This is a genomic window from Bradyrhizobium nivariense, from assembly GCF_029846695.2.
GTDB lineage: Bacteria > Pseudomonadota > Alphaproteobacteria > Rhizobiales > Xanthobacteraceae > Bradyrhizobium.
In genome coordinates this window covers 1-167,363 of record NZ_JARWCR020000012.1, presented here as the reverse complement: position 1 = coordinate 167,363, position 167,363 = coordinate 1, and the positions used below count along the sequence as shown (strand labels likewise).

139 protein-coding genes are annotated in these 167,363 nt (G+C 64.2%); 55 read left to right on the top strand and 84 right to left on the bottom strand.

What is annotated here, in order from left to right; translation table 11 throughout:
- Positions 1–218: 218 nt before the first annotated feature.
- The 13 genes from QCM77_RS12935 to hpaR form a co-directional block, all read right to left on the bottom strand.
- On the bottom strand, positions 219–1,433 hold the full coding sequence (locus tag QCM77_RS12935) for an acyl-CoA dehydrogenase family protein (protein WP_279668845.1): 1,215 nt from the start codon (positions 1,431–1,433) through the stop codon (positions 219–221).
- A gap of 226 nt (positions 1,434–1,659) precedes the next feature.
- Positions 1,660–2,871 carry an ABC transporter substrate-binding protein gene (locus QCM77_RS12930; RefSeq protein WP_279668846.1) on the bottom strand — a complete coding sequence of 404 codons (1,212 nt, stop codon included), beginning with the start codon at positions 2,869–2,871 and terminating at the stop codon, positions 1,660–1,662.
- 112 nt (positions 2,872–2,983) lie between these two features.
- Entirely contained in the window at positions 2,984–3,208 is a 225-nt protein-coding gene (locus tag QCM77_RS12925) for a LapA family protein (protein ID WP_279668847.1), read from the bottom strand.
- A gap of 65 nt (positions 3,209–3,273) precedes the next feature.
- Positions 3,274–3,849 carry an HdeD family acid-resistance protein gene (locus tag QCM77_RS12920; protein WP_279668848.1) on the bottom strand — a complete coding sequence of 192 codons (576 nt, stop codon included), beginning with the start codon at positions 3,847–3,849 and terminating at the stop codon, positions 3,274–3,276.
- Positions 3,850–3,976: 127 nt separating this feature from the next.
- Entirely contained in the window at positions 3,977–5,500 is a 1,524-nt protein-coding gene (locus QCM77_RS12915) for an FAD-dependent oxidoreductase (RefSeq protein ID WP_279683858.1), read from the bottom strand.
- A gap of 85 nt (positions 5,501–5,585) precedes the next feature.
- Positions 5,586–6,476, bottom strand: coding sequence for an alpha/beta fold hydrolase (locus tag QCM77_RS12910; protein WP_279668850.1), 891 nt, complete (start codon positions 6,474–6,476; stop codon positions 5,586–5,588).
- A gap of 12 nt (positions 6,477–6,488) precedes the next feature.
- A complete protein-coding gene (locus tag QCM77_RS12905; RefSeq protein WP_279668851.1) occupies positions 6,489–7,316 on the bottom strand; it encodes a metal-dependent phosphohydrolase in 828 nt (275 codons plus the stop codon).
- Between the two features lie 216 nt (positions 7,317–7,532).
- Entirely contained in the window at positions 7,533–8,411 is an 879-nt protein-coding gene (locus tag QCM77_RS12900; RefSeq protein WP_279683856.1) for a transglutaminase family protein, read from the bottom strand.
- The gene (locus QCM77_RS12895; protein ID WP_279668853.1) at positions 8,408–10,933 is read right to left on the bottom strand and encodes a circularly permuted type 2 ATP-grasp protein; all 2,526 of its coding nucleotides are present in this window, start codon (positions 10,931–10,933) and stop codon (positions 8,408–8,410) included. The genes QCM77_RS12900 and QCM77_RS12895 overlap by 4 nt, the downstream gene beginning before the upstream one ends.
- 27 nt (positions 10,934–10,960) lie before the next feature.
- Positions 10,961–14,236 carry a transglutaminase family protein gene (locus tag QCM77_RS12890; RefSeq protein WP_279668854.1) on the bottom strand — a complete coding sequence of 1,092 codons (3,276 nt, stop codon included), beginning with the start codon at positions 14,234–14,236 and terminating at the stop codon, positions 10,961–10,963.
- A gap of 104 nt (positions 14,237–14,340) precedes the next feature.
- The gene (locus QCM77_RS12885; RefSeq protein ID WP_279668855.1) at positions 14,341–15,864 is read right to left on the bottom strand and encodes a D-arabinonate dehydratase; all 1,524 of its coding nucleotides are present in this window, start codon (positions 15,862–15,864) and stop codon (positions 14,341–14,343) included.
- 198 nt (positions 15,865–16,062) lie between these two features.
- Positions 16,063–16,839: an HpcH/HpaI aldolase family protein gene (locus tag QCM77_RS12880; protein ID WP_279668856.1), complete on the bottom strand. Its 777-nt coding sequence runs from the start codon at positions 16,837–16,839 to the stop codon at positions 16,063–16,065.
- A 326-nt stretch (positions 16,840–17,165) separates the two neighbouring features.
- A complete protein-coding gene (hpaR, locus tag QCM77_RS12875; protein WP_279668857.1) occupies positions 17,166–17,684 on the bottom strand; it encodes a homoprotocatechuate degradation operon regulator HpaR in 519 nt (172 codons plus the stop codon).
- 111 nt (positions 17,685–17,795) lie between these two features.
- Here hpaR and hpaH point away from each other — a divergent pair, with 111 nt between their 5' ends.
- From hpaH to QCM77_RS12845, 6 genes are all read left to right on the top strand, one after another.
- Complete coding sequence (gene hpaH / locus QCM77_RS12870) at positions 17,796–18,602, top strand: 2-oxo-hept-4-ene-1,7-dioate hydratase (RefSeq protein WP_279668858.1); 807 nt, start codon at positions 17,796–17,798, stop codon at positions 18,600–18,602.
- Between the two features lie 28 nt (positions 18,603–18,630).
- Positions 18,631–19,029, top strand: a complete 399-nt coding sequence (locus QCM77_RS12865) for a 5-carboxymethyl-2-hydroxymuconate Delta-isomerase (protein ID WP_279668859.1) — start codon at positions 18,631–18,633, stop codon at positions 19,027–19,029.
- Positions 19,022–20,560, top strand: a complete 1,539-nt coding sequence (gene hpaE, locus QCM77_RS12860) for a 5-carboxymethyl-2-hydroxymuconate semialdehyde dehydrogenase (RefSeq protein ID WP_279668860.1) — start codon at positions 19,022–19,024, stop codon at positions 20,558–20,560. Before QCM77_RS12865 ends, hpaE begins: the two co-directional genes overlap by 8 nt.
- A 66-nt stretch (positions 20,561–20,626) precedes the next feature.
- Positions 20,627–21,610 carry a 3,4-dihydroxyphenylacetate 2,3-dioxygenase gene (hpaD, locus tag QCM77_RS12855; protein WP_279668861.1) on the top strand — a complete coding sequence of 328 codons (984 nt, stop codon included), beginning with the start codon at positions 20,627–20,629 and terminating at the stop codon, positions 21,608–21,610.
- Positions 21,611–21,785: 175 nt separating this feature from the next.
- Positions 21,786–22,655: a fumarylacetoacetate hydrolase family protein gene (locus tag QCM77_RS12850; protein WP_279669036.1), complete on the top strand. Its 870-nt coding sequence runs from the start codon at positions 21,786–21,788 to the stop codon at positions 22,653–22,655.
- A 24-nt stretch (positions 22,656–22,679) separates the two neighbouring features.
- The gene (locus QCM77_RS12845; protein ID WP_279669035.1) at positions 22,680–24,308 is read left to right on the top strand and encodes a thiamine pyrophosphate-dependent enzyme; all 1,629 of its coding nucleotides are present in this window, start codon (positions 22,680–22,682) and stop codon (positions 24,306–24,308) included.
- A gap of 120 nt (positions 24,309–24,428) precedes the next feature.
- Here QCM77_RS12845 and alkB read toward each other — a convergent pair whose 3' ends face one another.
- The 4 genes from alkB to QCM77_RS12825 form a co-directional block, all read right to left on the bottom strand.
- The gene (gene alkB / locus QCM77_RS12840; protein WP_279669034.1) at positions 24,429–25,082 is read right to left on the bottom strand and encodes a DNA oxidative demethylase AlkB; all 654 of its coding nucleotides are present in this window, start codon (positions 25,080–25,082) and stop codon (positions 24,429–24,431) included.
- A 45-nt stretch (positions 25,083–25,127) separates the two neighbouring features.
- The gene (locus QCM77_RS12835) at positions 25,128–25,874 is read right to left on the bottom strand and encodes a 2OG-Fe(II) oxygenase (protein ID WP_279669033.1); all 747 of its coding nucleotides are present in this window, start codon (positions 25,872–25,874) and stop codon (positions 25,128–25,130) included.
- 159 nt (positions 25,875–26,033) lie between these two features.
- Complete coding sequence (locus QCM77_RS12830; RefSeq protein ID WP_279669032.1) at positions 26,034–26,720, bottom strand: DUF2848 domain-containing protein; 687 nt, start codon at positions 26,718–26,720, stop codon at positions 26,034–26,036.
- Positions 26,713–28,062 (bottom strand): amidase, encoded by a 1,350-nt coding sequence (locus tag QCM77_RS12825; protein WP_279669031.1) that lies wholly within the window; start codon positions 28,060–28,062, stop codon positions 26,713–26,715. Before QCM77_RS12825 ends, QCM77_RS12830 begins: the two co-directional genes overlap by 8 nt.
- A gap of 208 nt (positions 28,063–28,270) precedes the next feature.
- Here QCM77_RS12825 and QCM77_RS12820 point away from each other — a divergent pair, with 208 nt between their 5' ends.
- From QCM77_RS12820 to QCM77_RS12805, 4 genes are all read left to right on the top strand, one after another.
- Entirely contained in the window at positions 28,271–28,684 is a 414-nt protein-coding gene (locus QCM77_RS12820; RefSeq protein WP_027568974.1) for a Zn-ribbon domain-containing OB-fold protein, read from the top strand.
- A gap of 3 nt (positions 28,685–28,687) precedes the next feature.
- Positions 28,688–29,827, top strand: a complete 1,140-nt coding sequence (locus QCM77_RS12815; protein WP_279669030.1) for a thiolase C-terminal domain-containing protein — start codon at positions 28,688–28,690, stop codon at positions 29,825–29,827.
- Positions 29,828–29,996: 169 nt separating this feature from the next.
- Positions 29,997–30,911, top strand: coding sequence for an SDR family oxidoreductase (locus QCM77_RS12810; protein WP_279669029.1), 915 nt, complete (start codon positions 29,997–29,999; stop codon positions 30,909–30,911).
- A 129-nt stretch (positions 30,912–31,040) separates the two neighbouring features.
- Positions 31,041–32,159, top strand: a complete 1,119-nt coding sequence (locus tag QCM77_RS12805) for an SMP-30/gluconolactonase/LRE family protein (protein WP_279669028.1) — start codon at positions 31,041–31,043, stop codon at positions 32,157–32,159.
- A 58-nt stretch (positions 32,160–32,217) separates the two neighbouring features.
- On the opposite strand, the gene ppc is transcribed toward QCM77_RS12805, so the two are convergent.
- From ppc to QCM77_RS12775, 6 genes are all read right to left on the bottom strand, one after another.
- Positions 32,218–35,007: a phosphoenolpyruvate carboxylase gene (gene ppc / locus QCM77_RS12800; RefSeq protein ID WP_279683854.1), complete on the bottom strand. Its 2,790-nt coding sequence runs from the start codon at positions 35,005–35,007 to the stop codon at positions 32,218–32,220.
- 1,533 nt (positions 35,008–36,540) lie between these two features.
- Positions 36,541–37,698 (bottom strand): IS110 family RNA-guided transposase, encoded by a 1,158-nt coding sequence (locus QCM77_RS12795; RefSeq protein WP_279683852.1) that lies wholly within the window; start codon positions 37,696–37,698, stop codon positions 36,541–36,543.
- A gap of 209 nt (positions 37,699–37,907) precedes the next feature.
- A complete protein-coding gene (locus tag QCM77_RS12790) occupies positions 37,908–38,708 on the bottom strand; it encodes an ABC transporter substrate-binding protein (protein WP_279669025.1) in 801 nt (266 codons plus the stop codon).
- Positions 38,709–39,423: 715 nt separating this feature from the next.
- Positions 39,424–39,828: a YccF domain-containing protein gene (locus QCM77_RS12785; RefSeq protein ID WP_279665540.1), complete on the bottom strand. Its 405-nt coding sequence runs from the start codon at positions 39,826–39,828 to the stop codon at positions 39,424–39,426.
- 171 nt (positions 39,829–39,999) lie between these two features.
- Complete coding sequence (locus QCM77_RS12780) at positions 40,000–41,544, bottom strand: acyl-CoA synthetase (protein WP_279665538.1); 1,545 nt, start codon at positions 41,542–41,544, stop codon at positions 40,000–40,002.
- 127 nt (positions 41,545–41,671) lie between these two features.
- Positions 41,672–42,481: a crotonase/enoyl-CoA hydratase family protein gene (locus tag QCM77_RS12775; RefSeq protein WP_279683850.1), complete on the bottom strand. Its 810-nt coding sequence runs from the start codon at positions 42,479–42,481 to the stop codon at positions 41,672–41,674.
- 116 nt (positions 42,482–42,597) lie between these two features.
- Between QCM77_RS12775 and QCM77_RS12770 the strand changes: the two genes are divergently transcribed.
- Complete coding sequence (locus QCM77_RS12770) at positions 42,598–43,470, top strand: SDR family oxidoreductase (protein ID WP_279665535.1); 873 nt, start codon at positions 42,598–42,600, stop codon at positions 43,468–43,470.
- A gap of 230 nt (positions 43,471–43,700) precedes the next feature.
- Entirely contained in the window at positions 43,701–45,281 is a 1,581-nt protein-coding gene (locus tag QCM77_RS12765) for a fatty acid--CoA ligase (RefSeq protein WP_279665534.1), read from the top strand.
- A 175-nt stretch (positions 45,282–45,456) separates the two neighbouring features.
- Here QCM77_RS12765 and QCM77_RS12760 read toward each other — a convergent pair whose 3' ends face one another.
- Complete coding sequence (locus tag QCM77_RS12760; protein ID WP_279665533.1) at positions 45,457–46,731, bottom strand: acyl-CoA dehydrogenase family protein; 1,275 nt, start codon at positions 46,729–46,731, stop codon at positions 45,457–45,459.
- Positions 46,732–46,940: 209 nt separating this feature from the next.
- On the opposite strand from QCM77_RS12760, the gene QCM77_RS12755 reads away from it, so the two are divergent.
- The gene (locus QCM77_RS12755) at positions 46,941–47,720 is read left to right on the top strand and encodes an enoyl-CoA hydratase-related protein (RefSeq protein WP_279665532.1); all 780 of its coding nucleotides are present in this window, start codon (positions 46,941–46,943) and stop codon (positions 47,718–47,720) included.
- 161 nt (positions 47,721–47,881) lie between these two features.
- Here QCM77_RS12755 and QCM77_RS12750 read toward each other — a convergent pair whose 3' ends face one another.
- Genes QCM77_RS12750 through QCM77_RS12740 form a run of 3 tightly spaced genes read right to left on the bottom strand, consistent with a single transcriptional unit; the run spans position 47,882 to position 50,036 of the window.
- Complete coding sequence (locus tag QCM77_RS12750) at positions 47,882–48,262, bottom strand: DUF6285 domain-containing protein (protein ID WP_279665531.1); 381 nt, start codon at positions 48,260–48,262, stop codon at positions 47,882–47,884.
- Between the two features lie 2 nt (positions 48,263–48,264).
- On the bottom strand, positions 48,265–49,251 hold the full coding sequence (locus QCM77_RS12745; protein WP_279665530.1) for a phosphotransferase family protein: 987 nt from the start codon (positions 49,249–49,251) through the stop codon (positions 48,265–48,267).
- Positions 49,248–50,036 carry an enoyl-CoA hydratase/isomerase gene (locus QCM77_RS12740; protein ID WP_279665529.1) on the bottom strand — a complete coding sequence of 263 codons (789 nt, stop codon included), beginning with the start codon at positions 50,034–50,036 and terminating at the stop codon, positions 49,248–49,250. The genes QCM77_RS12745 and QCM77_RS12740 overlap by 4 nt, the downstream gene beginning before the upstream one ends.
- A gap of 164 nt (positions 50,037–50,200) precedes the next feature.
- On the opposite strand from QCM77_RS12740, the gene QCM77_RS12735 reads away from it, so the two are divergent.
- The 3 genes from QCM77_RS12735 (at position 50,201) to QCM77_RS12725 (ending at position 52,930) form a co-directional block, all read left to right on the top strand.
- On the top strand, positions 50,201–50,980 hold the full coding sequence (locus QCM77_RS12735; protein ID WP_279665528.1) for an SDR family NAD(P)-dependent oxidoreductase: 780 nt from the start codon (positions 50,201–50,203) through the stop codon (positions 50,978–50,980).
- A 25-nt stretch (positions 50,981–51,005) separates the two neighbouring features.
- Positions 51,006–51,386, top strand: a complete 381-nt coding sequence (locus tag QCM77_RS12730) for a VOC family protein (protein ID WP_279665526.1) — start codon at positions 51,006–51,008, stop codon at positions 51,384–51,386.
- 266 nt (positions 51,387–51,652) lie between these two features.
- Positions 51,653–52,930 carry an acyl-CoA dehydrogenase family protein gene (locus tag QCM77_RS12725; RefSeq protein WP_279665525.1) on the top strand — a complete coding sequence of 426 codons (1,278 nt, stop codon included), beginning with the start codon at positions 51,653–51,655 and terminating at the stop codon, positions 52,928–52,930.
- A 51-nt stretch (positions 52,931–52,981) separates the two neighbouring features.
- Here QCM77_RS12725 and yghU read toward each other — a convergent pair whose 3' ends face one another.
- Positions 52,982–53,854: a glutathione-dependent disulfide-bond oxidoreductase gene (gene yghU, locus QCM77_RS12720; RefSeq protein WP_279665524.1), complete on the bottom strand. Its 873-nt coding sequence runs from the start codon at positions 53,852–53,854 to the stop codon at positions 52,982–52,984.
- A 351-nt stretch (positions 53,855–54,205) separates the two neighbouring features.
- Between yghU and QCM77_RS12715 the strand changes: the two genes are divergently transcribed.
- The gene (locus QCM77_RS12715; RefSeq protein ID WP_279665523.1) at positions 54,206–55,339 is read left to right on the top strand and encodes a nitronate monooxygenase; all 1,134 of its coding nucleotides are present in this window, start codon (positions 54,206–54,208) and stop codon (positions 55,337–55,339) included.
- Between the two features lie 203 nt (positions 55,340–55,542).
- Positions 55,543–57,057 (top strand): acetyl-CoA acetyltransferase, encoded by a 1,515-nt coding sequence (locus tag QCM77_RS12710; protein ID WP_279665522.1) that lies wholly within the window; start codon positions 55,543–55,545, stop codon positions 57,055–57,057.
- A 103-nt stretch (positions 57,058–57,160) separates the two neighbouring features.
- Here the strand turns inward: QCM77_RS12710 and QCM77_RS12705 are convergent, their stop codons facing one another.
- From QCM77_RS12705 to ltnD, 6 genes are all read right to left on the bottom strand, one after another.
- Positions 57,161–58,360 (bottom strand): efflux RND transporter periplasmic adaptor subunit, encoded by a 1,200-nt coding sequence (locus QCM77_RS12705; RefSeq protein WP_279683848.1) that lies wholly within the window; start codon positions 58,358–58,360, stop codon positions 57,161–57,163.
- Positions 58,347–61,526 carry an efflux RND transporter permease subunit gene (locus tag QCM77_RS12700; RefSeq protein ID WP_279665518.1) on the bottom strand — a complete coding sequence of 1,060 codons (3,180 nt, stop codon included), beginning with the start codon at positions 61,524–61,526 and terminating at the stop codon, positions 58,347–58,349. Before QCM77_RS12700 ends, QCM77_RS12705 begins: the two co-directional genes overlap by 14 nt.
- A 241-nt stretch (positions 61,527–61,767) precedes the next feature.
- Positions 61,768–63,459 carry a methyl-accepting chemotaxis protein gene (locus QCM77_RS12695; RefSeq protein ID WP_279665517.1) on the bottom strand — a complete coding sequence of 564 codons (1,692 nt, stop codon included), beginning with the start codon at positions 63,457–63,459 and terminating at the stop codon, positions 61,768–61,770.
- 169 nt (positions 63,460–63,628) lie between these two features.
- A complete protein-coding gene (gene otnK / locus QCM77_RS12690) occupies positions 63,629–64,918 on the bottom strand; it encodes a 3-oxo-tetronate kinase (protein ID WP_279665516.1) in 1,290 nt (429 codons plus the stop codon).
- Positions 64,915–65,697, bottom strand: coding sequence for a 2-oxo-tetronate isomerase (gene otnI, locus QCM77_RS12685; RefSeq protein WP_279665515.1), 783 nt, complete (start codon positions 65,695–65,697; stop codon positions 64,915–64,917). Before otnI ends, otnK begins: the two co-directional genes overlap by 4 nt.
- Positions 65,698–65,711: 14 nt before the next feature.
- Positions 65,712–66,629: an L-threonate dehydrogenase gene (gene ltnD / locus QCM77_RS12680; RefSeq protein WP_279665514.1), complete on the bottom strand. Its 918-nt coding sequence runs from the start codon at positions 66,627–66,629 to the stop codon at positions 65,712–65,714.
- 113 nt (positions 66,630–66,742) lie between these two features.
- On the opposite strand from ltnD, the gene otnC reads away from it, so the two are divergent.
- Positions 66,743–67,408 carry a 3-oxo-tetronate 4-phosphate decarboxylase gene (gene otnC, locus QCM77_RS12675; RefSeq protein ID WP_462804316.1) on the top strand — a complete coding sequence of 222 codons (666 nt, stop codon included), beginning with the start codon at positions 66,743–66,745 and terminating at the stop codon, positions 67,406–67,408.
- A 244-nt stretch (positions 67,409–67,652) separates the two neighbouring features.
- Here otnC and QCM77_RS12670 read toward each other — a convergent pair whose 3' ends face one another.
- The 6 genes from QCM77_RS12670 to QCM77_RS12645 all read right to left on the bottom strand — a co-directional run bounded on the left by QCM77_RS12670 (position 67,653) and on the right by QCM77_RS12645 (position 73,112).
- A complete protein-coding gene (locus QCM77_RS12670; RefSeq protein ID WP_279665509.1) occupies positions 67,653–68,357 on the bottom strand; it encodes an ABC transporter ATP-binding protein in 705 nt (234 codons plus the stop codon).
- Positions 68,341–69,072: an ABC transporter ATP-binding protein gene (locus QCM77_RS12665; RefSeq protein ID WP_279665507.1), complete on the bottom strand. Its 732-nt coding sequence runs from the start codon at positions 69,070–69,072 to the stop codon at positions 68,341–68,343. Before QCM77_RS12665 ends, QCM77_RS12670 begins: the two co-directional genes overlap by 17 nt.
- Positions 69,069–70,046 (bottom strand): branched-chain amino acid ABC transporter permease, encoded by a 978-nt coding sequence (locus QCM77_RS12660; RefSeq protein ID WP_279665505.1) that lies wholly within the window; start codon positions 70,044–70,046, stop codon positions 69,069–69,071. The genes QCM77_RS12665 and QCM77_RS12660 overlap by 4 nt, the downstream gene beginning before the upstream one ends.
- Position 70,047: 1 nt before the next feature.
- Complete coding sequence (locus QCM77_RS12655) at positions 70,048–70,926, bottom strand: branched-chain amino acid ABC transporter permease (protein ID WP_279665504.1); 879 nt, start codon at positions 70,924–70,926, stop codon at positions 70,048–70,050.
- Between the two features lie 33 nt (positions 70,927–70,959).
- On the bottom strand, positions 70,960–72,204 hold the full coding sequence (locus QCM77_RS12650) for an ABC transporter substrate-binding protein (RefSeq protein WP_279665502.1): 1,245 nt from the start codon (positions 72,202–72,204) through the stop codon (positions 70,960–70,962).
- 92 nt (positions 72,205–72,296) lie between these two features.
- Positions 72,297–73,112 carry a putative hydro-lyase gene (locus QCM77_RS12645; RefSeq protein WP_279665501.1) on the bottom strand — a complete coding sequence of 272 codons (816 nt, stop codon included), beginning with the start codon at positions 73,110–73,112 and terminating at the stop codon, positions 72,297–72,299.
- A gap of 120 nt (positions 73,113–73,232) precedes the next feature.
- Here QCM77_RS12645 and QCM77_RS12640 point away from each other — a divergent pair, with 120 nt between their 5' ends.
- The 4 genes from QCM77_RS12640 to QCM77_RS12625 are packed head-to-tail and all read left to right on the top strand — an operon-like array spanning position 73,233 to position 77,442.
- A complete protein-coding gene (locus tag QCM77_RS12640; protein ID WP_279665500.1) occupies positions 73,233–74,150 on the top strand; it encodes a LysR family transcriptional regulator in 918 nt (305 codons plus the stop codon).
- 32 nt (positions 74,151–74,182) lie between these two features.
- The gene (locus QCM77_RS12635) at positions 74,183–75,433 is read left to right on the top strand and encodes a Zn-dependent hydrolase (protein WP_279665498.1); all 1,251 of its coding nucleotides are present in this window, start codon (positions 74,183–74,185) and stop codon (positions 75,431–75,433) included.
- Between the two features lie 12 nt (positions 75,434–75,445).
- On the top strand, positions 75,446–76,357 hold the full coding sequence (locus QCM77_RS12630) for an NAD(P)-dependent oxidoreductase (protein ID WP_279683846.1): 912 nt from the start codon (positions 75,446–75,448) through the stop codon (positions 76,355–76,357).
- An 11-nt stretch (positions 76,358–76,368) separates the two neighbouring features.
- Positions 76,369–77,442, top strand: coding sequence for a malate/lactate/ureidoglycolate dehydrogenase (locus QCM77_RS12625; protein ID WP_279665496.1), 1,074 nt, complete (start codon positions 76,369–76,371; stop codon positions 77,440–77,442).
- Between the two features lie 96 nt (positions 77,443–77,538).
- Here the strand turns inward: QCM77_RS12625 and QCM77_RS12620 are convergent, their stop codons facing one another.
- The 3 genes from QCM77_RS12620 to QCM77_RS12610 form a co-directional block, all read right to left on the bottom strand.
- Positions 77,539–80,415 carry a patatin-like phospholipase family protein gene (locus tag QCM77_RS12620; RefSeq protein ID WP_279683844.1) on the bottom strand — a complete coding sequence of 959 codons (2,877 nt, stop codon included), beginning with the start codon at positions 80,413–80,415 and terminating at the stop codon, positions 77,539–77,541.
- On the bottom strand, positions 80,412–81,146 hold the full coding sequence (locus tag QCM77_RS12615; RefSeq protein ID WP_279683842.1) for a hypothetical protein: 735 nt from the start codon (positions 81,144–81,146) through the stop codon (positions 80,412–80,414). The genes QCM77_RS12620 and QCM77_RS12615 overlap by 4 nt, the downstream gene beginning before the upstream one ends.
- Positions 81,147–81,550: 404 nt before the next feature.
- Positions 81,551–82,624, bottom strand: coding sequence for a tartrate dehydrogenase (locus QCM77_RS12610; protein ID WP_279665490.1), 1,074 nt, complete (start codon positions 82,622–82,624; stop codon positions 81,551–81,553).
- Positions 82,625–82,780: 156 nt separating this feature from the next.
- On the opposite strand from QCM77_RS12610, the gene QCM77_RS12605 reads away from it, so the two are divergent.
- Entirely contained in the window at positions 82,781–83,557 is a 777-nt protein-coding gene (locus QCM77_RS12605) for an SDR family oxidoreductase (protein WP_279665489.1), read from the top strand.
- 136 nt (positions 83,558–83,693) lie between these two features.
- The gene (locus QCM77_RS12600) at positions 83,694–85,112 is read left to right on the top strand and encodes an amidase (RefSeq protein ID WP_279665488.1); all 1,419 of its coding nucleotides are present in this window, start codon (positions 83,694–83,696) and stop codon (positions 85,110–85,112) included.
- Between the two features lie 71 nt (positions 85,113–85,183).
- On the opposite strand, the gene QCM77_RS12595 is transcribed toward QCM77_RS12600, so the two are convergent.
- Positions 85,184–86,290 (bottom strand): amino acid ABC transporter permease, encoded by a 1,107-nt coding sequence (locus tag QCM77_RS12595; protein WP_279665487.1) that lies wholly within the window; start codon positions 86,288–86,290, stop codon positions 85,184–85,186.
- 2 nt (positions 86,291–86,292) lie between these two features.
- Positions 86,293–87,480, bottom strand: coding sequence for an amino acid ABC transporter permease (locus tag QCM77_RS12590; RefSeq protein ID WP_279665486.1), 1,188 nt, complete (start codon positions 87,478–87,480; stop codon positions 86,293–86,295).
- Positions 87,481–87,567: 87 nt separating this feature from the next.
- Here QCM77_RS12590 and QCM77_RS12585 point away from each other — a divergent pair, with 87 nt between their 5' ends.
- The 4 genes from QCM77_RS12585 to QCM77_RS12570 all read left to right on the top strand — a co-directional run bounded on the left by QCM77_RS12585 (position 87,568) and on the right by QCM77_RS12570 (position 91,535).
- A complete protein-coding gene (locus QCM77_RS12585; protein WP_279665485.1) occupies positions 87,568–88,440 on the top strand; it encodes a MurR/RpiR family transcriptional regulator in 873 nt (290 codons plus the stop codon).
- 3 nt (positions 88,441–88,443) lie between these two features.
- The gene (locus QCM77_RS12580; protein ID WP_279665484.1) at positions 88,444–89,793 is read left to right on the top strand and encodes an aspartate aminotransferase family protein; all 1,350 of its coding nucleotides are present in this window, start codon (positions 88,444–88,446) and stop codon (positions 89,791–89,793) included.
- Between the two features lie 12 nt (positions 89,794–89,805).
- The gene (locus QCM77_RS12575; protein WP_279665482.1) at positions 89,806–90,819 is read left to right on the top strand and encodes an amino acid ABC transporter substrate-binding protein; all 1,014 of its coding nucleotides are present in this window, start codon (positions 89,806–89,808) and stop codon (positions 90,817–90,819) included.
- Between the two features lie 77 nt (positions 90,820–90,896).
- Complete coding sequence (locus tag QCM77_RS12570) at positions 90,897–91,535, top strand: aspartate/glutamate racemase family protein (protein WP_279665479.1); 639 nt, start codon at positions 90,897–90,899, stop codon at positions 91,533–91,535.
- Here the strand turns inward: QCM77_RS12570 and QCM77_RS12565 are convergent.
- Positions 91,532–92,179: a TetR/AcrR family transcriptional regulator gene (locus QCM77_RS12565; protein WP_279665476.1), complete on the bottom strand. Its 648-nt coding sequence runs from the start codon at positions 92,177–92,179 to the stop codon at positions 91,532–91,534. The genes QCM77_RS12570 and QCM77_RS12565 overlap by 4 nt on opposite strands.
- Before the next feature lie 136 nt (positions 92,180–92,315).
- On the opposite strand from QCM77_RS12565, the gene QCM77_RS12560 reads away from it, so the two are divergent.
- The 5 genes from QCM77_RS12560 to QCM77_RS12540 are packed head-to-tail and all read left to right on the top strand — an operon-like array spanning position 92,316 to position 97,078.
- Positions 92,316–92,525, top strand: coding sequence for a ferredoxin (locus QCM77_RS12560; RefSeq protein ID WP_007607931.1), 210 nt, complete (start codon positions 92,316–92,318; stop codon positions 92,523–92,525).
- A gap of 58 nt (positions 92,526–92,583) precedes the next feature.
- Positions 92,584–93,807: a cytochrome P450 gene (locus QCM77_RS12555; protein ID WP_279665462.1), complete on the top strand. Its 1,224-nt coding sequence runs from the start codon at positions 92,584–92,586 to the stop codon at positions 93,805–93,807.
- A 33-nt stretch (positions 93,808–93,840) separates the two neighbouring features.
- Positions 93,841–95,163, top strand: coding sequence for an MFS transporter (locus QCM77_RS12550; RefSeq protein ID WP_279665461.1), 1,323 nt, complete (start codon positions 93,841–93,843; stop codon positions 95,161–95,163).
- 3 nt (positions 95,164–95,166) lie between these two features.
- Complete coding sequence (locus QCM77_RS12545) at positions 95,167–95,829, top strand: sulfite oxidase-like oxidoreductase (protein WP_279665460.1); 663 nt, start codon at positions 95,167–95,169, stop codon at positions 95,827–95,829.
- 25 nt (positions 95,830–95,854) lie between these two features.
- Positions 95,855–97,078 carry a bifunctional alpha/beta hydrolase/OsmC family protein gene (locus QCM77_RS12540; protein ID WP_279665458.1) on the top strand — a complete coding sequence of 408 codons (1,224 nt, stop codon included), beginning with the start codon at positions 95,855–95,857 and terminating at the stop codon, positions 97,076–97,078.
- A 111-nt stretch (positions 97,079–97,189) separates the two neighbouring features.
- Here QCM77_RS12540 and pdxR read toward each other — a convergent pair whose 3' ends face one another.
- Positions 97,190–98,620, bottom strand: coding sequence for a MocR-like pyridoxine biosynthesis transcription factor PdxR (pdxR, locus tag QCM77_RS12535; protein WP_279665545.1), 1,431 nt, complete (start codon positions 98,618–98,620; stop codon positions 97,190–97,192).
- 100 nt (positions 98,621–98,720) lie between these two features.
- Between pdxR and QCM77_RS12530 the strand changes: the two genes are divergently transcribed.
- On the top strand, positions 98,721–99,635 hold the full coding sequence (locus tag QCM77_RS12530) for a DMT family transporter (protein WP_279683839.1): 915 nt from the start codon (positions 98,721–98,723) through the stop codon (positions 99,633–99,635).
- On the opposite strand, the gene QCM77_RS12525 is transcribed toward QCM77_RS12530, so the two are convergent.
- The 16 genes from QCM77_RS12525 to QCM77_RS12450 all read right to left on the bottom strand — a co-directional run bounded on the left by QCM77_RS12525 (position 99,614) and on the right by QCM77_RS12450 (position 113,556).
- Positions 99,614–100,672 carry a YeeE/YedE family protein gene (locus QCM77_RS12525; RefSeq protein WP_279665454.1) on the bottom strand — a complete coding sequence of 353 codons (1,059 nt, stop codon included), beginning with the start codon at positions 100,670–100,672 and terminating at the stop codon, positions 99,614–99,616. The two genes, QCM77_RS12530 and QCM77_RS12525, sit on opposite strands and share 22 nt — an antisense overlap.
- Positions 100,673–100,674: 2 nt before the next feature.
- A complete protein-coding gene (locus tag QCM77_RS12520) occupies positions 100,675–101,679 on the bottom strand; it encodes a quinone oxidoreductase family protein (RefSeq protein WP_279665452.1) in 1,005 nt (334 codons plus the stop codon).
- A 51-nt stretch (positions 101,680–101,730) separates the two neighbouring features.
- Entirely contained in the window at positions 101,731–103,062 is a 1,332-nt protein-coding gene (paaK, locus tag QCM77_RS12515) for a phenylacetate--CoA ligase PaaK (protein ID WP_279665451.1), read from the bottom strand.
- Between the two features lie 31 nt (positions 103,063–103,093).
- Complete coding sequence (gene paaI / locus QCM77_RS12510) at positions 103,094–103,540, bottom strand: hydroxyphenylacetyl-CoA thioesterase PaaI (RefSeq protein ID WP_279683837.1); 447 nt, start codon at positions 103,538–103,540, stop codon at positions 103,094–103,096.
- A 55-nt stretch (positions 103,541–103,595) separates the two neighbouring features.
- Positions 103,596–104,678 (bottom strand): 1,2-phenylacetyl-CoA epoxidase subunit PaaE, encoded by a 1,083-nt coding sequence (gene paaE, locus QCM77_RS12505; RefSeq protein WP_279665448.1) that lies wholly within the window; start codon positions 104,676–104,678, stop codon positions 103,596–103,598.
- Positions 104,679–104,680: 2 nt separating this feature from the next.
- Positions 104,681–105,184 (bottom strand): 1,2-phenylacetyl-CoA epoxidase subunit PaaD, encoded by a 504-nt coding sequence (gene paaD / locus QCM77_RS12500; RefSeq protein ID WP_279683836.1) that lies wholly within the window; start codon positions 105,182–105,184, stop codon positions 104,681–104,683.
- Positions 105,178–105,954: a 1,2-phenylacetyl-CoA epoxidase subunit PaaC gene (paaC, locus tag QCM77_RS12495; RefSeq protein ID WP_279665444.1), complete on the bottom strand. Its 777-nt coding sequence runs from the start codon at positions 105,952–105,954 to the stop codon at positions 105,178–105,180. The genes paaD and paaC overlap by 7 nt, the downstream gene beginning before the upstream one ends.
- The gene (gene paaB / locus QCM77_RS12490) at positions 105,954–106,241 is read right to left on the bottom strand and encodes a 1,2-phenylacetyl-CoA epoxidase subunit PaaB (RefSeq protein ID WP_080136639.1); all 288 of its coding nucleotides are present in this window, start codon (positions 106,239–106,241) and stop codon (positions 105,954–105,956) included. Before paaB ends, paaC begins: the two co-directional genes overlap by 1 nt.
- 10 nt (positions 106,242–106,251) lie before the next feature.
- Positions 106,252–107,244 (bottom strand): 1,2-phenylacetyl-CoA epoxidase subunit PaaA, encoded by a 993-nt coding sequence (paaA, locus tag QCM77_RS12485; protein WP_279665436.1) that lies wholly within the window; start codon positions 107,242–107,244, stop codon positions 106,252–106,254.
- Between the two features lie 75 nt (positions 107,245–107,319).
- Positions 107,320–108,186: a phenylacetic acid degradation operon negative regulatory protein PaaX gene (paaX, locus tag QCM77_RS12480; RefSeq protein WP_279665433.1), complete on the bottom strand. Its 867-nt coding sequence runs from the start codon at positions 108,184–108,186 to the stop codon at positions 107,320–107,322.
- A 201-nt stretch (positions 108,187–108,387) separates the two neighbouring features.
- On the bottom strand, positions 108,388–109,158 hold the full coding sequence (locus QCM77_RS12475) for an esterase/lipase family protein (protein WP_279665430.1): 771 nt from the start codon (positions 109,156–109,158) through the stop codon (positions 108,388–108,390).
- 202 nt (positions 109,159–109,360) lie between these two features.
- Entirely contained in the window at positions 109,361–110,647 is a 1,287-nt protein-coding gene (locus tag QCM77_RS12470; RefSeq protein WP_279665428.1) for a DUF445 domain-containing protein, read from the bottom strand.
- Positions 110,648–110,845: 198 nt separating this feature from the next.
- Positions 110,846–111,301, bottom strand: coding sequence for a phasin (locus tag QCM77_RS12465; RefSeq protein ID WP_027568907.1), 456 nt, complete (start codon positions 111,299–111,301; stop codon positions 110,846–110,848).
- Between the two features lie 202 nt (positions 111,302–111,503).
- Positions 111,504–112,097, bottom strand: a complete 594-nt coding sequence (locus QCM77_RS12460; RefSeq protein WP_279665424.1) for a GNAT family N-acetyltransferase — start codon at positions 112,095–112,097, stop codon at positions 111,504–111,506.
- Positions 112,094–113,176 (bottom strand): PHA/PHB synthase family protein, encoded by a 1,083-nt coding sequence (locus QCM77_RS12455; RefSeq protein WP_279665422.1) that lies wholly within the window; start codon positions 113,174–113,176, stop codon positions 112,094–112,096. The genes QCM77_RS12460 and QCM77_RS12455 overlap by 4 nt, the downstream gene beginning before the upstream one ends.
- Positions 113,173–113,556 (bottom strand): hypothetical protein, encoded by a 384-nt coding sequence (locus tag QCM77_RS12450; protein WP_279665420.1) that lies wholly within the window; start codon positions 113,554–113,556, stop codon positions 113,173–113,175. Before QCM77_RS12450 ends, QCM77_RS12455 begins: the two co-directional genes overlap by 4 nt.
- A 171-nt stretch (positions 113,557–113,727) precedes the next feature.
- Between QCM77_RS12450 and QCM77_RS12445 the strand changes: the two genes are divergently transcribed.
- Positions 113,728–114,642, top strand: coding sequence for an alpha/beta fold hydrolase (locus QCM77_RS12445; protein WP_279665418.1), 915 nt, complete (start codon positions 113,728–113,730; stop codon positions 114,640–114,642).
- 129 nt (positions 114,643–114,771) lie between these two features.
- Positions 114,772–115,236: a nuclear transport factor 2 family protein gene (locus QCM77_RS12440; protein WP_279665416.1), complete on the top strand. Its 465-nt coding sequence runs from the start codon at positions 114,772–114,774 to the stop codon at positions 115,234–115,236.
- A 29-nt stretch (positions 115,237–115,265) separates the two neighbouring features.
- Here QCM77_RS12440 and QCM77_RS12435 read toward each other — a convergent pair whose 3' ends face one another.
- Genes QCM77_RS12435 through QCM77_RS12410 form a run of 6 tightly spaced genes read right to left on the bottom strand, consistent with a single transcriptional unit; the run spans position 115,266 to position 122,898 of the window.
- Positions 115,266–115,940, bottom strand: a complete 675-nt coding sequence (locus QCM77_RS12435) for a spermine/spermidine synthase domain-containing protein (RefSeq protein ID WP_279665414.1) — start codon at positions 115,938–115,940, stop codon at positions 115,266–115,268.
- Positions 115,941–115,971: 31 nt separating this feature from the next.
- Entirely contained in the window at positions 115,972–119,205 is a 3,234-nt protein-coding gene (locus tag QCM77_RS12430) for a bifunctional cytochrome P450/NADPH--P450 reductase (protein ID WP_279683835.1), read from the bottom strand.
- Between the two features lie 32 nt (positions 119,206–119,237).
- Positions 119,238–120,233 (bottom strand): alpha/beta fold hydrolase, encoded by a 996-nt coding sequence (locus tag QCM77_RS12425; RefSeq protein ID WP_279665543.1) that lies wholly within the window; start codon positions 120,231–120,233, stop codon positions 119,238–119,240.
- A 10-nt stretch (positions 120,234–120,243) separates the two neighbouring features.
- A complete protein-coding gene (locus tag QCM77_RS12420) occupies positions 120,244–121,794 on the bottom strand; it encodes a WS/DGAT/MGAT family O-acyltransferase (RefSeq protein WP_279665411.1) in 1,551 nt (516 codons plus the stop codon).
- Positions 121,795–121,840: 46 nt separating this feature from the next.
- The gene (locus tag QCM77_RS12415; RefSeq protein ID WP_279665409.1) at positions 121,841–122,641 is read right to left on the bottom strand and encodes an esterase/lipase family protein; all 801 of its coding nucleotides are present in this window, start codon (positions 122,639–122,641) and stop codon (positions 121,841–121,843) included.
- Entirely contained in the window at positions 122,641–122,898 is a 258-nt protein-coding gene (locus QCM77_RS12410; protein WP_247496679.1) for a DUF6489 family protein, read from the bottom strand. The genes QCM77_RS12415 and QCM77_RS12410 overlap by 1 nt, the downstream gene beginning before the upstream one ends.
- A 306-nt stretch (positions 122,899–123,204) precedes the next feature.
- Between QCM77_RS12410 and QCM77_RS12405 the strand changes: the two genes are divergently transcribed.
- From QCM77_RS12405 to QCM77_RS12350, 12 genes are all read left to right on the top strand, one after another.
- Positions 123,205–124,803 carry an ABC transporter substrate-binding protein gene (locus tag QCM77_RS12405; RefSeq protein ID WP_279665407.1) on the top strand — a complete coding sequence of 533 codons (1,599 nt, stop codon included), beginning with the start codon at positions 123,205–123,207 and terminating at the stop codon, positions 124,801–124,803.
- Positions 124,804–124,904: 101 nt separating this feature from the next.
- Entirely contained in the window at positions 124,905–125,885 is a 981-nt protein-coding gene (locus QCM77_RS12400) for an ABC transporter permease (RefSeq protein WP_279665405.1), read from the top strand.
- Between the two features lies 1 nt (position 125,886).
- Positions 125,887–126,852, top strand: a complete 966-nt coding sequence (locus QCM77_RS12395; RefSeq protein ID WP_279665404.1) for an ABC transporter permease — start codon at positions 125,887–125,889, stop codon at positions 126,850–126,852.
- Between the two features lie 13 nt (positions 126,853–126,865).
- Positions 126,866–127,852 (top strand): ABC transporter ATP-binding protein, encoded by a 987-nt coding sequence (locus QCM77_RS12390; RefSeq protein WP_279665403.1) that lies wholly within the window; start codon positions 126,866–126,868, stop codon positions 127,850–127,852.
- The gene (locus tag QCM77_RS12385) at positions 127,849–128,838 is read left to right on the top strand and encodes an ABC transporter ATP-binding protein (protein WP_279665401.1); all 990 of its coding nucleotides are present in this window, start codon (positions 127,849–127,851) and stop codon (positions 128,836–128,838) included. Before QCM77_RS12390 ends, QCM77_RS12385 begins: the two co-directional genes overlap by 4 nt.
- An 87-nt stretch (positions 128,839–128,925) precedes the next feature.
- Positions 128,926–130,731 carry a gamma-glutamyltransferase family protein gene (locus tag QCM77_RS12380; RefSeq protein WP_279665400.1) on the top strand — a complete coding sequence of 602 codons (1,806 nt, stop codon included), beginning with the start codon at positions 128,926–128,928 and terminating at the stop codon, positions 130,729–130,731.
- 10 nt (positions 130,732–130,741) lie between these two features.
- Positions 130,742–131,452, top strand: coding sequence for a DUF1028 domain-containing protein (locus QCM77_RS12375; protein WP_279665398.1), 711 nt, complete (start codon positions 130,742–130,744; stop codon positions 131,450–131,452).
- Positions 131,449–132,438, top strand: coding sequence for an ABC transporter ATP-binding protein (locus QCM77_RS12370; RefSeq protein ID WP_279665396.1), 990 nt, complete (start codon positions 131,449–131,451; stop codon positions 132,436–132,438). The genes QCM77_RS12375 and QCM77_RS12370 overlap by 4 nt, the downstream gene beginning before the upstream one ends.
- Positions 132,438–133,520 carry an ABC transporter ATP-binding protein gene (locus tag QCM77_RS12365; protein ID WP_279665395.1) on the top strand — a complete coding sequence of 361 codons (1,083 nt, stop codon included), beginning with the start codon at positions 132,438–132,440 and terminating at the stop codon, positions 133,518–133,520. Before QCM77_RS12370 ends, QCM77_RS12365 begins: the two co-directional genes overlap by 1 nt.
- A 41-nt stretch (positions 133,521–133,561) precedes the next feature.
- Positions 133,562–135,073: an ABC transporter substrate-binding protein gene (locus QCM77_RS12360; RefSeq protein WP_279665394.1), complete on the top strand. Its 1,512-nt coding sequence runs from the start codon at positions 133,562–133,564 to the stop codon at positions 135,071–135,073.
- A gap of 31 nt (positions 135,074–135,104) precedes the next feature.
- Positions 135,105–136,046 carry an ABC transporter permease gene (locus QCM77_RS12355; protein ID WP_279665393.1) on the top strand — a complete coding sequence of 314 codons (942 nt, stop codon included), beginning with the start codon at positions 135,105–135,107 and terminating at the stop codon, positions 136,044–136,046.
- Between the two features lie 4 nt (positions 136,047–136,050).
- Entirely contained in the window at positions 136,051–136,938 is an 888-nt protein-coding gene (locus QCM77_RS12350; protein ID WP_279665391.1) for an ABC transporter permease, read from the top strand.
- Positions 136,939–137,040: 102 nt separating this feature from the next.
- On the opposite strand, the gene cnbZ is transcribed toward QCM77_RS12350, so the two are convergent.
- The 9 genes from cnbZ to QCM77_RS12305 form a co-directional block, all read right to left on the bottom strand.
- Positions 137,041–137,787: a 2-amino-5-chloromuconate deaminase CnbZ gene (cnbZ, locus tag QCM77_RS12345; RefSeq protein ID WP_279665390.1), complete on the bottom strand. Its 747-nt coding sequence runs from the start codon at positions 137,785–137,787 to the stop codon at positions 137,041–137,043.
- 9 nt (positions 137,788–137,796) lie between these two features.
- Complete coding sequence (locus QCM77_RS12340) at positions 137,797–139,047, bottom strand: adenylate/guanylate cyclase domain-containing protein (RefSeq protein ID WP_279665388.1); 1,251 nt, start codon at positions 139,045–139,047, stop codon at positions 137,797–137,799.
- Positions 139,044–139,433 carry a response regulator gene (locus QCM77_RS12335; protein ID WP_279665386.1) on the bottom strand — a complete coding sequence of 130 codons (390 nt, stop codon included), beginning with the start codon at positions 139,431–139,433 and terminating at the stop codon, positions 139,044–139,046. Before QCM77_RS12335 ends, QCM77_RS12340 begins: the two co-directional genes overlap by 4 nt.
- The gene (locus QCM77_RS12330; protein WP_279665384.1) at positions 139,430–142,027 is read right to left on the bottom strand and encodes an ATP-binding protein; all 2,598 of its coding nucleotides are present in this window, start codon (positions 142,025–142,027) and stop codon (positions 139,430–139,432) included. Before QCM77_RS12330 ends, QCM77_RS12335 begins: the two co-directional genes overlap by 4 nt.
- A 141-nt stretch (positions 142,028–142,168) precedes the next feature.
- Positions 142,169–145,264 (bottom strand): MexW/MexI family multidrug efflux RND transporter permease subunit, encoded by a 3,096-nt coding sequence (locus QCM77_RS12325; protein WP_279665381.1) that lies wholly within the window; start codon positions 145,262–145,264, stop codon positions 142,169–142,171.
- A 75-nt stretch (positions 145,265–145,339) separates the two neighbouring features.
- Positions 145,340–146,533 carry an efflux RND transporter periplasmic adaptor subunit gene (locus tag QCM77_RS12320; RefSeq protein ID WP_279665378.1) on the bottom strand — a complete coding sequence of 398 codons (1,194 nt, stop codon included), beginning with the start codon at positions 146,531–146,533 and terminating at the stop codon, positions 145,340–145,342.
- A gap of 1 nt (position 146,534) precedes the next feature.
- Complete coding sequence (locus tag QCM77_RS12315; RefSeq protein ID WP_279665542.1) at positions 146,535–147,236, bottom strand: TetR/AcrR family transcriptional regulator; 702 nt, start codon at positions 147,234–147,236, stop codon at positions 146,535–146,537.
- Between the two features lie 134 nt (positions 147,237–147,370).
- Complete coding sequence (locus QCM77_RS12310) at positions 147,371–147,961, bottom strand: thiamine pyrophosphate-dependent enzyme (protein WP_279665375.1); 591 nt, start codon at positions 147,959–147,961, stop codon at positions 147,371–147,373.
- Positions 147,958–148,512: a phosphonopyruvate decarboxylase gene (locus QCM77_RS12305; RefSeq protein ID WP_279665372.1), complete on the bottom strand. Its 555-nt coding sequence runs from the start codon at positions 148,510–148,512 to the stop codon at positions 147,958–147,960. The genes QCM77_RS12310 and QCM77_RS12305 overlap by 4 nt, the downstream gene beginning before the upstream one ends.
- 107 nt (positions 148,513–148,619) lie before the next feature.
- On the opposite strand from QCM77_RS12305, the gene QCM77_RS12300 reads away from it, so the two are divergent.
- The 5 genes from QCM77_RS12300 (at position 148,620) to QCM77_RS12280 (ending at position 156,488) form a co-directional block, all read left to right on the top strand.
- Entirely contained in the window at positions 148,620–149,852 is a 1,233-nt protein-coding gene (locus QCM77_RS12300) for a cytochrome P450 (RefSeq protein ID WP_279665369.1), read from the top strand.
- A 228-nt stretch (positions 149,853–150,080) separates the two neighbouring features.
- Positions 150,081–151,295, top strand: a complete 1,215-nt coding sequence (gene rocD / locus QCM77_RS12295; protein ID WP_279665367.1) for an ornithine--oxo-acid transaminase — start codon at positions 150,081–150,083, stop codon at positions 151,293–151,295.
- Positions 151,296–151,549: 254 nt separating this feature from the next.
- On the top strand, positions 151,550–152,701 hold the full coding sequence (locus tag QCM77_RS12290) for a fructose-1,6-bisphosphatase (RefSeq protein ID WP_511337194.1): 1,152 nt from the start codon (positions 151,550–151,552) through the stop codon (positions 152,699–152,701).
- A gap of 90 nt (positions 152,702–152,791) precedes the next feature.
- A complete protein-coding gene (locus tag QCM77_RS12285) occupies positions 152,792–153,979 on the top strand; it encodes a 6-phosphofructokinase (RefSeq protein WP_279665363.1) in 1,188 nt (395 codons plus the stop codon).
- 970 nt (positions 153,980–154,949) lie between these two features.
- The gene (locus QCM77_RS12280) at positions 154,950–156,488 is read left to right on the top strand and encodes a Spy/CpxP family protein refolding chaperone (RefSeq protein WP_279665361.1); all 1,539 of its coding nucleotides are present in this window, start codon (positions 154,950–154,952) and stop codon (positions 156,486–156,488) included.
- A gap of 753 nt (positions 156,489–157,241) precedes the next feature.
- Here QCM77_RS12280 and QCM77_RS12275 read toward each other — a convergent pair.
- Entirely contained in the window at positions 157,242–158,684 is a 1,443-nt protein-coding gene (locus tag QCM77_RS12275) for an OpgC domain-containing protein (RefSeq protein WP_279665359.1), read from the bottom strand.
- A 483-nt stretch (positions 158,685–159,167) separates the two neighbouring features.
- Here QCM77_RS12275 and QCM77_RS12270 point away from each other — a divergent pair, with 483 nt between their 5' ends.
- Positions 159,168–159,830 (top strand): response regulator transcription factor, encoded by a 663-nt coding sequence (locus QCM77_RS12270; RefSeq protein WP_279665357.1) that lies wholly within the window; start codon positions 159,168–159,170, stop codon positions 159,828–159,830.
- On the opposite strand, the gene QCM77_RS12265 is transcribed toward QCM77_RS12270, so the two are convergent.
- From QCM77_RS12265 to QCM77_RS12245, 5 genes are all read right to left on the bottom strand, one after another.
- Positions 159,825–161,939 (bottom strand): MASE1 domain-containing protein, encoded by a 2,115-nt coding sequence (locus tag QCM77_RS12265; RefSeq protein WP_279665355.1) that lies wholly within the window; start codon positions 161,937–161,939, stop codon positions 159,825–159,827. The genes QCM77_RS12270 and QCM77_RS12265 overlap by 6 nt on opposite strands.
- A 606-nt stretch (positions 161,940–162,545) precedes the next feature.
- On the bottom strand, positions 162,546–163,409 hold the full coding sequence (locus tag QCM77_RS12260) for a sugar phosphate isomerase/epimerase family protein (protein WP_279665354.1): 864 nt from the start codon (positions 163,407–163,409) through the stop codon (positions 162,546–162,548).
- Positions 163,409–164,614, bottom strand: coding sequence for a dihydrodipicolinate synthase family protein (locus QCM77_RS12255; protein WP_279665353.1), 1,206 nt, complete (start codon positions 164,612–164,614; stop codon positions 163,409–163,411). The genes QCM77_RS12260 and QCM77_RS12255 overlap by 1 nt, the downstream gene beginning before the upstream one ends.
- Positions 164,615–164,624: 10 nt before the next feature.
- Entirely contained in the window at positions 164,625–165,776 is a 1,152-nt protein-coding gene (locus QCM77_RS12250; RefSeq protein ID WP_279665352.1) for a Gfo/Idh/MocA family protein, read from the bottom strand.
- Complete coding sequence (locus QCM77_RS12245; protein WP_279665351.1) at positions 165,773–167,170, bottom strand: hypothetical protein; 1,398 nt, start codon at positions 167,168–167,170, stop codon at positions 165,773–165,775. Before QCM77_RS12245 ends, QCM77_RS12250 begins: the two co-directional genes overlap by 4 nt.
- Positions 167,171–167,363 lie beyond the last annotated feature (193 nt).

Sequence of the window (167,363 nt, the reverse complement as noted above, 5' to 3'; positions counted from 1 at the left end):
CGGCGTCGAGCCATTGCTGGCAGCCATGCGGGCGTGAGGCGCGGGCAGCGAACTCAATAGCGACACCGACGGCCGCCTTCGTTGCATGGAGGTGATGCGGAGCCGCGTTTTTACACAGCCTGGGTCAAAAGGCGAAGTGCCGGCGTTGCCCGCGCAGGTCTGCTTCACATCCATAAGCGGGCATCCGCGAGTACAGCCTTGGCCGAGGGATAGCAGCCCTACCCCATCACCCCGCCGCGCCTGATCAGCTCCTTCCCCACCGCGGCCAGATGCACCTGATCCGGCCCGTCGCCGATGCGGATGAAGCGGGCGTAGACATAGGCGCGGGCCAAAAAGGTATCCTGCGAGACGCCGGCGGCGCCGTGGATCTGGATGGCGCGGTCGATGATTCGTGCGGCCATGCTGGGCACCACGATCTTGGCCGCGGCGATCAGGTCGCGCGCGGCCTTGTTGCCCTCGCGATCCATCCTGTCGGCGGCTTGCAGCGTCAGCAAGCGCGCCTGCGCGATCTCGCAGAAGGAGTGTGCGATGTCTTCGCGCACCGAGCCCTGCTCGGCGAGCGGCTTGCCGAAGGCTGTGCGGGAGACCGCGCGTTGGCACATCAATTCCAGCGCGCGCTGGGCGCAGCCGATCAGCCGCATGCAATGGTGGATGCGGCCGGGGCCGAGCCTACCTTGCGCGATCTCGAAGCCGCGGCCTTCGCCCAGCAGGATGTTCTCCGCGGGCACACGGACGTTCTCGTAGACGATCTCGGGGTGGCCGACCGGCGCGTCGTCATAGCCGTAGGTCAGCATGTCGCGCACGATGCGCACGCCGGGCGTGTTTCTGGGCACCAGGATCATGGACTGCTGGCGGTGGCGGTCGGGATCGTCGGGCGCGGTCTTGCCCATCACGATCAGGATCTCGCAATCCTCGTTCATCGCGCCGGAGGTGAACCATTTGCGGCCGTTGATGACGTAGTCGCCGCCGTCGCGTTTGATCTCGCACTGGATGTTGGTGGCGTCGCTGGAGGCGACTTGCGGCTCCGTCATCGAGAAGCCGGAGCGGATGCGCCCCTCCAGCAGCGGCTTCAGCCAGCGTTCCTGCTGCGCGGGCGTGCCGTAGTTGGCGAGGACCTCCATGTTGCCGACGTCGGGCGCCGAGCAGTTGAAGACCTCAGGCGCCCAGAGAATGCGGCCCATGATCTCCTTCACGGGCGCATATTCGAGATTGGTCAAACCCGGACCGTGCGCGCCCGAGAGAAACAGGTTCCAGAGCCCCTGCTCCCGCGCCAGCCGCTTCAGATCCTGCAACACTTGCGGCGTCTTGTAGCGCGTCGCTTCCGGCTTCACCTGCTCGTAATAGAGCTCCTCGACCGGCTCGACATGCGTCCGCATGAACTGGCGCACGCGCTGCTGCAGCTCCAGCGAACGTTCGGAGTGGTGAAAGTCCATTCTGCTCTCCTGTTCGCCAAGGGTGATCGCACTTTGCCTTCCGTGGTAGGTGGAGCGCACGCCTCGCCCTTCGAGACGACCGCTCCGCGGTCTCCTCAGGATGAGGCTAAGCGACATTCGCGCCTGTTGAACCTGCCGCTACGCATTCCGCCCTCATCCTGAGGAGCCCGCGAAAGCGGGCGTCTCGAAGGATGCGCCATCATCAACCGCGATAGCCGGCTTGCCATCACGTGCCGCGCAACAGCTCGCTCGCGACGATCCAGTCGTTGCCGTCGAACTGGAGCATATAGCCGTCCTTGATCGGGCGGAAATCCTGCGGCGTGGTGTTGAGCGTGATGCCGGGCATCAGCAGCGACAGCGGCACGTTCTTCAGATTGGCCGCCTGCGCCATGATGTTCTCGCGCGTCAGATTGTCCTTGCACTGCTTGAGCAGGACCACCAGTGCCTCGGCGACCGTGTAGCCGTAGAGGCCAGCGACGTTGTTGACGTCGGCGTTGGGCAGGCGCTTCTTCATGAAGTCGGTATAGGCCGTCATCGCCGGATCGTCCTTCGGCTCGGCGACGAACGGCTTGAGCGAGCCGAGCGAGAGCACGCCCTTGCCGGCATCGAGGCCGGCCGGCACCATCACGGTCGCCTTGTTGGCGCAGCCCGAGGCGAGGAAGCGCGTGGCCTGCCAGCCGACTTCATGCGCCTTGCGGATCGCCTGGGCGCAGGCGCGCGGCGTCACCGAATAGATCATAAAGACGTCGGCCTTGGTGTTGGCGAGCGTCAGCACCTGGGAATCGATCGTGGGGTCGGCGACCTCGAAGCTCGACGCCATCGCGATCGCCTTGTCGGCGTCGGCACCAAGTGCTTCCTTGACGCCGCGCAGATATTCCTTGCCGGCGTCGTCGTTCTGATAGAGCACCGCAAAGCGCGCATTCGGGTTCTTGGCTCGGGCATAGGCGACGTCGATCGCGGCCTCGCTGGTGTAGTTCGGCGCCCAGGGCAGCGCCATCGACCAGGGCATGTTGGCGGGGTCGTTCCACTTCGAGGCCGAGCTGATCAGGAAGAGCTGCGGCACCTTGTTGCTGTTGAGATATTTTGCGATCGCCGAACTCGGCGCGGTGCCCATGGTGGCGAAGATGAAGGCGACGCCGTCGCCCTCGACCAGCCGCCGTGCCGCTTCCATGGTCTTCGGCGGCGAGAAGGCGTCGTCGAGCGACAAGAGATTGAGCTTGCGGCCATTGACGCCGCCCTTGTCGTTGACCTCGTCGAAATAGGCCGAGATCACCCTGCCGGTGATGCCGAGCGGCGATGCAGGCCCGCTATAGGGCATGGTGTTGCCGATCTTGATCTCGGTGTCGGTGACGCCGGGACCGTAGGATTTTTGCGCAAGGACAGGCGTGGACAGACAAGCGGCAGCCAACGCTGCCGCCAGGGCCATAGCGGCTTTCATGGTTTCTCCCCAATGATCATCGTCCGCGCGATCCGAATGCGCGGCGTGCTGCTTTTGTCAGCGCGTCAGATCAGCGGAGTTCCGCAAGACGGTCTTGCGTCGAGTTGCTGGTTTACCCGACGCTTCGCCGCGAGCCGGTGTAGGAACGCCGCAGCAGTGCGAACAGGCTGCCGCCGGTGGCGGCGCCGAGCAGGTAGGCGATGATGGTGAGGAGCGCCAGCGGCAGGCCGATGTTGCCCCTGAACAACGAGATCGTCACCGTTTCCAGATTTTGCAGGGCGAAGGTCAGCGTTGCGGCGGCGAACAGCACGATGATGGCGAGATGAACCCAGCGCATGGAATCTCCCTTCGGCCGCGCGAATGCCACCGCCCGGCCCCGTCACAACCATCCACGCGGCGCGCCTAGTGGCGCCGCCGCAAGCTGAAGCCGAGGCTGACCCAGCCCGCGCCGGCCATGATCAGGTCGATGCCGAGGAACAGGCCCAGGATATAGACGCTGTTGACCGGCCAGCGCGCCAGGATCAACAGCCCGAGCAGCAACGTGATGACGGCAGACAGCGCCACCCAGACCCACGGGCTTTCGCGCTTCATGCTGAAGGCGAGAAACAGCCGGACCGCGCCGGAGGCGAGCAGCGAGGCGCCGAGAAACAAGGTCAGCAGCGCTGCTGCAAACAGCGGGTTCTCGAAGGTCAGGAAGCCCGCGACGATGTAGAGCACGCCGAGCAAGGCCCAGATCACGAACTTGCCCCAGCTTTTCATCTGGAAGGCGCCGATCACTTCCATAACGCCGGCCACGATCATCATCGCACCGACCACGATCACGCTCGCCACCGTCGCCATCACCATGCTGCCGAGCGCGACGAAGCCGGCGATGAGATAGACGACGCCCAAGGCGACGATCCAGCCCCATTTGGCATGCAACGCCGCGATGCCGGAGCCCAGGCTGGAAGGATGGGAGATATCCGAGGCACTTGTCATGACGGCCACTCCTGCATGGAAGCCCGCGAGCGCACGCCAGGATAGCGCCGACCGCACCGGGAGACAGCCAGTACAGCAGCCCTCGCGGGCAGCAACATTGATGCAAATCAAGATCGGATGCGGCGCCTCAGCCGCGCGTCCGTTCCATCTCCAGCTCGGCCTTGAGATTGGCGAGATCGCGATAAATTGAAGCAATCGCAAGGACGCGGCCGCCCTTGCGGTACTTCAGCAGGCAGTCCTTGCCGGAAATGCTGCCGTCGATCGCGATGTCGTCGAAGCTCTCGGCGTGGCCGACATAGTTGATCGGTACGTCGTAATGCTGGGACCAGAAGAACGGCACGGCGTCGAAACGTTCGCGCTTGCCGAGCATGTTGCGCGCCGCGGTCTGGCCCTGGCGCTCCGCCACGACCCAGTGCTCGACGCGGATGGTTTGCCGCGAATGCGGATCCGGCCAGCGCGCGATGTCGCCGGCCGCGAAGATGCCGGATACGCTGGTCTCCAGATATTCGCTCACGCTGACGCCCCGGTAGGCCGCAAGTCCCGCCTGCTCGGCGAGCGCAAGGCGCGGCTTGACGCCGATGCCGACCACGACCAGTTCGGCATCGATGACGCCGCCGCTCTTCAACGTGGCGCGCGTGCCGTCCAGCTTTTCCACCGTGTCCTTGAGATGGAAGTTGACGCCATTGTCCTCATGCAGCGCGCGCACGAAGTCGCCCATCTCGGGACCGAGCACCTTCTGCATCGGCCGTTCTTCCGGCGCGACCACGTGCACCTCGATCTTGCGTGCCCGCAAGGAGGCCGCAACTTCGAGGCCGATGAAGCTGGCGCCGATCACCAGCGCACGCTTCGCGCTGCCGGCCGCCTTGATGATGGCGCGGCTGTCCGCGACGGATCGCAAGGTGTGGACATGGGGTTGGTCGGCGCCGGGGATCTGCAATTTGACCGGCTCGGCGCCGGTCGCGAGCAGCAGCCGGTCGAACGGCAGCTTGTCACCATTACCCAACGTCACGCTACGCGCCTTGGGATCAATCGCGGAAACATTCGTGTTGAGCCTGAGGTCGATGCCCGCGTCCGGATAGTAATCCTCGCTCCGCAACGGCAGCCAGTCCTCCGGCGCGTTGCCAGCGAGATAGTCCTTGGAGAGGTTCGGCCGGTCGACCGGCATCGCGCCGTCATTGCTGAGCATGGTGACGGCGCCGGCAAAGCCCTCGCGCCGGAGCGTCTCGGCCGCCGCGAAACCGGCCGCGCCGCCACCGACGATGACGAATTTTTCCGGTGTCGGCGCGATGCGGTGGAGCGCCGAAGGCTTCGGCATCTCACGCTTGCGCTGAACCCAAATCCTGTCCCGATCCCGCGTCACCTCCCAGACCGCCAGCGCGTTCAGCGCCGGCGGGCGCGTGGCCTCGCCGGTGCGCAAGGAGAAGCAGGCGTGGTGCCAGGGGCAACGGATGGTGTCGTCGACCACCAGCCCCTCGGCGAGTGGCCCGTGGTAGTGGCTGCAAGCGGGCTCGATCGCAAAAACCTCATTGCCCGCCTGCACCAGCAGGACATCCTCCGCGCCGACATGGCCGAGCAGCTTGCCGTCCTTGAGATCGGCGAGCGAGACGCCCTTGGTCAGGTCGGCTCCACCAGGCTTGCTCTCCTCACTCATGGTCATCTCCCTCGCGGCTGGCGCTCAACTCGGGATTTGGACGGCGCCGCCTGCGAAAGGTTCCTCGCGACGCCAAAAATTCGGGTCACCCCGCCGCCTTTTGCACATCGAGCACCGCCTGCGCCCATTCGGCGGGCCGTTCCTGCGGCAGATTGTGGCCGGCCTCAGTGAACACGCGCCGCTCGAAAAAGCCCTCGAACTTGCGCGCATGATGCGCCGTGCCGGGATTGACGCCATCGCTGTCGCCATCGATGGCGATCGTGGGGACACGGATCGGCGGCTGGCCCGCGAGCTTCGCCTCGATCCCGGCATAGGCGGGATCGCCCTCAACCAGCGCGTAGCGGTGGCGGTAGGAATGGATCACGACATCGACGAAATCAGGATTGTCGAACGACGTTGCGCTGGTCTCGAACGTCGCGTCGTCGAACGCCCATGTCGGCGACCACATCGCCCAGAGCTGGCGGGCAAAACCGCGCCGGTTGCGCTCCAGCGCGCGGCGGCCGCGCTCGTTGTGGAAGAGATATTGATACCAGAGCGCCGCCTCCTCCGGAGGTGAGGCCGGCTCCATGGCGCGGTCGATGTTCTGGATGTTGTAGGAATTGCCGGAGACGAGCCCGATCACGCGCTCGGGATGCAGCGCCGAGACCACGCAGGCCGCGCGCCCGCCCCAGTCATAACCGGCGACGACCGCGCGCTTGATGTGAAGCGCATCCATGAAGGCCAGGAGATCGGCGCCAAGCGCCGCCTGCTCGCCGGAGCGCAACGTCGCAGCGGAGCGGAACCGCGTCGGCCCGTAGCCGCGCAGCCAGGGCACCAGCACCCGCGCGCCCGCATGCGCAATGATCGGCGCGGTCTCGGCATAGGCGTTCACATCGTAGGGAAAGCCGTGGCCCATGATGCAGGGCCAGCCGTCCGGCGCGCCGTATTCGCGATAGGCGATGTCGAGGATATCCGTCGTGACGGTTTTTTGTTGCATTACAAAGCGAAGCTATTTCTGCGGCCCGGACAGCGAGATGTCGCGCTCGGCGCGGAACACGTTGCTGTAGAGATTGGCGATCCACTGCCGGCCGATCTCGGTCTTGTTGAGGTAGCTGATCTCGGTCTGGATGTGCGGTGCGACGCTGTTCCAGTAGAATTGCGGATAGCGGTTCACGACGTCGGCCGGCGAGTCGTAGCCGAGCTGGCGGTTGATGCCGACCTCCTCGAACTCGTAGTAGAGCGCGTTGGCCTTGCGCAGATAGTTGGGGTCGCCGAGCTGGCCGATAAAGTCGGCAGCGCGCAGGATCGAGGCCTCGTCGTCATAGTCCTGGCCTTCCCGGGCCGGAAAGCGCGTGCCCTCGATGGCGCGGGCAATGCGATCCGGATCCAGTCCGGGAATATGCCGCAACCGCCGCGTCACATAAAGCTTGGACCGATCGACGTGATACATCATCAAGCTCGCGTCCGATGCACCGCGCGGCAACGAGATCTTGGTGTCGGCCGCATCGATCACGAAGCCGTCGGCGTCATCCTCCTCGAATAGGCCGCGCACATAGCCGATGTCGTGAGCGAGGCAGGCGATCAGGACATGGACGTAGTCCTCTGCCGACAGATGCGTATGAAGACTGCGGCCACTGAGGATGGAATGGCCCGCCAGGGTCACCAGCATCGTATGCTCGATATTGTGATAGAGCGCATCGCTGTTGCCGATGCACTCCATCGCGGTGCGGGTCGCGCTCTCGACGATACTTGCAGAAGTCTCGTCGTACCGGCGACGCATGAACGTACCGAGCAACTTCTCGAGGGATTCAGCCGCCAGTCTCGGTAACGTCATCATGGATGCAGCCCCGCTTGTCGGTGGTGTCCCACATCAACTCCCGACGTCTCATTATTGTCCTCGACGCAAGCGTCAGCATAGCCCATCTTGGGCCGAGTGACCAAATCCCCGAACGAAAATACGGAAATATGTTGCGGTTGTGCCCCGCGATATCGCGGTTTCGGTGCCGGCTCGATACAGCCTGGCTGGGCGTCGCCGGCACGGCAGGACCCGCAATCATTCCACCAGCAGCACGTCGACGGCCACGTCGAGCTTCTGCTTCGGCGAGCCGACGATGATGCCGTCGACCGGCGAAACGTCGGAAAAGTCGCGGCCGACCGCGAGCACGATATGGTCGCCAGCGACCATAAGATCGTTGGTCGGATCGAAATCGACCCAGCCAAGCTCCTCCCCGCACCACAGCGACACCCAGGCATGGGTGGCGTCGGCGCCCTGCAGGCGCGGTTGGCCCGCCGGCGGAACGGTGCGCAAATATCCGCTGACATAGGCCGCGGGCAGACCGAGCCCGCGCAGCCCTGCGATCATCACATGAGCAAAATCCTGACAGACGCCATGGCGCTTGGCAAAGACCTCGTTGAGCGGCGTCGAGATCACCGTCGCCTTGGGGTCGTAGCGAAATTCGGTGCGGATGCGATGCATCAGATCGACCGCCCCGGCGAGGATGCCCGCGCCGGGCGCAAAGCTTTCCGCCGCATAGGCGCTGACCGGTCCCAGCACCGGCACCAGCGGGCTCGCAAAGACATAGCCGACCGGCGAGGACGGCCCGAGGCTCGTGGCCTCGAAGGCGATGTCGCGAATGCTCTCCCAGGCCGGGCTGGCAGCGGCGCGCGCCGGCGGCTGGCGCGACACCGAGACGCGCGAGCGCGAGTCGATGCGCAAATTGCGGTGCGCGGCCTCGATCACGACACTCTCGGTCAGGGTGCCGAAGAAATCGCGGCGGACGCTACGCTCGGCGGGGCGCGGACGGATCTCGACATTGTGCGAGATCAGTTCCTGGCCATGGCCGCTCCTCGGCTCCAGCCGCAGCGTGCAGCGGGCGAAGCTGACCGGACTCTCGTATTCGTAGATGGTGACGTGACGGATGTCGTAGATCACGCCAGCCCCGTCAGCTTTTCCGGGCGGCTGGCATTGGGGCCGTGCGGGAAGTAGTGCTGCCCGACCGCCTCGGCGAGGCTGAGCAGATCCTGCTCCAGTGCGAACAGCGTCTTGACCTCGAGCTTCTCGGCCTCCGCGGTCGCGAGCATCGCCTGCATCGCGACCGCAAGCCGCTGCGGCTTCTCGATCAGGCCGTGCTCCTTCAGGCTCGGCAGCGCGGCGATGTGCTCGTTCAGCGTCGTCACCTGGAACGCCACCGAACGCGGATTGTAGCTGTCGAGCACGGCGAGGTCGCGCACCGGCGCCAGGATCGGCGCCAGCAGATAACGCGAGCGGTAGGTGATCTGGCAATCCACCAGCGTCAGCAGGATATCGAGATCCTCGTCGCCGGCCTCGTCATAGGCAAATTGCCGGGCAAAACGCGTCGTGTTGATGGCGCGCTCGGTGCGGCGGCCGATATCGAGGAAGCGCCAGCCGGCGGCGCGGTTCATGTTCTCGTGTGCAAGGCCGGCAAAGCTCGCCAGCTCCTGCAAGGTCAGCTCGGCCGCGCTCAGCACGCCGTCGTCGCCCTCGACCTCCAGGGCCAGCCGCTCGGCCATCTCGGTGATGACTTGCCAGGCGTCGGGCGACAGCCGCTCGCGCAAGGAGGTCGCCGTGCGCTGTGCCGCGCGGACCAGCGACAGCGCCGAACCGAATCGCTCCGGGCTTTGTAGCGCTTCGGCAACGATGCGTCCGGGCGCCGCGCGCGAAGTCTGCGAGATCGCGCCCCAGGTCACCAGCAGGCGCTGGATACGCTCGGCAGATTGCAGTGAGGCCGCGGTGCCCTTGTTGGGCCCGCTCGGCGACCCCAGCGCCCGCACCAGCCGCAGCGTCGCCTCGGCGCGTTCGAGATAGCGACCGAGCCAGAACAGATTGTCCGCGGCGCGGCTCGGCAGCACGCCGGCGATACGGCGGATGCGCACCTTGTCGATCGCAGGCAGCAGCGTCGCGGTCGAAACCTGCTTGTCCGAGACCACCCAGACGTCGGCGGAGCGCGCGCCATCGCCCATCGACACCGCGCGCGCATCCGCCTGCTCGGCGATCCGGCAGAAGCCGCCGGGCATGATGGCCCAACCGTCGGGCGTCGCGGCTGCGAACACGCGCAGCACGAAGGGACGGGGCGTGATCTGCCCCTGCTCCCACACCGGCATGGTCGAGAGCCGCACCACCTCTTGGCCGACATAGTCCATGCCGCGCCCAGTGATGGCGTCGATCAGGCGCTGGCGTTCGCAGGCGTCGAGCTCGCTCGCGAGCACCGGACCGTTGCTGTCGAAACCGGGAACACCGCGCCGATAGGCGCCTCCGATCGCGACCTCGTCGAGCCGCGACAGCACCTCGTCGCGCGCCGAGCGTTGGCCGCACCACCAGGTCGCGATGTGCGGCATCTTCAGCTCTTCGCCGAGCAGGCGGCGGCTGAGCGCGGGCAGAAAGCCGAGCATCGCACGGGCTTCGAGGACGCCCGAGCCCGGCATGTTGGCGACGACGACGCCGTCCTTGCGCAGCACGTCGATCAGGCCTGCGACCCCCAGCCGCGAGGAGGCATCGAGCTCGAGCGGATCGAGCGAGTTGGAATCGACCCGGCGCAGCAGCACATCGAGCCGCTTGAGCCCCGCGACCGTGCGAATGTGGATGCGGTTGTCGCTGACTGCGAGATCGTCGCCCTCGACCAGCAGGAAGCCGAGATAGCGCGCGAGCGTCGCGTGCTCGAAATAGGTTTCGCTGAAGCTGCCCGGCGTGAGCACGCCGATCCGCGGCTCGTCGCGATCGGCCCTCGCACGAAGCGAGTCACGAAACGCCTCGAAGAACGGCGCGACGCGCGGCACGTTCATCGATTTGTAGAGATCGGAGAAGGCGCGCGAGAGCACCAGGCGGTTCTCCAGCGCATAGCCCGCGCCCGAGGGGGCCTGCGTGCGGTCGCCGAGCACCCACCAGCGGCCATCCGGTCCACGGCCGACGTCGGCGGCATACAGCGAGAGATAGTGCCCGCCCGGCGGCGGCACGCCGCAGACGGGACGGAGATATTCGGGACTGCCGGCGATCGCGGCCGCGGGCAACGCGCCTTCCGCGACGAGGCGGCCCTCGCCATAGATGTCGCGCAGCACGAGCTCGAGCAGCTCGGCGCGCTGGGTAATACCGTCGGACAGCTGCTTCCAGTCGGCCTCGTCGATCAGCAGCGGCAGATGGCTGATCGACCACGGCCGGTCGGCGCTCTCGCCGGGCGCGCGATAGGTGACGCCGGCCTCGCGGAGATGACGGTCGGCCATGCCAAACCGCCGCTCGACCTCGTCGGGCGCAAGCGCCCCGAAGGCGTTGAAGAAGCGGCTCCAGACCGCGCGCGGGGCGCCGTCGGGCCCCAGGAACTCGTCAGGGATGCCGGGCAGGCGCCTATAGTCGCGAACCCATTGCGCGAGGCGGCGCTGGCCTTCGCGCTGACCTTGCGCCTTACCCGCCTTGTCGTCCTCTTCGGCTGCGCCCTCGGCCATGCGCCTCTCCCTGCCCCGGCATCATACTCATTGCAGGAGCGGGGTCCGCAAGTCGAGGGTCAGCGGAAACTCATTTGTGCGTTCCTCGGGCGGCGGCTGCATCGGACCCGGCGTATGGCCGTGGTCCTGGAAGCGCGCCAGCCGCCTCGCCTCGGCCTCGTAGGTGTTGACGGGCTTGGTGTCGTAGCTGCGGCCGCCGGGATGGGCGACGTGATAGACGCAGCCGCCGAGCGAGCGGCCGTTCCAGGTGTCGATGAGGTCGAAGGTCAGGGGCGCGTGAACGGGAATGGTCGGGTGCAGGCCGGAGGCCGGTTGCCAGGCCTTGAAGCGAACGCCGGCCACGGCCTCACCCGAGCGGCCGGTCGAGGTCATCGGCAGGCGGCGGCCGTTGCAGGTCACGATGTGACGCCCCTCGACGAAGCCTTCCGCCTTGACCTGAAGCCGTTCGACCGAGCTGTCGACGTAACGAACCGTGCCGCCGGCCGAGCCCTCCTCGCCGAGCACATGCCAGGGCTCCAGCGCCTGGCGCAGCTCCAGCGTGACGCCGCCATGATGGACGCGGCCGAACGCGGGGAAGCGGAATTCGAGCTGGGCCTGATACCATTCCGACTCGAACGGATAGCCGAACTGCTTCAGCTCGGTGAGCACTTCGAGAAAATCTTCCCAGATGAAATGCGGCAGCATGAAGCGGTCATGCAGCGCGGTGCCCCAGCGCACGAACTTGCCGGCCTGCGGCTCGCGCCAGAATTTTGCGATCAGCGCACGGATCAGCAGCTGCTGCGCCAGCGACATGCGCGGATCCGGCGGCATTTCGAGCGCGCGGAATTCGACGAGGCCGAGCCGACCGGTCGGGCCATCCGGTGAATAGAGCTTGTCGATGCAGATCTCGGCGCGATGGGTGTTGCCGGTGATGTCGACGAGGAGATGCCGGAACAAGCGATCCACCAGCCACAGCGGCGCCTGATAGCCCGGCGGCGGCACGTGCGACAGCGCGACCTCGAGCTCATAGATGCTGTCGTGGCGGGCTTCGTCGATGCGCGGTGCCTGGCTGGTCGGGCCGATGAACAGACCGGAGAAGAAATAGGACAGCGACGGATGACGCTGCCAATACAGCACCAGGCTCTTCAGCAGATCGGGCCGGCGCAGGAACGGCGAGTCCGGCGGGCTCGAGCCGCCGACCACGACGTGGTTGCCGCCGCCGGTGCCGGTGTGGCGGCCGTCGACCAGAAAACGGTTGGCGCCGAGACGAATCTTCGCCGCGTCCTCATAAAGCCCGACGGTGATGTCGACCGCCTCGCGCCAATTCCTTGCCGGCTGGACGTTGACCTCGATCACACCGGGGTCAGGCGTCACCTTGATGACGTCGATGCGTGGATCGAACGGCGGCGGATAGCCTTCGACATGGACCTGGAACTGCATCTCTTCGGCACTGGCCTCAAGCGCTGCAATCAGCTCGAGATAGTCCTCGATGCGTTCCACCGGCGGCATGAAGGCACAGAGCACGCCATCGCGGACTTCGATCGACATCGCGGTACGGACCGGCTCCGATGCTTCGAGACTTTCCGGCGCAAGCCGCGGCGCCGGAGATTGCGGGCGCGGCATGCGGCCGAACACCGGCAGCTTGGTCCGGGCCTCCATCGGGTCCTGTTCGACGATATAGGGATAGCGATCGGGCGGCACATATTCGAGCGCGTTGAGCGGCAATCGCAGGCCGAGCGGAGAATCGCCGGGCATCAGGAACAGATGGTTGCGACGCAGCTTCCAGCGCTCGCTGCGCCAGCGCGGCGCTTCCGCGTTCCAGCGCTGTACCGGCAGCACGAAGCCCTTTGGCGCATTGAGCCCGTCGTCGAACACCCGCGCCATACGTGCGCGCGCTTCCGGATCGGACAGCTTTGAGTCTGAGGGATCGACGTTGACCGGAAGCTCCCCCTCCTTCTGCAACCAGTAGGCCGGATCCTCATAGGCCGGCATGATGTAGCCGGGATCCAGGCCGAGCCGTGCCACGGTGCCTTCCATGAAGGCCTCGGCGTCCTTGATCTCGGCGCGCCGCGGATTCTCGATCTTGGCGATCAGATCGGCATTCTTCCAGATCGGCACGCCGTCCTTGCGCCAGTACAGGCCAAAGGCCCAGCGCGGCAGGCTCTCGCCGGGATACCATTTGCCCTCGCCGTAATGCAGCAGCCCGCCAGGCGCAAAGCGCGTGCGCAGCCGGCGGATCAAATCGTCGGCAAGCGCGCGCTTGGTCGGGCCAACGGCCTCGGTGTTCCATTCCGCCGCCTCCAGGTCATCGACCGAGACGAAAGTCGGCTCGCCGCCCATGGTGAGCCGGACGTCCTGCGCGGCGAGATCGCCGTCGACCTGCTCGCCGAGATCGTTCAGCCGCGTCCAGGCTTCATCGGAAAACGGTTTTGTGATGCGCGGCGCCTCGCGGATCCGCCGGACGCTCATGTCGAAGTCGAACTCGACCTCGGCAAACCCGGCGCCGCCGGAGATCGGCGCGGCCGAGCGGTAATGCGGCGTCGCGGCAACCGGGATGTGCCCCTCGCCCGCGAGCATGCCGGACGTCGCGTCGAAGCCGATCCAGCCTGCGCCGGGCAGATAGACCTCGGCCCAGGCGTGCAGATCGGTGAAATCGTTCTCGACTTCCGGCGGTCCCTCGATCGGATCGATGTCGGGACGGACCTGGATCAGATAGCCGGAGACGAAACGGGCGGCCAACCCGAGATGACGGAAGGTCTGGATCAGGAGCCAGGCGGAGTCGCGGCAGGAGCCGGCGCAGGTGGTGAGCGTCTCCTCGGGCGTCTGCACGCCCGCCTCCATGCGGATGACATAGCGAATCTTCTCCCGCAGCTCCCTGTTGAGATCGACCAGGAAGTTGACCGTGTTTGGGGCTTCGTGCGGGATCGTATCGAGATATTTCGCGAACAGGCGATCGGGCTTGATCGTCTCGAGATAAGGCGCGAGCTCTGTCTTCAGATCTTGGGTATATTCGAACGGAAAGCTGTCGGCATAGGGCTCGACGAAGAAGTCGAACGGATTGACCACGGTCATCTGCGCCGTGAAATCGACCTCGATCTTCAGCTCGGTGGTCTTCTCATGAAAGACGTAGCGCGCCAGCCAATTTCCCTGCGGATCCTGCTGCCAATTCACGAAATGATCGGAGGGCGTGACTTTGAGCGAATAGCTCAGGATCGGCGTGCGGGTGTGCGGCGCCGGTCGCAGGCGGATGGTCTGCGGGCCAAGATCAATCGGACGATCGTACTTGTAGTGCGTGACGTGGTGTAATGCGACGTAGATCGACACGGGGTGTGGTACTCCAGCAGCTTTTTTGAGCAGAACACCGCTGGTGATCGCGATCAAGCACTAACAACGGGCAGACCGTGCCTATGGCACGGGCTGCACCTTTGCTACATCGTCGCGCCCAGCACCCAGGGCGCGAACTCGGCGCCGCCGAAATCGAAACTCTCGCTCTTGGTCGGCTGTCCCGAGGCCGTCTTCAGGATGAGATCGAAGATGCGCTGCCCGCATTGCTGCACGCTTTCCTCGCCTTCGAGGATGGTGCCGCAATTGACGTCCATGTCCTCTTCCATGCGCTTGTACATGGGCGTGTTGGTCGCGAGCTTGATCGAGGGCGCCGGCTTGCAGCCGAATACGCTGCCGCGGCCCGTGGTGAAGCAGACGAGATTGGCGCCGCCGGCGACCTGCCCGGTGGCGGCGACGGGATCGTAGCCGGGCGTGTCCATGAAGACGAAACCCTTCTTGGTGATGGGCTCGGCGTAGCGCAGCACCTCGACGAGGTTGGTGGTGCCGGCCTTCGCCATCGCGCCGAGCGACTTCTCCAAAATGGTGGTGAGGCCGCCGGCCTTGTTGCCGGGGCTCGGATTGGCGTTCATCTCGGCGCCTTCGCGCTCGGTGTACGCGTCCCACCAGCGCATGAGATCGACCAGCTTCTCGCCGACCTCGCGACTGACGGCGCGGCGCGTGAGCAGATGCTCGGCGCCATAGGTCTCCGGCGTCTCCGACAGGATCACGGTGCCGCCGTGACGCACGATCAGATCGCTGGCCGCACCCAGCGCCGGGTTGGCGGACACGCCGGAATAGCCATCCGAGCCGCCGCATTGCAGCGCGACGGTCAATTCGCTCACCGGCACCGACTCGCGCTTGACCTTGTTGGAATCCGCAAGCGCTTCGCGCACGAAGGCGATGCCGGCTTCCACCGTCTTGCGGGTGCCGCCGACCTCCTGGATGTCCATCGCGCGCAGGCGGCCGGCGAGCTTCTGCTCCTCCATCAGGCCGCCGATCTGGTTCACCTCGCAGCCGAGGCCGAGCACGATGACGTGGGAGAAATTGACGTGGCGCGCATAGCCACCGAGCGTGCGGCGGAGCAGCGCCAGGGGCTCGTTCTGCGTCATGCCGCAGCCGGTCTTGTGGGTCAGCGCGACCACACCGTCGACATTGGGGAAATCGGCCAGCGGATTGTCGCCGGTGAACGGATTCTTCTTGAACACGTCGGCGACGAGGCTCGCGACATGCGCGCTGCAATTCACCGAGGTGAGGATGCCGATATAGTTGCGCGTGGCGACGCGGCCGTCCGGGCGGCGGATGCCTTCGAAGCTCGCCGGCAGGTCGAAATTCGGCGTCGGCTTGACGTCGGCGCAATAGGCATAGTCCTTAGCGAAATCGCCCATGCCGCAGTTCTGCACGTGCACGTGCTGGCCCGGCGCGATCGGCACCGTCGCAAAGCCGATGATCTGGCCGTAGCGTATCACCGGCTCGCCCAATGCGATCGGCTTGATCGCGACCTTGTGGCCGGAAGGAATGCGCTCGACCGTCGTCACGCCGTCGGCCACCAATGTTCCAGGCGGCAGGCTCGCGCGCGCGATCAGCACGCCATCATCGGGATGCAGGCGAATGACGGGGCTGATGGTCATGGGAGGTCTCCTTGGGTCTTACTTCACCTCTCCCCGTTCTTACGGGAAGAGGTCGGATCGCGACCGGCGATGCATCGTCCGGGGCGATCCGGGTGAGGGGCAAGCGGCGCGCTCGATCGTTAGATTAGGTCGTGTTGAGAGAGCCCCTCACCCTTTCCCTCTCCCCGTAAGAACGGGGAGAGGGAAAGGGAGAAGAGCTCAAGCCTTGCCGCCGGAATCCTTCCGGGTCGCGTTGACCTGCATCTTGGCGTAGGTCGTCATCAGGCCGACCTCGTTCGACAGCGTCACCAGCTTGAAGCCCATGTTGATGGCGCGCGCGGCACCTTCGGCGCCGCTGCAATGGATGCCGGCGTTGAGGCCGCGCTTGCCGCACTCCTTGATGATCTTCTCGTAGATCGCGAGGATCTCGGGCTCGGTGCGGTCGAGCTTCGGCTCGAGGCCGTAGGAGAAGCCGAGGTCGGACGGACCGATATAGACGCCGTCGATGCCTTCGACGTCGAAGATCGCTTCCATGTTCTCGACCGCGGTCCTGGTCTCCATCATCGGCAGCAGCACGATGTCGTCGTTGGCCGTCTTCTGGTAGGAGCCCGCGGTGCCGTACATGCCGGCGCGGATCGGGCCGTTGGAGCGTACGCCCTTCGGCGGGTACTTGGAATAGGATACGAGGTTCCTGGCTTCCTGCGGCGTGTTGACCATCGGGCAGATCACGCCATAGGCGCCGCCATCGAGCACCTTGCCGATGATACCGGGCTCGTTCCAGGGCACGCGGACCATCGGCGTGATCGGATGCTTGTCCATCGCCTGGAAGCACTGCACCATCGAGAGATAATCCTGCACGCCGTGCTGCATGTCGACGGTGACGCTGTCGAAGCCGCATTGCGCGATCATCTCGGCCGAGAAGCCGGAGGGAATCGCGAGCCACGCGTTGACCACGGCCTTGCCCGACTTCCAGATTTCCTTGACCTTGTTCGCCACGTTGCCTTCCTTCCTCGTTGTTTGGACCGTGTTATTTGGACCCGTGTTATTGGACCGTCGTCACCATGACGAGCGCCGCGACAGCGCGACCCGCTGTTACCGCGAACCGGATCGCCGCGCTACGCTCGGAATGACGCAACGCCTATGCGGTTGCCCGCTGGATGCCGACTTCGCTGACGCCGACCTCGCGGGCGGTATTCACTATTGCCGGCCATGTGTCATCCGGCAAGGGGCCGCCGATTTTTGCGCATCGGCTGAGGGGCACTTTGAGCGAAAAAATGCAGCAATGTCCATGATTGTTGCCGCGCGCTCGCGCATATCTGCTTTCACTCCTCCGCGCTTGCCTCCTCGCCCGCGCCCAGCCCTGCGAGACTCTGTTCGAGCTCGCCGAGCATCTCCTGCAACTCGGCGAGCTTGCGTGCGCCAAAGCGCCGCGTGATCTCCGCATAGATCGCTTCGGAGGACGGCGCGACGGAGGCCATCAGCTTCACGCCCTTTTCCGAGATCGAGACCATGCTGCGGCGCTGGTCCGCCTTCGCGGTCTTGCGTTCGATCAGGTTGCGCGCCTCCAGATCGCGCAGGATGCGCGACAGGCTCGGTCCGAGCAGGAACGCGGTGCGCGCGAGTTCCGTGACCTCGACCGTGTCGATCGCCGCGAGCGCGCGCAGGATGCGCCATTGCTGCTCGGTCAGGCCATGCTCGCGCAGCGAGGGACGAAATTGTCGCATCACCGCCTCGCGTGCCCGCAGCAGCGACATCGGCAGCGAACGCGAGAAGTCGCGCATCGGCACCTGCCGCACGGCGGCTGCGCCGTCGTCCGCTGGATCAGCCGGTCTCTTCACCATGATGCCCCTTCAATCCGCGAAATGTTTGCAGTGCAGCAAGCCCAAATTGTGTTTGACCCATTCACTTAACATGTTAAGTATCTTCGGGCACCACGATTTGTAAGATCACAAATGGCGCTTTCCGACGACGATATCCGAGCTTGCGCGAACCGTCTGCATCAGGCGGAGAGGACCCGTACGCAGATCCGGCAGCTCTCGCAGGACTTTCCCGACATCAGCATCGCTGACGCCTACGCGATTCAGAAGGCCTGGGTCGACGTCAAGATCGCCGAGGGGCGCATCGTCAGGGGACACAAGATCGGCCTGACCTCGAAGGCGATGCAGAGCGCGCTTGACATCAACGAGCCGGATTCCGGCGTGCTGCTCGACGACATGTTCTTCGCCGATGGTGGCCTCGTCCCGACGGAGCGCTTCATCGCGACGCGCGTGGAAGCCGAGCTCGCCTTCGTCATGAGCAAGCGCCTCGCGGGCCCCGACTGCACGCTGTTCGACGTGCTCAACGCTACCGACTTCGTCGTGCCGGCGCTGGAGATTCTGGACACGCGGATCGAGCGCGTCGATCCCCAGACCAAGGCGACGCGAAAGATTTTCGACACCATCGCCGACAATGCGGCGAATGCCGGCATCGTGCTCGGCGGACGGCCGATCCGTCCGCTGGACGCCGATCTGCGCTGGATCGGCGCGCTCTGCTTTCGGAACGGCCAGCTCGAAGAGACCGGCCTTGCCGCCGGCGTGCTCAATCATCCCGCAACCGCCGTCGCCTGGCTCGCCAACAAGATCGCGCCGCTCGACCTTGCGCTCGAACCGGGTCAGGTCGTGCTCGCCGGTTCCTTCATCCGTCCGATCGAGACCCGCAAGGGCGACACAATTCAGGCCGATTACGGCGCCTACGGCTCGGTGAGCTGCTACTTCGCCTGACGAACAAGAAACAGGGAGTGAAACCGCGATGCCGCATTTCACGATCGAATATTCGGCCAATCTCGACGGCCGCCTCGACATCGGCGCGGTGTGCGAAATCGTGCGCAAGGCGGCGGTCGAGACCGGCATCTTCCCGCTCGGCGGCATCCGCGTCCGCGCCGTCAAATGCGAGCATTATGCGATCGCCGATAACAGGCAAGACTACGGCTTTCTCGACATGGTGCTGCGCATCGGCGAAGGCCGCGACCTCAAGACCCGCAAGGAGGCCGGCGAACACGTCTTCCAGGCGCTCTCCCGGCATCTTGATCCCGTTTTCGCAAGCACGAAATTCGCCCTGTCGTTCGACATGCAGATCAACGACAAGGACACCAGCTGGAAGCGCAACAACATCCACGACGCCCTGAAAATGGAGGCCGCCCATGGATAAGACCACGCCGAAAGCCGATGTGTTCCAGGCCAACCGCGACCGCGTCGCACCGCTGCTGAAGACGCTGCGTGCCGACGGTATCGGCCACATGATCGCCGGCAAGATCGTGCCGTCGATCTCAGGCGAGACGTTCGAGACCAAGTCGCCGGTCGACGGCGCGACGCTCGCAAGCGTCGCCCGTGGCAATGCCGAGGACATCGATCGCGCCGCGACCGCTGCCGCCCTTGCCTTCAAGTCCTGGCGCGACATGGGGCCGGCGATGCGGAAGAAGCTGCTGCATCGCGTCGCCGACGCCATCGAGGACAATGCCGACGACATCGCGGTGCTCGAATGCATCGACACCGGCCAGGCCTATCGCTTCATGGCCAAGGCCGCGATCCGCGCCGCCGAAAATTTCCGCTTCTTTGCCGACAGATGCGGCGAGGCGCGCGACGGCCAGAACACGCCGAGCGACGAGCATTGGAACGTCTCGACGCGTATGCCCATCGGCCCGGTCGGCGTGATCACGCCGTGGAATACGCCGTTCATGCTCTCGACCTGGAAGATCGCCCCCGCGCTGGCCGCCGGCTGCACCGTCGTGCACAAGCCGGCGGAGTGGTCGCCGATCACGGCGGCTATTCTTGCAAAGCTCGTCAAGGAAGCCGGCGTTCCCGACGGCGTGCTCAACACCGTGCACGGCTTTGGCGAAGAGGCCGGTAAGGCATTGACCGAGCATCCCGCCATCAAGGCGATCGGCTTCGTCGGCGAGAGCGCGACGGGCTCGGCGATCATGATTCAGGGCGCGCCGACGCTGAAGCGCGTGCATTTCGAGCTCGGCGGCAAGAACCCCGTGATCGTATTCGACGACGCCGATCTCGACCGCGCGCTCGATGCGGTCGTATTCATGATCTACTCGCTCAACGGCGAGCGCTGCACCTCGTCGAGCCGCCTGCTGATCCAGGCCAGCATTGCCGAAAAGTTCATCGAGAAATTAACCGTGCGGGTGAAGGCGCTCAAGGTCGGCCATCCCCTCGATCCCGCGACCGAGATCGGGCCGCTGATCCATGAGCGGCATCTGGCAAAGGTCTGCTCCTATTTCGACGTCGCACGCCAGGACGGCGCGACGATCGCCGTCGGCGGCAAGGCCTATGACGGCCCGGGCGGCGGACATTATGTCGAGCCGACCCTGGTGACCGGCGCGAACGGCAAGATGCGGGTGGCACAGGAAGAGGTGTTCGGCCCCTTCCTCACCGTGCTGCCCTTCCGCGACGAAAAGGATGCGGTCGAGATCGCCAACGACATCCGCTATGGCCTGACCGGCTATGTCTGGACCAACGACGTCGGCCGCGCACTGCGCGTTGCTGATGCACTCGAAGCCGGCATGATCTGGCTGAACTCGGAAAACGTCCGCCATCTGCCGACCCCGTTCGGCGGCATGAAGGCCTCAGGCATCGGCCGCGACGGCGGCGACTATTCGTTCGACTTCTACATGGAAACCAAGCACGTCTCGCTGGCGCGGGGCACGCATAAGATTCAAAAGCTGGGAATCTAACGCTCGCGGTTCCTCGGCGCGCGGAGTGCCAGCGAGGAATGACGGGGTCTAGAGAGGGAAAACACAATGCCCGCACCGCAACACGTCTTCGAGCCGCCGTTCAACATCATCCGCTCCAGCCATGCCGTGCTGGATGTCACCGACCTGAAGCTCAGCCGCGAGTTCTATGAAAGCGTTGTCGGCCTGCATGTCGAGGACGCCGACGACAGGGTCGTTTACTTGCGCGCCGCCGAGGAGCATCAGCATCACTCGCTGGTGTTGCGCAAGGCGGCGGTGCCTGCCTGCAACCGCCTCGGCTTCAAGGTCGGCAACGACGGGGATCTGGACAAGGCTGCCGCGTTCCTCTCCGAGAACGGCCTTGGCTACGCCTTCGTCGATCAGCCCTTTCAGGGCCGCACGCTGCAATTCACCGATCCCTTTGGTTTCCAGATCGAGCTCTATGCGACGATGGACCGGCGGCCGCATCTGCTGCGCCGCTACGACCTCTACAGGGGCTGCCACCCGCAGCGGCTCGACCATTTCAATGTGTTCGCCGCCGAGGTGCAGGGCACCGTCGAATTCTATGCCCGGCTCGGCTTCCGTCTCACCGAATACGCCGAGGAGGACGGACCGAACGGACGCATTGCGGCTGCCTGGATGCATCGCAAGGGCAATGTCCACGATTTTGCCATCACCAACGGCAGGGGCCCGCGGCTGCACCATTTCGCCTACTGGACGCCGACGGCGATGAACATCATCCACCTCTGCGACGTCATGGCCTCGCAGGGTTTTGTGAAGAACATCGAACGCGGTCCCGGCCGCCACGGCATCTCGAATGCGTTCTTCCTCTACGTCCGCGACCCCGATGGACACCGGCTCGAGCTCTATACCAGCGATTATTTCACCGGCGATCACGACCACGAACCGCTGCGCTGGTCGCTGCGCGATCCGCGCCGCCAGACGCTGTGGGGTGCACCGGCCCCGCGCTCCTGGTTCGAGCAGGGCTCGCCGTTCTCCGGGCAAGCCGTGCGTGAGCCAAAGTTCGTGGCCGACGTGCTGGTGGCGGATTGATGCCAATGGCTGTCGAGCTTCCCAAGCCGTCGTCCCGGCGAAAGCCGGGACCCATAACCACAGGGAGAAGTTTGACGAAGGTTGGTCGTTCGGGATTGTCATTGTGCACACTTGATAGATCACGCGGTATGGGTCCCGGCCTTCGCCGGGACGACAAAGGAATACTGAGCTGCCCATGAACCTCCCTCGCCTCGCCACCTATTCCGTCAAGGGTGCAACGAAGTACGGTGCCGTCGTCGACGGCGGCATTGTCGATCTCTCCGCGCGCCACGCAAAAGACTATCCGACGCTGCGCGAGGTGATCGCGGCAGGAAAGCTCGCGAGCCTCGCCGAAGAGGCCGCCGGCCGCACGCCGGATCACGCGCTCGGTGGCATCATCTGGCTGCCGCCGGTGCCCGCGCCGGAAAAGATCATCTGCATCGGCGTCAACTATCCCGACCGCAATGCCGAGTACAAGGACGGCCAGGACGCGCCGAAATATCCGAGCATGTTCATGCGCTCGCCGCGCTCCTTCGTCGGCCACGACACGCCGCTGGTGCGCCCGCGCGCTTCCGCACAGCTCGACTATGAAGGCGAGATCGTGCTTGTCATCGGCAAGGCCGGCCGGCACATTCCGGAAAGCACGGCGCTCGATCACATCGCCGCGCTGACCCTTTGCAACGAAGGCTCGGTGCGCGACTGGCTGCGCCACGCCAAGTTCAACGTCACCCAGGGCAAGAACTTCGATTCCAGCGGCAGCCTCGGCCCGTGGCTAGTGCCCTACACACAGGAATCGCAGATCGCCGACATCCGCCTCACCACGCATGTCAACGGCGAGCTGCGGCAGGACGACCGCACAAGCCGATTGATGTTCCCGTTCCGCTACCTCATCAGCTATATCTCGACCTTCGCCACGCTCGTTCCCGGTGACATCATCGTGACGGGCACGCCGACCGGCGCCGGTGCGCGGTTCGATCCGCCGCGCTATTTGAAGCCCGGCGATGTCGTCGAGGTCGAAGCCGAGGGCATCGGCAGCTTGCGCAACGGCGTGGTCGACGAAGCCTGATCAACAAACGAATGGAATGATGCCATGACCACCCTCACCGGCGGCGAAGCGATCGTAAGCGGCCTTGTCGCCCATGGCGTCGACACCGTGTTCGGCCTGCCCGGCGCGCAAATCTACGGCCTGTTCGACGCCTTCCACCAGGCCCAGCTCAAGGTGATCGGCGCGCGGCACGAGCAGGCCTGCGGCTACATGGCGTTCGGCTATGCGCGCTCCAGCGGCAGGCCCGGCGTGTTCAGCGTGGTGCCCGGTCCCGGCGTGCTCAACGCCAGCGCCGCGCTGCTCACCGCCTTCGGCTGCAACGAGCCGGTGCTGTGCGTCACCGGCCAGGTGCCGACGCAGTTTTTGGGCAAGGGCCGCGGCCATCTGCACGAGATGCCGGACCAGCTCGCGACGCTGCGCACCTATGTGAAATGGGCAGATCGCATCGAATATCCCGGCAACGCGCCGACCACCGTCGCGCGCGCCTTTCAGGAGATGACGTCCGGCCGGCGCGGCCCCGCCTCGGTCGAGATGCCCTGGGACATCTTCACCCAGCGCGCGGACACGGCGGCTGCGCAGGTGCTGGGGCCGCTGCCGGCGCCGCTCCCCGACCCCGATATGATCAAGCAGGCCGCCGCGCTGATCAAGAACAGCAAGGCACCGATGATCTTTGTCGGCAGCGGCGCGATCGAGGCGCGCGAAGAAATCCTCGAACTCGCCGAGATGATCGATGCGCCCGTGGTCGCTTTCCGCAGCGGCCGCGGCATCGTCTCCAACGCGCATGAGCTTGGGCTGACCATGGCCGCTGGCTACAAGCTTTGGCCGAAGACCGATCTGATGATCGCAATCGGCACGCGCGCGGAACTGCCGGCATCGGGCTTCCGCTGGCCGTATCAGCCGCAGGGGCTGAAATCCATTCGTGTCGATATCGATCCGGCCGAGATGCGGCGGCTTGCCTCCGATGTCGCTATTGTCGCCGACGCCAAGGCCGGCACGACCGATCTCGTCACAGCCGTGAAGAAGGCCGGCTATGCCAGGACCAGCGGCCGGCGGGGAGAAATCCGCGAGGCCACTGCGACGGCGCTAGCCGAGATCCAGCGCATCCAGCCGCAGATGGCGTATCTCAACATCCTGCGTGAGGTGCTGCCAGCGAACGCGATCGTGACCGACGAATTGTCCCAGTTCGGCTTCGCCTCCTGGTACGGCTTCCCGATCTACCAGCCGCGCACCTTCATCACCTCAGGCTATCAGGGCACGCTCGGCTCGGGCTTCCCGACCGCGCTCGGCGCCAAGGTCGCCAATCCCGACAAGCCGGTGGTGGCGATCACCGGCGATGGCGGCTTCATGTTCGGCGTGCAGGAGCTTGCCACGGCCGTGCAGTTCAACATCGGCGTGGTGACGCTGGTGTTCAACAACAATGCCTATGGCAATGTCCGCCGCGACCAGCGCGAGCGCTTTGACGGCCGCGTGGTGGCGTCCGATCTCGTCAACCCGGATTTCGTCAAGCTCGCGGAGGCCTTTGGCGTCGCGGCCGCGCGCGTCACTGCGCCGGACCAGTTCAAGGCGGCGATGGAGAAGGCGCTCGCCCATGGCGGGCCGTATCTGATCTCGGTGGAAGTGACGCGGGATTCGGAAGTGAGCCCGTGGGCATTCATTCACCCGCCGAAGCCGTAGTCATCCTCATGGTGAGGAGGCGCGAAGCGCCGTCTCGAACCATGCAGGCCCGGCTGCTGCATCTCGGCCGTCATCCTTCGAGACGCTTGCTTCGCAAGCTCCTCAGGATGAGGGGATGGATCAGCGTGTCCTGCGGAACGTCAAATTGATCCGCTTCCGGCCGAGCAGCGCGTGCTCGCCGTCGGCGAGCGGCGCGACGCCGTGATAGGCGAGCCGGGACGGCCCGCCCCAGACCACGACGTCGCCATGCACCAAGCGGAACCGGCGCGGCTTGTCGCCGCGCGCCATGCTGCCGAACAGGAACGTCGCAGGCAGCCCGAGCGAGACCGAGACGATGGGCGCGGAAAAATCCAGCTCGTCCTTGTCCTGATGCAACGACAGCCGCGTGCCCGGCTCGTAACGATTGACGAGGCAAGCATCGGGCGCAAAGCCCGCAAAACCGCCCTGCTCGGCCGCGCGGCGGGCGAGCTCGCGGAGCACGGGCGGCATCGCGGGCCACGGCGCCTCGGTTCGCGGATCGATTGGATCGTAGCGATAGCCGGTGTGATCGGTGATCCAGCCGCGCTCGCCGCAATTGGTCATCGCCACCGACATCTGGTAGCCGCCGGGTGTCGTCATGCGCCGGAACGGCGACTGCACCACGATCGCGCGCACCGCGGCGATCAGCTCGCTTTCGATCGGCTTGACGAAGCCGCGCAGCAGCACGGCGCCGTCGGCGATCTCCTCGCGTGACGGCTGGGCTTCGGCAGCGCTATCGAACAAATCCGCAGTCAATTGCTCTCACTTGGCGTGCTCACTTGGCATGTTCACTTGGCCTATTCACTTGGCATCATGAAAGATCACACCCAGCGTGTGGCGCTGGCCGGACCTGATACGGCTGACGCCGTGGCGCAGGTTAACGCGGTAGCTGCCGCGAGTCCCCTGCACCGGGCGATGATGCACGGCAAAGGCGACCGCGTCGCCCTGCGCGAGCGGCACCACCTCGGCGCGGGACTGCATGCGCGGGCGCTGCTCGGTCAGCACGAACTCGCCGCCGGTGAAATCGCGTCCCGGCTCGGACAAGAGGATCGCGACCTGGAGCGGGAACACATGCTCGCCATAGAGATCCTGATGCAGGCAATTGAAGTCGCCGGCCTCGTATTGCAGCAGCAGCGGCGTCGGCCGCGCCTGCCCCGCCTCGTGGCAGCGCTTCAGAAACGCCGCGTGTTCGGCGGGGTAGCGGATGTCGATCCCCATCGCCTCATTCCAGCGATTCGCGACGGCCTTCAGGTGCGTGTAAAGCGCAGGGCGCAGCTGCGCGATCAGGTCGGGCAGCGGGTAGGAGAAATATTTGTACTCGCCGCGGCCAAAGCCGTGGCGGCCCATGACGATGCGGCTGCGGAAATGCGCGTCGTCAGGATAGAGGGCCGCGATGGCGCGGCACTGGTCCGTCGTCAGCAGGTTCTTCAGCACGGCGCAGCCCTGGGAATCGAGCTCGCTGGTGATTTGAGGCCAGTCGAGGGCGTCGACGCGGGCGGCGGGGTCGGCCGAGATCGAATGAGCTGATTTTCGCGCTGTTGCTGTCATGGCACTTACTCTCGCAACACGGCGCCGACGCCGCCACCCGTTTTCCGACTATCTCCCCGTCATTGCGAGGAGCCCTTGCGACAAAGCAATCCAGGCTGTCACCGCGGAACCAGTCTGAATTGCTTCGCTACGCACGCAATGACGGTCGGAGGGGACGTATCAGCCCAGCACCGGCAGCGTCACCACGTCATAGCCGTGCTTGATCGTGCGCATCAGCACGGGGTCTTCCAGCTCGAACTCGAAGCGGTCGGCGGGGCGGATACCTCCCTTGGCTGCGAATGTGCCGCCGAACATGGCGCAGCCGTCGGGGAATTCCCCGCTCTCGAAGCCGCGCGCGATGAGGTCGGCGATCGGCAGCATCGCATCCAGCGTGCCCTCCTGGTAGAGCACGCGCTCGCCCTTGATGAAGGCGTAGGAGCGCAGGATCATCCTGTCCCAATGGCCGATCACGTCCTCGAGCTCCCATAGCGTGGATGCGATCGGCTTGTCGCACATCTGCTTGGAGACCGTGACGTTGTAGGCCTCGACCTTGCGGTCGGTGTGATCGGAGCCGCAGCCGACGAAGATGCGGCCCTGCCAGCCGATCAGCAGGAACTCGACCTCGCCGCTGGAATCGCCGCCAGTGCATTCGATGCGGTCTTCCATGGTCAGCCGCCGCGCCGAGGCGCGATAATAGATCGGCGTCGAGGCCGGCCGGGCGATGCCCATGGCCTCAAGCTCGGCGATGTGCTTGTCGCGCGCGATCGTGTCGCGGCCGGTCCAGCCGGCGATGACCATCTGGTCGATCGCCAGCGTCAGCGGCGTGGTGGTGTCCTGGGCGTCGACGGTGAAAGTCAGGTCAAACACGAATTACGGCCTCCATGCCGGCAGCAAGCTCGAAAATACGACGATCGGACCCGCCCGCGCCCGCCAGCATCAGGCCGACGGGAACGTCGCCCTCGCGATGCGCAGGGACCGAGATGGCGCAGCCGTCGATCATGTTGATCAGGGTGCAATTGCGCAGCGCCCGCAGGTTTTCCCTGGTGAACGCCTTGTCGTCGGCAAGATCCGAAATCTTCGGCGGCGTGTTGGCGGTGGTCGGCAGCACCAGCGCGTCATAGGGCGCGATGCGCGCATTGACGCGGGCGATCAGCGAGCGCCGCTCGTGGAGAAGATCGATGTAGTCCGCCGCGCTCTGTGCCTCGCCGCGCATGATGCGCACGGAGACTCTGGGATCGTAGACGTCGCCCTTGGACGTGATGAGGTAGCGATGCCAGGCGTAGCTTTCGGAGGCGGCAAAGCCGCCCTTGGCGTTCATCGGGCCGATGTCGTGGAATTCGGCCATCTCGATGCGCTCGATGATGGCGCCGTGATCGGCGAGGCTCTTGAGCGCACGCTCGAACGTCTCGGCCACAGCCGCGTCGAGGTCGTCGAGCGCGATCGTGGTCGGCACCGCCAGCCGCATGCCCTTCACCGGGCGAGGCTTCAGCGGAACGATGGGCTCGTTCGCGAGCACGGCATCGAGAATGGCACAGCAACTGACCGATCGCGCCAGCGGTCCGATGCTGTCGAGCGAGAACGACAGCGGCACAGCCCCGTCGAGCGGCACGCGGCGCTGCGTCGGCTTGTAGCCGACGATGCCGTTATAGGCCGCCGGAATCCGGCAGGAGCCGCCGGTGTCGGTGCCGAGCGCACCATGCGCCATGCCGTCGAGCACCGAGACCGCGGCGCCCGAGGACGAACCGCCGGGCACGTGGCCCGCGGCCCGGTTCCAGACGCCCTTCGGCGTGCCGTAATGCGGATTGATGCCGATGCCGGAATAGGCGAACTCGGTCATGTTGGTGCGGCCGATCACGACGAAGCCGGCCTTGCGCAGCCGCGCCACCGTGGGGGCATCCTGCTCGGCCGGCGAGGAATCGTCGAGCGCGCGGGAGCCGGCGCGCGTCACCTGGCCCTTGATGTCGAAGAGATCCTTGATCGAGACCGGGATACCGGCGTAGCGCGACGGCGCCGCCTTCACCTTGCGCAAACCGTCCATCGCATCCGCCGCCGCGAGCGCGGCGTCCTTGTCGACATGGATGAAGGCACGCTGCCCCTCGCCGGCCGGATCGGCGATCCTGGCGATGCAAGCCTCGACCAGCTTGCGGGAGGTGGTGCGGCCGCTTTCGAGGTCTTCGGCAAGCTTCGCCAGCGTCGGAAAATCGGGCATGTCTGTCTCACGGAATATTTGCGTGCGCAATCTATAGCGCTGCCTCAGTTCGACACAAGCATTGTGCGCATGATGGCATGCATGCGCATTGCTGGACCGTTGACGCGCCATGGTCGATTGTCGCATCAAGATTGAAACAGGCGGGCGCGAAGCCCTGCTTTATGAAGCCCTGCCTTATCAAGATTTGCCTTTGGGAGGAGCCGCCGACATGGCCGAACCGCAGCGCGCGCGACCGAAACCGACACCGGAGACCCAGCATTTCTGGGACGGCACCAAGGCGGGCGAATTGCGTCTGCAGCGCTGCGACGCCTGCGCGCATGTCTATTTCCCGCCGCGCCCGTTCTGCCCGTCCTGCGCCTCGCGCAAGGTCAGCATCTTCAAGGCGAGCGGCAAGGGCTTTCTCTACAGCTACGTGATCAACCACCGTCCCGCCGCGCCCGGCTTCACGCCGCCCTATGCGATCGCCGTGGTCGAGCTGGCCGAGGGGCCGCGAATGATGAGCAACATCATCGACTGCCCGCAGACGCCGGAAGCGCTCGAGCTCGACATGAAGCTCGAGGTTGCCTTCGAGGCGCTCGATGACAAGATCACCCTCCCCGTGTTCCGTCCGGCGAAGGGATAGACCATGCGCAGCAACCAGGTTGCCGTCGTCGGTGCGGCCGAGACCACCGAGCTCGGAATCATTCCCAACGTGTCGCAGCTCCAGCTTCACGCCGACGCGGCGCTCAATGCGATCGCCGATGCCGGACTGAAGCTGTCGGACATCGACGGCTTCGCCACCGCGGTCGAAACGCCGCAGCAGGTCTGCCACTATCTCGGCATCAAGCCGACCTGGGTGGACGGCACCTCGGTCGGCGGCTGCTCGTTCATGCTACATGTCCGCCACGCCGCGGCGGCGATCGAGGCCGGCCTGTGCAAGACGGTGCTGATCACCCACGCCGAGAGCGGCAAGTCGATGATCGGCAAAGCGCCGCGCTCGATCCCAGCCGACAGCCTGCAAGGCCAGTTCGAGGCGCCGTTCGGCGTCTACGGCCCGCCCAGCATGTTCCCGATTCCCGTGCTGCGCTTCATGAAGACCTACGGCATCACCCACGAGCAGCTCGCCTCGGTCGCGGTGGTGCAGCGGGAATGGGCGGCGAAGAATCCGCGGGCGATGATGAAGGATCCGATCACGGTCGCAGACGTCCTCAACTCGCGCATGATCGCCTATCCGTTCCGCCTGCTGCAATGCTGCCTCGTCACTGACGGCGGCGGCGCGCTAATCCTGACCTCGGCCGATCGTGCCAAGGATTTTCGGCGCAAGCCGGTCTATGTCATGGGCACCGGCGAGAGCGTGGAGACGCCGATGGTCAGCCAGATGGAGACTTTTAATTCCTCGCGCGCGTTCAAGACCGCGGGGCCGCTGGCATTCAAGGAAGCCGGCATCGCACATAAGGACGTCGATCATCTCATGATCTATGATGCCTTTGCGCATCTGCCGCTGTTCGGCCTCGGCGACCTCGGATTCATGCCGCACGAGGAAACGGGCAAGTTCATCGCGGACGGCAACACCCGACCCGGCGGCAAGCTGCCGCTCAACACCAATGGCGGCGGCCTGTCTTATATGCATTCGGGCATGTACGGCATGTACGCGCTCCAGGAGAGCGTACGCCAGATGCGTGGCATCGCGCCGGCACAGGTCGCCAACGCGAAAATTTCGGTGTGTCACGGCGTCGGCGGCATGTTCGCCGCGTCGGGCACGATCGTGTTTACGAACGAGAGGTAATGAGCTGCTCGCCTCTCCCTCTCCCCGTTCTTACGGGGAGAGGGTTGGGGTGAGGGGCTGCTTCCACACACTCAGACTCGCGGAGAGTCCCCCTCACCCGGATCGCATCTTCGATGCGATCCGACCTCTCCCCGCAAGCGGGGCGAGGTAAGAAAACAGGAGAATGCACATGACGAAATCACTGCAAGACAAGGTCATCATCGTCACCGGCGCAGGCCGCGGCATCGGGCGGGAGATCGCGCTGCTCTGCGCGGCGGAAGGCGCCAAGGTCGTGGTCAACGACCCCGGTGGCGCCTCCGACGGCGCCGGTTCGAGCGCATCCCCCGCTGAGGAGGTGGTCGAGGAGATCAAGAAGCGCGGTGGCACCGCGGTCCCCAATTTCGAGTCGGTGGCGGAGGCGATCCCCGCGAGCAAGATCGTGAAGACCGCGACCGATCATTTCGGCCGGCTCGACGGCGTCGTCAACAATGCCGGCATTTTGCGCGACATGATCTTCCACAAGATGAGCGTGGAAGCGTTCGAGGCCGTCATCAAGGTTCACCTGATGGGCTCGTTCTACGTCTCGCACGCCGCGGCGCGGCTGTTCCGCGAGCAGGAAAGCGGCTCCTTCGTGCACTTCACCTCGACCTCCGGCCTGATCGGCAATTTCGGCCAGGCCAACTATGCCGCCGCCAAGCTCGGTATCGTCGGCCTCTCGAAGTCGATTGCGCTCGACATGGGCCGCTTCAACGTCCGTTCCAACTGCGTCTCGCCGTTCGCCTGGACCCGCATGATCGGCACCATCCCGACCGAGACCGAAGCCGAGAAGGCGCGCGTCGAGAAGATCAAGCAGATGGGACCGGAGAAGATCGCGCCGATCTGCGCCTATCTGCTCTCCGATGCCGCCAAGGACGTCTCCGGGCAGATTTTTGGCGCGCGCATGAACGAGCTGTTCCTGTTCAGCCAAAACCGTCCGCTGCGCTCGGTGCATCGGAGCGAAGGCTGGACGCCGCAATCGATCGCCGAACACGGCATGCCGGCGCTGAAGGGATCGTTCTACAAGCTCGACCGCTCCGCCGACATCTTCCCCTGGGACCCCGTGTAAGGATCCCGTCCAGCCGCGTTTCCGGCATCCCTGCCCTGCGATCTCCGGTTGTCTTGTCCGGAGATCGCCCCGCATTACGCCCGATTGCAGGCGGATGGTGCCCTCCCAACACAACTTTGGGAGGAAACCATGACAAGAATACTGACTAACTCCGATAACACGACTGCAAGCCAGCCGGGCGGCCTCGGCCGTCGCACGCTCCTCAAGGGCGCCGCAACGGTGGCCGCAACGGCCCTGCTCGCCTCGCGAACTGAGGCCCGCGACTTCGGCGCCAATGTCGAGCCGCAGCGCTATCCCGATCCTGACATCATCGCCATCGACCCCAAGCGCTTCAAGGCCAAGGTGGGCAACACCGCGATCAAGCGGCTCTACACCGGCTGCCTTTGGGCGGAAGGGCCCGCCTGGAATGCGCAAGGGCAATATCTCGTCTGGAGCGACATTCCCGCCAACCGGCAGCTTCGCTACCTCGACGACGACGGCCACATCTCCGAACAGTTCCACAAGCCGTCGAATGAAGCCAACGGCAACTCGTTCGACACCGAGGGACGCCAGATCAGCGCCGAGCGCACCCGTCTCGTTCGTTACGAGCACGACGGCTCGGTCACGACGCTGGCCGAGCAGGCTGGCGGCAAGCCGCTCAACGGGCCGAACGACATGGTGGTGCATCCCAACGACAAGGCGATCTGGTTCACCGATCCCGGCTACGGCGCGATCAGCATCTACGAGGGCAAGCTCGCCAATACCGGCTCGCTGCAGCCCTTCCAGAAGGAAGCGGTCTATCGCCTCGACACCCAGAGCGGGCAAGTCGCGAAGGTCGCGGACGAGCCGTTCAAGCCGAACGGCATCGCCTTCAGCCACGACTACAAGAAGCTTTATGTCTGCGACACCGGCATCACGCATTATCCGCAGGCCGAGAACGTGGTGTGGTCCTACGACATCGACGGGGCGAAGCTGTCGAATCCAAAGAAGCTGATCGACATGAAGCTCGAGGGCAAGTCGGGCTTTCCCGACGGATTGCGCGTCGACACCGAGGGCAACATCTGGGTCGGCGCCGGCTGGGTCGGACCCGGCTATGACGGCGTCCAGGTGTTCGCACCAAACGACGGCGCGCGCATCGGGCAGATCCTGTTGCCCGAGACCTGCGCCAACGTCTGCTTCGGCGGCAAGAAGCGCAACCGCCTGTTCATGACAGCGAGCCAGTCGCTCTATGCGGTCTACGTGGAAACGCAAGGCGCGCATTTCTGTTGAGTGATGCGAATAGTGAGTGGCGAATGGCGAATTGAATCCATTCGCTACTCGCTATTCCCTACCCCGTATTCCTCAACCCCGCCGAGATACCGTTGATGGTGAGCTGAATCCCGCGCAGCACCTGTTCGTCCGGGTTCTGCGCGCGATGCTCCTTCAAGAGCTCGACCTGCACGTGGTTGAGCGGATCGAGATAGGGGAAGCGGTGGCGCACGGAGCGCTCCAAAAGGGGATTGCCCTGCAGCAGACGGTCCTGGCCCATGATGTCCAAAAGCGTCTCGATGCAGGAATGCCATTCGCGGCGGATGCGGCCAAAGATCTTTTCGCGGAGCGCCTCGTCCGGCACGAGCTCGGCATAGCGCGAGGCGATCGCGATCGAGCTTTTGGCGAGCACCATGTCCATGTTCGACAGCAGCATGCGGAAGAACGGCCATTCCCGGTAGAGCTCTTTGAGGAACGGCATGCCCTTGTCGGGATGCTCACTGATCCATTGCTCGACCGCGCTGCCAAAGCCGTACCAGCCCGGCAACATCAGGCGGCATTGCGCCCAGGAAAACACCCAGGGGATCGCACGCAAATCCTCGATCGCCCGGGTCTTCTTGCGCGAGGCCGGGCGGCTGCCGATGTTGAGCGTCGCGATCTCGTTGATGACGGTTGACGCCCAGAAATAATCGACGAAGCCGTCGGTCTCGTAGACAAGGCCCCGATAGGCTTTGAAGGCGAGGTTCGACAGCTCGTCCATCGCGGTCAGATATTCGCGCCGCGGCGCGCTCTGGCGCGGATGCAGGAGGCTCGCCTCCAGCGTCGCCGCCGCGAGGATCTCGAGATTATTGCGGCCGACTTCGGCATTGGAATATTTCGACGAGATGATCTCGCCCTGCTCGGTGATGCGGATCTGGCCGTTCACCGCACCGCCGGGCTGGGCGATGATGGCATCATAGCTCGGACCGCCGCCGCGGCCGACAGAGCCGCCGCGGCCGTGGAACAGGCGCAGGCGCACGTGATGGCGCTCGAACACGTCGACGAGGCCGATCTCGGCCTTGTAGAGCTCCCAGCCGGAGGTGACGAAGCCGCCATCCTTGTTGCTGTCGGAATAGCCGAGCATGACCTCCTGCACGCTGCCGCGGCTGTCGACCAGACGGCGGTAATCATGCAGCGAGAGCATGCGGTCCATGATGCCGCTGGAGGCCTGCAAATCCTCGATGGTCTCGAACAGCGGCACGATGTTGATGGCGCTGCGCCCGGAGGGATGGACGAGGCCGACCTCCTTCAAGAGCACCGCGACCTCGAGCATGTCCGACATGCTCTTGCACATCGAGATGATGCATTGGGGAATGGCGTCCGAGCCGAACTTCGCATGCGCTTCCGCGGCGCCATGGAAGACATTGAGCTCGCCCATCGTCTCGTCGCTGTACTTGACGAACGGCGACACCAGCGAGCGCGTGCTGCGCAATTCGTTGGTGAGCAGGGAGATGCGCGCATCCTCGCCGAGCGCGAGATAGGACATGCCTGGGTTCGCCGCGTCCATCAGTTCGGCGATGGTGCGCTCGTGCACCGCAGAATTCTGGCGGATGTCGAGCCGCGCCAGATGGAAGCCGAAGCAGTCCACCGCGCGCCGCAGCAGCCGCAGCCGGCCGCGGGCGATGACGCGGGCACTGTTGGAGATCAGCGAGCGGTGCAGCACATCGAGATCGGCCTGCAATTCCCTGACGTTTTCGTACGGCGCGCCCTTGCCGACCGGCCGCCGCGTGATCTCGACCTGAAGCATTTCGGCCGTCGCGGTGAGGCGCGCATAGATGCCGGAGACCGCTAGGCGATAGGGCTCGCCGCTCCGGTGCGGCGAGGTGTCGGGGGAACGCTCCGCAAGCTTGCGCAGCTCCTCGGAGACGTCAGCGAGATGGGCCGCGATCGACAGTTCGGAGCCGAGCACGTGCAGCTCATTGAGATAGAATTGCATCACCCGGCTCGACTGCAGCCGCAGCGTGCCGCGCATCACGTCGGCGGTGACGAAGGGATTGCCGTCGCGGTCGCCGCCGATCCAGCTTCCCATGCGCAGGAACGAGGCGAGCTCGCTGGCCGCCTGCTCGCCGCCCTCCTCCAGCCGGTCCTCCAGCGCGTTGACCAGCCGCGGCACCTCGCGGAGAAAAGTGTAATCGTAGAACGACAAGCCGTTGGCGACCTCGTCGAGCACGGTGAGCTTGGTCCGGCGCAACAGATTTGTCTGCCACAGCGTCAGCACCTCGCGGCGGAGCTGCTCGTCGCTGGCGGCGACTTCGTCCGCCGTCAGCGCGACGCGCTCGCGGCGATCGAGCAGGCTAGCAACTTCCATCTCGCGGTCCATGGTGCTTTTGCGGCGGACTTCGGTCGGATGCGCGGTCAGGACCGGGCTGACCAGCGCGGTCTTGAAGAAGTTGCGCAGGGCATCGGCACCGATGCCCGCCGCCCTGGCGTGGGCGAGCGTCTCGGCCAGCACGCCGGAGCCGCCCCCCTTGCCGGCGCGCATCTGGCGGATGTTGTTCTGATCCTCGGCGATGTTGGCGAGGTGGGAGAAATAGCTGAAGGCACGGACGATCCGCACCGTCTCCGAGGTCGACATGCTGTCGAGGATCTGCTCGAGCTCGCGGCGGGCGAGCCGGTCCTCATCGCGGTGGAATCGGATCGAGGTCTGCCTGATGCGCTCGACCAGGTCGAACAATTCGGCGCCCTCCTGGTCGCGCACGGTGTCGCCCAGGATGCGCCCGAGCAGGCGAATGTCGTCGCGCAGCTGCGCATCTGCCTCCAGCGCCTGGACGTCCTCGGGACGGTTGGGACGTTGGTCTGCGGTATCGGATGGTAATGTCTGGAGGGACATTGGCTCGCTCCCCTGGTTTGAGCTCGCTTGGCTGCCCGGCTCAACCGAGTGTGCAAGTTTTTTGCCGCAGCGCAAGGTGAAGTTGGGGGCGATGCGGCAACATCATGGATCATCGGCGGGAATGCGCCCGGCCGACGGGCGCGCACACAGGTTTGCGGTCTCGCGGCGCGGGGCGCCCGAGCTTTGCTGTCCGTTTCGCCCTCGTCGAGAAGAAAGGGCGCAGGGAAGGCCGGGCGCCGGCTGGCACCCAGGGTCCGCACGCGAGAAACGCACGCGGGGCTGACCACAGGTGATGCCGGAACATCCCGGCCTTCCCTGCGCAATGGTTTTACGGCTTATGGCGCGCTCTCCCCGGGGAGCGATGCACTATTGCCCCCGTCGCCTTGCGGATGATCGATGCGCGCACCCGGTCGGGCAGCTCACACCACCGCAAGCCTTGACGCACAGACCCCGGGCGTCAGGACCACACGCTTTTGCCGTCCGCGGACGTCCCTCCCCGGACATTCGGAAGCTCGCGCGTGCTCGCCACCGAAGCCGAAAAGAACCGCTGTGACCGCGCCGGGTCGTTCGCGCGGATCGTGATGGCTCACAGGCGTAGCCCGCCCTGCCACCTCGTCACGCGCCGGCGCTGCCGCGTCCATCGCATCCCGGCTCACGTATCGTGACGATCGCGAAACGCCCTTTTTAGCGGGCCGGGATGTCTTGCGGTTTACCCGAAGCGATGAATTCGGTCAATCAGAATATTTGCGGACCTATGCCTTGACCTCCATGTGGCGTGTTTTGCCTGTCGCGCAACGCGAGGAATTGTGTGCGAAGGGCGCCTGAGCGCGGTCAGTTCTGGCACTGTTAGGGCAATGAAGCCGATAGTCTGCAAGTCTACCTTTGGGCAGAAGCGGACTGAGCCGCGATGTTTGCGGTAGGTCAGCTATGGGCCAAAGGACTAAACCGCTCGCGCCGTAGGTCACTGCGGCGGGCGGCGGCGCACAAATCCCCATAGCCCACGCCGCGCCACCTACGTGCCCACTCCCGCGGTTTCCTTGTATGGAGCTTTTTTTGTCAAGGAGTTCGCCAGGGCAGCAAATCTTTTGTCCTTCGTCAGTTTCTTTGTTCGATCTCAAAGCCCGTTTCTTCGTCCCGACCCGCGTTCGCTGACGTCGTCGCGCGCAGGAGCTGTCAAGGTTGGCCGCCACCCCAACCTTGCGGCATGCTCCGAGCTTGCCAGGCCATACCTTGACAGCTTCGAGCACGACGGCACGCTTGATGCGATCGGGATGACGATCAGAGGGGAGCCCGCTTTCGGGCGCGGATCAGTCGCGCCACAACCTTGTATCCGGTGGGTCCAGGGACCCGAACCATGATGCAGTCATACGCATCGGCAGCGAAGCTCCGAAGCGGCGGACCCATTCTCCCTTTCGGCATTGAATGCCAAGGAAACACGTCGGGACTCCGCCACCTCGAACCGTCATCGGCGACCCGTCACCAGCGGACGGACCGGGCCGAAACTGTTGGGTGTCCTTCAGTGACCTCGGTTCATTATGCCGGCCGCAGAACGACACCGTCCGGCACCACACCCTCCCGCACGAGACGCCACAGGGCGATCAGTAGCTTGCGCGCCAAGGCCACGATCATGGTCTTGCGAGTGCCGCGGGCGCTCTCGGTGCGGGCTCGAAACCACTGCGCCAAGGTGCTGTCCTTCTGGAACATGAGAAATCGCCACGCCAATTGGATCATGCCTCGTCGAACCCGAGCGTTGCCAGAACGGGTCAGCCCTTTCTCCCGGCGTCTTCTGCCGCTCTCGTCGGGCGAGCCCGTCAGGCCGGCATAACGCGCTACAGCCCGTCGGTCGCGCATGCTTCGCGACAGTACCTCCTGCACCAGCATGTCGGCCGTCTCGACACCAACCCCGATCACGCGCGCCAGCAGGTGCACCATTGCGTGTGGTCCATCACCGGGCGCTTGCTTGAGACGCTCCAGGCGAGCGTCCTCGATCTGCCGGATCTGATCACTAACGAGCCGCCGGCGCACCATGTCGCGACGCAGCTCAGCCAGGGTGTTGGGCGGGATCGGTTCGCCCTCGGGGGTGCGCAAGCCGTCAAGGCGTTCGGCGGCCTTCTTCAGCTTGGGATTGAAGCCGCGGATGCCGAGCCGGATCAACGCTGCTTTCATTCGGTTGACGATCCGACTTTGCTCTCCGACGAGGCTCTCGTGCTCGCGGTTGGGCCGCTTGGCATCTTCGTCCTTGATTGTCGGGATTGCGACCATCTTGCAGTGATTGCGCTCGCCTCGCAACCAGCCGAGAAAGCTGCGTTTGAGCAGCTCGGTGTCGAGACGATCGGTCTTGGCGCGCCGGTGCTCGCGCGATACCGCTACGCTCGATGTGTGAATGACATGGGCCTCGATGTCGTGCGCCCTGAGCCAGCGTGCCAGCCAGAAACCGTCACGGCCGGCCTCGAAAGCCACCGCGGTGCGTTCGATCCGATGTCCAGCTTTCTCCGCCTCTTCTCGCCAGCGATTGAGCAGCTTCAGCAAGGCATTCTCGTCGACCTCGAGCTTCTTTAACGGCTGGCGCTCGACGCCAGGCACGATGCCTGCAACGAGCCAACTCGACAGACTCATTTCGATCACTGCGATCAACGTGCCGTCCGGCTGGAGGGGGCTCAGGGACCGGCTCAGATCGTTCAAATTCTGCATAGGGTGCTCCATCGGTTCACATCAGCGACGATGGATGCAATATCCTCGCCGCCGCCCCATAGCATCTCCCTTGGAGGTTTGCGGACGCCGGCCCGGTGTGCGCGGCGCCGGCTTCATGGGGCCGGCATCCGAAAACCTTCACAGAAGGCGAAATCGACTCACCATTTGGCGTGTGTCAGCTACGGCGCCAACAACAGACATGTCCGCTTTCATTCGATCACCTTGTCTGCGCGGGCGAGCAATGTTGGCGGGATGACGATGCCGAAGGCTTTCGCCGTCTTCACATTGACCGCTAGTTCGAACTCGGTCGGCTGCTCCACCGGCAGGTCGGCAGGCTTCGCGCCCTTGAGAATCCGATCAATGAAATAGGCAGTCCGGCGCACGCGCTTGTCCAGATCCACGCCCAGACTGGCAAGCGCGCCGGCCTTGGGGAAGGTTGGATAGTCAGAGATGACGGGGATGCCGGACTTCAAGCCGAGCTGCGCCAGCTCTTCCGCATGGCCGCTGAAGAAGGGTTGCACGACCAGCGCCTCCGCGCCTTCCGCCTTCAGGCTCAAAAACAGGGTCTCGTCGAGCTGATCAGGCCGGTCGATCGACCGGACAACCAGTTTCATGCCGATCTTGTCGGCCGCCGCCCTGCTCTCATGGACGAAGCTGGTCGCGCCGGGACTGGGCGCAAAGCTCAGAAAGGCGACCGTTCGGATACCAGGTACGAGTTCGCGCAACAATTCGAGCCGCTTGCCCGCGAGGTCGGGTCCAGACATCGACACGCCGGTCACGTTACCACCTGGACGCGAGAGGCTATGCACCAGCTTCGCCTGCACTGGATCGGAGGCGATCATGACCAGGGGAATGCTTTGTGTCATTTCCATCGTGAGCTGCACCGTCGCCGTCGTCCACGGAACGATGATGTCGACTTCCTTATCGATCAGCCTCCTGAGAATGTCGCGGGTGCGCTGTTTGTCGCCGTTGGTGAAGTAAGACTCGAGCTCGATCGTCTTGCCCTCCACGTAGCCGAGCTTTCTTTAATTCTTCCCGAATGCCCTCGACATCGGCAGCGAGCGCCGCGGCATGCAGGCTTATCACCGCGATGCGGGGGACTTTGTCCCCAGCGGCGGCCAGCATCGAACTCGGTATGGCCACCACCACGGCCCCAGCGCCAACTGTTCGTAACATCTTGCGTCGGTTCATTTGCTTAACTCATCGGCCCCGGTGAAAGAACTTTCGATTGTGAGCCCCAGTCGTTCCTCGAGGTCTCATCAGCTCTGCCTCAGCCAACGTCCGCATCGTAGCGGATCGAATCTCTGGTGAGCAAGTAATCAGTCCGCTTTCAGGCAATGCATCAGTCCCAGCACGCGTAGGATGGGTTGAGCCCTTGCGAAACCCATCATGCTTCGTCATCGGCGGACGGATTGATGGGTTTCGCTGGCGCTCTACCCATCCTACGAGCTGAGCAAGCGCCTCGTCCTTCGAGACGACCGCTTCGCGGTCTCCTCAGGATGAGGCTGAGCTGCGCCGGGTTTCGTTGAAACTGCAGCCGCGTGTTCCGCCCTCATCCTGAGGGCCCGCCAAGGGCGGGCGTCTCGAAGGATGTGCCGCGGGGAAGCTACCTCAAATGCGATTGCACGCGTAGATGGGTTGAGCCCTCGCGAAACCCATCATGCTTCGTCATCGGCGGACGGATTGATGGGTTTCGCTGACGCTCTACCCATCCTTGAGTTCGCCCTAGGCCGGCACGATCACCTTGCCGATCGGCCAGAGCGCGATGCCTGCGAGCTTCAGATGCGCCCAGGCGAAGGGGATGCCGATGATGGTCACCGCCAGCACTAGCGCGGTCACGAGATGGCCGAGCGCCAGCCACCAGCCGGCCAGCACGAACCAGATGATGTTGCCGATCACCCCGAGCGGGCCAGTGCCGATGTCACTCATGCCCGTCACCTCGTAGCGGCTGACCGCCTTCGAGCCGAACGGCAGTAGCGTGTAGACGGCGATGTTGAACGCCGCCCGCGCCCAGGGCAGGCCGATGATGGTGACGGCCATGATGACCGCGGCGACCAGCCAGCCGAGCGCCATCCAGGCGCCGCCGATGAGAATCCAGAGCAGGTTGAGCAGGATGGAAACGGGAGCCATGGGACGATCCGTGAGACGGTGATCCCGTCTGTATAGCACGATGAGCGAGGTTGCGGTCCATGAAACCGCTCACGTATTCGCGTGCTCGTGTAGCCCGGATGAGCGAAGCGACATCCGGGTCTTACTAGTTGCTATCCCGGGTATCGCTTCGCTCACCCGATCTACGCACCGTCAGATCTTCCGTCCCGCGTGCTCCCAATAGGGATCGCGCAGGCGGCGCTTGAAGATCTTGCCGGAATCTTCGCGCGGCAGCGCGGCGCGGATCTCGATGTGCTTTGGTACTTTGTAGTCGGCGAGTGACGCCTTCAGCCGCGTACGAATATCGCCGGCGTCGAGCGTGATGCCCGCCTGCGGCTCGACTACCGCCATCAGCGCTTCGCCGAACTCTGAATCGGGGATGCCGAACACCGCGCAATCATGCACGCCGGGCACGGCGTGCAGCACCGATTCGATCTCGGCCGGGTAGATGTTGACGCCGCCCGATATCACCATGTCGCGCTTGCGGTCGCAGATGAAGACGTAGCCCTCTTCATCGATATAGCCGACATCGCCCGAGGTGATGAAACCGTCGCGATCGATCTCGGCGCGCTTCTCCGGCTTGTTGTGGTAGGTGAAATCGGCCATCCCGGCCATGCGCGAGTAGATCTCGCCGATCTCGCCCACGCCCAGCACGTTTCCGTCCTCACCAATGAAGCGCAGCTCGGCGCCGGGCGAAATCCTGCCGACGGTGCCGGGCTTTCTCAGCGCGTCCTCGGAGGTCGCGAAGGTGACGGCGCTGGATTCGGTCGAGCCGTAGAATTCGTAGATCACCGGCCCCCACCACTCGATCATGGCGCGCTTGACGTCCGCCGGACAGGGTGCTGCGGCGTGGATGATGTGGCGGAGCGAGGAAACGTCGTATTGCTTGCGCACGTTCTCCGGCAGCTTCATCAAGCGGATGAACATGGTCGGCACCATGAAGATGGTGTCGATTTTGTAGCGAGCGATCAGCTCGAGAAATTGTTCGGGCTCGAAGCGCGGCATCAGCACCAGCGCGCCGCCGAGCTTGCCGGCGCGGATGCCGAACGAGTTCGGCGCGGAGTGATAGAGCGGGCCCGGCAGGATCGCGCGGGCACCCGGCTTCAGCCCATAGATCATCGCGCGCATGCGTTCGCCGGCGGCCGCCTGCGCCGGCGTCGGCGCATTGCGCCGTACGCCCTTGGGATGGCCTGTTGTCCCCGAGGTGTAGATCATGTTCATGGGCTGCGGCACGATCGGTCCATCATAGGGCGGGTGCTGCGCAAGCCAGGATTCGAAATCGATCGCGAAATCCGGCGTCTTCAGATGATCGGGATCAATCTTGTAGCTGGACAGGATCTCCGGCGGCGTCGGCACGCTGAGCACGGTGACGCTCTTCGGAATGGCGTCGCGCAAGGCATGCAGCATGTCGGCATGCCCGATCAGCACGGAGGTGCCGGTATCCTCCAGGATGTAGGTGATCTCCTCCGGCTTGAAGTGCCAGTTGATCGGCACGCCATAGGCGCCCAGCCGCATCGCGGCGTAGGCGGCCTCCAGGAAGGCGATGTCGTTGCGCATCAGCACGCAGACGCAATCGCCCTGCCTGACGCCGATCTTGCCGAGGCCGCTCGCGATGCGGTCGGCGCGGCCGGCGACCTCGGCATGGGAACGGCGGCGCCCGCCGGAGACGATGCCGAGGAATTCTGACGTTTCGCTCATTTGTTTTTCTTTTTTGTTTGAAGATGCCCCTCATGGTAAGGAGGCGCAAAGCGCCGTCTCGAACCATGAGAGCCCGTGGCCCATCCCTCGAGACGCCGCTTCGCGGCTCCTCGGGATGAGGTCTGTCTCAGTCCGCAAACTTAGGCGCGCGCTTCTCAAGATTGGCACGCACCGCCTCGGTCTGGTTGGCGCTGCCGATCAGCTTCTGCTGCTCGATGGACTCGGCGAGCAGTGCGGGGCCCGGATCGACCGAGAGGTTGTTGAGCAGGCGCTTGGCGGCGCGGACCGCATCGGGGCTCTTGCCCGCGATCTCACGCGCGACTTCGAGCGCGGCAGCGCGCGGGTCATCGCAGATGCGCGTGGCGAGACCGTAAGCCATCGCCTCCTGCGCGGAGAAGATGCGGCCGGTGTAAGTGAGATCGCGCAAAATGTCGTCGCGCACGAGCGAGGCCAGGATCGGCGTGCCCGCCATGTCGGGCACCAGACCCCATTTGATTTCCATCACCGACATCCGCGCGTCCGGCGTGAGGAAGCGCATGTCCGCGCCGAGCGCGAGCTGGAAGCCGCCGCCGAAGGCAACGCCCTGGATCGCCGCGATCACGGGGACCGGAAGCTGACGCCAGCCCCAAACCGCGGCTTGCGGAAAATTCGCCTGGCCGTGCGTGCGCGCCGTGAGGTCGCGATTTTCGCCACCCGGAATTCCGTTGCCGCCCTTCTCCTTCATGGCGGCAAAACGCCCCATGTCGAGGCCGGCACAGAAGGCGCGGCCCTCGCCGGACAGCACGACAACGCGCACGCTCCTGTCCTTCGAAAGCCGGTCGGTTGCGGCCACAAGGGCCTCGAACATGGCTTGATCGAGCGCATTCATCTTGTCCGCGCGTACCAGCCGCACGTCGGCGACGCCTTCCGAGATCGAGATCGAGACGCGCTCTTCCATGGATGAATTCTCCCTAGTTCTTGCCTGTTCTTGACCGGTTGCCGCTTTACAGGAAGACGGCGGCCGGATTTAGTCAATCGACCAATTAACTGACAATCGCTACAGGGGAAACAGCCATGTTCAAGGAAAATCTTCTGGCGGGCCGGCGCATCCTGGTAACCGGCGGCGGGACGGGTCTCGGCAAGTCGATGGCGGCACGCTTCCTTCAGCTCGGCGCCGAGGTGCACATCTGCGGCCGGCGCAAGATCGTCTGCGACGAGACCGCGACCGAGCTGATGGATCAGTATGGCGGCCGCGTCGCCAGCCACGGTGTCGACATCCGCAACGCGCTCGCGGTCGAGGAGATGGTCGAGAATATCTTTCGCGATGGCCCCCTCACCGATCTCATCAACAACGCCGCCGGCAATTTCATCTCGCGCAGCGAAGAGCTGTCGCCGCGCGGCTTCGACGCCGTCGCCAACATCGTCATGCACGGCACATTCTATGTGACGCATGCGGTCGGCAAGCGCTGGATCGCTTTGAAGCAGCCCGGCAATGTCGTCTCGATCACCACGACCTGGGTACGCAACGGCTCGCCCTACGTCGTGCCGTCGGCGATGAGCAAGTCGGCCATCCACGCCATGACAATGTCGCTTGCGACCGAATGGGGCCGATACGGCATCCGCCTCAACACGATCGCGCCGGGTGAGATCCCGACCGAGGGCATGAGCAAGCGGATCAAGCCGGGCGACGAGGCCGGCGCGCGCACCAAGGCGATGAATCCGATGGGCCGCGTCGGCACCATGGAGGAGCTGCAGAACGTCGCCGTGTTCCTGATCTCCGGCGGCTGCGACTGGATCTCCGGCGAGACCATCGCCATGGACGGCGCCCAGGCGCTCGCCATGGGCGGCAATTTCTACCAGCTCCGCGACTGGAGCGACGACGACTGGACCAAGGCACGGGACTCGATCAAGGCGCAGAACGAAAAGGATCGGGCGAAGCGGGGGTGACGCTCTCTCCGTAGTCGTCCTGGCGAAAGCCAGGACCCATTACCACCGAGTGTTTTTTGGCGAAGATTGGCCATGACCAGTCTTCGCCAAATTGCGTTTTGTGGCTATGGGTCCTGGCTTTCGCCAGGACGACGATGCTGAAGCCGTGGCGCCCTCCTCCCCCCGTATTGTCTTTACCCGCGGATGACGCCACACTCCGCGCCGCAAAAACAAGACGTCACGGGAGAAACATGCCCACCACACAGCCATTGGCTGACCTCGCCGACATGGTGCGCGAGCGCGCGACGAGTCGCGGCAATGCCACCGTTTATGAGTTCGAGGGCCGCGTCACCAGCTTTGCCGAGTTCGACGTCAGGACCAATCGCGTCGCCAATGCGCTGATTGCGATGGGCGTGAACAAGGGCGAGCGCATCGCCTACCTCGGCAAGAACAGCGATATCTATTTCGAACTGCTGATGGGCGCCATGAAGGCCGGCGTGGTGATGGCGCCGGTGAACTGGCGGCTCGCGGGACCCGAGATCGCCTTCATCGTCGCCGATTGCAGGGCGCCGGTGCTGTTCGTGGGGCCGGAGTTCATCACGCAGGTCCGCCAGATCAAGGACCAGTTGCCAGGCGTGCGCAGCGTCATCACCACCGAGGGCGGCGCACCGGAATGGCCTGACTTTGCGGCGTGGCGCGATGCACAGAGTGGCGACGATCCCAAGGTGCCGATCGACACCAGGGACATCGCGATCCAGCTCTATACATCGGGCACGACAGGCAAACCGAAGGGCGCGATGCTGTCGCATGCGAACTTCCTCAATTTGGTGCAGACCGGCAATGCCGAGGACAAGCCCGAGTGGAACCGGTGGTCGACCGATGATGTGTCGCTGGTCGCGATGCCGATCTTCCACATCGGCGGCTCCGGGTGGGGCGTCATGGGGCTCTATCACGGTGCGCGCGGCGTGATTACGCGCGAGTTCGATCCGACCAAGGTGCTGGATTTCTTCGAGCTATCAGGCATCACAAAGCTGTTCATGGTGCCGGCGGCGATGCAATTCGTGGTGCGGCAGCCGCGCGCCAAGACGGTCGATTTCTCGCGGCTGAAATACATGCTGTACGGCGCCTCGCCCATCCCGGCGGCGCTGCTGAAGGAATGCATCGAAATCTTCAAATGCGGCTTCGTGCAGATGTACGGCATGACCGAGACCACCGGCACCATCGTCGCGCTGCCGCCGGAAGATCACGTCGAGGGACTGGAGCGGATGCGCTCGGCCGGCAAGGCACTGCCGGGCGTCGAGATCGCGATCCTGGATGCGGACGGCAGGCCACTGCCGCCGCGACAAGTCGGCGAGATCGCGACGCGTTCGGGCTCCAACATGGCGGGATACTGGAACTTGCCAGAGGCGACTGCCGCGACGCTTCGCAGCGACGGCTGGCTGCGCACCGGTGACGCCGGTTACATGGACGAGGATGGCTATCTCTACATCCACGATCGCATCAAGGACATGATCATCTCCGGCGGCGAAAACATCTACCCGGCCGAGGTCGAGAGCGCACTGTGCGATCATCCTGACGTCGCGGAGGCTGCCGTGATCGGCGTACCCGACGACAAATGGGGCGAGGCGGTGAAGGCCGTCGTGGTGATGAAGCCTGGCAAGCAGGCGACCGCCACCGACATCATCAACTTCACCCGCGAGCGCATCGCCGGGTTCAAGACGCCGAAGAGCGTGGAGTTCCTGCCGGCCCTGCCGCGCAATCCGTCAGGCAAGATCTTGCGGCGGCAGCTGAGGGAGCCCTACTGGGCGGGGAAGGATCGGCGGGTGAATTAGGCCCGCTATATCCACATTGTCGTCCTGGACAAGCGAAGCGCCGATCCAGGACCCATTACCCCAGGGAGTGGTTTGGCGAAGACTCGTGGTGACCTGCCTGCATCATAACTCCTCCCTGGGGTAATGGGTCCTGGCTTTCGCCAGGACGACGTGGAGAGATAGCTCGCAATGACGGCTAATGCTTCCCCGGCCCCATGTACCCGAACAAAAATCCCGCCACCTTCCGGATCTGGATTTCCTCGCTGCCCTCGGTGATGCGGTAGCGGCGGTGGTGGCGGTAGATGTGCTCGAACGGCTTGTGGCGTGAATAGCCCATGCCGCCGTGGACCTGCATGGCGCGATCGGCGGATTCGCAAGCGAGACGGTTTGCCCAGTAGTTGCACATCGAGACCCTGTCGGAGAGCGTGCGCTCGATCTGCTCCTCGGTGAGCTTGTCCATCTCCCAGGCGGTCTTGCGGATCAGAAGCCGCAACATCTCGGCCTGCGTCGCGAGCTCGACCAGCGGAAACTGGATCGCCTGGTTCTCGGCCAGCGCCCTGCCGAACGGCTTTCGCTCGCGCGCATACTTGACGCTCTCGTTGATGCAATAGACGGCGGCGCCGAGCGAGCTCGCCGCCTGGCGGATACGGTTCTGGTGCACGAAGCACTGCGCCAGCGACAGGCCACGGCCGACCTCGCCGAACAGCGCATCCTCCGGCACGAAAACATCGGTGAAGCTCACGCGGGGATGATCGGTCGGCATGTTGAAGGTCCACATGTACTCCTCGATCTTCACGCCATGGCTCTTGGCCGGCACCAGGAAGCAGGTGATGCCGCGCGCATCGCCGTCATTGCCGCTAGTGCGTGCGAACAGCGCGCAGTGGGTGGCGACATGCATGCCGGTGGTCCACATCTTCTCGCCGTTGATGATCCAGCCCTTGACGTTGTCGCGGGTCGCCGGCACCGCGCGCGTTTCCATATGGGTCGCATCCGAGCCGTGATGCGGCTCGGTCAAACCAAAGGTGATGCGGTACTTGCCCTTGATCGAGCCGTCGATCATCGCCTTCTGGTCGTCGCGTCCGTAGCGGTCGAGCATGGTGGCGACGGGGAAGTTGCCGACGATGGAATGCTCGTTCTGGAGGTCGTTGTGCAAGCCGAGGCCCTTGGCGGCAAAGTGCTCGCGGATCACGGCCATCCAGAGGTTCGAGCCATCCTTGCCGCCATATTGCTTCGGCACCGGAAAGCGCAGATGGCCGGCGGCATCCGCCAGATCCTTTGCCTTGCGCAGCAGCGCTTCCCATTCATGCCGCGGCAGGCCGTCATTCTCGAAATCGGTGCGCGCCCATTCGCGGCGATGGTCGAAAAAGCGGATGTTGTCGTCGGCCGCCTCCAGCGGCTTGATCTCGCGCTCGATGAAACGATCGAGCTCTGCGAGATAGGCGACGAGATCGGCAGGCAGTGAGAAATCCACGGTTCTCTCCCGGATGATTTTTCGTTTTGCGTTAAGGCGCTATACGCGCTTCTGCTTCTCACGATTAAGGTGAGAAGAGCTCGCGCAAGTCAAGCAATGCGAGGCGTGTGAGAGGCGCAAGGCGCGCCCGCGCAATTCGATGGTGTCGCGGCGCTGACGCGCGCTAGTATGGCTGCAATATTCCTTCAGGAGAGAACGCGGGAGCGACCATGGAGCTGAAATTTTCAAAGGTGGAACGCAAGGGGCCGATCACGATCGTCACGCTGTCGCGGCCCGAGGTCTACAACGCGCTGCACACCGATGCGCATTTCGAGCTTCAAAAGGTGTTTGACGATTTCTCCGCCGATCCCGAGCAGTGGATCGCGATCGTCACTGGTAGCGGCGACAAGGCGTTCTGCGCCGGCAACGATCTGAAGTGGCAGGCGGCCGGCGGCAAGCGCGGCTGGGACAAGGGCGGCTTTGCCGGCCTCACCGCGCGCTTCGACTGCGACAAGCCGATCATCGCCGCGGTCAACGGCGTCGCGATGGGCGGCGGTTTCGAGATCGCACTGGCCTGCGATCTCATCATTGCCTCGGAGAACGCGACCTTCGCGTTGCCCGAGCCCCGCGTCGGTCTCGCAGCCCTCGCCGGCGGCCTGCACCGGCTGCCGCGCCAGATCGGGTTGAAGCGCGCCATGGGCATGATCCTCACCGCACGCCATGTCGGCGCCAAGGAAGGTCTCGAACTCGGCTTCGTCAACGAGGTGGTGCCGCAGGGCGAGGCGCTCACGGCCGCGCTGCGCTGGGCCGAGATGATCACCAAGAACTCGCCGATGTCGATCCGGGCCTCGAAGCAGGCGATCCAGAAGGGCCTCGGCGTTTCACTGGAGCAGGCGATCGAGCAGCAGCGGGAGTATCCGGCAGTGAAGGCAATGGCGGACTCGCAGGACTACATCGAGGGCCCGAAGGCGTTTGCGGAGAAGCGGCCGCCGAAGTGGATGGGGAAGTAGGACGTCTCCCGCCGTCATTCCGGGGCGCGCGCCCGCATCACCGCTGTCATGCCCCGGCTTGACCGGGGCATCCAGTACGCCGCGGCTTATCCGTATCCTTCCGCGGTCTCTGGGATACTGGATCGCCCGCCTTCGCGGGCGATGACTCAGAGTGGGGTTACCTAACCGCCGTCTCGCGACAGCTCCCGCTTGTACGACGCGTAGTTCGGCTGGTCGACCGCGAGCTTGTCCATCGTGGTCTGCCAGAGATGCTCGGAGAGGCCTGGCGTTGCGAGATCGACCTCGCCCTTGGCGATGCGCTCGGCGAGCGCGCGGTTGAGATCGGTCACCGAGCCGTCCATGCCGAGCAGCGCACGCAGGCGCTCGAGTTCCGCAGCATCGCTCCCTTCTTCCCGCGTCAACTGCCGTGTCACGAGATCGAGGATGTTGACGGCGACGCGCAGCTTGAAGGCCTGGTGGCCGGAGATCAGCGGCGCGATATCGTTGCGGAGGAAATCGGCGACCGTCCTGGTCAACTCGATCGGGGTCGGTTCGTCCTGCATGGTCAGCTTCCCCGCGGCGCGAGCAGCCGCAACAGATCGATTTCGGCCTCGGAGGCGCGGCGGCCGATCATGGCACGTTCCATCGAATGATCCGGCCCCTCGCGAAAGCGCTGCATCATGCCACCGCACATGATACCCCAGCGCAGCGTGCCCATCACTTCCCAGAATTTTACACGCGATGGATCGACTTTGCCCCCCGCGGCCTCATACCCCGCAAACAAGTCCTCGCGAGAGCCGAATCCGCCGACGGGCTTGTCGATCTCGCCAAACCGCCAGGAGTTGACGCAGACCCAGCCCAGATCCTCCATGGGATCGCCGAGATGGGCGAGCTCCCAGTCCAGCACGGCGCGCACGCCGTCGGCGCCGATGATGAGATTGCCGTTACGGAAATCGCCGTGCACCAGCGTCGTCTCGGCGGCGGGGCCCGGGTCGCGGTCGCGCAGCCAGCGCAACGCCAGCTCGAACACCGGCTTGGGCCAGTCCAGGCTGCGATAGTCGCGCTCGAAATCGCCGATCTCCTTCGCTGCCGTCATGTGGCGCAGCTCGGGCAGCTTGTCCAGCGGCAGCCTGTGCAGGCCCGCAAGCACCCCGCCGATTTGCCGCGCGAGATGCGGCCGCGCCGCCGCGAATTCATCATCGCGAAGAATCTTGCGCGCGATGGTCTCGCCCTCGACCCGCTGCATGATGAAGCCGGTGCCGAGATCGTCGTCCGGCACCAGCACATGCATGACGCGCGGCGACGGCACGCCGGCCTCATAGGCGAGCTGCATCAGCTGCGCTTCGGCGGCAAGACCCGCCGCGCGCGTCGGCGCCGCGCCATAGCCCTGCGGCGAGCGGCGCAGGATCGCGCCGATCGCGCCGTCGGGATGCGCGATGTCGAAGCGCCAGGTTTCCTGACTGGCGCCACCGGACAGCCTTGCCACGCCAGCGACACCGGTCGCGCCCGGGCACCAGCGCTGAGCGCTGCGGGAGAGTTCGGCCTCGATCATTTGCCTTTGAACTGCGCCGGGCGCTTCTCCAGGAACGCACCGACGCCTTCACGAAAGTCCTGCGTGTCGCCGGCACGGAGCTGGCACTGGAATTCGAGATTGAGCTGATCCTCGAACGAGTTTTCAGGGCTGTCCCAGTAGAGCTTGCGGATCAGCGACAGCGCGACAGTCGGGCCGCTGGCGAGTTCGCGCGCGAGCTTCATCGCTTCCTCCATCAGCACGCCGTCATCGTAGACGCGGTTGACGAGGCCCCATTCCAGCGCCTTCTCGGCCGGGAGCCGCTCGCCCATCAGCGACAATTCGATCGAGCGTGCCTTGCCGATCAGGCGCGGCAAGAGCCAGGTCGAGCCGCAATCCGGCACGAGGCCGATACGGCGGAAGGCTTGCAGGAAATAGGACGAGCGCGCGCACAGGATCATGTCGCCGAGCAGCGCGAAGCTCATGCCGGCGCCGGCCGCCGGGCCGTTGACCGCGGTCACGATCGGGCAATGCAGATTGCGGATGCGGCGCAGGAAGGGATGGAAGCCGGTCTCGAGCGTCAGGCCGGCCTTGGTCTTCTTCGACTGGTTGTTGCGGCCCTGGAGGTTCGCGCCGGTGCAGAACGCCCGCCCCGCGCCCGTCAGCACGACGCAGCGCACCTCGTCCTTCTTCTCCTCGATCGCGTCGAGCGCTTCCGCGAGGCCGCCCAGCATGTCGATGGAGACCGCGTTCATCACCTCCTGATGGTCGAGCTTGAGGATCGCGACCGAACCATCGAGATCGAGCGTGACGTGTTTGAACTGCATGGTTTCCTCGTGAGTTGCGGCCTGTGTCAGTTTCGCAGACCGGAATTGCTTGCCGGGGCACATATTTGATTTTTGGCGCGGTCTTGTCCATGGTGATCGGAGCATAGCAAGCAATCTTGCGCGCAGCGGCTGATGCGCCGCATACCAAAAACAGGAAACGCGCCATGAACCTTTTCGACCTCTCAGGCCGCGTGGCCGTGATCACCGGCGGCAATGGCGGTATCGGACTCGGCATTGCACAGGCGCTCGCCGGCCAGGGCTGCAACGTCTCGATCTGGGGTCGCAATCCTGACAAGAACAGGAGCGCTGCCGCGAGCCTGGCGAGGCTGCCCGGCAAGGTCGACGCGCGGGTCTGCGACGTCACCGACCCGGCCTCGGTCAATGCCGCGATGAAGGCCACGCTCGACATTTTCGGTCGGGTCGATGGCTGCTTCGCCAATGCCGGCATTGGCGGCGGTGGCCGGCGCTCCTTCATCGAACGCACCGAGGAGGAATGGCGCACGATGTTTGCGACCAATCTCGACGGCGTATTCCACGCGTTCCAGGCTGCCGCGAGACACATGACCGAGCGCGCCGATGCCGGCGATCCCTTCGGCCGGCTGGTTGCGACTTCCAGCCTCGCCTCGATCTTCGGCACCGCACGCAACGAGCACTATGCCGCGACCAAGGCCGCGATCAACGCGCTGGTGCGCGCGCTCGGCGTCGAGCTGGCGCGCCACGGCGTCACCGCGAATGCGATCCTGCCCGGCTGGATCAAGAGCGACATGACCTCGGGCCTGATGGCCAACGACAAGTTCGTCGCCAACGTGATGCCGCGCATTCCGGTGCGGCGCTTCGGAGAGGCCAGCGATTTCGGCGGCATCGCGGTATATCTGATGAGCAAGGCCTCGTCGTATCACACGGCGGATACGTTCGTGATCGACGGCGGCTATACGGCGTTTTGATTTTCATGATGAGGGGGAATGGCACATGTTTTCACACGTGATGATCGGCACCAACGACCTCGACAAGGCCAAGGCGTTCTACGACAGCCTGCTCGGCACGCTCGAGGTGCGGCCGGCCAAGGTTGACGGCCATCGCATCTTCTACATCACCAAGACCGGCGTGTTCTCGGTCACGAAACCGATCAACGGCGAGGCAGCGACGTGCGCGAATGGCGGAACCATCGGCTTTGCCGCCAACTCGCCGGAGCAGGTCAATGCATGGCATACGGCCGGCGTCGCCGCCGGCGGCGTTCCTTGCGAAGATCCGCCGGGCGTCCGCCAGGGCCCGGGCGTCAAGCTCTATATTGCGTATTTGCGTGACCTCGACGGCAACAAGATCTGTGCGATGCACCGGATGGCGAATTAGCTACACATACGGCTGTCATTCCCCGCGAAGGCGGGGAATCCAGTACGCCGTGGCTTCTCCAGGAATCACCGATGTCACGGAGTACTGGATCGCCCGATCAAGTCGGGCGATGACAGCGAGAATGCCGCACTATTCAAACAACATTTCAAACGCCCTGCGATATTCCATCGCATGGCATGGTTCGCTGTAGAAATGCGCGCTCGCACTTTGGCGATGCTGCGACTATTCTTTCCTCCAGCAGGATCTCAGCGCCCTCGGGAGGAACAATGACAAAACACACCTATATTCCCCGCACCACTAACTACACCCTCAATCCCGGCGACGAGCTCAACGACCTCAGGATGTCGGACCAGGTCCGGCCGCTCTATGATCACGTCAGGAAGTTCATCCGCAACACCGTCGAGCCGATGTCGATCGAGTTCGCCAAGGCAGGTGAAGGCAAGGAAGACCGCTGGAGCTTTACGCCGAAGCAGCTCGAGGTGCTGGAGAAGGCGAAGAACAAGGCCAAGCAGGAAGGCCTCTGGAACTTCTTCCTGCCCGACGACGAGACCGGCCAGGGCCTGAAGAATCTCGACTACGCCTATATCGCCTCCGAGCTCGGCAAGAGCCCGCTGGCCTCGGAGAGCATGAACTGCTCGGCGCCGGATACCGGCAACATGGAGGTGCTGGAGCGCGTCGGCACCAAGGAGCAGAAGGAGAAGTGGCTGAAGCCGCTGATGAACGGCGAGATCCGCTCGGCCTATGTCATGACCGAGCCGAACGTCGCCTCCTCCGACGCCAAGAACATCTCGACGAGCGCAAAGCTCGTCGGCGATGAGTGGGTGATCAACGGCGAGAAGTACTACATCTCCGGCGTCGGCGATCCCCGTTGCAAGATCCTCATCGTGATGGTGAAGACCAATCCGGATGCGGCGCCGAGCAAGCAGCAGTCACAGATCCTGGTGCCGCGCGACACGCCCGGCGTCGAGGTGCTCGGTCCCATGTACGTGTTCGGCCAGGACCACGCGCCGCGCGGCCACATGCACATGCGCTTCAACAACGTGCGCGTGCCCAAGGAGAACATTCTGCTCGGCGAAGGCCGCGGCTTCGAGATCTCGCAGCTTCGGCTCGGCCCGGGCCGCATCCATCACTGCATGCGCACCATCGGCAAGGCCGAGAAGGCGCTCGATCTGATGGTGCAGCGCGGCCTCACCCGCGAAGCCTTCGGCAAGAAGATCGCCCATCTCGGCGGCAACATGCAGATCATCGCGCAGGCGCGCTGCGAGATCGAGGCGATGCGGCTGATGGTGCTGAAGGCCGCCAAGGCCATGGACGTGCTCGGCAACAAGGAAGCCCGCGTCTGGGTGTCCATGGTCAAGGCCATGGTGCCGGAGCGAGCCTGCAAGATCATCGACCAGTCGATCCAGATGCACGGCGCCACCGGCATCTCGCACTGGACCCCGCTCGCCGAGATGTACCAGGACGTGCGGCACCTGCGCTTCGCGGATGGTCCGGACGAGGTGCACTGGATGGTGGTGGGACGCCACGAGCTGAGCATGGCGTAAGGCCCAGCCTCTCCCTCTCCTCGTTTTCACGGGGAGAGGGAGCAAACCGTCCTACGACGCGGCCTCGACCTTGTCCTGCGTCTTCGTTTCGAAATCGCTGGCGTCATGCCGCTCGTGGAGCTGGCTGGCGGGATCACCGGAGACGCGGTTGACCATGCGGCCGCGCTTGACGGCCGGGCGCTTGGCAATCTGGTCGGTCCAGCGCTGCACGTGCTTGTAGTCCTGCACGGACAGGAATTCGCCCGCGCCATAGACCAGCCCCTTGGCGAGCGCGCCGTACCAGGGCCATACCGCGATGTCGGCGATGGTGTAGTCGCTGCCGGAGAGATATTCGTTGTCGGCAAGCCGGCGGTCGAGCACGTCGAGCTGACGCTTGGTCTCCATCGCGAAACGGTCGATGGCGTATTCGATCTTGGACGGCGCGTAGGCGTAGAAATGGCCGAAGCCGCCGCCGAGATAGGGCGCGCTGCCCATCTGCCAGAACAGCCACGACGTCGCCTCGGTGCGGCTCTTGATGTCCTTCGGCAGGAAGGCGCCGAACTTTTCCGCGAGATAAAGCAGGATCGAGCCGGACTCGAACACCCGGATCGGCTCGGGGCCGGAGCGATCCATCAGCGCCGGGATTTTCGAATTCGGATTGATGTCGACGAAGCCGCTGCCGAACTGGTCGCCATTGCCTATTCTGATCAGCCAGGCGTCGTATTCGGCGCCCTTGTGGCCGAGCGCCAGAAGCTCCTCCAGCATCACGGTGACCTTGACGCCATTCGGCGTCGCCAGCGAATAGAGCTGGAAGGGATGGCGGCCGACCGGCAGCTCCTTGTCGTGGGTAGGACCGGCGATCGGACGGTTGATGCTGGCAAACTGCCCGCCGTTCTCCTTGTTCCAGGTCCAGACTTTTGGTGGCACGTAAGGGGTGTCGGTCATACGAGGGCTCCGGCGGAAAAGATGCGCCTGCATTAATTAGCCCACGGATGGCCGATGACAAGGCCTGCCGGGTCTGCGTCCGACGCGGGCCTCAGGCCCGCGTCATGCGTCCGGTTGCGGCGACCTTATCGCAAAGCCAGCCATTTGGCGCCGATGCCCACCGACATAGCGCGTGAAGATCCGCAGCTTGCTTTCGCTTAATTCGCACGACGGAATGGCTATCCCGATTGACGACGCCTGCACGCAAGAAGAGCGGAGGAATCCGGCATGGCATCACCGGTAATGATGAGTTAGCGTCGCCGCCGCTTCGCCCGCTAAAGCAACGAGACGCGAAGGCCGCCGGAGGGAACGATGAAATCGCCGATCTGCGACATGCTGGGCATCGAGTTCCCACTGCTTGCCTTCAGCCATTGCCGCGATGTCGTCGCCGCCGTCAGCCGCGCCGGCGGGTTTGGCGTGCTCGGCGCCACCGTGCACACACCTGACACCCTCGAACGCGAGCTGAGATGGATCGACGAGCACGTTGACGGCAAGCCTTACGGCGTCGACGTGCTGATCCCCGAAAACATCTCGACTGCGGGCGAAAAGGACGTCACCTGGAAGAGCCTGGAAGCGCGCGTGCCACAGGAGCACCGCAACTACACGCGCGATCTCCTGAAGAAATACGACATCGAGCTCACGACCACTGAGGTCTCTGACAACCAGCCGCAGCCGTTCGATGCCGCGACCGCGTTGGAGTTACTGGAGGTCTCGTTCAACCACCCGATCCGGCTGATCGCCAATGCCCTGGGCGTGCCGCCGAAGGCCATGATCAAGATGGGCAGGAAGCACGGCGTGCCGGTCGCGGCGCTGGTCGGCGCCAAGGAGCACGCGCTGCGACAGGTTGCGGCCGGCGTCGATATCCTCGTGGTGCAGGGCACCGAGGCCGGCGGCCATTGCGGCGAGGTCTCCACCATGGTGCTGGTGCCCGAGGTGATCAAGGCGATCAAGCCGATCCGCGACGTCCCGGTGCTGGCCGCCGGCGGCATTATGACAGGACGGCAGATGGCGGCCTGCATGGCGATGGGCGCGGCCGGCGCCTGGACCGGCTCGGTGTGGCTTGCGACGGTGGAGGCCGAGACCACGGAAATCTTTCGTGAGAAGATGATCGCGGCATCATCGCGCGATGCGGTGCGCTCAAAGGGCCGTACCGGAAAGCCGGCACGGCAGCTTCGCTCGGTCTGGACCGACGCCTGGGACCGCGCACCCGAGAGCCCCGGCGCATTGCCGATGCCGCTGCAAAGCATCGTCAGCCGCGACGCCTTCAACGCGATCGACCGGGCCGCGGCGGGCGGCAACGCGAAGGCACGCGATCTCGTGAGTTACTTCGTTGGCCAGGGCGTCGGGCTGATCGACAGCGTGAAGTCGGCCGGCGCGGTGGTGCAGGAGTTCAAGGAAGAGTTCGCCGAAGCCGTCGAGCACATGAATGCGCTGGTGGCGGAGTAGTTGCTCGTGGCCGGAGTGGTGTTCGCGGCCCATCCTTCGAGGCTCGGTCGGCGACGCAGATGCGCCGCCGACCTCACACCTCAGGATGACGCGGTACCCGTAGCCGTCACCCTGAGGTGCGAGTCGCGCGGTGCGTAGCGCCGCGCAGCGAGCCTCGAAGGGCGACGGCGTGCCCAAGATCCAGAACGTGAAGCAAGAGCAAAATGACAAAGTCTATCACTTCCGAAGACCGCATCCCGGTCATCGTCGGCGTCGGCGAGGTCGTCGATCGTCCCAAGCAGATCACCGATGGCCTCGAGCCGCTCGACCTGCTCGAACAGGCGCTGCGGCGTGCGGAAGCAGACGCCGGCGCAAAGCTGCTCGGCGAGGTGCAATCGCTCGACGTCGTCAACTTTCTGAGCTGGCGTTATCGCGATCCGGAGAAGCTGCTGGCGCAACGGTTCGGCATCACGCCTTCGCATTGCTATTACGGCCCGGTCGGCGGCGAGAGCCCGATCCGCTACATCCACGAGGCAGCGAAGCGCATCGCGCGCGGCGAATGCATCGTGGCGGCGGTCTGCGGCGCGGAGGCGCAATCGACCGCGACCAAGGCCGAACGCGCCGGGGCTAAGCTGCCGTGGACGCCGTTCGCGCACGACGTCGAGGAACCCAAGCGCGGCGCGGCGTTCCAGAAACCATTGGCCGTGAAGCTCGGTGTGTTCCGCCCCGTCACCGTCTATCCGTTCTATGAGGCGGCCTCGTCCGCGCATTGGGGCCAGACGCCACGCGAAGCCTTAGCTGAGTCCGGCACGCTGTGGTCGCGCTATTCGGATGCCGCCGCGCAAAATCCCAACGCCTGGCTGAAGCGGCGCTATGCGCCGGACGAGATCACGACGCCGACGGCAGACAATCGCCTCATCGCGTGGCCCTACAACAAGCTCATGGTTGCCAACCCCAGCGTCAACATGGGCGGTGCGGTGCTGCTCACCAGCCTCGCCAGGGCCCGCGCTGCCGGCATTGCCGAGGACAAGCTGGTCTACCCGCTTGGCGGCGCCTCGGCGGAAGAACCGCGCGACTATCTCCTGCGTGACCAGTTTTACGAGAGCCATTCACAGAATGCGGTGCTGAAAGCCGTGATGGATCTCGCCGGCGGCGACGGCAGAAAGTTCGACGCGATCGAACTGTACAGCTGCTTCCCGTGCGTGCCCAAGATGGCGCGGCGGACGCTCGGCCTGGGCGCGGACGCGCAGCCGACCGTGACCGGCGGCCTCACCTTCTTCGGCGCGCCGCTCAATACCTACATGACGCATGCGGCCTGCGCGATGGTGCGGCGGGTACGCGATGGCGCAAAACTCGGCCTGCTCTACGGCCAGGGCGGCTTCGTCACCAAGCATCACGCGCTGGTGGTGTCGAAGGTGCCGCCGCGCGAGGCGTTGGCGCAGGAGACGAGCGTGCAGGCGGCAGCCGACCGCAACAAGCGCGCGGTGCCGGAGTTCGTCACGGATGTCTCAGGCAAGGGCAAGGTCGAGAGCTTTACAGTGCTCTATGGCCGAGGCGGCGATCTCGAGCACGGCGTGGTGATGCTGCGGACGGAAGATGACAGGCGCACGCTGGCGCGGATTCCGGCGAACGATACGGCGACGCTGGCGCATCTGCTGAATATGGATAGGACGCCGGTAGGCTCGCTCGGCGAGATCACGATGGCCGTCGATGGCGTGCCGGAGTGGCGGGTGGCGTAGCTCTCGTAGGGTGGGTTGGCCGAAGGCGTAACCCACCTCTTTTGCTTGCGCGGAGACAAACAGTGGCGGGTTACGCTTCGCAACCCACCCTACAAGTTCGGAGCTACCCCTTCGGCGCCTGCTTCTCCGACGCCGTCGCCGGCTTGCCCTTGGCGGCGCCGGTCACGCGGACCGGGTCGCCGTCGGAAAGGCCATCCGGTGGTGCCGTGATGACGCGGTCATCCGCTGCAATGCCTGAGGCGAGTTCGATCTCGCGGCCGAGATCGCGGGCGATCGTCACCGGCTTGAACAGCACCTTGTCATCCGCGCCGACGGTCGCGACGCGCAGGCCGTTGCCGTTGAAGATCAGGGCGCTTGCCGGGATGCTGAGCGGCGCGGAATCGCGCTGGAGGCTCAGCTTCACGCTCGCATAGCCGCCGGGCATCAGTTCACCGCCGGAATTGTCGAGCCCAAGCTGCATCCGCGTTGTCCCGGAGGCGACGTCGACGGCTTGCGAGGAAGCCTCCACCGTCGCCTGGAAGGTCCGGTTCGGATACTCCGGCAGCACGATGCTGGCCTTTGCGCCGATCTTGATCGCCGGGACGTAATTCTGGGGCACGTTGACGTAGACGCGCAGCTTGGTGATGTCGGAGACCACGAACATCGCCGGCCCCGAGCCGCCGCCCGCGTTGATCAGCGCACCGACGTCGGTATCGCGCGCCGTGACGACGCCGTCGAATGGAACGGTGATCTTCTTGTAGCCGGCGAGCGCCTCAAGCCGTTCGACATTGGCCTGCCCCGAATGCACGGCGGCGTTCTTGTTGGAGAGATCGGCGGTGCGCTCGTCGATTTCCTGCGCAGAGACGAAGTTGGAGGCGACCAGCGTCTTGCGCCGGTTGAGCGTCGCCTCCGACAGCCTGGCGCTCGCCTGCTGGCTGGCGAGGTCGGCACGGGCTTGTAGCAGTTGTTGATCGAGGTCGGGCGCCTCGATCTCGGCGATCACCTGGCCGGCCTTGACGCGGGCGCCGATGTCGGCGCGCCAGCTCTTCAGGTAACCCGACACGCGCGCGAAGATCGGGGCACGGGAATAGGCTTCGAGTCGGCCCGGCAGGTCGAGGCTGGCATTGAGAGCCTTGGCGTTGGGTAGCGTCACCGCGACGCTGGGAACGGCCTGATCGTCGGTCCATTCCTTCAGCTTAGAGCCCTGCTCCTCGCGCGCGCGGATGCCGGTGCCGACCACGAGGCCTGCCGCGATCAGCGCCACCACGCCGAAAATGCCCAGTTTCCGGTGCGATACCGGGGAGCGGGATTCAGTGGGCGACATGCGGAGTCTCCAGGGAGGCGGCGGCTTTGGCGCCCTGCTTCTTGTGTACCATACTGAACACCACGGGAACAAACATCAGCGTGGCGAAGGTTGCAAAGATCAGGCCGCCGATCACGGCGCGGCCGAGCGGCGCATTCTGCTCGCCGCCCTCGCCGAGCCCCAGGGCCATCGGCGCCATGCCGATGATCATGGCGAGCGCGGTCATCAGCACCGGGCGGAACCGGACGAAGCCGGCTTCCAGCGCCGCGGCGATGGGATCGCCGAGTTCCTCGTAGCGCTCGCGGGCGAACGAGATCACGAGCACGCTGTTGGCGGTGGCAACGCCCATGCACATGATGGCGCCGGTCAGTGCCGGCACCGACAGCGTCGTTTCGGTCGCAAACAGCATCCAGACAATGCCGGCGAGCGCGGCCGGCAGCGCCGTGATGATCACGAAGGGATCGGACCAGGACTGGAAGTTCACGACGATCAGGAAGTAGATCAGCACGACCGCCCCGAGTAGGCCGAACAAGAGGCCGGTGAAAGCGCTGTTCATGGTCTGCACCTGGCCGAGCAGCACCACGGAGGAGCCTTTCGGCACCTCCTTGGCGGTGTCGGCGATCACCTGGCGGATGTCGGCGGCGACGGCACCGAGATCGCGGCCCGAGGTCGTGGCGAAGATCTGCACCATCGACTGGATGTCGTATTGCGACACCACCGCGCTCGAGGTCGAGCGCTTGATGTCGGCGATGCCGCCGAGGATCGGCGATTGCGAGTTGCCGGCCGCCGTGATCGGCAGCGTCTGCAGCGCGCTGAGCGAGTCGACCTGATATTGCGGCGTCTGCATCACGATCGAGTAAGACACGCCGTTATCGGGATTGAGGTAGTAGGTCGGCGCCACCTGCGAGGAGCCGGCAAGATTGACCACGAGACTGTTGGTGACGTCGCGCTCGGTCAGGCCGACATATTGCGCGCGGGTGCGATCGACATCGATGTTGAAGGTCGGATTGTTCGGCGACTGCTGGATGCGCGCATCCGCGACGCCGGGAATCCTGCGGACCTTGGCCAGCAGATTGTTGGCGTAAGCGAAGTTGGCGCTGACATTGGCACCACGGATCTGCAGGTCGATCGGCGCCGGCGCGCCAAAGTTCAGGATCTGGCTGACGATGTCGGCGGGCAGGAAGGCGAAGCTGATGCCGGGGAACAGCCGCGGCAGTTGCTCACGCAGCACGCGCACATGCTCATCGGTCGGCTTGTGGCCCTCCTTCAGCTTGATCTGAATGTCGCCATCCTGCGGGCCGATCACGCCGGTGTTGTTGTAGGTCATGTTGATGCCGGAGATCGGCATGCCAATGTTGTCGGTCAGCGTTTCGATCTCGCCCGGGATCAGCTTGCGGATCGCCTTCTGCACGTCGGCGAGCTGGTTCGCGGTCTCCTCGACGCGGGTGCCGACCTGGGTGCGGACGTGCATCAGGATATTGCCGGCATCGACCGCGGGGAAGAAGTTGCGTCCGAGGAACGGCACCAGCGCGAAGGACGCGCCGACCACGCAGAGGAAGCCGATCACGAACACCGGACGGTGCGCGAGCGCGAGCCCGAGGAAATTGTGGTAGCCGCCGCGAATGCGCTCGAAACGAGCCTCGAAGCCGCGCTGGAACCAGACCAGCGGATTGCGCGACTTCGGCGGGCCGTCCTCGTGATGGACATGCGCCTGCAACAAATAGTTCGCCATGGTCGGCACCAGCGTGCGCGACAGCAGGAACGACCAGATCATCGCGAACATCACCGCTTCGGCCATCGGCACGAACAGGAAGCGCGCCACGCCGGTGAGGAAGAACATCGGCACGAACACGATGCAGATGCAGAGCAGAGAGACGAAGGCCGGCGTCACGATCTGGTTGGCGCCGTCGAGGATCGACTGCTCGACCGGCTTGCCCTGCTCCAGATGGTAGTTGATGTTCTCGATGGTGACGGTGGCGTCGTCGACGAGGATGCCGACGGCGAGCGCGAGGCCGCCGAGCGTCATGATGTTGAGCGTCTCGCCGATCGCCGACAGCATGATGATGGCGCCGAGCACGGAGAGCGGGATCGAGACCGCGATGATGACGGTCGAGCGCCAGCTGCCGAGGAACAGCAGGATCATGACGCTGGTGAGCAGCGCCGCGATCACGCCTTCGAACGCAACGCCTTCGATGGCGCCGCGGACGAACACCGACTGGTCGCCGATGAAGCCGATCTTGAGCGCGTCCGGCATCTGGTCCTTGACGTCGATCACCTTCTGCTTGATGCCCGCGATGATGTCGAGCGTCGAGGTCGCGCCCGCCTTCAGCACCATCATCAGCACCGAGCGGTTGCCGTCGACATGGACGATGTTGGTCTGCGGTGGGTTGCCGTCCCTGACGGTCGCGACGTCGCGCACATAGACCATCGCGCCGTTGACGGTCTTGATCGGCAGATTGCCGAGCTCCTCGATCTTCAGCGGCGAGTTGTTGAGCTGGATGTTGTATTCGAACTGCCCGATCTTTTGCGTGCCGACCGGCGTGATCAGGTTCTGGGCTGCGAGTGCGTTGGCGACGTCCTGGCCGGACAGGCCGCGGGCCTGGAGCGCGGTGGGATCGAGGTCGATCTGGACCTGGCGCTGCTTGCCGCCGAACGGATAGGGGATAGCTGCGCCGGGCACGGTGACCAGCGGCGTGCGGAGCTGGTTGATGCCGATATCGGCGAGGTTCTGCTCGGTAAGGCCATCGCCCGACAGCGCCACCTGGATGATCGGCACGGTCGAGGCGGAATAGTTCAGGATGAGGGGCGGCGTCGCGCCGGGCGGCATCTGCTTGAGCAACGTCTGCGAGATCGCGGTGACCTGCGCGTTGGCGGTGCGGATGTCGACGTTGGGTTGGAAGAAGATCTTGATGATGCCAAAGCCGTTATAGGAATTGGCGGCGATGTGCTCGATGTCGTTGACCGTCGTGGTCAGCGCGCGCTGGAACGGCGTCGTGATGCGGCCCGACATCTGGTCGGGAGGCAGGCCCGTGTACTGCCAGACCACGCCGATCACGGGGATGCGGATGTCCGGAAAGATGTCGGTCGGCGTCCGCAGCGCCGCCAGCGGTCCGATGATCAGAAGCAGAAGCGCGAGCACTACAAACGTGTAAGGCCGGCTCAGGGCAATACGGACCAGAGCAATCATTCGCCGGACAATTCCAAAGCACGGGACAAGGAACACGCCCCCGCGGGTTCCTTGGCTGATTTACCCGAACACCGCCGAAATGGCCAACGACCCCTGCGTCACAGGCGGTCACTTCCCCGCTATCGCACCACGAAATCGCATTCCAGATATGCAGGCGCGTCTAAGGAGAACGGAAGCGACTCGCCTACGCCAAAAAGCGGCGCCCAAAGGCGCCGCTCTCAGAGTTGCCATTCCATCACGGCTACGCCGCGCGGACGTTGGTCAGGAATTTGCTGACCTCGGTCTTGAGCCGGCTCGAGTCGTTCGAGAGCATCTGCGCTGCCGACAGCACCTGCGAGGACGCTGTGCCGGTTTCGGTCGCGCCGCGCTGCACGTCGGTGATGTTGGACGAAACCTGCTGCGTACCCTGGGCGGCCTGCTGGACGTTGCGGGCGATTTCCTGGGTCGCCGCGCCCTGCTCTTCGACCGCGGCCGCAATCGCCGACGAGATCTCCGACAAACGCTCGATGGTCGAGGAGATCTCCTTGATGGCGCCGACCGAGTCGTTGGTCGCCGCCTGGATGCCGGAGATCTGCTGACCGATCTCGCCGGTCGCCTTCGCGGTCTGCTCGGCCAGCGCCTTCACCTCGGAGGCCACGACCGCAAAGCCGCGGCCGGCTTCGCCGGCGCGCGCCGCCTCGATGGTCGCGTTCAGCGCCAGCAGGTTGGTCTGGCCGGCGATGGTGTTGATCAGCTCGACGACGTCGCCGATGCGCGAGGCGGCCTTGGAGAGCTCGCTGACGCGCTCGGTGGTGGCGCGCGCCTGGCCGACGGCATCGCCCGCCATCCGCGCCGATTCCTGCACCTGGCGGCTGATCTCGCCCACGGACGAAGCCATCTCCTCGGTCGCCGATGCCACCGACTGCACGTTGGTCGAGGCTTCCTCCGACGCCGCGGCAACCGTGGTCGCCAGCCGCTGTGAGCGGTCGGCGGTCGAGGTCAATGTCGAGGCCGAGGCTTCGAGCTGGGTCGATGCCGACGACACGGTCTGCACGATCTCGCCGATCATCGTTTCAAATTCGCGGGTGACGTTATCGACGCGGCGGCCGCGCTCGATCTTGGCTTCGGCGTCGGCGGCCGCGGCCTCATCGGCGGCCTTCTTGGCGATCAGCGCTTCCTTGAAGATCTGGAGCACGTCGGCCATGGCGCCGATCTCGGTCTTCTCACCGCGATGCGGGACTTCGGCGGAAAGCTCGCCCTTGCCCAGCGCCTGCATCGGCTCGATGATCGAATTGATGCCGCTGGAGACGTCCTGGACGAGGTAGAAGCCGACGCCGATACCGATGACGACGGCAGCGCCGAGAATGATCGAGACCAGCATGAAAGCGAAGGAATAGCTGTCGGCGGCATCCTGGGCAGCCTGGTCGCCGCCCTTGGTGTTGAGCTCGATGTCCTTGGTCAGCACTTCATCCGAGGCAAGGCCGATCTTGTTGACCGTCTTGGTGTTGAGCTCCTGGGCCTCGTGCGGAACCTTGCCGGCCTCCTTGCGCGAGAGCGCCATGACGTCGTCGGTGCCCTTCTTGTAGTCGTCCCAGAGCTTACCCCAGTCGTTATACAGCTTCCGCTCTTCGGGCGAGGTGATCATCGGCTCGTAGGCCTTGCGCGCCTTGGAGAGCGCCTCGATCACGGTGCCGGCAGTCTTCTCGTTCGCGAGCTTTTCCTCGAGGGTTTCCGACAGCATGTGCTGACGAATTACGTTGCGATAAGTGATCACGCTGGCCCGGAGCTCGCCGAGCACCCGCACGCTGGGCATCCAGCTCGTGGTGATTTCGGTGGTATTGGCGTTCATCGACCGCATTTTCATGACGGCGAGCAGACCCATGCCGGACATCGCGACCAGCAGGAACGCCACGACACTGATGATCTTGGCGCGGATGGAAATGGTGGCGAGCATAATAGGGTCTCTTGTGCTGGAGCGGTGGCGCGCCCGGAAGTTCTACGAATCAACCAAAGGGAGCAGCACCGACATCCAACACCAGAGCACCTGAGCAGATGTTAACTACGACTCCGTACGAGTACGGAAGCCCGAAACAAATGAACATGGCGCTAAGAATGCCCTGCGCTCAACGCATGAGCCCAAGCGCGTCCGTGAAAAACGCCGCGCCACCAAAATTTCCAGACTTCAGGGCGAGCAACATCTCGCCTGCCTCTGCACCGACTGCGCGCAACACCGGGACGCCTGCGGCGATTTCCACTCCCACGAGAAATCCAGGAATCCTCAACCGGTCGACCACGGCGCCGGATGTCTCGCCGCCGGCAACGACTAAGCGCCGCACGCCCGCCTGCACCAGGCCCTCGGCGATATCGGCCATCGCTTGCTCGATGGCATGACCGGCCGCGTCGCGGCCATGACGTGCCTGGAGCCCGGCGACCTGATCCGGCGTCGAGCTCGACGCGATCAGCACCGGACCGTCGGCCAGCCGCGGCCTGGCCCATGACAGCGCGCGCTGCGCTTCGTCCGCGCCCGTAATAATACGGTCCGGATCGAGGTGAAGCACCGGCATAATTCGTTCGGCATTCGCGATCTGCTGGAGCGTCGCCTGCGAGCAGCTTCCGGCAAGGCAGGCCGCCGATCCGCCGACGGGAGCCCCCGCTGCGCTGCTTGCCACGGTCGACTTGACCTTGCCCGTCGACACCAGCGCCCGCGCAAGCCCAAGACCGATGCCGGAAGCGCCGACAGACAGCCGATGTTCTGCGGCGACGAGCCCGATGGTCTCGAGGTCGCGGTCGAACACGGCGTCGATGATGGCGGCGCCGACGCCCTTGCCTGACAATTCCGCAAGGCGCGCCCGCACGGCCTCCGCCCCGCGCGTCACGGTCGCGAGATCGACGAGACCGATTTGCGTCTTGCTCTGACGCGCCAGCACGCGCACCAGGTTGGAATCACGCATCGGGTTGAGCGGATGGTCCTTCAGCGGGCTCTCGTTCAGCGGTACAGCGCCGACAAACAGATTGCCCTGGTAGACGGTGCGGCCGGTCTCCGGGAACGCCGGCGTGACCAGCACGATGGCCTCGCCGCAATCGGCGCGCAGCGCTTCCATCACCGGACCGATATTGCCTGCATCGGTGGAATCGAAGGTCGAGCAGATCTTGAACAGCACGTGACCCGCGCCTCGGCCGCGCAGCCATTGCTCCGCCGCGCGCGAACGCGACACGGCAAGATCCGCCTCGATCGAGCGGCTCTTCAGCGACACCACCACGGCGTCGACCTCGGGCAGCGCCAGATCGTCCGCCGGCACGCCGATGGTCTGCACCGTGCGCAGGCCCGCACGCGTCAGCGTGTTGGCGAGGTCGGAGGCGCCGGTGTAGTCGTCGGCGATGCAGCCAAGAGATAATTTCGCGGCGAGGGTCACGGCTTCACTCCCGCATAAGGCTTGAACCAGGCAAGGCCGTCGGTGGTCTTGCCGCGCGGATTATATTCGCAGCCGACGAAGCCGGCATAGCCGAGCCGGTCGAGCTCGGTGAACAGGAACGGATAGTTCAGCTCCTCGCTATCAGGCTCGTTGCGCGAGGGGATGCTGGCGATCTGGACGTGGCCGATGACCGGCATCATCTCGCGCAGCCGCATCGTGACGTCGCCATGGATGATCTGGCAGTGATAGATGTCGAACTGGAGCTTCAGGTTCGGAAGCCTCAGCTCCTGGATCAGGTCGCGCGCGAAACCGAAATCGTTGAGGAAGTATCCGGGCACGTTGCGCGCATTGATCGGCTCGAGCACGATGTCGATGCCGTGCGGCGCAAAGAACTCCGCGGCCCACGCCACCGATTTGTAGAACGCCTCGATGGCGACGCGCTCGCCACGGTTGGCGATGCCCGCCATCAAATGCAGCCGCTTGACGCCGGTCGCCTTGGCGTAAGGCAGCGCCGTCTCCAGGCTCGCCTTGAGCTCGGCGAATCGCGAGGGGAGTGCCGCAAAACCCTTCTCGCCGGCATTCCAGTCGCCCGGCGGCAGGTTGAACAGCGCCTGGGTCAGGCCGTTGCGCTTGAGCCGCTCGCCGACCGCCTCGGCCGGATGCTCGTAGGGAAAGAGAAACTCGACGGCAGTGAAGCCGGCTTGCGCAGCGGCATCGAAGCGATCGAGGAACGGCACCTCGGTGAACATCATCGAGAGATTGGCGGCGAAACGGGGCATTGGAATCCTCTTGTCTACTTGTCGCCGGGCAGCTTGACGCCGGTGACCTGCGCATACATCCGCGCCACCGACGCATCATCGTCGCGGCCCATGCCGGCGGCAGATGTCATCAGGAACATCTGGAGGGCCGCGGCCGAGACCGGCACCGGAAATCTGGCGGTACGCGCCATGTCCTGGATGATGCCGAGGTCCTTGACGAAGATCTCGACCGCGCTCTTCGGCGTGTAGTCGCCGTCGAGCACGTGCGGCATGCGGTTCTCGAACATCCAGGAATTGCCGGCAGAGGCCGTGATCACCTCATAGACCTTGCGGATGTCGAGACCCTGCTTGGCCGCGAACGCGATCGCCTCGCTGGCGGCGGCGATATGCACGCCGGCGAGCAACTGGTTAATCATCTTGAAGGCGGCGCCTTGCCCGGCGGCATCGCCAAGCTCGTAGAGTTTTGCGGCCATGGCATCGAGCGCGGGCCGCGCTTTCTCAAACGCAGCCGGACTGCCGGAGGCGAGAATCGTCAGCTCGCCTTGCGCGGCGCGCTGCGCTCCGCCGGAGATCGGCGCATCCAGATAGTGCCTGCCGGTCGCCTCCAACTGCTTGGCGAGACGCCGCGCCACGTCGGGGTCCATGGTAGCCGACGACAGGAAGACGCTGTCCTTGGCCATGGTTTCGGCGACGCCATCCTTGCCGAACAGGATCGTCTCGGTCTGCGCGGCATTGACGACGACACTGACGACGATATCGGCGCCCTTGGCGGCTTCGGCCGGCGTCTTGGCGCCGGCGCCGCCCTCCGTCACGAACCGCGCGACCACATCAGCCGAGACGTCGCAGCCGGTGACGATATGACCGGCCCGTTTCAGCGAGGTCGCCATGCCAAACCCCATCGAGCCGAGCCCGATGACGGCGATGCGCTGATTCTGTGACGTGGAGGCGGACATGCAACTGATCCTTGCGACGTTTCCCGGACGGCCGCCCTTTGCGGCAGCTTGGCATCTCGAATAACACGGCTTGGCCGCGCTGCCAAAGCGTGAGACAAGCGGGCATGGCGGCCATGAGCAACGAGACACAGCTGCGTGAGGATATCTGTCGCTTCGGACGATCCCTGTTCGAACGCGGACTAACGCCGGGCTCCTCCGGCAATATCAGCATCAAGATGCACGATGGCGGATGGCTGGTGACGCCCACCAACGCCTCGCTCGGTTTCCTCGACCCGGCGCGCCTGTCGCGGCTGGATGGACGGGGGCGCCTACTCTCGGGCGATGCGCCGACCAAGGAAGTTCCGCTGCACACAGCCCTCTACGACACGCGCGAAAGCGCGCGCGCGATCGTGCATCTGCATTCGACCCATTCGGTCGCGCTCTCGATGCTCCCGGAGATCGACCCGCGCGCCGCGCTGCCGCCGATGACGGCCTATTATCTGATGAAATGCGGCGCCACCGCGCTCGTGCCCTATTACCGCCCCGGCGACCCCGCAGTCGCGGACGCGATCAAGGGGCTGGCGGGGAAATACTCATCCGTGCTGCTCGCCAATCATGGCCCGGTGGTATCCGGCGACACGCTGGAAGCGGCGGTGTTCGCGACGGAGGAACTGGAGGAGACGGCGAAGCTGTATCTGCTGCTGCGCGGGCTGAACCCGCGGTATCTGTCGCCGGAGCAGGTGACGGATCTGGTGAAGGTGTTCGGGGTGACGCTGCCGGAGCATGGGCACGAGCATTAGCGGCGCGCGGTCATGGGCGGGATAAGTCGTCCACATTCACCGCTGTCCTTCCCCGCGACCCGGCTACGCCAAGGCTTCGCCGGGGTTCAGGTCCAGGGGCGCCGAAGCTTTAGCGAAGGCGGCAGGCGGGGAATCCAGTACGCCGCGGCTTCACCGTATTCCACCGACGTCTCGGATTACTGGATCGCCCGCCTTCGCGGGCGATGACACCGAGAGTGTCGCACGCGCCTGCCCAACACTCAGCCTACAGTCCCAGATACGCCTTGCGCACGTCCGGGTTGCCCTTGATCTCGGCCGCGGCCCCCTGCATCAGCACGCGGCCGGTTTGCAGGATGTAGGCGCGGTCGGCGATCTCGAGGCACTCGGCCATGCGCTGCTCGACAATCAGGACGGTCATCCCGGCGTCGCGGATGCGTGTGACGGCCTGAAAAATCTCGTCGACCAGTTTTGGCATGATGCCCTGCGAGGGCTCGTCGAGCATCAACAGCCGCGGGCGCGTCATCAGCGCACGGCCGATCGCGAGCATCTGCTGCTCGCCGCCGCTTAGCGTCTCGGCGCGCTGCTCGAGGCGTTCCGCGAGGCGTGGAAACAGTGTGAAAACGAGGTCGAGCGGCTCTTCGCGGTTCGCCTCGCCGCGGTAAAGATAGCTGCCGAGGCGGAGATTGTCGCGCACCGACAGGCGCGGAAACAGGCGGCGGTTCTCCGGCACATAGGCGATGCCGGTGGCCGTGATGTGATGCTGCGCCATGCCGTCGAGGCGCTTGCCGTCGAACGTCACCGTGCCCGAACGCGGGCGCTCGGCGCCGGCGATGGATTTCAACAGCGTCGACTTGCCCGCGCCGTTGGCACCGGCGACGCAGACGATCTCGCCCTTGGCGACTTCAATGCTGATCGCGGAGATCGCGACCAGGCCCTGATAGGCGGTCGTGACTTCATGCACCGACAGCATGGCGATCTCCCAGATATGCGCTGATCACCTTGGGATCGCGGACGACGTCGTTGGGCTTGCCCTCGACCAGCACCTTGCCGAGGTCGAGCACGATGGCGCGATCGACCAGCGGCATCACGATCTCCATGACATGCTCGACCATCAGCACGGTGACGCCGGTGTCGCGGACCTTGCGCACCAGGGCGACGCCGGTCTGCGCCTCTGTCGGCGTCAGGCCGGTGAGGACTTCGTCGAGCAGCAGAAGTTTCGGTTCTGTTGCAAGCGCGCGCGCGACTTCGAGGCGGCGTTTTTCGGCGGGCACGAGGTCGCTCGCGAGCACGTTGGCGCGCGCGGCAAGGCCGGTGAATTCGAGCACCTCATGCGCCTTGCGGCGCGCCTCGCGCATCACGGTGTTGCGCACGAGGGCGCCGACGATGACGTTGTCGATGACCGTCATGGTCTCAAAGCTCTTGACCACCTGGAAGGTGCGCCCCACGCCGCGCTGACAACGTTCCGCCGCCGGCAGGGTGGTCACATCCTCCCCGTCGAAGATGATCGAGCCCTGCGTCGGCGGCAGCACGCCGGCGATCAGGTTGAACAGCGTCGACTTGCCGGCGCCGTTGGGGCCGATCAGGCCGACGATCTCGCCGCGGCCGACCGAGATCGAGACGTCGCTGTTGGCGACCAGGCCGCCGAAGCGTTGCCAGACGCCACGGGTTTCAAGGAGCGGGGTCATCGTGTGGCTCCCTTGCGGCGCGAGAACAGCCCGATCAGACCTTCCGGCCGCGCCAGCGCGATCACGATGATCAGCATGCCATAGACGATGAGATCGACGCCGCGGCCGGAGCCGCCGATATAGGAGCGCGTCAGCTCGGTGAGCGGAATCAGGATCACCGCGCCGAGCAGCGGCCCCCACAGCGTGCCGATGCCGCCCAGCACCGCCGGCAACGCCATCAGCAGCGAGAACTGGAAGCCCATGACGCTTCCGGGATCGATATAGGAAACATACATGGCATAGAAGCTACCGCCGACCGCGACCAGGAAGGCAGAGACAGCCGCAGCACCCATCTTGGAATCGAACACGACCACGCCGAGGCTCTGGGCTGCATCGGGATTGTCCTTCACCGCGCGCCACCAATAGCCCCATTTCGAATCTTCCAGCCACCACGTGACGAACCAGGCGATGCAGGCGAGCGCCAGCGCAAAATAGAAGTACGGCAGCTTGCTGCGGGCGAACTGGAATTTCAGCCAGCTGTCGCCGCGCACGGGCATCTCGATGCCGAGGGCCGCACCCGCCCATTCCCAGTTCTGGATCAGCAGCAAGCCGATCTCAGCGATCACGATGGTGGCGATCGCAAAGTAGTGGCCACCAAGGCGGAAGCAGGGATAGCCGAGCGCCATCGCGATCAAGGCCGAGATGACGCCGCCGGCGAGCATACCGAACCAGGGCGGCACGCCGAACTTCGTGAACAAGAGCGTGGTGGTATAGGCGCCCAAACCGAAATAGAGGGCATGCCCGAGCGATATCTGCCCGCAATAGCCCGAAAGGATGTTCCAGCTCTGCGACAGAGCCCCGAACATCAGCGTCAAAATCATGATGTTCTGGACGTTCGGATTCTTGACGAACAACGGCACGAGCGCCGCGGCGACCGCAAGGCAAGCCGCAACGAGGAGTTCGCGGCGACGCCGCTCTGTGAAGCTCTTGTCCATCTCACATCGATCCGAACAGGCCGCGTGGCCGGATGAAGACCACGAGGAGATAGACGGCATAGATGCCGACCGACTTCAATGATGGCGGCAGCACAAGCGCGGTGGTGGCCTCGACGAGACCGACGATGATGCCGCCGGCAAAGGCGCCGAACACGCTGCCGAAGCCGCCGAGCGCCACCGTGACATAGGCGATCAGCGCAAAGGAGGCCCCGACGTCGGGATAGATGTAGAAGAAGCTCGCCATGATCGCGCCGGCGAGGCCGACCAGTGCGGCGCCCAGGCCCCAGCCGAGCGCGAACACGCGGTTCTTGTCGATCCCGACCAGCGCCACCGCACCGGGATCTTCACGGGTCGCCTCCAGGGCGCGGCCGAAATCCGTGCGGTTGATGAAGAGGTAGAGCCCTCCGAACGCCGCTATCGCGACCAGCGCGCCGAAGAGCTGCGGCTGAGGCAGGAAGATGCCGGCGATCGATACCGTCTTGCCGCCGAGCCATGACTGGGGGACGCTGCGATAGTCGGCCGTGAAGAACAGCTGCGCCAAGCCGCGCATCACGATCGCGAGGCCAAAGGTTGCGAAGATCTGCACCATGCCGACATTGGCCTTGGCACGCATCGCAAACCTTACGACCACGAGATAGACCACTGCCCCGAGCACGAACAAGGCCGCGGCGGCCAGGGGCGCGGAGAGCAGCGGATCGATCGCGAAGAATGTGAACAGGAAGAACGTCACATACATCGCGATCATCAGGAATTCGCCATGGGCGAAATTGACGACGTCCATCAGGCCGAAGATCAACGCCAGGCCAACGGCGATCAGTCCGTAGAGCAGCCCCATCAGGAGGCCGCTCGCCAGGCTTTGGATAATGGTCTCGGCTGTCACGTTGCTTCGTCCCCCGCCCGCAACCTGGTCGCTTTACTTCATCGGCCAGATCGCATCGGCAACCGCCGCCTGCGACGGGAAGATGGTGACGAACTTGCCGCCGACATATTGCAGCAGCACCGGATCGGCGTCGTTGTTCTGACCCATGTCGTCGAACTTGACACGCTTCCAGGGCATGATGGTCTGCTCGCCCGGTATGTCGGTTGCGGCCATCGCGTCCCGGATCTTCTCGCCGTCGGTCGACTTGGCGCGGTTGATGGCGTCTGCAATCACGATCATCGCCATGAATTGCCGCGACGTGTTGTCGTTAAGGTCCTTGCCCGACTTCGCCTTGAACAGGTCGTTGATCTTGCCGACCATCGGCCGCTTGGCGGCGAGATCGAGCGAGAAGCTACCGCGGGTGATCGCGCCTTCGAGCTTGTCGCCGACCGCGTCGTAAAGCGCCTTTTCGGAGAAGCCTGCGGCCTGCGCCACGATCGCCTTCGGCTTGTAGCCGAGCTCGGCCATGGTCTTGACCAGCAGGATGCCGTCGGTGGTGTAGCTCGAGGGCATCAGCACGTCGGCATTGGCCGCCTTGAGCTGCTGTACCTCGGCCGAAAGCGACGGCGAGTTGGCACGGTACTTGATGTCGGAAACGATCTTGTAGCCGCGCTCGGCCGCGAGCTTGGTCTGCGCGTTGGCGGAATCGGTGCCGAAGATCGTATCTTCGTGGAACAGCGCCAGCGTGTCGGCCTTGGCGCCCTTCTTCTTCATCGCATCGAGGAAATCGAACATCCCGGCCGAGAACATCTCGTCATGCGGCGAGGCGCGGAAATAATACTTCAGGCCGCGGCGATGCAGGCTCGGCGAGGAGTTGTCCGCCGACAGGAACGGAGTCTGGTAACGTTCGCAGATCTGACTGATCGTGACTGCGACCGCGCTTTGATAGGAACCGAGGATGGCGCAGACCTTTTCCTGCGTGATCAGGCGCTCGGCTTCGGCACGCCCCTTTTGCGGGTCGCCCTGGGTGTCGGCGTAGACGATACGGATCTTGGCACCGCCGAGGCCGGGCAAGCCTAAGCCCTTTGCGAGCGGAAGGTCGAAGTCTTGATCGTTATTGATGATATCGACCGCGGTCTCGAACGCCCGTTGCGCATCAACGCCCACCTGGGCGCCTGAGCCCGACAACGGATAGGTGGCGCCGATCACCACTTCGCTGGTTTGCGCACGCGCGGCTAGCGGCATCAGCGCGGCAGTGGCGGCGGCTCCGAGCAGAACGTCGCGGCGGGTGATCGTCATTGGCAAAGTCCCCTGTTATTCGAATTTTTCGCGTATCGAATGAAACGATTGGCAAACAGCGTAAAGCCTGAAGAAGCAGCAAATGCTGCCCGCTAAATCACGGCCATGGTCCTGTTCTTCAGATCCGTCACCAGCATCAAGCCGGGCGAATGCGTGATCGCGAACGGTAGCTTGGCGGCGTTGATGACCGATTGCGGCGTGACGCCGCAGGCCCAGAACACCGGGATCTCGTCATCGGCGACCGGTACCGGATCACCGTAATCGGGCTTGGCGATGTCCTTGATGCCGATCAGATGCGGATGGCCGAGATGCACGGGCGCGCCGTGGACGGCCGGATAGCGCGAGGTGATCTGCACCGCGCGGATCGCGTCCGCCGGCTTGAACGGACGCATCGACACCACCATGGGACCGGCGAAGGGACCGGCCTCGCCGCAGGCGATGTTGGTGCGATACATCGGCACGCGCACATTATGCTCGATGTGGCGGATCGGCATGCCCTCGCCGAGCAGCGCCTCTTCGAACGAGAAGGAGCAGCCGAGCACGAAGGTCACGAGATCGTCGCGCCAGTACTTGCTCACGTCGGTCGGCTCGTCGACGACTTCGCCGTCGCGCCAGACGCGGTAGCGCGGCACGTCGGTGCGGATGTCGAGATCGGCACCGAGCGCGGGGATGTGCGGGCTGCCGACATCGGACATGCCGATGATCGGGCACGGTTTCGGATTGAGCTGGCAAAAGCGGTGAAAGGCGCTGGCGTATTCCGCGGGCAGGATCGCCAGATTGCCCTGGACGAAGCCGGGGGCAACGCCCGCGGTGGAACCGACCTGCCCGCCGCGATAGGCGAGCCGCGCCTGGCGGCTTGGGAGGGTGTCGGATGTTCCAGTTTGCTGCGCTGCCACCAAAACAGTCATGTAATCGACCTGCCTATAAACTCGACAAAGACAAGCCAACACCAAGCGTGCTATAAAGTCTAATCGTCGTTTCTAATCAATCTCGATAAAATCAGTTTATCGATCGGGAAAATTCTTCCAATGCTGGACTTCAGGTCGATCGAGACGTTCCTCTGGGTTGTGAAGCTTGGCAGCTTCCGCGGCGCCGCGGCGCGGCTCAATACGACACAGCCGGCGATCTCCCAGCGCATCGCACAGCTCGAGCGCGAGATGGGCGTGAAGCTCCTCAACCGCGACCACCGCGTGGCCTCGCCGACACCGAGCGGCCGGCAGATGATGGTCTATGCGGAAAAGCTGATCGGCCTGCGCGCCCAGATGATGGCCGAGGTCGGCGACCGCTCGGCGATGCGCGGCGTGATGCGGCTCGGCGTCGCCGAGACCATCGTGCACACCTGGCTGCCGCGCCTCGTGAAGAGCATGAATCAGGTCTATCCCAACCTGTCGTTGGAGATCGAGGTCGACATCACGCCAAACCTCACCGCGCGGCTGCTTGCGCAGGAGATCGAGCTTGCTTTCGTCGTCGGTCCGCTCTCGGCCTCCGGAGTGCACAATCGCGTCCTCGCCGACTATCCGATCGGCTTTCTCGCAAGCCCCTCGCTCGGCCTCGGCCATGGACCGGTAACGCGGGCTGAGCTCGCGCGGTTTCCGATCATTACCTTCCCGCGGAAGACGCGGCCCTACGAGGTCGTGCGCGAAGTGTTCGACCGGCCGGAGCTGCCGCCGATCCGGCTGCACGCCTCCGCCTCGCTTGCGACCGTCATCCACATGGCGGTCGAGGGCCTCGGCATCGCCGTGATCCCCGACGCCATCGTCGAGAACGAGCTCGCAGACGGGCGGCTGCAACTGCTCGACACCGATCTCGAAATCGCGCCGCTGACATTCACCGCGAGCTGGCTCGCCTCGCCCGACGTCGTGGCGGTGGAGCGCGTCGCAGAGCTTGCATGTCAGATTGCGCAGAGCAGCCTCGCAGTTGACGCGCCCGCGCCGGCGGGTCATTGAAACAGGCGCCGGACAACTGAGAGACTGACCGCATGAGCCGAGCCGCCACCAATTTGCAAATCGATTCCGCCCGCCTTTGGGGCTCCATCCATGAGACCGCGAAGTTCGGCGCGACGGCCAAGGGCGGCGTACGGCGGCTGACGCTGAGCACGGAGGACAAGCAGGTGCGCGACTGGTTCCGCAAGGCCTGCGAGGACGCCGGCCTCGAAGTGCACACCGATACGCTCGGTTCACAGTTCGGTCTGCGCAAGGGCCGCGACATGTCGAAGCTGCCGGTCGGCATCGGCTCGCATCTCGACACGCAGCCGACCGGAGGCAAGTATGACGGCATTTTGGGAACGCTCGGTGCGCTCGAAGTCATCCGCACGCTGAACGATGCCGGCATCGAGACCGAGGCGCCGATCTGCGTCGTCAACTGGACCAACGAAGAGGGCTCGCGCTTCGCTCCCGCGATGATGGCCTCCGCGGCCTATGTCGGCGACTTCACCACTGATGACATCCTGTCGCGCAAGGACGTCGAAGGCATGACCGTTGGCCAGGCACTCGACGGCATCGGTTATCGCGGCGACAAGCCGGTCGGCTTCCAGAAGCTCGGCTGCTTCGTCGAGTTGCACATCGAGCAGGGGCCGATCCTGGAAGCTGAGAGCAAGACCATCGGCGTGGTCGATTCCGGCCAGGGCGTGCTCTGGTACGACGGCAAGATCTCCGGCTTCGAGAGCCATGCGGGATCGACGCCGATGCCGTTGCGGCGCGACGCACTGGCGACCCTCTCGGAGATCGTGCTGGCTATGGAGGCCATTGCGAAGAAGCACGGGCCGAAGGCGGTCGGCACCATCGGCGAAGCCGTCATTGCAAACCCCTCGCGCAACGTCATTCCCGGCGAGATCGCCTTCACGATGGATTGCCGCAGTGCGGATGGCGCAATCATGGACGCGCTCGATCGCGATTTGCGCGCGGCCATCTCGGAGATCGCCGCGCGCCGAAAGGTCGAGGTCAAGATCGACCTGGTCTGGCGCAAGCCGCCGACGCATTTCGATCCCAAGTTGATTGCAGCCGTCGAGAACGCGGCGAAGACGCTCGGCTATTCCTCTCGCCGCATCACCTCCGGCGCCGGCCACGACGCGTGCAACCTCAACACCGTCATGCCAGCCGCAATGGTGTTCGTGCCCTGCAAGGACGGCATCAGCCACAACGAGCTGGAAGACGCCACGCAGCCCGACTGCGCCGCGGGCACCAACGTACTCATGCACACAGTGCTGGCGATCGCCGGCGTCGCCTCCTGACTGGACAGAGCCATGCGCGGAGTTTTCGTCGACGCCAATGAAGCCCTCGCCGTGATCATGGAGCGGTTGGAAAAACCTGATGATCCCAAGGTGCGGATCCACAGGGATCCTGACATCAAGCCCGAGCATTATCCGGAAATCCTCGACGGCGCCGAGATCGCGATCGTCGACCACACCGCGCTGCCGACCGATGTCGCAAAGAAGTGCGCGGGGCTGAAGCATGTCGTATTCCTCGGCACCGGCGCACGCAGTTACATGAACCCGGAGGAGCTTGGCCAGCTCGGCATCTCCGTACACCTGATCAAGGGCTATGGTGACACGGCGGTCGCGGAATCCGCGATTGCGCTGATGTGGGCTTCGGCCCGCGTCATCGCGATGATGGACCGCGAGATGCGCGGCGGAAACTGGCTGCGCGAAGACGGCATGCAGCTCACCGGCAAGACGCTCGGCCTGATCGGCTTCGGCGGCATTGCCGCGGAGGTCGCGCGCATTGCTTCCGGCAGCGGCATGAAGGTGATCGCCTGGAACCGCTCGCCGAAGAGCCACCCGGGTGTGGAATTCGCCGATCTCGACACGGTGCTCGCCAGAGCAGACGTCGTGTCGTTGCATCTGCTGCTCAACGACGAGACGCGCGGCATGATCACCCGCGAGAAGATTGCGAAGATGAAGCCCGGCGTCATCCTCATTAATACCGCGCGTGCCGCCGTCGTCGACGAGGCCGCCATGATCGACGCGCTGAGGTCGGGCCACATCCGCCATGCCGGCCTCGACGTCTTCAACATCGAGCCATTGCCCGGCGATCATCCGCTGACAAAACTGCCGAACGTAACGTTGTCGGCGCATTCGGCGTTCCGCACGCCCGAGGCGAGCGAGAACCTGATTGAAGCGGCATGGGTCCATTGCCGCCGGATCGTGAAAGGATAAGAGCAACAGCAATGGCCGACTATCGCACCATCAAGGCAGAGCCGCTTACCAACGTCGTCCGCGCCATCGTCAAGGCCGGCGGCTCCACTGACCGCGAGGCCGAGCTCGTATCCACCAATCTGGTCGAGGCCAACCTTAAGGGACACGACTCGCACGGCGTCGGCATGATCCCGCGCTATGTCCAGAGCGTCACCACGGGCGGCCTCGCCGTGAACCAGCACGTCAAGATCGTGCTCGACACCGGTCCGCTTCTCACCCTCGACGGCCTCACCGGCTACGGCCAAGTGATCGGCCATGAAGCGATGGAGCTGGCAGCCGAGCGCGCCAAGCGCAACGGCGTGTGTCTCGTCGGCCTCTCGAACTCGCACCATATCGGCCGCATCGGCCACTGGGCCGAGCAGTGCATCGACCACGGGCTGGTCTCGATCCACTTCGTCAACGTGATTTCGCGTCCGATCGTGGCCCCCTGGGGCGGCAGCGATGGGCGCCACGGCACCAACCCGTTCTGCGTCGGCATCCCGCGCAGGCGCAAGGACCCCATCGTGCTCGACTTCGCCACCAGCAGGATCGCGCAGGGCAAGACCCGCGTCGCCCACAACAAAGGCGTCGAACTCGAGCCCGGCACCATCATCGACAATGAAGGCAAGCCCACCGTCAATCCGCGTTACACCGTGATCCCGCCGCACGGCGCCATCCTGCCGTTCGGCGAGCACAAGGGTTCGGGACTGGCGCTGGTGTGCGAAATCCTCGGCGGCGCGCTCTCCGGCGGGCAGGCGGTCAAGGGCCCGTCCGACGGCAAGCACAACGTCCTCAACGGCATGCTCTCGATCATCATCGATCCGACCAAGCTCGGCACCGCGGAGAATCTCGCGCGCGAAGTGGAAAGCTTCGTCGCCTGGCACACCGACTCGCCGCCGGCCCCAGGCGTCGACAAGGTGAGGATCGCCGGCGATCCCGAGCGCGAGACGAAGACGAAGCGCCTGGCTGAAGGCATTCCGGTCGATCCGACCACCTGGCAGGAGATTCTGGAGGCCGGGAAGAAGTTCGGTCTGGATCAGGCCGCGATCGAGGCGATCGCGCGCTGATCAGGGGCGACGAGTTACTGACAATCGTCGTCCGGACAAGCGCAGCGAAGCGGAGCGCTGATCCCGACCCATAACCACAGGGAGTGCACCAGAGGCCTAGACGTCGTGGTCCCGTTCGGCAATCGACGTTGGCAGCGTGGCCGCCTCGCCTGCCGGAAAACCATAACGCTCCAACAGCCGCGAACTGCAGGTGACGTTCATTCCTAGATCGAGCGACAAGATCATCGCTTCACAACTTTTCTTGCCCAGGTCCCGGTAAGCCTCAAACTGATCGGGATCGAAGAACTGGTCGACAGTGCTCTGGTGCGGAAATTCTGGATTGGCGGCCTTGTAGCCGTCAGTCGCAAACGCAAGGCCCGTGACCATGGTCGACTTGATGTAGATCAGCACGCCTCGCTTGCTGGGTTTGGTGGACCGCTTCCCGGGTATTGCGGTCACGGCGGGGTAACGAATCTCAGCGACGACGAAAGGAGACCTGGCCAATCGCGCACCGCTTGGGTAGCGGTCGCTGTCCTTTCCGAGCAGTTGTTCTGGTCCGCGCGAGTCGAGAAAACCAACCGAAACTCCAAAATCCTCTTTGATGCGGTTGGTTGAAGACACGAGCGCGGCAAGACTTATGTTGCTGTCCTGTTCGGCATCGACGACCAGGATCAGATCCAGTCGTCGCCGGATCAGTTCGTAGAGTCCCAAGTTCTCGAAATGGCCCCCATCCGAGAGCTCGAGAAACGGTGCGTCTCGGTGGTGGCCATATCCAAATATCCCGCAAGTCAGCACCGGATTGAAATAGGTGGCCACCTTGGTCCTGAAGCGCGCCAGACGGCGCTCGTCGTGCGCCGGCGAGGTAGGGTCAGTTGCAGGTGCCATTCTTGCGGTGGCCTTCGGATTCCCGACCCACAGACCCAGTCTGATGTTGAGCAGGGACATGACGGCGGAGACGAAACGATCCCGCGTCAACCCGGTCCCGATATACCCTGCATTCGCATTGGCGGCCGCACCGGAAACCGCCATGGCCGACGCCAGCGTGAGCGCGCCGTGGTGACTGACGTAATCCCTTGTCCGCATCCAACCGGTTGCTGATGATCCGACGAAAGCAGGGGAGATGAGAAAATTGTCGCCGCCCCGAAGCGCTACTTTCGGGTCGAGTTCGTCATTGATCAGGATGGCATGCGCGTTGACGAGGTGATACGGCCTGTCTCCGCGCTCCACCGAGTCCTGCACGATATCGGCAACCGAGAGATTGTCCGCCACGTCCGACTCCCGCGCCGTTCCCTTTTCAACGGCGTTTGCCATTGGCAGAAACGTCTCCATCAATCGATCTCGATAAAAACGATGAAGCCCCGTCGCATTGACGCTGCCGAAGAAGCCGATCAACACTGCGAGCGCGACGAGCGGCAGGAAGAAGAGGATCACGAGCTTGCGCCGCCAAGGCGTCTCGCCGTCGCTGGATTCGATCTGCGCGGGAGCGGCCGCCGTGTCATCGCCGGCTGCCAATCTTCGAAAAGCCGTGGATGCGGCTTGAGATGCAATCCGGGCCGCCTTGGATATCTCCTCGCCGGCGGAAGACACTTCCTGGCGAACTGCAGATGCTGCCGGACGGACGGGGTCAAAACCGACGCTTTCGGCGAAGATCCCACCAGCCAGCACGAACGAAAACAGCAGAAGACCGGACAAGAACAGGATCGATCCGGCTATAGCGAAGACCTGCCCCGCCATGCCGGGCAGGATGCTCTTGGCCTTCAGATAGTACCCATACAGCGCCGTACCGACTCCGCTCAGCAGCGTTACGGCACCACCAATGGGCCCGAGAGCACCGAGACTGCCGAACGACGCTCCCGTCGCAGGCTTCAGGTTGGATACGATCCACGGAAGCGCGCCAATGTAAAGTGAAGCGATCGCAATGGGCAGCAGCTTGCTCGACTGCTTCTCGAAGCTGCGCCTTAAAAAATATCCGGCGTTGTCTGGTCCCAAGAACTCGGCGATCGCCAGCATGAAAAACGCAAGGCTGGCGAGGGACAGCACTAAAATCTCAACGGCCATCGGCGGCTGGACTCTGTCCAACGAGGTGTAGATCCACGCGGTCAGGGTGGACGACGCGATTGCGATGACCAGATAGAGTAGCGTTGGCCGGTACCTGCGACGGGACGTTGCGCCTGGATTCGATGAGTCGAGCTGAAAACGGCTAAGAAACGAGAAGACGACGACACCGGCAAGAAACGCCAGGACCAGCGAACCTGCAAGCATCAACGGCGCGACGTAAGACGGCCGACACTGGTACGATTTGAAAATGCCTCGCGCTACCGAGCCGACCTGGATGCACCGCTGGTACGCCTCTGGCCCTACGAAGAAGAAATCGACGACCTCGAAGATTCCGAAAGCCAGAACGAGAAGCGGTAACCATACCGTCAAACTCAACAGGATGGTGCGCACAACGGCGATAATCAGGCCAGCAAAACCGATCCCATCTCCCGACGTGAGATAAGAGCCGTGGTTGCGCAAGAACTCCAGATTTCCGGCGGCCCTGACGCCGGGATCCCTAGGGTCCTTTGCCGGGCCGGGAGCTTGATCCTCCTGGAAGGGAAAGTCGCGAGCGTCAGCCCCGAAGCGCAACGGCGGCGCCGTCGGGCTCGGTGACAGGATATTCTCCTCGTCCACGCGCTTCTTGCACCAGAACCAAGATAGTGCAGACCCGATATACCCGCCGCCCGACACGGTCGACAGATAATGAAACTGCTTGAGCAAGCCGCGCTCGGCGAGCGCCTGAAGCACCCCCAACGACACAGTGGCCGCGCGGATGCCACCTCCGGAGAGCGCGAGACCCGCCCGAAACGATGGCGCTCCCTTGGGCCACGCTCCCTTGGGCCAGAGGAACAGCCCTTCGGCCTCGAGCATAGCCTCTTCCGAGAACAATGGAGAATGCCCCAGCTTGCCGCTGTCGGCTTTTGACTCGACAGCGGCCTCCGCGCCTTCAGTCATCGAACAGCCTCTCTGCCCGATTCAGCGGGGCCATTCCCACGACTGCTCCGCGGCCCGAAACAGACCAACGCGCCGCTCGAGGTCTTGATGCGAAGGAGCGTGCCCGGCCTCACGGTCGCGTTGAACGTGACGCATGCGAGACCACTCCTATCCGAGGTGTATCGCTTCATCTCGACTTTTCGCTCGGACATCGAACTTGCGTAGGCGGGCGTGACCCCGAATTGAGCAAAGAACTGGCTGTTCTGTCCCTTGGCAACAACCCTGTCATCGAAAGAGAACTGGGACCGATTGCTTTGCCAATGCCCGGTGAAATAGGAGTCGGTCGTGTCATCGTCGGAGCCCTTGCAGCCCTGGACGCGTGCCGCATAGCTCACATGAAAGGACGACAGCAATGGTCCGTCGAGGCCCTTCGCGCTGTAGCTGTAGTCGTGATAGTCGTCGTACGATCTTCCCTTCACGGATCCCCCGCTGAACTGAGGATAGGATTCGCATTTCTCGACCGGCTTGTAGGCGTCGCGGGCCAGCGTCACGCGATCACTGCGAGCAACCCCGGAGGCGCGGACAGCCGTCTTGATCACGAGGATGCCGCGTCGAAAGGTCGTCAACTCGGGCTCACGCGCCACATAGGCGAAGGTCACCTCGCGCGGGCGCCCATCCCTCAAGGTCGGACTGAGTTCGTCGATCGGCCTCCAGCTGCCGTTCAAACTCACGAGCCAGGCGCCATCCGGCATGGCGTCGAGGCCTGCGATATCGCACCCCCCGAGCACTGCGCCCGAGGACGTCCCCAGGGCCAAAACGGAGACAAAAAGCGCCTTCCAACTCCACATGACCAATCCTCCTTCCGCGATATTGATTGGAAAAATACGATTCCGCCGACGGGCACTTCCGCAGACCAACGTCTGCTCGCTGCGTCAACGGCCCTCAAACGCTCCTTTCACTGACAGAGCCGGTAGCGTCCGACCACACTACAACTATAAAACGAATATTTTTCAAGGAAAAGATCTAGTCTAATGAAACGAAGCCGTCGCCACGAAAGGCGACGGCTCCGTCTAACGCGGCCGAAACCGGCCGGGTCGCCTCCTAATGCAAACATCAGGGGCAGTATGTCGCAACCCGTTCGGATCGCACTGGCAGACTAACCCACCATCTCCGCTACCGCCTTGCCGCAGGCGGTCGTGTCGGCATTGCCGCCGAGATCCTTGGTGCGGAGCGTGCGCTCCGCCAGCGTGCGCTCGATCGCATCGACCATCGACTTGCCGGCTTCCTTCTCGCCGAGATGCTCGAGCATCATCGCGCCCGACCAGATTGCGCCGATCGGATTGGCGATGCCCTGGCCCGCGATATCGGGCGCCGAGCCGTGCACCGGCTCGAACACCGACGGGAAATTGCCCTCGGGGTTGATGTTGCCTGACGGTGCGATGCCGATGGTGCCGGTGCAGGCGGGGCCGAGATCGGAGAGGATGTCGCCGAACAAATTGGAGCCGACCACGACGTCGAACCAGTCCGGATGCAGCACGAAGTTCGCCGTCAAAATGTCGATGTGGTACTTGTCCCACTTCACGCCCGGAAACTTCTTGGCCATCGCCTCCACGCGCTCGTCCCAGTAGGGCATGGTGATGGAGATGCCGTTCGACTTGGTCGCCGAGGTCAGGTGCTTCTTCGGCCGCGACTGCGCGAGCTCGAATGCGAACTTCAGAATGCGATCGACGCCGATGCGGGTCATCACCGTCTGCTGCGTCACGAACTCGCGGTCGGTGTCCGGGAACATGCGGCCGCCGACGGAGGAATATTCGCCTTCGGTGTTCTCGCGCACCACCCAGAAATCGATGTCGCCGGGCTTGCGGTTTGCCAGCGGCGACGGCACGCCCGGCATCAGCCGCACCGGGCGCAAATTCACATACTGATCGAACTCGCGGCGGAATTTGATCAGCGAACCCCAGAGCGAGACATGATCCGGTATCTTGGCAGGCCAGCCGACCGCGCCGAAGTAGATGGCATCGTGCTTGCCGATCTTTTCCTTCCAGTCATCAGGCATCATCTGGCCGTGCTTCTCGTAATAGTCCCAGGACGAGAAGTCGAAATGGTCGAAATGCAGGGACACCCCGTGCTTCTTCGCCGCTGCCTCCAGAACGCGCAGGCCTTCCGGCATCACTTCCTTGCCGATGCCGTCGCCGGGAATAACTGCGATCCGGTATTGTTTCTTGCTCATCGAGAACGTCCTTGGTTGGTCCGGCAGCCGCCGCCTTTTTGACCGCACTGCAATGGACCAAACGCGGCGGCAGTGCAACGCTGCACTGCAATGTTGACCGTGGCGCGGCCGACCGCCTACTGATTTTATCCTGTTCCTATCCCGCGAGTAATTCCGATGGATCTGCATCTGCGTGGCAAGCGCGTCCTGATCACGGGCGCGTCCAAGGGCATCGGCGCAGCCGCGGCCGAAGCGTTCGCCGAGGAAGGCGCTCATCTCCTGCTCGCTGCCCGCAATGGCGAGCAGCTCAAGGCGCTGGCTGAGCGCTTGCGCTCCGCGCACCAGATCGATGCCACGACGAGCATCGTCGACCTGCGCAAGGCCGAGGATTTGGCGCGGCTCGCCAAGGAAGCCGCCGACATCGACGTGCTCGTCAACAATGCCGGCGACATTCCCGGCGGGTCCATCGACAAGATCGACGAGGCGACCTGGCGGCACGCATGGGAATTGAAAGTGTTCGGCTACATCAACCTGACGCGGCAGATATACGCGCAGATGAAGGCGAAGGGCGGTGGCGTCATCGTCAACGACATCGGCGCGGCCGGCGAGAAATTTGACGCCAACTATATCTGCGGCAGCGCGGGCAATGCCGCGCTGATGGCTTTCACCCGCGCGCTCGGGGGCAAGAGCCTTGCCGACAACGTTCGCGTGGTCGGCATCAATCCCGGTCCGGTCGGCACCGACCGTCACGTGACGCTGCTGAAGACACGGGCAAAGCACCAGTTCGGCGACGAGAACCGCTACAAGGAATTCCAGAACAGCCTGCCGCTCGGCAGGCCCGCGCATGCGCGCGAGATCGGCGATCTCATGGCGTTCCTGGCGTCGGATCGCGCCGGCTATACGTCGGGTGTCATTTATACGGTGGACGGCGGCATCAGTGCGGGATGGGGTTGATTGTCTCGTCCTGCCGCCACCCAACACGCCGTCGCTGCGAGCGCAGCGAAACAATCCAGAGATCACCCCGCGGCGACAGACAGGATTGCTTCGCTACGCTCGCAATGACGACACAATAAGCACGGGAGTAGAATAATTGTCTCAGGACCTCATCCGCGAAACCGCTTGCGCCGTCGTCGACAAGCTGCGGTCTGGCGACGTCTCGCCGCTGGAGCTCTTGGATGTGCTGGAAAAGCGCATCAGTGAAGTCGATGGCAAGGTCAATGCGCTGCCGACGCTGTGCTTCGATCGCGCGCGGGATAGCGCAAAGGCGCTGATGCAGAAGCCGGCCGGTGCGCGTGGATTGCTCGCAGGCCTGCCGGTGCCGATCAAGGATTTGACCGATGTTGCAGGCGTGCTGAACACGCAGGGATCGCCGATCTTCAAGAACAATATCCCTGCGAAGTCCGACCTCATGGTCGAGCACCTCGAGGCGAACGGCGCAGTCGTCTACGCAAAATCCAACACGCCGGAATTCGGCGCGGGCGCCAACACCTTTAACGAGGTATTCGGCGCGACCCTCAATCCCTGGGATACGACGAAATCCGCAGCCGGCTCCTCCGGCGGCGCGGCGGTGGCGCTCGCGACCGGCATGGCCTGGCTCGCACAGGGCTCGGACATGGGCGGCAGCTTGCGCAGCCCCGCGAGCTTCTGCGGAATCGTCGGCATGCGGCCGAGCATCGGCCGCGTCGCGCACACGCCGAAAGCCGGCATCGACCGCAATCTCGGCGTGCAGGGCCCGATGGCACGCAACGTCGAAGACCTCGCGCTGCTCTTGGATGCCATGAGCGGCGATTATGCCGCCGACCCGCTGTCATTACCGGCGCCCTTGACCTCGTTTCTCTCGGCGGCGCAGTCAGGCAAGAAGCCGAAGCGCATCGCCTATTCCGCTGATCTCGGCATCACCCCGGTCGATCCTGAAGTCAAGGCGATCACGCGCGGGGCAGCGCAACGCTTTGCCGAAGCCGGCGTCATCGTCGAGGAGGCGCATCCGGATTGGCGCGAGGCGCATGAGTGCTTCCACGTGCTGCGCGCGTTCGATTTCGCGATCAGCAAGGCGCAGCTGCTGCGCACCAAACGCGACCAGCTCAAGCCCGAGGTGATCTGGAATATCGAGGAAGGCCTCAAGCTCACGGTCGAGCAGCTCGAACGCGCCGGAGCACAGCGCGTCGGCATGACCGCGCGCGCGATCGAGTTCTTCCAGACCTACGATTTGCTGCTGGTGCCGACCACGATCGTGCCGCCCTTCCCGATCGGGCATCGCTATGTCGCCGAATGCGCGGGCAAGAGGTTCGAGAACTATGTCGAATGGCTCGGCATCGTCTACGCCATCACGCTCGCCTGCTGCCCGTCGCTGTCGCTGCCGTGCGGCTTCACCGCATCGGGCCTGCCGGTCGGTGTGCAGGTCGTCGGCGCACCTCGCGCGGATGCGGACGTGATCGCCGGCGCAAAGACGCTGGAGGATATTTTGGGCGTGCGCGGCACGACGCCGATTGATCCGCGGGTGAAGAACTAGCCTCTCGTGCCCCGGACGCAGCGCAGCGCTTCTTCAGCGGTACGCTGCACCTGGTCCGGGACAAGCAATCGTCACCGCCCGCTCGTCGCCTCCAAACTCCGGCTGTAGCGCGACATCGCGAAGCAGAACGCAAAGTAGATTGCGGCGATGAAGATGTAGACCTCGACCGAGAACTGCTGCCAGGCCGGATCGATGATCGCGGTCTTGGCGGTGGTGAGCAGGTCGAAGATGCCGATGATGAGAACGAGGCTGGTGTCCTTGAAGAAGGCAATGAAGGTGTTGACCAGCGGCGGGATGACGTGGCGGATCGCCTGCGGCAGGACGATCAGCCGGTTCTTGCGCCAGTAGGACAGGCCGAGCGCGTCGGCGGCCTCGTATTGCCCGCGGGGCACGGCCTGGAGGCCGCCACGGATGACTTCGGCAAGATACGCGCCTGCGAACAGGATGATCGCGACCTGCGCGCGCAGGAGCTTGTCGATGTTGAATCCGTTCGGCATGAACAGCGGAAACATCACGCTCGCCATGAACAGCAGACTGACCAGCGGCACGCCGCGGATCAATTCGACATAGAGCACCGAGAGCGAACGGATCGCCGGCAGCTTCGAGCGCCGGCCGAGCGCGACGAGGATACCGAACGGGAAGCCGAAAGCCAGACCGAAGGTCGCCAGGATCAGCGTCACCGGCAAGCCGCCCCAACGGTCCTGCGAGACGAACGACAAGCCGAACACGCCGCCCCACATCAGCACGCTGATCAGCGCGAGCGCTCCGATCCAGAGATAGGCGAGTTCGCGCCGCCACAGGGCGCGGCGGGTGGAGAGATAGAACAGCGCGATGAACAGCAGCACCGCGAGCGCCGGCCGCCACTGCTCGTCGAACGGATAGGTGCCGAACAGGATGAAGCGATATTTTTCGGGGATGATCGCCCAGCAGGCGCCAACGCCGCGCACGGCGCGGCAGGCGCTGGAGTCGTTGGCCGGCGTCAGCCAGACCGCATTCACAAGGCCCCACTGCACGAAGCTGAAGATGCCCTTTGCGAGCACCGCCAGCAACACGACCGACAGGATGCCGTTCGGGATCGACGAGAACAAATTGGCGCGCAGCCAGCGCAGCACCGGGTTGCCAATTTGCGGGCGGCGGGCGGCGCGCGGTGCTTCCGGAATATCAGCGATCGCCGTCATGGTCAGCGCTCCACCAGCGCGATGCGCGAATTGTACCAATTCATGAAAAAGCTGATGCCGAGGCTGATCGTGAGAAACACCGCCATGATCAAAGCAATAGCCTCGATCGCCTGGCCAGTCTGGTTCAGCGTCGTGTTGGCGATCGAGACCACGTCCTGATAGCCGATCGCCACCGCGAGCGAAGAGTTCTTGGTCAGGTTGAGGTACTGGCTCGTCATCGGTGGCACGATGACGCGCAGCGCCTGTGGCAGGATGATCTGCCGCAGCATGAAGCTGCGGCGCAGTCCGAGCGCATTGGCGGCATCCCACTGGCCGCGCGGCACCGACTGGATGCCGCTGCGCACGATCTCGGCGATGAAGGCCGAGGTGTAGGTGACCAGCGCGATCAGCAGCGCGAAATATTCCGGCGCGAGCGTCAGCCCGCCGACGAAGTTGAAGCCGCGCAACTCAGGCCATTCGATCGTCCAGGACACGCCGAGCAGCACGGACACGAGCGCCGGGACCACAACAATGAGACCAACCGCAAAAGGCCAGGCCGGCCGCGGCTTGCCGTCACGCATTTGCTGCGCGATAAGCCTCCGCCAGACGACATAGAACACGACAAGCCCGAGCACTGCTGTGCCGAGCACCCAAAGATGCGGCGTCCCGATTGGAATCGCCGGCAGGATCAACCCGCGATTGGACAGGAACACGCCCTCGATCGGCCGCCATGCCGCGCGCGCGGCCGGCAGCGCTTGCATCAGCACGTACCAGAACAGGAGCTGGAGCAGCAGCGGGATGTCGCGGAGCGTTTCGACATACACCGCGGCGAGCCGCGACAGCAGCCAGTTGGCCGACAGCCGCGAGATGCCGATCACCGTGCCCAGGATGGTCGCAAGCACGATACCGATCACCGCGACGCGCAGGGTGTTGGCGATACCGACGGCGAAGGCCCAGAGGTATGAGTCTCTTGGATTGTAGGCGAGCAGGCTGTCGGCGATGGGCATGCCAGCCTCACGGCCGAGGAAGGCAAAACCGGTCGTGATGCGGCGCGCGGAGAGATTGGTGACCGTGTTGGACCAGAGGAAGACGATGACCGCGACTGCGATCCCGACCACCAGGACCTGCCAGAACAGGCCTTTCAGCTCGCGTCGTCCGAAAGCGCCGAAGAAGCGGCGGCGCGGCGGCGATCTCGGAGCGTCTGACGTCACAGCACAAAAAATCCTTCTCAAGACGGCGATTTCCGGCGGCGCACGTCAACTGTTGCACCAAACTCTACTTCGTGCAACAAATGTTTCATGGCCGAGCCCGCGAAATCCTCGCCGCTGAGCGAACTGCGCATTGCATTGCCGTCGCTCCCGATGCGGTTGCAGGAGGTCGGGCGTTTCGTCGCAGCCAACGATTACGACGCCACCACCCGTTCGATGCGCGATCTCGCAGCGGTTGCCGGCGCCGATCCCGCCGCGTTCACGCGGCTTGCGAAAGCGATCGGCTATTCGGGCTGGGACGAATTGCGTGCGGCGCTGACGGAGGCGCGGCGGCCGTTGCAGATAGCGCCCTTCTCCGGCCGCGCCAAAAACCGCCGCCACGGCCCGCATGCCGATATTGCGCTCGTCACGGACAAGCTCGAGGCCGAGGCCGCCGGCCTTCCGCGCATTCCGGCGCGGCCGATTGCGGAGGCGGCGCGCGCGCTCCACGATGCCAAGCGGATCTGGATCACAGGTTATCGAAGCTGCCGCAGCGTGGCGGAACTACTGAACTACGAATTGCGGCTGTTCCGTCCTGAACAGGTGCAGCTCGTCGGCGCGTCCGGCCCTGATGATCTCGATCTCGGCGCGTTCCGACCCGGCGAAGCCGTCATCGTCATCGGCTTCATGCCCTACACCCATGCGAGCGTTCGGGTCGCGCAGGCCGCCTATCGTGCCGGCGCGGCCCTGATCGCGATCGCAGATAGCCTCTCGGCGCCGATGGCCGAAGGCGCCGACCACGTGCTGCTGTTCGAGGCGGCGTCCTCTCCCGGCTTTTTCCCGAGCCTCACTGGCGCGATCGCGATCGCGCAATCGCTCGCCGCCGTGACGTTTTCGCTCGGCGGCACGGCCGCGAAGAAGCGCCTGGAGAATACCGAGGCGCGGCTGGCCGCGGCCTCGACTTACGTTTCAGAGAAAGGTTGACCCATGGCCGCTCGCACCAGCCGCGTGCTGCATCGTTCGTTGCGCGAAACGCCGCCCAAGGCGATCGGCGGCGAAGGCGTCTATCTCTTGGCCGAGGACGGACGCCGCGTGATCGACGCATCCGGCGGCGCGGCGGTCTCGTGCCTGGGCCACCAGCATCCGCGCGTGATCGCGGCGATGGCGAAGCAAGCCTCGACGCTGGCCTATGCCCACACCGCCTTCTTCTCGTCCGAGCCGGCGGAGGCGCTTGCCGAGACGCTGGTCGGCCACGAGCCCGGCGGCCTCGCCTACGCCTATTTCGTCAGCGGCGGATCGGAGGCGATCGAGGCCAGCATCAAGCTCGCGCGGCAATATTTCATCGAGCGCGGCGAGCCGCAGCGACAGCATTTCATCGCGCGGCGCCAGAGCTATCACGGCAACACGCTCGGCGCGCTGGCCGCGGGCGGCAATGCCTGGCGACGTGCGCCTTATGCGCCGTTGCTGTCCGGCGCTTTCAGCCATGTGACGCCGGCCTTCGCCTATCACGAGAAGCACCACGCCGAGTCGGATGCGCAGTTCGTGGCGCGGCTCGCCGCCGAGATCGAAGCCGAGTTTCAGCGGCTTGGCCCTGATACCGTCGCGGCGTTCCTCGCCGAGCCCGTCGTCGGCGCCACCTCCGGTGCCGTGACGGCGCCGGAAGGTTATTTCAGGGCGGTGCGCGAGATTTGCGACCGGCACGGCGCGCTGCTCATCCTCGACGAGGTCATGTGCGGCATGGGCCGCACCGGCACGACCCACGCGTGGGAGCAGGAAGGCGTCGCGCCCGACATCCAGGCCATCGCGAAAGGTCTCGGCGGCGGTTATCAGCCGATCGGCGCGATGCTCGCAAGCGGAAAGATCATCGACACGATTCGCGCCGGCTCTGGCGCATTCCAGCACGGTCACACCTATCTGGCGCATCCCCTCGCCTGCGCCGCTGCGCTGGCGGTGCAGGACGTGATCCGCGAGGACGGCCTGCTCGACCGAGTCAAGGAGCGCGGCAGGCAGCTCGAGCAGCGGCTGACCGAGCGCTTCGGCAATCACCGCCATGTCGGCGACATCAGGGGCCGTGGCCTGTTCTGGGCCATAGAGCTCGTCACCGATCGCCCCAGCCGCACCTCGTTCGATCCCGCGCTGAAGCTGAACCAGAAGATCAAGGCGGAGGCGTTTGCCAACGGCCTCGGCTGCTATCCCGGCGGCGGCACCGTGGATGGTGTCCGTGGCGACCACGTGCTGCTGGCGCCGCCCTATATCGCTTCGGCTGACGAGATCGACCTGATCGTCGACAAGCTCGGCACGGCCGTCGACAATGTGTTGCGTAGTGTCAATCACTGAGGGGAGAGTCACATGATGAGGAAAGTGGTTATCGCAGCGAGTGTCCTCGCGGCATCGACGGTTGTTGCGTCGGCGGCAACGCTCGACACGGTGAAGAGCCGCGGCACGCTGATATGCGGCGTCAGCGCCGGCTTTGCCGGCTTCTCCGCGCCGGATTCGCAAGGCAATTACAAGGGTCTCGACGTCGACTATTGCCGCGCGCTCGCCGCCGGCGTGCTCGGCGATGCCAGCAAGGTGCGTTACGTCTCGCTGACCGCGCAGAACCGCTTCACCGCGCTCCAGTCCGGCGAGATTGACGTGCTCTACCGCAACTCGACGCAGACCTATCTGCGCGGCGTCACGCTGGGCCTGCGGCAAGGCCCGATCAACTTCTACGATGGTCAGGGCTTTGTCGTGAAGAAGGACCTCGGCGTGAAGGAGATCAAGGATCTCAAGGGCGCCACCGTCTGCGTCGCGCAGGGCACCACGCATGAGGTCACGCTCGGCGATTACGGCCGCGCCAACGGCATCGACTGGAAGCCGCTGGTGTTCGACCGCGTCGACACCATGTACCAGACTTTCTTCGGCGGCCGTTGCGATGCCATGACCCAGGACGCCTCCGCGCTCGCAGGCGCCGTGACGACCGCGGCGCCGAATCCGGCCGATTACGTCGTGCTGCCGCAGACCATCAGCAAGGAGCCGCTCGGCCCCTTCACCCGCAACGGCGACGAGGTCTGGAGCGACATCATCACCTGGCTGCATTACGGCCTGATCGAGGCCGAAGAGCTCGGCGTCACGCAAGCCAATGCCGACGAGATGGCGAAGTCGCAGACACCCGCGATCCAGCGCCTGCTCGGTGCCTCCGGCGATCTCGGCTCGCGGCTTGGGCTCGACAACAAATGGCTGACCACGGCGATCAAGGCCACCGGCAATTACGGCGAGATCTACGAGCGCAATGTCGGCAAGGCGAGCCCGCTCAAGCTCGAGCGCGGCCTCAACGGCCTCTGGAGCAAGGGCGGCTTGATGTACGCCGTGCCGTTCAAGTAAGCGGTGCCGTTCAAGTAAAGAGCCCCTCACCCCAATCCCTCTCCCCGTAAGAACGGGGCGAGGGAGAAGAGACACCCATGCGCATCGCCCTGATCCACGCCCTCAAGCACTCCATCGCACCGATCGAGGCAGCGTTCGCGAAGGCGTGGCCAGAGGCGCGGCTGATGAACCTGCTCGACGACAGCCTGTCGGCAGATCTGGCGGGTGACGGCAAGCTCAACGATGCCATGACCGAGCGCTTTATTGCGCTCGGCGACTACGCCGCGGCGACGGGAGCGAACGCGATCCTGTTCACTTGCTCCGCCTTCGGTCCCTGCATCGAGGCGGTTGCGCGCGCGCATGCGCCGATGCCGGTGCTCAAGCCGAACGAAGCCATGATCGAACGGGCGGTGACGATGGGCCAGCGCATCGGCCTGCTCTCGACCTTCCCGCCGACGCTGGCCTCGATGCCGCCGGAATTTCCGGCCTCCGTTAAAATCGTGCCGAAACTTGCCGAAGGCGCGCTGGCCGCGCTCGACCGCGACGACCGCGCTACGCATGACCGGCTGATCGTGGAAGCCTCACGTGATTTGCGCGATTGCGACGTCGTCGCGCTCGCGCAGTTCAGCATCGCGGCGACGGCGCCTCTCGTGGCGGAGGCTACCGGCCGCCCTGTCGTGACCACGCCTGACAGCGCCGTCGAAAAGCTGATGAAGCTGTTGGCGGCGAAGGCTTAAGCGCCAGCCTTTTTCCGGCGCCGCGCGCCCTTGATCGCCGCCGCAAGCGCGGCCTTCGTTTCGCTGACAAAATCCTCCACCAGCTCCTCGCGCGTGGCATGCGCCGCCTCACCGGTAAACAGGCCCTGCTCGGCCAGCATCACCACGCCGTGCAGCGCCGCCCAGATCTTGAGCGCGTGCCGCTCGCGCAGATAACCGACCGCAGGTGCTTCCAGAGCTTCCATCACAAGCGCAAATATCTCGTGCGTGGCCGCGTGCAACTCGCTGCCCTTGGACGCGCAGGACACAGTGCGCGAAGCGAACATCAAGCGGTAGATGCCGTTGCGGTGCAGACCGAAATCGAGCGTCGCCCGCGCCAGCCGCGATAGTTTCGACTGTTTCGACGACTTCGCCATCGCTGCCCGCAAGATCGCGCTGAGCTGCCGGAACGCCTCCGCCGTCACTGCCGCAAGCAGCGCCTCGCGGTCGGCAAAATGACGGTAGGGCGCCGGCTGCGAGACGCCCAGCTGCTTTGCAAGCGCCTTGATGCTGATCGCCTCGGTCCCACCCTGCTCCGCCTCGCGCAGCGCAGCCTTGATCAAGGCGTCGCGGAGATCGCCATGGTGGTAGGTGTTCTCAGGCTTGCGGGCAACTTGTGAACGCATGTTGCGCGGAGCCTATAAGTTTGCGCTTGACAGGGGAAGCCTGCCGCGAATGTAATAGCCTATAACTTGAATAAAAACTCGGATGGGGAACGCGCGCCGCCTTCGGGTCCGAGCGCACACGACCGAGGAGGCCGCCATGACAGAGCGACTGAGGGTTCACGTCGATCCCGACAAATGCCAGGGCCACGCGCGCTGCAAGGCGCTGGCGCCGGAGCTGTTCGAGCTGGACGAATACGGCAACGCCCACGAAGCCGGCGACGGCACCGTCCCGCCCGGCCTCGAAGACAAGGCCTGGCTTGCCAAATCCAATTGTCCGGAAATCGCAATCGACGTGATCGAGGAGTAGCGCAACCGCTGCCGCCCGCGTGCCTTCCGCGAACACGAGCCCCAAGGGATTCCCTGATATGTCCGACGTCAGCCCGCCTGTCGCCCATCCGCCCGTCACCGACTGGGTCAACGATTTCGATCACACCGATCCGCAATGGACGGAAGATCCCTTCCCGATCTGGGATCAGTTGCGCGCCGCAGGCCCGGTCGTGCACACCGAACGTTTTCTCGGCTGTTACATGCCGACGACCTATGACGCCGTACGCGAGATCGCCAACGACAGCGAGCATTTCTCCTCGCGTCGCATTATCGTCCGCGACGTCCGGCCGGAAATCACCAGCAGGAACGCGGCCCCGCCGATCACCTCCGATCCGCCCGTGCACAAGCCGGCCAAGCAACTGCTGCTGCCGCCGTTCACGCCGGACGCGATGAAGAAGCTCGAGCCGCGGGTGCGCGCCATTTGCAACGAGCTGATCGACGATTTCATCGCCGAGGGCCAAGTGGACGCGGCAGCGTGCTACACCAAGCACATCCCGGTGCGAGCGATCGCCCACATGCTCGGCATTCCCGAAAGTGACAGCGACCTCTTCGTCAAATGGATCCACATGATCCTGGAGCTCGGCATCAAGGACGAGACCATGCTGCTCCAGGCCGTGCACGAGATGAGCGCCTATTTCAGCGGCCATATCGAGACGCGCAAGAACAAGCCGACTGACGACCTGATCTCCTACTTGATGAACGCCAGGGACAAGGAAGGCAATCCGCTCGAGGATACGCATGTGCTGGGCTCGCTGCGGCTGCTGCTGATCGCCGGGATCGACACAACCTGGAGCGCGATCGGCTCGTCGCTCTGGCATCTCGCCAGGACGCCGGCCGACCGCGAGCGGCTGATCGCCGAGCCCGGGCTGATCCCGACCGCCGTGGAGGAACTGCTACGCGCCTATTCACCGGTGACGATGGCACGCGAGGTGGTCGGGGAGACCGTGATCTCGGGCTGCCCGGTGAAGCCGGGCAACATGGTGCTGTTGTCCTTCCCGGCCGCCAACCGCGACCCGAAGATGTTTCCGGACGCCGACAAGGTCGTGATCGACCGGCGCGAGAACCGCCACGCCGCCTTCGGCCTCGGCATCCACCGCTGCGTCGGTTCCAATCTGGCGCGGATGGAAATGCAGGTTGCGCTGGAGGAATGGCTGAAGCGGATTCCGGACTTCGCCCTCGATCCGGCAGGCACGGTGACCTGGTCACAGGGAACCGTCAGAGGCCCCCGCCAGTTGCCATTTCTGCTCGGAAAGGCGATGTAGGCCTCCCAAAACCAGCGGAGCGAGAGGCCGGACGTGACAGAGCAAGCAATCAAACCGGCCTCCGAGCATTTTGATGTCGCCGACGCCCAGCGGCGGATCAAGGCGATCTTCATCGGCTCGATCGGCAACCTCGTCGAATGGTATGATTTCTACGCCTATACGGCGTTCGCGCTCTATTTCGCTCCTGCCTTCTTTCCCGGCAGCGATCCCGTCGTGCAGCAATTGAACGTCGCCGTCGTGTTCGCGGCGACCTTCCTGATGCGCCCGCTGGGCGGCTGGCTGTTCGGCTATATCGCCGATCATTACGGGCGGCGAATCTCGCTGACGCTGTCGGTCGTCTTCATGTGCTTCGGCTCGCTGATCATCGCGTTGACGCCGACCTACGCCACGATCGGCTTAGCCGCGCCGGTGATCCTGGCGCTCGCCCGCATGATCGAGGGCCTGAGCCTCGGCGGCGAGTACGGCGCCAGCGCGACCTATCTCAGCGAGGTCGCCGATCCCAAGCATCGCGGGTTCTATTCCAGCTTTCAGTACGTCACGCTGATCGGCGGCCAGCTCACCGCAATCATCGTGCTGCTGCTCCTGCAAAAGGTCTTCCTCACGCCGGAGGAACTGAGGGCCTGGGGCTGGCGCATCCCGTTTGCGATCGGGGCCATGCTCGCGATCTTCGCTGCGGTGATGCGGCGCGGCCTGCACGAGACTGAGGCCTTCGAGGAAGCCAGGAAGGTGGTCAAGCCGACCGGCTCGATCACGAACCTGCTGAAATATCCGCGGGAGCTGTTGCTGGTGGTCGGCCTGACCGCTGGCGGCACCGCGGCCTTCTACACCTTCACCACCTACATGCAGACCTTCGTCAAGCTTTCGGTCGGACTGACCGAGGACCAGACCACTTTCGTGATCTTCGGCACGCTGATTTTCGCGACCATCCTGCAGCCGATCTATGGCGCCATCTCCGACAGGATCGGCCGCAAGCCGCTGCTGATCTTCTTCGGCATCGCCGGCACGCTCGCAACCGTGCCGCTCCTGATGACGCTGAAGGAGACCAAGTCGCCCTTCATCGCGTTCATCCTGATCTGCGCTGCCTGGCTGTTCGTCGCCGGTTACACCTCGATCAACGCCGTGGTGAAGGCCGAGCTGTTCCCGACCAATGTCCGTGCCCTCGGTGTCGGCCTGCCCTATGCGATCACGGTCTCGATCTTCGGCGGCACGGCGCCGGCGATCGCGCTCTATTTCAAGAGCATCGGGCATGAGGAGTGGTTCTACTACTATCTCGCCGGCGTCATCTGCCTGTCGCTCATCATCTATTCCACCATGCGCGACACCAAGCACGCCTCCGCGATGCATCGCCACGAGTAGCTCATGGTCGAGAACAACGAGCCGCCGGACAGCAAGCTGACGCGCACCAAGGAGAAATGGGCGCGCGAAGGCCGTTTCCTGACGGGCCGGATCACGCGTCCTGAAGACCAGCGGCTGCCGCCCGGCCAGCACCTCACCAAGGATTGGCCGGTGCTCGATCTCGGGGTCGTGCCGCCGGTTTCGCGCGAGCGCTGGCGGCTCGATGTCTATGGTGCGGTCGAGACCCCCGTGTTCTGGACCTTTGCCGAGTTCATCGCGCAGAAGCAGGCGCAGTTCACCTCAGACATCCACTGCGTCACGACCTGGTCGCGCTACGACAACCAGTGGGAAGGTCTCGCGACCCGCGAGCTGCTCGCTGCCTGCCAGCCGCGCGAGGATGCGCGCTTCGTGGTGCTGCATTCCCATGACGGCTACACCACAAACCTCGCGCTGGAAGATTTTGCCGCCGAGGACGCCCTGCTGGCCCATAGCTGGTCGGGCCAGCCGCTGTCGGACGAGCATGGCGGCCCGGTGCGGCTGGTCGTGCCGCATCTGTATTTCTGGAAGAGCGCCAAATGGCTCCAGGCCATCGAATTCCTGACCGAGGATGCGCCGGGCTTCTGGGAAGCCCGCGGCTACCATAACCGCGGCGATCCCTGGGCCGAGCAGCGCTATTCGGGCGATTAGGTTCAAGCAAGGACGGGGGGAGCCCATGCCGACGGAACGCTTTCAATTCACCGGCGAAGGCGGCCATCAACTTTCGGCCGCGCTGGAGCTACCCGACGGCGAGCCCGCGGCCTTCGCGCTGTTCGCGCATTGCTTCACCTGCGGCAAGGACACGCTGGCCGCCAAGCGGATCTCGGTTGCGCTCGCCGCCAAGGGCATCGCGGTGCTGCGCTTCGACTTCACCGGGCTCGGCTCCAGCGAGGGGGATTTCGCCAATTCGACGTTCTCCTCCAACGTCGCCGATCTCGTGCGCGCGGCCGATCATCTGCGCGCCGCACGCAAGGCACCGTCGATCCTGATCGGTCACAGCCTCGGTGGCGCCGCGATCCTCGCGGCAGCCGGACAAATCCCGGAAGCCAGGGCGGTTGCGACCATCGCGGCACCATCCGATCCCGCCCACGTCACCGGTCTGTTCAAAGAACATATCGACGATATCCGTACACAAGGTGAGGTCGAAGTCTCGCTCGCGGGGCGCCCGTTCCGGATCAAGCGCGAATTCCTCGACGACATCGCCGAGCACGAGCTGATGAAGGACGTCACCGGCCTGCACAAGGCGCTGTTGTTCATGCATTCTCCGGTCGACGATACCGTCGGCATCGACAACGCGACGAAGCTCTTCGTCTCGGCCAGGCATCCCAAGAGCTTCGTCTCGCTCGATCATGCCGATCATCTCCTGACCAAGCCGGCCGACGCCCTCTACGCAGCCGACGTGATCGCCGCCTGGGCGAGCCGGTACATCGACACAGCCAAACCCGCGAAGGCGATGGATCTCCCCGAGGCGCCGCGCCAGGTCGTGGTGCAGGAGACCCGCAAGAGCAAGTTCAACCAGATCATTGCGGTCGGCCCGCACCATCTGGTGGCGGACGAGCCGGTCGCGGCCGGAGGCGAGGATGCGGGCCCGGGCCCCTATGATTTCCTGCTCGCCGGTTTAGGTGCCTGCACCTCCATGACCATGCGCCTCTATGCCGACCGCAAGTCGCTGCCGCTCGATCGTGTCACCGTCACGCTGAAACATTCCAAGATCTACGCAAAAGACTGCGCGGAGTGCGAGACGCGCGATGGCATGCTCGACCAGATCGAGCGCGACATCGCGATGGACGGCGCGCTCGATCCCGAGCAGCGCAAGAAACTGATGGAGATCGCTGACAAGTGCCCGGTGCACCGAACGCTGACCTCGGAAATCCGCATCGTGACGAAGGCCGTGGACTAAAGCGCGATGAGATGAGGATGAATCATCATCGCGCTTTAGGTTGTTGTTTGAGCATGATCTTTTCGGAAAACCGCTTCGCACTTTTCCGGATCATGCTTTAGCGCGCTCGCGCTAGAAGCACGACGCCATCGTCCGCACCGCCGCGGTGATCTCGCTTTCGCGCCAGGCCGCGAAGCCGAGCAGCAGACCGTGATCGCAGGGACGGCCGAGCGCAAGGCTGGACAAAGCCCGCGTTTCAACCCCTGCGGCGACCAGCCGTTTGACCGCTGCCTGATCGGCGCGACCGCGCTTGAGGCGGGCGACGAGCTGGATGCCGCCCGGAGGCGCTTCGACCGAGAGAACCTCGCCGAGATGACGCTCCAGTCCCTCGACGAGGTGATCGCGGCGGGCGTGATAGATCCGGCGCATCCGGCGCAGATGCGCCAGGAAATGCCCGTCGGCAATGAACTCGGCCAGCGCTTCCTGGATGTGGCTCGCGGCGATCAGCCCGATGTGCCGCTGCGCGATCTCCAAGGTGTTGACCAGTGCCGGCGGCACGACGAGATAGCCGATCCGGATGTCCGAGGTCATCGCCTTCGAGAACGTGCCGACATAGAACACGCGGCCATGGGCATCGAGCCCCTGCAGGGCCGGCACCGGCCGGCTGTCATAGTGGAATTCGCCGTCGTAATCGTCCTCCACGATCCAGGTCTTGCCGGGCCTGCTCAGGCCAAGAAATTCCGTGCGGCGCGAGAGCGACATCAGACGGCCGGTCGGGTGCTGGTGCGATGGCGTCATGAAGATCAATTTTGGGGCCGTCAGCCCCGGAATTCGCTGCATGCCCTGCTCGTCCAACCTCATCCCGATCACGCGCGCACCGGACGCGTGGAAGGCCGCCGCGGCGCCGGGATAGCCGGGATCCTCCACCCAGACGTCGTCGCCGGGCGTGATGACGGCAGCCGCAATCAAGGTCAGCGCAGCCTGTGCGCTCGGCAGAATCAGGATCTGATCCGCCGTCGCGCGCACGCCCCTGCTGGTCGCGAGATAATGCGCCAGCGCCTCGCGCAGGCGCGTCCGGTTGACCGGTCCGAGCTCGCGCCTGGCCGCGCGCACAGCGCTGCGGCGCAGGCAGCGCGCCCAGACCTCGTTCGGAAACTCCCTGAAATCGCCGTGTCCGGGACGCAAGGGTCTCAGTCGCGCCTGATAAGACATCGGCCAGTCGGTCTGCGTGAGGCTCGAAGCCCAGGGTGAAAGCCGCGGCTTGCCAGGGCGCAGGCGAGATACGACGGCGCCCGCCTCTTCGACGCGCTCGCCGCCGTCGACCGTGACCATCGGACGGCGGCCATGCGAGGCCTCGAGATATCCCTCGGCGGCGAGTTGCTCGAACGCATAGGTGACGGTGTTGCGCGATACGCCGAGATCACTCGCAAGCCGGCGGCTCGACGGCAGCGTGCGGCCTTTGCCGAGACGGCCGGTCGCGATCAAGCTTCGGAGCTGGCTCGTCAGTTGAGCCACCAGCCCCTCCTCGTCGGCGCGCTTCAGGTCGATCAGGGCGGAGACCATGCTTTCCGGAACTGGCACCTTATTCCTTTCCGATCTGGCACTTTTTCAGGTGCCAATCGAAATGCTATCCGCCGGACTGGACTGCTTCAAGGATTTTGCGATGAACTCCCTCTCACCTCGCGCGGCTGTCGGCCTGTTCCTCATCGTCGTGCTGGCCTGGGGCGTGAACTGGTCGGTGACGAAGCAACTGGTCCAGTTCCTTCCGCCACTGTGGACTTCAGCGATCCGGAGCTGGATCGCGCTGGCTGGATTGTTCGTGATCCTCGGACTGAGCAACAATCTGGTGATCCCGGAGCGGCGCGACATTCCTGTGGTCCTGAGCGTCGCGCTGCTGCACATGACGGTGTTCTCGGTCCTGGTTGCGGCCGGTGTGCGCTTCCTGCCCGCGAGCAAGGCCATCGTGCTCGGCTACACCACGCCACTCTGGGTCGCGATCGCCGCGCCTCTGCTCGGGAAAGATACGCTGACCGCGCCAAAACTCGCCGGCGCCCTGCTCGGGCTGGTCGGCCTTGCCGTGATCCTGAACCCGGAATCCATCGACTGGACCAACACCAACGTCGTGCTCGGCGCCGGCATGGTCATCCTGGCCGCGATCTCCTGGGCTGCGAACATCATCTATATCCGCGCGCATCGCTGGATCGCGTCCCCGCTCCAGTTGCTGATCTGGCAGGTGCTTGTGGCGACCATCGTGCTGACAGGATCGGCGGTAGTCACGGATGGTCTGCCGCACGCAGAATGGTCGTGGAAGCTTGTCCTGCTGTTCCTGTATTCCGGCTTGATCGGGACAGTGCTGGCCTATTGGGCAATGTCGATGGTCAACAAGAGCATCTCGGCCCTGACGACCTCGCTCGGCACCACTGGGACGCCACTCGTCGGTATTGCCAGTGCGGCGATCCTGCTGGGTGAGCCGATCGACATGAGCCTTGCCATCGCGGCCGGATTGATCGTCGCCGGCATCGGCCTCGCGACGTTGGGCGACCGGCTGCTACGCAGTCAGGCCACCGCGAGCGGCTGAACGCGCAGTGCCCCGCGCAGGCCCGCCGTCGTGCCGAGCAGGATGCCGGCGACAGCAACGAACGAGCCCAGCGCGAGGGTCGAGACGCCGGTGAGCCCCTGCCCGATCGAACAGCCGAACGCCATCACGCCGCCGATGCCCATCAGCGCGGCGCCACCCGCGGATCGCAGCATGTGGCGTGGCGAGGAATAGCCTTCGAGATGGAAACGGCCCGTGGCAAGCGCGGTGACCAGACTGCCAGCGAAGACGCCGGCAACTGTCGCAATGCCGAAATTCAGCGTCAGGCCGGTCGAGAGCATGGCGTATTGTAGACTGTCCGCGATCGGCGCGACGAAGGTGAGCGAGGTCACCGGGACTGGGTTGAAGTCATCGGCGCCGAGATAGCCGGTGACGAACCAGCCAGCGGCGACGAGAAGACCGACGATGACACCGGCTGCGATCTGGCCGGGCGAACGCCGGAACGCCGGCAGTGCGAAGGCAAACAGGATCAGCGCAACGACGATGACAGCAGCAGCCAGCGCGCGCGAAACCGCTTCAGCAGGACCGAAAGTCGCCAACAGTGACGGCAGCGAATTGGCGTTGACCGTGGTTTGGGAGGCCTGGACCAGCGCGATGCGCGCCGGCGCGACCAGGCCCTTGAGCGTCATCTGCGCGGCGATGGCGAGCACGACCACCACGACGAAGGAGCGGAGATTGCCGCGACCGAGCAGCACCAGGGCGCGCGAACCGCAGCCGTTCGACAGCACCATGCCGTAGCCGAACAGAAGTCCGCCGAGGAACAGCACTGGCGCCGAAAAGGACTGTTGCAGGTAGATCGACTTACCGAGATCGACCATGCCGCTGCCGGCGAGGAACTGGCTTGCCGCGATCGCAACCGCGATCGCCAGCGCATAGGTCCGTACCAGCCGCCCGTCCCCTTCCGCCAGCCAGCCGCGCATGCTGCTCATCAGGCAGAAGCCGCTGAGCAACCCGGCGGCGCCGTAAACGAGGCCAATGACGAGGCCGGCCAGGATGACGAGTTGGGTGGACGACTCCATGATCAAGGTTTCAGGATCACGCGATCCCGCGACGAGCCGGCAACGGCGGCATAGGCCTCCTTTGCGCGCTCCAACGGATAGACGGCGTTCGCCTTGATCGGGAACGGTTTCAGGTGCCCGCTCGCAAAGCCTGGGCCGAGGTCGCGCAGCACAGCACCTGTCGCGGCCGACGACAGACCGAGCGTGTCGATGCCGACATAGGTGTGTTGCCCGCGGTAGAATTCGAGGATGTTGAACTGCACGATGCGGTCGATCGCGGCGATCAGAATCTGGCGACCGCGAAGTGCGAGCGACTTGTGCGCCGCCTGGAAATAGGGATCGCCGACCGTGTTGAAGACGATGTCGGCGCCTTTGCCATCGGTCAATTCGCGCACCCGCGTGGCGACGTCGATCGCGGAAGCGTCGATCACCTCGATGGACGCGTTGGTATGGCCCTCATAGGCTTCCGCCTTGCGCACCACGCCGATGACGCGCGCGCCCTGCCAGGTCGCGATCTGCACCGCCGCTTGACCGACCTTGCCGTTGACGCCGAACACCAACACCGTTTCGCCGGGCCTTGGAATGCCGGCGCGGCGAAAGCCCTCCATGGCGGTGACGAAGGGCACGCCGATGCCGGCGGCCCCCTCCCAAGACACGGACTTCGGCTTGTCTACCACCGCGTTAGATTCAACGACGAGATGGCTGGCGTGGGTGCCGTCGCGGCGGATGCCGAGATCGCCGGAGGAGCCGAACACTTCGCGGCCGATCGTACCGGCCGGCCCGTCGATCACCACGCCGGCGTAATCGCGACCCGGCGTGCGCGGGAAGACGGCATAGGGCATCAGCCCGGTCGCGGCCTTGACGTCGGACGGATTGACGGCGGCGGCCTTGATCTCGATCAGGAGATCATCCGGACCACGCGTGAGCGCATGACGCTCGACGCCAAGTACAAGCGCGGCGGCGTTCTCAGCCTTGGCATTGAGGCGCACGCAGCGCGCTTCGACAGCTTTGGTATCGGCTGGTGACATCGAACGACCCACGACCTCTCGCGGGCCTTGTCGCCTTTGGGGGCGGTCGAGTCAATCCTTCGGCCGCTTGTCGTAGAGGCGCTTGGCCTTGCCAAGCGAGCGTTCCAGCGTAGCGGGGGCGACCGCTTGCACCTTGGCGGTGATGCCGATGGTGTTCTTGATGTGGGTCGATATCCGGCTCGCATGGTCGAGGAGACCCCGGCCGTCCCAACTCTCCGGCCGCGCCTCGGCAATGATGGTCAACTCGTCCATACGTCCTTCGCGGGTCAGTTCCAGAATGAAATGCCCGCCGCACCAGTCGGTGGCGAGCAGAATCTCCTCGATCTGGGTCGGGAACAGATTGACGCCGCGCAGGATGATCATGTCGTCGGAACGACCCGTGACCTTCTCCATCCGCCGCATGCCCGGCCGCGCCGTACCCGGCAGGAGACGCGTCAGGTCGCGGGTGCGATAGCGGATCACCGGAAATGCTTCTTTGGTGAGCGAGGTAAAGACCAGTTCGCCCTTCTCCCCGTCGGGCAGCACAGCGCCGGACTCGGGATCGATAATTTCAGGGTAGAAATGATCCTCCCAGATGTGCAGGCCGTCCTTGGACTCGATACATTCCTGCGCCACGCCGGGTCCGATCACCTCGGAGAGACCGTAGATGTCGGTCGCGTCCATGTCGAAAGCGGCCTCGATCTCGCCGCGCATCGCATTGGTCCAGGGCTCGGCGCCGAAGATGCCGATCTTGAGCGAACATTGACGCGGATCGAGCTTCTGGCGCTTGAACTCGTCGAGGATCGCCAGCATGTAGCTCGGCGTCACCGTGATGATGTCGGGCCGGAAATCGTTGATGAGCTGCACCTGCCGCTCGGTCATGCCGCCGGAGATCGGCACCACGGTGCAGCCGAGTTTTTCGGCGCCGTAGTGCACACCGAGCCCTCCAGTGAAGAGACCATAGCCATAGGCATTGTGGATGATCATCCCGGTTCGGCCGCCGGCGGCGCGGATCGAGCGCGCCATCACGTCCGACCAGGTGTCGATGTCGCGTTGCGTATAGCCCACCACGATCGGCTTGCCAGTCGTGCCGGAGGACGCATGCACGCGCACCAGCTTTTCACGGGGCACGGCAAACATGTTGAAGGGATAGTTGTCGCGAAGGTCCGTCTTCACCGTGAACGGAAATTTCGCGAGATCTGGGAGCTCGCGAAAGTCCGACGGGTGCACACCGGCCGTATCGAAGGCGTTGCGATAATGCGCGACGTTGTCGTAGGCGTGCTTCAGCGACCAGGCCAACCGCTGCGTCTGGAGCGCCTTGATCTCGTCACGTGACGCGCGCTCATGCGCGTCCATTTCGGCGCGATAGGTGTTGCCACCTTCCTTGAGCTTCGTCAGAGCCATCCTCGTTTCCCCACATGGTTTGTTCTTTTCTTTATTGATCTTGCGCCGGCAGCCACGTGCCGGGAATGACCCGCGAATGTCCGCGGAATTCGGCGATGACGGTATCGCCGGCGGTGATGCGCACGTCATAGATGCCGGAGCGGCCGCCGCGCGTAACCTCGCGCGCTTTTGCGACGAGACGGTCGCCGAGCTTGCCCGGCTTGATGAAGGTGATCTGGCCCTGCGCCGCGACGACGCGGTCGTTGTGCGAATTGCAGGCGAAGGCGAAGGCGGAATCGGCGAGCGTGAAGATGAAGCCGCCATGAGCGATGCGCTGGCCGTTGACCATGTCCGGCCGCACATTCATCGCCAGCGACGCAAAGCCGGGGCCGATCTCGACGATCTCCATGCCGAGGCCTTTGGAGGCCTCGTCCTCCGCCCACATCGCATCGGCGCAGGCGCGGGCAACATCCTCAGGCGACCGGATTTTGACGTTCACGCGCTTCTCCCGGCCCATTGTTTGCACATGATGTTCCGCTGGTTGGTCCAAGCTGTCAAACGTGGTCGTAATCGACCACGACCCGCTCCGACGATGGCTTCGCCTGGCAGGTCAGGACAAAGCCGGCCTTCAGCTCCCAGGGTTCCAGCGAGTAGTTGATGTCCATCGGCGCCTCGCCCTCGACCAGTTTGGCACGGCAGGTCGAGCACATGCCGCCCTTGCAGGCGAAGGGCAGATCGACGCCGGCGCGCAGCGCGGCATCGAGGATCGCCTCGTCCGCGGCGACCGGCACGTCGCGGCGCTTGCCGTCGATGATCAGCGACGCCATCGCTTTCGGCGGCGCGTCAGGCGCAACGATCTTCTTCGGCCGCGGCTTGCCGCCGAACTCGGAGACAAAGCGCTCGACGTGGATACGCTCTTCCGCGATGCCGAGCCCCCGGCAGGTCGCCTCGATCTCTTCGCTCATGCCCAGAGGTCCGCAGATGAAGATGTGATCGATGCTCGCGGCCGGCACCAGAGAGCGCAGCAGCACCCTCACCTTGTCGCCGTCGAGTCGGCCGTGCAGGATCGGAATGTCCTGTTCCTCGCCGGAGATGACGTGGAAGATCGAGAAGCGATCGATGAAGCGATCCTTAAGCTCTTCAAGCGCCTCGATGAACATGATGTTGTCGGTCGCGCGATTGCCGTAGAACAGGAAGAAGTGGCTGTCCGGCTCGCGCGCAAGCGTGCCCTTGACGATCGACAGGATCGGCGTGATGCCGGAGCCCGCGGCAAAGCCGACATTGATGCGGCCGGCGCCGGCCGGCGGGACCACGCCGAAGCGTCCGGTGGGCGTCATCACGTCCAGCTCGTCGCCACACTTCAAATCGTCCGCCGCCCAGCTCGAGAACGCGCCACCATCAACCTTCTTGACGGCGATGCGTATCTCGCCGTCGTCGGGGCCGGAACAGATCGAATAGGAGCGGCGCACCTCCTCGCCATCCAGCATGGTGCGGAGCGTGAGGTATTGGCCCGGCGTGAAGGCGTAGTCGGTCGCAAGCTCCGTCGGGATGGCAAATGTCAGCGATACGGCGTCGGACGCCTCGCGGCGGAGGTCGTTGACGGCCAGGCGATGGAAGCGCGGTGCGGCTGCTGACATGGTCAATGACACTTGAAATAATCAAAGGGTTCGCGGCAGGTCCTGCAGCGCCAGAGCGCCTTGCAGGAGGTCGAGCCGAATTCGGACAGCAGCTCGGTATCCGCCGAGCTGCATTGCGGGCACGCAACGGCCTGCTCGCCGAACAGCGCCCGGCGTGAATTCGAGGCTTGCGGCGGCGCGATGCCGTAGGCGTGAAGCTTCCGGCGGCCCTCCTCGCTCATCCAGTCGGTGGTCCAGGCCGGCGACAACACAGTGCGGACCTTTGGACGGCAGAATCCGGCGCGCTCCAGCGCGACCTCGATTTCCAGTGCGATCATGTTCATCGCCGGGCAACCCGAATAGGTCGGGGTGATCGCGACCTCGACGTGATCGCCGTCGAGAACGACATCGCGGAGCACACCGAGATCGGCGATGGTCAAAACCGGAATTTCGGGATCAACCACACTCGCTGCGGCGTCCCAGGCGCGTTGGCGCAGTTCGCTATGGCGCTCCAGCACCGTCACCATGTCTGCCCCGGGAAAGTGCGCTGCATCGACTGCAGCTCGGACAGAAGATGGCCAAGATGCTCGCTGTGCCGCCCGGAACGACCGCCCTGCTGCATCCATCCGGTCTGCGGCAGCTCAAGCGTGGCCTCACTGATGACACCCGAGAGCGTCGTCAGCCAGCGACCGCGCAAGCTCCCGGGATCGATGGCGATATCGGCATGGATCAGGGCGCGTTCGCCTTCATCGACGGCAAACATCTCACCGGTAAAAGCCCAGAGATGATCGATCGCGGCCTGCGCGCGGGCATGGCTCTCATCCGTGCCGTCGCCCAGCCGGATGATCCACTCCGAGGCATGGCGAAGGTGATAGGCGCTCTCCTTCTCCGACTTGGCGGCAATGGCTGCAAGCGCCGCGTCGCGCGAAGTCATCATCGCACGCCAGTAGAGGTCCGCGAAGGCGGAATAGAAGAACTGCCGCACCAGCGTCTGGGCAAAATCGCCATTGGGCTGTTCGACCAGCAGCAAATTGCGGTACTGCCTGACGTCGCGCAGATACGCGAACCTGTCCTCGTCGTTGTCCTTGCCTTCGACCTTGGCGGCGTAAGAATAGAGTTCGCGGGCCTGGCCGAGGAGGTCGAGCGCGATATTGGAGAGCGCCATGTCCTCTTCCAGCATCGGCGCATGTCCGCACCATTCCGACAGCCTGTGCCCGAGGATCAGCGCGTCGTCGGCGCGGCGCAATGCGTAAAGCACCAGCGGCGTCTCCGAGACCTGGATGTTCGCCACGGGCATCACATGTGCCCCACTTCGTCGGGCACCTCGTAGAACGTCGGATGCCGGTAGATCTTCGATTCCGCCGGCTCGAACATCATGCCCTTCTCGGCGGGGTCGCTTGCGGTGATCGCGGTCGACGGCACCACCCAGATCGAAAGACCCTCGCCGCGGCGGGTATAGATGTCGCGGGCGGCCTGCAAGGCCATCGTGGCGTCGCTCGCATGCAGCGAGCCGACATGCTTGTGCGCGAGCCCGTTGCGGCTGCGAATGAAGACTTCCCACAGCGGCGTGTTCGGCGTGGCCATCGCGATCTCCTTATTCTGCCGCTTGCGCAATCCGACGCTGCGCGCGCTTTGCGGCATAGGCCGCGGCCGCCTCGCGCACCCAGGCGCCCTCGTCGTGCGCCTTGCGGCGCGCGGCAAGCCGATCGCGGTTGCACGGGCCATTGCCGGCGAGCACCTGCTTGAACTCGGTCCAGTCAATCTCGCTGTAACGCCAGTGCCCGTCCGCATCCTGAATCATGCCGGGATCGGGAATGCTGAGGCCGAGATATTGCGCCTGCGGCACGGTGGCATCGACGAATTTCTGGCGCAGCTCGTCATTGGAGAAGCGCTTGATCTTCCATTTCGTCGAGGTGTCGCTGTGCTGGCTGGTGGCATCGGGCGGGCCGAACATCATCAGCACCGGCCACCACCACCTGTTCAAGGCGTCCTGCGCCATCGCCTTCTGCTCGTCCGAGCCGCGGCACAGCGTCAGCATGATCTCATAGCCCTGGCGCTGGTGGAACGACTCCTCCTTGCAGACGCGGATCATCGCGCGCGCGTAGGGACCGTAGGAGCAGCGACACAGCGGGATCTGGTTCATGATCGCGGCGCCGTCGACCAGCCAGCCGACGGTGCCGATGTCGGCCCAGGTCAGCGTCGGATAGTTGAAGATCGAGGAATATTTTGCCTTGCCCGCAAGCATGGCATCGACCAGCTCTTCGCGCGAAGTACCGAGCGTCTCGGCGGCTGCATAGAGATAGAGCCCGTGGCCACACTCGTCCTGCACCTTGGCGAGCAGCGCGGCCTTGCGGCGCAAGGACGGCGCGCGCGTGATCCAATTGCCTTCGGGCAGCATGCCGACGATTTCGGAATGAGCGTGCTGGGAGATCTGGCGGGTGAGAGTCTTGCGATAGGCCGCCGGCATCCAGTCGTTTGGCTCGATGCGCTCCTCGGCATCGATGCGCGTCTGGAACTGCGCAGCCTTGGCCGCGTCCTCAAGACCGCGATCATCGGTCTCGGCCGTGTTCAGCGCCTGGGTGTACATGCGCGTCCTCCCGTTTATTGGGAGGCAATATATAACAGAAATTATCTCATGCAAGATATTTCTGTAACATAAAGATCAGGCCTCGAATCTCCTTTCCAGGAGTTTTCGCGCCGGCGGCAATGGCCCTTTTTCATTGGTTCCATGGCCATCAAGCCATTGTTCCGATGGAGCAAGCAGCGCGCGATAGATGTCGCCGCACAGCGCGCGGGCGGCCCTGCCCGGCCAGTCCGCCGGAAGCAGGCTTTCGGGCAGCAGCGGATCGCGCAGCACGACGCGGCGGTAATAGTGGATCAGGAGGATGCGCGCGGCAAACGCGTCGACCTCGGACAGCTCCCTGCCGCGCGCGATCGCGGCGCGCAGCGGCTCGAACGTCTTCATGAACTTCAGATAAGCATCCGCGGTGCGGTCCAGCGGCCAGCTCGCACTGAGCAGCCGGCGGCCACTGTCGTCCTCGGCCGAGACTTCAAGACGGATGGCGCCCGCGGCCTCGTCCGGCACGGGCACGCCTGACGGCGCGACCCACACGCCCGGCAGCGGGCTGCCGAAGCCGGCATTGCGGAGCGCCTCGCGCGAGGCGTCGCGATCCTCGCCATTGCCGATCAGAAGCAGCTCGAAGCGCCCGGTCCAGTCGGACGGCGGCGGATCGTAGATATGACGTGTCGCGGCCTCGAATATCTGGCGGCCTTTGTCGGCCAAGCGGTAAAAACTGTTGCGGCCGACCTTTTCGCGCGTCAGCCAGCCATCGGCGGCAAGCCGCGACATCGCGGTACGCACCACGCCGCTGTCGATGTCCAGGCTCTCGAAGAATTCCAGCAGTGTGCCGAGCCATACCGAGCCACCACGCGGCACGATGGCATCGCCGAACACGGTGATGACGATGGAGCCGGTGCGCGACGGCTCGCGCTTGAGCTGATCGGTGATGCGGGACAACGGATGCGCCATGCGCGAGGCATAGCGCGTTTGGTGCGGGCGCGACAATGGACGGGTGCGACAATGGAAGCGAGAGCCGGGCTCGATCCTTCGAGATGGCGTTTCGCGCCTCCTCAGGACGAGGTCTAATCGCCTTCGCGCGGCTTCGCCTGCTCTCAACCTTCATGGTGAGGAGCGCGGCAAAGCCGCGCGTCTCGAACCATGCAGGCCCGCTTACCGATGCGGATCGGGATAGACCACGCTGCGCCAGCCGCTGCGGTCGAAGGGCCGCCACTGGCCGTCCTTCTGCGCGAGGCGGTCGGCGACGGCATAGACCGCAGCCGGGTGATGGCCCATGCCGCAATGGCTGCTCTCGATTTCGATGCTCTCGGTCTGCGCGCCCGTCTTCTCCATGCAGCCCTGCCAGGCGCAGACGCCGTCGGTGCGGCTGAAGATCGCCGTGGTCGGCACCGGCGGCGCAACGGCGAGATCGCCGCCGAACTGCGGATCGACCTCGTCGGACTTCCGACCGCTCGCCCATTCGTAGACGCGCCAGGCATTGGTCGAATGGGGATCGCCGGCAAAGGGGCTGCCGAGCGTGATCACCTGGCGCACGCGGTCGGGCATCATCTTGGCGAGTTGGCGCGCATAGAGACCGCCGAGGCTCCAGCCGACCAGGCTGATCTTGCGGCCGTGCGTGTCACTGAGCTCCTCAACCAGATCTACCATCGCATGCTGCACGCCCTCGCGCAGGCCGTAATTGCGGCCCTGGCGCCAGCCGCTCACCGCATAGCCCTTGCCCGACAGAAACGTGCGCAACGCGCGCGTGGATGCATCGGAGGCCACGAGGCCCGGCAGAACCAGCACCGGATGCCCATCGCCGCGCGGCGCGAGACTGAGCAGAGGCAGCGCGCCGAGGAATGCGCCGAACTCGTGGATCGCTCGCCCTTCCAGGAACATCAGTGTACGGGACGGCGGACTCAGCGTCTGGGCAGTAGCGGTCATCAATGGTCCCCCTGGGAAGAATTGCTGAAAAGGCCGCCGGTTGCGTGCCGGCAAATGGGTATGGGATTCCAACACGCCGGCTTCTTGATCGTTCCGCAGCGCAACATGAATCAGCTAGGCAGCGGGTTCCCGACATTCAAGCGGGAGACACACCGGGCCACAATAGGCCCGCGCGTTAATGCTGACGTCCGTGACGCAAAAGTCACAACAATCGAAGCAGGAATTCTACGGAGTAAAGCGCAAGGCCTGCGAGGCCGCCGATCAGCGAGCCGTTGAAGCGGATGTATTGCAGGTCGCGGCCAATGTTGATTTCGATCAGCGAAATCAGCTGCGCCATGTCCCACGACTTGACCTGGTCGGAGATGAAGGTCGACACGCCGCTCTTCTGGTCTGCGACGAAACTGCGCAGCACCGCGACCAGGCCCTTGTTGATCTCGCCGCGCAGCTCGGCATCGCCGGCGAGCGCTTCGCCTGCCGCGACACACATGCCGGCGAGATGATGCTGCAGCACCTGCGTCTCGCCGCTTGCACTACGCTCGATGAAGGACCGCGTGTTGGCCCAGACGGTGCGGGCGAGATCGGCGAGCTCGGGACGCGCGAGCAGATCGCGCTTCAAGCCGTCGATGCGGTCGATATAGGCCTGGTCGGTGCCGAGCCGATCGACGAAGGTCAGCACCATGCGGTCGAACTCGCCGCGGAACGGGTGCTTGGGATCGGCGCGCACCTCATCGAAGAAGGCGGTGGCGGAGGCCACGATCTTGTTCACCAGAAACTTGTCGGCGCGATAGAGCCTGAGCAAGGTCGGCAATTCCGCGCGCACCTTCTCGCGAATCATTGCCATCGTGTCTTTCTGATTCAGCGTCTCGTGAATCACGCGCAGGAGATCATCGAACAGTATCTGGTGCCGCCCTTCCGCGACGAAACCGCGCAACGTGCCGGCCGCGAGCGGCGCCAAGTCGATGGCCTGGAGCTGCGAGGACATGCGGCGGATGATGAAGGTCATCAGACCGGAGCTCTCGGTCGCGGAGACGGCCTCCGGCAGCAGGCGCAGCGCAAAGCGCGCGAGGTCGTCGCTGCGCTTGCGATCGCGCAGCCAGTCGGCGACGAAAGAGCCGAAATCGATCTCCTTCAGCTTGGCCTCAACGGGACCAACCTCGAGGAAATGCACCTGGATGAATTCGCCGAGCTTGTCGGCGATACGGGCCTGGTTGCTCTGGATGATCGCGGTGTGCGGGATCGGCAAACCAAGCGGCCGCCTGAACAGCGCCACCACCGCGTACCAGTCGGCGAGCCCGCCGATGGTCGCGGCTTCCGCGAAGGCCGCGATGAATCCGAACACGGGATGCACGGGCAGCAGCCATTTCGCGACGACGAACAGGACAAGCGTCGAGCCCAGCACCAGCGTCGCCAGCGCTTTGACGCGACGAAGTTCGGCCGCGCGTTCGGCGTCGCCTGGGGAATCGAAGGAGAAGGTGGCGGGTGGAGTCATGACTGAATCACCCTACTCGTCATCGCGAGCGAAGCGAAGCAATCCAGAATCCCTCCGCGGAAAGACTCTGGGTTGCTTCGTCGCTCCAGCGCAAAATTGCTTCGCAATTTTGTCGCGAACTCCTCGCAATGACGGCAACGCAAAAAACAAGGCCCGCCGAAGCGGGCCTCAAATTTCAGTCTATGCTCAGGCGCCAGATCAGGCGGTCTTGTTGTAGACCTTGGCAAAATTGTCCTGAGCGGACTTCGCACCGTTGGCGGCGAGCTTGCCGAAATAGTCGGTGGTCGCCTTGGCGCGCGAGACGAACGCTTCGCCGCGGGCGCGGAGCAGGCCGGACTGGATCTCGACAGCTTCGCTGAACGACTTGGCGGACGCGAGCTTGTCGATGCCCGCGAAGAACGCCTCGGCGTCCTCGTAGATCGCCTGCTGGATGTTGCGGCTGATCTTGCCGGCCTCGGTGACGGACTCGGTCACCGCGTTCTCGACGGCGGCGGTCACGCGCTCGGAACCAGCGAACACCTCGGCAGCACGGTCCTTGGCGGTATTGGCGGACTTCTTGACGAACTCGCGGGCGGCCTCGGGAACTTCCAGGTTCTGGATGTTCTTGAACGCGTCCTTGAAGCCTTCGAAAGCGGTATTGGTTTCGGTGGTCATTGGGGTCTCTCCATCCTCATTGCGTTGAGCTATGGGCTCACCCCGTCCGGTTTTGGCCCGGGGCACGGCTTATATGGCATCGTTAATTGTGCGATGCAATATTCGTATTGCAGTGCGATATCACGAAACCGTGAACAACCTTAATGAGAGGCAATTTGGTGCCTCCCTAGCCATCCGGGTTCCGGGCACCCGTCCAAGGCTCTCAGTGCTGGACGGCACCCGGCAGCCCGTAGGCCTCCATCTGGGCCTGGACCTGCGCGATGTTGTGCCCGAGCACGACGATGTCGTGGGTCTTGCCGTCGACGTCCCGGACGTGATCGCGCAACAGCGCCTCGGCCCTGAAGCCGAGGCTCTCGAACAGCGTGATCGCCGCCTGCTGATCGACCGTCATCTGGACCGAGAGCTTTTCGAGGCCGGCGCCGAGCGCGAGTGCGAAGGTCTCCTGCGACAGCGTCCGTCCCACCCCCTTCCCGCGCACGTCGAGCGAAACCACCATCCGGATCTCGCCGACATGGGGCGACCAGGAATGCGGGTCGCGCACCAACGTGCCGCAGCCGACGACCGTGCCGCCCCTGACCGCGAGCAGGCTCGTGATCGCGCCGCGCTCGATCTCCTTGACCCATGCGGAGAGCACCTTCGGCTCACTGATGTTGCGCGGCAGGAACAACAGGTCGTGGGTCGGCAGGCCCTTGCCGAAGGCGAGCACCGCGGCTTCGTCCGCGGGCGACATCAGGCGGATCTCGATATCGCCGGCATCCGTGTTGACCTGACGCGGATAGGAACGTTGCTCACTCATGTCGATCTCTTCCCCAGCCAGGAATCCAGTTTCGGCCATAGCCGCTTCACCGCATTGGCGCCGGCGACGAGCGAGACGTGACCGCCCTTCAGCATCACCTCTTCCTTGTCCTCGGATCCAATCTTGGCGATCAGATGCTTTGCCGCCTCATACGGCACGATGTGGTCATGCTCGGCGACCGCATGCAGGAACGGCACCTTGATGTCTTCGAGCTTCGCCGCGCGACCGCCGACCGACATGGTGTCGTTGAACAGCTTGTTGTCCCACATCAGGTCCTTGGTGATGGTGCGGAAATATTCCCCCGCCAGCGGCAGCGTGTCGGTCGCCCAGCGGTCGAACATCCGGTAGGATTTGACGAACTCGTCGTTCCAGATGTTTTCCCAGAGCTGGATCTGGCTCACCGTGCGCGAGGCCGGCCGCAGCATCTCGAACGAGGAGAGGATCATCTCGGGCGGAACGTTGCCGACGCTGTCGACGAGGCGATCGACGTCGAAATAGCGACGGTCGGAGAAGTTCGAGAACAGTTTCATCTCGCGAAAGTCGATCGGCGTGGTGAAGCAGATCAAATTCTTCATCGGTCCGTCCCTGTGGATCGAGCCGTAGAGCAGCGACAGCACGCCGCCGAAGCAATAGCCGATGACGGAGACGTCCTGTTCGCCGGAATCCTGCTGCACGCGGCGGATGCAGTCCGGGATGAAGTCGAGGACATAGTCCTCCATGCGGAGGCTCTTCTCCTCCGGCCGTGGCGCGCTCCAGTCCAGCATGTAGACGTCGTAACCGCGCTTCAAGAGGAACTCGATGAAACTCTGGCCGGGCACGAGGTCGAGAATGTAACCGCGGTTGGTGGTCGCCATCACGATCAAGATCGGAATTCGATAGATCTCGTCGGACATCGGCCGATAATGGTAGAGGCTCATCGTGCCGCGCGAATGCAGCACGTCCTTCGGCGTCGAGCCGAGCGTGGGACCGGAGGTCGAGAAATATTCGACGCCCTTGATGCTGCGCTGGATGGCGCGTTGCACCTCGGACTGGATGCGCTCCGGGATCCCTGCCAAATCTAATCCGGCGGGTGCATTCATGTCTGCTCTCCGCCTTCAGATGGCGGGCGCCTGGTGCGCGGCGGGCGCAATGCGGTATCGGAGCCTTGAGATAAGCCGGAACCTGCCGCCATCTGGCTCAGCATCGCTTTGATCTCACCAATCTGGCCCTCGATGGCCTGCAGCCGCTCGGCAAGGCCGGTGACCTGCTCCCGGCTCGGCAGATTCATGGAGACCAGATATTTCTCCATGAGCTCGCCGAGCTGCTTCTGAGCACCTGCAGCAACGCCGCCGGCCCGGTTCATGGCTTGCGAAAACTCGGGCGTCGACATGGCCTGATTGGCGAAGGAGTTGAACCCCTTTTCCATCTCGCCAACCATCTTCTGCCACACGGCAACGGGGTCGTTGGTCTTGTCGGTCATCGGCGTCCTCCTGAAATCGAGAGCTTCGATGCCCTTCCTTTTTTCGCCATACCACACCGTTGCGCGGTGCCGGTCAACCGGCAAGCAGCAGGTGCGGTGTCGCACACGCGGCTTCATTGCGAGGGGAAACCGTGCGATACAGCAATGATCAAGAGCCAAGGGAACGCACCTGTGAACGCCCATCAGCCGCCGCAAACCGTCCGCGCCAACGGCATCGACATCTGTTACGAGATTTTCGGCAACGACAATGCCATGCCGTTGCTGCTGATCATGGGGTTAGGCGCCCAGATGATCCACTGGGACGATGCGTTCTGCGAGCAGCTCGCCGTGCACGGCTTTCGCGTGATCCGCTTCGACAATCGCGACATCGGCAAGTCGAGCCATCTCACAGGCGGCAAGCGCCTGACGCCGCTCGAGCTGTTGAAGCTCCGCTTCCTCAGGATTCCCGTTGCAGCCACCTACAAGCTGATCGACATGGCCAAGGACACGGTCGGGCTGATGGACGCGCTCGGCATCAAGTCGGCGCATCTGGTCGGCGCCTCCATGGGCGGCATGATCGCACAGGAGGTGACGCTGTCGTTTCCCGAGCGCGTGCGCTCACTCACCTCGATCATGTCGACGACAGGCAATCCGCGCGTACCGCCGCCGACGCGCGAGGCCGCCGCGATGCTGATGGCGCCGCCGCCGCGCAGCAAGGAGGAGTTCATCGTCCGCTACGGCCAGACCTGGAATATCTTGCGCGCCGGGTCCTTTCCCGAAGAGGAGGCGCTCGATCCCGGCCGTGCCGAACGCGTGTTCGCGCGCGGGCTCAATCCGGCCGGCGTCGGCCGGCAGCTCCGTGCGGTGCTCGCCTCAGGCAGCCGCAAGGAGCGGCTTCAGCGCGTGAAGACGCCGACGATGGTCATCCACGGCACCGTCGATCCCCTGGTCCGCCCCGAAGGCGGCAGGGATACGGCAGAGTCAATTCCAGGCGCAAAGCTGTTGATGATCGACGGCATGGGCCACGCGCTGCCGATGCGCTTCTGGCCGGAGATCATCGGCGCCATCGACAAGCACGCACATGGCGTGGCGGCGCAGGCGGCGTAAACCGGCGCGGAAGGTCTCCTCACGGTGACCATGTGAGCTGCCGGTTACTCTCTTAACGCAAGCCGGCACGAAAGCTATACAGGCCTCCCTCAATCGCCAAGAAAGAGGCTGCGGCCTCTCGGAGCTCACATGCATCTCATCGTCCGGTCGGCCGCAATTGCCGCCGCTTCAGTTCTCATGCTGTCTCTCGCCAGCGGCGCCGCGAAGGCGGGTAGCCCGCAAGAGGAAGCCAATCGCAAAACCGTCCTTGCCTTCTACGAGAAGGGGCTCAACCAAAAGGACGCCGATGCAGCCCTCGCCTATATCGGCGACCGCTACGTCCAGCACAATCCAAACGCGGCCGATGGTCCGGACGGCTTCCGAAAGTTCATCGGCTTCCTGCGCGAGAAATTCCCGAACTCGCACAGCGAGATCAAGCGCAGCTTCGTGGACGGCGACTACGTCATCCTCCACGTTCACGCGGTTCGCGAGCCCGGCAGCAGAGGCAACGCGATCGTCGACATCTTCAAGCTGGAGAACGGCAAGGTCGTCGAACACTGGGACGTCGTTCAGGCCATCCCCGAAACTCCAGCGAACAACAACACGATGTTCTGACGGATTGAACTGGTGGCTGCGCAGACGGTCTAGCTCTTCCTGGCCATCCAGATCACGTGGCGCGCGCCACCGCCTCTTCCGGTGGCGCGGATATTGACTTCGTTGACGTCGAAGCCAGCACTCCCGAGCCGCTTGGTGAAGGCCGGGTTAGGTCCCGAGGACCAGACGGCCAGGACGCCGCCCGGTTGCAACGCGGTCTTCGCCGCCTTCAACCCGCTCGCATTGTAGAGCGCATCATTGCCCTTCCGGGTCAGCCCTTCGGGCCCGTTGTCGACGTCGAGGAGAATGGCGTCGAAGGCCGACCGCTGCGCCCGGATGATTTCGCCAACGTCGGTTTCCCGGATGCTCACCCTGACATCATCGAGGCTATCGCCAAAAACCTGCGCCATCGGGCCTCGCGCCCAGGCGACCACCGCCGGCACGAGCTCGGACACCACGATCTTCGCCTTGCTTCCCAGCACGGTGAGCGCCGCACGCAGCGTAAAACCCATGCCCAGGCCGCCGATGAGGACGACAGGTTTTGCGACCGTCTCGATCTGCTTCGCCGCAAGCGTCGCAAGTGCGGCCTCGGAGCCCGATAGGCGGTTGTTCATCAGCTCGTTGGTGCCGAGCTTGATCGAAAACTCCTTGCCTCGCCGCATCAGGCGAAGCTCTTCATCGGAGCCGGGGATTCTGGCGGTGTCGATCTTTTCCCAGGGAATCATGCGGAAGCTTTAGCACGAACGGGCCGGTGGGCTACCCTCCCGCCCAGACGTCCAGCACATAGCGGTTGTTCGCGCCGAGATCCTCGATCCAGCGCGCGCCCGCGACGGCATCGCTGCCGGTCTTCTCGCGGTGGATCGCGACCAGCGCCGCCTTGACGTCGGGCTCCATCTTGCTGCCGTCGCCGCAGACATAGACGATCGCGCCCTGCTCGATCAGGGGCCAGACCTTGTCCTTCTGCGTGGCGAGGACGTGCTGCACATAGGTCTTCGGCCCTTCCGCGCGCGAGAACGCCGTGAACAGCTCAGTGACGCCGCTTGCCGCCAGCGCCTTCAGCTCGTCCGCATAGAGAAAATCCTGATCGGGATGGCGGCAGCCGAAGAACAGCAAGGACGGGCCGAGGGTCTCCCCTTTCGCCTTCCGCGCGGCCCGCTCCTGGAGAAAGCCGCGGAACGGCGCAAGTCCCGTGCCCGGGCCGATCATGACGATCGGCACGGATGGATCATCCGGGAGCCGGAACCCGGCCTTGGTCTCACGCACGGTTGCATAGACCGCATCGCCCGCTCGTCGATTGGCGAGATAGTTCGAGCAGATGCCCTTGTAGGTGCCGCGGCCGGAGCCGGCCGGCCCTTCGACCACGCCGACAGTGATGCTGCAACGAACTGGGTCGACCGACGGCGAAGACGAGATCGAGTAATAGCGCGGCGCCAGCAGCGAGAGCATTTCCAGATAGACATGGAACGGCAATTCGCAGGCCGGATGTTCGAGCAACATATCGAACACGGATTTGCGCCTGGCCAGAATCTCGGTGCGGTAACGCTCGAGCGTGTCAGGCTCCTCGCCAACGAAGGCCAGCAGCTTCGGCTTGGTCACCGGGCAGCGGGTGTGCTCGGCCAAGATCTGGATCTGCTTCCGTGTCGCCACCTGCTGGAGCTCGACAAACTCGCTGAGCAGGCGGCCGACCGACACGGCATCGCCGACCGGCAATTGCGCGCGGCGGCCTTCGGCGACCTGAAGCCTGATCTGGTCGGCCGGCAGGAAGCCGAAGCGACGGGCGACAGAATCCACCTGCGTCGGATCGTTGCGCGGGACCACACTCAGATGATCGCCGACGCGGTACGTGATGTCGGACGGCAGCTGCACCTCGATGTGGCGTGTCGAACGCTCCGACGGGGTGGACCCGCTTTTGTTCTGAAGCTCGTCATTGACCACCACCTTCATTGCCACCGCGCCGCCCTGGGCGACGATGGTGTTGACGGCGGTCACCGCGACCGGCTCGATCGCGTAGAGCGGATCGTCCTCCGCGGTACGCGTGAAATTCCAGTCGATACCGAATTCCTTGGTCGCGACCTGGGCGGCCGCCGGGAACCATTTCTGAAACTGGCCGTCGAGATCGCTGCGCGCATCGCCTTCGCCGCGCGGATAGACCGCACGCGCGCCGTGCGCCGACAATTGCTCGTCGATGAAGCGCGGCACCGATTGATAGGTCGCGGCCCAGTCGCTGTTACCGCAGCCGAACACTGCGTAGCGCACATTGGCAAACGCATCCTTCGGCAGCTCGTCGCCGAGCCATTTGACGAATTGCGTCGCATTGTCCGGCGGCGCGCCGTTATAGGAGGCGCAGATAATCAGCACGCCGCCCTCCTGCGGCAGCTTGCCGACGTAGTCATCGAGCGGCCCGAGATGCACGGCGAAGCCGTTGATCTCGGCAAGGTCGGCCATGCGCGTCGCGAGCTCCTCGGCGGTGCCGAGATTGGAGCCGTAAAGCACCAGCATCGGCGTGTTGTGACCGGGCCGCGCCGTCGGCTGACGCGGCGCCTTCGGTGCCGAAGACACCGCCACAGGCCCGCCATAAGCGCCGCGCTCGCGATCGGCGCGCGGACGGACCTTGATCTTGAAGCCTTCCGGCTTCATCGTCAGCGTTTCCTTCAGATGCATCTGGTAGCGCTGGTGGTCGATCAGCTTGAAGCGCTGGAGGATCATGCCGAGCGCGAGCGCGGCCTCGTGCATGGCGAAGCCGCGGCCGATGCAGGCGCGCTGGCCGTTGCCGAACGGCTTCCAGGCATTGATCGGCCGCTTGGCTTCGGCCTCCCGGCTGAAATTCTCCGGATCGAACGCGTCCGGGTTCGGCCCCCAGACGCTGGGATCACGATGCAGCGCCGTCACCAGGATGGTGGTGAAGGTACCCTTCCGAAGCTTGTACTTGCCGCCGCCGATGGTCTCGTCGTTCAGCGGCGAGATGCCATAAGCCGGCGCCGGCGGCCATAGCCGCAGCGCCTCCTTCAGGATCTGCGTGATGTAGGTGAGCTGCGTCACCTGCTGATAGGTCGGCCGCACATTGACGTCGGGACCGAGGACGCGGTCGACCTCGTCATAGGCTTTCTTGAGAATGTCCGGGTGCTTGAGCAGCGCGTAGAGCGTGCAGGACAACAGGCCGCTGGTGGTCTCGTGGCCTGCGATCAGGAACGTATTGATCTGGTAGCGGATGTTGACGTCATCGAGCTGCTCGCCGGTCGAGCGGTCGACACCGGTCATCATCGCGGCCAACATGTCCTTCTTGTCGTCGATCGCATCCGCGTTCTTGCGCCGCTCGGCGATGATCTCGTCGACCATCTTGTTCATAAAGGCGACATCTTCAGCCATGGTCTTGCGCCGCTTCTGCATCCAGAGCTGCTCGAACGGCAGGCCGCGCGTCATCATGATGGTTTCGAGCGAGCGCACCAGCGATTCGACGAAGGGATGGTAGTCGCGCCGGTAGAACGAATTGAAGCGGTAGTCGAAGCCGCACAGGCCGATCGTATCCAGCGTCAGCGCCGTCATGTCGTGAACGACGTCGATCTCGTCGTCGGCGTTGAGCCGTTCCCATTTGCCGACGAGCTGCTCGGCGATGTCGACCATGCTCGGGTGATAGGATTGCATGGCGCGGTTGCCGAAGGGCTGGAGCAGGATGTTGTGCGCCTTGCTCCAGTTCGGCTCCCTGGTGTCGGCCGTGAACAGTCCATCGCCCCCGACCGCGCGCACGCGCCGCAGCGCACCGCGCACCGTCTTGTCGAAACGCTTCTCGTCGGACAGCTCGTCGACGAGATCGTGGCCGGAGACGACCACGATCGGCGAGCCCATCATGTCGAGCCAGAAGATCGGACCCAGCTCCTTGGCAAGCCGGGTCAGATGCTGCACCGGCGCGGCCGAATCCAGTGACAGCATGTTGCCGACCACAGGCTTGGTCGGCGGCCGCGGGATCGGGTCCAGTCGGTTCTTCGATGACATTACGTGCGCTTCCCCTGCCCTGGCCGTCAACGCTAGCCAAACCGCCTTCTACGCCATTCGATCAGCTTGGCGCTGACCTCCTCCGGCTTCTCCTGCTGCGTCCAATGGCCGCTGTCGCGGACCAGGTACTTTTCCAGATCGGGAATGAATTTCTCCATGCCATCGGCGGACGACGGCGGCAGCACCGCATCATTCTCGGCCATGATCATCAACGACGGCACGCGCACCGTATGGTCGAGCCCCTCGGAGCGCACCCAATTGCGCGACATGTTGCGGTACCAGTTGATGCCGCCGGTAAATCCGGTCCTGGTGAAGGCATCGACGAACACCTTCTTCTCCTCCGCCGACAGGATCGGTGTCCGGGGATCGTGCTTCGCATCGTAGCCCGCGATCATCTGCGGGAATGCCAGATTCAGTCGCGGCGAGGCACCGACACCAGCGACGACTTCCTCCGCCGGAGCATCTGCCGGGCGCGGCGCAGGCTTGCGCATGAATGCGTCAAAGGTCTGCTCGACGCGGCTGCCAAAGATCCTGTCAGGCTCACGCGCCGGGTCCTGGAACTGCACGATATACATCTTTTCGCCGAAGCGCGCGCGCAGGAGCTCGATCGGATCGGCCCAGGCGCGGTTGGTATGAGGCGTATTGATGCCGACCGCGCCGGCGACCCGGTCGATGTGCCGGAGCGGCATCTGCCAGACGACGAAGCCGCCCCAGTCATGGCCGACGAAGATCGCCTTGTCGATCCCGAGATGATCGAGCAACCCGACGAGATCGCCGGTCAGGTGCTCGATGTCGTAGTCCTCGACCGGCTCGGGCCGGTCGGTCGCGCCATAGCCGCGCTGGTCCGGCGCGATCACCCGGATGCCGGCCTCGCTCAGCGACTTGATCTGGTGACGCCAGGAGAAGGCAAGCTCGGGCCAGCCATGACACAGCACGATCGGCGGCTTGTCATCGGCCGGGCCCGCCTCGTAGTAGCCCATGCGGATTCCGTTCGTCTGCGCGAACTTGAGCGGCGGCATTTCAATCATCGACATATTCCTACTCCGCGGCGCCCCTGATGTCGGCCGCCGGCGGCGCGTAGGCCGCCTCCAGCGCTGCAAACTCTTCCGGCAGCATGTCGCACATCACCTGCACGTGCGGAATGATGTTGGCGCCGACGATGAAGCCGAAATCGAGTTGGTCGCGATAGCTCTGCACGGTGATGTTGAGCGCCTGCCCGTGCGTCGAGATCGACACCGGAAAGATGTGCAACAACTCGGCGCCCGCGGCGTAGAGCGTCTGCCGCGGCCCCGGCACGTTGGACACCGTGATGTTGGCGGCCGGCGGCAACACGTCCGAGAGGTTCGAGCGGCTGTAGACCAGCGCCAGAACCTGCATCATCATCGGCGCGCCCAGCATCGAGATATTGGATATCTGCGGCATCAGTGCCCGCAGCGGATGCGACATCTCCTTGGACTTGGTCGATTGCGCGATAATGGCTTCCAGCCGTGCCTTGGGATCCTCGATGTTGGTCGCGATCGAACAGATCATGCCGAACACCTGGTTGTTGGCCTCGGTGTTGCCCTCTTCGCGCAGCGAGATCGGCACGGCAGCGGTCAAGGACTTCGCCGGCAGCGTTCCGTGTTGCTGGAGGTAGCGCCGGACCACGCCGGAGGCGAGCGCCAGCACGACGTCGTTGAGCTTGCCGCCGGCCTGCTTGGCCAGCGCCTTGGATCGCGACAGCGAGATCGAGACGCCGGCGAAGCTGCGCTCGGACGAGATCGATTTGTTGAGCATGGTCGGCGGCGACACCATGCTGGCGAGGCTCTCGCGCGACTTGGGATCGGCGACCTTGCCGAGCACCTCGGAGACGCTCTTGACCATGGTCGGGATGTTGCCGGCAAAGCGCACCGCGCTCTCGATCTGGTACATCGCATTGTCGAACAGGATCGAACCGATGTCGCTCTTGCCGGTGCGCGGCAGTTGCAGGTTCTTCGCGGCCGCCGATGCATCGAGCGGCTGGGTGAAGAGCTGCTGATAGGAATCGAGCAGGGTCGCGGCGATGTCGCGCGGCTCCTGTCCGGGCTTCGCTCCCGCGGTCGGCGGATCGACCTTCCGCGGGATCGGCGAGATATCGTAGATCATGTTGGTCAGCGCCGCACCCGCGCCACCATCGATGGCGGCATGATGCATCTTGGAATAGAGCCCGACCTCGTTGTCCTTCATGCCCTCGAACACGTAGAATTCCCAGAGCGGGCGGGCGCGGTTCAAGAGCTTGGCGTGCATCCAGCCGACGATGCGTTCGAGCGTGGCGCGGTCGCGCGGCTGCGGCAGACTGGCGCGGAAGATGTGACGGTCGATGTCGAACTGATCGTCCTCGACCCAGGAGGGATGATCGATGTCGAGCGGCGCCTTCTCCAGCCGCGCTTTGAGGATCGGCGCGATGTGCAGGCGCGAGACGATCATCGCCTTGAAGTCTTCGAAGAAGTCGCCCTTGTAGTCGTCCGGCAGGCGAAAGATCGCCATGCTCCCGACATGCATCGGCATTTCCGGCGTTTCCAGATAGAGAAACGACGCGTCGAGCGACGACAGCTTCTTCCCGTCAGCCATAGTTCCCTCCCGAGTATTTGACGGGCGCCTTAGGCGGCGCTTCTCGTCAGGCCGATACTGCCTGTTCCGGCGGGGCATATGCAATGGCAAACGGCCCTGCCCGGTCAAATGGCCAGAACTCTCCCTCCGGTTGCGCAAGGCGGTCCGCCACGGCCCACAGCGCTGCGGGATTCACCCCAAGCCCGATATGGCTCGCCAGGTGCACCTCGATGTTCTCGGCACGGTCGGAGGGACGTAGCAGGCAGGTCCGCCAGTTCACGATGCCGTCGGCGCGGGAATAGATCGACGTCGCCGGCACCGGAAGATCGCCGGCGATCGCCTCGCGCAGTTCGGCAAAATCCTCCACCCGCTCGCCGGACAGCGCCTCGTAGAGCCGCGTGGCATTGGTCGCCCGCACGTCGTTGGCAAAAGGACTGCCGAGCGTGATGACATTGCGGACCATGTCGGGCGCCTGGAGCGCGAGATCGCGCGCGTAGACGCCGCCGAGGCTCCAGCCGACCAGGCTGACCTTGCGTCCGCTTGCAGCATGGATCTCGGCGAGACGGGCGCGCAGCGAATCCCGCATCCGTCCCAGCCCGCCGAAATTGCGGCCCATCCGCAAGGCATGTGCCTCATAGCCGAGCTCGCTGAGATAGCGCCGCATCGGCGCCATCGAGAGGTCGCTGGCGAGAAAGCCCGGCAGCGCCAGCACCGGATGGCCATCGCCTTTGGGCGCGCGCATCAGGACCGGCGACAACAGCAGGCTGGCATTGAATTCGAACAGCCCACGGGCTTCGGCGAGCAGCCAACCGAGGCCCGGCGGACGAAGCCGGCTTGGGGTCTGCGGCCCGTCCGGACCGGGCGGCATTATTTCTTCTTGTCGCCGCTGCGCGGGCTGCCGAGACCGGCCATGGTGACGAACATGTCCTGAAACCGCTCGGCGATCTTCGGATCGAAGGTGAACCAGCTCTGGATCAGCGACTCCGGCGAGACTTTGTCGATGTTGCTCAGCACCTGCTGCTGCAGCTTGTCCATCACAGCCGTCTGCATCGGAGCCAGGTCGGGCAATCCGATGAACTGACGGGCTTCGAGGGGGGTGCAGTCGATTTCGATATTAACTTTCATGTCCCCTCCAGATGAGATTCGAGCGGCCTGCCGCAGTATCGCCGCGAGACGGTATGCAACGCAAGCGACCTGAGGCAGGCGACCGGGCGCAGGCTTCCGCGATCGGCGGGTATGGTCAATCAAAATCGCTGGCGCCCGCGCCCATCCACCCGTCAATGCCGGTCAGCATTGCTGCACAGCGGTGCAACTTGGCGCGTTCCTTGCTGGAATGGCGCTTGCACGGGTCGAGAACTCTGGGCAACATGGATCGATCAGCCCCGCCGAACAATCAAAAATGACGGTGCGGGCGAGTGGAGAGGGTCAAGAATGTCAGTTGGACGAAGTCTGTTTGCGGCGACGCTCGCCGGTATGCTTGCGTTGGCAGTCTCGCCGGCGTCGAGCCAGACGCTGCGCTACGCCAACCAGGGTGAGCTCAAGTCGCTCGACCCGTACACGCTGAACGAGTCGACCACCAGCGCGCATCTCGGTCATGTCTATGAGGGCTTGGTTGCCCGCGGCAAGGACCTGAAGATCGTCCCGGCACTTGCCGAAAGCTGGGAGACGCCGGAGCCGACCCGCTGGCGCTTTCACCTGCGCAAGGACGTCAAATTCCACAACGGTGACCCGTTCACCGCTGACGACGTGGTGTTCTCGGCCGACCGCGTGCGGGCGAAAGGCTCGAATTTCCAGAGCCGCGTTCCCGCCGATGCCAAGGCGGTCAAGATCGACGATTACACCGTCGATTTCATCCTGACCTCGCCCAATCCCATTCTGACGGCGCTGTGGGCGACCTGGTACATCATGGACAAGAAATGGGCAGAGGCGAACGATGCGGTGGCACCGACGCCGGCCGCCGCCACGACCCCGAGCTACGCCTCGCTCCATGAGAACGGCACCGGCGCCTTCACGATCGAGAGCCATCAACCTGGCGTGAAGACCGTCTTCAAGGCCAATCCGAACTGGTGGCGCAAGCCGGAACATAATCTGAAGGAGATCATCTTCACGCCGATCGCAAACCCGGCCACGCGTGTCGCGGCGCTGTTGTCGGGCGAAGTCGACGTGATCGAGCCAGTTCCGGTCCAGGACATCGACCGCGTCAAAGCAAGCCCCAACGCTACGGTGCTGACGGGGCCCGAGCTCCGCACCATCTTCGTTGGCATGGATCAGGCGCGCGACGAGCTCCTGTATTCCAACATCAAGGGCAAGAATCCGTTCAAGGACGTTCGCGTCCGCGAAGCCGTCTACCGGACGATCGACGTCGACCTGATCAAGAATCGCGTCATGCGCGGACTGTCCACGCCGTCCGCATTGATGGTCGCACCAGAGATCTTTGCCTCGAAGGATTTCACCCGGCCGAAGCTCGATCCCGACGCCGCCAAGAAGCTCCTGGCTGACGCCGGCTATCCCGAGGGTTTCGAAGTCACGATGGACTGCCCCAACGATCGCTACGTCAATGACGCCGCGATATGTCAGGCCGTCGTCGGCATGCTCGCCCGCATCGGCCTCAAAGTGGAGCTGCTGGCGCAACCAAAGGCCCAGTATTTCGCCAAGGTGCTGAAGCCCGGCGGCTACAAGACTTCGCTGTTCATGCTGGGCTGGACCCCGGATACGCTCGACTCCCATAACGTGCTGCACGACATCATGGGCTGTCGGGACGATCCCAAGGATCCGAACCGCGGCGAAGCCAATCTCGCCGGCTATTGCAACAAGCAGTTCGATGAGCTCGCCGACAAGATCCTCGTGGAACCCGATACGGGCAAGCGCGATCTCCTGATCAAGCAGGCCTTCGAGATCTCGATGAAGGACTGGGCCTACGTCCCGCTGCACCAGCAGGCGCTCGCCTGGGGCGTCTCGAAGAAGGTGAAGTTGATCCAGCGTGCGGACAACATGGTCATGCTCTACTGGGCCACCAAGCAGGACGAGTAGGTGTCGACAAGTTGTGAAGTCCCGGAAGCCCTGGCTTCCGGGACTTGATATTTCGGGCTAACGCAATGATGCGTGCTGCTGAAGAGATGTGAAAGGAACAAATGCTCGCTTTCACACTGCGCCGAGCCATCCAGGCCGTCGGTGTCATGATCGCCGTCGGGATCATCTCGTTCTCGATGTTCCGCTTTGCCGGCGATCCCGTAAACCAGATGGTCGGGATGGATACGTCGGGCGCCGAACGCGCTGCGATCCGCAAATCGCTCGGCCTCGACGATCCCGTGATCGTACAGTTCGGCCGCTATGTCGGCAACGCTGCGCAGTTCAAGTTCGGGGTGTCCTACCAGTTCCGTCTGCCGGTCTCCAACCTGCTGATGGAGCGGATGCCCGCGACGCTGGAGCTCGCGATCTGCGCCACCATCTTCGCAATGATCAGCGGCATCCTGATGGGGGTCTATTCGGCGCTTCGCCGTGACAGCTGGCTCGCGCATGCATTCCAGGCCGTCTCGCTGATCGGCATTTCGCTGCCGACCTTCCTGATCGGCATTCTCATGATCTACCTGTTCTCGGTGACCCTCGGCTGGTTGCCCTCGTTCGGGCGGGGCGACGTCGTACATATCGGCTGGTGGACGACGGGACTCCTGACACTGTCCGGCCTGAAGGCGCTGATTATGCCTTCGATCACGCTTGGCCTATTCCAGATGACGCTGATCATGCGCCTCGTCCGCGCGGAGATGCTGGAAGTGATGCGCACCGACTACATCCGCTTCGCCCGCGCCCGTGGGCTCACCACGCGGGCGATCCATTTCGGCCATGCGCTGCGCAACACGCTGGTTCCCGTCATCACCGTCGCCGGCCTGCAATTTGGCTCGGTCATCGCTTTCGCCATCATCACCGAGACCGTGTTCCAGTGGCCCGGCATGGGACTCCTGTTCGTTCAGGCCGTTCAGAACGTCGATATCCCGATCATGGCGGCCTATCTGATGATGGTGTCCCTGATCTTCGTCACCATCAATCTCGTGGTTGATATCCTCTACACCATCGTCGATCCGCGACTGCGCTCGACGGTCAGCCGGGCGCACTGACATGAGCGAGGCCGTCGTCCCGCACAAGATCGAGGAGCGCGGCGCGCGCGCAGCACCGAGCTGGTTCAAACGCGCGCTCGACAGCGATCTGTTCTACTCGTTCCGCCGCTCCAAGATCACCATGATCGCAGCCGCGGTGACGCTGCTGTTCTTCCTGATCGCGATCTTCGCCTCGGTGTTGTCGGTGCAAAATCCGTTCGACCCGGCGCAGCTCCAGCTGATGAATTCGCGGATATCACCGCTCTGGACTGCCGATGGTCAGAGCCCGTTCCTGCTCGGCACCGACGAGCAGGGCCGCGACGTGTTGTCCGCGATCCTCTACGGTCTGCGCATCTCGTTGCTCGTCGGCGTCCTCGGCGTCGTCTTGTCTGGCGCGCTCGGCATCATGCTCGGGCTGACCGCCGGCTATTTCGGCGGCGCCGTCGACGGGCTGATCATGCGCATCGCCGACGTGCAGCTCTCGTTTCCAGCTATCCTGATTGCGCTCTTGATCAACGGCATCGCAAAATCGGTCTTTGGCAACAAGCTTGACGAGATGAGCATGCTGGCGGTCCTGGTCTTCGCGATCGGCCTGAGCTTTTGGGTGCAATACGCGCGCACGGTGCGTGGCTCGGTCCTGGTCGAGAAGAACAAGGACTATGTCGCAGCCGCACAATTGATCGGCCTGCCCGCCCCCGTGATCATGCTGCGCCACGTGCTCCCGAACACCACGGGGCCGATCCTCGTGATCGCGACCATCAACCTCGCGCTCGCCATCATCACCGAGGCAACGCTGTCGTTCCTCGGGTCGGGAATGCCCGAGACCATGCCGTCGCTCGGCACGCTGATCCGCATCGGCAACGGCTATCTGTTCGCAGGCGAATGGTGGATCGTCGCCTTCCCCGGAATCGCACTCGCGGCGCTGATCCTGTCGATCAACCTGCTCGGCGACTGGCTGCGCGACGCGCTTAACCCCAAACTCCGATGAGTATGCAGCGTTCATGACCGAACCCGTTCTCTCTGTCCGCAATCTCAAAGTCGAATTCGCCTCCCGCCGAGGCACCCTGCGCGCCATCGACGGCGTCTCCTTCGACATCGCCAAGGGCGAGGTGCTGGGTGTGGTCGGCGAATCCGGTGCCGGCAAATCCGTCACCGGGCTCTCGGTGATCGGCCTGATCGATCCGCCGGGCCGCATCGCCGGCGGTGAGATCCTGCTGTCCGGCCTTCGCATCGACAATCTGCCGTCAGAGGAGTTGCGCCGGATCAGGGGCAAGCGGATCGGGATGATCTTCCAGGATCCCCTCACCTCACTCAATCCGCTGTACAAGATCGGCGATCAGATCGTGGAAACGATCCGGACCCACCTCAATCTCTCCGAGACGGCCGCTCGCCGCCGCGCCATCGACCTGCTCGCCGAGGTCGGCATCCCCGCGCCCGAAAAGCGCATCGACGGCTACCCGCACGAATTCTCCGGCGGTATGCGCCAGCGCGTGGTGATTGCGCTCGCGATCTGTGCCGAGCCGGAGCTGATCATCGCGGACGAGCCGACCACCGCGCTCGACGTGTCCGTACAGGCGCAGATCATCTCGCTGATCAAGCGCCTTGGCCGCGACCACGGCACGGCCGTGATGCTGGTGACGCACGACATGGGCGTGATCGCCGAGACCTCGGACCGCGTGGCCGTGATGTATGCCGGCCGCGTCGCCGAGATCGGCCCGGTCCAGGACGTCGTGCGAAACCCGCTGCACCCCTACGCCAAGGGCCTGATGGGTGCGATCCCGACGCTTGCCGGCGAGGACAAGCGCCTGGTGCAAATTTCCGGCTCCATGCCGCGACTGTCGGCGATCCCGCGCGGCTGCTCGTTCAATCCGCGCTGCGCCTTCGCCTTCGATCGCTGCCGCGTCGACCGGCCGGAGCCGCTGCCACGCGGCACGCAATCGGTCGCCTGCCATCTCTATGATAGCATGCCGGCGGAGAGCGCGGCATGACCGCTCCCTTCGTCGAAGCCAAGAACCTGCGCCGCGTGTTCGACGTTTCGAAGCCGTGGCTCAACCGCGTGCTCGAAGGCGGCCATCTCGAATCTCTCAGGGCGGTCGACGGCGTCACCTTCGACATTAGGAAGGGCGAGACCTTTGCATTGGTCGGCGAGTCCGGCTCGGGCAAGACCACGGTGGCACGGATGGTGGTCGGCCTGCTGCCGCCGAGCTCCGGCAACGTGCTGATCGACGGCGTGTCGATGACGGATCCACGGCAGGCGCAAGCGCGCCGGAAACTGCGCCGCCGCATCCAGATGATCTTTCAGGATCCCTATGCGAGCCTGAATCCGCGCTTCCGGGTCGATGCCATCATCTCCGAGCCGATCCGCGCCTTCGACCTGATCCAGGGCGAGCGCGACATCCAGGCCCGAATCGGCGAGCTGCTCAGCCTCGTCGGCCTGCATCCCGACGACCGGCTGAAATTTCCACACGAGTTCTCCGGCGGCCAACGTCAGCGCATCGCGATCGCGCGGGCGCTTGCCTCCGATGCCGAGTTCATCGTCTGCGACGAGCCGACCTCTGCGCTCGACGTCTCCGTGCAGGCGCAGATCCTCAATTTGATGCGCGACCTCCAGGACAAGTTCGGCCTGACCTACATGTTCATCAGCCACAACCTCGCCGTGGTTCGCCACATGGCGAGCCGCGTCGGCGTGATGTATCTCGGTCGCATCGTCGAGATCGCGGAAGGCAAGGAGTTGTTCGCCCGTCCGCGCATGCCCTACACCAAGATGCTGCTGGGCGCAGTGCCTGACCTCGCCATGAGCGGCCGCCAGCGCATTCCAGTCAAGGGCGAGATTCCGAACCCGATCAATCCGCCGCCCGGCTGCGCCTTCAATCCGCGCTGCCCGCTCGCCTTCGATCTCTGCCGCAAGGAAGCCCCGGACCTGATCGACGGCGTCGCCTGTCACGCCGTGAACACCGCGCCGGTCCCGGCGTGACGCGCGCGTGCTATGCGGCCTGCGCATTGGCGACACGGCATCGCCTGTGATCAATTGCGCGCGCGATAAATAAGGTAGCGAAGTCCCATGGCCAGCAAAGTCAATCCCGATCCCTTCACGACGCGCCCCGAGATCGAGGGCACGTTCGGGGTCGTCGCCACCACACACTGGATCGCGACCGCCGTCGGCATGGCCATCCTCGAAAAGGGCGGCAACGCCTTCGACGCCGGCGTCGCCACCGCTTTCACGCTCCAGATTGTCGAGCCGCATCTGAACGGCCCCGGCGGCGACGTGCCCATCATCGTTCACGACGTGAAGCGCGGCCGCACCGAGGTGATCTGCGGCCAAGGTCCGGCACCGGCGCGCGCCACCATCGCGCATTACAAGAGCGAAGGCCTCGACATGGTGCCCGGGACGGGCCTGCTCGCGGCCTGCGTCCCCGGCACCTTCGAATCCTGGATGATGCTGCTGCGAGACTACGGCACGGTGCGCTTACGCGACGTGCTGGAGCCCGCCATTTCCTACGCCCGCGACGGCTATCCGCTGGTCGAGCGCGCCTGCGCCACGATCCAGACCGTGGAGCAATTGTTCCGCACGCACTGGCCGACCTCGGCCGCGGTCTACCTGCCGAATGGCGAAGTCCCGAGGCCCGGCACGCTCTTCACCAACAAGGCGCTTGCCGCGACGTACACGCGCATTCTCAGCGAGGCCGAGAGCGGTGGCGGCGGCCGCGACGCCGAGATCGAGCGCGCGCGAAAGTCCTGGTCGCAAGATTTTGTCGCGGAGGCCATCGACAAGTTCTGCCGGACGCAAGAGGTCATGGACGTCAGCGGCTCGCCGCATCGCGGTGTGCTCTCGGCCGATGACATGGCGCGCTGGCAGCCCACGGTCGAGGCCCCGCTCACCTACGATTACGGCCGTTACACCGTCTGCAAGGCCGGCGTCTGGAGCCAGGGCCCGGCGACGCTGCAGCAGCTCGCGCTGCTCAAGGGCTTTGCGCTCGACGGGCTCGATCCGACCGGGCCGGAATTCATCCATCTCCAGATCGAATGCGCCAAGCTCGCCTTCGCCGATCGCGAAAAATTCTACGGCGACCCCAAGTTCAGCGAGATCCCGATCGCGACGCTGCTATCGGACGCCTACAACGACGAACGGCGCAAGCTCGTCACCGACAAGGCTTCGCTCGATCTCCGGCCTGGCGCGGTCAAGGACTTTGGCGGCGTGGTCAAGCTGCGCCGCGCCGAAGGCCAGCGCGAAGCGGTGGGTGCGCTCGGCGCCGGCGAACCGACGGTGGGGCGCTTCGGCGAGGTGCGCGGCGACACCGTGCATTTCGACATCATCGACAAGGCCGGCAACATGGTGTCCTCGACGCCGTCGGGCGGCTGGCTGCAATCCTCGCCTGTCATTCCCGAGTTGGGTTTCTGTCTCGGCAGCCGCGCACAAATGTTCGATTTGGAGGAGAACCAACCGAGCTCGCTCGCGCCAGGCAAACGCCCACGCACCACGCTGTCGCCGACCATGGCGTTGCGCGACGGCGAGCCTTATCTGGCCTGGGGCTCGCCCGGCGGCGACCAGCAGGATCAGTGGATTACGCAGTTCTTCCTGCGCCACGTCCATTGCAACCTCAATCTCCAGGAAGCGATCGACGCCCCGGCCTGGCACTCCGAGCATTTCCCGATTTCGTTCTGGCCACGCACCGCGCGCCCCGGCGTGCTCGTGGTCGAGAACCGCGTGCCGCAGGCGACGATCGAGAACCTTCGCGAACGCGGACATATTGTCGAGGTCGGCCCCGACTGGTCGGAAGGCCGGCTCACCGCGGCCTCGCGCGTCGGTCCGCGCCGCCGCGCCGCCGCCAATCCCCGCGGCATGCAGGGTTACGCCGCAGGGCGCTAAAGGCAGCACCATGACCTGGTCGATCATCGCGCGCGATCCTGCTACCGGCCAGTTCGGCATCGCCGTCGCGACCCGCTTCTTCGCCGTCGGCGCGCGTGTCCCCTACATCGCGGCGGGCCTCGGCGCCATTGCGACGCAGGCTTTCGTCAATCCCTATTACGGCATCGACGGCGTCAAGCTGCTGCGTGAGGGTCTCAACGCGCGCGACGTGCTGGCCGCCCTGCTCGCGACCGACGATGGCCGCGAGAGCCGCCAGATCCACATCATGGACGCGAGCGGCGAGATCGCGGCGCATACCGGCCGCGACTGTGTCGAATGGTGCGGCCATATCGCGGGCAGCGGCTTCTCCATCGCCGGCAACATGCTCGCGGGCGCCGACGTGCTCGACGAGACCGCCAAGACCTACATCGCCAATGACAGCCTGCCCTTCCCGCGCCGCCTGCTCGCGGCGATGCGCGCGGGCGAAGCCGCCGGCGGCGACAAGCGCGGCAAGCAGTCCGCGGCGCTCCTGATTCACGGCGAGGAGGAATGGCCGGCGCTGGACATTCGCGCGGACGATCATCCTGACCCGCTCGGCGAGCTCGAACGGCTCGAACAAGTCAGCCAGGAGCTCTGGGTTCACTTCCGCAACTCGATGCCGACGCGGCAGAACCCGGCAGGCAACACCGATCGCAGCGTCATCGACGCCAGCATCGCCGCAGCGCGCGCAAAACGATCATGAGCGCAAGCCCTCTCATCGAGATCAAGGATCTCCGCATCCGCTTCCACGGCGACGACGGCCGCGTCACCCACGCGGTCGACAGCGTCGATCTCAGCGTCGCCAATGGCGCGACGCTCGGCCTCGTCGGCGAATCCGGCTGCGGCAAGAGCGTGACGTCGCTGGCGATCATGGGCCTGCTGCCGAAACAGAGCGCGGAGATTTCAGGTGCGATCCGCTTCGACGGATTCGACCTGTTGAAGACCTCGGACCAGACGCTGCGCGACCTCCGCGGCAACCGGCTCGCAATGATCTTCCAGGAGCCGATGACTTCGCTCAATCCGAGCTTCACCATCGGCGATCAGATCATCGAGACCATCCTGCGCCACCGCGGCGGCTCGCGCAGAAGTGCGCGCGAGCGGGCGATCGAGCTGCTGCGTCGCGTCCACATTCCCTCGCCCGAGCGGCGGATCGACGAATATCCGCACAAGCTCTCCGGCGGCATGCGCCAGCGCGTCATGATCGCGATGGCGCTCGCCTGCGATCCGCGGCTGCTGATCGCGGACGAGCCGACCACCGCGCTCGACGTCACCTTGCAGGCGCAGATCCTCGAGCTGATGCGGGAGTTGAAGGCGGCGAGCGGCGCCGCGATCATCCTGATCACCCATGATCTCGGCGTCGTCGCCGAAGTCTGCGACGAGGTCGCGGTGATGTATGCGGGCGAGATCGTCGAGCGCGCGCCGGTGGACGAATTGTTCTCGGCGCCGCAGCATCCCTACACCGTCGGCCTACTCGGCTCGATCCCGCGGCTCGACCATCGCGCGGAACAGCTTGCCACGATCGAGGGCATGGTCCCGAACATGGCGCAGCCGCCCGCCGGCTGCCGTTTCGCCGCGCGCTGCCCTTTCGTGCTGGACGCCTGCACCAAGGCGCCGCCGCCGCTTGTGGAAGTCAGCTCCGGCCATCTCTCGCGCTGCATCCGCGCGCCGCTCGAACTTTTGGTGTCCTGATGCCGTTGCTCGAGGTCGAAGGACTGGTCAAGCATTTCGTCGCCGAGCGCTCGCTGTTCGGAAGGGCGCTGGCGCATGTCAAAGCCGTTGATGGCGTCAGCTTCTCACTCGAAGCCGGCAAGACGCTGGCCCTGGTCGGCGAATCCGGCTGCGGCAAATCCACCGTCAGCCGCCTGGTGCTGCGGCTGATCGAGCCGGATGCGGGCACGATCCGTTTCGAAGGCCGCGATCTCCTCGCCCTCGACGCTGCCGCGCTGCGAGCCTTTCGCCGCGAGGCGCAGATCATTTTCCAGGACCCCTACGCCTCGCTCAATCCGCGCATGACGGTTGGCCAGATCCTGACCGAGCCGCTGGCGCTGCACGATCTGGTGCCGCCAGCACAGCGGCGCGAACGCGTTGAGGAAATATTGCGGCTGGTGGGCCTCGAGCCTCGGCTGGCCCGGCGCTATCCACACGAGTTCTCTGGCGGCCAGCGCCAGCGCATCGCCATTGCGCGCGCGCTCGCGGTCGAGCCGAAGCTGATCATCTGCGACGAGCCGGTCTCGGCGCTCGACGTCTCGATCCGCTCGCAGATCCTCAATCTCCTGCGCGAGCTCCAGGACCGGCTCGGCCTCGCCTATATTTTCGTCTCGCATGATCTGGCCGTGGTCAAGCACATCGCCGACCATGTGGCGGTGATGAATCTCGGCCAGATCGTCGAGACGGCGGCGGCGGACGCGCTGTTCGCCGCACCCCGCCATCCCTATAGCCGGGCGCTGTTGTCAGCGATCCCCGTGCCTAAACCGCGGGCAAAGAGCAGCCGGATTGTGCTGCAAGGGGAGATCCCCAGCGCGCTCAACCCGCCGCCAGGATGCCGCTTCCACACCCGTTGTCCCTACGTGGTCGAACGCTGCCGCAGCGAAATGCCAAAACTCCTGCCGGATGGCATCGGACATGCAACGGCCTGCCACCGAATGTCGGAACTGCCGTCATCCGAGGCGATCGTCCCGACGGACGGCGGCTTCTCCCCGGTCCTAGAAAAATTGGTCGCCGCCTTCAGCGGCGGCACGGAAGCAGTACGCGCTAGCGGGGTTAGTTCATGAGGCACCGACCCGGCAAAATCGTAAAACAGAGGCTGAGAGCGATGAGTTTTATGCGTTTGACAATCCTGGCGTCGGCTTTGCTGACGTCGCTCGTGGGCACAGCCCAGGCGCAGACCACGCTTCGCATCGGCATCGCCGAGGACCCCGACATTCTCGACCCCAGCATCGGCCGCACCTATGTCGGGCGCATCGTGTTCTCCGCCTTCTGCGACAAGCTGTTCGACATCGACGAGAAGCTCAACATCGTGCCGCAGCTCGCGCTGTCCCACGAGACCTCGGCCGACGGCAAGGAGATGACGATCAAGCTCAGGCCGAACGTCAAATTCCACGACGGCGAACCGCTGGACGCGGAAGCCGCAAAATTCTCGATAGAGCGTCACATGACGCTGCCGACCTCTTTCCGGAAGTCGGAGCTCGCCAGCGTCGATCACGTCGAGGTGGTCGATCCCCTGACCATCAAGCTGGTGCTGAAAACCCCCTACTCGCCCCTGATCGCCCAGCTCACCGATCGCTCCGGCATGATGGTCTCGCCGAAGGCGGCGAAGGAGGCCGGCGACAAGTTCGGCCTGCATCCGGTCTGCGCCGGCCCCTACAAATTCGTCGAGCGAGTGCAGCAGGACCGCATGGTGTTCGAGAAGTTCGCCGACTACTGGAACAAGGACAACGTCCATATCGACCGCATCGTATTCCTGCCGATCATCGACGCGACGGTGCGGCTTGCGAACCTGAAATCCGGCGGGCTCGACCTGATCGAGCGCGTGCTCGCCACTGACATCAAGGACGTGCGTGCGGATTCGCGGCTCGTGCTGTCGACGGCACCGGAGCTCGGCTATCTCGGCCTGACCGTCAATATCGGCAACGACAAGGCCAAGGGACCGTTGAGCCAGTCGGCAAAGGTCCGCAAGGCGCTCGACCTGTCGATCGATCGCGAAGCGCTTAACCAGGTCGTCTTCAACGGCGAGTTCACCCCCGGCAATCAATGGGTCAGCCCGACGCATCCCTATTACCAGAAGGCATTTCCGGTTCGTGGCCGTGACATCGCGAAGGCCAAGGCGCTTCTGAAGGAAGCCGGCGTCACTTCGCCGGTGACCGTCGACTACATGATTCCCAAAGGCGCGGAGAACGAAGCCGTCGCCCAGGTCATCCAATCCATGGCTGGGGAAGCGGGCTTCGACATCAAGATCCGCGCGGTCGAATTCGCGACGACGTTCAAGCAGGCGCAGGCCGGCGAGTTCCAGATCTTCCAGATCAACTGGAGCGGCCGCATCGACCCCGACGGCAACTCCTATATCTTCATGCGCAGCAAGGCACCGCAGAACGACGGCGGGTACGCGAACCCGGAAGCCGACAAGCTGATGGAAGACGGCCGGCTGACCGCCAACGTCGATGAGCGCAAGGCGATCTACGAAAAGATGACCAAGATCCTGCTCGACGATTTGCCGATCATCTACATCTACCACCGCACGCTTCTGATTGCGCACACGACCAAGCTCCAGGGTTACAGGCAGATGCCCGACGGGCTGGTGCGTGTGGTCGGGCTGAAGTTCAAGTGAGCATGGCATCGTCTGATACGCGACCGGCGCCATGCTGAACTTCCTCGCCCGCCGCATTGTGCAGATCGTGCCGACACTGTTCTTCGTGTCGGTGCTGATCTTCTCGCTCCAGCAATTGCTGCCGGGCGATCCGGCGCTGGTGATGGCCGGCGAGGAACGCGATCCGGCCGCGATCGAGCAGATCCGTCAGCAGTACCGGCTCGATCAGCCGATCCCGGTGCAATACGTCTATTGGCTCAAGGGGGTCCTGACCGGCAATTTCGGCGAGTCCTTGCGCAACAAGATGCCGGTGCGCGAGCTGATCGCTCAGAAGCTGCCGGTAACGCTCCAGCTCGGCTCGATGGCAATGTTGATCGCGTTCCTGATCGGCATTCCCGCCGGCATCGTCTCGGCGGTGAAGAGGGGCACGATGTGGGACTATGGCGCCAATCTGTTTGCGTTGTGGGGCATCTCGACGCCAAACTTCTGGCTCGGAATCCTCATGATCTTCCTGTTCTCGATCGAGCTCGGCTGGCTGCCGGCCTCGGGCTACGTGCCGCTCACCGAGAACTGGCGCGCGAGCCTTGCCGCCACCATCATGCCGGCCTTCGTGCTCGGCAACGCGATTTCCGCGGTCCTGATGCGGCACACCCGCAGTGCCATGCTTCAGGTGCTGGAGAGCGACTATGTCCGCACCGCACGCGCGAAGGGATTGTCGGAGCGCTCGGTCATCCTCAAGCACGCGATGCGAAACGCACTCACGCCGATCATCACGCTCGGCGCGCTCGAGCTCGGCACGCTGCTGTCGGGAGCGGTGCTGACCGAGCAGATCTTCTCCATTCCCGGCTTCGGCAAGCTGATCGTGGACGCCGTATTCAACCGCGACTACGCGGTCGTACAGGGCGTCGTGCTGGTGACAGCCACGGTCTACATCACGCTGAACCTGGTTGCCGATGTCGCCTACATCCTCGTTAATCCGCGGCTGCGGAGCTAGACTCATGACCGATGCCGCCCTGCCCGCCGCTCCCATCGCGCAAGCTGACGAGCTGGACAGCCCGGCGCGTCGCGCCCGGCGGCGCTTGTTCAAACGCAAGGCCGCAGTGTTCGGACTTGTAATGATCACGATGTTCGTCGGCCTTGCGCTGCTCGCACCGCTTGTCGTGCCATATGATCCCATCGCGACGAGCTGGAGCCTCGTCCGGAAGCCGCCCACTGCGGCGCACTGGTTCGGCACCGACGAGCTCGGCCGCGACATCCTGAGCCGCGTCGTTTACGGTGCGCGCGCGTCCCTGCTCGCGGGCCTCATCTCGGTCGCGATCGCGCTGGGCATCGGCGTGCCGCTCGGCCTGCTCGCCGGCTACCGGGGCGGGTTCGTCGACGCGCTGATCAGCCGGATCACCGATGCGATGCTGGCCTGCCCGTTCCTGATCCTGGCGATCGCGCTCGCCGCGTTCCTCGGCCCGAGCCTGACCAATGCCATGATCGCGATCGGCATCTCGGCAACTCCGATTTTTATTCGCCTGACCCGCGGGCAGGTGCTGAACGTCAAGGCCGAGGACTATGTCGAGGCGGCGCGGGCGCTCGGCAATCCGCCCTGGCGGATCGCGTTCTCGCATATCCTGCCGAACATCCTGCCTGCGCTGGTGGTACAGGCGACACTGTCGATCGCGGCTGCCATCATCGCCGAAGCCGCGCTGTCGTTCCTCGGCCTCGGCCAGCAGCCGCCCGCGCCATCCTGGGGCAGCATGCTCAACGCTGCGCAGCGCTTCCTGACCCAAGCGCCCTGGATGGCGATCTGGCCGGGGCTCGCGATCTTCCTCGTGGTGCTATCGCTGAACCTGCTCGGCGACGGCCTGCGCGACGCGCTCGACCCGCGCCAGCGCTAATTAGAGCGTTTTCGAGCGAAGTGGATACCGGTTCGCGTAAAGAAAACGCGTCAAAACAAGAGTCTAGAGCCCCGTTCCGATTCTATCGGAACGGAAATGGCTCTAGATAACCACTTCGCGCATCACGCGGCGGCAATCCATCTCGTATTCGAGATCGACCACCGGCGGTCGGGCAAAGTGCCAGGTCAGGCCAGAGCGCAACGCCCCGCGGCGGACCAGCTCGTCGACCAGCGCGTGGTGGAAGTCGTGCACGGAATAGGCCTGCACGCCGGTGGTGTCCTTCCAGCCGAAGCCGAACGCCGTCATCCTGCTCTCCATCTGCGACGTCGTCGTGAAGCGCACCTTCTCGCGAAGGCCTTCCGGGCTGAGGTCGCGGTAGCGCACGGTGCGCTCGACATAGGTTCCGCTGCCCTCGCGCGCCTCGGCGCCGCCGGAGATCACGAAGCTCGGCGTCTTCGAGCTTGTCGGCCGCGTGAAGGAGAAGGCGTAGAACGACGGCTCGGCCGGTGGATCGATCTCGGGACAGACGTTGCTGCGCGCCACCGGATTGGTGGTTCCGTCGAAGATACCCCATTCGGACAGCGTCTTCACATAGTGCATGTTGAACGCGCGAAAGCCTTCCTCGCTGAAGGCCGCCGGCGAGCGCAGCTCGCAGGCACAGAACGCCGTCAGCGGCCGCCCCGCCTCCTGGATATACTTCGCGGCAAGCGCAAACCCTTCCGCGAGCGGCACCAGGCGGTCGAAGCGGACGCGCTCGATCTCATAGCCGTCAGCCGCGGCCGCACCGGCCGAATACTGGAATACGGACGGAATGAAACGGTAATTGCCGGCGGAGAATTCGCGCGTCATGTCGGACTCCTATTCCAGTTGCATGCGAATGCCCTTGGCGCCGTTGAGCAGGCGCTTCAGGTGAAAGCCGGCCAGGGAATCATCGGCATGCATGCCGACCAGCGCGGCGAAGGCCGGCATGGCCGCGGCATCACCGGCCTCCATCCTGGCGAAGGCTTCGGAGTACCGCGCCGTCGCCGGCGCTTCGAATTTGGCCTGCGGCAACGGCTCGAACGCGCGCAGAGGTTCGCTGCGCCCGCGCAGCATCAGCTCACCCACGGGGCGGCCCTGGAAATTCTCAGCCGCTTCCGCGACGCTGGCACTGACGCAGATTCGCGTGCCCAGATCCTTGTTGGCGGCCTCCAGCCGCGCTGCGATGTTGATCGTATCACCATAGGCGGTGTAGTCGAAGAAGCGGTTGCCGCCGAAATTCCCGACCAGCGCCGGCCCGGCATGGGCGCCGATGCGGGTGGTGCCGAAATTCACACCCCTCGCCTTCCATCGCGCGCAGAAATCCTCGGCCCAGGCGTCGAGATCGTGCGCGCAGGCGACGGCACGAGTCGCATAGTCCGGCTGGTCGCCCGGCGCGTTGAACAGCACCTGGATCGCATCGCCGATGATTTTTGCGACCGTCCCCTCGTGCGTGAAGACGATCTCGGTCATGCCGCCGACATATTCGTTGAGGAGCTCGCCAAGCGTCTCGGGCGCCGCGCTCTCCACCAGCGACGTGAAGCCGGTGATGTCGGTGAAGATGGTGGCGACGTCGCGCCACTGCACCTCCATGCCGTCGCCCTTGACATCCGCCGCGAGGCGTTTGGCGATCTCAGGCGAGAAGTAGCGCGACAGCGACGCATGGGCGCGTTCGGCCTCCATCTGGCGGCGCCGCGCCTCGCGCAGTATCTCGATATGGCGGATGGTCTTCTGGATCGTCATTTCCAGATCGGCGAAGTCGATCGGCTTGGTGAGAAAGTCGAACGCGCCGCGGTTCATGGCGGTGCGGATGTTGCTCATGTCGCCATAGGCCGAGACGATGATGGTCGATTTCTTGTCCTCGGCCTCCTGGAGCTTCTGCAACAGGGACAGCCCGTCCATCCGCGGCATGTTGATGTCCGCGACCACCATGTCGACATGCGGATGTCGGTCGATCGACTCCAGTGCCTCGAGGCCATCGCGCGCGAACATGAAATTGACCAGCCCCTCGCGAAGCTGCCTGCGGAACTTTTGCAGGATCAGCGCCTCGAGATCCGGCTCGTCGTCGACGAAGAGGATGGTTGGAGTCATGCCGCCTGCTCGAGTCTCGTATCGATTTCCTGGCGCAATTGCGCAAAGTCGATCGGCTTGGTCAGGAGCGCGACGGCGCCGCGCTCGATCGCCTTCCGGCGGGTCTCGGCGTCGCCATAGGCCGTGATCATGATGACGGGAACGTGCGGATAGTCGGCGCGCACGTGTGGCAGCATGTCGAGGCCGCTCATCCCGGGCATGTTGATGTCGGACAAAATCAGGATCAGCGAGGGATCGCGGACCTCGGCGGCGAGCTTCAGCGCATCGGCCGCCGACGGCGCGAATTCCATCTGGAAGCGGCCGGCGCGCAGGTCGCGCCGGAACTGCTGCCGGAACAGCGCCTCGACGTCGGACTCGTCATCGACGACCAGAATGTAAACGTTCAAGTCTTGCCTCCGGAAGTGCCGCCTGCCGCCATCATGCGCGGCAGGGTGATGATGAATTCCGTGAATACTCCGGGCTCGGAGTTCACGTCGATCGTGCCGCCGTGCTGTTTCACGACGATATCATGGCTCATGGAAAGGCCGAGCCCGGTGCCCTCGCCGGCCGGCTTGGTGGTGAAGAAGGGATTGAACATCTTCTTCTTCACCTCGGGCGGAATCCCGGTGCCGTTGTCGCGAATCCGAACCTCGACCTTGTCGCCGAGATTCTTCGTTGCCGCGCGCAGGGTGGGCTCGAAGGGGTCTGCGGCGCTCTCCTTGCGCTTGGCGGTGGCGTAGAAGCCGTTCGAGATCAGATTGAGGAAGACTCGCGTGATTTCCTGCGGATAGATATCGACCATGCCTGGGGCGGGGTCGAAGTCGCGCTCGATCGTGATGTTGAAGGCGGGCCTTTCGGCACGTGCGCCGTGATAGGCGAGATTGAGGCTCTCCTCCAGGATCGCGCTGATATCGCCGGGGCGATGCTCGCCGGAGCCCTCGCGCGAATGCAGCAGCATGTTCCTGACAATGGAATCGGCGCGCTTGCCGTGCTGCACCACCTTTTCGAGATTGCTCCTGAGCAGGCCGGTCAGCTCGTCGACCTCCGCCTTGGTCTTGCCGTCGAGCGAGGCCGTTTGCAGGGCCTCGTTGAGCTCGTCGATCAGCTCCGTCGACACCGACGAGAAATTGTTGACGAAATTGAGCGGGTTCTTGATCTCGTGGGCGATCCCGGCGGTGAGCTGGCCGAGCGACGCCAGCTTCTCGGTCTGGACCAGGCGATCCTGCGCGGCGCGAAGATCGTCGAGGGATTGCGACAACTCCGTCGTACGCTTGCGTAACTCGTTCAGCAGTCGCGTGTTCTCGATAGCGATGACGGCTTGCTTCGTGAAATTCTCAACCAATGCGATTTGCTTATCGGTGAACGGCCGGACTTCTTTGCGATAAACCGCAACCGTTCCGATCAGCTCGCTTTCCCTCATCATGGGCACTATGACGATCGTGCGGGCGCCGGCGACGTCGGAGATTCCACGAATGGTCGGACCTCCAGCAAGATAGGCCGGAGTTTGTTGCACATCATGAACGTGGACAACTTGACGTGTCCTGACAACCACAGCAAGCGCGCTGTCCGGATGAGGACGGATCGCCACGTCTTTTCGCGAAGCCGCGAACGCAGGCGGCACATTGTAATCGGCAGCAATCGTGAAACTCTCACCATCCCACAGATTCATGACGCCGAAACTCGCACCACAGACGCGTGTGGCATTCTCGAGCATCTTGTGGAACACCGGTGTGAGTTCGCCCGGAGACGAACTGATGACCTGCAACACTTCCGACGTAGCCGTCTGTTGCTCGAGCGACTCGGTCAACTCAGCCGTTCTCACCTCGACCTTTTTTTCCAGGTCCGCATAGGATTCCTGCAGGCGCTCGCCCATATGGTTGAACTGGTCCGCGAGCCCCTCGAGCTCGTCGCCGGTCCTGATCGAGATGCGCTGGGAGAAATCGCCGCCGCCGATGCGCTCGGCGCCGCTTCGCAGCGCCTGGATCGGCCCGACCATGCGGCGCGCGAGGAATACCCCGGCGAGCACCGCGAAGATCGACGCCGCGAGCAGCACGAATGCAAGCCGTTCCAACGCAGCATAGAGCGCCGCATAGGCCTCCTCGACCGGCAGCTCGACGAACATGGTCCAGTGCAGCGGTGCGATCGGGGCCGAGGCGGTCAGCACCTTCTGTCCCTGGATGTTGCGCGCTTCGGAAAGTGCATCCGGCGTGGAACCGCCTCCGGCAAGCGCGGCGCGCACCTGCGCCAGGCCAGACATGTCGGTGTTGCGCAGGACCAGGCTGATATCGGGGTGCGCGATCAGGCGTCCCTCCGGACCGACCACGTAGGCGTGTCCGTGCTCGCCGACCTTGATCTGGGACACGACGTCCCAGATCAGCTTGAGATTGACCTCCGCGATGCTGACGCCCGCATCCTTGCGCGACCCGGCCTGCGCCAGTGTCATGTACGGCTCGGACTCCCTGCGGAAATAGACCGGGCCGTAAAAAACCTTGTGCACGACCGCCTCGGTGAACTTCGGATCGTCCGACAGGTCGATCCCGCTGTCGATCGCGTCCATGGCGAGCCGCGAGACCCGCAGCCGCTCCCTGCCGGTCGCGTCGACCTGGGCGAGCTCGGTGATCGCAGGCACCTGGCGCAGCAGCCGCAGCGCATCGAACCGGCGCTGCTCGATCGAGCCTGCCGACCAGGGCAGCTGCGTGGTCCAGCCGAGCTGGCTCTCGATCTCCTTGACGAACTGACCGATCTTGGCCGCGGCCGCCTCGGCCTGCTCATGCTGAACCCGGATCAGCGCGGCCTTGTGCTCGCGATAATAGAAGAGGACCTCGAACAGGCCGTTGGCCAGCAGCGCGATCGCGACGACGGCCACGAACAGCGCGACATATTTGGTGAAGAGCCGCGTCCTGATCCCCTGCCCTGGCGTCGTGCCGGATGCGACGCCATCCGGCGCCGCGCTCGGCAGCGCCCGTGCTTGCGGGGTGTCGGGATGGAGGGAAAGGCTCATCCCGCCGAACCTAGCAAGAAGACCGGACCTTGTCTCTCGCGAGCGCGGGAAAGCCTAATGGCAGCCGGGACGCTCGAGGCAAATAGAAAAGGGCGGCAGCGGATGGGCCGCTGCCGCCCTCGAGTTCGCTTCCCCGCGGCCTCAGGTCGGCCGCAGCACCTTGGAGCCGAGGTCGAGTTCATTGACCTGCTTATTCCGCTCGGAATCGGCCGCCGCGCGATGGTCGGTCGCCAGCACCACGTAAACCGCGGGCAGCACGAACAGCGTGAACAGCGTGCCGATCGACATGCCGGCGACGACCACCAGACCGATCGAGAAGCGGCTGGCCGCGCCCGCGCCGGTCGCGGTCAGGAGCGGGATCAGGCCCGTCACCATCGCGGCCGTGGTCATCAGGATCGGCCGCAGACGAATACGGGCCGACATTTCGATCGCCGAGCGGCGGTCGAGCCGTTCGTTGACCTGGAGCTCGTTGGCGAACTCCACCATCAGGATGCCGTGCTTGGTGATCAGGCCCACCAAGGTCAGCAGGCCGACCTGGGTGTAGATGTTCATGGTCGCCATGCCGAAGAACAGCGGGATCAGCGCACCCACGATCGCCATCGGCACCGAGATCATGATGACCAGCGGATCGCGCAAGCTCTCGAACTGCGCGGCCAACACCAGGAAGATGATGATCAGTGCGAAGCCGAACGTGATCGCGAGCTGGTTGCCTTCCTGGACATACTGCCTGCTGTCAGCGAGATAATCATGGCTGAAGCCCTGCGGCAGCTTCTTGGCCTCGCTCTCGAGGAAGTCGACCGCCGCACCGACGGTCACGCCGGGCATCGGCACGGCCGAGAAGGTCGCCGAATTGAGCTGATTATAGTGTGTCAGCGAATTCGGGTCGGTCTTGGTCTCGATCGACACCACCGTCGACAGCGGAAGCTGCTGGCCGGTACTGGTCGTCACGTAGTACCCGGAGAGCGATTCCGGCGAGAGCCGCTGGCCCCGCGGCACCTGCGGGATCACCTGGTAGGATCGGCCCTCGAGGTTGAAGCGGTTGATATAGTTGCCACCGAGCAGCACCGCGAGCGTGCTGCCGAGGTTCTGCATATTGACGCCGAGATCCTGCGCCTTGCTGCGATTGATCGTCACCTTCACAGTCGGCTGATTGTAGGCCAGGTCGCTGTCGGAGACGATGAACATGCCGCTCTTGCGGGCGGCGCCCTTCAGCTTCTCCATCTGCTCGTAAACCGTCTGGAACCCCGCGGTGGAGTTGATCACCATCTGCACCGGAAGGCCGCCCGGGCCGCCCGGCAGCGGCGGCAGGTTGAACGCGAACGCCTGAACGCCCTCGATCTTGGAGAGCTCGGCCTGCACCAGCGACTTCAGCTGGATCGACGAGCGCTTGCGCTCCTCCCACGGCTTGAGCAGCATGCCGGCGATACCGCCCTGCGGGCCGTTGATGCCGTTCAGCACGAAGCGCAGATCGGTCTCGGGGAATTTCTGGAACTCGGTGTCGAGCTTTTCGCCGTAGAAATCGACGTAGTCGATGTTGGCGTATTTCGGCGCCTTGGTCACCGCGAACACGATGCCCTGGTCTTCCTCAGGCGCCAGCTCCTTCGACGTGTGCATGTAGAGGAAGCCCACGAGCCCGAGGATGGTCACCGCAAACAGGCCGGTGATGGCCTTGTAGTCGAGCGAGCGGTCGAGCCTGCGGCCGTACCACCGCGTCAGCGCGCCAAATACCTTGTTGACGAGCTTGGCGAAGCGCCCCTCTTCGGTGTTCTTCAGCAGCACTGAGCACATCATCGGCGACAGCGTCAGCGCGATCACGCCGGACACGATCACCGAGCCCGCAAGCGTGAAGGCGAATTCGCGGAACAGCGAGCCGGTCAGGCCGCCGAGGAAACCGATCGGCGCGTACACGGCTGCGAGCGTGATGGTCATCGAGACGACGGGACCCACGATTTCGCGCGCCCCTTCCAGCGACGCCTGGACCGGCGTTTTCCCTTCCTCCAGATGACGATGGATATTTTCCACCACGACGATGGCGTCGTCAACCACGAGGCCGATCGCGAGCACCATCGCGAGCAGTGTCAGCAGGTTGAAGCTGAAGCCGAACGCCAGCATCAGCGTGCAGACGCCGATCATCGACAGCGGGATGGTGACGACGGGAATGATGACCGAACGGAACGACGCCAGGAACAGGAAGATCACCACGATCACGATGATCACGGCTTCACCCAGTGTCTTCTCGACCTCGTCGATCGAGGATTGGATGAACTTGGTCGAATCGTAGGCGACCTTCATCTTCATCGACGGCGGCAGATTGCGCTCGAGCTCGGGGAACAGCGCCCGCACGCCCTTGACCAGCGTCAGCGGGTTGCCCTGCGGCGTTGCCTGCACACCGATGAAGATCGCGTGCTCGCCGTTGAATGCGACGCTCGCGTCCGTACTTTGGGCCGCAAGCTCGACGGTGGCGATGTCCTCCATCCGCACGAAGCCGCCGTCCTTGGCCTTGACGATCATCTTCTTGAACTGGTTGACGTCGGTCAGGCCCGTATTCGTCGATACGTTCGAGACGATGAGATAGCCCTTGGTCTGGCCCGCCGCGGACTGGAAGTTGTTGGCCGTGATCGCGGCCGCGACATCCGCAGGCGACACGTTGCGGCCGGCCATCTTCAGGGGATCAAGCCAGAGCCGCATCGCAAAGGTCTGGCCACCGAGAATATCGGCGGAGGCCACGCCGTCGACCGTCGACAGCACCGGCTGCACAACGCGCGTCAGATAGTCGGAGATCGCCGAGCCCGACAGCTCCTCGGACGAGAAGCCGAGATACATCACGGCCGTGGTCTGGCCCGTGGTCTTGGTGACGATCGGGTCGTTGGATTCCTTCGGGATCAGATATTTGACCGAGTTCGTCTTGGCCAGCACCTCGGTCAGCGCCTGGTTCGGGTCGAAGTTCAGCTTGATGTAGACCTGGATCGTCGAGGTGCCGAGCACCGAGGACGAGGTGATGTAGTCGACGCCTTCGGCGGAAGCGACCGCCTGCTCGATCGGCGTGGTGATGAAGCCCTGGATCAGGTCCGCGGACGCGCCCGGATAGACGGTCGTGATGTTGATGACCGTGTTCGACAGCTTCGGATATTGCCGGATCGGCAGCGTCGTCGCCGCGCGCAGGCCGATCAGCAGGATCAGCAGGCTGACGACGATCGACAGGACCGGGCGTTTGATGAAAATATCAGTAAAGCGCATCGCGGCGATCTCGATTTCGTTGACTTGCAAAGCGCATGACCCGGCCGTGCCGGATCATGCTCGACGTGTGCGATGTCAGTATCGCGGCGGCTGCGCCGGGACCTGCGGAGCCGGGTCGGTCGAAATCGACACCGCCGCGCCCGATTGCAGCTTGAGCTGGCCGACGGCGACGACCTTGTCGCCCGGCTTCACGCCCTTGACGATTTCGACGCGACCTTCGACCCGGTTGCCGGTCTGCACGAAAGTGCGCACCGCGCTCAGGCTGGTCTTGCCGTCCTCTTCCTTCTTCTCGGTGATCACGAACACCGAGTCGCCGTACAGCGTATAGTCGACCGCCGTCTCCGGCACGGTGATCACGGCCGGCTTGTCCGGCAGCACCACCGTGGTGGTGACGAACATGCCGGGCTTCAGGATCTTCTCCGGATTGGAGACAGTCGCCTGCACGCGGATGTTGCGGGTGTCGGTCGAGATCTGCGGCTCGATCGTGGTGATCTTGGCGTCGAAAGTGCGGCCCGGATAGGCGTCGACCTTCAGTCGAACCGGCTGGCCGACCTTGAGGTTGCCCGAATCCTTTTCAGTCACCGTGAAGTTGGCCCACAGCTCCGACAGATCGGTCAGCGAGACGATGGCCGTGCCGGCGGTGAGATATTGGCCGACCTCGACTTTGCGGACGCCGAGATCGCCGGAGAACGGCGCGCGGACCAGCTTCTGCGAGATCAACGCTTCGGTCTTGGCGATGCCGGCCATAGCCTGGTCGTAGGCAGCCTGCGCCTGATCGACCGTCGCCTGCGGACCGAACTGGCGCGACGCCAGTTGCTTGGCGCGGTCGAGCGACAGCTGCGCGACGGTCGCCTGCGCCTTGAAGCTCGCGAGATCGCCCTGCTCGGCCGCGTCGAACAGCTGCACCAGCGGCATGCCGGCCTCGACATGCGCGCCCGGCTCGAACTTGATCTCGGTGACACGGCCGTTGACGTCGGCGCTGACGTCGACCTGGTGCACGGCGGAGAGCCCGCCGACAGCGGTCAACAGGTTCGGCACCACCTCGGACTTCGCCTCGGCTGCGCTGACTGCTGTCGGCGGCGGCTTGTTGTTGGCGAAGAACTGCTTGATCATCTGGCCGCGGAAATAATTGAACCAGACGAGGCCACCGACGAGCACGCCCAGAAGCGTGCCGACGATGATGAACCAGAGCACCGGCCGGACCGGACGCTTGGGAGCCTTGCTGTCGATCGGTTCGCCCGAAATCTTGTGTTCGGTTACGATGTTCATGTCATGCGCTTTCTGCAATCGCCGTCTTGCCCGCATCCGCGGCCTGATCGCGGGCCAAATGCGAAGCAATTGCGGCGTCGTTAAGTCCGATACCCCTCAGGAGAAACTCACAGAGCTGCCGCTCGAGGTCGTTCGCCTTGCCGTAAGCGAGACACGGCGTGGCCGGCAGCCTGGTCAGCGCAGCCGTCATCACCGTGTGATGCGCAAACCAGAACAGGTTGAGCGGTTCGCCGTTGTATGGCCGCGCGTCCCCGGCGGCAACCGCCCGCTCGAGCGAGGCGACGAAGGCCGTCCCGATCAGCGTTTCGATCTTGGCATATAGCAAACGAGCGAACTCGCCATCATCCAAATGGCTCGTGGCCATCAGTCGCAGCCGCTGGGCCTCTTCCTGGTCGGGCCCGTCGGCGATGTGAAGGAAATGCCCGACCATGCCGCGGATCACTTCGACCAGCGTGGCGGTCGACGGTTTCCGTTCGAGCAGTTCGATGAGCGCCGGGTCCGCCTCGCATTCGTCGCTGAGAATTTCGGCGTAAAGCGCGGCCTTGGACGGGAAATGCTTGAACAGCAGCCCTTCGGAAATGGCAGCGGCGGCCGCCACGCTCTTTGTCGTGGTGCCGGTATATCCGTGTCGGGCAAAGCAACGCTTTGCGGCGCCGAGGATCAATTGACGCCTCAGGTCGCTCGTCATACGCAATGAGCTCATGCTAGTGAGTAAGCACTCACCCACGCAGAAGTCAAGCACTATGCTGCATCGCAACCTGAATGTGTTGTGATTTCAGTGGAAATTGGCTTCGCCCACACGGCTCCCGCGCAGGACGGGACGCCGCGGAAGGCCGCCTAGATCGGCTGGAAGCCGAGGTCGCCGCGGATCCGGTTGAGAACGTAAGCCCCATCCCGACTTGGCAAAATCCGCTCCAGAATGGCGCCGTCGATCTTTACGTTGGCAAAGCGCGGTCCCGCCGAGACGTCGTGGACGGCTTTGGCGAAGGCCCCAACCTCGGCCATGGTCGTAACAGACCGACTGTCCTTGATGCCGCAGGCCCTGGCGACGCCGACGAGGTCGGTAGCCGCAGCGGTGTGGCTGGTCTGGCCGCCGGTCTCGCCATAGGCCTCGTTGTCGAGCACTGCGATCGAGAGGTTGGACGGCTTTTGCAGGCCGATGGTGGCGAGGCTGCCCATCCCCATCAGCATCTCGCCGTCACCAGTGATGACCAGCACCGGCAGATTTGGCTGCGCCAGCGCGAGCCCGAGGCCGATCATCGCGGCGCCGCCCATGCCGCCCCAGAGATAGAAATTGCGGGCATGGTCGCCGGCCGCGCACATATCGTTGGTGGAGGCCCCGAGGCCGCCGATCGCAACCACGTCGTTGCGGTCGGCGAGCAGCATAGAGACCACCTGACGGCGGTCGAGGAGATTGGCCTTGCTCATTTGGTGAAAACCTTGGCGCCGATCAGGCGCTGCGACAGCAGGACGGCGGTGGGCGTGAGCGCGTTGTAGGCCTGCGCGGCCGCCGCCTCCAACACGGCCGGCACCTCGGCTGCGTTCGAAGCCCGCAGCACCTTGACCCCCGAGAGTTCGAATATGCCCTGCGTGGTCGATCCCATCGGCACCTGCCACGGATTGAACTCGCCCCACTCGCCGCGCATGGTCACCAGCGTGAGGAACGGAAAGCGCAGGATCGGGATCAGCGACAGCATGTTGATGCAATTGCCGACCCCGCTCGACTGCATCAGCAAGACGCCGCGCTGGCCGCCGGTCCAGGCGCCGGCGAGAAGCGCCACGCCCTCCTCCTCCGTCGTCAGCGGAATGCCTTGCATCGTGGATGAATCCAGCACGCGCTGGATCAGCCTCGAATGGCCGGCGTCGGGCACGTAGGGCACCTGGCGGACGTCGAAGCGTTGCAAGGTCGCGAAAATATCATCGGGCCAATGAGTGCTAGACTCGGCGGCCGCGTCGGCAGCGTCAGCGCGGGCGTGCATTTTCCTGTCCGGTCGGCTTGCAAATCACGGCTCGACTGTAGACGGTGACCCGCGCCGCTCGAAAGAGCGAAAACGGCATATCGGTCTCAACCGGCGAGTATGGCGGCATGAACGCAGATGCGAAAGAACTGGCGGCCAATTTCGATCTCGAGAAGCTGACGTCGGAATTCTACGACAATCCGTACCCGACTTATCGTGCACTGCGGGAGAACGAGCCGGTCAAGCGCCTGCCGAACGGCACCGTGTTCCTGACCCGCTATGACGATCTCGTCACCACCTACAAGAACACGAAGTCGTTCAGCTCTGACAAGAAGCGCGAGTTCGCGCCGAAATACGGCGACACCCCGCTCTACGAGCATCATACCACGAGCCTCGTGTTCAACGATCCGCCGGCGCACACCCGCGTGCGGCGCCTGATCATGGGCGCACTGTCGCCGCGCGCGATCGCGGGCATGGAGCCTGATATCATCAAGCTGGTCGACGGCCTGCTCGACGCCATCGCCGCCAAAGGTGATTGCGAGCTGATCGAGGACTTCGCCGCATCGATCCCGATCGAGGTGATCGGCAATCTGCTCGACGTTCCCCACGACGAACGCGAGCCGCTGCGCGACTGGTCGCTGGCGATCCTCGGTGCCCTCGAACCGGTCGTGTCGCCTGAAGTGGCCGCCCGCGGCAACAAGGCCGTGACGGACTTCCTCGCCTATCTCCAAACGCTGGTTGCGCGCCGGCGCCAAAAGCCCGGCAATCCCGAGCGCGACGTGCTGACGCGCCTGATCCAAGGAGAAGGTAACGGCGAGGAGAACGGCGAGCGGCTGACCGAAAAGGAGCTGCTGCACAATTGCATCTTCCTGCTCAATGCCGGCCACGAGACCACCACCAACCTGATCGGCAACGGCCTCGTCGCGCTCGACCGGAACCCGGATCAGAAACAGCGCTTGATCGGCAATCCGGATCTGATCAAGCCTGCGGTCGAAGAGATGCTGCGCTACGAAAGCTCAAACCAGCTCGGCAACCGCATGACGACGGAGCGCGTCGAACTCGGCGGCGTCATGCTCGACGCCGGCACGTCGATCACGCTGTGCATCGGCGCTGCCAACCGCGATCCCGCGCAGTTTCCGGATCCGGAAGGCTTCGACGTCGCGCGCACGCCGAACCGGCATCTCGCTTTCGCCACCGGCGCGCATCAATGCGCCGGCATGGCGCTGGCGCGGCTGGAAGGCGCCATCGCGGTCTCACGCTTTTTGGCGCGCTTCCCGAACTACGCCTTGAGCGGTCAGCCGGTGCGCGGCGGACGGGTGCGGTTCCGCGGCTTTTTGAGCGTGCCCTGCTCGATCGGCTGAGGCCCGACAACAAAAAAGTCGAAAACAACCCCATGCACAGTAGACGGCGGTCGGCGGAAGATTGCCATCTGGATCCGCAGAACCATTTGACATTTTAGGCAAATCAGGCGGCACTACGCCATCAATCGCGCATCACGACTTCCGAGCGGGCAGGCTGATAGCCACATCAATCTGAGCGCGGCAGGTGCAGTCGGTTGACGCCGGCGCGCAGCAATGGAGTGACGACAGATGACCTCGTCGGTCATTGATTTCCTCGCAACAGAAGCACGCTTTGGCGCCCACAATTACGAGCCGATCGGGGTCGTCCTGTCGCGCGGCGAAGGTGTCTGGGTCTGGGATACCGACGGCAACCGTTACCTCGATTGCCTCTCCGCCTATTCGGCGATCAACCAGGGCCACTGCCACCCCAAGATCCTGGCGGCGATGGTGGAACAGGCACACAGGCTGACGCTCACCTCGCGCGCCTTCCACAACGACCAGCTCGCGCCGTTCTACGAAGAGATCGCGGCGCTGACCGGCTCCCACAGGGTGCTGCCGATGAACAGCGGCGCCGAGGCGGTCGAAAGCGCGATCAAGTCGGTGCGCAAATGGGGCTATGAGGTGAAGGGCGTGCCGGACGGCCAGGCCGAGATCATCGTCTGTGCCAACAATTTCCACGGACGCACGCTGGGCATCGTCGGCTTTTCAACCGACCCTGAGACACGCAAGCACTTTGGACCGTTCGCTCCGGGCTTCAAGATCATCCCGTTCGGCGACGCCGCGGCGCTGGAAGAAGCGATCACGCCGAACACCGTCGCCTTTCTGGTCGAGCCGATCCAGGGCGAAGCCGGTGTCATCATTCCTCCAGCCGGCTATTTCACCAAGGTGCGGGAGCTCTGCACCGCCAACAATGTGATGCTGGTGCTCGACGAGATCCAGACCGGGCTCGGCCGCACCGGCAAGCTGCTCGCCGAGCAGCACGAGGGCATCGAGGCGGACGTGACGCTGCTCGGCAAGGCCCTGTCCGGCGGCTTCTATCCGGTGTCGGCCGTGCTCTCGAACAACGACGTGCTCGGTACGTTGAGACCCGGGCAGCACGGTTCGACCTTCGGCGGCAACCCGCTTGCCTGCGCGGTGGCGCGCGCGGCGATGCGCGTGCTGGTCGAGGAAGGCATGATCGAGAACGCCGCCACGCAGGGCGCGCGCTTTCTGGAAGGCTTGAAAGATATCCGTGCCAACACGATCCGCGAGGTGCGCGGGCGCGGCCTGATGCTGGCGGTCGAGCTGCATCCCGAGGCCGGCCGCGCACGCCGCTACTGCGAGGCGCTCCAGGGCAAGGGCATCCTCGCCAAGGATACCCATGAGCACACGATCCGCATCGCCCCGCCGCTGGTGATCACCAGCGACCAGGTCGACTGGGCGCTGGAGCGGTTCGCCACGACCCTGACGCAGGATTTCTCTTGAAGCTGCCTGCGTCGGAAGATCGCAATGCCGGCCGCGGCCAGCAACGAGTTAGCGGTCCGGCCAGAACCGGACTCGTGCAGCGCAGCAAATAGTGACGCATGGTCCTAAGGCAAAACTCGGCATGATCCCGGCAACCGGATGAACGGGGTGCGTGGAACCTATCGGAGCGACGGACGTTTTCCGCAAATGAGCAGCGCCGTGCCCGGCGCAGCAAGCGCCGAGGCCGGAGGCGCTGAGCTGCGCTGATCGGAGAAATGCTCATGAGACTCACTCTTTCAGTCATCAAAGCTGACGTTGGCTCCGTTGGCGGGCATACAAAACCGTCTTCACGCATGATGGCGACTGTCGAGGGCGAGGTTGCCAAGGCGATCTGCAATGGCCTGCTGATCGACGGTTTCATCTGCCACACCGGCGACGACATTGCGATCATCATGACGCACACACGGGGCGAAGGAAGCTCCGAGGTCCATCAACTCGCCTGGAAGACGTTCCTCGCGGCCACCTCGATCGCGAAAACCTCCGGGCTCTATGGTGCTGGCCAGGATCTTCTCGCCGACGCGCCTTCCGGGAACATTCGCGGCGCCGGCCCAGGCGTCGCCGAGCTCAGCTTCGACCACAGCCTCTCCGGCGTGCGACCCGCGGAGTCCTTCATGGTGTTCGCAGCCGACAAATGCGGCCCCGGCGCCTACAACCTGCCGCTCTATCTCGCCTTTGCCGACCCCATGTACTGCGCTGGGCTGATGCTGCCTCCGATGATCAAGGGATTCCGTTTCCATGTCATCGACATGGACAACACAGTCGGCGACAGCCTCCTCGAGCTCGACGCACCCGCCGACAGCTACCACATTGCCGCCCTACTTCGCGACAATGAGCGCTTCGGCATCGATCGCATCATTTCTCGAACCCATGGCGAGGTCGTCGTGGCAGTTTCGGCACAGCGCCTCCACGCGATCGCAGGCAAGTACACCGGCAAGGATGATCCAGTCGCGATCGTCAGGAACCAGGGGATTTTCCCGGCTCCGGAGGAAATAATCTCGCCGTTCGCCAAAGCGCACTTCGTGGGCGGCGATGCACGCGGCTCGCATGTGATGCCGCTCATGCCGGTGCCACTCAACACGCCGGTTACCGGCATGTACTGCTTGCCGATCGTTTCTTGCATCGGCTTTTCGATCGACAGGGAAGGCCGCTTTGCCGAGTCCTACACCGATTTCTTCGACAACCCGGCATGGGATGAGGTCCGCCGGCGCGCCCAGCGCAAGGCAATCGAGATGCGCAGCCAAGGCTGGTCTGGCGCCGCCATGCTACCCTATTCCGAATTGGAATATGGCGGCTTCCGCGACACCGTGTCCGGGCTGCTGAAGCGTTTTCGACTGCGCGACGACCGCAAGCCGGAAGCGGCCGAGTAGCGACCGCCTCCAATCAGAAGCCGGAGCGACGTTCACCGTTCAATCGACAGATGCAGGCGCTATGACGACATGCCGATCCGGGAGGTGGATATGGCAAAAAAACGCATCGGCATTCTCACGGGCGGTGGCGACGTCGCCGGCCTCAATGCAGTCATCAAGAGCGTGACTTATCGCGGCAGTGAGGACGACATCGAGGTTGTCGGTCTGCGCCGTGGTTGGGAGGCCCTCACGCACCTGAACCTCGACGACCCAAACAGCAGGTCCCACTACGTCATCCCGCTGAACCGTGAAAACACTCGAACCATCGACCGGCGCGGCGGCACCGTGCTGCACTCGAGCCGCGTCAATCCCTCCAAAATACAAAAGCTGCCCGATCATCTCGTCGGCAATGATGTTCCGGTCTCGCTGAGCACCAATGGCGGCATCGCGACAAAGACATGGGACCTCACCAGCCGGGTGCTCGCTAACCTTTCGGGACTTGGCATCGAACACCTGATCGCCATCGGTGGCGACGACACGCTCAGTTATGCGGCCAAGCTCAACGAACTCGGCGTCAAGATCATCGCCATCCCGAAGACGATGGATAATGACGTCCGCAACACCGAGTACTGCATCGGCTTCTCGACCGCGATCACCCGCGCCAGCGATGCCATCCAGCGGCAGCGCACCACCGTCGGCTCGCATGAGCGAATTGGCATTTTCCGTGTCTTTGGCCGCGATGCCGGATTTACGGCACTCTACACCGCGTATGCGACCTCGATACGATGCGTCATACCGGAGTATAAGGTCGACCTCGACAAGCTGATCCAGTTGCTCATCGAGGACAAGCGCGCCAATCCAAGCAACTACGCGCTGATCGTGCTCAGCGAGGGAGCTCAGTGGGAAGGCTACAAGCTGCGGGAATACGGCGAGCCTGACGCCTACGGTCACCGCAAGAAGGCCAACGTGGCGGAATCGCTTGCCGACGAGATCAAGCAGCGCACCGGCGAGGAGACGATCACCTCCGATCTCACCTACGATCTGCGATCGGGCGATCCGGACTTCATCGACAAGCTTGTGGCCCTGACCTTCGGTAACATGGCCTACGATGCCATGCTGGAAAGCAAGACCGGCCTCATGTCGGCGCTGGTCGAGGGCCGCTACGACCTCGTGCCCATCCCTGACGCCAAGCTCGGTCCGCGCAAATTGGACGTTGCGAGCAGCTACAACACGGAGCGCTACCGCCCCATCTACGCCAACAAGCAGGGGCTGCCGATCTTTCTTAACCGCGCGTCTTAGCGTGCCGGACCTGCCGAGCCAGCAGTAAGTCCGACCAATGTCCGTTCTGCCGCTGAAAGCGGAAGTCAATTCAGAGGGCTCACGCTGACGGCCGCCAAGCTGGTCGAACCCGCCCTGGACGAGTTCTATGCCACGCCGAGCGGCGAGCAGAAGGCGCGCTTCAACGCGCTGCAACAGGTCGCAAGCTCGTGAGGGCAGCGCTCGTGACCGCCGTCCTGTGCCGTTCGATGTAGGTGCGCAGCACTTCGTCCAATTGCCCCCCCAGTCGTTGGAGAAGATCTCGATCTCCGAGAAGCCGGCATAGCCCTGCAAGGTCTTCCGACGTCAGCGCCCTGCCCGCAATTGGCTCAAGCTGGACAGCCGCTTGAGATCGGCTGGGCGCTGGAGCGGTTCGCCACGCCCCTGACGCAGGATTTCTCCTGAAGCTGCCTGCGTCGGAAGATCGCAATGCCGGCCGCGGTCGACAACGAACGATTCCGCCGCCGGCGCGTTGAAAGTTGTGGGCAATTTCGAGCTGGGAGCGAGGATCATGCTTCCGCGTGGCGTTTGCCTGACGGCTTTTTTGGTTGGTGTCTCGATGCTGGCGACGAGCGTCGGCGCGTCCGGCCAGGGACACGGAAGGGGTGGACCACCGGGACCGGCCGCAGCGCCGGCGGCCCGGCCGGCACCACCACCTGCCATGGCTCGTCCGGCAGCACCACCTGCCATGGCGCGTCCCGCCGCGCCGGCGTTCCATCCCCCGGCCATGCCGCAGCGACCGGCCATGGCGCCGCATCCGGCGCCACACATCGCCTCACCGCCGCCGCGCCCGACTCCGCACTTCGCTGCACCGCCACAGCGGGTTGCCCCGCACGTGGCGGCGCCGCGGCCTGAATTCCATCGGGCGCCGGCAGCGCCGCAACGTCCGGCCATGGCGCCGCGGCCGACGCCGCATATCGCCGCCCCCTCGCGCCCAAGCGCACCGCCGGCCGTGAGCGATCGGCCGGCACGGCCGGGCGAGATGCTTTCGCGCCAATCCGCGGAACGCCAAGGCCGCGTCGACCGCTTGCAGCAGCGCGTGCAGCAATTGCAGTCGCAAAAGCCAGAAGGCGCAAGGGCGCAACGCGAGCAGCAGCGGTTGCTGCAGTCGCAGAGCCGCCTGCTTGAGCGCGAGCAACGTGTTCAACAACGCGAGCAGCACGTCGAGCAGCGGCAACGCGAGGTGCTATCGCGCCAGACCGCGGAGCGCCAGACCCGCATCGATCGCCTGCAGCAGCGCGTGCAGCAATTGCAATCGCAAAAGCCGGAAGGGGCGCGGGCGCAACGCGAGCAGCAACGGATGCTCCAGGCGCAGAACCGCCTGCTGCAGCGCGAGCAGCGCACGCAGCAAACTGATCTGGCGCGCCAGCAGCGGCTGGGACTGCAGGCTCCCACTGCAACCGCTGCCGCGGCCGCCACGCGAGCCGCCGGGCGCGGTCGGTTCGCCGAGCGCTTCCGCGAGCAAGCCACTGCGCAAACCCAAGCGGCTCTCGTCGCCCGCCAAAGCGGCTGGGCTCCCCGGCAGGCCTGGCGACACCGCCATCCCGCGGTATTCGTGGCGTGGCTTGGCCCGGTGTTCTGGCCATACGCCTACTCCGACATTTTTGACTACACGTTCTGGTCCTATGCTTACGAGCCGGGCTATTGGGCGTACGCGTATGACGACTTCGTCGACACCGTGTTCTGGGGTGGTGACAGCCCCTACGCCGCCTATGCCAGCATCAACCCGTATGACTATCCGCAGGCCGGCGGCGGCACCCGTACGCGCCAGCGCCCCAGCGTGAGCCCGCAAACGCTACAGCAATTGTGCGGCACACCGGACAAGGGCGTCACCGCTTGGCCGCTTGCCGATATCGCGCGGGCGGTGCGGCCGACGCCGGAGCAACGCGCGTTGCTCGACGAGTTGAAGGCTGCGGCGGCAAGGGCCGCAGATGTGTTCAAGGACTCCTGCGCGGAGACCTATGCGTTGACGCCGGCCGGCCGCTTGCGGGCAATGATGAACCGCGTCAGTGCGACGCTGGAAGCGGTCAAGATCGTGCGACCGGCACTGGAGAATTTCTACAACTCACTCAATGACGAGCAGCAGGCCCGCTTCAACGCGCTTGGCCCCAATATCGGCGACCGCTCGCCGACGCAGCAGCAAGCCAGTGCCCAGGAAGCCAGTGCCGAGGGCTGCGGCGATCCGAAGTCCGGCCTGACCCAGTTGCCGATCCAAAGGATCGAGGCTGTGCTTCACCCCGCGGGCAAGCAGAAGGAGGCGCTCGACCGCCTCAGCGAAGCGACGGCGAAGGGCGTTGAGGACCTGCAGGCGGCCTGTCCGAACGATGTGCCGCTGACGCCGGTTGGACGGCTGGAGGCGATGCAGCACCGGCTCGAGGCCATGCTGACGGCCGCCAAGCTGGTCGAACCCGCCCTGGACGAGTTCTACGCCACGCTGAGCAGCGAGCAGAAGGCGCGCTTCAACACGCTGCAACAGGTCGCAAGCCCGTGAGGGCAGCGTCGCATTCTCTCGTTGCAATTGCGCAGCGGCCGAACGACGGGCTCCCGAAGCCACAGGTGCAGTCCATTTCAGGACTGACACTTTCATTGTGAGCCGCTCTTCCCTGGATGATGGTTAGCTTGCGATCAGGCCGGGCCGGACGAAGTTTGATCCCGAAACTATTTTGACCCGGCGCATTGGACTGCAAGACCGCCTTCGGGCGGTCTTTCTTTTTCGGCGCAATAGAACGGACCCGGGGCTGGACCACGCCGAGCCTTCGGCAAAAGTCGCCAGCCATGCCACGCCGATCACAACAATGGCCCCGACGATTACGCGTCGGGGCCATTCAAGATCATCAGGCATGGGTACATCCGCCGTACCTGCTGATCGTTGATGCCACCGATTACCGCATCCGATCTGGCGCAGATTGTGGCGCGTCTGCGGCATCGGGGTGATGACATTCTGCCCGAAAGCTGATGGCTGTCCACCTCTCGTTGGTGGTACTCCTACCAGTTCGCCAGCTCGCTGAACCGCTCGGTCTGACCCGCTTCGGCACCGACCGAATGGCCGACCGCATCGGCAGCCCGACTCAAATTAGGAACGGAGTCCTCGCACAGCATGTCCGCTGACTTCAGCAGACATTCGCAGCATGGTGTCCGGTTTGTGGTGTACTAGGTCGGCTTGCGCGGGCCGGTGAAAACGGTTTCGTGTGCACGCACCGGCGTGCAGGTCGTGAATACGAGCGCAAACCGGCTGCACTGCCAGTCAGCGCCGAGCGTGGCACTGGTAGGTGATGTCAGGTTGACCGATAGTAATGCCGCTACGCAGGCAAACGTCACGTACGCCGCGATCAGCGCCGCTCCCTTGTGGGTCCTTGGGCGGTAAATCATGGCCTTGGCTCCTGTACGATGGCCGGAAGATTAAGGGATCACCTGCTTCGGCATGGGCGAGCAGCGCGGGTGGCATAACGCCGAGTGTCTTGACGCCGAGTGTCTTGGCCGTCTTGAGATTGATGACCAGCTCAAACCTGGTCGCCTCCTGGACAGGCAAGTCGGCGGGCGTCGCGTGCGGCGGCTGCCTGGGCTTGGTGTTGATCAAGTTCAGCAGCGTCGCCGCCGCGACCATCACCAGGACGCCACCAACACTGAGCGCGATCTGCATCATCAGCCCGTCCGAGACGTCGAGTAGCGCCAGGTGACTGGCCAGCGTCAGCAGAACGCCGAGACAGTAGATTGGCAGCGAATTCTGGCCACAGAGAATGGCGCCACGCATCACCGCCGCCGTCAGCCCTCGCCAATCGCGAGGCACGAACCATGCCGCCAAAACCGCAAGGGCCAAAAAATGCAGCAGTCGCAATGGAGCGAGATTCGATTTGTCCATCGGGTAAAGCAGCGTCAGCAGCGGCTGCGGGACCAGCGCTTCCAGCGGTTTGATGCTGCAGCTCAATGCGACGACGAGGCTGAACACCAGATAGAGAACGGCAGGCACAAGGGCGGCACGTGAGGTCACCCACGGCCGGAATCTCTTGCCCTCGATGATCCACCACGCGCCAAGTACAAGCGGCAGTTGCCAGGCCAGCGGATTGAAGAACCAGTGCCCGGTCGGCCATGCCGGGATGGTCCAGCCGAAGACGTGCACCAGCGTATAAAGCAACAGCGACGCGCCGAGCGTTGCGTTCGGCGCTCGCAGCAGCAGCCACAGCAGCGGCGCGAACAAAAAGTGGTAAAGCACGAAGAGCGGCAAGATGTCGGTGTTGACCGGGCGGTATTGCAGGATCGCCGCGTGCGCGAGCGTCACGCCCGGCTGTTCCAGCAGAATGCGCGTATTGCTCCTGTCGGCAAGAGTGCCGCCGCCTGCGAGGTGAACCACGACGGCGCAGGCGAGCGTGAGCAGCAGAAATGCGACATAGATATCCCAGCTTCGCCACAGCGTCCGGCCGATCACGCCGGTCCAGCCCGCGCTCTGCCGTGCCTTGCCGTAGGACAACGCGCAGGTCAAACCCGAGAGAAACATGAATACTTCCGCGGCATCGCTGAAGCCGTAGTTGCGCAGCGTCAGCCAGCTGCCGACGTTGTTGGGGACATGGTTGAGAAAGATGCACCAGAGCGCGATGCCGCGGCAGGCATCAATGCGCAGATCGCGGCCATAACCGTTTAGCTCCGGAAGCGGGCTTGCCAACGGTTTCGGGGTGGCAGGTCGGTCAAGCATCTGGTTCCCCCGTCCGGCATCCAAGCAGGTTTCAAGAGGGATCGAATCTGACGAAAAACATCAGCTGCGCCAAACCCGGCGGCGAATTATGGCGACGCCTGGTACAACCTCCTGACGCGGGAGGCTGTCGGTTGACGATTATCGTTCAACGGTACAGCGGGTAAATCATCCGGACGTCCTCACAAGGGGGGTCTTAGGTCCTATGATCATGGTCCTTACAGGTATCCGCACTCTGAAGCCCGCGACTCTCGTGGTCCGCACTCGCTTTTCGGGGTCCTGTGATCTTGTTTCAATTACAGCACACAACGGCATTCGGCTTCTATCTTGAAGGCCTAACCTTGAACCGCTGGCTCGGCCAGGGATGAAGAATGGACGGTTTCAGGGTCCGTCTCCCCGCCAGCCTATTCCTCGCCAAAGACCCAAACCTGGGTGTATGATTGCTTCAATTGGATCTCCGCGCCATGGGATGACGGAGAGCTTTTCATGAAAGTTCTTATTGTTGACGATCATGCATTGATACGCGAGGCGTTGTACGCCGTTCTCAGACAAGTGAAGCGAGAAGCCGTCATATTTGAAGCTTCGAGCAGCCGTCAGGCAATGGACATAGTCGAGGAACATCCCGACGTCAGCCTTATCTTGCTTGATATCAATTTGCCTGACAGAGATGGCTTCTCTGTCCTCCGCGAACTGCGAGACCGCTATCCGACCATTGCCATCATCATTCTCTCGTCCTCGAATGATCAAGACACGGTGAAGCGCGCTTTCAAACTTGGCGCTCTGGGTTTCATCCCAAAAACGACCGGACGAGAGGTCATGCTCAACGCCATTGAGCTGGTGTTCTCCGGCGGCATTTACATTCCCTCGGAAATCCTGGAGGAAACACCGTCTCCGCGGCCTACAAATAAACCAACGACGCCCGACTTTCTTAAGGGCCTCGGATTGACCGATCGGCAGATCGAAGTACTTGCGCTTCTGATGAAGGGAAAAAGCAACAAGGTCATTGCCAAGACCCTCAACATGGCAGTGCCGACTGTGAAGAACCACATCACGGTCGTTCTCAAGGCGCTCGGCGTAACGAGCCGCACCGAGGCAGTCATAAAGGTGGGAAAAATGGGCTGGGACTCGTCACCGAAATCCGGGTCATGAAGCCGACCGGTCATCTCTTCTGTCGTCATGATCCATAAAGAGCTCGTGCATGACAGCGCGGAGCCGCATTGGGTCGACGGGCTTGTGCAGCATAACGTATCCCCTATCCTTGGCCTCACGTGCTGGTTCAGGTGCCGTATCGCCGCTGATGAGAATAGCAGGAATGGATGAACCAAACGCCGCATTGATTTGTTCAATGGCTCCGATCCCGGTCTTTCCGCTCGCAAGATGATAATCCGAGATTATGAGATCGGGGCGTTGTCGGCGCTCCGCAAGTCGGATAAGCGCCACTTCGTCGGATCCGGTGGTCAGGACGGTGTATCCCCATCTGCCAAGCAATCCGACCGTTCCCTCCTGCACGATTGGAGCATCGATAATAACAAGAACGACCTTGCCTTCGACAGCAAAGGCCGCGGGGTGTGGCGAGTCGACGGGCTCGGTGGACGAGTCGCGTTCTTCGGCCATCGGAACCAGGATCGCGAATCGCGAACCACGGCCCACAGTCGAAGCTACGTCGATTGGATGGTTGAGAAGCAGGCGAAGCCTGTCGACGATAGCCAAGCCGAGCCCCATGCTGCCGTACCGGTTCCGGTCTCGAGCAGCAAGTTGAAAAAACTCGCCAAAGATATTCTGCTTCTGATCCTCAGGAATGCCGGAACCACTATCCCATACTTCGATGCGCAACATCTGACCGCGCCGACGACAACCGACAATGATCCCGCCCCGCAATGTATAGCGCACCGCATTGGATACCAAATTGAGCAGTATGCGTTCGAGCAGCATGGCGTCGCTCCGCACCCAGGCGTCACTTCGCCTGACCCGCAGACGCAAGCCCGTTTCTCGCGTTGCTTGATCAAATGTCGTCTCAATTTTTTGCAACAGGCGCGCGATCGGGAATTCAGTAATTGTGGGTATGAGTATCCCAGCATCGAGCCGGGACATATCCAGGAGCGAATTGAGCATTTCATCCATTTCCTTGCGCGTTGCATCGACCAGCTCGATCGTCCTTATCCGTTCCCCCGATCCCGTGCGCAGTTGGGCAACGAACAGGCCCAGCGCATGGAGTGGCTGCCGCAAATCGTGGCTTGCCATGGCAAGAAAGCGCGATTTTGCTGCATTGGCGAGCTCGAGCTCCTGCGTACGCTCCGCGACCTTGCGTTCGAGTTCGATCTGCGCGCGGCGCAGCCTTTCCTCCCCCTTCTTGCGGACCTCGACGTCGGCGCTCAGGAGCAGGCTCGGAACTGTAATACTGATCAGGAACATCAACACCAGCAGGAACGAAGCGTTGAGATCCGCGGTCGTGAACGGGCCGCCGCCCGTGAGCGTCCCCCAAATGGTGATGCCGGCAAGCACCAGCGCAACCGTTGCGGTGTCCCGCGGACCGCGGCGCAGCGCCGCCCACAACATCGGCAGGATGGCGAGAAAACCCAGCGGATCCCGGCTCGGCGTCTGCGCGATCAGCGGACTGTAAGCAATGAGTCCAACAACCGCCGCTGTTGCGAGGACGCCGACCGTCTCCAACAATTCATTGCGGCTGAAAGCACGGTAGCGGCTTGATGTCCAAAGTACGAGTGCGGGGGCAATGACCAGCGCGCCGGTCACGTCTCCCAGCCACCACGTGACCCAGGCGTTCACGAAATCGGTCCGATCGATGTACCCGGCGGCCGCCAGGCTGGTCAGACCAATGCTCGCGCTGATCGGCGTCGCGATCACGATGCAGATCAAAGCAAACTTTGCGACAGAATCTGGTCTCGAAAACGTATTGCAGCCGCTCGACCATCGATTGACCAGATAAGCGCCAACAATGGCTTCAAGAGTGTTGCCGGTCGCAATCGCAATTGCGGTGGCAACCGAGCCGGCCGTCGTCGCATTGGCGATCATTGCTGCAATAAAAATTGCGGGCCAGGTCCAATATCCCCGCAACAGCACCGCCGCCAGCGCGACACCCGTCGGCGGCCAAATTGGCGTTGCACTGGGATTAATAGAGGCGAGGGTAAGGCCGCCTTTTGCCAGGACGAAATAGATCACGCCAATTGCGACCAGACCGCCGGCATAGCTAATGCCTCGGCGGAACTTTATCTCCGGCGCAAGTGATCGTAGATCTGACATCGTCGACGCCTAGACTAGGCAGTTGCATCGTCCAGCATGGCTGACCTTTTGATCTCCTTGAAAAGATCAATGATCGCTGCTTTCCCGTTTACCCAGGCGGTTGATCGACACCACTACGTCCGACCGCTGCGACAATGCAAACTCGACAGGATGCGCTCAGATCGAATTGATCACTGCGGTCTGCTGACGGACGAAGAGACGGCGCGTGTTTGGTCACGAGGGCAAACTCTTTCGGAGCTAAGCGGCCTGTCGCTGACTCTGATAGGAATCAAAGCCGCCCCCACAACCCCGGTGGCCACCGCAATTGCCCTGCATAATCGCAAATCGGGTTCGTTGAGGAAACTACCCATTTCGAGTTAGCAGCACGCTCCTCCCCGCGAAGTCTGAAATGGTTCACTCGCGATCGGGGCGAGCCGGCAGTAACTCCGACCAATCTCCATTCTGCCGCTGAAAGCGGACGTCAATTTCAGAGAGGCCATGCTGACGGCCGCCAAGCTGGTCGAACCCGCCCTGGATGAGTTCTAGGCCACGCTGAGCGGCGAGCAGAAGGCGCGCTTCAACAGGCTGCAACAGGTCGCAAGCCCGTGAGGGCAGCGCGCGCGTGACCTAAACCACGGTCCTGTGCCGTTCGATGCAGGTCCGCAGCACCTCGTCCATCGGCTTGTTCCACCAGTCGTTGGAGAAGATCTCGATCTCGGAATAGCCGGCAAAACCCCGTGTTTCGACCGCTGCGCGCACGGATTTGATGTCGATGACGCCGTCGCCCATCATGCCGCGATCGTTGAGAATGTCCCTGGTCGGCACCAGCCAGTCGCAGACATGGAACGCCAGCAGCCGGTCCTTGCCGGCGCGCGCGATCTGGCCCATCAGCTCGGGGTCCCACCAGATGTGATAGACGTCGAGCGCGACGCCGAGCATGCCGCTGCGATCAGGGTCAAGCCGGTCGCAGATGTCGAGCGCCTGCTTCGTCGTGTTGACGCAGGCGCGGTCCGCCGCATAGGCCGGATGCAGCGGTTCGATCGCCAGCGGCAGCTTTGCCTGTCTGGCGTAGTCGAGCATATCAGCGAGTGCTTCCTCGACCTGGGTCCGCGCGCCGGCGATATCCTTCGACGCCTCGCTGCCCGGCCGCGAATATTGCGGCAGGCCGCCGACGACGAGCACGATGCAAGGCGCACCCAGCGCCTTGGCTTCGTCCACACAGCGGCGGTTGTCGTCACGGACCTCGCCTCGACGTGATACGTCGGAGGTGAACATGCCGCCGCGGCAATAGCCGGAGAGATCAAGGCCGGTGTCGCGCACGGCGCGCGCGGCGCGGTCGAGACCGACGGCGGCGACCTGGTCGCGCCAGGGATCGATGGCACGGATGCCGTGACGTGCGCAGGCGTCGATGATCTGAACGAGATCACCCTGGTTGCGGACCGTCGCCGTGTTCAGCGACAGCCAGCGATGGTCGGACGAGAAATCACGCATCAGGATTCGATCCCGTGCGGGGCCAGCACGGCCTTCATCCGGCGCGTCGCCAGCTCTGGATTGGCGAGCAGACCGGCCTGATCGGCCAGCCGGAACAGCTCGGCCAGATGCAGCATCGAACGCGTGCTCTCCTGCCCCCCGGCCATGGTGAAATGGTCCTGGTGGCCATTGAGATACGCCATGAACACCACGCCGGTCTTGTAGAAGCGCGTCGGCGCCTTGAAGATGTGGCGCGACAGCGGCACCGTCGGTCCCAGCACGTCGTGGAAGCCGGCTTCGTCACCCGCTGCCAACCGCGACAGCGCGTAGGACGCCGCCGGCGCGATCGCATCGAAAATGCCGAGCAGCGCGTGCGAAAAGCCTTCGCCGTCGCCGGCGATCAACTCCGCATAGTTGAAGTCGTCGCCGGTGTACATCTTGATGCGCTTGTCGAGACGCCTGCGCATATCGATCTCGCACTGCTTGTCGAGCAGCGAAACCTTGACACCGTCGACCTTGGCGGCGTTGCCGTTGATGATGGCGACCGCAATATCCATCGCCTTGTCGAGATCGTTGGTGCCCCAGTATCCCATCAGCGCTGGATCGAACATGTCGCCGAGCCAGTGAATGATGACGGGCTCGCGGACCTGCGACAGCACGCGATCATAGACTTTTGCGTAATCATCGGCGTCGCGGCCCAGCTTCGCCAGTGCGCGCGATGCCATCAAGATGATGCGGCCGCCGACCTTCTCGACCGCTGAGATCTGCTCCTCATAGGCGCGGATCACGTCGTCGAGATTCTTGGCATCCTCTACCGCGAGATGGTCGGTGCCCGCTCCGGAGAACACCAGCGCGTTGCGCCGCTTGGCGGCGGTGACCGAACGCGTGATCAGCTCCAGCGAGGTCGGCCAGTCCAGCCCCATGCCGCGCTGCGCGGTGTCCATGGCTTCCGCAACGCCGAGCCCGAGGTCCCAGACGTGCTCGCGGAAGGCGATGGTCCTGTCCCAGTCGACGGCAACCGAAAGCCAGGGATCGTTGTCGGCGAAGGGATCGACCACCGTATGCACGGCCGAGAAGGCGATGCGGTTCAGCGGGCCCTCGAGCTTTGCGGGAAAGCTTCGCGACGCCGCGAGCCGGTAGGTCTCGATCGAACGATCGGCTTTCGGCAATTTCAGCGACAATGACGACATCGGCAGGACGGGCTTGGGCAGGACGGGCTTGTTCATTGTTCCCTCCTCAGACCTTGATCGGGGCGACATCGATCCAGCGCCGCTCCTTCCAGCTCTTCAGCGCGCATTCGGCAAGCTGCACGCCCTTGACGCCTTCGAGCAGCGTGAACTTATAGGGCGCATCCTCGTAGACGTGGCGAATGAACATCTCCCACTGCTCCTTAAAGCCGTTGTCGTAGCTGAAATTGTCAGGCAGCTTCTGCCAGTCGCCGTAGAAATCGTGCAGCCGCTTCTCGTCCGGATTCCACACCGGCCGGGGCGTCGCCTGACGCGCCTGGATCATGCAGTCGGAGAGGCCGGCGACTGCCGAGCCCAGCGTACCGTCGACCTGGAAAGTGACGAGGTCGTCGCGATAGACGCGCGTCACCCAGGACATGTTGATGTGGGCGATGGCGCCGCCCTTGAGCTGGAACGTCGCATAAGCCGAGTCGTCCGCGGTGGCCTTGTACTTCTTGCCCTGCTCGTCGAAACGCTCGGGAATGTCGGTATTGCCGATGCAGCTCACGCTCTCGACCTCGCCGAAGAGATTGTCGAGCACGTAACGCCAGTGGCAGACCATGTCGAGAATGATGCCGCCGCCGTCCTCGTCGCGGTAATTCCATGACGGCCGCTGCGCCTCCTGCCAGCCGCCCTCGAACACCCAATAGCCGAACTCGCCACGCACCGAGAGGATGCGGCCGAAGAAGCCGGAGTCGCGCAGGAAAGCGATCTTCTTGAGGCCGGGCAGGAACAGCTTGTCCTGCACCGTACCGTGCTTGACGCCCTTGGCGTTGGCGAGCTTGACGACCTCGAGCGCCTCCTCGAAATTCGTCGCGATCGGCTTCTCGCAATAGACGTGCTTGCCGGCATTGATGGCCTGGGTCAGCAGGCCGGGCCGCGCCTGCGTGGTCGCGGCATCGAAGAACATGGTGTCGTTCTTGTCCGCGAGGGCCGCATCGAGATCGGTGGTCCAGCGCGCGATGTTGTAGAGCTTGGCGAGCCCTTCGACCTTCTCGGCGCTGCGGCCGACCAGGATCGGATCGGGCATCACGCGGTCGCCGTTCTTCAAGCGGACGCCGCCCTGCTCGCGGATCGCGACGATCGAGCGGATCAGATGCTGGTTGAGGCCCATGCGGCCGGTGACGCCGTTCATGATGAGGCCGAGGCGTTGGGTGGTCATGCCGATTTCTCCCAGAGTGATTTTGGCTGTTCGAGCGGGGCGAGCGCCGACCAATCCGGATGGACCGACGTCGCAAAGCCCGTTGCGGTCAGCGATCCCGTCAGGAGATCGCCGCTGTGAATGTTGAGGCGGATGCCTTGGCCCGCATCGGCGTAGAGATCGGGATGCGCGGCAGCGAAGGCCTGCACCTCGGCCGCGGGCGTATCGCCAAAGCCGTCGACATAGTGATGGCCGTTGCGCTCGGCGTGCGCGATTCCGATGAACGCGCCGAGCGCGAGATCCTGCTGTACGGCAAGGCCCGCCTGGCAGGTGAGGTCCTCGCCGGTCACGAAGAACGTCTCGGCGCCTTCGCTCCATTTCGCCGCGCGCGTCGCGTTGACGATGGACTTGTAAAGCCCCTTGCAGGATTTCGAGGAAATGCCGCGATAGCCGAGCGCCCGCGCCGCGGGAAAGGCATCGTAGGAATCATCGGCCTCATCGATGATGAAGCCGCGCGCGGCGAGCGAACCGAGCGGTGTCTGCCGGGTGATGTCGCGCGGCATCGGCTGCTCGATATAGAGCAGTCTTGATGAAATCGATCGCAGCGCGAGATCATGGTCAAGCCGGTCGATCAGTGCATGCAACGCCGCGAGATCGGCATATTGTTCGTTGGCGTCGAGCGTCACCTTGTAGTCACGCTCCAGTGCATCGAGCTCCTTGCCAATGCGCGCCAGCCGCGCTGCATCGGCTACGGGGTCACCCGACAGCTTCAGCTTGAAGTATCTTGCACCGGAGTTCTCGCGGGCATCGGCAACCCCGCCCTCACCTTCAACGGTATCGTCGAGGCCGACGGTATGTCTGATGGCAACACGCGGCAGCGGCTTCCGGCTGGATAGAAACGTCGTGAGATCCGTTTCCTTCAGGTCAGGCGAAAGCCGCGCATCGATGCCGGCGATGTTGCCGGCCATGCCGTCGAAAAAACTGGTCTCGGCGGCGCGGAGCAGCGCATCGAGGATCGCTTTGTCGATTTCCGCGGGGCCGTAAGCCGCCGCAAGCGCCGGAATGTTCTTTTTCGCACAGGTTGCGACCTGGGCACCGATGCACGAGGCATGCAGATCGAATGCTGTCATAAATCCAGTTCGCGCAAGATAAAGCCCCCGTGCGATCTCCAGCGAGCGACGCAAGCCATCGACGGTCTGCGCCGGCGACAGCTCCGGCCGCTTGTCGAACCATTTTGGCACCAGCAGCTCGGCGCTGGCGCCGACGGCGGTTCCTCTGCCCTCGACCTCGATCTCGACCCGCACGAACAGCTGGGGCGTCGCGTTGATCGTGATCGCGCCGAAGCGGAACGGCCGCGCGAAATGCACGGGACGTTCGAAGAAGGCGATATCTCGCAGCTTCAGGCGGGGTGACATGGTGCTTTGCCATATGGAGTTGATGGAGACAGATTTGGCCGCAGCGACGGTGCACCTCTCCCGCTTGCGAGGGCTTTGCGCAATGTCTTGTGCGGGAGTGAAGTTCGATTTCGGGCTTTTTTGAACGACCTCAGGCGCCGGGCGCGAAGTGGGCAGGTCCGTTTTCGCGGCCGATGGGGGTGGTGGCGGGGCG

Excerpts from the sequence above, each read along its gene's own strand:
- QCM77_RS12935 (WP_279668845.1), bottom strand. The coding sequence starts at position 1,433 with ATGGACTTTCACCACTCCGAACGTTCGCTGGAGCTGCAGCAGCGCGTG.
- QCM77_RS12930 (WP_279668846.1), bottom strand. The coding sequence starts at position 2,871 with ATGAAAGCCGCTATGGCCCTGGCGGCAGCGTTGGCTGCCGCTTGTCTG.
- QCM77_RS12925 (WP_279668847.1), bottom strand. The coding sequence starts at position 3,208 with ATGCGCTGGGTTCATCTCGCCATCATCGTGCTGTTCGCCGCCGCAACG.
- QCM77_RS12920 (WP_279668848.1), bottom strand. The coding sequence starts at position 3,849 with ATGACAAGTGCCTCGGATATCTCCCATCCTTCCAGCCTGGGCTCCGGC.
- QCM77_RS12915 (WP_279683858.1), bottom strand. The coding sequence starts at position 5,500 with ATGAGTGAGGAGAGCAAGCCTGGTGGAGCCGACCTGACCAAGGGCGTC.
- QCM77_RS12910 (WP_279668850.1), bottom strand. The coding sequence starts at position 6,476 with ATGCAACAAAAAACCGTCACGACGGATATCCTCGACATCGCCTATCGC.
- QCM77_RS12905 (WP_279668851.1), bottom strand. The coding sequence starts at position 7,316 with ATGATGACGTTACCGAGACTGGCGGCTGAATCCCTCGAGAAGTTGCTC.
- QCM77_RS12895 (WP_279668853.1), bottom strand. The coding sequence starts at position 10,933 with ATGGCCGAGGGCGCAGCCGAAGAGGACGACAAGGCGGGTAAGGCGCAA.
- QCM77_RS12885 (WP_279668855.1), bottom strand. The coding sequence starts at position 15,864 with ATGACCATCAGCCCCGTCATTCGCCTGCATCCCGATGATGGCGTGCTG.
- hpaR (WP_279668857.1), bottom strand. The coding sequence starts at position 17,684 with ATGGTGAAGAGACCGGCTGATCCAGCGGACGACGGCGCAGCCGCCGTG.
- hpaH (WP_279668858.1), top strand. The coding sequence starts at position 17,796 with ATGGCGCTTTCCGACGACGATATCCGAGCTTGCGCGAACCGTCTGCAT.
- QCM77_RS12865 (WP_279668859.1), top strand. The coding sequence starts at position 18,631 with ATGCCGCATTTCACGATCGAATATTCGGCCAATCTCGACGGCCGCCTC.
- hpaE (WP_279668860.1), top strand. The coding sequence starts at position 19,022 with ATGGATAAGACCACGCCGAAAGCCGATGTGTTCCAGGCCAACCGCGAC.
- hpaD (WP_279668861.1), top strand. The coding sequence starts at position 20,627 with ATGCCCGCACCGCAACACGTCTTCGAGCCGCCGTTCAACATCATCCGC.
- QCM77_RS12850 (WP_279669036.1), top strand. The coding sequence starts at position 21,786 with ATGAACCTCCCTCGCCTCGCCACCTATTCCGTCAAGGGTGCAACGAAG.
- QCM77_RS12845 (WP_279669035.1), top strand. The coding sequence starts at position 22,680 with ATGACCACCCTCACCGGCGGCGAAGCGATCGTAAGCGGCCTTGTCGCC.
- QCM77_RS12835 (WP_279669033.1), bottom strand. The coding sequence starts at position 25,874 with ATGACAGCAACAGCGCGAAAATCAGCTCATTCGATCTCGGCCGACCCC.
- QCM77_RS12825 (WP_279669031.1), bottom strand. The coding sequence starts at position 28,062 with ATGCCCGATTTTCCGACGCTGGCGAAGCTTGCCGAAGACCTCGAAAGC.
- QCM77_RS12820 (WP_027568974.1), top strand. The coding sequence starts at position 28,271 with ATGGCCGAACCGCAGCGCGCGCGACCGAAACCGACACCGGAGACCCAG.
- QCM77_RS12815 (WP_279669030.1), top strand. The coding sequence starts at position 28,688 with ATGCGCAGCAACCAGGTTGCCGTCGTCGGTGCGGCCGAGACCACCGAG.
- QCM77_RS12810 (WP_279669029.1), top strand. The coding sequence starts at position 29,997 with ATGACGAAATCACTGCAAGACAAGGTCATCATCGTCACCGGCGCAGGC.
- QCM77_RS12805 (WP_279669028.1), top strand. The coding sequence starts at position 31,041 with ATGACAAGAATACTGACTAACTCCGATAACACGACTGCAAGCCAGCCG.
- ppc (WP_279683854.1), bottom strand. The coding sequence starts at position 35,007 with ATGTCCCTCCAGACATTACCATCCGATACCGCAGACCAACGTCCCAAC.
- QCM77_RS12795 (WP_279683852.1), bottom strand. The coding sequence starts at position 37,698 with ATGCAGAATTTGAACGATCTGAGCCGGTCCCTGAGCCCCCTCCAGCCG.
- QCM77_RS12785 (WP_279665540.1), bottom strand. The coding sequence starts at position 39,828 with ATGGCTCCCGTTTCCATCCTGCTCAACCTGCTCTGGATTCTCATCGGC.
- QCM77_RS12780 (WP_279665538.1), bottom strand. The coding sequence starts at position 41,544 with ATGAGCGAAACGTCAGAATTCCTCGGCATCGTCTCCGGCGGGCGCCGC.
- QCM77_RS12775 (WP_279683850.1), bottom strand. The coding sequence starts at position 42,481 with ATGGAAGAGCGCGTCTCGATCTCGATCTCGGAAGGCGTCGCCGACGTG.
- QCM77_RS12770 (WP_279665535.1), top strand. The coding sequence starts at position 42,598 with ATGTTCAAGGAAAATCTTCTGGCGGGCCGGCGCATCCTGGTAACCGGC.
- QCM77_RS12765 (WP_279665534.1), top strand. The coding sequence starts at position 43,701 with ATGCCCACCACACAGCCATTGGCTGACCTCGCCGACATGGTGCGCGAG.
- QCM77_RS12755 (WP_279665532.1), top strand. The coding sequence starts at position 46,941 with ATGGAGCTGAAATTTTCAAAGGTGGAACGCAAGGGGCCGATCACGATC.
- QCM77_RS12750 (WP_279665531.1), bottom strand. The coding sequence starts at position 48,262 with ATGCAGGACGAACCGACCCCGATCGAGTTGACCAGGACGGTCGCCGAT.
- QCM77_RS12745 (WP_279665530.1), bottom strand. The coding sequence starts at position 49,251 with ATGATCGAGGCCGAACTCTCCCGCAGCGCTCAGCGCTGGTGCCCGGGC.
- QCM77_RS12740 (WP_279665529.1), bottom strand. The coding sequence starts at position 50,036 with ATGCAGTTCAAACACGTCACGCTCGATCTCGATGGTTCGGTCGCGATC.
- QCM77_RS12735 (WP_279665528.1), top strand. The coding sequence starts at position 50,201 with ATGAACCTTTTCGACCTCTCAGGCCGCGTGGCCGTGATCACCGGCGGC.
- QCM77_RS12730 (WP_279665526.1), top strand. The coding sequence starts at position 51,006 with ATGTTTTCACACGTGATGATCGGCACCAACGACCTCGACAAGGCCAAG.
- QCM77_RS12725 (WP_279665525.1), top strand. The coding sequence starts at position 51,653 with ATGACAAAACACACCTATATTCCCCGCACCACTAACTACACCCTCAAT.
- yghU (WP_279665524.1), bottom strand. The coding sequence starts at position 53,854 with ATGACCGACACCCCTTACGTGCCACCAAAAGTCTGGACCTGGAACAAG.
- QCM77_RS12715 (WP_279665523.1), top strand. The coding sequence starts at position 54,206 with ATGAAATCGCCGATCTGCGACATGCTGGGCATCGAGTTCCCACTGCTT.
- QCM77_RS12710 (WP_279665522.1), top strand. The coding sequence starts at position 55,543 with ATGACAAAGTCTATCACTTCCGAAGACCGCATCCCGGTCATCGTCGGC.
- QCM77_RS12705 (WP_279683848.1), bottom strand. The coding sequence starts at position 58,360 with ATGTCGCCCACTGAATCCCGCTCCCCGGTATCGCACCGGAAACTGGGC.
- QCM77_RS12700 (WP_279665518.1), bottom strand. The coding sequence starts at position 61,526 with ATGATTGCTCTGGTCCGTATTGCCCTGAGCCGGCCTTACACGTTTGTA.
- QCM77_RS12695 (WP_279665517.1), bottom strand. The coding sequence starts at position 63,459 with ATGCTCGCCACCATTTCCATCCGCGCCAAGATCATCAGTGTCGTGGCG.
- otnI (WP_279665515.1), bottom strand. The coding sequence starts at position 65,697 with ATGCCCCGTTTCGCCGCCAATCTCTCGATGATGTTCACCGAGGTGCCG.
- ltnD (WP_279665514.1), bottom strand. The coding sequence starts at position 66,629 with ATGTCCGCCTCCACGTCACAGAATCAGCGCATCGCCGTCATCGGGCTC.
- otnC (WP_462804316.1), top strand. The coding sequence starts at position 66,743 with ATGAGCAACGAGACACAGCTGCGTGAGGATATCTGTCGCTTCGGACGA.
- QCM77_RS12670 (WP_279665509.1), bottom strand. The coding sequence starts at position 68,357 with ATGCTGTCGGTGCATGAAGTCACGACCGCCTATCAGGGCCTGGTCGCG.
- QCM77_RS12665 (WP_279665507.1), bottom strand. The coding sequence starts at position 69,072 with ATGACCCCGCTCCTTGAAACCCGTGGCGTCTGGCAACGCTTCGGCGGC.
- QCM77_RS12660 (WP_279665505.1), bottom strand. The coding sequence starts at position 70,046 with ATGGACAAGAGCTTCACAGAGCGGCGTCGCCGCGAACTCCTCGTTGCG.
- QCM77_RS12650 (WP_279665502.1), bottom strand. The coding sequence starts at position 72,204 with ATGACGATCACCCGCCGCGACGTTCTGCTCGGAGCCGCCGCCACTGCC.
- QCM77_RS12645 (WP_279665501.1), bottom strand. The coding sequence starts at position 73,112 with ATGACTGTTTTGGTGGCAGCGCAGCAAACTGGAACATCCGACACCCTC.
- QCM77_RS12640 (WP_279665500.1), top strand. The coding sequence starts at position 73,233 with ATGCTGGACTTCAGGTCGATCGAGACGTTCCTCTGGGTTGTGAAGCTT.
- QCM77_RS12635 (WP_279665498.1), top strand. The coding sequence starts at position 74,183 with ATGAGCCGAGCCGCCACCAATTTGCAAATCGATTCCGCCCGCCTTTGG.
- QCM77_RS12630 (WP_279683846.1), top strand. The coding sequence starts at position 75,446 with ATGCGCGGAGTTTTCGTCGACGCCAATGAAGCCCTCGCCGTGATCATG.
- QCM77_RS12625 (WP_279665496.1), top strand. The coding sequence starts at position 76,369 with ATGGCCGACTATCGCACCATCAAGGCAGAGCCGCTTACCAACGTCGTC.
- QCM77_RS12620 (WP_279683844.1), bottom strand. The coding sequence starts at position 80,415 with ATGACTGAAGGCGCGGAGGCCGCTGTCGAGTCAAAAGCCGACAGCGGC.
- QCM77_RS12615 (WP_279683842.1), bottom strand. The coding sequence starts at position 81,146 with ATGCCGGATGGCGCCTGGCTCGTGAGTTTGAACGGCAGCTGGAGGCCG.
- QCM77_RS12610 (WP_279665490.1), bottom strand. The coding sequence starts at position 82,624 with ATGAGCAAGAAACAATACCGGATCGCAGTTATTCCCGGCGACGGCATC.
- QCM77_RS12605 (WP_279665489.1), top strand. The coding sequence starts at position 82,781 with ATGGATCTGCATCTGCGTGGCAAGCGCGTCCTGATCACGGGCGCGTCC.
- QCM77_RS12595 (WP_279665487.1), bottom strand. The coding sequence starts at position 86,290 with ATGACGGCGATCGCTGATATTCCGGAAGCACCGCGCGCCGCCCGCCGC.
- QCM77_RS12585 (WP_279665485.1), top strand. The coding sequence starts at position 87,568 with ATGGCCGAGCCCGCGAAATCCTCGCCGCTGAGCGAACTGCGCATTGCA.
- QCM77_RS12580 (WP_279665484.1), top strand. The coding sequence starts at position 88,444 with ATGGCCGCTCGCACCAGCCGCGTGCTGCATCGTTCGTTGCGCGAAACG.
- QCM77_RS12575 (WP_279665482.1), top strand. The coding sequence starts at position 89,806 with ATGATGAGGAAAGTGGTTATCGCAGCGAGTGTCCTCGCGGCATCGACG.
- QCM77_RS12570 (WP_279665479.1), top strand. The coding sequence starts at position 90,897 with ATGCGCATCGCCCTGATCCACGCCCTCAAGCACTCCATCGCACCGATC.
- QCM77_RS12565 (WP_279665476.1), bottom strand. The coding sequence starts at position 92,179 with ATGCGTTCACAAGTTGCCCGCAAGCCTGAGAACACCTACCACCATGGC.
- QCM77_RS12560 (WP_007607931.1), top strand. The coding sequence starts at position 92,316 with ATGACAGAGCGACTGAGGGTTCACGTCGATCCCGACAAATGCCAGGGC.
- QCM77_RS12555 (WP_279665462.1), top strand. The coding sequence starts at position 92,584 with ATGTCCGACGTCAGCCCGCCTGTCGCCCATCCGCCCGTCACCGACTGG.
- QCM77_RS12545 (WP_279665460.1), top strand. The coding sequence starts at position 95,167 with ATGGTCGAGAACAACGAGCCGCCGGACAGCAAGCTGACGCGCACCAAG.
- QCM77_RS12540 (WP_279665458.1), top strand. The coding sequence starts at position 95,855 with ATGCCGACGGAACGCTTTCAATTCACCGGCGAAGGCGGCCATCAACTT.
- pdxR (WP_279665545.1), bottom strand. The coding sequence starts at position 98,620 with ATGGTCTCCGCCCTGATCGACCTGAAGCGCGCCGACGAGGAGGGGCTG.
- QCM77_RS12530 (WP_279683839.1), top strand. The coding sequence starts at position 98,721 with ATGAACTCCCTCTCACCTCGCGCGGCTGTCGGCCTGTTCCTCATCGTC.
- QCM77_RS12525 (WP_279665454.1), bottom strand. The coding sequence starts at position 100,672 with ATGGAGTCGTCCACCCAACTCGTCATCCTGGCCGGCCTCGTCATTGGC.
- QCM77_RS12520 (WP_279665452.1), bottom strand. The coding sequence starts at position 101,679 with ATGTCACCAGCCGATACCAAAGCTGTCGAAGCGCGCTGCGTGCGCCTC.
- paaK (WP_279665451.1), bottom strand. The coding sequence starts at position 103,062 with ATGGCTCTGACGAAGCTCAAGGAAGGTGGCAACACCTATCGCGCCGAA.
- paaE (WP_279665448.1), bottom strand. The coding sequence starts at position 104,678 with ATGTCAGCAGCCGCACCGCGCTTCCATCGCCTGGCCGTCAACGACCTC.
- paaD (WP_279683836.1), bottom strand. The coding sequence starts at position 105,184 with ATGGTGACGGTGCTGGAGCGCCATAGCGAACTGCGCCAACGCGCCTGG.
- paaC (WP_279665444.1), bottom strand. The coding sequence starts at position 105,954 with ATGCCCGTGGCGAACATCCAGGTCTCGGAGACGCCGCTGGTGCTTTAC.
- paaB (WP_080136639.1), bottom strand. The coding sequence starts at position 106,241 with ATGGCCACGCCGAACACGCCGCTGTGGGAAGTCTTCATTCGCAGCCGC.
- paaA (WP_279665436.1), bottom strand. The coding sequence starts at position 107,244 with ATGTACACCCAGGCGCTGAACACGGCCGAGACCGATGATCGCGGTCTT.
- paaX (WP_279665433.1), bottom strand. The coding sequence starts at position 108,186 with ATGGCGCATCCGTTGTCCCGCATCACCGATCAGCTCAAGCGCGAGCCG.
- QCM77_RS12475 (WP_279665430.1), bottom strand. The coding sequence starts at position 109,158 with ATGACCGCTACTGCCCAGACGCTGAGTCCGCCGTCCCGTACACTGATG.
- QCM77_RS12470 (WP_279665428.1), bottom strand. The coding sequence starts at position 110,647 with ATGACTCCACCCGCCACCTTCTCCTTCGATTCCCCAGGCGACGCCGAA.
- QCM77_RS12465 (WP_027568907.1), bottom strand. The coding sequence starts at position 111,301 with ATGACCACCGAAACCAATACCGCTTTCGAAGGCTTCAAGGACGCGTTC.
- QCM77_RS12460 (WP_279665424.1), bottom strand. The coding sequence starts at position 112,097 with ATGAGTGAGCAACGTTCCTATCCGCGTCAGGTCAACACGGATGCCGGC.
- QCM77_RS12455 (WP_279665422.1), bottom strand. The coding sequence starts at position 113,176 with ATGAATGCACCCGCCGGATTAGATTTGGCAGGGATCCCGGAGCGCATC.
- QCM77_RS12450 (WP_279665420.1), bottom strand. The coding sequence starts at position 113,556 with ATGACCGACAAGACCAACGACCCCGTTGCCGTGTGGCAGAAGATGGTT.
- QCM77_RS12440 (WP_279665416.1), top strand. The coding sequence starts at position 114,772 with ATGCATCTCATCGTCCGGTCGGCCGCAATTGCCGCCGCTTCAGTTCTC.
- QCM77_RS12435 (WP_279665414.1), bottom strand. The coding sequence starts at position 115,940 with ATGATTCCCTGGGAAAAGATCGACACCGCCAGAATCCCCGGCTCCGAT.
- QCM77_RS12430 (WP_279683835.1), bottom strand. The coding sequence starts at position 119,205 with ATGTCATCGAAGAACCGACTGGACCCGATCCCGCGGCCGCCGACCAAG.
- QCM77_RS12425 (WP_279665543.1), bottom strand. The coding sequence starts at position 120,233 with ATGATTGAAATGCCGCCGCTCAAGTTCGCGCAGACGAACGGAATCCGC.
- QCM77_RS12420 (WP_279665411.1), bottom strand. The coding sequence starts at position 121,794 with ATGGCTGACGGGAAGAAGCTGTCGTCGCTCGACGCGTCGTTTCTCTAT.
- QCM77_RS12415 (WP_279665409.1), bottom strand. The coding sequence starts at position 122,641 with ATGCCGCCCGGTCCGGACGGGCCGCAGACCCCAAGCCGGCTTCGTCCG.
- QCM77_RS12410 (WP_247496679.1), bottom strand. The coding sequence starts at position 122,898 with ATGAAAGTTAATATCGAAATCGACTGCACCCCCCTCGAAGCCCGTCAG.
- QCM77_RS12405 (WP_279665407.1), top strand. The coding sequence starts at position 123,205 with ATGTCAGTTGGACGAAGTCTGTTTGCGGCGACGCTCGCCGGTATGCTT.
- QCM77_RS12400 (WP_279665405.1), top strand. The coding sequence starts at position 124,905 with ATGCTCGCTTTCACACTGCGCCGAGCCATCCAGGCCGTCGGTGTCATG.
- QCM77_RS12395 (WP_279665404.1), top strand. The coding sequence starts at position 125,887 with ATGAGCGAGGCCGTCGTCCCGCACAAGATCGAGGAGCGCGGCGCGCGC.
- QCM77_RS12390 (WP_279665403.1), top strand. The coding sequence starts at position 126,866 with ATGACCGAACCCGTTCTCTCTGTCCGCAATCTCAAAGTCGAATTCGCC.
- QCM77_RS12385 (WP_279665401.1), top strand. The coding sequence starts at position 127,849 with ATGACCGCTCCCTTCGTCGAAGCCAAGAACCTGCGCCGCGTGTTCGAC.
- QCM77_RS12380 (WP_279665400.1), top strand. The coding sequence starts at position 128,926 with ATGGCCAGCAAAGTCAATCCCGATCCCTTCACGACGCGCCCCGAGATC.
- QCM77_RS12375 (WP_279665398.1), top strand. The coding sequence starts at position 130,742 with ATGACCTGGTCGATCATCGCGCGCGATCCTGCTACCGGCCAGTTCGGC.
- QCM77_RS12370 (WP_279665396.1), top strand. The coding sequence starts at position 131,449 with ATGAGCGCAAGCCCTCTCATCGAGATCAAGGATCTCCGCATCCGCTTC.
- QCM77_RS12365 (WP_279665395.1), top strand. The coding sequence starts at position 132,438 with ATGCCGTTGCTCGAGGTCGAAGGACTGGTCAAGCATTTCGTCGCCGAG.
- QCM77_RS12360 (WP_279665394.1), top strand. The coding sequence starts at position 133,562 with ATGAGTTTTATGCGTTTGACAATCCTGGCGTCGGCTTTGCTGACGTCG.
- QCM77_RS12355 (WP_279665393.1), top strand. The coding sequence starts at position 135,105 with ATGCTGAACTTCCTCGCCCGCCGCATTGTGCAGATCGTGCCGACACTG.
- QCM77_RS12350 (WP_279665391.1), top strand. The coding sequence starts at position 136,051 with ATGACCGATGCCGCCCTGCCCGCCGCTCCCATCGCGCAAGCTGACGAG.
- cnbZ (WP_279665390.1), bottom strand. The coding sequence starts at position 137,787 with ATGACGCGCGAATTCTCCGCCGGCAATTACCGTTTCATTCCGTCCGTA.
- QCM77_RS12340 (WP_279665388.1), bottom strand. The coding sequence starts at position 139,047 with ATGACTCCAACCATCCTCTTCGTCGACGACGAGCCGGATCTCGAGGCG.
- QCM77_RS12330 (WP_279665384.1), bottom strand. The coding sequence starts at position 142,027 with ATGAGCCTTTCCCTCCATCCCGACACCCCGCAAGCACGGGCGCTGCCG.
- QCM77_RS12325 (WP_279665381.1), bottom strand. The coding sequence starts at position 145,264 with ATGCGCTTTACTGATATTTTCATCAAACGCCCGGTCCTGTCGATCGTC.
- QCM77_RS12320 (WP_279665378.1), bottom strand. The coding sequence starts at position 146,533 with ATGAACATCGTAACCGAACACAAGATTTCGGGCGAACCGATCGACAGC.
- QCM77_RS12315 (WP_279665542.1), bottom strand. The coding sequence starts at position 147,236 with ATGAGCTCATTGCGTATGACGAGCGACCTGAGGCGTCAATTGATCCTC.
- QCM77_RS12310 (WP_279665375.1), bottom strand. The coding sequence starts at position 147,961 with ATGAGCAAGGCCAATCTCCTCGACCGCCGTCAGGTGGTCTCTATGCTG.
- QCM77_RS12305 (WP_279665372.1), bottom strand. The coding sequence starts at position 148,512 with ATGCACGCCCGCGCTGACGCTGCCGACGCGGCCGCCGAGTCTAGCACT.
- QCM77_RS12300 (WP_279665369.1), top strand. The coding sequence starts at position 148,620 with ATGAACGCAGATGCGAAAGAACTGGCGGCCAATTTCGATCTCGAGAAG.
- rocD (WP_279665367.1), top strand. The coding sequence starts at position 150,081 with ATGACCTCGTCGGTCATTGATTTCCTCGCAACAGAAGCACGCTTTGGC.
- QCM77_RS12290 (WP_511337194.1), top strand. The coding sequence starts at position 151,550 with ATGCTCATGAGACTCACTCTTTCAGTCATCAAAGCTGACGTTGGCTCC.
- QCM77_RS12285 (WP_279665363.1), top strand. The coding sequence starts at position 152,792 with ATGGCAAAAAAACGCATCGGCATTCTCACGGGCGGTGGCGACGTCGCC.
- QCM77_RS12275 (WP_279665359.1), bottom strand. The coding sequence starts at position 158,684 with ATGCTTGACCGACCTGCCACCCCGAAACCGTTGGCAAGCCCGCTTCCG.
- QCM77_RS12270 (WP_279665357.1), top strand. The coding sequence starts at position 159,168 with ATGAAAGTTCTTATTGTTGACGATCATGCATTGATACGCGAGGCGTTG.
- QCM77_RS12265 (WP_279665355.1), bottom strand. The coding sequence starts at position 161,939 with ATGTCAGATCTACGATCACTTGCGCCGGAGATAAAGTTCCGCCGAGGC.
- QCM77_RS12260 (WP_279665354.1), bottom strand. The coding sequence starts at position 163,409 with ATGCGTGATTTCTCGTCCGACCATCGCTGGCTGTCGCTGAACACGGCG.
- QCM77_RS12255 (WP_279665353.1), bottom strand. The coding sequence starts at position 164,614 with ATGAACAAGCCCGTCCTGCCCAAGCCCGTCCTGCCGATGTCGTCATTG.
- QCM77_RS12250 (WP_279665352.1), bottom strand. The coding sequence starts at position 165,776 with ATGACCACCCAACGCCTCGGCCTCATCATGAACGGCGTCACCGGCCGC.
- QCM77_RS12245 (WP_279665351.1), bottom strand. The coding sequence starts at position 167,170 with ATGTCACCCCGCCTGAAGCTGCGAGATATCGCCTTCTTCGAACGTCCC.